Source organism: Leifsonia sp. 2MCAF36 (genome assembly GCF_052115525.1).
Classification (GTDB): domain Bacteria; phylum Actinomycetota; class Actinomycetes; order Actinomycetales; family Microbacteriaceae; genus Leifsonia.
Window position 1 is genome coordinate 226450 of record NZ_JBFRGV010000006.1, and the last position, 214365, is coordinate 440814.

The 214365-nt window shown below is 69.6% G+C and carries 206 protein-coding genes, 6 tRNA genes, 1 pseudogene and 1 riboswitch (1 of these 214 only partly in view); of the genes and pseudogenes, 62 read left to right on the forward strand and 151 right to left on the reverse strand.

Annotated features, from left to right (window positions below):
• Positions 1 to 451: the 3' end of an NAD(P)/FAD-dependent oxidoreductase gene (locus tag AB4079_RS11115; RefSeq protein WP_441787351.1), read on the forward strand. Its footprint begins 938 nt before the window's first position; 451 of the gene's 1389 nt are visible here — the last part of the coding sequence; its start codon lies beyond the left edge, outside the window; its stop codon occupies positions 449 to 451.
• Positions 452 to 777: 326 nt separating this feature from the next.
• Here the strand turns inward: AB4079_RS11115 and AB4079_RS11120 are convergent, their stop codons facing one another.
• Both AB4079_RS11120 and AB4079_RS11125 read right to left on the reverse strand, forming a co-directional pair.
• Positions 778 to 1329, reverse strand: coding sequence for a YceI family protein (locus AB4079_RS11120; protein WP_441787352.1), 552 nt, complete (start codon positions 1327 to 1329; stop codon positions 778 to 780).
• A 111-nt stretch (positions 1330 to 1440) separates the two neighbouring features.
• Complete coding sequence (locus AB4079_RS11125) at positions 1441 to 2637, reverse strand: glycoside hydrolase family 3 N-terminal domain-containing protein (RefSeq protein WP_441787353.1); 1197 nt, start codon at positions 2635 to 2637, stop codon at positions 1441 to 1443.
• A gap of 59 nt (positions 2638 to 2696) precedes the next feature.
• On the opposite strand from AB4079_RS11125, the gene AB4079_RS11130 reads away from it, so the two are divergent.
• Entirely contained in the window at positions 2697 to 3530 is an 834-nt protein-coding gene (locus AB4079_RS11130) for a UbiA family prenyltransferase (protein ID WP_441787354.1), read from the forward strand.
• Here the strand turns inward: AB4079_RS11130 and AB4079_RS11135 are convergent.
• From AB4079_RS11135 to rplU, 13 genes are all read right to left on the reverse strand, one after another.
• Positions 3512 to 4909 carry an MFS transporter gene (locus AB4079_RS11135; protein WP_441787355.1) on the reverse strand — a complete coding sequence of 466 codons (1398 nt, stop codon included), beginning with the start codon at positions 4907 to 4909 and terminating at the stop codon, positions 3512 to 3514. The genes AB4079_RS11130 and AB4079_RS11135 overlap by 19 nt on opposite strands.
• Positions 4910 to 4992: 83 nt before the next feature.
• Positions 4993 to 6306: an LCP family glycopolymer transferase gene (locus AB4079_RS11140; protein ID WP_441787356.1), complete on the reverse strand. Its 1314-nt coding sequence runs from the start codon at positions 6304 to 6306 to the stop codon at positions 4993 to 4995.
• Between the two features lie 225 nt (positions 6307 to 6531).
• Positions 6532 to 6607: transfer RNA gene (locus AB4079_RS11145), tRNA-Ala, on the reverse strand.
• A 93-nt stretch (positions 6608 to 6700) separates the two neighbouring features.
• Complete coding sequence (locus AB4079_RS11150; protein ID WP_441787357.1) at positions 6701 to 6985, reverse strand: zf-TFIIB domain-containing protein; 285 nt, start codon at positions 6983 to 6985, stop codon at positions 6701 to 6703.
• Positions 6986 to 7064: 79 nt separating this feature from the next.
• The gene (gene rsfS / locus AB4079_RS11155; RefSeq protein ID WP_441787358.1) at positions 7065 to 7442 is read right to left on the reverse strand and encodes a ribosome silencing factor; all 378 of its coding nucleotides are present in this window, start codon (positions 7440 to 7442) and stop codon (positions 7065 to 7067) included.
• Positions 7443 to 7509: 67 nt separating this feature from the next.
• Entirely contained in the window at positions 7510 to 8898 is a 1389-nt protein-coding gene (locus AB4079_RS11160) for a hypothetical protein (RefSeq protein ID WP_441787359.1), read from the reverse strand.
• Positions 8895 to 9497: a nicotinate-nucleotide adenylyltransferase gene (gene nadD, locus AB4079_RS11165; RefSeq protein WP_441787360.1), complete on the reverse strand. Its 603-nt coding sequence runs from the start codon at positions 9495 to 9497 to the stop codon at positions 8895 to 8897. The genes AB4079_RS11160 and nadD overlap by 4 nt, the downstream gene beginning before the upstream one ends.
• Before the next feature lie 12 nt (positions 9498 to 9509).
• Positions 9510 to 9746 carry a hypothetical protein gene (locus tag AB4079_RS11170; RefSeq protein ID WP_441787361.1) on the reverse strand — a complete coding sequence of 79 codons (237 nt, stop codon included), beginning with the start codon at positions 9744 to 9746 and terminating at the stop codon, positions 9510 to 9512.
• Positions 9747 to 9799: 53 nt separating this feature from the next.
• On the reverse strand, positions 9800 to 11080 hold the full coding sequence (locus AB4079_RS11175) for a glutamate-5-semialdehyde dehydrogenase (protein ID WP_441787362.1): 1281 nt from the start codon (positions 11078 to 11080) through the stop codon (positions 9800 to 9802).
• Positions 11081 to 11089: 9 nt separating this feature from the next.
• A complete protein-coding gene (proB, locus tag AB4079_RS11180) occupies positions 11090 to 11956 on the reverse strand; it encodes a glutamate 5-kinase (RefSeq protein WP_441787363.1) in 867 nt (288 codons plus the stop codon).
• On the reverse strand, positions 11953 to 13518 hold the full coding sequence (gene obgE, locus AB4079_RS11185) for a GTPase ObgE (RefSeq protein WP_441787364.1): 1566 nt from the start codon (positions 13516 to 13518) through the stop codon (positions 11953 to 11955). The genes proB and obgE overlap by 4 nt, the downstream gene beginning before the upstream one ends.
• A gap of 102 nt (positions 13519 to 13620) precedes the next feature.
• Entirely contained in the window at positions 13621 to 13878 is a 258-nt protein-coding gene (gene rpmA / locus AB4079_RS11190) for a 50S ribosomal protein L27 (protein ID WP_314149437.1), read from the reverse strand.
• A gap of 37 nt (positions 13879 to 13915) precedes the next feature.
• On the reverse strand, positions 13916 to 14224 hold the full coding sequence (rplU, locus tag AB4079_RS11195; RefSeq protein WP_441787365.1) for a 50S ribosomal protein L21: 309 nt from the start codon (positions 14222 to 14224) through the stop codon (positions 13916 to 13918).
• 263 nt (positions 14225 to 14487) lie between these two features.
• Between rplU and AB4079_RS11200 the strand changes: the two genes are divergently transcribed.
• Entirely contained in the window at positions 14488 to 14763 is a 276-nt protein-coding gene (locus AB4079_RS11200) for a DUF4031 domain-containing protein (protein WP_441787366.1), read from the forward strand.
• A gap of 76 nt (positions 14764 to 14839) precedes the next feature.
• Here AB4079_RS11200 and AB4079_RS11205 read toward each other — a convergent pair whose 3' ends face one another.
• The gene (locus AB4079_RS11205; RefSeq protein ID WP_441787367.1) at positions 14840 to 17428 is read right to left on the reverse strand and encodes an Rne/Rng family ribonuclease; all 2589 of its coding nucleotides are present in this window, start codon (positions 17426 to 17428) and stop codon (positions 14840 to 14842) included.
• Positions 17429 to 17734: 306 nt separating this feature from the next.
• Between AB4079_RS11205 and AB4079_RS11210 the strand changes: the two genes are divergently transcribed.
• A complete protein-coding gene (locus tag AB4079_RS11210) occupies positions 17735 to 18352 on the forward strand; it encodes a vitamin K epoxide reductase family protein (RefSeq protein WP_441787368.1) in 618 nt (205 codons plus the stop codon).
• Positions 18353 to 18530: 178 nt separating this feature from the next.
• On the opposite strand, the pseudogene AB4079_RS11215 reads toward AB4079_RS11210, so the two are convergent.
• The 5 genes and pseudogenes from AB4079_RS11215 to AB4079_RS11235 form a co-directional block, all read right to left on the reverse strand.
• A pseudogene (locus AB4079_RS11215) lies at positions 18531 to 18860 on the reverse strand (nucleoside-diphosphate kinase); the annotation flags it as partial.
• The gene (locus AB4079_RS11220) at positions 18857 to 19261 is read right to left on the reverse strand and encodes a DUF4233 domain-containing protein (RefSeq protein WP_441787369.1); all 405 of its coding nucleotides are present in this window, start codon (positions 19259 to 19261) and stop codon (positions 18857 to 18859) included. The gene AB4079_RS11220 and the pseudogene AB4079_RS11215, both read right to left, overlap by 4 nt.
• Entirely contained in the window at positions 19258 to 20625 is a 1368-nt protein-coding gene (locus AB4079_RS11225; RefSeq protein WP_441787370.1) for a bifunctional folylpolyglutamate synthase/dihydrofolate synthase, read from the reverse strand. Before AB4079_RS11225 ends, AB4079_RS11220 begins: the two co-directional genes overlap by 4 nt.
• Positions 20622 to 23996, reverse strand: coding sequence for an isoleucine--tRNA ligase (ileS, locus tag AB4079_RS11230; protein ID WP_441787371.1), 3375 nt, complete (start codon positions 23994 to 23996; stop codon positions 20622 to 20624). The genes AB4079_RS11225 and ileS overlap by 4 nt, the downstream gene beginning before the upstream one ends.
• A 324-nt stretch (positions 23997 to 24320) precedes the next feature.
• The gene (locus tag AB4079_RS11235) at positions 24321 to 24956 is read right to left on the reverse strand and encodes a TetR/AcrR family transcriptional regulator (protein WP_441787372.1); all 636 of its coding nucleotides are present in this window, start codon (positions 24954 to 24956) and stop codon (positions 24321 to 24323) included.
• 48 nt (positions 24957 to 25004) lie between these two features.
• On the opposite strand from AB4079_RS11235, the gene AB4079_RS11240 reads away from it, so the two are divergent.
• From AB4079_RS11240 to AB4079_RS11260, 5 genes are all read left to right on the forward strand, one after another.
• Positions 25005 to 26327, forward strand: a complete 1323-nt coding sequence (locus tag AB4079_RS11240) for an MFS transporter (RefSeq protein WP_441787373.1) — start codon at positions 25005 to 25007, stop codon at positions 26325 to 26327.
• A 107-nt stretch (positions 26328 to 26434) separates the two neighbouring features.
• Positions 26435 to 29035 (forward strand): valine--tRNA ligase, encoded by a 2601-nt coding sequence (valS, locus tag AB4079_RS11245; RefSeq protein WP_441787374.1) that lies wholly within the window; start codon positions 26435 to 26437, stop codon positions 29033 to 29035.
• A 2-nt stretch (positions 29036 to 29037) separates the two neighbouring features.
• Complete coding sequence (locus tag AB4079_RS11250) at positions 29038 to 29484, forward strand: GNAT family N-acetyltransferase (RefSeq protein WP_441787375.1); 447 nt, start codon at positions 29038 to 29040, stop codon at positions 29482 to 29484.
• Between the two features lie 70 nt (positions 29485 to 29554).
• Entirely contained in the window at positions 29555 to 30028 is a 474-nt protein-coding gene (locus AB4079_RS11255) for a GNAT family N-acetyltransferase (protein ID WP_441787376.1), read from the forward strand.
• Entirely contained in the window at positions 30028 to 30300 is a 273-nt protein-coding gene (locus tag AB4079_RS11260) for a hypothetical protein (RefSeq protein WP_441787377.1), read from the forward strand. Before AB4079_RS11255 ends, AB4079_RS11260 begins: the two co-directional genes overlap by 1 nt.
• Positions 30301 to 30325: 25 nt before the next feature.
• Here AB4079_RS11260 and AB4079_RS11265 read toward each other — a convergent pair whose 3' ends face one another.
• From AB4079_RS11265 to AB4079_RS11275, 3 genes are read right to left on the reverse strand one after another with little or no spacing between them, the layout of a single operon-like run.
• Positions 30326 to 30511 (reverse strand): hypothetical protein, encoded by a 186-nt coding sequence (locus tag AB4079_RS11265; protein WP_441787378.1) that lies wholly within the window; start codon positions 30509 to 30511, stop codon positions 30326 to 30328.
• Positions 30508 to 31809 carry an MFS transporter gene (locus tag AB4079_RS11270; RefSeq protein ID WP_441787379.1) on the reverse strand — a complete coding sequence of 434 codons (1302 nt, stop codon included), beginning with the start codon at positions 31807 to 31809 and terminating at the stop codon, positions 30508 to 30510. Before AB4079_RS11270 ends, AB4079_RS11265 begins: the two co-directional genes overlap by 4 nt.
• A complete protein-coding gene (locus AB4079_RS11275; protein ID WP_441787380.1) occupies positions 31809 to 32486 on the reverse strand; it encodes an ArsR/SmtB family transcription factor in 678 nt (225 codons plus the stop codon). The genes AB4079_RS11270 and AB4079_RS11275 overlap by 1 nt, the downstream gene beginning before the upstream one ends.
• Before the next feature lie 106 nt (positions 32487 to 32592).
• Between AB4079_RS11275 and AB4079_RS11280 the strand changes: the two genes are divergently transcribed.
• Complete coding sequence (locus AB4079_RS11280) at positions 32593 to 34632, forward strand: M3 family metallopeptidase (protein WP_441787381.1); 2040 nt, start codon at positions 32593 to 32595, stop codon at positions 34630 to 34632.
• A gap of 72 nt (positions 34633 to 34704) precedes the next feature.
• Positions 34705 to 36009 carry an ion channel protein gene (locus AB4079_RS11285; RefSeq protein ID WP_441787382.1) on the forward strand — a complete coding sequence of 435 codons (1305 nt, stop codon included), beginning with the start codon at positions 34705 to 34707 and terminating at the stop codon, positions 36007 to 36009.
• Here the strand turns inward: AB4079_RS11285 and clpX are convergent.
• The 6 genes from clpX to AB4079_RS11315 all read right to left on the reverse strand — a co-directional run bounded on the left by clpX (position 35963) and on the right by AB4079_RS11315 (position 41110).
• Positions 35963 to 37237: an ATP-dependent Clp protease ATP-binding subunit ClpX gene (clpX, locus tag AB4079_RS11290; protein ID WP_441787383.1), complete on the reverse strand. Its 1275-nt coding sequence runs from the start codon at positions 37235 to 37237 to the stop codon at positions 35963 to 35965. The genes AB4079_RS11285 and clpX overlap by 47 nt on opposite strands.
• A gap of 292 nt (positions 37238 to 37529) precedes the next feature.
• Positions 37530 to 38198 carry an ATP-dependent Clp protease proteolytic subunit gene (locus AB4079_RS11295; RefSeq protein ID WP_441787384.1) on the reverse strand — a complete coding sequence of 223 codons (669 nt, stop codon included), beginning with the start codon at positions 38196 to 38198 and terminating at the stop codon, positions 37530 to 37532.
• A gap of 30 nt (positions 38199 to 38228) precedes the next feature.
• A complete protein-coding gene (locus AB4079_RS11300; RefSeq protein ID WP_441787385.1) occupies positions 38229 to 38822 on the reverse strand; it encodes an ATP-dependent Clp protease proteolytic subunit in 594 nt (197 codons plus the stop codon).
• Positions 38823 to 38921: 99 nt separating this feature from the next.
• Positions 38922 to 39410: a tetratricopeptide repeat protein gene (locus AB4079_RS11305; protein ID WP_441787386.1), complete on the reverse strand. Its 489-nt coding sequence runs from the start codon at positions 39408 to 39410 to the stop codon at positions 38922 to 38924.
• 161 nt (positions 39411 to 39571) lie between these two features.
• Complete coding sequence (gene tig, locus AB4079_RS11310; protein WP_441787387.1) at positions 39572 to 40978, reverse strand: trigger factor; 1407 nt, start codon at positions 40976 to 40978, stop codon at positions 39572 to 39574.
• 57 nt (positions 40979 to 41035) lie between these two features.
• A tRNA-Pro gene (locus tag AB4079_RS11315) sits at positions 41036 to 41110 on the reverse strand.
• A gap of 119 nt (positions 41111 to 41229) precedes the next feature.
• Between AB4079_RS11315 and AB4079_RS11320 the strand changes: the two genes are divergently transcribed.
• Together AB4079_RS11320 and AB4079_RS11325 are read left to right on the forward strand one after the other, a co-directional pair.
• Positions 41230 to 41303, forward strand: a tRNA-Gly gene (locus AB4079_RS11320).
• Between the two features lie 123 nt (positions 41304 to 41426).
• Positions 41427 to 42107, forward strand: a complete 681-nt coding sequence (locus tag AB4079_RS11325; RefSeq protein WP_441787388.1) for a hypothetical protein — start codon at positions 41427 to 41429, stop codon at positions 42105 to 42107.
• Positions 42108 to 42139: 32 nt separating this feature from the next.
• On the opposite strand, the gene AB4079_RS11330 is transcribed toward AB4079_RS11325, so the two are convergent.
• Complete coding sequence (locus AB4079_RS11330) at positions 42140 to 42799, reverse strand: response regulator transcription factor (RefSeq protein ID WP_441787389.1); 660 nt, start codon at positions 42797 to 42799, stop codon at positions 42140 to 42142.
• A 141-nt stretch (positions 42800 to 42940) separates the two neighbouring features.
• Entirely contained in the window at positions 42941 to 44332 is a 1392-nt protein-coding gene (locus tag AB4079_RS11335; RefSeq protein ID WP_441787390.1) for a sensor histidine kinase, read from the reverse strand.
• A gap of 157 nt (positions 44333 to 44489) precedes the next feature.
• Here AB4079_RS11335 and AB4079_RS11340 point away from each other — a divergent pair, with 157 nt between their 5' ends.
• Together AB4079_RS11340 and AB4079_RS11345 are read left to right on the forward strand one after the other, a co-directional pair.
• Positions 44490 to 44972 carry a Dps family protein gene (locus AB4079_RS11340; RefSeq protein WP_441787391.1) on the forward strand — a complete coding sequence of 161 codons (483 nt, stop codon included), beginning with the start codon at positions 44490 to 44492 and terminating at the stop codon, positions 44970 to 44972.
• A 96-nt stretch (positions 44973 to 45068) separates the two neighbouring features.
• Positions 45069 to 46346 (forward strand): alpha/beta hydrolase, encoded by a 1278-nt coding sequence (locus AB4079_RS11345; RefSeq protein ID WP_441787392.1) that lies wholly within the window; start codon positions 45069 to 45071, stop codon positions 46344 to 46346.
• 249 nt (positions 46347 to 46595) lie between these two features.
• Here the strand turns inward: AB4079_RS11345 and AB4079_RS11350 are convergent, their stop codons facing one another.
• From AB4079_RS11350 to AB4079_RS11365, 4 genes are read right to left on the reverse strand one after another with little or no spacing between them, the layout of a single operon-like run.
• Positions 46596 to 48056, reverse strand: coding sequence for an amidohydrolase (locus tag AB4079_RS11350; protein ID WP_441787393.1), 1461 nt, complete (start codon positions 48054 to 48056; stop codon positions 46596 to 46598).
• A 36-nt stretch (positions 48057 to 48092) separates the two neighbouring features.
• The gene (locus AB4079_RS11355; RefSeq protein ID WP_441787394.1) at positions 48093 to 48731 is read right to left on the reverse strand and encodes an FMN-binding negative transcriptional regulator; all 639 of its coding nucleotides are present in this window, start codon (positions 48729 to 48731) and stop codon (positions 48093 to 48095) included.
• Between the two features lie 24 nt (positions 48732 to 48755).
• Positions 48756 to 49745: an Fpg/Nei family DNA glycosylase gene (locus AB4079_RS11360; RefSeq protein ID WP_441787395.1), complete on the reverse strand. Its 990-nt coding sequence runs from the start codon at positions 49743 to 49745 to the stop codon at positions 48756 to 48758.
• Positions 49745 to 50233, reverse strand: a complete 489-nt coding sequence (locus AB4079_RS11365) for a ribose-5-phosphate isomerase (RefSeq protein ID WP_441787396.1) — start codon at positions 50231 to 50233, stop codon at positions 49745 to 49747. Before AB4079_RS11365 ends, AB4079_RS11360 begins: the two co-directional genes overlap by 1 nt.
• A gap of 100 nt (positions 50234 to 50333) precedes the next feature.
• Between AB4079_RS11365 and pepN the strand changes: the two genes are divergently transcribed.
• The 8 genes from pepN to AB4079_RS11405 all read left to right on the forward strand — a co-directional run bounded on the left by pepN (position 50334) and on the right by AB4079_RS11405 (position 60172).
• On the forward strand, positions 50334 to 52880 hold the full coding sequence (gene pepN / locus AB4079_RS11370; RefSeq protein ID WP_441787397.1) for an aminopeptidase N: 2547 nt from the start codon (positions 50334 to 50336) through the stop codon (positions 52878 to 52880).
• Positions 52881 to 53003: 123 nt separating this feature from the next.
• Entirely contained in the window at positions 53004 to 53915 is a 912-nt protein-coding gene (locus AB4079_RS11375; RefSeq protein WP_441787398.1) for an ATP-binding cassette domain-containing protein, read from the forward strand.
• The gene (locus AB4079_RS11380) at positions 53912 to 54778 is read left to right on the forward strand and encodes an ABC transporter permease subunit (RefSeq protein WP_441787399.1); all 867 of its coding nucleotides are present in this window, start codon (positions 53912 to 53914) and stop codon (positions 54776 to 54778) included. The genes AB4079_RS11375 and AB4079_RS11380 overlap by 4 nt, the downstream gene beginning before the upstream one ends.
• Positions 54779 to 54788: 10 nt before the next feature.
• Positions 54789 to 56117, forward strand: a complete 1329-nt coding sequence (locus AB4079_RS11385; RefSeq protein ID WP_441787400.1) for a sensor histidine kinase — start codon at positions 54789 to 54791, stop codon at positions 56115 to 56117.
• Complete coding sequence (locus tag AB4079_RS11390) at positions 56114 to 56800, forward strand: response regulator (protein ID WP_441787401.1); 687 nt, start codon at positions 56114 to 56116, stop codon at positions 56798 to 56800. Before AB4079_RS11385 ends, AB4079_RS11390 begins: the two co-directional genes overlap by 4 nt.
• Before the next feature lie 64 nt (positions 56801 to 56864).
• Positions 56865 to 58085, forward strand: a complete 1221-nt coding sequence (locus AB4079_RS11395) for a mechanosensitive ion channel family protein (RefSeq protein WP_441787402.1) — start codon at positions 56865 to 56867, stop codon at positions 58083 to 58085.
• Positions 58082 to 58489, forward strand: coding sequence for a globin (locus tag AB4079_RS11400; RefSeq protein WP_441787403.1), 408 nt, complete (start codon positions 58082 to 58084; stop codon positions 58487 to 58489). Before AB4079_RS11395 ends, AB4079_RS11400 begins: the two co-directional genes overlap by 4 nt.
• A gap of 36 nt (positions 58490 to 58525) precedes the next feature.
• A complete protein-coding gene (locus AB4079_RS11405; RefSeq protein ID WP_441787404.1) occupies positions 58526 to 60172 on the forward strand; it encodes an FAD-binding dehydrogenase in 1647 nt (548 codons plus the stop codon).
• Positions 60173 to 60279: 107 nt separating this feature from the next.
• Here AB4079_RS11405 and AB4079_RS11410 read toward each other — a convergent pair whose 3' ends face one another.
• Positions 60280 to 60963, reverse strand: coding sequence for a hypothetical protein (locus tag AB4079_RS11410; protein WP_441787405.1), 684 nt, complete (start codon positions 60961 to 60963; stop codon positions 60280 to 60282).
• A 42-nt stretch (positions 60964 to 61005) separates the two neighbouring features.
• Between AB4079_RS11410 and AB4079_RS11415 the strand changes: the two genes are divergently transcribed.
• Complete coding sequence (locus tag AB4079_RS11415) at positions 61006 to 61881, forward strand: acyl-CoA thioesterase (protein ID WP_441787406.1); 876 nt, start codon at positions 61006 to 61008, stop codon at positions 61879 to 61881.
• Positions 61882 to 61916: 35 nt separating this feature from the next.
• On the opposite strand, the gene AB4079_RS11420 is transcribed toward AB4079_RS11415, so the two are convergent.
• Together AB4079_RS11420 and AB4079_RS11425 are read right to left on the reverse strand one after the other, a co-directional pair.
• A complete protein-coding gene (locus AB4079_RS11420) occupies positions 61917 to 62639 on the reverse strand; it encodes an anti-sigma factor family protein (RefSeq protein ID WP_441787407.1) in 723 nt (240 codons plus the stop codon).
• Positions 62636 to 63148, reverse strand: a complete 513-nt coding sequence (locus AB4079_RS11425; protein ID WP_441787408.1) for a sigma-70 family RNA polymerase sigma factor — start codon at positions 63146 to 63148, stop codon at positions 62636 to 62638. Before AB4079_RS11425 ends, AB4079_RS11420 begins: the two co-directional genes overlap by 4 nt.
• A 121-nt stretch (positions 63149 to 63269) precedes the next feature.
• Between AB4079_RS11425 and AB4079_RS11430 the strand changes: the two genes are divergently transcribed.
• Both AB4079_RS11430 and AB4079_RS11435 read left to right on the forward strand, forming a co-directional pair.
• Entirely contained in the window at positions 63270 to 63743 is a 474-nt protein-coding gene (locus tag AB4079_RS11430; protein WP_441787409.1) for a ubiquinol-cytochrome c reductase iron-sulfur subunit, read from the forward strand.
• Between the two features lie 8 nt (positions 63744 to 63751).
• The gene (locus AB4079_RS11435; RefSeq protein WP_441787410.1) at positions 63752 to 64267 is read left to right on the forward strand and encodes a hypothetical protein; all 516 of its coding nucleotides are present in this window, start codon (positions 63752 to 63754) and stop codon (positions 64265 to 64267) included.
• Between the two features lie 49 nt (positions 64268 to 64316).
• On the opposite strand, the gene AB4079_RS11440 is transcribed toward AB4079_RS11435, so the two are convergent.
• The 5 genes from AB4079_RS11440 to msrA all read right to left on the reverse strand — a co-directional run bounded on the left by AB4079_RS11440 (position 64317) and on the right by msrA (position 68221).
• Positions 64317 to 64835 (reverse strand): acyl-CoA thioesterase, encoded by a 519-nt coding sequence (locus AB4079_RS11440; protein ID WP_441787411.1) that lies wholly within the window; start codon positions 64833 to 64835, stop codon positions 64317 to 64319.
• Positions 64836 to 64850: 15 nt separating this feature from the next.
• The gene (gene ettA / locus AB4079_RS11445; RefSeq protein ID WP_441787412.1) at positions 64851 to 66533 is read right to left on the reverse strand and encodes an energy-dependent translational throttle protein EttA; all 1683 of its coding nucleotides are present in this window, start codon (positions 66531 to 66533) and stop codon (positions 64851 to 64853) included.
• Between the two features lie 85 nt (positions 66534 to 66618).
• Positions 66619 to 67149 carry a DUF6993 domain-containing protein gene (locus tag AB4079_RS11450; protein WP_441787413.1) on the reverse strand — a complete coding sequence of 177 codons (531 nt, stop codon included), beginning with the start codon at positions 67147 to 67149 and terminating at the stop codon, positions 66619 to 66621.
• A gap of 10 nt (positions 67150 to 67159) precedes the next feature.
• Positions 67160 to 67573 (reverse strand): single-stranded DNA-binding protein, encoded by a 414-nt coding sequence (locus tag AB4079_RS11455; RefSeq protein ID WP_441787414.1) that lies wholly within the window; start codon positions 67571 to 67573, stop codon positions 67160 to 67162.
• Positions 67574 to 67696: 123 nt separating this feature from the next.
• On the reverse strand, positions 67697 to 68221 hold the full coding sequence (msrA, locus tag AB4079_RS11460) for a peptide-methionine (S)-S-oxide reductase MsrA (protein ID WP_441787415.1): 525 nt from the start codon (positions 68219 to 68221) through the stop codon (positions 67697 to 67699).
• 103 nt (positions 68222 to 68324) lie between these two features.
• Between msrA and AB4079_RS11465 the strand changes: the two genes are divergently transcribed.
• The gene (locus tag AB4079_RS11465; protein WP_441787416.1) at positions 68325 to 69026 is read left to right on the forward strand and encodes a hypothetical protein; all 702 of its coding nucleotides are present in this window, start codon (positions 68325 to 68327) and stop codon (positions 69024 to 69026) included.
• Positions 69027 to 69149: 123 nt separating this feature from the next.
• Here AB4079_RS11465 and nadE read toward each other — a convergent pair whose 3' ends face one another.
• Positions 69150 to 69989, reverse strand: coding sequence for an ammonia-dependent NAD(+) synthetase (gene nadE, locus AB4079_RS11470; protein WP_441787417.1), 840 nt, complete (start codon positions 69987 to 69989; stop codon positions 69150 to 69152).
• A gap of 79 nt (positions 69990 to 70068) precedes the next feature.
• Between nadE and AB4079_RS11475 the strand changes: the two genes are divergently transcribed.
• Positions 70069 to 71286, forward strand: coding sequence for a cation:proton antiporter (locus tag AB4079_RS11475; RefSeq protein WP_441787418.1), 1218 nt, complete (start codon positions 70069 to 70071; stop codon positions 71284 to 71286).
• Positions 71287 to 71316: 30 nt separating this feature from the next.
• Here the strand turns inward: AB4079_RS11475 and AB4079_RS11480 are convergent, their stop codons facing one another.
• Positions 71317 to 72171, reverse strand: a complete 855-nt coding sequence (locus AB4079_RS11480) for a LysR substrate-binding domain-containing protein (RefSeq protein ID WP_441787419.1) — start codon at positions 72169 to 72171, stop codon at positions 71317 to 71319.
• A gap of 177 nt (positions 72172 to 72348) precedes the next feature.
• Between AB4079_RS11480 and AB4079_RS11485 the strand changes: the two genes are divergently transcribed.
• Positions 72349 to 73653: an MFS transporter gene (locus AB4079_RS11485; protein ID WP_441787555.1), complete on the forward strand. Its 1305-nt coding sequence runs from the start codon at positions 72349 to 72351 to the stop codon at positions 73651 to 73653.
• A gap of 33 nt (positions 73654 to 73686) precedes the next feature.
• A tRNA-Arg gene (locus AB4079_RS11490) sits at positions 73687 to 73759 on the forward strand.
• Positions 73760 to 73878: 119 nt separating this feature from the next.
• Here AB4079_RS11490 and AB4079_RS11495 read toward each other — a convergent pair.
• From AB4079_RS11495 to AB4079_RS11505, 3 genes are all read right to left on the reverse strand, one after another.
• A tRNA-His gene (locus tag AB4079_RS11495) sits at positions 73879 to 73954 on the reverse strand.
• Positions 73955 to 74001: 47 nt separating this feature from the next.
• Positions 74002 to 74625, reverse strand: a complete 624-nt coding sequence (orn, locus tag AB4079_RS11500; protein ID WP_441787420.1) for an oligoribonuclease — start codon at positions 74623 to 74625, stop codon at positions 74002 to 74004.
• 9 nt (positions 74626 to 74634) lie between these two features.
• Positions 74635 to 75462: an SGNH/GDSL hydrolase family protein gene (locus AB4079_RS11505; protein ID WP_441787421.1), complete on the reverse strand. Its 828-nt coding sequence runs from the start codon at positions 75460 to 75462 to the stop codon at positions 74635 to 74637.
• Positions 75463 to 75558: 96 nt separating this feature from the next.
• Here AB4079_RS11505 and AB4079_RS11510 point away from each other — a divergent pair, with 96 nt between their 5' ends.
• Positions 75559 to 75873, forward strand: a complete 315-nt coding sequence (locus AB4079_RS11510) for a glutaredoxin family protein (RefSeq protein WP_441787422.1) — start codon at positions 75559 to 75561, stop codon at positions 75871 to 75873.
• Between the two features lie 487 nt (positions 75874 to 76360).
• Here AB4079_RS11510 and AB4079_RS11515 read toward each other — a convergent pair whose 3' ends face one another.
• Positions 76361 to 76933 carry an ArsR/SmtB family transcription factor gene (locus AB4079_RS11515; protein WP_441787423.1) on the reverse strand — a complete coding sequence of 191 codons (573 nt, stop codon included), beginning with the start codon at positions 76931 to 76933 and terminating at the stop codon, positions 76361 to 76363.
• Positions 76934 to 77006: 73 nt separating this feature from the next.
• On the opposite strand from AB4079_RS11515, the gene AB4079_RS11520 reads away from it, so the two are divergent.
• From AB4079_RS11520 to AB4079_RS11530, 3 genes are all read left to right on the forward strand, one after another.
• Positions 77007 to 78287 carry an MFS transporter gene (locus AB4079_RS11520; protein ID WP_441787424.1) on the forward strand — a complete coding sequence of 427 codons (1281 nt, stop codon included), beginning with the start codon at positions 77007 to 77009 and terminating at the stop codon, positions 78285 to 78287.
• Positions 78288 to 78627: 340 nt separating this feature from the next.
• Positions 78628 to 79440, forward strand: coding sequence for a hypothetical protein (locus AB4079_RS11525; protein ID WP_441787425.1), 813 nt, complete (start codon positions 78628 to 78630; stop codon positions 79438 to 79440).
• 140 nt (positions 79441 to 79580) lie between these two features.
• A complete protein-coding gene (locus AB4079_RS11530) occupies positions 79581 to 79862 on the forward strand; it encodes a metallopeptidase family protein (RefSeq protein WP_441787556.1) in 282 nt (93 codons plus the stop codon).
• Positions 79863 to 79864: 2 nt separating this feature from the next.
• Here the strand turns inward: AB4079_RS11530 and AB4079_RS11535 are convergent, their stop codons facing one another.
• The 7 genes from AB4079_RS11535 to dinB form a co-directional block, all read right to left on the reverse strand.
• Entirely contained in the window at positions 79865 to 80143 is a 279-nt protein-coding gene (locus AB4079_RS11535; RefSeq protein WP_441787426.1) for a hypothetical protein, read from the reverse strand.
• Positions 80140 to 80784 carry an ATP-binding protein gene (locus AB4079_RS11540; RefSeq protein WP_441787427.1) on the reverse strand — a complete coding sequence of 215 codons (645 nt, stop codon included), beginning with the start codon at positions 80782 to 80784 and terminating at the stop codon, positions 80140 to 80142. Before AB4079_RS11540 ends, AB4079_RS11535 begins: the two co-directional genes overlap by 4 nt.
• On the reverse strand, positions 80768 to 81547 hold the full coding sequence (locus tag AB4079_RS11545) for an energy-coupling factor transporter transmembrane component T family protein (protein WP_441787428.1): 780 nt from the start codon (positions 81545 to 81547) through the stop codon (positions 80768 to 80770). The genes AB4079_RS11540 and AB4079_RS11545 overlap by 17 nt, the downstream gene beginning before the upstream one ends.
• The gene (locus AB4079_RS11550) at positions 81544 to 83055 is read right to left on the reverse strand and encodes an ABC transporter ATP-binding protein (protein WP_441787429.1); all 1512 of its coding nucleotides are present in this window, start codon (positions 83053 to 83055) and stop codon (positions 81544 to 81546) included. The genes AB4079_RS11545 and AB4079_RS11550 overlap by 4 nt, the downstream gene beginning before the upstream one ends.
• Before the next feature lie 5 nt (positions 83056 to 83060).
• Positions 83061 to 83684, reverse strand: a complete 624-nt coding sequence (locus AB4079_RS11555; RefSeq protein ID WP_441787430.1) for an ECF transporter S component — start codon at positions 83682 to 83684, stop codon at positions 83061 to 83063.
• A gap of 36 nt (positions 83685 to 83720) precedes the next feature.
• A riboswitch (TPP riboswitch) is annotated at positions 83721 to 83831 on the reverse strand.
• Positions 83832 to 83856: 25 nt separating this feature from the next.
• Positions 83857 to 84183 (reverse strand): spore germination protein GerW family protein, encoded by a 327-nt coding sequence (locus tag AB4079_RS11560; protein WP_441787431.1) that lies wholly within the window; start codon positions 84181 to 84183, stop codon positions 83857 to 83859.
• A gap of 72 nt (positions 84184 to 84255) precedes the next feature.
• Positions 84256 to 85530 (reverse strand): DNA polymerase IV, encoded by a 1275-nt coding sequence (gene dinB, locus AB4079_RS11565; RefSeq protein WP_441787432.1) that lies wholly within the window; start codon positions 85528 to 85530, stop codon positions 84256 to 84258.
• Between the two features lie 57 nt (positions 85531 to 85587).
• On the opposite strand from dinB, the gene AB4079_RS11570 reads away from it, so the two are divergent.
• Positions 85588 to 86592: an aldo/keto reductase family protein gene (locus AB4079_RS11570; RefSeq protein WP_441787433.1), complete on the forward strand. Its 1005-nt coding sequence runs from the start codon at positions 85588 to 85590 to the stop codon at positions 86590 to 86592.
• Between the two features lie 157 nt (positions 86593 to 86749).
• On the opposite strand, the gene AB4079_RS11575 is transcribed toward AB4079_RS11570, so the two are convergent.
• From AB4079_RS11575 to AB4079_RS11590, 4 genes are all read right to left on the reverse strand, one after another.
• The gene (locus tag AB4079_RS11575) at positions 86750 to 87448 is read right to left on the reverse strand and encodes a hypothetical protein (protein WP_441787434.1); all 699 of its coding nucleotides are present in this window, start codon (positions 87446 to 87448) and stop codon (positions 86750 to 86752) included.
• A gap of 52 nt (positions 87449 to 87500) precedes the next feature.
• Positions 87501 to 87809, reverse strand: coding sequence for a hypothetical protein (locus AB4079_RS11580; RefSeq protein ID WP_441787435.1), 309 nt, complete (start codon positions 87807 to 87809; stop codon positions 87501 to 87503).
• Positions 87810 to 87891: 82 nt separating this feature from the next.
• On the reverse strand, positions 87892 to 88668 hold the full coding sequence (locus AB4079_RS11585; RefSeq protein WP_441787436.1) for a YidC/Oxa1 family membrane protein insertase: 777 nt from the start codon (positions 88666 to 88668) through the stop codon (positions 87892 to 87894).
• A gap of 87 nt (positions 88669 to 88755) precedes the next feature.
• Positions 88756 to 89067 (reverse strand): DUF6412 domain-containing protein, encoded by a 312-nt coding sequence (locus tag AB4079_RS11590; protein ID WP_441787437.1) that lies wholly within the window; start codon positions 89065 to 89067, stop codon positions 88756 to 88758.
• A gap of 99 nt (positions 89068 to 89166) precedes the next feature.
• On the opposite strand from AB4079_RS11590, the gene AB4079_RS11595 reads away from it, so the two are divergent.
• Together AB4079_RS11595 and AB4079_RS11600 are read left to right on the forward strand one after the other, a co-directional pair.
• Positions 89167 to 89829 carry an SDR family oxidoreductase gene (locus tag AB4079_RS11595; RefSeq protein ID WP_441787438.1) on the forward strand — a complete coding sequence of 221 codons (663 nt, stop codon included), beginning with the start codon at positions 89167 to 89169 and terminating at the stop codon, positions 89827 to 89829.
• 10 nt (positions 89830 to 89839) lie between these two features.
• Positions 89840 to 91561 (forward strand): long-chain-fatty-acid--CoA ligase, encoded by a 1722-nt coding sequence (locus tag AB4079_RS11600; RefSeq protein ID WP_441787439.1) that lies wholly within the window; start codon positions 89840 to 89842, stop codon positions 91559 to 91561.
• 24 nt (positions 91562 to 91585) lie between these two features.
• Here the strand turns inward: AB4079_RS11600 and AB4079_RS11605 are convergent, their stop codons facing one another.
• From AB4079_RS11605 to AB4079_RS11660, 12 genes are all read right to left on the reverse strand, one after another.
• A complete protein-coding gene (locus tag AB4079_RS11605; protein ID WP_441787440.1) occupies positions 91586 to 92092 on the reverse strand; it encodes a PaaI family thioesterase in 507 nt (168 codons plus the stop codon).
• 21 nt (positions 92093 to 92113) lie between these two features.
• On the reverse strand, positions 92114 to 93034 hold the full coding sequence (locus AB4079_RS11610; protein ID WP_441787441.1) for an oxygenase MpaB family protein: 921 nt from the start codon (positions 93032 to 93034) through the stop codon (positions 92114 to 92116).
• Entirely contained in the window at positions 93031 to 93612 is a 582-nt protein-coding gene (locus AB4079_RS11615; RefSeq protein ID WP_441787442.1) for a YbaK/EbsC family protein, read from the reverse strand. The genes AB4079_RS11610 and AB4079_RS11615 overlap by 4 nt, the downstream gene beginning before the upstream one ends.
• A gap of 94 nt (positions 93613 to 93706) precedes the next feature.
• Complete coding sequence (gene gatB / locus AB4079_RS11620) at positions 93707 to 95227, reverse strand: Asp-tRNA(Asn)/Glu-tRNA(Gln) amidotransferase subunit GatB (protein WP_441787443.1); 1521 nt, start codon at positions 95225 to 95227, stop codon at positions 93707 to 93709.
• Positions 95227 to 96774 (reverse strand): Asp-tRNA(Asn)/Glu-tRNA(Gln) amidotransferase subunit GatA, encoded by a 1548-nt coding sequence (gene gatA / locus AB4079_RS11625; protein ID WP_441787444.1) that lies wholly within the window; start codon positions 96772 to 96774, stop codon positions 95227 to 95229. Before gatA ends, gatB begins: the two co-directional genes overlap by 1 nt.
• Positions 96775 to 96780: 6 nt before the next feature.
• Positions 96781 to 97092, reverse strand: coding sequence for an Asp-tRNA(Asn)/Glu-tRNA(Gln) amidotransferase subunit GatC (gatC, locus tag AB4079_RS11630; RefSeq protein WP_441787445.1), 312 nt, complete (start codon positions 97090 to 97092; stop codon positions 96781 to 96783).
• 83 nt (positions 97093 to 97175) lie between these two features.
• Complete coding sequence (locus AB4079_RS11635) at positions 97176 to 98951, reverse strand: alkaline phosphatase family protein (protein WP_441787446.1); 1776 nt, start codon at positions 98949 to 98951, stop codon at positions 97176 to 97178.
• Positions 98952 to 98994: 43 nt separating this feature from the next.
• A complete protein-coding gene (locus AB4079_RS11640) occupies positions 98995 to 100218 on the reverse strand; it encodes an alpha/beta hydrolase (RefSeq protein WP_441787447.1) in 1224 nt (407 codons plus the stop codon).
• Positions 100219 to 100496: 278 nt separating this feature from the next.
• Positions 100497 to 102755 carry an NAD-dependent DNA ligase LigA gene (gene ligA / locus AB4079_RS11645; RefSeq protein WP_441787448.1) on the reverse strand — a complete coding sequence of 753 codons (2259 nt, stop codon included), beginning with the start codon at positions 102753 to 102755 and terminating at the stop codon, positions 100497 to 100499.
• Between the two features lie 241 nt (positions 102756 to 102996).
• Complete coding sequence (locus AB4079_RS11650) at positions 102997 to 103638, reverse strand: hypothetical protein (protein WP_441787449.1); 642 nt, start codon at positions 103636 to 103638, stop codon at positions 102997 to 102999.
• Positions 103639 to 103687: 49 nt separating this feature from the next.
• Positions 103688 to 104788 (reverse strand): tRNA 2-thiouridine(34) synthase MnmA, encoded by a 1101-nt coding sequence (gene mnmA, locus AB4079_RS11655; RefSeq protein ID WP_441787450.1) that lies wholly within the window; start codon positions 104786 to 104788, stop codon positions 103688 to 103690.
• Positions 104789 to 105005: 217 nt separating this feature from the next.
• Entirely contained in the window at positions 105006 to 106184 is a 1179-nt protein-coding gene (locus tag AB4079_RS11660) for a cysteine desulfurase family protein (RefSeq protein WP_441787451.1), read from the reverse strand.
• Positions 106185 to 106233: 49 nt separating this feature from the next.
• Here AB4079_RS11660 and glgX point away from each other — a divergent pair, with 49 nt between their 5' ends.
• The 3 genes from glgX to AB4079_RS11675 are packed head-to-tail and all read left to right on the forward strand — an operon-like array spanning position 106234 to position 109366.
• On the forward strand, positions 106234 to 108324 hold the full coding sequence (glgX, locus tag AB4079_RS11665; protein ID WP_441787452.1) for a glycogen debranching protein GlgX: 2091 nt from the start codon (positions 106234 to 106236) through the stop codon (positions 108322 to 108324).
• Entirely contained in the window at positions 108324 to 108812 is a 489-nt protein-coding gene (ybaK, locus tag AB4079_RS11670) for a Cys-tRNA(Pro) deacylase (protein ID WP_441787453.1), read from the forward strand. The genes glgX and ybaK overlap by 1 nt, the downstream gene beginning before the upstream one ends.
• A 47-nt stretch (positions 108813 to 108859) precedes the next feature.
• On the forward strand, positions 108860 to 109366 hold the full coding sequence (locus AB4079_RS11675; RefSeq protein ID WP_441787454.1) for a GNAT family N-acetyltransferase: 507 nt from the start codon (positions 108860 to 108862) through the stop codon (positions 109364 to 109366).
• A 150-nt stretch (positions 109367 to 109516) separates the two neighbouring features.
• Here the strand turns inward: AB4079_RS11675 and glgP are convergent, their stop codons facing one another.
• Positions 109517 to 112090 (reverse strand): alpha-glucan family phosphorylase, encoded by a 2574-nt coding sequence (gene glgP / locus AB4079_RS11680; protein WP_441787455.1) that lies wholly within the window; start codon positions 112088 to 112090, stop codon positions 109517 to 109519.
• A gap of 208 nt (positions 112091 to 112298) precedes the next feature.
• Between glgP and AB4079_RS11685 the strand changes: the two genes are divergently transcribed.
• Complete coding sequence (locus tag AB4079_RS11685; protein WP_441787557.1) at positions 112299 to 114293, forward strand: alpha-1,4-glucan--maltose-1-phosphate maltosyltransferase; 1995 nt, start codon at positions 112299 to 112301, stop codon at positions 114291 to 114293.
• A gap of 79 nt (positions 114294 to 114372) precedes the next feature.
• Entirely contained in the window at positions 114373 to 116580 is a 2208-nt protein-coding gene (glgB, locus tag AB4079_RS11690) for a 1,4-alpha-glucan branching protein GlgB (protein WP_441787456.1), read from the forward strand.
• A gap of 51 nt (positions 116581 to 116631) precedes the next feature.
• Here the strand turns inward: glgB and AB4079_RS11695 are convergent, their stop codons facing one another.
• The 3 genes from AB4079_RS11695 to AB4079_RS11705 form a co-directional block, all read right to left on the reverse strand.
• A complete protein-coding gene (locus AB4079_RS11695; RefSeq protein ID WP_441787457.1) occupies positions 116632 to 117420 on the reverse strand; it encodes an SDR family oxidoreductase in 789 nt (262 codons plus the stop codon).
• A 63-nt stretch (positions 117421 to 117483) separates the two neighbouring features.
• The gene (locus AB4079_RS11700) at positions 117484 to 118455 is read right to left on the reverse strand and encodes a tetratricopeptide repeat protein (protein WP_441787458.1); all 972 of its coding nucleotides are present in this window, start codon (positions 118453 to 118455) and stop codon (positions 117484 to 117486) included.
• A 71-nt stretch (positions 118456 to 118526) separates the two neighbouring features.
• Positions 118527 to 120398: a hypothetical protein gene (locus AB4079_RS11705; protein ID WP_441787459.1), complete on the reverse strand. Its 1872-nt coding sequence runs from the start codon at positions 120396 to 120398 to the stop codon at positions 118527 to 118529.
• A 191-nt stretch (positions 120399 to 120589) separates the two neighbouring features.
• Between AB4079_RS11705 and AB4079_RS11710 the strand changes: the two genes are divergently transcribed.
• Both AB4079_RS11710 and AB4079_RS11715 read left to right on the forward strand, forming a co-directional pair.
• The gene (locus AB4079_RS11710; RefSeq protein ID WP_441787460.1) at positions 120590 to 123424 is read left to right on the forward strand and encodes a hypothetical protein; all 2835 of its coding nucleotides are present in this window, start codon (positions 120590 to 120592) and stop codon (positions 123422 to 123424) included.
• A gap of 16 nt (positions 123425 to 123440) precedes the next feature.
• Entirely contained in the window at positions 123441 to 124478 is a 1038-nt protein-coding gene (locus AB4079_RS11715) for an AI-2E family transporter (protein ID WP_441787461.1), read from the forward strand.
• Here the strand turns inward: AB4079_RS11715 and AB4079_RS11720 are convergent.
• From AB4079_RS11720 to AB4079_RS11765, 10 genes are all read right to left on the reverse strand, one after another.
• Complete coding sequence (locus AB4079_RS11720) at positions 124475 to 125191, reverse strand: alpha/beta hydrolase (RefSeq protein ID WP_441787558.1); 717 nt, start codon at positions 125189 to 125191, stop codon at positions 124475 to 124477. The two genes, AB4079_RS11715 and AB4079_RS11720, sit on opposite strands and share 4 nt — an antisense overlap.
• A 62-nt stretch (positions 125192 to 125253) precedes the next feature.
• Positions 125254 to 125553 carry a hypothetical protein gene (locus tag AB4079_RS11725; RefSeq protein ID WP_441787462.1) on the reverse strand — a complete coding sequence of 100 codons (300 nt, stop codon included), beginning with the start codon at positions 125551 to 125553 and terminating at the stop codon, positions 125254 to 125256.
• 60 nt (positions 125554 to 125613) lie between these two features.
• On the reverse strand, positions 125614 to 126324 hold the full coding sequence (locus AB4079_RS11730) for a lytic transglycosylase domain-containing protein (protein ID WP_441787463.1): 711 nt from the start codon (positions 126322 to 126324) through the stop codon (positions 125614 to 125616).
• A gap of 54 nt (positions 126325 to 126378) precedes the next feature.
• Positions 126379 to 126924 (reverse strand): DivIVA domain-containing protein, encoded by a 546-nt coding sequence (locus tag AB4079_RS11735; RefSeq protein WP_441787464.1) that lies wholly within the window; start codon positions 126922 to 126924, stop codon positions 126379 to 126381.
• A gap of 12 nt (positions 126925 to 126936) precedes the next feature.
• Positions 126937 to 127962, reverse strand: a complete 1026-nt coding sequence (locus AB4079_RS11740; RefSeq protein WP_441787465.1) for a phosphatidate cytidylyltransferase — start codon at positions 127960 to 127962, stop codon at positions 126937 to 126939.
• Positions 127963 to 127965: 3 nt separating this feature from the next.
• The gene (gene frr / locus AB4079_RS11745) at positions 127966 to 128520 is read right to left on the reverse strand and encodes a ribosome recycling factor (protein ID WP_441787466.1); all 555 of its coding nucleotides are present in this window, start codon (positions 128518 to 128520) and stop codon (positions 127966 to 127968) included.
• A gap of 56 nt (positions 128521 to 128576) precedes the next feature.
• Positions 128577 to 129305, reverse strand: coding sequence for a UMP kinase (gene pyrH, locus AB4079_RS11750; RefSeq protein WP_441787467.1), 729 nt, complete (start codon positions 129303 to 129305; stop codon positions 128577 to 128579).
• Positions 129306 to 129410: 105 nt separating this feature from the next.
• A complete protein-coding gene (gene tsf, locus AB4079_RS11755; RefSeq protein WP_441787468.1) occupies positions 129411 to 130241 on the reverse strand; it encodes a translation elongation factor Ts in 831 nt (276 codons plus the stop codon).
• Positions 130242 to 130288: 47 nt separating this feature from the next.
• Positions 130289 to 131263, reverse strand: a complete 975-nt coding sequence (gene rpsB / locus AB4079_RS11760) for a 30S ribosomal protein S2 (protein WP_441787469.1) — start codon at positions 131261 to 131263, stop codon at positions 130289 to 130291.
• A 255-nt stretch (positions 131264 to 131518) separates the two neighbouring features.
• Positions 131519 to 133021 (reverse strand): sugar porter family MFS transporter, encoded by a 1503-nt coding sequence (locus AB4079_RS11765; protein WP_441787470.1) that lies wholly within the window; start codon positions 133019 to 133021, stop codon positions 131519 to 131521.
• 283 nt (positions 133022 to 133304) lie between these two features.
• Between AB4079_RS11765 and AB4079_RS11770 the strand changes: the two genes are divergently transcribed.
• Complete coding sequence (locus AB4079_RS11770) at positions 133305 to 133817, forward strand: peptidoglycan DD-metalloendopeptidase family protein (RefSeq protein ID WP_441787471.1); 513 nt, start codon at positions 133305 to 133307, stop codon at positions 133815 to 133817.
• Positions 133818 to 133842: 25 nt separating this feature from the next.
• Here AB4079_RS11770 and AB4079_RS11775 read toward each other — a convergent pair whose 3' ends face one another.
• From AB4079_RS11775 to AB4079_RS11810, 8 genes are all read right to left on the reverse strand, one after another.
• Positions 133843 to 134994, reverse strand: coding sequence for a tyrosine recombinase XerC (locus tag AB4079_RS11775; protein WP_441787472.1), 1152 nt, complete (start codon positions 134992 to 134994; stop codon positions 133843 to 133845).
• A 57-nt stretch (positions 134995 to 135051) separates the two neighbouring features.
• Positions 135052 to 136410, reverse strand: coding sequence for a DNA-processing protein DprA (gene dprA / locus AB4079_RS11780; RefSeq protein WP_441787473.1), 1359 nt, complete (start codon positions 136408 to 136410; stop codon positions 135052 to 135054).
• Between the two features lie 332 nt (positions 136411 to 136742).
• Positions 136743 to 138284: a YifB family Mg chelatase-like AAA ATPase gene (locus AB4079_RS11785; RefSeq protein ID WP_441787474.1), complete on the reverse strand. Its 1542-nt coding sequence runs from the start codon at positions 138282 to 138284 to the stop codon at positions 136743 to 136745.
• The gene (locus tag AB4079_RS11790; RefSeq protein ID WP_441787475.1) at positions 138284 to 138640 is read right to left on the reverse strand and encodes a YraN family protein; all 357 of its coding nucleotides are present in this window, start codon (positions 138638 to 138640) and stop codon (positions 138284 to 138286) included. The genes AB4079_RS11785 and AB4079_RS11790 overlap by 1 nt, the downstream gene beginning before the upstream one ends.
• 294 nt (positions 138641 to 138934) lie before the next feature.
• Positions 138935 to 139258: a DUF2469 family protein gene (locus tag AB4079_RS11795; protein ID WP_018190696.1), complete on the reverse strand. Its 324-nt coding sequence runs from the start codon at positions 139256 to 139258 to the stop codon at positions 138935 to 138937.
• 90 nt (positions 139259 to 139348) lie between these two features.
• Positions 139349 to 140011 (reverse strand): ribonuclease HII, encoded by a 663-nt coding sequence (locus AB4079_RS11800; RefSeq protein WP_441787559.1) that lies wholly within the window; start codon positions 140009 to 140011, stop codon positions 139349 to 139351.
• 157 nt (positions 140012 to 140168) lie between these two features.
• The gene (gene rplS / locus AB4079_RS11805) at positions 140169 to 140516 is read right to left on the reverse strand and encodes a 50S ribosomal protein L19 (RefSeq protein ID WP_441787476.1); all 348 of its coding nucleotides are present in this window, start codon (positions 140514 to 140516) and stop codon (positions 140169 to 140171) included.
• A 204-nt stretch (positions 140517 to 140720) separates the two neighbouring features.
• Positions 140721 to 141218 carry a hypothetical protein gene (locus AB4079_RS11810; protein ID WP_441787477.1) on the reverse strand — a complete coding sequence of 166 codons (498 nt, stop codon included), beginning with the start codon at positions 141216 to 141218 and terminating at the stop codon, positions 140721 to 140723.
• Between the two features lie 96 nt (positions 141219 to 141314).
• On the opposite strand from AB4079_RS11810, the gene map reads away from it, so the two are divergent.
• Complete coding sequence (gene map, locus AB4079_RS11815) at positions 141315 to 142079, forward strand: type I methionyl aminopeptidase (RefSeq protein ID WP_441787478.1); 765 nt, start codon at positions 141315 to 141317, stop codon at positions 142077 to 142079.
• Between the two features lie 93 nt (positions 142080 to 142172).
• Here the strand turns inward: map and trmD are convergent, their stop codons facing one another.
• A complete protein-coding gene (gene trmD, locus AB4079_RS11820; RefSeq protein WP_441787479.1) occupies positions 142173 to 142856 on the reverse strand; it encodes a tRNA (guanosine(37)-N1)-methyltransferase TrmD in 684 nt (227 codons plus the stop codon).
• A 34-nt stretch (positions 142857 to 142890) separates the two neighbouring features.
• Positions 142891 to 144063 (reverse strand): MFS transporter, encoded by a 1173-nt coding sequence (locus AB4079_RS11825; RefSeq protein ID WP_441787560.1) that lies wholly within the window; start codon positions 144061 to 144063, stop codon positions 142891 to 142893.
• An 85-nt stretch (positions 144064 to 144148) separates the two neighbouring features.
• Between AB4079_RS11825 and AB4079_RS11830 the strand changes: the two genes are divergently transcribed.
• On the forward strand, positions 144149 to 144799 hold the full coding sequence (locus AB4079_RS11830; RefSeq protein WP_441787480.1) for a GntR family transcriptional regulator: 651 nt from the start codon (positions 144149 to 144151) through the stop codon (positions 144797 to 144799).
• Between the two features lie 12 nt (positions 144800 to 144811).
• Here AB4079_RS11830 and AB4079_RS11835 read toward each other — a convergent pair whose 3' ends face one another.
• From AB4079_RS11835 to rpsP, 4 genes are read right to left on the reverse strand one after another with little or no spacing between them, the layout of a single operon-like run.
• Positions 144812 to 145204 (reverse strand): hypothetical protein, encoded by a 393-nt coding sequence (locus AB4079_RS11835; RefSeq protein ID WP_441787481.1) that lies wholly within the window; start codon positions 145202 to 145204, stop codon positions 144812 to 144814.
• A gap of 59 nt (positions 145205 to 145263) precedes the next feature.
• Positions 145264 to 145962, reverse strand: coding sequence for a ribosome maturation factor RimM (rimM, locus tag AB4079_RS11840; protein ID WP_441787482.1), 699 nt, complete (start codon positions 145960 to 145962; stop codon positions 145264 to 145266).
• Positions 145925 to 146155: an RNA-binding protein gene (locus AB4079_RS11845; protein WP_090042196.1), complete on the reverse strand. Its 231-nt coding sequence runs from the start codon at positions 146153 to 146155 to the stop codon at positions 145925 to 145927. The genes rimM and AB4079_RS11845 overlap by 38 nt, the downstream gene beginning before the upstream one ends.
• A 4-nt stretch (positions 146156 to 146159) precedes the next feature.
• A complete protein-coding gene (gene rpsP, locus AB4079_RS11850) occupies positions 146160 to 146627 on the reverse strand; it encodes a 30S ribosomal protein S16 (RefSeq protein WP_441787483.1) in 468 nt (155 codons plus the stop codon).
• A gap of 181 nt (positions 146628 to 146808) precedes the next feature.
• On the opposite strand from rpsP, the gene AB4079_RS11855 reads away from it, so the two are divergent.
• The 4 genes from AB4079_RS11855 to AB4079_RS11870 all read left to right on the forward strand — a co-directional run bounded on the left by AB4079_RS11855 (position 146809) and on the right by AB4079_RS11870 (position 150298).
• Positions 146809 to 147945: a glutamate--cysteine ligase gene (locus AB4079_RS11855; RefSeq protein ID WP_441787484.1), complete on the forward strand. Its 1137-nt coding sequence runs from the start codon at positions 146809 to 146811 to the stop codon at positions 147943 to 147945.
• Between the two features lie 77 nt (positions 147946 to 148022).
• Entirely contained in the window at positions 148023 to 148724 is a 702-nt protein-coding gene (locus AB4079_RS11860; RefSeq protein WP_441787485.1) for an SGNH/GDSL hydrolase family protein, read from the forward strand.
• A 35-nt stretch (positions 148725 to 148759) separates the two neighbouring features.
• Complete coding sequence (locus AB4079_RS11865) at positions 148760 to 149470, forward strand: SGNH/GDSL hydrolase family protein (protein WP_441787486.1); 711 nt, start codon at positions 148760 to 148762, stop codon at positions 149468 to 149470.
• Positions 149471 to 149551: 81 nt separating this feature from the next.
• A complete protein-coding gene (locus AB4079_RS11870) occupies positions 149552 to 150298 on the forward strand; it encodes an SGNH/GDSL hydrolase family protein (RefSeq protein ID WP_441787487.1) in 747 nt (248 codons plus the stop codon).
• A 45-nt stretch (positions 150299 to 150343) separates the two neighbouring features.
• On the opposite strand, the gene ffh is transcribed toward AB4079_RS11870, so the two are convergent.
• Genes ffh through ftsY form a run of 3 tightly spaced genes read right to left on the reverse strand, consistent with a single transcriptional unit; the run spans position 150344 to position 153359 of the window.
• On the reverse strand, positions 150344 to 151921 hold the full coding sequence (gene ffh / locus AB4079_RS11875; RefSeq protein WP_441787488.1) for a signal recognition particle protein: 1578 nt from the start codon (positions 151919 to 151921) through the stop codon (positions 150344 to 150346).
• A 49-nt stretch (positions 151922 to 151970) separates the two neighbouring features.
• Positions 151971 to 152474: a DUF2004 domain-containing protein gene (locus AB4079_RS11880; protein WP_441787489.1), complete on the reverse strand. Its 504-nt coding sequence runs from the start codon at positions 152472 to 152474 to the stop codon at positions 151971 to 151973.
• 9 nt (positions 152475 to 152483) lie between these two features.
• Positions 152484 to 153359 (reverse strand): signal recognition particle-docking protein FtsY, encoded by an 876-nt coding sequence (gene ftsY, locus AB4079_RS11885; protein ID WP_441787490.1) that lies wholly within the window; start codon positions 153357 to 153359, stop codon positions 152484 to 152486.
• Between the two features lie 37 nt (positions 153360 to 153396).
• Here ftsY and AB4079_RS11890 point away from each other — a divergent pair, with 37 nt between their 5' ends.
• Positions 153397 to 154185 carry a CHAD domain-containing protein gene (locus AB4079_RS11890; protein ID WP_441787491.1) on the forward strand — a complete coding sequence of 263 codons (789 nt, stop codon included), beginning with the start codon at positions 153397 to 153399 and terminating at the stop codon, positions 154183 to 154185.
• Here the strand turns inward: AB4079_RS11890 and smc are convergent, their stop codons facing one another.
• The 8 genes from smc to AB4079_RS11930 form a co-directional block, all read right to left on the reverse strand.
• Complete coding sequence (smc, locus tag AB4079_RS11895; RefSeq protein WP_441787492.1) at positions 154186 to 157782, reverse strand: chromosome segregation protein SMC; 3597 nt, start codon at positions 157780 to 157782, stop codon at positions 154186 to 154188.
• Between the two features lie 50 nt (positions 157783 to 157832).
• Entirely contained in the window at positions 157833 to 158450 is a 618-nt protein-coding gene (locus AB4079_RS11900) for a hypothetical protein (protein ID WP_441787493.1), read from the reverse strand.
• Positions 158450 to 159022 (reverse strand): helix-turn-helix domain-containing protein, encoded by a 573-nt coding sequence (locus AB4079_RS11905; protein WP_441787494.1) that lies wholly within the window; start codon positions 159020 to 159022, stop codon positions 158450 to 158452. Before AB4079_RS11905 ends, AB4079_RS11900 begins: the two co-directional genes overlap by 1 nt.
• 124 nt (positions 159023 to 159146) lie before the next feature.
• Positions 159147 to 159860 (reverse strand): ABC transporter ATP-binding protein, encoded by a 714-nt coding sequence (locus tag AB4079_RS11910; RefSeq protein ID WP_441787495.1) that lies wholly within the window; start codon positions 159858 to 159860, stop codon positions 159147 to 159149.
• Positions 159847 to 160758 carry an ABC transporter ATP-binding protein gene (locus tag AB4079_RS11915; protein ID WP_441787496.1) on the reverse strand — a complete coding sequence of 304 codons (912 nt, stop codon included), beginning with the start codon at positions 160756 to 160758 and terminating at the stop codon, positions 159847 to 159849. Before AB4079_RS11915 ends, AB4079_RS11910 begins: the two co-directional genes overlap by 14 nt.
• Positions 160755 to 161987, reverse strand: a complete 1233-nt coding sequence (locus AB4079_RS11920; protein ID WP_441787497.1) for a branched-chain amino acid ABC transporter permease — start codon at positions 161985 to 161987, stop codon at positions 160755 to 160757. The genes AB4079_RS11915 and AB4079_RS11920 overlap by 4 nt, the downstream gene beginning before the upstream one ends.
• Positions 161984 to 162997, reverse strand: coding sequence for a branched-chain amino acid ABC transporter permease (locus AB4079_RS11925; protein ID WP_441787498.1), 1014 nt, complete (start codon positions 162995 to 162997; stop codon positions 161984 to 161986). Before AB4079_RS11925 ends, AB4079_RS11920 begins: the two co-directional genes overlap by 4 nt.
• A gap of 117 nt (positions 162998 to 163114) precedes the next feature.
• Positions 163115 to 164338, reverse strand: a complete 1224-nt coding sequence (locus AB4079_RS11930) for a branched-chain amino acid ABC transporter substrate-binding protein (RefSeq protein WP_441787499.1) — start codon at positions 164336 to 164338, stop codon at positions 163115 to 163117.
• A gap of 217 nt (positions 164339 to 164555) precedes the next feature.
• Here AB4079_RS11930 and AB4079_RS11935 point away from each other — a divergent pair, with 217 nt between their 5' ends.
• Complete coding sequence (locus AB4079_RS11935) at positions 164556 to 165617, forward strand: GNAT family N-acetyltransferase (RefSeq protein ID WP_441787500.1); 1062 nt, start codon at positions 164556 to 164558, stop codon at positions 165615 to 165617.
• Positions 165618 to 165829: 212 nt separating this feature from the next.
• Here the strand turns inward: AB4079_RS11935 and mutM are convergent, their stop codons facing one another.
• The 10 genes from mutM to AB4079_RS11985 form a co-directional block, all read right to left on the reverse strand.
• On the reverse strand, positions 165830 to 166735 hold the full coding sequence (gene mutM / locus AB4079_RS11940) for a bifunctional DNA-formamidopyrimidine glycosylase/DNA-(apurinic or apyrimidinic site) lyase (protein ID WP_441787501.1): 906 nt from the start codon (positions 166733 to 166735) through the stop codon (positions 165830 to 165832).
• Complete coding sequence (rnc, locus tag AB4079_RS11945; RefSeq protein ID WP_441787502.1) at positions 166713 to 167426, reverse strand: ribonuclease III; 714 nt, start codon at positions 167424 to 167426, stop codon at positions 166713 to 166715. Before rnc ends, mutM begins: the two co-directional genes overlap by 23 nt.
• 22 nt (positions 167427 to 167448) lie before the next feature.
• On the reverse strand, positions 167449 to 167652 hold the full coding sequence (rpmF, locus tag AB4079_RS11950; RefSeq protein ID WP_018190667.1) for a 50S ribosomal protein L32: 204 nt from the start codon (positions 167650 to 167652) through the stop codon (positions 167449 to 167451).
• Between the two features lie 2 nt (positions 167653 to 167654).
• Positions 167655 to 168236: a YceD family protein gene (locus AB4079_RS11955; RefSeq protein WP_441787503.1), complete on the reverse strand. Its 582-nt coding sequence runs from the start codon at positions 168234 to 168236 to the stop codon at positions 167655 to 167657.
• An 11-nt stretch (positions 168237 to 168247) separates the two neighbouring features.
• Positions 168248 to 170515 (reverse strand): transglutaminase family protein, encoded by a 2268-nt coding sequence (locus tag AB4079_RS11960; RefSeq protein WP_441787504.1) that lies wholly within the window; start codon positions 170513 to 170515, stop codon positions 168248 to 168250.
• Positions 170505 to 171836, reverse strand: coding sequence for a DUF58 domain-containing protein (locus AB4079_RS11965; RefSeq protein WP_441787505.1), 1332 nt, complete (start codon positions 171834 to 171836; stop codon positions 170505 to 170507). The genes AB4079_RS11960 and AB4079_RS11965 overlap by 11 nt, the downstream gene beginning before the upstream one ends.
• 1 nt (position 171837) lies before the next feature.
• Complete coding sequence (locus AB4079_RS11970; protein WP_441787561.1) at positions 171838 to 172899, reverse strand: AAA family ATPase; 1062 nt, start codon at positions 172897 to 172899, stop codon at positions 171838 to 171840.
• Between the two features lie 11 nt (positions 172900 to 172910).
• On the reverse strand, positions 172911 to 173393 hold the full coding sequence (gene coaD, locus AB4079_RS11975; RefSeq protein WP_441787506.1) for a pantetheine-phosphate adenylyltransferase: 483 nt from the start codon (positions 173391 to 173393) through the stop codon (positions 172911 to 172913).
• Positions 173394 to 173480: 87 nt separating this feature from the next.
• Positions 173481 to 175703, reverse strand: coding sequence for an ATP-dependent DNA helicase RecG (locus tag AB4079_RS11980; protein ID WP_441787507.1), 2223 nt, complete (start codon positions 175701 to 175703; stop codon positions 173481 to 173483).
• Positions 175700 to 176503 carry a hypothetical protein gene (locus AB4079_RS11985; protein WP_441787508.1) on the reverse strand — a complete coding sequence of 268 codons (804 nt, stop codon included), beginning with the start codon at positions 176501 to 176503 and terminating at the stop codon, positions 175700 to 175702. Before AB4079_RS11985 ends, AB4079_RS11980 begins: the two co-directional genes overlap by 4 nt.
• Positions 176504 to 176552: 49 nt before the next feature.
• On the opposite strand from AB4079_RS11985, the gene AB4079_RS11990 reads away from it, so the two are divergent.
• The gene (locus AB4079_RS11990) at positions 176553 to 177137 is read left to right on the forward strand and encodes an RsmD family RNA methyltransferase (RefSeq protein WP_441787509.1); all 585 of its coding nucleotides are present in this window, start codon (positions 176553 to 176555) and stop codon (positions 177135 to 177137) included.
• Here AB4079_RS11990 and thiL read toward each other — a convergent pair.
• Positions 177134 to 178135, reverse strand: a complete 1002-nt coding sequence (thiL, locus tag AB4079_RS11995; RefSeq protein ID WP_441787510.1) for a thiamine-phosphate kinase — start codon at positions 178133 to 178135, stop codon at positions 177134 to 177136. The genes AB4079_RS11990 and thiL overlap by 4 nt on opposite strands.
• A gap of 25 nt (positions 178136 to 178160) precedes the next feature.
• Between thiL and AB4079_RS12000 the strand changes: the two genes are divergently transcribed.
• Positions 178161 to 178658, forward strand: a complete 498-nt coding sequence (locus AB4079_RS12000; RefSeq protein ID WP_441787511.1) for a DUF3515 family protein — start codon at positions 178161 to 178163, stop codon at positions 178656 to 178658.
• A gap of 33 nt (positions 178659 to 178691) precedes the next feature.
• Here AB4079_RS12000 and AB4079_RS12005 read toward each other — a convergent pair whose 3' ends face one another.
• The 24 genes from AB4079_RS12005 to AB4079_RS12120 all read right to left on the reverse strand — a co-directional run bounded on the left by AB4079_RS12005 (position 178692) and on the right by AB4079_RS12120 (position 205700).
• A complete protein-coding gene (locus tag AB4079_RS12005) occupies positions 178692 to 179783 on the reverse strand; it encodes a D-alanine--D-alanine ligase family protein (protein WP_441787512.1) in 1092 nt (363 codons plus the stop codon).
• The gene (locus tag AB4079_RS12010) at positions 179695 to 180825 is read right to left on the reverse strand and encodes an NAD(P)H-dependent glycerol-3-phosphate dehydrogenase (protein ID WP_441787513.1); all 1131 of its coding nucleotides are present in this window, start codon (positions 180823 to 180825) and stop codon (positions 179695 to 179697) included. The genes AB4079_RS12005 and AB4079_RS12010 overlap by 89 nt, the downstream gene beginning before the upstream one ends.
• On the reverse strand, positions 180818 to 181573 hold the full coding sequence (locus tag AB4079_RS12015; protein WP_441787562.1) for a lysophospholipid acyltransferase family protein: 756 nt from the start codon (positions 181571 to 181573) through the stop codon (positions 180818 to 180820). The genes AB4079_RS12010 and AB4079_RS12015 overlap by 8 nt, the downstream gene beginning before the upstream one ends.
• Before the next feature lie 87 nt (positions 181574 to 181660).
• The gene (locus AB4079_RS12020; RefSeq protein WP_441787514.1) at positions 181661 to 182065 is read right to left on the reverse strand and encodes a type II toxin-antitoxin system VapC family toxin; all 405 of its coding nucleotides are present in this window, start codon (positions 182063 to 182065) and stop codon (positions 181661 to 181663) included.
• Positions 182065 to 182301 (reverse strand): type II toxin-antitoxin system Phd/YefM family antitoxin, encoded by a 237-nt coding sequence (locus tag AB4079_RS12025; RefSeq protein WP_441787515.1) that lies wholly within the window; start codon positions 182299 to 182301, stop codon positions 182065 to 182067. Before AB4079_RS12025 ends, AB4079_RS12020 begins: the two co-directional genes overlap by 1 nt.
• Positions 182302 to 182355: 54 nt before the next feature.
• Positions 182356 to 183723, reverse strand: coding sequence for a UDP-N-acetylglucosamine 1-carboxyvinyltransferase (gene murA, locus AB4079_RS12030; protein ID WP_441787516.1), 1368 nt, complete (start codon positions 183721 to 183723; stop codon positions 182356 to 182358).
• Positions 183720 to 184319, reverse strand: a complete 600-nt coding sequence (leuD, locus tag AB4079_RS12035) for a 3-isopropylmalate dehydratase small subunit (protein ID WP_441787517.1) — start codon at positions 184317 to 184319, stop codon at positions 183720 to 183722. Before leuD ends, murA begins: the two co-directional genes overlap by 4 nt.
• On the reverse strand, positions 184319 to 185839 hold the full coding sequence (gene leuC, locus AB4079_RS12040) for a 3-isopropylmalate dehydratase large subunit (protein ID WP_441787518.1): 1521 nt from the start codon (positions 185837 to 185839) through the stop codon (positions 184319 to 184321). Before leuC ends, leuD begins: the two co-directional genes overlap by 1 nt.
• Before the next feature lie 152 nt (positions 185840 to 185991).
• Positions 185992 to 186480 carry an FHA domain-containing protein gene (locus tag AB4079_RS12045; RefSeq protein WP_441787519.1) on the reverse strand — a complete coding sequence of 163 codons (489 nt, stop codon included), beginning with the start codon at positions 186478 to 186480 and terminating at the stop codon, positions 185992 to 185994.
• 22 nt (positions 186481 to 186502) lie between these two features.
• Positions 186503 to 188848 carry a transglutaminase-like domain-containing protein gene (locus tag AB4079_RS12050; protein ID WP_441787520.1) on the reverse strand — a complete coding sequence of 782 codons (2346 nt, stop codon included), beginning with the start codon at positions 188846 to 188848 and terminating at the stop codon, positions 186503 to 186505.
• Complete coding sequence (locus tag AB4079_RS12055; RefSeq protein ID WP_441787521.1) at positions 188845 to 190161, reverse strand: DUF58 domain-containing protein; 1317 nt, start codon at positions 190159 to 190161, stop codon at positions 188845 to 188847. The genes AB4079_RS12050 and AB4079_RS12055 overlap by 4 nt, the downstream gene beginning before the upstream one ends.
• Positions 190162 to 190204: 43 nt before the next feature.
• On the reverse strand, positions 190205 to 191167 hold the full coding sequence (locus AB4079_RS12060; RefSeq protein WP_441787563.1) for an AAA family ATPase: 963 nt from the start codon (positions 191165 to 191167) through the stop codon (positions 190205 to 190207).
• 18 nt (positions 191168 to 191185) lie between these two features.
• Positions 191186 to 196468, reverse strand: a complete 5283-nt coding sequence (locus AB4079_RS12065; protein WP_441787522.1) for an Ig-like domain-containing protein — start codon at positions 196466 to 196468, stop codon at positions 191186 to 191188.
• A gap of 108 nt (positions 196469 to 196576) precedes the next feature.
• A complete protein-coding gene (locus tag AB4079_RS12070) occupies positions 196577 to 197335 on the reverse strand; it encodes a hypothetical protein (RefSeq protein ID WP_441787523.1) in 759 nt (252 codons plus the stop codon).
• A complete protein-coding gene (locus tag AB4079_RS12075; RefSeq protein ID WP_441787524.1) occupies positions 197323 to 198948 on the reverse strand; it encodes a serine/threonine-protein kinase in 1626 nt (541 codons plus the stop codon). Before AB4079_RS12075 ends, AB4079_RS12070 begins: the two co-directional genes overlap by 13 nt.
• A 5-nt stretch (positions 198949 to 198953) precedes the next feature.
• A complete protein-coding gene (locus tag AB4079_RS12080) occupies positions 198954 to 200156 on the reverse strand; it encodes an FHA domain-containing protein (RefSeq protein WP_441787525.1) in 1203 nt (400 codons plus the stop codon).
• A 7-nt stretch (positions 200157 to 200163) separates the two neighbouring features.
• Positions 200164 to 200985 (reverse strand): PP2C family protein-serine/threonine phosphatase, encoded by an 822-nt coding sequence (locus AB4079_RS12085; RefSeq protein ID WP_441787526.1) that lies wholly within the window; start codon positions 200983 to 200985, stop codon positions 200164 to 200166.
• Entirely contained in the window at positions 200982 to 202049 is a 1068-nt protein-coding gene (locus tag AB4079_RS12090; protein WP_441787527.1) for a TerC family protein, read from the reverse strand. The genes AB4079_RS12085 and AB4079_RS12090 overlap by 4 nt, the downstream gene beginning before the upstream one ends.
• 220 nt (positions 202050 to 202269) lie before the next feature.
• On the reverse strand, positions 202270 to 203394 hold the full coding sequence (locus AB4079_RS12095) for a DUF5808 domain-containing protein (protein ID WP_441787528.1): 1125 nt from the start codon (positions 203392 to 203394) through the stop codon (positions 202270 to 202272).
• Entirely contained in the window at positions 203391 to 203813 is a 423-nt protein-coding gene (locus AB4079_RS12100) for a GntR family transcriptional regulator (protein WP_441787529.1), read from the reverse strand. Before AB4079_RS12100 ends, AB4079_RS12095 begins: the two co-directional genes overlap by 4 nt.
• A 74-nt stretch (positions 203814 to 203887) precedes the next feature.
• Positions 203888 to 204661: a TylF/MycF/NovP-related O-methyltransferase gene (locus AB4079_RS12105; protein WP_441787530.1), complete on the reverse strand. Its 774-nt coding sequence runs from the start codon at positions 204659 to 204661 to the stop codon at positions 203888 to 203890.
• Positions 204662 to 204721: 60 nt separating this feature from the next.
• A complete protein-coding gene (locus AB4079_RS12110) occupies positions 204722 to 205141 on the reverse strand; it encodes a hypothetical protein (protein WP_441787531.1) in 420 nt (139 codons plus the stop codon).
• A gap of 35 nt (positions 205142 to 205176) precedes the next feature.
• Positions 205177 to 205440, reverse strand: a complete 264-nt coding sequence (locus AB4079_RS12115; protein WP_441787532.1) for a type II toxin-antitoxin system RelE family toxin — start codon at positions 205438 to 205440, stop codon at positions 205177 to 205179.
• Positions 205437 to 205700 carry a type II toxin-antitoxin system Phd/YefM family antitoxin gene (locus tag AB4079_RS12120; RefSeq protein WP_441787533.1) on the reverse strand — a complete coding sequence of 88 codons (264 nt, stop codon included), beginning with the start codon at positions 205698 to 205700 and terminating at the stop codon, positions 205437 to 205439. The genes AB4079_RS12115 and AB4079_RS12120 overlap by 4 nt, the downstream gene beginning before the upstream one ends.
• Before the next feature lie 179 nt (positions 205701 to 205879).
• On the opposite strand from AB4079_RS12120, the gene AB4079_RS12125 reads away from it, so the two are divergent.
• Positions 205880 to 207478 (forward strand): MFS transporter, encoded by a 1599-nt coding sequence (locus tag AB4079_RS12125; protein ID WP_441787534.1) that lies wholly within the window; start codon positions 205880 to 205882, stop codon positions 207476 to 207478.
• A gap of 81 nt (positions 207479 to 207559) precedes the next feature.
• Here the strand turns inward: AB4079_RS12125 and AB4079_RS12130 are convergent.
• Both AB4079_RS12130 and AB4079_RS12135 read right to left on the reverse strand, forming a co-directional pair.
• Positions 207560 to 207635, reverse strand: a tRNA-Glu gene (locus AB4079_RS12130).
• A 94-nt stretch (positions 207636 to 207729) separates the two neighbouring features.
• On the reverse strand, positions 207730 to 208632 hold the full coding sequence (locus tag AB4079_RS12135) for a YegS/Rv2252/BmrU family lipid kinase (RefSeq protein WP_441787535.1): 903 nt from the start codon (positions 208630 to 208632) through the stop codon (positions 207730 to 207732).
• 122 nt (positions 208633 to 208754) lie between these two features.
• On the opposite strand from AB4079_RS12135, the gene AB4079_RS12140 reads away from it, so the two are divergent.
• Positions 208755 to 209393, forward strand: coding sequence for an MBL fold metallo-hydrolase (locus AB4079_RS12140; RefSeq protein WP_441787536.1), 639 nt, complete (start codon positions 208755 to 208757; stop codon positions 209391 to 209393).
• Positions 209394 to 209406: 13 nt separating this feature from the next.
• Positions 209407 to 210798, forward strand: coding sequence for a cryptochrome/photolyase family protein (locus AB4079_RS12145; protein ID WP_441787537.1), 1392 nt, complete (start codon positions 209407 to 209409; stop codon positions 210796 to 210798).
• 33 nt (positions 210799 to 210831) lie between these two features.
• Here the strand turns inward: AB4079_RS12145 and AB4079_RS12150 are convergent, their stop codons facing one another.
• On the reverse strand, positions 210832 to 211095 hold the full coding sequence (locus AB4079_RS12150) for a hypothetical protein (protein WP_441787538.1): 264 nt from the start codon (positions 211093 to 211095) through the stop codon (positions 210832 to 210834).
• Positions 211096 to 211266: 171 nt separating this feature from the next.
• Between AB4079_RS12150 and AB4079_RS12155 the strand changes: the two genes are divergently transcribed.
• The 3 genes from AB4079_RS12155 (at position 211267) to AB4079_RS12165 (ending at position 212548) form a co-directional block, all read left to right on the forward strand.
• Entirely contained in the window at positions 211267 to 211515 is a 249-nt protein-coding gene (locus AB4079_RS12155; protein WP_441787539.1) for an SCO4226 family nickel-binding protein, read from the forward strand.
• Positions 211516 to 211534: 19 nt separating this feature from the next.
• Positions 211535 to 211723 carry a hypothetical protein gene (locus tag AB4079_RS12160; RefSeq protein WP_441787540.1) on the forward strand — a complete coding sequence of 63 codons (189 nt, stop codon included), beginning with the start codon at positions 211535 to 211537 and terminating at the stop codon, positions 211721 to 211723.
• A gap of 63 nt (positions 211724 to 211786) precedes the next feature.
• On the forward strand, positions 211787 to 212548 hold the full coding sequence (locus AB4079_RS12165) for a nuclease-related domain-containing protein (RefSeq protein ID WP_441787541.1): 762 nt from the start codon (positions 211787 to 211789) through the stop codon (positions 212546 to 212548).
• Between the two features lie 25 nt (positions 212549 to 212573).
• Here AB4079_RS12165 and AB4079_RS12170 read toward each other — a convergent pair whose 3' ends face one another.
• Positions 212574 to 213467, reverse strand: a complete 894-nt coding sequence (locus AB4079_RS12170; protein WP_441787542.1) for a metal-dependent hydrolase — start codon at positions 213465 to 213467, stop codon at positions 212574 to 212576.
• Between the two features lie 62 nt (positions 213468 to 213529).
• On the opposite strand from AB4079_RS12170, the gene AB4079_RS12175 reads away from it, so the two are divergent.
• A partial coding sequence (locus AB4079_RS12175) for a Dyp-type peroxidase (RefSeq protein ID WP_441787543.1) occupies positions 213530 to 214365 on the forward strand: 836 nt, incomplete at its 3' end.

Below are 214365 nucleotides of genomic sequence, written 5' to 3' on the forward strand. Positions count from 1 at the left end.
CCTCGGCAGTGCCATCCGCCCGGCGTACGACCGGTCGACGCGCGTGCGCGAGCACCTCGTGCGTACCCTGTTCGACCTGTTCCCGGATGCGGCCGGCGCGCGGATCACGCACCACTGGGGCGGACCGCTCGGCGTCCCGCGCGACTGGCACGCGGCCGTCGGCTACGACCGGGACGCGCGGGAAGCCTGGGCCGGCGGCTACGTCGGCGACGGGCTCAGCACCACGAACCTCGCCGCGCGGACGCTCGCGGACCTGCTGACCGACTCCCGGACCGACCTCACGGCACTCCCCTGGGTCGGCCACCGCTCGCCGCGCTGGGAGCCGGAGCCGCTGCGCTTCGCCGGAGCCAACGCGGGCCTCGTCGCGATGGAGTCCGCCGACCTGGAGGAGTCCGTCACCCGTCGCCCGTCCCTCGTCTCCCGCGCCCTCGGCCCCCTGATCGGCCACTGACTCCGCTCGCCGACTTCCCACCGTCGAGCCGCGAATGGCAGGACACTGTCCCGACGCCATCGGAGTCGGAGGAGTTCTCAGCACAACCAGCCCCTGTCTCCTCCGTTCCGCGTTCCCGGTCGGCGTGTCCGTCTCAATCGCCTCCGGCCTCCGACGCTGTGGAGTCGACACGGGTTCCAGACCACCCCCGATCACCACCGTTCCCGCCCTGTCCGGCATGCACAGGAAAGGGAGGAACCGAGGCCCAAGCAGGCCCTAACGCGCGAAAGGGAGGATGTTCCAGCCGAAATGGCCGGCAACATCCTCCCTATGCGAGAGAGGGGGGGTCAGGCCTGGGCGAGCACAGCCTGCAGCTCGAGGGTGATGGTGACCTCGTCGCCGAGCAGCATGCCGCCGGTCTCGAGCGTGGCGTTGTAGGTGAGGCCGAAGTCCTCGCGGTTGATCTTCGTCTTCGCGGTGGCGCCGGCCTTGTAGTTGCCGTACGGGTCCTGTCCGAAGCCGCCGAAGTCGAAATCGAACGTGACCGGCTTGGTGATGCCCTTGATCGTCAGGTCGCCGTCGACGAGGAAGTCGCCGCCCTCGTTGCGAACGCCGGTCGACACGAAGTCGATGGTCGGGTGCTCCTCGGCGAGGAAGAAGTCGCCGGTGCGGAGGTGGGCGTCGCGGTTCTTGTCCTTGGTGTTGATCGACTCCACGTGCGCCTTGGCGGTGACCTTCGAGTCGAGCGGGTTCTCGGCGGTGACGAAGGTCGCGTCGAAGTTCTCGAACACGCCCTTCACCTTGCTGATCATCAGGTGGCGGATGCTGAAGCCGACCTCGGAGTGAGTGGGGTCGATGGTCCAGGTGCCTGCCTTGTAACCGGGGATCTCGATGGTCATGGCTGTCTCCTTCAGGAAGTCGCGCGCCCGGTGGTCCGTCCACAGGCGTCGAGTACATGCAAGCGCATCGATCTCCGGTCTATTCCGGAAATCCCAAAAAAAGTTGACGCGTCACTCTTTCGGTGCGAGCGAGTGGCGCAGCCGCAGCAGCTCGAGTGCCGCGGCATCGATCTGCGCCATCGGAATCCGCCCGTTCTGCACCGCCGTGACGACGGCGTCGATCAGGGCATTCGGGTCGCTTCCTGTCGGGATGACGTCCAGCACCATCGTGTTGCCTGCGGCGATCGCCTGGACAGCGTTCTCTCCAGGGTCCTGGTACTGCGGCAGGCCGGTGTCCTGCAGCATCCGCAGGTCGTCGGTGATGCTGACGCCCCGGAACCCGAGTTCGTCGGTGAGGATGCGGTGCCAGGCGGCCGACAGCGACGCCGGCGCCGCATCCACCTGCGTGTACGAGAGGTGCCCGAACATCACGAACTCCGCGCCCGCGTCGATTCCCGCCCGGAACGGCGGCGCGTCGCGTGTCGACCAGTCGGGCTTCGTGACGGCAGTGGAGGGGACGGCATGATGCGAGTCCGCTTCGCTCTCGCCGTGGCCGGGGAAGTGCTTCAGCGTGCTGAGCACCGTTCCGCGCTCGCCGGTGACGGAGGCGGCGACCCGTGCCGCTGCACCCTGCGCCTCGGTGCCGAGCACGCGGTCGGCGATGAACGAGTCCTGGTCGGTCGTCACGTCCGCTACCGTGCCGAAGTTGACCGAGATCCCGGCGTCGCGCAGCAGCGTCGCGCGCCGCGCGAACGCCGCCTGTGTGGCGGACGGGTCCAGGGAGCGGAGCGTCGGCGCGCCCGGCTGGTCGTCCCAGGGCAGCCGGGTGACGTCGCCGCCCTCCTCATCCACTCCGATCAACGGAGGCAGCGCCGGGTCCGAAGCCTTCAGCGCTGCCGTCTGCGCGGCGAGCTCCGCGGGCGACGCCGGGATGTTGTCACCCATCAGGATCACGCCGCCGAGCCCGTAGCGGTCCACGAAGCCGCGGAGCGCCGCAGGGTCGGTGCCCGGGACGTGCAGCATGAACAGGCCTGCCACCTTCTGGCGGAGCGTCTGGTTCGCCAGGCGCTGCCGCGCGTACGCCTCCACCGGGTCGACCGTGGGAGTCGGGCCCGGGGCGCCAGAGGCCGACGCGGTCGCGGACGCAGTGGCCGACGAGCGTGCACCAGTCGCGGCGGCCACACAACCGCTCAGGACCCCCGACAGCAGCAGGGTCACCGAGAGCGCCACGGCCGCCACCGCGGCGGTCCGGCGTCGGGCTGCACGCATCCTTCGATGGTAACCCAGCGGCTCCATCCCGGCTCTGCCGCCGGGATACGATGACGGGCATGGCGAAGAAGGTGGTCTCCCTCCTGCTCGCCAGCCATCCCGGTCCCACGGTCGTGGTCACCGTCATCGTGACGGGTCTCGGCATCGGCCTCGGCTATCCGCCCGGCCGTCTCGCCGTCCTGGCGGTCGCCGTGCTGCTCGGCCAGTTGTCGATCGGCTGGAGCAACGACTGGCTGGATGCGGCACGTGACCGCGAGGTGCACCGCAGCGACAAACCCGCAGCGCGGGGCGACGTCTCCATTGCAGCCGTGCGCCTCGCTGCCTTCCTCGCGGTGGCTGCCGCCGTTCTCGTCACCCTTTTCCTCGGCTGGGGCGCTCTCGCTGCGCACATCGTCGTCATCGCGGGCGGATGGGCATATAACCTCGGGCTCAAGGCGACCGCCTACTCCTGGGTGCCGTTCGCCGTGTCGTTCGGCACGCTGCCCGCCATCGCGACGCTCGGCCAGGAGCAGCCGGCGCTCCCCCAGTGGTGGGTGTACGCCGCAGGCGCACTGCTCGGCGTCGCAGCCCACGTGACGAACGTGCTCCCCGACCTCGACGACGACGCCCGCACCGGGATCCGCGGGATGCCCCACCGGCTCGGCGCGCGCGTCAGCGGCCTGCTGGCGTTCACCGCCCTCGCCGTGGCGACCCTGCTGATCACCTTCGGCCCCGGACTGCCGGTCCGTCCGGTGCTCATCGTCGGGCTGGTGATCGGTCTGGCCGCCGCCGTCACCGGCGTGGTCCTGCTGCTCCGGCGCAGCCCGACCCGGCTGCTGATGCAGTTGATCATGACCTGCGCCATCGTCGACGTGGTGATGCTCGCTCTCGCGGGTCAGTCCGTGACGGTCTGAACCTTGGCCGCCGCCGGCTCGTGGTTCCGGATCCCGATCGCCGACACGACGCCGCCGACCAGCAGCAGCAGGGCCGCCGCGATCATCGCCCGGTGGAGGCCCGCCTCGTCGAGCGTCCCGCCGATGATCATGCCCGCCGCGGCGACCGCGAGCAGCCCGGCGATCCGGGAGACGGCGTTGTTGACCGCCGACCCGATGCCCGCCTGCTCCGGGTGGATGGCGCCCAGGATCGCACTGGTGAGCGGAGCCACCGTGATCGACAGCCCCACACCGAACAGCAGGACGGCCGGAAGCAGCATCGTCCAGTAGTTCACCGTGTCCCCCACCATCAGCAGCCACGTGAACCCGGCCGCCGCGACGATCGGGCCGACCGCCATGAACAACCGTGGACCGTAACGCCCGGCGAGGCCGCCGAAGAAGCCGGACAGCAGCAGCATGCACAGCGTCGACGGGATGAACACGAAGCCGGCCGCGATCGCCGAGAACCCGACGACCTGCTGCAGGTACAGCGTGATGATGAGCGGCCCGAAGGCGAGCGCCGCGTACACGAAGAAGGTGGCGATGTTGCCCACCCAGAAATTGTGCACGCTGAAGAGGCCAAGCGGGAGCATCGGCTGCTTCACCCGGGTCTCGACGATGAAGAACGCGGCAAGGCTGAGGAGGCCGATGAGCAGCGGGATCCAGACCCGAGGGCTCGTCCAGCCGAAGGTGCCCTGCTCGATCAAGGCGAAGACGGTCCCCGCGAGGCCGACCGACCCGAGGATGGCGCCTGCGATGTCGATGCGTCCGCCCATCCCCTTGTCCGTGTCGCGGAGGGTCGCCATGATGAAGAGCGTGATGGCGATCGGGATGACGTTGATCACGAACACCCACCGCCAGCCGAGGGTGTCGACGAAAAGTCCGCCGACGACGGGTCCGGCGATCATGGCGATACCGGTCCAGGCCGTCCAGCGGCCGATCGCCTTCGCCTGCGCGGGACCGTCGAAGCGGGAGATGATGATCGCGAGCGAGCTGGGCACCAGCAGTGCGCCGGCGACACCCTGCAGGGCGCGCGCGAGCACGAGGAAGATCCCGCTCGGGGCGAATGCGCAGAGCAGCGACGTCACGCCGAAGCCGATCAGGCCGGCGTACAGCACGCGCTTCCGGCCGAACACATCCGACAGCGACCCGGCGATCAGGATGAGCGAGCCGAGCGTGACAAGGTAGGCGTCGACCACCCACTGCTGCAGTGGAAGGCCGCCGCCCAGGTCGCGGGAGATCGCCGGGAGCGCGACATTGATCACCGCCCCGTCGAGGAACGCGACGAAACTGGACAGGATCGCGATGAGGAGCACTCTGAGCTGGAGCGACGTCATCCGCTCGATCCGCACGTTGGACATGTCCTCATTCAACGTGTTCGCAGCGGGTCATGGCAACTGCACCGACCCGGTGTCGCCGAACGGCGGCGCGTACCAGCGACCGGCTAGTCGTTGCCCTTGGTGCAGGTCTGCTGAGCGGCCGTCTGCCCGGTGATCGTCGACGGCAATTCGACCGCGGAGCCGGGCGTACCTGTGGTGCCCGGAGTGGCGCCCGGAGCCGGTGTGCCGGTCGCGACCGGGGACGGCTGGCCGCCCGCATCCGGAGCCGGTGACGCCGTCGCGGTGGGATCCTCAGCGGCGCGCCCGGTGGACCCGGTCAGCTTGATCGGCTGGTCGTTCACGAGGGCTTGGTCAAGCGCATCCGCCGCCGACTCCTGCGGCACGACACGGTTCGGGTCGTCTGGATCGGAGACGGCCGGGTACTGAACGAAGACCATGTTGTCGAGCCCGGTGTCCTTCAGAGCGAGCGCGATCTGCACCAGCGTCGTCGGGTTGGTGAGCGTTTCGGACGGCGTGATGTTGTTCACCGCCGCCTTCGCCAGGCCGTACAGCTGCACCGGGTTCGACAGCACGCCGCCGCCGACCACCTTGCGCGCGAGTGCGGAGAGGAAGACCTGCTGGTTGGAGATGCGGCCCAGGTCGCTGCCGTCGCCGACGCCGTGGCGGCTGCGCAGGAAGGAGAGCGCCACGTCCCCGACGATGGTGTTCTCGCCCGCCGGGAGGTCGAGCGGCGGGTTCGTATAGTCGTCGGTGACGGGACTCGCCAGGCAGACGGTGACGCCGCCGACCGCCGTGGACATCGCGCTGACGCCGTTGAAGTTGATCACTGCGGCGAACGGGATGGTCAACCCGGTCATCTTGGACACCGTCGCCACCACGCAGTTCAGCCCGCCGCGCGACAGCGCCGTGTTGAACTGCGCGTACGAGCTGCCGTCGACGGTGCCGCCCTTGGGGTCCGGGCAATCCGGGATGGCGACCATCAGGTCGCGCGGGAAGCTCACCACGGTCATGCTCTTGTGGTCCTGCGCGATGTGCAGCAGCATCGTCACGTCGTTGTTGCCGGCGCCGCTGCTCGCATCCTGCTCGTCCGCACTGCTGTACACGCCACCCAGGTCGCTGCGGCTGTCCGTGCCGGCCAGCAGCAGGTTCACCCCGCCGGGCAGCGCGGAGACGTTCGGGATGTCCTGCGGGATCGCCGACTGTCCCGGCGCCGCCTGCAGGTGCACGCCCGTCTTGATCGAGCGCGCCACATCCCACACCGCATACGCCGCCACCGAACCGACGCTCACGAAGACGATCACCACGGCTGCGGCGAGCAGCTTGACCGCGGCGACGCCTCCGCGGCGCCTGGGGAGGCGGCCGTGTCGCACGCCCTCCGGTCCGCGGGCGCGCTGATGACGGCGCGGCAGATCGGTCATCGGCATCCCTCGGTCGTCAGTCGTTGTGGAAAAGCCTAGTCGCCCACGCTAGCGACGGGCTGCGAGGCCCACACCGCGACTGAGTGCCCTCTCACGAGAGTGCCGCCCGTGAGGCGCATCTGCGCTCGATCGGAGCGTCTGCGCCCGCTCGCCGCGCCGCGGATGTTCCGAATGGGCGCAGACACCGTCGAGTACCGTGATCCGTGCAACGGAACGGCCGAGAAATGGTGGATCTGAGGGGACTCGAACCCCTGACCCCCTGCATGCCATGCAGGTGCGCTACCAGCTGCGCCACAGACCCAGATCGTGATCGGGAGGGCCTCTCGGACCTCCCGGAACAACTCATTCAGACTACTACATCGCGACCGTCAGAAAAAACTGAGGCTGCCTCGCATCAGTCGAAGAGTTCGCTCAGCCAGTTCTCGCGCTTCTTCTTGTACGGACGCTCGCCCGACGAGTGCTCGCGGTACTGCTGCTCGCGGTACTGCGGCTCCGCGAACGGGCGCGGCGCAGCGTGGGTGACAGGAGCCGGGGTCGAAGCGACGGATCCTGCACGGTCGACGATCTTGTCCAGTTCGCCGCGGTCGAGCCAGACTCCTCGACACTCCGGGCAGTAGTCGATCTCGATGCCATTGCGCTCGCTCATCACGAGAGTTGCGTTGTCGGTGGGACATTTCATGTGGCCATCCAACCGGCCCAACATGAGAGACCTCTCAGGCGAACCCGCAAGATGGCTGGGAGCCCGCGCCGGCGCCGCGCTACTCGGCTGCCTCGTGGACGGGCAGTTCGATGGGGACGACGGGGCAGTCCTTCCAGAGGCGCTCGAGCGCGTAGTACATGCGGTCCTCCTCGTGGAAGACGTGCACGACGAGGTCGCCGAAGTCGAGCAGCACCCACCGGCCTTCCGACTTGCCCTCGCGGCGCAGCGTCTTGACGCCGGCCTCGTTGAGCTTGTCCTCGACCTCCGAAGCGATCGCCAGGACGTTGCGCTCGACCCGGCCGCTGGCCAGGAGGAACACGTCCGTCAGGGGCAGCGGTCCGGAGACGTCGAGGGCGACCAGATCTTGGCCCCCCTTGGAGTCGGCGGCCGCGGCCGCCAGCTGAAGAATGTCCCGGGCGTGCTGGGATGCGGTCACAGGCGGTCCTCCGGACGCTGTCGTTGCGAGGGTGTCGCGAGAGTAGTGGATGCGGACGCGCGGATGATCAGAACACCTTCAGGACGTAGGCGGCGACGAGCAACCCGATTACGCCGACGGCGAGAACACCCGCGGTGACCATGAGGACCACGGGGAGCATGTTGCCGCGCTTCTTGGGCGGCGCGATGACGCCGCGGGTCGAGGTGTGCGTGCTGATGGCGCGGGAGGCGCGCACCGGCTGGACCTCGGACGTGTTGAACTCGTTCTCCTCCGCGTCGAGCATGCGGTCGATATCGGACGAGTCGATGTGGTCGGGGTGCGCGCCCGTTGCGCCCATCCCGCGGGGCAGGTCGATGGAGCCTGTGACCAGGATCTCCCCAGTACTGGTCAGCGGGGCGCTCGAATCAGGCTGCGGGATCACAGGCAGGATCAGCGCGTTGGTCGTCGTCGCGGCGGTCGACTGGCCGACGTTGCGGGTGGTGATCGGCTCGTTCTGGTCCTCCAGCTCAGCGGCGGTGGACCAGTGACCGGTCGGCGGGGTGAAGGGGCGGCGCTCCTGCGCGGATGTGTCCTCCGGGGAGTCGACCGTGGCAGGCACGGCGGGGGCCGGAGCGGGGGTGTCCGCCTTCTGAGCGGGCTGCGAGCCGAACGCGGCGAACGGAGAGGCGACGCTCTGCGTCACCGTGGTCTCCGACTGCCCGGAGCGGGATGCCACGGGTGCAGAAGTCGGGGTCAGCGGCGCGAACGGCCAGGCGGACTTCTCGCTGGTGCGGGAGGAATCGTCGGCTTCGATGGACGCGGCGTCGACAGGCGCGGCGGCGGCAGCGGGGGCGCTCTCGTCGTCGGTCGTCGCCTGCTGGTCGGACTCCGGACCCGAGGTGAAGGCGACCGGGAATACCGGCTCGCCGACCGTCGCGGGGTGGCTCGCCTGACCGTTGGCGGCCTGAGCCTGGAGCATGGCGCGGAGTTCGCGGCGAGTCAGAGTCCGCTCCGGCGCTGGGGTCGCGGTCGGAGGAACAGACGGCGGCGCATCTGACGTCGGTGGCTGCAGAATCGCCATGGGCTGGGTGACCGGCTCCGGGCGCGAGTGGTCCGGCGCCTGGCGGAACAGCTCGAAGGCATCGCCCGACGGAGCCGATACCCCGGGCTCGGCGAACGCGCTGGCCGGGATCGCGGGAGGCTGTTCAGCGTCGGGGGTCGCGTCGGCCTCTGTACCTTCAGCTGCACCCGTGGCGGCGGGCTCGTCGTTCGGCGCGTTGTTGACCGCTGCGGCCGATTCCGTCTCGGGCTCGACTGCGTCCTGGCGTGGTGGCGCACTCGTGGTCATCTCGGGGATCTGGCCGGCAGGAGTCGGTTCGGCAGTGCCCGCGCGGCGCGAGCGCTCGAACTCCCTCGCCTGTCGCCGCGTCTGCGCCTGCGGCTGGCCCGTCGGCGGCTGTTCAGGCCACGATGTCATGCCACGCTCCGATACAGATGGTGTTTGGAGATGTACTGAACGACCCCATCGGGCACCAGGTACCAGACCGGGAATCCCCTGCTCACCCGGCTCCGGCAATCGGTCGACGAGATCGCCAGGGCCGGAACTTCCAACAAGCTTACGTCTTGCTCCGGTAATCCAGAAATACTCAAGTCGTGTCCCGGGCGACTCACAGCCACGAAATGGGCGAGCTCCCAGAGCTCGGCGACATCGCGCCAACTGAGGATCTGGGCGATCGCGTCCGCTCCGGTGATGAAGAACAGCTCGGCGTCCGGTCGCTCTTCGTGGAGGTCGCGCAACGTGTCGATCGTGAAGGTGGGACCCTCACGGTCGACGTCGACCCGGCTGACCGTGAATCGCGGGTTGGATGCCGTGGCGATGACGGTCATCAGGTACCGGTGTTCCGCCTCGGTGACCGGTCCCTTCTGCCAGGGCTGACCGGTCGGCACGAAGATAACCTCATCGAGGCCGAACGACTGCGCCACTTCGCTGGCAGCGACCAGGTGGCCGTGGTGGATGGGGTCGAAGGTGCCGCCCATCACGCCGATCCGCGGCCGGCCCGTCTCCGTCAGCTCCATGCCGGGAGTGGCTCAGTGCCCCTGAGTCGGGTGGCCGGTGCCGTGGTGCGTCGCGCCAGGGGCGCCGGCGTGCGCTGCGGCGTCGGGGGCGGAGCGATGGCTGTGCCGGTTGGCGACATCCTTGAAGCTCCAGACGACGAAGGCCAGAGAGATGAAGATCGCGATGGCAATGGCGCCGAACGCCCACGTGGGCATCGGCAGTTCGACGTGGGTCTCCGCCTCAGCGAGGACGGTCGTCAGGAATGACATCGTGTGTGATCCTTTCTCCGGGCCTGCGGCCCGCCTTCGAGTCTAGTGGTCGCTTACGCCCGGACCTGGCCGGACCCGCGGACGATCCATTTCGTGCTGGTGAGCTCCGGCAGTCCCATCGGCCCGCGGGCGTGCAGCTTCTGAGTCGAGATGCCGACCTCCGCTCCGAAGCCGAACTCTCCGCCGTCGGTGAACCGGGTGGAGGCGTTCACCATCACCACGGCGGAGTCGACCTCGGCGAGGAAGCGCTCCGCGTTCTCCAGATCGCTCGTGACGATCGACTCGGTGTGCTGGGTGGAGTAGCGGCGGATGTGCTCGATCGCCTCGTCGAGGTCGTCGACCACCTTCACCGAGAGGTCGAGGCTCATGTGCTCTGTCGCGTAGTCGTCCTCGGTGACAGGTACAGCGTCCGGCGCGTAGGGCAGCGCCCGCTCATCGGCGTGGATGGTGACGCCGGCGTCGCGGAGCGCGCCCAGGACCGGTGGGAGCAGGCGCTCGGCCGCCCCGCTGTGCACGAGGAGCGTCTCGACCGCGTTGCAGACGCTCGGGCGCTGGACCTTAGAGTTGCGGACGATGTCGACCGCCCAGTCTTCACGTGCCGACTCGTCGAGCACGACGTGCACCACGCCTGCACCGGTCTCGATGACGGGGACCGTGGACTGCGTGACCACCGTCTGGATCAGCTCGGCGCTCCCCCGCGGGATCAGCACGTCGACGAAGCCGCGTGCCGTCATCAGCTCCGCGGCGCCCTCGCGGCCGAAGTCGTCGATGGTCTGCACGGCGTGGGCGGGCAGACCTGCCGCCGCCAGGGCCTCCTGGATGACCCGCACCAGGACGCGGTTCGTCTCGATGGCCGCGCTACCGCCGCGCAGAACCGCGGCGTTGCCGCTCTTGATCGCGAGCGCCGCGATGTCGATGGTCACGTTGGGTCGCGCCTCGTAGATCGCACCGACCACGCCGAACGGCACCCGGACCTGTGTGATCTTCACGCCGTTGGGAAGCGCGCTGCCGCGCACCGCCTGCCCGACCGGATCGGTGAGGGCGACCACCTCGAGCACCGCGTCGGCGAGGCCCTGCAGCCGCGCCGGGCTCAGCGTCAGCCGGTCGAGCAGACCCGTCGAGAGCGAATTCTCGCGCCCGTTCGCGAGGTCGAGCTCGTTGGCCGCCAGCACGTCGGCGGACGCCGCGAGCACCCCCTCCGCGATGCCGCGCAGGGCCCGGTTCTTCTGATCGGTGGTGGCCGTCGCCAGCGCGCGCGACGCCGTCTTCGCGGCGGCGAGCCGCTCCTGCAGCGAGAGCGTTGCGGTGGGTGCCGCGTGGGTGATCGAGGACATGCGTCGATTCTAGAACGCGGCAGCGTCCGAGGTGACCGGGTCTGCCGAACCTGTGGAGAGCATGCTGCTGGGGACGGATGCGGTGGATGCGGTGGTCGGCGCCGGTGCGAACCACGTTCCGACCTGCTCCCCGCGCAGAGCGCTCGACACGAGCGACGTCGCGGTCAGCACCACCGCGGTCCCCCGCTCGGCGGCCTGCCGTGCCGCGGAGACCTTGGTCACCGCTCCCCCGCTGCCGACGCCCGATAGCCCGGTGGAGCCGATCTCGACCCCCGCGAGCTCGTCGTCCCAGCCGACGTGCTCGATCCGCTCGGCCCCGGGCTCGTGCGGGGGCCGGGTGTACAGCGCATCCACGTCCGAGAGGAGCACCAGCAGGTCCGCGTCGACCAGCGACGCCACCAGCGCGGCCAGCCGGTCGTTGTCGCCGAACCGGATCTCGTGGGTCGCCACCGTGTCGTTCTCGTTCACGATCGGCAGGATGCGCAGGTCGAGGAGTCGCTCCATCGCGCGCTGCGCGTTGGTCCGGTGGGTCGGGTTCTCCATGTCGCCCGCGGTGAGCAGGACCTGACCGGCCACGATGTCGTAGCGGTCGAGGCTGTCCTGGTAGCGGTAGATCAGGACGTTCTGGCCGACGGCGGCCGCCGCCTGCTGGGTCGCGAGATCCGTCGGACGCTCCGACAGGGAGAGGTACGGGATGCCCGTCGCGATGGCTCCGGAGGAGACCAGGATGACCTGCGTGCCCCGGCCGTGGGCCTCGGCCAGCGCATCCACCAGCGGCGCGATCTGTCCCGCATTATCTCCGCTGATCGACGAAGAGCCGACCTTGACGACGATGCGCCGGGCGGACGGGATCTGACTGCGCTCGTCGATGGTCATCGCTCGGTGCTCTCCTCGTCTCCGCCGGCCGCGTCGGCCGCAGCCACGTTGTCGTCGTAGCTGTCGTCCTGCCAGAGCCCGGCCGCGCGCTCCCGCAGGAGCTCCTCGCGGGCCGCGGCCTTGGCGTCCATCCGCTCGAAGTAGTCCTCGCGTCGCTGATTGCGGGTGGGTCGGTGGTTGCCGTCGAGGCGCGTGTCGGTGCCGCGGGGCGCGGTGATCAGCTCGGCGGTCGACGTCAGCGTGGGCTCCCAGTCGAAGACCACGCCGTTGTTCCGGCCGATCACGACGGTGGAACCCGCGACAGCGCCCGCGCGGACCAGCTGGTCTTCGACGCCCAGCTTCGCCAGCCGGTCGGCCAGGTAGCCGACGGCCTCGTCGTTGGAGAAGTCGGTCTGCGCGACCCAGCGCTCGGGCTTCGCACCGAGGATGCGGTAGAGCGGACCATCCGTGCCGCCCTCGACCTTGACGACGAAACCGGAGTCGTCGACGGCCTTCGGGCGGATGACGATGCGCGGCCGTGCCGCCTCGAGCTCCGCTTGCGTCGTGCGGGCCTGCTCCACGACCTCCGCCAGTGCGAACGACAGCGGCCGGAGCCCCTCGTGGCTGACGGTCGAGATCTCGAAGACGCGGTAGCCGCGGCGCTCGAGCTCCGGGCGGACGAAGTCGGCGAGCTCGCGCGCCTCCGGGACGTCGATCTTGTTGAGTGCGACGAGCTGCGGACGCTCGAGAAGAGGCGTCTGCCCCTCCGGCACCGGATAGGCGCCCAGCTCGGCGAGGATGACGTCGAGGTCGCTGAGTGGGTCGCGTCCGGGCTCGAGGGTGGCGCAGTCGAGAACGTGCAGCAGCGCGGAGCAGCGCTCGACGTGACGGAGGAACTCGAGGCCCAGGCCTCGTCCTTCGCTCGCGCCCTCGATGAGGCCGGGGACGTCCGCGACCGTGTAGCGCACGTCGCCCGCCTGCACGACACCCAGGTTCGGGTGCAGCGTCGTGAACGGGTAGTCGGCGATCTTCGGCTTCGCGGAGGACATCGCGGCGATCAGGCTGGACTTTCCGGCCGACGGATAACCGACGAGCGCGATGTCGGCGACCGTCTTCAGTTCGAGGAGGACGTCGGCCTCCTCGCCGGGTGTCCCCAGAAGGGCGAAGCCGGGGGCCTTGCGCTTCGGGTTCGAGAGCGCGGCGTTACCGAGCCCGCCGATGCCGCCGGCGGCGACGACGAAGCGCATCCCTGCCTCGTTCAGGTCGACCAACTCGACGCCGTCGGCGTCTTTGACGACGGTGCCGATCGGGACCGGAAGCTCGAGGTCTTCACCGGTGTGGCCGCTGCGGTGGTCGCCCATCCCGAAGCCGCCGTTGTCGCTGGAGCGGTGGGGTGCGCGGTGGTAGCCGAGCAGGGTCGTGACCTGCGGGTCGGCGACCAGGACGATGTCTCCGCCGTTGCCGCCGTTGCCGCCGTCGGGCCCGGCGAGGGGCTTGAACTTCTCACGACGGACCGAGACGCACCCATTGCCGCCGTTGCCGGCGCGCAGATGCAACGTCACGCGATCAACGAACGTCGCCATGGTGTTCTCCTAGATGCTGCTGTTGAGACTGTTGAGCCTGCTGAAACGGCGGATGGGCGGGCCGAAGCCCGCCCATCCGGAAGTGCTGCTCGTGGTCGAGGCTCAGACCTCGGCGGCCACGATGTTGACGACCTTGCGGCCGCCCTTGTTGCCGAACTCGACCGCACCGGCGGCGAGGGCGAAGAGGGTGTCGTCGCCGCCACGGCCGACGTTCACGCCGGGGTGGAAGTGGGTGCCGCGCTGGCGGACCAGGATCTCACCCGCGTTGACGGTCTGGCCGCCGAAGCGCTTCACGCCGAGGCGCTGAGCGTTGGAGTCGCGGCCGTTGCGAGTGGAGCTCGCTCCCTTTTTGTGTGCCATGGTGTCTTCTCCTCGAGTCTCTGGGCTACGCCGTCGGCTACTTGATGCCGGTGATCTTGACGCGCGTGAGCTCCTGACGGTGCCCCTGGCGCTTCTTGTAGCCGGTCTTGTTCTTGAACTTCTGGATGTGGATCTTGGGGCCGCGGAGGTCCTCCAGGATCTCGGCGGTCACGACGACCTTGGCGAGAGACTCGGCGTCGGAGGTGATCTTGGAACCATCGACGAGCAGAACCGGCGCGAGCTCGACCTTGCCGTCCTTGCGGGTCTTGATACGGTCCATCGTCACGATGGTTCCGACCTCGACCTTCTCCTGCCGGCCACCGGCGCGCACAACTGCGTAAACCACTTGTCAGTACCTTTTCGTCGGGGAACAGCTCCCGGCGCCGCCGTGGACCTGGTCCTGCTGTTCAACTGTTCTGGAAATAACTGGCGAGTCCCGCCGGATGCTGATGCAGCCGGCCGCTCTCAGAAAACCATGATGGCGGCCAGGCCAGCCAACATACGGCCACGCCCGACACACACCAACGGTCAACTTTACCCGACAGCCCGGACACCGTCAATTCGGGACCGCGCGGTTCCGTCGGCGGAACCGGTTCCTAGAATCATTGTATGACGGTCCTGATCGATCCCCCGGCATGGCCCGCACACGGCATGTTGTGGTCGCACCTGGTCAGCGACGCGTCGCTCGACGAGCTGCACGACTTCGCCGCCGCGAACGGCATCCAGCGCAGAGCTTTCGACCTCGACCATTACGACGTGCCGGACAGGCGTCACGACGAGCTGGTCGCGGCCGGCGCGCATCCCGTCTCCGGGCATGAGCTCGTCAGGCGGCTGATCGCCAGCGGCCTGCGGGTGCCCGCCCGCGACCGCACCACCGGCCACTGACGACCATCGCGCGAGCCATGGGACGCAACACGCCGTTCACCGTGAAGGTGAACGGCGTGTCTCGTCCCATCGATGACTAGTCGGACGAGGGCGCGAGCTCTCCGCCTGCGATGACCGTCGTGCTGGCACGGCGGCTGCGACTGCGGCCCTGACCCGGCTCCTTGGGCTGCGGAAGCGCATCCAGGACCGAATCGAGCAGCAGCTCCGCGTCGCGCGGCAGGGGGCGCGCCGAAGCGGGGACCTCGGCCGGCTCGGGCAGGGGGATCAGCGGAACGACTGACTCGGCGGCGTCGTCCGCACCACTGGCGTCGGCGGGAGCCGGGGCGTCCGCCACCGAGGATGCCTCGGTCTCCGTCGGCTCGACAGCGGCCTGCTGACGGTCGGCGCCGCCCTTGCCCTTGCGGCGGCGCTTCTTGGTCGCCGTCACATCGGTCGCGGTCACCTCGCTGACCCGGATCTCGGAGACCTCCGCCTGCTGCGGCTCGGTCTTCGCCTCGTCCTCGTGGTGGTGGATGGTCGAGGCGGCGATCTGGGCCAGCGCGTTCTTCGCGTCGTCCGTGATGGCATGCGTGCCGCCGTGGGCGACGCCGTTCGCCGGAACACCCGAACCGCCGTTGCTGTTGCCGTTGCCGGGCCCGGTGCTGCCACCGCGACCGCGACGGCGCTCGTTCGGTTGCTGCTGTCCCTGCGGCGCGCGGTGCTTCACCACCGGGTCGTGGTGCACGACGACACCGCGACCGGCGCAGACCTCGCAGGCCTCGCTGAAGGTCTCCAGCAGGCCGAGCCCCAGCTTCTTACGCGTCATCTGGACGAGGCCGAGCGAGGTGACCTCGGCCACCTGGTGCTTCGTGCGGTCGCGGCTCAGGCACTCCACCAGACGGCGCAGGACCAGGTCGCGGTTCGTCTCGAGAACCATGTCGATGAAGTCGACGACGATGATGCCGCCGATGTCGCGGAGACGCAGCTGGCGGACGATCTCCTCCGCGGCCTCCAGGTTGTTCTTGGTGACGGTCTCTTCGAGGTTGCCGCCGGTGCCGACGAATTTGCCGGTGTTGACGTCGACGACCGTCATCGCCTCGGTGCGGTCGATGACGAGCGAGCCGCCAGAGGGCAGCCACACCTTGCGCTCCAGGGCCTTCTCGATCTGCTCCGTGATGCGGAACTCGTCGAACGCGTCACGCTCGCCGGTGTACGGCTCGACGCGGTCGAGGAGGTCGGGGGCGACCTGGCGCAGGTAGTTCTCGATGGTCTGGCGCGCGTCATCCCCCGCGATCACGAGCTTCTGGAAGTCCTCGTTGAAGACGTCGCGGATGATCTTGATCAGGAGGTCGGGCTCACTGTGCAGAAGGGCGGGAGCCTGCTGCGACTCGACCCGGCTGCTGATGTCGGCCCACTGCGCGGTGAGGCGGTTGACGTCGAGCGTCAGCTGCTCCTCGGTCGCGCCCTCGGCGGCCGTGCGCACGATCACGCCGGCACTCTCCGGGAGCACCTCCTTGAGGATCTTCTTCAGGCGTGAGCGCTCGGTGTCCGGCAGCTTGCGGCTGATGCCGTTCATGGAGCCGTTGGGCACGTAGACGAGGTAGCGGCCGGGCAGCGAGATCTGGCTGGTCAGCCGGGCGCCCTTGTGGCCGACCGGATCCTTGGTGACCTGAACCAGGACGCGGTCGCCGGCCTTCAGGGCCAGCTCGATACGGCGAGGCTGGTTGCCGGTCTCCACCGCATCCCAGTCGACCTCGCCCGAGTAGAGCACCGCATTGCGGCCGCGGCCGATGTCGACGAACGCGGCCTCCATGCTCGGCAGCACGTTCTGCACGCGGCCGAGGTAGACGTTGCCGATGAGCGACGCCTCCTGCGAGCGGGCGACGTAGTGCTCGACGAGCACCTTGTCCTCCAGCACTCCGATCTGAATGCGACCGGCCTTCGAGCGGACGATCATCTGCCGGTCGACGGACTCGCGGCGGGCGAGGAACTCGGCCTCGGTGATGACCGGGCGGCGGCGGCCGGCATCCCGACCATCGCGGCGGCGCTGCTTCTTCGCCTCCAGCCGGGTGGAACCCTTGACCTTCTGCGGCTCGGTGATCAGCTCGGGCTCGCGCGGCTCGCGGGGCGTGCGCACCTTGACCACGGTGTTGGCCGGGTCGTTGGCGCCCTCACGGCCGGTCTCGCCGGCGCGGCGGCGGGAACGGCGGCGGACACCACTGGTGGGCTCCTCGTCGCCCTCCGCGAGCGGAGGAAGCGGCAAGACGTCGGGCGCCTGGAAGAGCAGCGTCGTCGGCGGGAGGCCCGGGGCTGCCGCAGCGGCCGGGGCATCCGGCTCGCCGTGCTTCTCCGGGAGCGCGGGCGGCTCATGCCCGGCGGATCCGGCCGAGGCCGGGGCGATGGCCTCGGATGCCACCACGTCGGCTGCGGCCGCTGCGGCCGCCTCGGGATCCGCCTCGGCATCCGCCACGGCGGGCGCCTGCTGGCTCTCAGCCTGTTCAGCTTCCGCGGCAGGGTCGCTCGGCGCGGCGGCCACGTACTCCTGGTCCGGTCCGGCGGAAGCATCGGCGAATGCCGACGGTGCTTTCCTCACCACGCGTCGCGTGCCGAAGAGGCCCTTGCGCTTCCGTCCTCCCGTCTCCGTGTCGTTGTTGTCCGTGTTGTCGATGTTCTCGTTATCCACCATCGCTGGTGCACTCCTCGACCGGCGCGGTTCCCCGCTCACCGGGTACTCTCCGTCGGGAGGCGGCGCGTGCGGCGCTCCCCGAAATCCTGTTCGGATGCCTCCGGGCTCGTGGCGCGGCCTGCATCCGGCTCATTGTCTTCGCCGACCTTCACGGCCGGCACTTCACGGACGCACTGGGCGCCCTCAAGCCTTCTGTCGCTGCATCCGGCCTCGGCCGGAACGACTGCTGCAACAATTATCGCACGCGCCGAGGGTGCCGAGGTCTCCTCACAGGACGACACGCAGGCGCCATGCCATAATCCGAGGGTGTCAGCCAGTCCCGCCGAGGCCGCCTACCGCCGCCCGACCGCTCTCGCCGTCTTCCTCATCATCGCCGGACTCATCGGATTCTCCGCTGCCTTCGCGCTGACGCTGGACAAGATCCACCTGCTTCAGGACCCGAACGCGCAGCTCTCCTGCAACTTCAACGTTCTGGTGGGATGCGCGAAGAACCTGAACTCGTGGCAGGGCGAGCTGCTCGGCTTCCCCAACCCGCTGCTGGGCCTGGCCGGATGGACGGCCACGATCGCCGTCGGCGTCGGCCTGCTGGCGACCCGGGCGCGTTTCGCCCGCTGGTACTGGATCGCGTTCAACGTCGGCGTGCTGCTCGCGCTGGTGCTGGTGATCTTCCTGATCACCGAGTCGATCACGGTCCTGAACGTGCTGTGCCCGTGGTGCATGGTCACCTGGACCGTCACCATCCCGACCTTCTGGGCCGTGACCCTCTACAACCTGAAGGAGGGCAACATCCCGGTGCCGGAGCGCGCACGCGGCGTCTTCCAGACGCTGTACGGCTGGGTGCCCCTGATCACGATCGTCTGCTACGCGATCGTCGCCATCCTGGCCCAGATCCAGCTGGACTGGATCCACCGCGCCTTCGTCTGAGCCGCTCCCGAGTGGTAGTCGAGGGCTGGCCGGCACGGCTGCACCCTCCGCGCCCCGAAACGGAGGACTCGCGGCTCCCATCCGTTCCCGCTTCCTCCGTTTGCTGCTCGCAACCGGCGGGTCGCATCGAACCACCTCCGTTTCCGTGGCGTCGGAAACGGAGGAAACCTGCACAGGCTGACCCCGGAAATGCGACGAAGGGAGGCGTTCCGGGCCACGAACGGCCCGTGCCGGCGAGCGAGCGGAAGCCCTCGATCACCCGGTTGCCCGCGAGGCGGATCGCGACGATCGGACCGGACTCCATGAACTCGACCAGCGGCTCGTAGAACGGCTTGCCCTCGTGCTCGGCGTAGTGCTGCGCGAGCAGCTCGCGGTCGGCCTGCAGCATCCGCAGGTCGACGACCGAGTAGCCCTTCGCCTCGATACGGCGCAGGATCTCGCCGGTCAGGCTGCGGGCGACGCCATCCGGCTTGATGAGGACGAGGGTCTCTTCGACGGCACTGGTCATGGGTTCTCCGTTCCGTTGTCGGCCGCACGGGCGGCCGCCTGATTGTTTCGGTCGATGCGCGCGGCGGCGATCATGCAGTACGCCCACATGGCGGTGAAGATCGCGCCGACGATGAAGAATGCGGGGACGAGCAGGCCTGCGGCGACGACGATCAGCTGCACGATCCATCCCAGCACGACGCCTGCCGTGCTCCGCAGCAGCCCGATCGCCATGATCATCAGCACGATCAGCGCCGCTCCCCCGCCGAGAGCCAGCCAAGCCGGCAGGGAATGCAGCCCGAAGAGCACCAGTGCGCCGAGGAAGACGACAAGCAACTCGAATCCGAGGACGATGGAGCCGAGCATCTCGCGGAGGGAACGCTGACGACGCGGCCGGCCCGCGGCCTGCGGAGCATCGGTCACGAGGCCGCCTGCTTCCACTCCTGCTCCTCGGCGTGCGCCATCGCCTGGCCGACCAGCACGATGCTCCCCGCGACGACGACGGCGCGGCGCGCCTCCTCGCCCGCCCAGTCGCGAGCGGCCTCGAGGGCGTCGATAGCGTCCGAGTAGACGATCGTCGCCTCGTCGCCGACCTCGTCGCGGACCAGGTCGCCCAGCTCCTCCGCGTCCCGCGCCCGCTCCGAATCGGGGCGGGTCACGAAGAACTGCGTCGCGACGGGTGCGAGCGCGCGGATGACGCCCCGCGCATCCTTGTCGCCCAGGATGCCGACGACGAAGGTGATCCCGTCGAAGTCGAAATAGCTGCGCAATGCCTCGGTGAGCGTCTCGGCGCCTGCCGGGTTGTGCGCCGCGTCGACGATGATGCTCGGCTCGATGCCGATCAGCTGCAGCCGCCCGGGCGAGGTCGCCGTGGCGAACCCCTCCTCGACGAGGTCCGTCTTGAGCGGCTGGCCGCCCCGGCCGAGGAAGGTCTCGACCGCGGCCACGGCGACCGCTGCGTTCTGCGCCTGGTGGTCGCCGTACAACGGCAGGAAGACGTCGTCGTAGGTGGCCGCCCTCCCCCGCACGGTGACCAGCTGGCCTCCGACGGCGACGCGCGTGGTTGCGACATCGAAGTCGCGCGGCTGCTCGGCGAAGGTCGACTCGGTGAGCTCAGCCGCCTCGCGCAGGACGCGGTCGGCCTCCGGACTCTGCCCGGACGAGACCACATCGGCCGACGGCTTGATGATGCCGGACTTGGTGCGCGCGATCTCCTCGACCGTGTCACCGAGCGCCTTGGTGTGGTCGAGCGCGATCGGCGTGAACACCGCGACCTGACCGTCACCGACGTTCGTGGAGTCCCACTCGCCGCCCATCCCGACCTCGACGACGGCGACGTCGACCGGCGCGTCCGCGAACGCCGCGTAGGCGAGTGCGGTCAGCGCCTCGAAGAAGGTCAGCGGCGCCTTCCCCGCCTCCGTGAGCTCGGAGTCCACGATGTCGAGGTACGGGCTGATGTCGTCCCAGTTGCGCACCAGCGCCTCGTCGCCGATCGGCTCGCCGTCGATGACGATGCGCTCGTTGAAGCGCACCAGATGCGGGCTGGTCAGCAGCCCGGTGCGCAGCCCGTAGGCGCGCAGCAGGCTCTCGGCGATGCGGCTGGTCGACGTCTTCCCGTTCGTACCGGTCACGTGGATGATCGGGTACGCGCGCTGCGGGTCGCCCAGCAGCTCCACGGCCCGTCGGGTGGCGTCGAGCCGTCGTTCCGGGGCTCCCTCGCCCACACGCGCCAGCAGCGCCTGGTAGACCTCGTCCGCCCGCTCGCGGTACTCGTCCTCGTCGGTCACGACGCCTCCTCTGCCTTGGTCACACCGACGGTGAAGGCGCCGGCGTTGGCGAACTCGCCTGCCGGGAACTCCTTCCGGTAGCCGGAGGGCTCCCCGTGCGATGCTCCGCTCATCACCTCAACCGCCAACGCGAGGGTCTCCGACGCGATGTCGACACTGGTAGCGAGGTGAAGGGCAGCCGCGTCGTCCTCGTGCGAGAAGCCGAGGTCGAGCCGGATACGGTCGCTCACGTCGAGCCCGGCCGCCTTGCGGGTGTCCTGCACGGCACGGATGATGTCGCGCGCCAGCCCCTCCGCCTCCAGCTCCGGCGTGGTCTCCGTATCGAGCAGCACGAAGCCGCCACCGGTGAGCAGGGCGAGTGCCGAGCCCCCGTCGCCGCCGCCCGAGGTCTCCATCACCAGGTCGTACTCGCCGTCGGCCAGCTCGATTCCTCCGACGGTCACGACCCCGTTCTGCTCGGCCCAGTCGCCGGCGCGGGCCGCCTGGATGACCTGCTGCACCTGCTTGCCGAGTCGCGGGCCGGCCGCACGGGCGTTGACGGTCAGCTTGCTGGTGATGCCGTAACGGGAGGCACTGTCCTCATGCAGTTCGACGAGTTCGACCGCCTTGATGTTGAGCTCGTCGCGCAGGATGCCCTCGAACGGACGCAGCGCCTCCGCGTTCTCGGCGACCACGGTCAGCGACGCCAGCGGCAGCCGCACCCGGCGGCCGGCCTGCTTGCGCAGCGACAGCGCGGTCGAGCTGACCGCGCGGATGCGGTCCATCGCATCCACCAGGGCGTCGTCCGCCGGGAACTCGGCGGCGTCCGGCCAGTCGGTGAGGTGCACGGAGCGACCGCCGGTCAGGTCCTTCCAGATCCGCTCGCTGACGAGCGGCAGGAGCGGCGCTGCGACACGGGTCAGGGTCTCCAGCACCGTGTACAGGGTGTCGAACGCCTCCGAACCGTTGCCGGCCTCGTCCACGCCCTCCCAGAACCGATCGCGCGAGCGGCGCACGTACCAGTTGGTGAGCACGTCGGCGAAGTCGCGCAGCTTGGCCGCGGCCAGCGTCGAGTCCAGCGCCTCGAAGTCGGCGGTGACGGCCTCCACCAGGTCGCGGGTCTTGGCGAGCAGGTAGCGGTCGAGCACGTCGGTGGACGTGGTGGCGCGCTTCGCTTCATAGCCGCTCGCGTTGGCGTACAGCGAGAAGAAGTACCAGGTGTTCCACAGCGGCAGCAGCACCTGGCGAACACCCTCACGGATGCCCTCCTCGGTGACGACGAGGTTTCCGCCGCGCAGCACCGGGCTCGACATCAGGAACCAGCGCATCGCATCCGACCCGTCGCGGTCGAAGACCTCGTTCACGTCCGGGTAGTTCCGCAGCGACTTGGACATCTTCTGACCGTCGCTGCCGAGGACGATGCCGTGGCTGATGACGTTCTTGAACGCCGGCCGGTCGAACAGCGCGGTCCCGAGCGTGTGCAGCAGATAGAACCAGCCGCGGGTCTGCCCGATGTACTCGACGATGAAGTCGGCCGGGTTGTGCGTGTCGAACCAGTCGCGGTTCTCGAACGGATAGTGCACCTGCGCGAACGGCATCGACCCGGAGTCGAACCACACGTCGAGCACGTCCGGGATGCGGCGCATCGTCGAGCGACCGGTCGGGTCGTCGGGATTCGGGCGCGTCAGCTCGTCGATGAAGGGACGGTGCAGGTCGGGCTCACCCTCGGCGTTCAGCGGGAGGCGGCCGAAGTCGCGCTCCAGTTCCTCGAGTGAGCCGTACACGTCGACGCGCGGGTAAGCGGGGTCGTCGCTCTTCCACACCGGGATCGGCGAACCAAAGTAGCGGTTGCGCGAGACCGACCAGTCCCGGGCGCCGGCCAACCACTTGCCGAACTGGCCGTCTTTGACGTTCTCGGGCACCCAGGTGATCTGCTGGTTGAGCTCGCCCATCCGGTCGCGGAAGTCGGTCACCCGTACGAACCAGCTGGAGACCGCCTTGTAGATCAGCGGGTTCCGGCAGCGCCAGCAGTGCGGGTACGAGTGCTCATAGCTCGCCTGGCGCAACAGCCGGCCGTTCTCCTTGAGGAGGCGGGTGAGCGGCTTGTTGGCGTCGAAGACCTGCAGGCCCACGACATCCGGAACGTCGGGCAGGAAGCGGCCGCCGTCGTCCACCGAGATGATGACCGGGATGCCGGCCTTCTCGGTGACGCGCTGGTCGTCCTCGCCGTAGGCCGGGGCCTGGTGGACGATTCCGGTGCCGTCCTCGACGGTGACGTAGTCGTCGACGAGGATGCGCCACGCGTTCTGCGTGCCCCACTTGTCGGTATCGGCGTAGTAGTCCCACAGCCGGTCGTACTCGACGCCGGCGAGCTCCGAACCGCGGACCGTCCCGCTGATCGCGGCGACGGCGTCGGCGGGCGTCTCGTAGCCGAGGTCTTTGGCGTAGTTGCCGACCAAGGCTGTGGCGAGCAGGTAGCGGCCGCTGAGGACCCCCTGGTCGGGCTCGCCGTACGAGTCGGCCGCGCCGTTCGGACCGGACGGCAGCACCGCGTACTCGATGTCCGGGCCGACCGCGAGCGCGAAGTTCGTCGGGAGGGTCCACGGCGTGGTCGTCCAGGCCAGGGCGCGGACACCGGTCAGCCCGAGGACCTCCGCCTTCTCACCCACGAGCGGGAACGTGACGGTGACCGTCTGGTCCTGCCGCATTTTGTAGACGTCGTCGTCCATCCGCAGCTCGTGGTTGGACAGCGGGGTCTGGTCGCGCCAGCAGTAGGGCAGCACGCGGTAGCCCTCATAGGCGAGGCCCTTCTCGTGCAGCTGCTTGAACGCCCAGATCACCGACTCCATATAGCTGGTGTCGAGCGTCTTGTAGTCGTTGTCGAAGTCGACCCAGCGCGCCTGCCGGGTGACGTACTCGCGCCACTCGCGGGTGTACCGGAGCACGGAGTCCTTCGCCGCCTGGTTGAAGGCGGCGAGGCCCATCTCCTCGATCTGGCTCTTGTCGGTGATGCCGAGCTGCCGCTCGGCCTCGAGTTCCGCGGGCAGGCCGTGGGTGTCCCAGCCGAAGCGGCGCTCCACTTTCCGGCCGCGCATCGTCTGGAAGCGCGGGAAGACGTCCTTCGCGTAGCCGGTCAGCAGGTGGCCGTAGTGCGGCAGGCCGTTGGCGAACGGCGGACCGTCGTAGAAGACCCACTCCTCTGCGCCGTCGCGGTTGTCGATGGATGCGCGGAACGTGCCGTCCTGGTCCCAGAACTTCAGGATGTCGGTCTCGATCTCCGGGAAGACGGGGCTCGGGGTGACCTCGGCGCGCTGGTCTGCGCGCAGGGCGGCGCGCTCATCGGCGCGCTGCTCGGACTCGTGCGATTCCGGCGCGGACTTGGGGTACGGCATTTCTCTCCTGGCAGTTTCACGTGCTGCACGAGGACGCCGGACGCTCGCACGCCCGTCGCGGTACCACCCCGCTTGCCCACTCCGCCGCCGTCGCCGGGGAAGGCCTCTCATCGTTCGGCTGTGACGGGCCGGACCCGTTCGGTTCTACTGAGCGCTGACGAGGCCGGCGCCGTTCTTCCGAAGACTCCCCGGTGATGGCCGGATCAACGTCTGTGCACCCATTCTATGCACTTCCACTGACGAGGGCGTCTGCTGCTGTTTGGAGCGTTGGCTGCTGTTCGCGCAGGAGCGAACCTTCCGAACGGCGGCGTTCGCCGGGCTCCGTCAGAGCTGGGAGGCGAAGCCGGCGCAGACGGGCGCCACCGCGGTGCGGACCAGCGGAGTGAGTGCGCCGCGGCCGACGCCGGCGCGCGCCCACGCGGCCGCTGCGGACACCGCCGCGCCGACGACGGCGGTCGCCGCGGCGCGAGGCAGGAGCGCATCGGGAGCCGCCCTGGCCCGCTCGGCGATGAACGCCTCCAGGCGGCGCACCAGGGCGAGGAAGCGCGGCAGGGCGGAGGCCTGCAGCTCGGCGTCGGTCCCCATCAGCTCCACCTGCGTCACGGCGAGCGGCAACCGCCCTGGGCCGAACGCGTCGGCGAGACGGGTGACGACCTCCAGCACCGCATCCATGGGCGACAGCTCGTCGGACACGGAGGCGACCGTCAGCTCGAAGGCGGCGAGGGCCTCGTCCACCTCCACCCAGAGCAGGTCGCTCTTGGCGCCGAAGTAGTTGAAGAAGGTGGCCCGGCTGACGCCCGCGCGTCGCGCGATGTCGTCGACCGTCGCACCCGTGTAGGTGTGTTCCAGGAACAGTTCGGCCGCCGCCTCGGCGATCAGGCCGCGGGATGAGGAACGCGGGCGACCGGAGCCGGACGTACGGCTGGAATGCGCGAGCACCATCCTGCGTTCCCCCCTCATGACATTATTGGACCCGGTCCACATATTAATCCGTTTCGAAGGACATCCGTGACTACCACCACCAGCCCCGTCCGCAGCGAGACCGACCGCCCCGGCATCACCCCGGGTACCGCGCGTCGCGTCACCATCGCCTCGTTCGTCGGCACCGCGCTCGAGTCGTACGACTTCTACCTGTACGCCTACTTCGCCGCGTTCTTCGTCGGCCCCCTGTTCTTCGCGCCGCTCGGCGCCTTCGGCGGCGCTCTCGCCGGCTTCCTGGCCATCGCGGCCGGCTTCGTGATCCGCCCGATCGGCGCGATCGTCTTCGGCAACCTGGGCGACCGGATCGGACGCCGCCCGACCCTGCTGATCACCATCCTGCTCATGGGGCTGAGCACCGGTCTCGTCGGCGTGCTGCCCAGCTACGCGGCGGCCGGCTGGTTCGGCGCGGTCGCCATTGTGCTGCTGCGTCTCGTGCAGGGCTTCTCGGTCGGTGGCGAGTGGGGCGGGTCGATCCTGCTGGCCACCGAGTACGCCAACCCCAAGCGACGCGGGTTCTACGCGGCGCTCCCCCAGCTCGGGTCGCCGGTCGGCTCCATCCTGAGCGCCGTCGTCTTCATCGTGCTGACCCTCACCATGTCGTCTGCCGACATCGCCGCGTGGGGCTGGCGCATCCCGTTCCTCACCGCCTTCCCGCTGCTGCTGGTCTCGCTCTACCTGCGCTGGTCGATCGACGAGACGCCCGTATTCCGCAAGCTGCTGGAGACAGGGACGCGCGACCGCTTCCCCGTGCTCGACGTCTTCCGCAAGGCACCCAGCGGGTTCGTGATCGGAATCGGCGCCGCCATCCTCGGCATCGGCTCCTACTCGCTGATGAACACCTACATGGTGGACTACGGCACGGCTGTGCTCGGCTTCAAGTACCAGGACCTGCTGGTCGCGACGACCATCGGCGGCCTGCTGCAGCTGGTCACCATCCCGCTCTTCGGACTGTGGGCCAACAGGATCGGGTCGGCACGCGTCGTCGCGATCGGCGCGATCGGGACGCTGCTGGTCGCCTTCCCGATGTACTTCGTCCTGCAGTCGGCCACGTTCGGCGTGCTGGTCGCCAGCATGATCATCGGCGGCATCCTGCCCACGCTGTCCTGGGCGGGCCTCGGCGGCCTGATGTCCGACCTGTTCCCGAGCGAGGTGCGCTACAGCGGCCTGTCGGTCGCGTACAGCATCGCCGCCCTGCTGACCTCGTTCGTGCCCGCGCTGACGCTCATCTATGGCAAGGCGACCGGCAACGCCTGGTGGCACCCGGGCATCGTGCTGGCCGTCATGTCGGCGATCACCCTGGTCGCGGCCCTGTTCGCCGCACGCCGGAAGCCCATCGTCGACGAGGTCTGACGCGCCCGACGCGCTGGCCTCCGGCGAGTTTCGGTATTCTGGGAGGGATCCCACACTCAGGCACCTCGACGACACGGTGCCGCACATATTCGAACCGGAGGACCCCCATGAGCGCTCAGAACGTTCCAGATAAGCCCGCACTGGAAGGTCTGGAAGCCAAGTGGGGCGACCGCTGGCAGGGCGACGGCACCTTCCGGTTCGATCGGGATGCCGCGCTCGCCGCCGGTCGCGACGCCGTCTACTCCATCGACACCCCGCCGCCGACGGCCTCGGGTTCGCTGCACATCGGTCACGTCTTCAGCTACACCCACACGGATGTGATCGCGCGCTTCCACCGGATGCGCGGCAAGAACGTGTTCTACCCGATGGGCTGGGACGACAACGGCCTGCCCACCGAGCGCCGCGTCCAGAACTACTACGGCGTGCGCTGCGACCCGTCGCTCCCGTACGTCGAGAACTTCGTCCCTCCGTTCGAGGGCGGCGACAACAAGAGCACCAAGGCGGCCGACCAGCAGCCGTGCTCGCGTCGCAACTTCATCGAGCTGTGCGAGCGGCTGACGCTCGAGGACGAGAAGCAGTTCGAGGCGCTCTGGCGCGCGCTCGGCCTGTCGGTCGACTGGTCGCAGACCTACCGCACCATCGGCCGGGAGTCGATCCATACCTCCCAGCTGGCGTTCCTCCGCAACATCCAGCGTGGAGAGGCCTACCAGGCGCTCGCACCGACGCTCTGGGACATCACCTTCCGCACGGCGGTGGCGCAGGCCGAACTGGAAGACCGCGAACAGCCGAGCGCGTACCACCGGGTGGCGTTCCACGGCGCCGACGGCCCGCTGTTCATCGAGACCACCCGGCCGGAACTGCTGCCCGCCTGCGTTGCGCTGGTCGCGCATCCCGACGATGAGCGGTACAAGCCGCTGTTCGGCACGACCGTCCGCACCCCGCTGTTCGACGTCGAGGTGCCGATCCTGGCGCACCACCTGGCGCAGCCGGACAAAGGATCGGGCATCGCCATGATCTGCACGTTCGGTGACATCACGGACGTGGTCTGGTGGCGGGAGCTCGACCTCCCGAACCGCGCCATCATCGGCTTCGACGGGCGCATCCTGCCCGAGCCGCCCGCGGTGATCACGTCGGAAGCCGGCCGCGAGGCGTACGCCCAGCTCGCCGGCAAGACCGTGTTCTCGGCGAAGCAGACCGTCGTCGAGTTGTTGCGCGCCTCGGGCGAGCTCGAGGGCGAGCCCAAGCCCATCCAGCACCCGGTGAAGTTCTTCGAGAAGGGCGACCGCCCGCTCGAGATCGTCAGCACCCGCCAGTGGTACGTCAAGAACGGCGCCCGCGACGAGGAGCTGCGACAGCGCCTCATCGAGCTGGGACGCGAGATCGACTGGCACCCCGACTTCATGCGCGTGCGCTACGAGAACTGGGTCAACGGCCTCACCGGCGACTGGCTGATCTCGCGTCAGCGCTTCTTCGGCGTGCCCATCCCGGTCTGGTACCCGCTCGATGCCGACGGCGACCCGGTGTTCGACCAGCCCATCCTGCCGACCGAAGACCTGCTCCCCGTCGATCCGTCGTCCGACGCCGCGCCCGGCTACGACGAGGCCCAGCGCGGCCAGGCCGGCGGCTTCGTCGGCGAGCACGACGTGATGGACACGTGGATGACGTCCTCCCTCACCCCGCAGCTCGCGGGCGGCTGGATGCGAGACGACGAGCTCTTCGACGCCGTCTACCCGTTCGACCTGCGTCCGCAAGGCCAGGACATCATCCGCACCTGGCTGTTCTCCACGCTGCTGCGCGCGAAGCTGGAGGCGGATGTGGCGCCGTGGCGCAACGCCGCCCTCTCCGGCTTCATCGTCGATCCCGACCGCAAGAAGATGTCGAAGTCGAAGGGCAACGTCGTGACGCCGGCCGACATCCTGGAACGCCACGGCTCGGACGCGGTGCGCTACTGGGCGGCGTCGAGCCGGCTCGGCACCGACGCGTCGTTCGACCCGCAGAACCCGACGCAGATCAAGATCGGCCGCCGCCTGGCGATCAAGCTGCTCAACGCGGCCAAGTTCATCCTCGGCTTCGACGCGCCGGCCTCGCTCGACCTCGCGCAGGTGAGCAGCCCGCTCGATCGGAGCATGCTGCACAACCTCGCCGCGGTCGTGGCCGATGCCACCACGGCACTAGACAACTACGACCACGCGCGAGCGCTGGAGATCGCCGAGACGTATTTTTGGACGTTCTGCGACGACTACCTGGAACTCGTCAAGGAGCGCGCCTACGGCGACGACTCGCCCGAGAAGACCTCCGCCATCGTCGCCCTCCAGGTGGCGCTCACCTCGTTCCTCCGGCTCTTCGCGCCGGTGCTGCCGTTCGCGACGGAGGAGGCGTGGAGCTGGTTCCAGGAGGGATCGGTCCACGTCGCCGAGTGGCCGGCTGCGACCGAGGTGGCCCAGGACTGGAGCGCCGACCGCGACGTGCTCGCCATCGTGGGCCGCGCGCTCACCGGCATCCGCGGTGCCAAGACGGCCGCCAAGGCCTCGCAGCGCACCCCGGTCGACTCGGCGGTCATCGCCGGTCCGGAGACCGAAATCGCCGCGGTGGAGTCCGCCGCCGGCGACCTGCGCTCGGTGGGCAGAATCGCCGACCTGCGCTTCGCCTCCGCCGATGAGCTGTCGGTCACCGATATTCTGCTCGCCGCGACCCCGAGCGAGGAGTAACGATGAGCAGCAGCGTGCGACCCGTCCAGGACAACGAGTTCTTCACCTGGCTCGACCTGTACGTCGGCTACGGCGAGTTCTACGCCAGCCCCGTCACAGACGAGAAGGCGCTCCTGGTCTGGAGCTGGATCTCAGACCCGGAGAACGAGCTGGAGGCGTACTTCGCGCTGGACGAGGAGGACACCCCCATCGGGCTCGCGCACGTCCGCGAGTTCGTCCGCCCGCTCGACGGCAGCAAGGGCCTCTACCTCGACGACCTGTTCGTCTCACCGGATGCGCGCGGCGCAGGTGCAGGCTCGGCCCTGCTGGAGGCGCTGCGCGACTCCGCCAAGGAGCGCGGGCTGTCGGTGGTCCGCTGGATCACGGCGAAGGACAACGAGACCGCCCGGCGCCTCTACGACAGGTTCGCGGAGAAGACCAAGTGGGTCACCTACGACCTCGTCCCCTGAACGTGTCCGCGATATGGTCGGAATACGCACCGAACTCACAGCCCGGGGTGCGACGCGAACGGAGGAATCCATGTCGATCGAGGTTCGACCGGTCAAGGACGGCGATTTCTTCGCCTGGCTCGATGTGTACGCCAAGTACGCCGAGTTCTACGACACCGAGCTGACCGACCAGAAGGCACTCCTGCTCTGGTCGTGGCTCACCGCTCCCGAACACGAGGAGAGCGGGTTCATCGCCGTCGACGGCGATCGGATCGTCGGGCTCGCGCACGTGCGCGAGTTCCCGCGGCCGCTCGAAGGCGACCGCGGCCTGTTCCTCGACGACCTGTTCGTCGTCGAGGAGGAGCGCGACAAGGGTGCCGGCGGAGCGCTGCTGCAGCACGTGCGTTCGCTGGCGGAACAGCGCGGACTCGGCGTCGTGCAGTGGATCACCGCACACGACAACTCCACGGCGCAGAAGCTGTACGACGCGGTCGCCGACCGCACCGCATGGGTGACCTACGAAATCGATCTGGCGAAGGCCGCGACCGAGGCGGGACGCGCCTGATGCAGCTCGGGACCCGCTGGGCCGTCGGCGAACCGCATCCCGCGTCCCTCCCCGAAGTGGTCGCGTACGCGGTCCAGACCGTGGAAGAGGAACTGGTCGCGACGGACGTCGAGACCGCCGGCTGGAACTGGACCCTGACCTGGCTGGAGGCCAAGCCGGTGGTCACGCTCGACGACGGCACCGAGATCCGCTACAACCCGCAGGAAGACTCGGCGACCATCACGCAGCCGGTCCAAGTGGACACCTCGGACTACGAGGAAGACGAGGCGTAGCCTCTCGGAGCATTTCCGTGTCCGCTCAGCGCGGCAGCTGCGGGAGGATGCGGGCGGCGGAGTCGCGCGCGGTCTCGATGCGCGCGACGCGCTCGGCGTCGTACGGCTCGCGGCAGAGCGGGCGTGCGCCCCAGGCGGTGAGGGCCCGACCGATGCGGAGAGCCAGGCGGTGGGTCAGCGGACGGTAGGTGGAGACCAGGACGGCGGTCATGACGGTTGTCCTTCCGGGACAGGTTCGGCAGCGGGCGTCTGCACGGACGCCGACAGGATCAGGCGCGACGCGACGAGCGTCAGGAGGACCACCAGCCCGCCGCCGATGACGAACGGCAGCCGGAGGTCGATGCGGGCGACGAAACCGCCCAGGACAGTGGCGATCGGGGTGAGCCCCCAGCCGATGGTGCGGACGATGCCGAGGGCGCGGCCCAGCATCCCGCTCGGGATGATGGCCTGGCGCAGGGCGCCCCACGGGACGTTCCAGACGGAGACGCCGAACGCGCCGATCGCGTACGCGGCGATCGCGACGAACACGTTCGCCGTGACGCCCACGCCGAGGACGCCGACTCCGCTGATCAGGATCGCCCAGAACATCACGCGCCCGCGGCCGAAGCGCGCGACGAACCGGCTCGAGAGCAGTGCGCCGACGAGGGCTCCGATGCCCACCGCGGCGGTGACCACCCCGATCAGCGCGGCGGGGACCTGGAAGGTCTGCAGCAGGAGTAGGACGACGCTGCCCTGAGCGAAGGCCAGCGCCGAGGCGGTGATCGACGTGAGCACGATCATCCAGCGCAGGAAGCGGTGCTGCCAGAGGAAGCGGACGACACCGGACAGCGCGGGCTGCGCCGGCTGCAGTTGCTGCTGCTGCTGTGCGGACCGGTCCCCTCCGCCCACCCGGTTGGCGCGAGCCGCGGCGACCGGGATGCTCAGGGCGAGCATCCCGGCGACCAGGAAGCCGGCGCCCGTCAGCCAGATGGGGAGGACGATGGCCACCGCGAACAGGAATCCGGCGACGGGAGTGGCGATGAAGTTCTGGATCGTGATCTCGGCCGACTGCATCCGCCCGTTCGCGCGGTCCAGCTGATCGCGGGTCACCAGCGCCGGGACGACCGTCGTGGTCGCGTTGTCGAAGACCGTCTCCCCCAGCCCGAAGGCCAGGACGCACGCGTACAGCAGCCAGATGGTCAGCGTGTCCGTCGTGATCAGCACAGCCAGCACGGTGGCGACGGCGAAACGGAGGGAGTTCGCTACGGCCATGGCGATCCGGCGGTCGACCCGGTCGAGCAGCATCCCGGCCGGGATGCCGAAGAGGAGCCAGGGCAGATAGGTCACGGCCGCCACACCGGCGATCAGGGCCGGGTCACGGGTCAGTGTCGTCGCGATCAGCGGCACCGCGGTGCGGCCGAGGCCGTCGGCGAGGTTGCTGGCGATCGCAGCCGTCCACAGCCGCGCGAAGCCGGCGCCCAGCGGAGCCCTCGCGGGTGCCCTGGTCGCCCTGGCCGATGTGACAGCCATCAGCGGTCCTCCTGCTCCACCAGCGGGAATGCGTTGAACTGGATCTGGACGCGCTTGCTCTCGACGGCAGCATCGGTGGCCCCATCGGTGTCGCCGTCGGTGTCGACCGCCTTCCACTTCGCCTTCAACCGCGCCTGCAGCGCGTAGTACTCGCGCCCCAGCTCGGCCAGCTGCTCGCGCGTGAGCTCGAGGTGCGACGTCGAGAGCGTGCTTGACTCCATCCACTCGAAGCCGAAGGTATCCAGCCCTCGGCGCAGGAAGGTGGAAAGGCGGCGCTCGTTGTTCTGCTGCCAGCCGAGCGAGATCACCTCGTTGGCCTCGCGGCCGGCCGGCGTGTCGAGCGTCTCCGGCGAGCCGATCGTGACGCCGCCTGGGGCCATCCGCCACCAGCGTTCGCGGCCCGAGCCGCGCTCGGTGTCTTCGACGATGATGTCGTGCTTGGCGAGTTGGCGGAGGTGGTAGCTGGTCGCTCCGCTCGACTCCCCCAGGCGCTCAGCCAGCATGCTCGCGGTTGCCGGGCCGAAGTCGGAGAGCTCGTTCATGATCTCGACTCGCAGGGGATGCGCCAGCGCACGCAGCGCCGCCATGCCGAGGGCGTCTTCCCACGGATGCGCACCGGCTGCGCCCTTGCCGTCCGCTGCTTCGGGGGTCGGCACCTGCGGATCGTCGTTCGTCATGCCGACAGGTTAGCAATGCAAAGAGTTCTTTGCAACACGTTCTTTGCATTATTTTCTTTGCAACGGTTTCTTTGCGCACTACCCGGCCGTTGTCTAGGCTGGGGCAATGGCCGACACTGCGAACCCCTTCCTCTCGCCCAGCACACTCCCCTACGGCCTCCCGCCGTTCGCGGAGATCCGGGACGAGCACTACCGACCGGCCGTCGAGCTCGGTATGCAGGAGCAGCTCGCCGAGATCGCCGCGGTCGTCGAGTCAGCGGATGCCCCCACGTTCGAGAACACGATGCTCCCACTGGAGCGGAGCGGTCAGACCCTGCAGCGTGTCGCCGAGGTGTTCTACAACAAGAGCTCCTCCGACAGCACCGACTTCACGAACGCCCTGGAGGAGGAGATCGCGCCCAGGCTCGCCGCGCACAGCGACGCGATCCGGCTCGACCCCGCGCTGTATGCGCGCATCGCGGACCTGTACGGCCGGCTCGACGAGCTCGGACTCGATCCCGAATCCCGCTACCTCGTCGAGCGGTACTACACCGAGTTCACGCTCGCGGGCGCCGGCCTCGACGACGCTGGCAAGGAGCGCCTGCGCGAATACAACCAGCGGCTCTCGACCCTGACCACGCGTTTCGAGAAGAACCTCCTGGCCGACACCAACGAACTCGCCGTCGTGTTCGACACGGCCGACGAGCTGGAGGGTCTCGGCGAGGGTGAGCTCTCCGCCGCCGCGCAGGCCGCCGCCGACCGCGGACTCGAGGGGAAGTACGTCGTCACCTTGGTTCTGCCGACCGGCCACCCGTGGCTCGCCGACCTCACCCGGCGTGCGTCGCGCGAGCGGATCATGGCCGCCTCCCGCTCGCGCGGGAGGCGCGCCGGTGCGAACGACAACCGCGACCTGGTGCTCGAAATCACCCGACTGCGCGCCGAGCGCGCCCAGCTGCTCGGCTTCGACACGCACGCCGCCTACGTCACGGCCGACCAGACGGCCCGCACGCCCGAGGCCGTCGCCGACATGCTCGGCCGGCTCGCCCCCGCCGCGGCCCGCAATGCACGTGCCGAGCAGGCGGACCTGCAGCGGATGCTGCCCGACGGCGAGACGGTCGAAGCGTGGGACTGGTCCCACCTGACCGGAAAGGTCCGCGCCGAGAAGTACGACGTCGACTTCGCGGCGATGCGACCCTACTTCGAAGCGGAGCGGGTGTTGCAGGACGGCGTCTTCTACGCCGCCAATCGCCTCTACGGCATCACCTTCTCGGAGCGCCCGGACCTCGTCGCGTACCACCCGGACGCCCGCGTCTTCGAGGTCCGCAACGAGGACGGCTCCGAGCTCGGCCTCTACCTCCTCGACCTGTACACCCGCGACTCGAAGCGCGGCGGCGCGTGGATGAACCCGCTGATCTCCCAGTCGGAGCTGCTCGGCACCCCCACCGTCGTGGTGAACAACCTCAACGTTCCCAAGCCTGCGGCCGGTGAGCCGACCCTGCTCACCTACGACGAGACGAACACGCTCTTCCACGAGTTCGGGCATGCGCTGCACGGCCTCTTCGCGCGGGTGATGTATCCCAAGTTCGCCGGCACCAACGTGTTCCGCGACTTCGTCGAGTTCCCGAGCCAGGTCAACGAGATGTGGATGCTGTGGCCGGAGGTCTTCGAGAACTACGCCGTGCACCACCGCACCGGCGAGCGGATGCCGCAGGAGCTGGTCGACCGGCTGCACGCCGCCGAGGGCTTCAACGAGGGCTTCGCGACCAGCGAGTACCTGGCCGCCGCCCTCCTCGACCAGGCGTGGCACCGGATCACCGCCGACGACGCTGTCACCGACGTACCCGCCTTCGAGTCGCAGGCCCTTGCCGCCGTCGGGCTGGACAACCCGGCGGTGCCGCCGCGGTACGCCAGCACGTACTTCGCGCACACCTTCTCCGGTGGGTACGACGCCGGCTACTACTCCTACATCTGGAGCGAGGTGCTGGACGCGGACACCGTCGAGTGGTTCCGCGAGAACGGCGGTCTCCTGCGCGAGAACGGCGACCGGTTCCGTCAGCGCCTGCTCGGCGTCGGCGGCTCGAAGGACCCGCTGGAGGCCTACCGCGATTTCCGGGGCCGCGACGCCGAGATCGAGCCGCTGCTGAAGCGCCGCGGCCTCGACAGCTGAGGCAGCAGGCACACGCTAGCCGAGCGGCCCGGCCGCCCCCTACGCTGAGCGCAACGCGCAGAGGGAGAGGGCATGACGACCACCCAGCCGGAACTCGCCGCACCGAGTGTGCGGCAATTGCTTCTCCTCAGCGTCCCGGCCGTCGTCATCGGCGTGCTCAGCGGTCTCGCCCTGTGGGTCGTGGACGAGCTCGGCGACCTGCTGGCGAAGGGATACTGGACGGCGCTGCCGAAAGCGTTGGGCGTCGATCCCTCGTCGGGATGGTGGATCTTCGCGGTTCTGACCTTCACCGGTCTGGTGGTCGGCCTCACGGTCTGGCTGGTGCCCGGCCATGGCGGTCCCGACTCCGCGACCACCGAGCTCATTTCTCCCCCGATGCGGCCGATCGTCGTGCCGTCACTCGCGCTTGCGGCCATTCTCGGCCTCGGCGGCGGTGTCAGTCTGGGCCCGGAGAACCCGATCATCGCCATCAACATCAGCCTGCTCGTCGCCCTGGTCGGCCGCCTCTGGAAGGCGGTGCCCGCGCAGCTCGTGATGATGATGGCGGCATCCGCGACCCTCGGTGCCCTGTTCGGCACCCCGGTCGCCGCGGCGCTGGCTTTCACCGGGGTCGTGGCCTCGGTCAAGGGCGGCGGAGCATTGTGGGACAAGCTGTTCCTGCCGCTGGTCGCCGCGGCTGCCGGGTCGATCACCATGACCCTGCTGGCGCATCCCAGCTTCGCCGTCCCGATGCCCGCCTTCACTACGATCACCGGTTGGGATGTGGTCGCCGCGCTGGTGGTCGGCGCGGTCTCCACGGCGGTGGGCCTCGTCGCGGTGTACCTCTTTCCACTGCTGCACCGGCTCTTTCACGCGATCCGGCATCCCGTGCTCATGACCGTCGCGGGCGCTGTCGTACTCGGCGCGCTGGGAGCGCTGGGCGGTCCGATCACGCTGTTCAAGGGGCTCGCGCAGATGGGCGACCTCGTCGTGAACCGTGCCGATTACAGTCCGGCCCAGCTGACGCTCATCCTCTTCGTCAAACTCGCCGCGCTGCTCGTCGCCGCCAGCTCGGGGTTCCGCGGTGGGCGGGTGTTCCCCGCCGTCTTCGTCGGAGCGGCGATCGGGACACTCGCCGCGGCGCTCGTGCCCGCGATCCCGCTCGCTGTCGCGGTGGGAGCCGGCGTGATGGGCATGACGCTCGCGGCCGCCCGAGACGGCTGGATCGCCATCTTCATCGGCGTCGCCGTGACCGCGAACCTGTTGATCCTGCCACTGCTCGCCCTCGCGATCCTGCCCGCGTGGCTGATGGTGACGAAAGCGCCGGAGTTGCTGATCCCGGTGGCGGCTGTTACGCCGACTTCTCCTCGCGCCGCGGGCGATGCGGGACGATCGTAGGCGCCGCGTTCTCGAGCACCGCTTCCTTCGTCACGACCACGCGTGCCACCTCGGAGCTGGACGGCACCTCGAACATGATCGGGCCGAGCACCTCCTCCATGATGGCGCGCAGACCGCGTGCACCGGTCTTGCGGAGCACTGCCAGGTCGGCGATGGCCTCGAGGGCGGCGTGGTCGAACTCCAGCTGCACGCCGTCGATCTCGAACATGCGCTGGTACTGGCGCACCAGGGCGTTCTTCGGCTCGGTGAGGATCTGCATCAGCGCGTCCTGGTCGAGCTGCGTGACCGTGGTCACGACGGGGAGCCGGCCGATGAACTCCGGGATGAGCCCGAACTTGTGCAGGTCTTCCGGGAGCACCTCACTGAAGAGGTTGATGTCGTCGCCCTTGGAGTGCAGCGGAGCGCCGAAGCCGATGCCCTTCTTGCCCGCGCGCGACGAGATGATCTCTTCGAGTCCGGCGAACGCACCGGCCACGATGAACAGCACGTTCGTCGTGTCGATCTGGATGAATTCCTGGTGCGGATGCTTGCGGCCGCCCTGCGGCGGGACCGAGGCGACCGTGCCCTCGAGGATCTTGAGCAGCGCCTGCTGAACACCCTCACCGGAGACGTCGCGGGTGATCGACGGGTTCTCGGCCTTGCGGGCGATCTTGTCGACCTCGTCGATGTAGATGATGCCCGTCTCGGCCCGCTTCACATCGTAGTCGGCGGCCTGGATGAGCTTGAGGAGGATGTTCTCGACGTCTTCGCCGACGTAGCCGGCCTCGGTCAGAGCGGTGGCGTCGGCGACCGCGAACGGGACGTTGAGCCGGCGAGCCAGGGTCTGTGCCAGGTAGGTCTTACCGCAACCGGTCGGACCGATCAGGAGGATGTTCGACTTCGCGATCTCGACGTCGTCGAGCGAGTCGGCGGACGTGATCGTCTGCTTGGCCCGGACCCGCTTGTAGTGGTTGTACACGGCCACCGCGAGCGAGCGCTTGGCCTGCTCCTGGCCGATGACGTACTCCTCGAGGAACCCGAAGATCTCTTTCGGCTTCGGAAGGTCGAATTCGCTCGACGTCTCCTCGCCCGCTTCGGCGAGCCGCTCCTCGATGATCTCGTTGCACAGCTCGACGCACTCGTCGCAGATGTACACGCCAGGCCCGGCGATGAGTTGCTGGACCTGCTTCTGGCTCTTGCCACAGAAGGAACACTTGAGCAGATCGGCGCTTTCCCCGATGCGAGCCATCCGTCTTCCCCTCCTACGTCGGGTGTCTTTGGTCGAGCCTAACCCGTGCGGGCGACATTGGCGCGCAGGTCGGCCGTTTTGGGTCACGCGGCGGTTCTGCTCACAGCAGATGGCGGAAGTACCGGCCAAGAGCCCTCTCCACGCGCACCGCCGAGTCGCGAGCACATGTCGCAATTCGGCGCGTTCACGAGCAACGAGTCACGACTCGCGCGAAGGAACCCGGGTCGGCCGTGAGACGACGAACGGGGCGGCCTCGAAGAGACCGCCCCGTTCCGCCATGCAGCGAAGGCTACTACTTGAGCAGCGCCGGCAGGCTCTTCCGGCTGGTGAGCACCTGGTCGATCAGGCCGTACTCGAGGGCCTCGGCCGCGGACAGGATCTTGTCGCGGTCGATGTCCTTGTTGACCTGCTCCACCGAGCGGTTGGAGTGCTTCGAGAGCGTCTCCTCCAGCCAGACCCGCATGCGCAGGATCTCGGCCGCCTGGATCTCGATGTCGGACGCCTGCCCCTGGCCGGCCTCGCCGACGGCGGGCTGGTGGATGAGGATGCGCGCGTTCGGCAACGCAAGGCGCTTGCCCGGCGTGCCGGCGGCGGTGAGCACCGCGGCGGCCGAGGCGGCCTGGCCGAGGACGACCGTCTGGATCTGCGGGCGGATGTACTGCATCGTGTCGTAGATCGCCGTCATCGCGGTGAACGAGCCACCGGGCGAGTTGATGTACATGACGATGTCGCGGTCCGGGTCCTGGCTCTCGAGCACGAGGAGCTGGGCCATGATGTCGTCCGCCGAAGCGTCGTCCACCTGCACGCCGAGGAAGATGATGCGGTCCTCGAAGAGCTTCGCGTACGGGTCCTGACGCTTGTAGCCGTAGGCCGTGCGCTCCTCGAAGCTGGGCAGGATGTAGCGGGCGCCTGGTGCCTGCACGCCACCGAAAGCCTGACCGCCGAGCATGGGGGTATTCATTCTTGTGTCCTTATCCTTGTCAGCGGCCTGCTACTTGGTGTCCGCGCCGGTTCCGCCGCCACCGGCGACATCGAGGGCGGACTCGCGGATGTGGTCGACGAAGCCGTACTCGAGAGCCTGCTGCGCGGTGAACCACCGGTCGCGGTCGCCGTCTGCATTGATCTGCTCGACGGACTTGCCCGTCGCCTCCGCGGTGATCTCGGCGAGGCGGTTCTTCATGTCGATGATGAGCTGCGCCTGCGTCTGGATGTCGCTCGCGGTTCCACCGAAGCCACCGTGCGGCTGGTGCAGCAGCACGCGTGCGTTCGGGGTGATGTAGCGCTTGCCCTTTGTACCTGCGGTGAGCAGCAGCTGGCCCATCGAGGCGGCCATGCCGATACCGACGGTGACGATGTCGTTCGGGACGAACTGCATCGTGTCGTAGATGGCCATACCGGCGGTGATCGATCCGCCGGGAGAGTTGATGTAGAGGTAGATGTCCCGCTTCGGGTCTTCCGCAGCCAGGAGCAGCAGCTTCGCGGCGATCTCGTTCGCGTTCTCGTCCCGCACCTCGGAGCCGAGCCAGATGATCCGGTCCTTCAGCAGTCGGTCGAAAACGTTGGGCTGGATACCCATGTCGGCCATGTTCGCTCCATTTCCTTTGTCGCTTGGCATTGAATCTATCGGAGCGCCGCGCGCAATTCCGGGCTGTTCGCCCTGGGCAGAGAGCGCGGAGGAGCGGACTCAGAAATCGTCGAGCGCGGCGGCGTAGGCCGTGACGGCACGGCCGTACCGCGTGAGGTGCGGCGCGAGGGCGCCGATGGCCTCACGCAGAGCGTCGGCGTGCATCCCGTCGTCGAACAGGGCGAGCGCAGCGAACGCCCGGGCATCGTCGGCGAGGGGATGCTCCGGCTCGGCCGCCAGGAAGTCGCGCAGCAGGCTCAGCGACTCGGCGGCCCGGTCCAGGTTGCGCAGGGTGCTGGCGAGTTGGACGATCGCCTGGCCGCGGAACGGCTCCCCGAGGCCGTGGGCGAGGGCTGCGCGGTAGAACGGCTCGGCGTCCGCCTCGCGACCTGCGAAGTCGCGTGCACTGGCGGCCTCGAAGAGCGCTTCAGCGTCGTTGGCGGGGCGCTTGGCGACCAGTTCGTCGATCGCGGCGAGGGTGGCCTCCTCCCCCGCGTCATCCGCGGTGGCCCAGACCGCATCCACTCGCTGCCGCCAGTCGTCGGTCATCCGGACTCCTCATCTATGTGACGCAACACGCCGTCAGCCCATGGTGCCAGACGGCGTGTTGCGTCCCACAGATGCTGTGGCCGGGGCCGGACGCACGGAAGCCGGGCCGCGCGGAGGGCGCGAGCCCGGCTTCCGAGGAGGATACGCCTAGCGTGTCAACGCTACTTGTCGTCGGCCTTCTTCTTGGTGGAGCGCTTCTTCGGCTTCTCGGCGGAGGCCTCTTCGGAGACCGGAGCCTCGTCGGTGGCCGCCTCGTCGGCGTCTGCGTCGGCGTCCTCCGCGTCGCTGTCGTCCGCGATCGCGGTGAACTCGGCCAGGTCGACCGGCTTGCCGTTGCTGTCGACGACCTTCACCTTGCCGAGGATGATCGCGAGGGCCTTGTTGCGGGCGACCTCACCGACCATCGACGGGATCTGGCCGTTCTCGGACAGGATCTTGACGAACTCGTTCGGGTCCATGCCGTACTGGCCGGCACCCTGGATGAGGTACTGGGTGAGCTCGTCCTGGCTGACCTTGACGTCGTTCGCCTGCGCGACCTCGTCGAGGAGGATCTGCGTCCGGAAGGTCTTCTCGCTGGACTCGGTCACCTCGGCGCGGTGGACGTCGTCCTCGAGGCGGTTCTCCTGCTCCAGGTGGCGGTGCACCTCGTCCTCGACCAGCTGTGCCGGTACGGGGATCTCGACCAGCTCGAGGAGCTTGTCGACCAGCTGGTCGCGGGCGGCCGTGCCCTGCCCGAAGACCTTGGCGCGCTCGACCTGTGTACGCAGGCTCTGTCGCAGCTCGCCGATGGTGTCGAACTCGCTGGCGATCTGCGCGAAGTCGTCGTCGGCCTCGGGCAGCTCGCGCTCCTTGACGGCGTTGACGGTGACGGTGATCTGCGCGTTCTCGCCCTCGTGGTCGCCGCCCATGAGCGGGGCCTCGAAGGTGGTGGTCTCACCGGCGGTGAGGGTGTCGAGGGCCTCGTCGATACCCTCGATGAGCTCGCCGGAACCGAGCTCGTAGGAGATGTTCGCGGCGGTGTCGACCTCCTCGTCGCCGATCACGGCGACCAGGTCGATCTGCGCGAAGTCGCCGTTCTTGGCCGGCCGGTCGACGGTGACGAGCGTTCCGAAGCGGCTGCGGAGGCGGTCGAGCTCCTCCTCGACGTCGTCGACGCTGACCTCGGCCGCGTCGACCGTGATGGTGATGTCGTCGAAGGCCGGCAGAGCGACCTCGGGGCGCACATCCACCTCGATGGTGAGCAGCAGGTCGCCCGAGAAGTCCTTCTCGTTCGGCCACTCGGTGATGTCCGCCTCCGGACGGCCGAGCGGGCGCACGTCGTTCTCTTCGACGGCCTGACGGTAGAACCCGTCCAGCCCCTCGTTGACCGCGTGCTCCAGCACGGCGGCCTTGCCGACGCGCTGGTCGATGATGGGCGCAGGCACCTTGCCCTTGCGGAAACCGGGGATGGTCACCTGCTCGGCGATGTGCTCGTACGCGTGCTTGATGGAAGGCTGCAACTCCTCCGGCGTCACCGAGATGACGAGCTTGGTGCGGGTGGGGCTGAGCTTCTCGACCGTGGTCTTCACGATGTGTGGGTTCTCCTGAATGTTGAACGGTGGTCTTCTCGCAAGGAAAGGTCCTCGTCGGGGCGACAGGATTCGAACCTGCGACCTCCCGCTCCCAAAGCGGGCGCTCTAGCCAAGCTGAGCTACGCCCCGGGATGAAACGGTGCGAAAGACCGCCGCCAAGTCTACTGCACGCCCGCAGGTGGCGCGTGTACTACGATGGTTCCCGGCCGTCACACAGAGGACGGCCACGGTGTCGCAGTTGCGGCCCCGGGGATGTAGCTCAATGGTAGAGCCTCAGTCTTCCAAACTGATTACGCGGGTTCGATTCCCGTCATCCCCTCCATTTGCCCCGTCTTCCCGCGTCGGCCCCCGCTTGTTGCGTTCGCCACCGCTCGCGCAATCGCGCTTGTGACAGGCAGCCGCGTTCGCTGGTGCCAACGCGGGCGGCGCGCGCCACAATGGCGGCATGACGGCGACACCGACGCCGGAGGACGGCCTCACCGACGCGCAGCGCAGCCTGCGGGCGCAGTTGCTCGCGACCGAGCATTGGGGTCTGCTCGCGTCGCGCTCGACGACGCAGAGCGAAGTGCTGACGCGGATCGCCATCTTTCTGACGCTCGTCTCTGCCGGGCTGGTCACCCTCGGCTTTCTGGGCCAGGCGAGCGGTTTCCACGGGTGGTTCGGTGTCGCAGCGCTCGGAGTGCTCCTCGTCCTCGCTCTGCTCGGGTTCGTGACTTTGATCCGCGTTTACAACACTGCGACGGAAGACCTGATGTACGTCATCGCGATGAACCGGCTGCGGGCGGCCTACGTCGCCCTCGATCCGGGGATGGAGCGGTACCTTCTCGCGTCGGCTCACGACGATGAAGCGGGTATGCGCGTGACCTACTACTTCTTCTATCCGCGAGGGCGGAGCAACATCCTGGGAAGTTCCATGATGATCATCACCATCGTGGAGGCCATCGTGCTCGGGCTGCTGATCGGAGGCACGACGTCGGCTCTGGGGTTCGCTCCGGTCGGCGCGATCGTGGTGGGATGCATCGTCGCGGCGCTCACGGTTGGACTGTCGCTGAGGGGGGGGCTGCACATCTACCGGCGCGCGTTCCACATCCATCAGTCGCTGAACCCCAGCCCTCCGGCCGCGTAGAACGCGCGCGACGGCGGCCGAGCCTGCGGCCCCTAGTGCTGCAGGTACGCCAGCACTGCCAGCACCCGGCGGTGGTCGTCGCCCGAGTCCTCCAGGCCGAGTTTCTGGAAGATCGAGGTCACGTTCTTCTCGACGGCGCCGACGCCGACCAGCATGCGCGCCGCGATGCCCGCGTTGGTGCGACCCTCTGCCATCAGTTCCAGCACCTCCCGCTCGCGCGGGGTCAGCGTCGCCAGGGGGTCGGTGCGGCGGGTGAGCAGCTCGCGGACCACCTGCGGGTCGAGCACGGTGCCGCCGGCCGCGACGCGGGTGACCGCATCCTTCAGCTCGTCCAGCGACGCGATGCGGTCCTTCAGGAGGTAGCCGGTGCCGCCGTCGCCTGCGGCCAGGAGTTCCTGCGCGTACGTGCCCTCGACGTACTGCGACAGCAGCAGCACGGCGACGTCCGGATGCTCGCGCCGGATGCGCAGAGCAGCACGAACGCCCTCATCGCGATACGTGGGCGGCATCCGCACATCCAGCACCACCACGTCCGGCATCAGGTCGGGAAGCGACTCCAGGAGCGTGTCCGCGTCGCCGAAGGCGCCGACGGTGTCGAGGCCGGCCTCGTCGAAGAGCCGGATGAGGCCCTCTCGCAGGAGGACGGAGTCGTCCGCGACGACGACACGCAGGGGTCGGGCTTCGCTCGGCACGTTCCCAGCCTAGAGGCCAAGCCGAACTCCGCCCCGCCCCGCCATCCAGTCCGCAGAAACTGCACGCGACACGCCGGTCCGGTGGGCAATTTCTGTGGACTCGATGGCGGGGCGGGGCGGAGGGATTGAGAAGGGCGCGGCTCAGGCGAGCGGGATGCGCGCGCCGACGCGGGTGGGGCCGCCGAGTGGGCTCTCCACGACGAGCTCACCGCGCAGGCCGCGGACGCGCTCCTCCAGACCGCGCAGCCCGTGGCCTTCGAGAAGGGACGCGCCGCCGCGCCCATTGTCGGTCAGCCAGACGTTCAGCCACGGCGCGCCCGTCGCATCCACCGACCGGTCGATGAAGAGTCGGGCCGCCGACGCGCCGGAGTGCTTGGCCAGGTTCGCGGCCAGCTCGGCGAGCACGTAGTACGCGTTGCGCTCGATCTCGGGGCTGAACCGCTCCCCCGCCTCCAGCGACGACTCCAGCGTGATCGGGATGGGGCTGCGCGCGGCCAGCGAGTCGGCGGCGGCCACCAGGCCACGGTCCTGCAGGATGGGCGGCGCGAAGCCGCGGGACAGCGCCCGCAGCTCCTCCAGGGTGTCGCCGGCCTGCTGGCGGGCCTCCGCGAGCAGGGCCGCGGCGGCCTCCGGGTCGTCCCCGAGCTTGCGCTCGGCGGCGGCGATGTCCATCTGCAGGCGGATGAGTCGCTGCTGCGGTCCGTCGTGGAGGTCGCGCTCCAGCCGGCGGAGCGCCTGGTCCTCGGCGGCGACCGCCGCACCGCGGGAGGCGTCCAGGTCGGCGACCTCCCGCTGCAGGGCCTCGGACGGCCAGCGGCCGAGCAGCCCGCGGGCGACGGCGTCGTGGGCCAGGGTCAAACCGCGCGTCACGAAGGGCAGCGAGGCGGCGAACAGCACACCTGCAATGAAGTAGAGGATGCGGTCGCCGACGGTCGGGTCGAAGGTCGAGTGCGTGCGGAACACCGCATCCACCACCGTCTGCGACAGAAACACATCACGACCGCCCTGCGGGATGAACGGCTCCCAGATCCAACCGGTGAGACCACCGAGCGCCACCGACAGCCACACCACCGTCACCGTCCACGACACGATGCTCAGGATCGGGTTGATCAGCATGCCGTGGAGCAGGTAGAGCCAGTAGTGGCCGTTCGCGAACGGGCCGAACAGAGAGCGCCAGAACGTGCGCGGCGCGCCCGGCTTCTCCCACACCGGGCGCGGGATGGAGGGGCGTCCCGCCCACTCGAGGCGGGTCAGCTCGACGATGCCGAAGCCGCGGGCGGTGTAGAAGGCGGCGACGACGATGAAGAAGCCGACGTAGATGACGATGGTGCCGACGCCCGTCCAGAACAGCGACATCAGCACGGACAGGCCGATGATGGCGATCGGCATGGTGAGCAGGAGGAAGCCGAGCTCCCGGGGTACGAGGCGCCACAGGGCGCCGTAGCGAGCGCGCTGCGGGGCCCGGGTGGAGGCGGTTCCGGATGCGGTCACGGCATCCAGCGTGGCAGAAGTGGGTACGAATTCGGAGGGCATGACCTCAGCCTCGCGGCGTGCGCGCGCGCAGCACATCCCGCCGCCCTCCGGAACGGTGCGGGGGTTAACCCGACCGTACTTAGCGGAGCCTTGGCTTCGTTGCGGAATTCCGGGGCCTGAGTAGCGTTGAGCCAGGCAGAAGAAAGGACGCCCATCCATGACGGACATCGCTGCAACCCAGAGTGTCTCCAACCCGGACATCGCTGCCGGGGTCGCCCAGTTCCTCACCCCCGTGGTCCTCGACCTCACGGCGATCGTGGTGAACGGCAAGCAGGCGCACTGGCACGTGCGCGGCGCCAACTTCATCGGTGTGCACGAGCTGCTCGACACGATCGTCGCCCACGCGCAGGAGTGGGCGGACCTGGCCGCCGAGCGCATCGTCGCCCTCGGCCTGCCGGTGGATGCGCGGCTCGGCACGGTCGCCGCCAAGACGACGACCGGAGAGCTCACCGCGGGGTTCCGCCCCTCCAACGAGACGATCGCGGAGGTCATCGCCCAGCTCGACGCGGCTCTCGCCGCGGTCAACACGGCCGTCCGGGAGCTCGCCGAGCTCGACCAGACCAGCCAGGACGTGGCGATCGAGATCGCCCGCGGCCTCGACAAGGACCGCTGGTTCCTCTTCGCACACATCAGCGAGTAGTCGACAGACGATCGTTGCAGGGCCGTCCGCGATCGCGGGCGGCCCTGCGTCGTTCCGCCGTGGACACGTTCTCCGTCGCGGCACTACGCTCTGGCCATGGCCCGCCGGGTGATCGTCGCGTTCGCACTGGGCGTCGTCGCGGCGGTGGGGCTGCTGGTGGCACCCGCGGCCGGCGCGGCGCCGATCACGACGTTCGACGTGCTGCAGGCCATGAACGACGAGCAGCAGGAGAAGTACCTCGCGGCGCATCCCGAGCTCGCCATCCAACTGGCCAACACCGACCCGGATGCGGTGCGCAAGGAGTGGGCGACCCTCGATCAGGCCGACCGCACGGACGCCATCGACACGCTGCCGGAGGTCGTCGGCAACCTGGACGGGGTCGACTACCGAGACCGCGAGAAGGCCAACCGCCGGGCGCTCAGAAAGGCGCTCGCCACTGGGAAAGGCGAACTGCAGAAGCACCCGGACGATGAGCAGGCGAAGCGCGTGCTCGGGTCGCTCACGGCCATCCAGAAGACCCTGAAGGGCAAGCGGACGCCCGCGCGGCACCTGATTGCGCTCAGCCTGGACCGTCCACCGCTCGCCGCCATCGCGCTCGGCGACCTGGACTCGGCGTCGGTCATCACCTTCGTGGTCCCCGGGATGGGCACCTACACCGACGACATGCAGCTGTGGACGCAGTCCGCACAGAACCTGTGGGACGAACAGGGCGAGGTCGGAGCGCCCAGAGGTCGTGCGGTCGTGTCCTGGATCGGCTACGTCACTCCCCCTCCCGGCGTCGACGCGGCGCTCGGCGACTACGCGGCCCGCGGCGCGCCGCTGCTCACCGCCGACCTGCGGGGCGTGAACGCGGTCAGGATGGACGCGCCCCCGCGCGCGGTCAACGTGGTGGCGCACTCGTACGGCACGACGACCAGCGCGAACGCGCTCTCGGGGGCCCGGGACCTGGGCGTCTACGCGTTCGTGATGCTGGGCTCCGCGGGGATCGAGGACCGCATCCCGAACGCCGGCGCTTTGCACGTGAAGCATGCGTACGCCGGTGAGGCGGAGGCGGACGGGGAGGCGCGCTTCGGCCGGTTCACGCGACGCGACCCACGGTCGCCGTCGTTCGGTGCGACCGTGATCAGCGTCGACGGCGACGCGCAAGCCGAGCTGCTGCCGGTCACCGGGCACGCGCCGGTACTCCACTCGCCGTGGAACGACGACCCGCTCTCCAGCGCCTGGAAGCACCTCGCCAACACCGCGCTGTTCGAGGAGAAGTACGCGGAGCACCTCTCCCGTTACGGGTACCTGGACGCGTACACCGAGTCGCTGCGGAACGCCGCGATCGCGACGGTGCCGGGCCGCGACCGGCTGCTGCTGCGCGGGCACTGAGCCGCGCCGCCGGCCTTTGCCCGACATTTGCCTCAAATGTTGGGATAGCGGCAGCCGTTGCGGGCAGCAGCTTGCTTCGGAGGAACGGGCGGAGGTGTCCGACGGGACGCGGTAGATCGGAGATTCGGGCTGGGATGCGGGCGGATCTCCGACATGAGCGCGGGGATCCCGACGCACGGAGAGCGGCGGGGGCGACGGGGGCGACTGGGGCGACGGGGCGCGGACGTTGCGGGACGCAGCTGGGCGCGGTCAGCGCAGGGTGTCGTGCGCGAAGCGGCCCGCGAGGAGCGTGGCCGCGACGGGCATCGAGCGGAGCTCGTCCGCCGTCGCCGCCGACGGGTCGCGGTCGAGCACCGCGAGATCGGCCGGCTGGCCCGGCGCGACGGCGGAGCGGACGGATGCGCGCAGCGCCACCTCGGCCGACACGGACTGCTCGGGATGCCACGGCCGGCGGCCGTCGCGGGCGCGGCCGACCGCCGACGCGATCGCCGCCCACGGGTCGAGCGGGGCGACCGGCGCGTCGGAGCCGAAGGCGAGCTGCGCGCCGGAGACGTGCAGCTCGGCGAGCGGGAACGCGCGGTCGGTCCGCCCCTCCCACAGCCGGTCGGCCACGTCCCGATCGTCCATCGCGTGCTCGGGCTGCACGCTGGCGGTGACGTCGAGGCGCGCGAAACGGGGGATGTCGGAGGCGTCGATCAGCTGGGCGTGCTCGATGCGGCCGCGGGTCCCGACCTCCTCGAACGCGTCCAGCGCCCGGCGGTTCGCCTCGTCGCCGATGGCGTGGACGGCCGGCACCAGTCCGTGTGACGCGGCGAACCGCATCCGCTCCACCAGCTCCCCGGGCGCCAGGTTGGCGACGCCGTGGCCACCGTCCGGGTAGGCGCGCGTGCACAGGGCGGTGCGGGTGTTGAGCGAGCCGTCCGAAATGACCTTGTAGGGGCCAACCGTGAGCAGCCCTGCTGTGTCCGGGATGGTGTCCCCGGTGTGCAGGGCGAGCGCCGCGGCGCGGTCGAGGTGCTCGCCGTAGATCCCGAACTCGACGCGCAGGGCGTCCGCGCCTGCCGCGATGCGCCGCGTCCACACCTCCAGGTTCCACCCGTACTCGAGGTCGACGATGCCGACGACACCGCGCGTCGCGGCCGCGCGCGAGGCGTCGGCCGCCCAGCGGTCGAGGGTGACGTCGTCCGCCGCCGTGAGGAGGCTGGTGACCGCGAAGCTGGCGTCCTCGCGCAGCACCGCCTCCGTCGAGCCGGGTGCGAACCGGCGGGCGGCCGCGCTGTTCAGCCAGGAGCAGTGCAGGTCACCGGCGATCAGGACCACGGGACGGTCGGTGGCGGCGTCCAGCAGCTCGCGGGTCGGAAGGTCGGACCACAACGCGTCGTGGAACCCGAAGCCGACGATGAGGTCGTCACCCGGATCGTCCGCCGCGCGCCGGGCCACCAGGGCAGCGGCCTCGGCGGCGGAGGGCGCCCGCGACACGTCGAGACGGCGCGCGGTCTGTGCCCACTGCGTGAAGTGCACATGCTGGTCCCAGAGGCCCGGAATCAGCCACCGGCCGTCGAGTGGGATGCGCTCAGCGCTGAAATCGCTGCCCTCGACTTCCCCGCCGCGACCCGTGGGCACAACCGCAGCGATGCGGGCGCCGTCGAGCACCACATCCACCAGCGCGTCCCGGCCGGGAAGCCGTCCGCCCGACAGCACGAGCGTCATAGGACCGGTACGAGCGTCATCGAACTGCCACCAGCGTCATCGGGCCGCACGACGCCGGTCGTGCACGAGCCGCATCTCGCGGAGCAGACCGGCGCTCGCGTAGGGGCCGTCGCCTCCGAGCTCTGACATGATCGCGTCGACGATGTGGTCGGGACGGTTCTGGCTCATCTTCTGCTTGGCCACCACGCGGGTGGGCGTGAGGCGTAGGCCGACCGTTCCGGAGGCGATCCGCTCGGCGTACCGGGCGTCCTCCAGGGTGCCGCGCATGCGCCGGGGCGACGGCAGCTCGTCCTCGAAGTGGTCCACCAGGCGGGCGAGCACCTCCAGGTTCTCGGCGTCGCTCAGCAGTTCCGGGATGCCGGAGAAGTGCGCGGTGATGAAGTTCCAGGTCGGCACGGCGGGGTTCTCGTCGTACCAGCCCGACGAGATGTACCCGTGCGGCCCCTGCACGATGATGAGCAGCTCGTGCTCACCCAGCTCATGCAACTGCTCATCCGGGCGGCCGACGTGGGCGAGGAGGCTCAGCTCGTCGCGCGTCTCGTCGAGGATGACCGGGTAGTGGGAGGCGACCAGGCCGGTCGATGCGGCGCTCACGAAAGTGGCCCACGGGTTCTCACGCACCAGCCGCTTCAACTCCGCCGGGTCGCCGAGGGTGAAGCTCGGGTTCTGTCGCACAGTCGTTCCTCTCCAGGTTTCGGGCTACGCCTGATCCACCGGGCACCAGTACAGCTTGCGGCCGCCCAGCTCCTCCATGAGGATATTGGTCCCGCACACCCGGCACGGCAGGCCCTCGCGCTTGTAGACCCAGTGGCGGTCGTCACGGCTGGCCATCGCGCGACGGTACGAGTCGCCGTCGAGGTCGTCCATCGTCATCATCTGGCCGGTCTCGACCCCGATCCGCAACAGGTGCACCCAATCGCGCCAGAGGGCACGCACCGTGTCCTCCGCGACCTTCTTGCCGGGAGTGTGCGGGTTCTGCCGCGCCCGGAACAGGAGCTCCGCGCGGTAGACGTTGCCGATCCCGCTCACCACACTCTGGTCCATGAGCAGCAGCGCGATGGACGTCGGCTTGCGCTTCACGATCGACACGAAGCGGTCCTCCGCCTGCTGACTGTCGTCGACCTGCGGATCCGGTCCGAGCTTCGCGATCACCGCATCCACTTGGGCCGGATCGAGCACCTCGCAGGCCGTCGGCCCGCGCAGGTCGGCCACCGCCGTGTCGGTCAGCAGCCGCACCCGGACCTGGCCGATCGGCTCGGGCGGGAAGCTCGTGATCTCGTCGCCGAGCTTCTCGGACTCGGCCATCCGCAGCCTGGTCCGGCGGGGAGCGCCGATCGAGTGGAGCGAATTCTCTCCTGCCGAATCCAGAATGCGACCCTCGAGGTCGGTCCCCCGCTGGTTGGTCTGACCCATGCGTCCGTTCGCGCTCGCGATCGTCGGGTCGATGCTGATCTCGCCCGCGAAGTCCCACGCACCGTACAGGCCGAGGTGCACGCGCAGCCACAGCTCGTTGTCGAACTCGAGGAACATCTGCTTGCCGACCGCTCGGGCATCGGTCATCACATGCCCGTCGATGCGCGTCGCGTCCGCGGCGAAGCGGCCCTGCGGCGACGAAACGGTGACCCGGTGCCCGACGAAGTTGACCGCGAACTGCTTCGCGATGCGATGGACGGAGTGGCCCTCGGGCATCAGCGGTCGACGTTCTTGCCCGCGATGTCGCCGGTGGCCTCGTACTCCGCCAGCTGGGCGATGCGCCGCACGTGCCGCTCCTCGAACGAGAACGGCTCCGCGATGAACGCGTCGATGAAGCCGGTGGCCTCCTCGACCGTGTGCTGACGGGCACCGATGGCGATGACGTTGGCGTCGTTGTGCTGCCGCGCCAGCAGAGCAGTAGACGTGCTCCAGACCAGCGCGGCACGCACTCCGCGCACCTTGTTCGCGGCGATCTGCTCGCCGTTCCCTGAGCCGCCGAAGACGATCCCGAGCGCCTCGACGCCCGCCTGCTGGTCGCGGACGACGGCGGCAGCCGCGTTGATGCAGAACGCGGGGTAATCGTCGATCGGGTCGTAGTCCGTCGGCCCGTGGTCGATCACCTGATGACCGGCGGCGGTCAGGTGCTCCTGCAGGTGCGTGCTGAAGTCGAGGCCGGCGTGATCGGTGGCGATGTGGATGCGCATATCCACAGTTTAGAGAGGACCACCGACCCCGTCGGCGGCGGTGGCTAAGGTGGGTGCGGTGGACACGATCCACACCCCCAGATCCGCGAAGGAGCCAGCGTTGCCCGGAGAAAACCTCACCCGCATCGAAGCGCAGGAGCGTGCGTCGCTCGTCCGAACCCACAGCTACGACGTCACCCTCGACCTGACCACCGGCCCGGAGACCTTCCGCAGCACGACGACCGTGCGCTTCTCGGCCCGCGAAGGCGCGTCCACGTTCATCGACGCGATCACGCGCACGGTCCACTCGGTCACGCTGAACGGTGTGGAGCTCGACCCGGCCGCCGTCAGCGACGGGGTGCGCATCCAGCTCGACGGGCTGAAGGACGAGAACGAGTTGACCGTCGACGCCGACGCGATCTACACGAACACCGGCGAGGGCCTGCACCGCTTCGTCGACCCGGTCGACGGCGAGGTCTACCTCTACAGCCAGTTCGAAGTTCCCGACTCGCGCCGCATGTTCGCGGTGTTCGAGCAGCCCGACCTCAAGGCCGAGTTCACCTTCACCGTGACCGCCCCCGAGCACTGGGCGGTCGTCAGCAACTCCCCCACCCCCGAGCCGCAGGCTGCGGGCGACGGCACGAAGGTATGGTCGTTCGCGCCGACGCCGGTCATCTCCTCGTACATCACGGCCCTCGTCGCCGGCCCCTACCAGTCGGTGCACAGTGAGCTGACCAGCCGCGACGGCCGCACCATCCCGCTCGGCGTCTACACGCGCAAGAGCCTCGCGGAGTACCTCGACGCCGACTACATCTTCGACAAGACGCGCGAAGGCTTCGCGTTCTACGAGAAGCGCTTCGACTACGCGTACCCGTTCGAGAAGTACGACCAGCTGTTCGTGCCGGAGTTCAACGCGGGCGCGATGGAGAACGCCGGTGCGGTCACCTTCACCGAGACCTACGTCTTCCGCTCCAAGGTGACGGATGCCATCAAGGAGCGCCGGGTCGTCACGATCCTGCACGAGCTCGCCCACATGTGGTTCGGCGACCTGGTCACCATGAAGTGGTGGAACGACCTCTGGCTGAACGAGTCGTTCGCCGAGTACGCCTCCACCCTCGCCACCGCGGAGGCCACCGAGTGGACCGAGGCCTGGACCACCTTCACCGCGATGGAGAAGAGCTGGGCCTACCGGCAGGACCAGCTGCCGTCGACCCACCCCATCGTCGCCACGATCAACGACCTCGAAGACGTGCAGGTCAACTTCGACGGCATCACCTACGCGAAGGGCGCCTCGGTGCTCAAGCAGCTGGTGGCCTGGGTCGGCCAGGAGGACTTCCTCGCCGGTGTCGCGCAGTACTTCAAGAAGCACGCGCACGGCAACACGGAGCTGAAGGACCTCCTGGTCGAGCTGGAGGCGACCAGCGGCCGCGACCTGACCGACTGGTCGACGAAGTGGCTGGAGACCGCCGGCGTGAACACCCTCCGCCCGGAGATCGAGGTGGATGCGGACGGCACCATCACGTCGTTCGCCGTGCTGCAGTCCGCTGCCGCCGACTACCCGACCATCCGCCCGCACCGCCTTGCGATCGGGCTCTACAACCGTCAGGGCGGCACGTTGATCCGCGACCAGCGCATCGAGCTGGACGTGGACGGCGAGCGCACCGAGGTCGCCGACCTCGTCGGCACCAAGCGACCCGACCTCGTGCTCATCAACGACGACGACCTCGCCTACGCGAAGATCCGCCTCGACGAGGAGTCGCTGAAGGTCGCCATCGAGCACCTCTCCGACATCGAGAGCCCGCTCGCCCGGTCGCTGGTCTGGGGCGCGGTGTGGGATGCGACCCGCGACGCCGAGAGCAGCGCGAGCGACTACGTGCGCCTGGCGCTGGGCAACATCGCGTCGGAGACCGAGTCGACCACCATCCGAACGACGCTCAACCAGCTGGTGCTCGCGGCGACCGCCTACGTGGCTCCCGAGCGCCAGAAGCAGACCGTGCAGGATGCGGCGGATGCGCTCTGGGAGCTGGCGAAGGGCGCTGAGGCCGGAAGCGATGCGCAGTTCCAGTTCGTGAAGTTCTTCGCCGCACTGGCCTCCACCGATGAGCAGCTGTCGACCATCGCCGGACTCCGCGAGGGCTCGGTGACCCTCGACGGCCTGACCGTCGACACCGACCTCTCGTGGGAGCTGCTGATCGCGCTGGTCGCGGGGGGCGCCGCCGGCACCGCCGAGATCGACGCTGCGCTCGCCGCCGACAACACCGCGAACGGCGGCCAGTTCGCCGCGCAGGCGCGCGCCAGCATCCCGACCCTCGAGGGCAAGCAGGCGGCGTGGGACTCGGTGTTCGGCTCCGACAGCCTGCCGAACACGATCGTCCGCTACACGGGGATCGGCTTCCAGCGGGCCAAGGACAAGGCCGTGCTCGCGCAGTTCGTCGAGCCGTACTTCGCCGCCCTGCAGGGTATCTGGACCTCGCGCAGCTATAAGATCGCCGAGTACCTGGTCGAGGGGATGTACCCGGCTCCGCTCGCGAACGAGGAGCTGCGGGACGCTACCCGCGCCTGGCTCGACGCCAACGCCGAGCCGGCCGCACTGCGCCGGATGGTCGTCGAGAACCTGGCCGGGGTGGAGCGGGCGCTGGCCGCGCAGAAGCGCGACGCCTCCGCCTGACCGGTCGCGACAAGCGCACGAAGGGGCTCCGCTGCGGCGGGGCCCCTTCGTCGTACCGGCAGCGGACGCCGTGGTACCGCGGGTGGATGCCGCACCGGCCCGCGCGGCCCTAGTCTCGGTGACATGATCCAACTCGATCACCTCACGAAACGCTTCGGCGAGAAGACCGCCGTCGACGACATCTCCGTGACCATCCAGCCGGGCAAGGTCACCGGCTTCCTGGGCCCGAACGGCGCAGGCAAGTCCACGACCATGCGGATGATCATGGGCCTCGACCGGCCTACCCGCGGCACCGCCCTCATCAACGGGAAGCGCTACGCGGACTTCCACTCACCGCTCACCGAGGTCGGCGCCCTGCTCGACGCGAAGGCCGTCCACACCGGACGCAGCGCCTACGCGCACCTGCTGGCGCTCGCGGCCACCCACGGCATCCCGAAGGCGCGGGTGCACGAGGTCATCGGCATGACCGGTCTGGAGTCGGTCGCCGGCAAGCGCGTCGGCGGCTTCTCGCTCGGTATGGGGCAGCGGCTCGGCATCGCCGTCGCCATGCTCGGCGACCCGGCCACCCTCATCCTGGACGAGCCGGTCAACGGACTCGACCCGGAGGGCGTGCTCTGGGTGCGGCAATTCGCCCGGCACCTGGCCGGGCAGGGCCGCACGGTCTTCCTCTCGTCGCACCTGATGAGCGAGATGGCGCAGACCGCCGACCACATCGTCGTGCTGGGCCGCGGCCGCGTGCTGGCCGACGCCCCGGTTGACCGCATCCTGGCCGGAGCCACCCGGCATGCGGTCCGGGTGCGCACACCGCAGTCCGAGCAGCTCGCGCGTGCCGTCGCCGGCGCCGACGTGGCCGTCACCGGCGTCGAAGCGGACCTGCTCGAGATCAGCGGCCTGACGGCCGCGCAGATCGGCGAGGCCGCCGCCCGCGACGGGATCGTGTTGCACGAGCTGACACCGCTCAGCGCCTCGCTCGAGGAGGCCTACCTCGAGCTCACCCAGGACGACGTCGAGTACCGCACGGAGGTCAGCCGATGAGCACCGCCACCGCATCCACCCCGGGTGCCACCCATCCGCACACCTCCCTCGGCCGACTCAGCTTTCCGCGGGTCGTCCGCTCCGAGTGGATCAAGCTCCGCACGCTGCGCTCGACGTTCTGGACGCTGATCAGCGCGGTCGTGCTCGTCGTGGGCATCGCGTCGCTGGTGGCCTTCGCCATCCCGGACAAGACGACCCTGGTCGGTCGCGTCTCGGAGGCGCAGCGCGCAGCCGTCGAGGCGCAGGCCGCCACCTTCGCGTCGACCGCCGCGACCGCCGGGCTCACGTTCGCCTCTCTCGTGATCGCGGTGCTCGGCGTGCTGGTGATCAGCGGCGAGTTCTCGACCGGGATGATCCGCTCGTCGTTCACCGCGGTGCCACGCCGCTTCCCGGTGTTCGTCGCCAAGACGATCGTCCTCTTCGTCGTCGCCTGCCTGGCCGGCCTGATCAGTTCGGCCGCTTCGTGGGGCGTGGCGGTGCCCATCCTGAACGGCAAGGGCTACTCGGGCGACCTCTTCTCGGCCGACACGCTGTGGGCGGTCCTCGGCGCGGGTCTCTACCTCGGTCTCGTCGCGGTGTTCGCACTCGGCGTCGGCGCCATCCTGAAGTCGACGGCCGGCGGTATCGCGGGCGCGCTCGGCGTGCTCCTGGTGCTTCCGATCATCGCCCGGCTGGTGAGCAGCCTGACCCGAACCCAATGGGTGGCCGACGCCGAGCACTACCTGATCAGCAACGCGGGCTCCGGGATGGCGGGCCTCTCCAACGGCAGTCTGGAGCCTTGGGCGAACGTCGTGACAGCGCTCGTCTGGGCTGCCGTCGCGTTCGTCGTCGGCGCCCTCCTGCTGCAGCGCAGGGACGCCTGACACACCGCACGTGACCTCGGAAGCAACACCACCGGACACCCCGGGCGGACTCGAACTGCCGAGACCGCCCGGGGTGATCCGCGGTTTCCTGGCGGCGCATCCTCGAACCGTCGACGTGTTCGTCGCGGCGGTGTACCTCGTACCGTCGGTGCTGGGCGCCCTCATCGTGGCCGCGCGGCATCCCGGCCCTGCGGGGTGGGCGGACCTGGCACTGTCCACGGTGGCCGGGATCGCACTCCTCGCCCGACGGCAGCGGCCGGCGACCGTCTTCGCCGTCGCGACGGTCGTGCTGGGCGCGAGCGTCTTCCTCAGTCGTGACGTGGATGTGGTTCCGACGCTCTTCGCGCTCTACGCGCTGGCGGTGTACCGCTCCATCCGCTCCGCCTGGATCGCGTTCGCCGTCACCTCCGCGGTGACCGTCGCCACGCTCACCACCGAGGTGCTGCTCGTCCAGGCCCGGGTGTTCACGCAGCTGCAGACCGCAGCGTTGCCGTCCGGCATCCTGGTGCTGGCGTTCTCCGTTGTCGCCGTGCTGATCGGCAGCAACGTCGGCAACCGGCGGCGGTACCTGGACGCGCTCATCGACCGGGCACGCCAGCTCGCCCGCGAACGCGACCAGCAGGCGGAGATCGCCGCCGCCGCGGAACGGAGCCGCATCGCCGGCGAACTGCACGACATCGTGTCGCACAGTCTGACCGTGATGATCACCCTGGCGGACGGCTCCGCCCGGCTCGCCGGCACAGCGCCCGAACGCTCGGCGGAGACCATGGCGCTGGTGGCCGAGACCGGCCGCGGCGCGCTCGCTGACATGCGGCGGCTGCTGGGCGTACTGCGCGACGGCGACGGGGATGCGTCGCGGGGGCCCCAGCCCGCGGTTGCGGACCTCGGTGCCCTCGTCGAGACGTTCCGCGCTGCCGGGCTGCCGGTGCGGATCACGGTGTCCGGCACCCCACCGGAGGACGCCGGCCAGCAGCTCACGATCTACCGGGTCGTGCAGGAGGGACTGACGAACGCCCTCCGTTACGCCGCGACGGCCACCGCGGTCGGAGTCGTCCTGGTGTTCCAGCCGGCGAGCGTCATCATCACCGTCGATGACGACGCGACCGTGCACGGACCGCCGGAGCAGGGCTCCAGGCGTGGGCTGATCGGTCTGCGGGAGCGCGTCGGCCTGTACGGCGGGACGCTGGAGGCCGGCCCGCGCACCGGCGGCGGCTGGCGCGTGCGGGCGGTGTTCGCCGCGGTGCACGGCGGGCCGGGAGCCGCGCGCGAGGTGCCGGCCGCATCCAGTGCGTCCGGTGCCGCCAGCGCCATCACTAGCGCCAACAAGGAGACACCGTGACCGACGGCCCCATCCGTATCCTGCTCGTCGACGACCAGCAGCTCGTCCGGCTGGGCTTCCGCATGGTGCTCGAGGCGGAGCCCGGCCTGGTCGTGGTGGGTGAAGCCGCGGACGGCGCGGAAGCGGTGCGGCTCGCCGCGCAACTGCGACCGGACGTGGTGCTCATGGATGTGCGCATGCCCGTCCTCGACGGCATCGAGGCCACGCGGCGGATCGTCGAGGCGGATGCGGGCGCGCGGGTCATCGTACTCACCACGTTCGACCTCGATGAATACGCCTTCGGCGGGTTGCGTGCCGGGGCGAGCGGATTCCTGCTGAAGGACGCACGGCCCGACGAACTGATCGCAGCCGTCCGCGCGGTCTCCGCCGGCGACGCCGCGGTATCCGGCCGGGTGACCCGCGCCATGCTGGAGCTGTTCGCCGACCGCCTGCCGACCGTCGGCGCTCCGGGTGCTGCCGGCAGTGCCGCCGGGCCCGATCCGGCCGCTGCCCTCACGCCGCGCGAACGCGAGATCCTGGTCGCCATGGGCGAGGGGCTGAGCAACGGCGAGATCGGTGCCCGCTTCTACCTGACCGAGTCGACGGTGAAGACCCACGTCGGCCGGGTGCTCTCGAAACTTCACCTGCGCGACCGGGTGCACGCCGTCATCTTCGCGTACGAGCACGGGCTGCTGGAGCGGTGAACCCGGCTGTTCGGAGGGTGAGCACAGGCGTCCCCAAGCCACCCCTCGCTAGGCTCATGGCCGTATGGAAATCCTGAGAACAGACTTCTGGACCAAACTCGGTTCGTGGGCCGTGGACGCCGGCTGGAACATCGTGACCGCTGTCTGCATCATCGGCGGGGCGTTCCTGCTGAGCTGGATCCTGCGCGTCGTGATCCGCAAGGTCGTCTCCCGCATCGTCAACGGGGTGAAGAAGGGCCAGAACGTCAGCGACACGCAGGCCCTGGTCGCCTCACCGCTCGCCGCGGTCCGCCTGGTGCAGCGCACCCGGACGCTCGGCTCTGTGCTCACCAACATCGTCAACGTGACGATCGGGATCGTCGCGATCATCCTCATCCTGAACGTCTTCGTTCCGGATGTGCTCGGTTCGTTCGCCCTGTTGACCGCCGCGATCGGCGCCGGCCTCGGTTTCGGCGCGCAGAACATCGTCAAGGACGTGCTGAACGGCCTGTTCATGGTGATGGAGGACCAGCTCGGGGTGGGCGACGTCGTCGACCTCGGCTCGGCGACCGGTGTCGTCGAGGCGGTCGGCATCCGCGTCACCCTGGTGCGCGACGTGAACGGGACGCTGTGGTTCGTGCGGAACGGCGAGATCGTCCGCGTCGGCAACATGTCGCAGGGCTGGGCGCGGGTCATCATCGACCTGGCCGTTCCCTACGACACCGACATCGAGGCCGTCCAGGCGAAGATGCTCGACGCTGCGACGGCGCTCGCCACCAGCACGAAGTGGCGCTCCCGCATCCTGGAGAAGCCGGAGCTGTGGGGCCTCGAGTCGATCTCGGCCGACGCCCTGATCATCCGCATCGTCCTGAAGACCCGGACCGCTGCGAAGGACGACGTGTCGCGCGAACTGCGCGTGCGGCTGAAGCAGGCGCTGGATGAGCTGGGCGTGAAGCTGCCGTCGCTCTCCGCGGTCGTGCTCACGGGCTTCGACAGCGCGTCCAGCGTCACGGGGGCGAAGCCGCCGAAGACCCGGCCGAGTGCGACGGTCACCCCCGAGCCGCCGCTGAAGGGCCGGAAGGCCCGCGCTGCCGCGAAACGGCAGGCGGCGGAGGGGACCGGCGCGACGCACCCTGCGGCGATCCGGATCACGCCGGCGATCGAGAACCGGGCACCGCACGCGGAGGCGCCGGCGAAGCCGCCCACGCAGCCGAAGCCGAGCACACCCCCGAAACCGAGCGCCGAGAAGCCGACCACCGAAAGGCCGAGCACCCCGAACCCGAGACAGGACGGAGAGCCGACGTGAACATCCCGCTGATCCCGACCGGCCCCCAGCCAGCGTTCTACGACGAGGTCGGCGGCCACACGACCTTCGTCCGGCTGGTCGACGCCTTCTACCGCGGCGTCGCCGACGACCCGGTGCTGCGCCCGATGTACCCGGAGGAGGACCTCGGCCCCGCAAAGGAGCGGCTCGTGCTCTTCCTGGAGCAGTACTGGGGCGGCCCGACCACCTACAGCCAGGAGCGCGGGCACCCGCGGCTCCGGATGCGCCACAACCCGTTCAAGGTCAACCCGGAGGCCCGCGATCGCTGGCTCGCGCACATGCGGGTCGCCGTCGACGAGTTGGGGCTGTCGCCGCTCCACGAGGAGACCCTGTGGAGCTACCTCGAACGGGCCGCGTTCGCTATGGTCAACACATTCGAGGAGTAGCCCTCCCCCGCCATCCCGGTGCCGAAGGAGACACGGATGACACACGAACCCGACGCCATCGTCGTCGGCGCCGGCCTCTCCGGTCTGGTCGCCGCTTCTGAGCTCTTGGATGCGGGACGCCGCGTCACGATCGTCGAACAGGAGCCGTCGGCCTCGTTCGGCGGCCAAGCGTGGTGGTCGTTCGGCGGACTGTTCCTGATCGACTCCCCGGAGCAGCGCCGGATGGGCGTCCACGACTCCCTGGCGCTGGCCCGAGACGACTGGTTCGGCAGCGCGGCCTTCGACCGGGCGGAGGACCACTGGCCGCGGCAGTGGGCGGAAGCGTACCTGCAGTTCGCCGCTGGCGAGAAGCGCGCCTGGCTGCACGACAAGGGCATCCGGTTCTTCCCCGTCGTCGGCTGGGCCGAGCGCGGCAGCGGGGCGGCGGGCGGGCACGGCAACTCCGTGCCGCGGTTCCACATCACCTGGGGAACCGGTCCCGGAGTCGTGGAGCCCTTCGCGCAACGCGTCCAGGCAGCGGCGGCCAACGGGCGCGTGGCGATCCGCAACAGGCACCGGGTGGACGAGCTGATCGTCGAAGGCGGCCGCGTGGTCGGCGTGCGCGGTGCGGTGCTGGCGCCCGACGGCGCCGAGCGCGGCGCGCCCAGCAACCGGGACGTCACCGGCGACTTCGAGCTGCGAGCCCCCGTCGTCATCGTCGCCTCGGGCGGCATCGGCGGCAACCACGACCTCGTCCGCGCCGCCTGGCCTGCACGGCTCGGCGAGCCGCCCGCGCACATGCTCTCCGGCGTCCCCGCCCACGTCGACGGGCGGATGCTCGGGATCGCCGAGGCCGCCGGGGCGCACCTCGTGAACGGCGACCGGATGTGGCACTACACCGAGGGCATCCAGAACTGGGATCCCGTGTGGCAGCAGCACGGCATCCGCATCCTCCCCGGCCCGTCGTCACTGTGGCTGGACGCGCGCGGCGACCGGCTGCCGTCTCCCCTGTTCCCGGGCTTCGACACGCTCGGGACCCTGGAGCACCTGCGCCGGACGGGCTCCGACTACAGCTGGTTCGTGCTGACGCAGAAGATCATCGAGAAGGAGTTCGCGCTCTCCGGCAGCGAGCAGAACCCGGACCTGACGGGCAAGGATGTGCGGCTGCTCGCCAAGCGGGTCGCGCCGGGCGCTCCGGGGCCTGTGGAGGCCTTCAAAGAGCACGGGGCGGACTTCGTGGTCGCCGACACGCTCGACGAACTGCTGGCCGGCATGCAGCGGATCGCGGACGTCCCTCTCGACACGGAGCTGGTCGCCCGGCACATCCACGAGCGCGACCGTCAGCTCGACAACGAGTTCGGCAAGGACCTGCAACTTGCCGCGGTGCGCTCGGCGCGCAAGTACCGCGGCGACCGCCTGATCCGCGTCGCCTCGCCGCACAAGCTGCTCGACCCGGCGGCTGGACCTCTCATCGCTGTCAAGCTGCACATCCTGACCCGGAAGAGCCTCGGCGGGATCGAGACGGACCTCGAGGGTCACGTGCTCGGAGCAGACGGGGCCGTCGTCCCCGGGCTCTACGCGGTCGGCGAAGCCGCCGGGTTCGGCGGCGGCGGAATGCACGGCTACCGCGCCCTGGAGGGCACGTTCCTCGGCGGCTGCCTCTTCTCGGGCCGCCAGGCCGGCCGCTCCGCCGCCCGCGCCTGACCCTCTTCTTCTCGCCTCCCAACCGTCGAGTCCTCACAAAGTGCACGCCCACGCGGCGTGTCGCGTGCACTTTGTGAGGACTCGACGGTGGGGAGGGAGGGGCCGGGTCAGCGGCGGAGGGACCAGGAGGGGCGGCGGACGAGGGTGTGGCCGCGGCTCGTGGTGAGGCGCGTCCAGGTGCCGGTCTCGTGGATGGTGACCGGCTCGTCGCCGCCCAGGAAGCCCAGACTCTCGGCGGCGAAGCCGGCGCCAGCGGGCACGTACTCCAAGTCGTCGATCGGGCGGCCCCACACCTCGGCGCGGACGCGCGTGACGAGCTGCTCCCCCGTGCCCGTCGGCACAGCCTCCGCGACCTCGGCGATGCCCGCCTGCGCGATGGCCTGCAGTCGGGCGGCGTCCGTCTCGCCGACCTTCTGCCACCCCCCGCGCGGCGGCGAGATGCCCGCCCAGGTGACCGTGGACACCTCCAGCGGCAGTCGCACCTCGACCGGCTCGTCGGTCGGCTGCGCCTCGGCGCCCTCACGGACGCGGGCGACACGGTCGAGCAGCGACCGGATCGGCACGACGACATCGAACTCGTCGTCGCCCCCGATCGCGAACGTGCGCAGACCGAGCACGGTGGGGGTCTCATCCATCAGACCGCGCGGATACAGGATCGCCGTGTAGACGGCGAGGACCCCGGACCCGGCGATCAGGCGCACGGATCCCTCCTCGACACGGGACGCCCTCGACAGATAGGTCTGCAGATCGGCGACGGCGAGGGTGTCCTTCAAAGAAAACGACTGGCTCATCGGTTGTCTAAACTACCAACAGACCACCGACTTGGAGGCACTGTGACCGAGCCCCTGGCTTCCCTACTGACCGCGCTCGATCTGACCGACACCGGTGCACGCACCAGCGAAGACATTTTCACCGGCCCGTCGCAGTGGATGCCGCTGGGTCGCGTCTTCGGCGGGCAGGTGCTCGCGCAGTCGATCGTCGCAGCCACGCGCACGGTCGAGAGCGACCGGAACATCCACTCGATGCACGGCTATTTCCTGCGTCCGGGCGACGTGAACTTCCCGATCACGTTCTCCGTCGACCGCATCCACGACGGCCGCTCGTTCTCCACCCGGCGCACGCAGGCGTACCAGAACGGGCTGCCCATCCTGTCGATGATCGCCTCGTACCAGACCGAGGACGACGGCTTCGAGCACCAGGATGCGATGCCGACCGACCTGCCCGGACCGGAGGAGCTGCCGTCTGCGGCATCCGTGCTCGAGGACGTGCAGAATCCCGTCGCCCAGTATTGGGCCGGCCAACGGCCATTCGACATGCGCCACGTGACCTCGCCGATCTACCTGTCGGTCGAGGGCGAGCGCGTCGCACAGCAAGCGGTGTGGTTCCGCACGATCGGCACCATGCCCGACGACCCGGCGCTGCACCGTGCGGCACTCGCCTACGCGAGCGACTACACGATCATGGAGTCGGTCATGCGACGGCACGGGATCGCCTGGGGCGATCCCGGCCTCAAAGCGGCCAGTCTCGACCACGCGATGTGGTGGCACCGGCCGGCCCGGGTGGACGAGTGGCTGCTGTACGTGCAGAAGTCTCCGACCGCGAGCGGGGGCCGCGGTCTCTCCGAGGGCCGTATCTTCACGCGCGACGGGCGCCTCGTCGCCAGTGTGGCGCAGGAGGCGACCATCCGCCTGCCGCGCGGGGAACGCTGAGCGGGGCCTTCAGCCGAACGGCTCAGCCGAACGGCTCAGCCGAACGTGCTGCGCAACAGGACAGTGCCGTCCGCGCCATTATCGGCAGAGCGGATATCGACCGTGGCGATGTCCTTCACGGGCAGGCTGGTCGTCGCGACCGGTTCGACCGTCGTCCCCTCGTCCGCCGTCCAGGTCGAGATGGTGTGCTGCTGGCCGGCACGGTCGGTGACGACCATCGCGTAGGTCCAGACGTGGCCGTCCCCGCCGCTGACGTGCGCGTACGTGCAGCGCGAGTCGATGCGTGTGCCCCACGGCTCGGCGGTCAGCCGCAGGTCCGCGGTGAGCGGGCTCGGCTCGACCTGCTGCATCACCACGGCAGCCTCGGGAGTGGCACCCGGGTTCAGTGCCCCCGGCAGAACGAAGGCAGCGATGCCGACGAGCAACGCGGCGGCGACAGTGGACAGGCTGGCGACGAGCCAGCGAGCACGGATCCTCCGGCGACGCACCTGATGGAGGAGGGACGGCAGGACGTCCGGCCCGGGGCCCGGCTCGACGCCGGCCGACGCGCCCGACAGTGCATCGTCCTCCAGCAGCGCGAACGCCTGCTCACGCGGCACGCGGCTGAGCAGGCCCGCCATCCCGGCCAGCTCGGAGACGGACTCGGCGCAGCGCTCGCAGACGCCCAGGTGGGCCTCGAACTCCCGGCGCTCCACCGGCGAGAGTGCGCCGAGCACGTACGCGGAATCCCAGGTGGCGAACTCGTCGTGGGCGGTCATCGTTCGGTCACCCCTCTCTCCTGAAGCGCGAGCCGGAGCGCGCGCAGGCCGTAGTGGAGCCGGGATTTCACGGTGCCCTCCGGGATATCGAGCTCGCGGGCGATCTCGGCGACCGACCGGCCGCCGTAGTAGGCGTGGACGATGACCGCTCTGTGCTCGACGGACAGCTCGGCCAGAGCGTCGGAGACCAGCCACGCGTCGAGGACCGCGTCCGCCTCGCTGTCCGGCGACGGATTCTCCGGGAGGTTCTCCGTGCCGAATTCGTGCCGGTAGTGGGCGCTGCGCCTCCCGTCGATGACGAGGTTGCGCGCCACCGTGAACAGCCAGGTGCGGGCGGACTGCTGGGACTGGTCCAGCACGGCCGGACGCCGCCAGGCGCGCAGCAGCGTCTCCTGCACCACGTCGTCGGCCATCGCGCGGTCGCCGGTGAGGTGCACGACGTACCGCCACACGGCCTGCGCGTGCTGGTCGTGCAGCTCGCGCAGCAGGCGGGCGTCCTCCTCCGGCATGTTCACCTCCACTCAGTACACGATGCAGCGCACGGAAAGGTTCACACGCCACGGTTGAACCGAACGTCGCATCGTCTCGTGAATACCGTAAGAGACACATCCGCCAAACGGGAGGAATCCGATGAACGACCACGCACCGCTCACCCGCCGCACCCTCGTTTCGATCGGTGGGGCATCCGCCGGCGCCGTGCTGCTCGCCGCCTGTACGCCGGGCGGAGCGGAAGGAGCCGGCGATTCGGGTGGGTCCGGTGGTTCGGGTGGGTCTGGTGGATCCGGCGGCTCGGGCGGTTCCGGCGGTTCCGATTCGGCGAAGGTGTCGCTCGCGTCCATCCCGGTCGGCGGCGCCGTCTCGGCGACGCTCGCGGGAAAACCGATCGTCGTGTCGCAGCCGAGCGCAGGACAGGTGGTCGCGTTCAGCGCCGTGTGCACGCATCAGGGATGCACGGTGGCGCCGCAGGGCAAGGAGTTCGACTGCCCGTGCCATGGCTCGCGCTTCGACGCGAACACGGGCGCCGTTCTCGGCGGTCCGGCGCCGGCCCCGCTGTCGAAGCTGAACGCCCAGGTCTCGGGTGACGCCGTGACCGTCACCGAGTAGGGGACGTCATGGAGGTCAACGGACTACCGCTGCATGTGCTGCTCGTCCACTTCGTGGTCGTGCTGGTGCCTCTGACAGCCATCGCGGCGCTGCTGGTGCCGATCTGGCCGGTGGCGCGCCGCCGCCTCGGGATCGTGGTGCCGCTTCTCGCGCTTGCAAACCTCGTCCTCGTGCCGATCGTCATGCTGGCGGGCCAGTGGCTTCAGGCGCGGGTGCCGTCCACTCCGCTGATCGTGCAGCATGCCGCGCTCGGCCAGACGCTGCTGCCGTGGGTGATCGCGCTGTTCGTGTTCAGCGTGCTGCAGTGGGCGTGGTTCTTCTTCGTGGACCGGCCCGATTCGCCGCGGCGCCCGTCCGTCGTCGTTCGCCGGGTGGTGCTGGTCGTGCTGATCGTCGCGGCCCTCGTGCTCGCGGTCGGAACGGTCGTGGACGTCGTGCTGATCGGCGAGGCGGGTTCGCGGGCCATCTGGCAGAACTCGTTCAGCCCGACGCCGCTGCCCACGACGCCGGCCCCGACCCCCTGAGCAACACCGATGCCCTGTGCAACAGCGAAGTCGTGACCGGTAGCGGCGCTCAGCCCCGCTTTGCGAAGGCGACGGGCTCGTCGAGGTACGGCGTCCACGCGTCCCGTTCGCGCTCGTTGATGCGGCGGGGACGCTGGGTGGTCGCGTCGACGAGCACGATCGTGGTGGCGGCGCGGGTGAACATCGTGCGCGGCTCGGTGCCTTCCGGCGACCACACCTCGTAGCAGACGTCGAGGCTGGCCCCTCCGAGGCGTCCGAGCCACAGCTGGACGTCGAGCGCCTGGCGGAGGTACGGGATGGGCGCCAGGTATTCGATCTCCTGCCGGGCGATCAGCGTGAGCGTGTCGGCGCCGGGGCGCCCGTCGAGGACGGCGGTCGATCCTCCGACCGCCTCGCCGCTCCCCCGGACCGCACCGGCACCCGCCTCGGCGTCCTGGGCGCTGTCGTCGGTGGCCCAGAACGCCTCGATGCGCGCCTCCTCCAGGAGACGCAGCATCTCGGCGTTGTTGACGTGCCCGTACGCGTCGAGGTCGCTCCAGCGGAGATTGATCGGAACGTGCAGTCGCATGGCGTGGCCTCCGGCTCAGTCGCGGGTGAGCTTGCGGTACGCCGAGCGGTGCGGCTTCGCCGCGTCGGCCCCGAGACGCGAGATCTTGTTCTCCTCGTACGCCTCGAAGTTGCCCTCGAACCAGTACCAGTCGGCCGGGTTATCTTCGGTTCCCTCGTAGGCGAGGATGTGGGTCGCGATCCGGTCGAGGAACCACCGGTCGTGGGTGATGACCACGGCGCAGCCGGGGAACTCGAGCAGCGCGTTCTCCAGGCTGGAGAGCGTCTCGACGTCGAGGTCGTTCGTCGGCTCGTCGAGAAGCAGCAGGTTGCCGCCCTGCTTGAGCGTCAGCGCCAGGTTGAGACGGTTTCGCTCACCACCGGAGAGCACGCCGGACTTCTTCTGCTGGTCCGGCCCCTTGAACCCGAACGTCGACACGTAGGCACGCGACGGCACCTCGGTCTTGCCGACCTGGATGTAGTCGAGCCCGTCCGAGACGACCTCCCAGACGTTCTTGTTCGGGTCGATTCCGCCGCGCGTCTGGTCGACGTACGAGATGTTGACCGTCTCGCCGACCTTGAGGTCGCCGCCGTCGAGCGGTTCGAGTCCGACGATGGTCTTGAACAGCGTGGTCTTGCCGACGCCGTTCGGGCCGATCACACCGACGATGCCGTTGCGGGGCAGGGTGAACGTGAGACCGTCGATCAGCGTGCGGTCGTCGAAGCCCTTCTGCAGGTTCTTGGCGTCGATGACCACCTGGCCGAGGCGCGGCCCCGGCGGGATCTGGATCTCCTCGAAGTCGAGCTTCTTGGTGCGCTCCGCCTCGGCCGCCATCTCCTCGTACCGGGCCAGACGGGCCTTGGACTTGGCCTGACGGCCCTTCGCGTTGCTGCGGACCCAGTCGAGCTCCTCAGAGAGCCGCTTCGCCAGCTTGGCGTCCTTCTTGCCCTGGATCGCGAGGCGCTCGCTCTTCTTCTCGAGGTAGGTCGAGTAGTTGCCCTCGTACGGGTACAGGTGACCGCGGTCGACCTCGGCGATCCACTCGGCCACGTGGTCGAGGAAGTACCGGTCGTGCGTCACGGCGAGCACGGCACCGTGGTACTTGGCCAGGTGCTGCTCGAGCCAGAGCACGCTCTCGGCGTCGAGGTGGTTGGTCGGCTCGTCGAGGAGCAGCAGGTCGGGCTTCTGAAGGAGGAGGCGGCAGAGCGCGACGCGCCGCTTCTCGCCACCGGACAGCGTGTTGACCGGCCAGTCCCCGGGCGGGCAGCGCAGCGCATCCATCGCCTGCTCCAGCTGGGAGTCGAGGTCCCAGGCGTCCGCGGCGTCGATCTGCTCCTGCAGCGTTCCCATCTCGGCGAGGAGGGTGTCGAAGTCGGCATCGGGGTCGGCGAGGAGACCGGAGATCTCGTTGAACCGATCGACCTTCTCCTTGATCGGGCCGACGCCCTCCTGGACGTTCTCGAGGACGGTCTTGCTCTCGTCCAGCACGGGCTCCTGCATGAGGATGCCGACCGTGTAGCCCGGAGAGAGCTTGGCGTCGCCGTTGGAGGGCGTGTCCAGGCCGGCCATGATCTTCAGGATGGTGGACTTGCCGGCGCCGTTGGGACCGACGACGCCGATCTTGGCTCCCGGAAGGAACGCCATCGTGACATCGTCGAGGATCACCTTGTCGCCGACCGCCTTGCGGGCGCGCACCATCGAGTAAATGTATTCGGCCACTCTTCTTCTCAAACTCCCTGGTCGTCGGCTTCTTGCCGTATACGAGGATACGGGAACCGGCCGCCCATCGGGCGGCGGTGCTCCCCTACCAGTCGATCGCGCGGGTCTGCCCGATCAGGCAGTTCCCGGTGGAGAGCACGGGGGTCACCATGCTCGAGTACCCGCCCGCATCCGCACCGTTCTGACCGATCAGGCAGGCTTCGCCCATCCGGACCGAGAACTGGATGGAGTTGGCCTTCAGCCCGATCGTCGTCGTGTCGACGGTGACCTGCATCGACGATTTGTCGAAGCCGGCCGACACCAGAGCGTCGATGAAGTCGCGCCCCTTCGCGTCCGGGTTGGCCGCCAGCGTCGCTTTATTGACCTGATCGAAGAACGGCAGGTTCTGTTCGGCCGTCCCGCCGGGCACCAGGGCCACCGCGGCCGGAGCCGAGGATCCTGCACTCGGCGTGGCCTCCGCCGAGGCGTGCGCAGTGGCCGACGAGGAACGCGAGGCACCCGGGCCGGGAGCCCCCGTGCAGCCTGTGAGGGCGAACACGACCGCCAGCATGGCCCCCACCGCGGCCACCGGGATCCCTGCGAACGGACCGGTGCGGCGGACCACGAGGAGCGTCATATGCATCATCTTAAGGGGAGGCCGCTGGGATTCCGTCGGGAGGCGTCGCGACGTCTTCCGCGGCTCCGGGCGCGACGGCCCTGGTGAACTGCGAGCGGCCCCAGGTGAGATCGTGACCGATGGATTCGGCCTCGATCTCCACGGTCATGCCCTGTTTCTCTCCGACCCATTCCCGCAGGCAGAGCCGGCCGGACACCAGGACCGGGTCGCCTTTGGCGATGCACTCCGCAGCGCTGAGAGCCAGGCGCCGGAAGGCGCTAACGGTGTACCAGTTGCTTCCGCCGTCCTCCCACGCGGACGCCTGGCGGTTGTAACGACGGCGCGTGGTGACGAGCCGGAAGCTCGTGATCGGCAGGCCTCCTTCGGTGACGAGGTGGCGCGGCTCGGTGACGACGAACCCGCGAACGGCGACGGTCTCTGACATGGTCTCCCCTTTCGGCGCCCGCCGGGTGGCGGGCTCAAGACCACTCTCGTCGGCGCGGCAATGCATCCACGGGCACGAGCGACTTCAGTGGAGAAAAGTCGAAGGCGCGAGGTTGGGGACGACTCAGGCGGCGACGTAGTCGGAGTACGACGCGCGGATCTTGTTCACCTTCGGCAGGGCCACCGCCAGGCAGTAGCCCTGACCCGGATTCTTCGCGAAGAAGTCCTGGTGATACTCCTCCGCCCGGTAGAACGGCCCCAGCGGCTCGATGCTGGTGACGATCCCGCCACCCCAGTACTCGGCCGCCCGGTCCCGTGCGGCCTCGAACAGCTCCGTCTGGTGCTCGCCGTCGGGGAACATCGCCGACCGGTACTGGGTGCCGACATCGTTGCCCTGCCGGTTCAGCTGGCGCGGGTCGTGCAGTGTGAAGAACACGTCCAGGATGACGCCGGCCGGAATCACCTCGGGATCGAAGGTCACCGCGACCGCCTCCGCGTGCCCGGTCCGACCGGTGCACACCTCCTCGTACGTCGGGTCCATGGTGATGCCGCCCGTGTACCCCGAGACCACATCCTGGACACCGCGCAGAACGCGGTACACCGCATCCAGGCACCAGAAGCATCCGCCGGCCACCACAAAGGTCTGCATGGGGTTCCCTTTCGATTCGCTCGCCTCCATTCTGCTCCGCCCAGTTGCCGACACGACGCCAAGGGTCCCGGCTCCACCGCCGAACCGCGGTTACCATCACCGCATGCACTGGTGGAATGACTTCGTCGATTGGTTCACTTCGCCGGCCGCGCGCCCGGTGATCTTCTACGCGGCGGTCCTCGCGGTCGCCGTGATCCTCTCCGGCCTCATCGCCGCCTGGATCGCCCGGGGCGCCCTGAAGGGTCTCCTCTCCCGCACCGACCGCCAGCAGAAGGCCTCGGCGATCGCCGCTCTCGTCGACGCGGCCACCGAGGCGTCCGTCTGGAACTCGCTGACCCCCGCCGAGCAGGTGCTCTCCGACCGGGCCGTCGGCCAGGCGGACATCATGGTGCGCCTCCTGCCGATCCGGAACTCCGGCCTCGCGGCGACCTGGGCGGGCCACCAGCTCGCCGAGATGAAGCGGGCCTCCGCCACGTTCGGCTACCAGCTGGACCCGGCCATCGCCGAGTTCCGCGACCGCCTCATCGAGTGGCAGGACCACCCCCGCCGTGCACGCAAGATCTTCCAGAGCGACCTGGAGCGCTGGCGGTTCGAGAACAGCGACGGTGAGCGCACCCTGATCGCGCAGCAGGATGCCTGGGTGGCGCAGCAGCACCACGAGCAGTACACGGCGCCGACGACGGCGGACGAGGGCCGGCCCGAGCCGACCGCCGCCACCCCGTTCGCCGGAGCCGCAGCCGCGTCGAACGAGGCGAACGCCACCGCCGACACGTCCCCGACCGCGCGCCTCGGTCAGCCCGTCTGACGCGAGCCATCCACCGACAGCAGACGTCTGCGGCCCCTTGTCACGTCTGCGCCTGCGCGCGCAGCAGCGCAGGTGACAACGGGCCGCAGACGCTGAGGAGCGCGGGTGCAGAGGCGCGCCGGTTCAGCGGGTGTAGGAGCCTTCCGGCCACCACTCGTCGAACATGCTCGCCGGCGGCTGGCGCTTGTGCTCGGTCGCCCGGTAGTGGGCCTCCAACGCCTCAGCGACCTCGTCGGGCACGTCCTTGCCCTCGAGGAAGTCGTCGATGTCGTTGTAGCTGAGCCCGAGGTTGTCCTCGTCGGTCTGGCCCGGGTTGTGGTCCAGCAGGTCGGCGGTCGGCGCCTTCTCGTAGAGTCGCGCGGGCGCATCCAGGTACCGCAGCAGTTGCTTGCCCTGCCGCTTGGTCAGGCCGGTCAGGGGGAGGATGTCCGTCCCCCCGTCGCCGTACTTGGTGAAAAATCCTGTCACTGCCTCTGCGGCGTGATCCGTGCCGATGACGAGCAAGCTCCGCTGGCCCGCGATCGCATACTGGGCGACCATGCGGATGCGCGCCTTGACGTTGCCCTTGACGAAGTCTGACATCGCGCCTCCGAGAGCGTCCGCGTATTCGTCCTCGACACCATCGGTGCCGCGCTGGATGTTGAACACGACGGAACTCTTCGGCTGGATGAACGAGAGCGCCAGCTGGGCGTCCTCCTCGTCGCGCTGCACCGCGTACGGCAGACGGACGGCCACGAAGTCGGCATCGGTGCCCTCCGCCGCGAGGCGCTCGACCGCGAGTTGCGTAAGTCGTCCCGCAAGCGACGAATCCTGGCCGCCGCTGATGCCGAGCACGAAGCCCTTGGCACCCGTGGCTTGCAGGTAGTCGACGAGGAAGCCGACGCGACGCTCGACCTCCGTCGCCGGGTCCACCTCCGGCTGGACGTGCAGATCCTCGATGATTTTCGCCTGAAGTTCGCGCATGACGACACACTATCGCCGGACGATTTCGTGCGTGTGAACGGTCTGCCGCCGCACCCGTCCCGGTCGCTAGCATGCGCGCATGGACCCCGCCGTCTCGAGCGTCGTGCTCGTCCCCCTGCTCGCCGTCCTCGCGGCGCTCCTGACCACCGCGGTCGGGCGCTTCGTGAAGGTTCCGCTGGTCGTCTTCGAGATCGTGCTCGGCCTGCTGATCGGCCCGGCGGTGCTCGGCTGGGTGCCGAAGACCGCTGGGCTGGATGCGCTTGCCAACTTCGGGCTCGCGTTCCTGTTCTTCATGGCCGGCAACGAGATCGACTTCGCCGCGATCGGCGGTCGGCGCCTCCGCCGGGCGTCGCTGACCTGGCTGATCTCGCTGGTCGTCGGTATCGTGGTCGCTGCCCTGATCGCGGGCGAGGTCATCCGGGGCGTCTACATCGGCATCGCCCTCACCTCCACCGCGCTCGGCACCCTGATGCCCGTGCTGCGCGACGCCGGCGAACTGCGCACGCCGTTCGGGCGCGCGGTGACGGCCGTCGGCGCCGTCGGCGAGTTCGGGCCGCTGCTCGCGATCTCGCTGTTCCTCAGCGGACGCAAGCCGGTGCCCGCCGCGCTCGTCCTGATCGGCTTCGCCCTGATCGCCGGGGGCGCGATCTGGTTCGCCTCGCGAGGCGGACATCAGCGCTTCCACCGCCTGGTGCGGGCGACCCTGCACACGAGCGGTCAGTTCGCGGTGCGGTTCGTCGTCCTCGTCATCGCCGCACTCGTCGGGTTGAGCATCGCCCTGGGACTGGACATGCTGCTCGGCGCGTTCGCCGCGGGCGTGCTGTGCCGCATCCTGCTCGCCGGTGCCGAGCCCGCGGACGCGCACCACATCGAGAGCAAGCTGGAGGCTGTGGCCTTCGGCGTGCTGGTCCCCATCTTCTTCATCAACACCGGGATCGGCTTCGACTTGAAGGCGCTCCTCGGCGACCCGCGCGCGCTCATCCTGCTGCCGGTCTTCCTGGTGCTGCTGATCGTCGTCCGCGGGCTGCCGGGCTCGTTCTCCGCGCCGCCCGGCTCGACGGTCCGCGACCGCGCCTCGCTGACGCTCTTCACCGCGACCGGGCTGCCGATCATCGTCGCCGTCACCGCGATCGGCGTCCGCGAGCACGACCTCCCCGTGGGGACGGCGACGGCGCTGGTCGGCGCCGGGATGCTGTCGGTGCTGATCTTCCCGCTTGTCGCCCTTCTGCTGCGCTGGCGTTCGGCGGACGGCGGCGTGCGACCCGCTGACCCCGACCCGATCGCCGTCGAAGGCTGAGCGCGCCGTCGGCCGCCCAGTGAGTCGGCCCTACGCCACCCTGCTGACCGCCCGGGCGAGGATCGCCGTCGTCAACGCATCCACCGGCTCCCGCGCCGCGGACGGGTTCGACAGCAGCGTGAAGTCGACGTGGCCGAGCTCCGGCAGCCCGAACCGGTTGGTGACCTTGATCAGGTCGGTCGGGATGAGCGACCGCGGGAACACGGCGACGCCGATTCCCGCCCGCACCGCCGCGAGCACACCGTTCACCTCGCGGGTGTTGCAGGTGATCCGCCACGTGCGCCCCGCCGCCTCGAGGGCGTCGATCGCCACCTGCCTGCTGAGGCTCGGGCCCTGATACGAGATCAGCGGCACCGGCCCCTCCGGGTCGAGCACGGTCTTCTCCTGCCCCATCCAGACCAGTTCGTCGGTCGCGACGACGGTGCCGTCGGTGGTTCCGGGCGTCTGCTTGATGAAGATCAGGTCCAGGTGACCGGCCTTCAGCTTGCGGTGCAACGGTGCCGACTGATCGACGGTCAGCTCGAGGTTGATCTGCGGGTTCTGCTGCCGGAAGTGCCTCAGGATGCGCGGCAGCGTCGTGATCGCGAGGTCATCCGCAGCGCCGAACCGCAGCCGGCCGCGCATCGCCGAACCGCTGAAGTAGCTGTCCGCCTCGGCCAGGGCGGCGAGGATGGTGCGCGCGAAGCCGGCCATGGCATCGCCGTTGTCCGTCAACCGAACGTCGCGGGTGTCGCGCGCGATCAGCTGCCGTTTGGCCGACTGCTCCAGCTTGCGGATGTGCTGACTGACGGTCGGCTGGCTGACGCCCAGGCGGGCCGCCGCCTTGGTGAAGCTCCGGGTGTCGGCGACGGCGAGGAAGGTCTGCAGCAGGACGGGGTCGAACATCGCATCCATTCGAAAAGTCAATGGGAGTTATAGCCGTGATCGGGAACAAGAATACCCCGTGGTGCGTACTGTCGAAGTGAGACTTCATACGGAACCAGCGAAGACAATCGAGGTAACACGAACGTGGCGCACTCCCCCGCAGCGTCCCGGCCCGCAGCGGCCCCGCCCACCGGACCCATGCCGGTCCTCTCCGCCCGGCCGCCGTGGCGGGAGACGTTCGCCTCGCTCCGCGTCCCGAACTACCGGCGCTTCGCCGCCAGCAACCTGGTCGCGAACACGGCAGTGTGGATGCAGCGCATCGCGATGGACTGGCTGGTGCTGCAGCTCTCCGGCAGCGTCGCGGCGGTCGGCGTCACGGTCTTTATGCAGTTCACCCCCATGCTGGTGTTCGGACTGTGGGGCGGTGTCATCGCCGACCGTTACTCCAAGCAGCGACTCCTCGTCATCACCCAGTCGTGCGCGGCAGCCCTGGCCGCCCTTCTCGCGACGCTGACCCTGACCGGGGTCATCGAGGTCTGGCACGTCTACGCGATCTCGTTCGCGCTCGGGCTCGTCACCGTCGTCGACAACCCGGCCCGGCAGGTGTTCGTCAACGAACTCGTCGGCCCGCGCTACCTCCGCAACGCCATCAGCCTCAACTCGTCGATCTTCCAGCTCGGCGGCCTCATCGGCCCGGCGCTCGGCGGGGTGCTGATCACCGCCGTCGGCGGCGGCTGGTCCTTCGCGATCAACGCCGTCGCCTGCCTCGCGGTCGTCTTCGCCGTCGCGACCCTCAAGCGGTCGGAGCTGCACGCCGCCCCCGCCGCCCCGCGCGGCAAGGGGCAGCTCGCCGAAGGGATGCGGTACGTGCGCCGCAAGCCCGTCATCTTCTGGACGGTGGTCATGGTCGCCGTCATCGCCGTGTTCGCCTTCAACATGCCGGTCTTCCTCGCCGCCTACGCGAACAACGTGTACCACGTGGGGGCGCAGGGCTACGGTCTCTTCAACGCGCTGGTCGCGGCCGGCGCGCTGGCGGGTGCGCTCGCCTCCACCCGGCGCACCAGCGTGCGGCTGTCGATGGTGGTCGGCACGGCGGCGGTGCTGGGGATCGTCCAGGCCGTCGCGGGGTTCGCCCCCGGCGAGGTGGCGTTCGGGCTGCTGCTGGTCTGCGTGGGGGTCGGGAACCTGCTGTTCATCACGGCGGCGAACTCGCTCGTGCAGATGTCGTCGAACGTGCAGATCCGCGGGCGGGTCATCTCGCTCTACATCCTCGTGCTGCTCGGCGGTCAGGCGCTCGGCGGCCCGATGATGGGCTGGATCGTGGAGCAGGTCGGCCCGCACATCGCGATGGCGATCTCCGGGCTCGTCCCGGCCGCCGCGGCCGCGGTCATCGCCGTGCTGATCGCGCGCCAGGCGCGCCTCCGGCTGCGCTTCGGCCTCCGCGGACGCCGGCCCGTCATCGCGATCGTCACCCGCGCCGGAAAGAGCGGCGCGACGCTCTGAGCCGTCCCGCCCCTCCGGTATCGTGGAGGAGCCGCCCCCGTAGCTCAGCGGATAGAGCAGGAGCCTTCTAATCTCTTGGTCGCAGGTTCGATTCCTGCCGGGGGCACCTCCCCCCTCAACGCTTCCTCGCTTAATCCGACAACACGCCGATCCCGGCCGGATTAATCGAGGAAGCGATCGTGGGGACGTGAAAAGGGCCGGACTCGACGAGTCCGGCCCTTCAGGTGGGGTGAGTAACGGGGCTTGAACCCGCGACCTCCTGGACCACAACCAGGCGCTCTACCAGCTGAGCTATACCCACCACGGCTTAGTCCGACGGTGAGGCCGGCGATAAGCAACTCAACGATTCTAGTACATCTGCGGGGCCCATTTTTCCACCACGCCCGAGGCGAGTGCCTGGGTGTCTTCGGTGGTCGGCCCGGGCGGCGCGACGAACGCCGCGGCACGGTAGTAGTCGAGTTCGCGGATGGACTCGAGGATGTCGGCCAGCGCGCGGTGGCCGCCGTTCTTCTCCGGGGCGTTGAAGTAGATGCGCGGGAACCAGCGCCGCGCCAGCTCCTTGATCGAGGACACGTCGACGTTCCGGTAGTGCAGGTGCGTGTCGAGCCGGGGCATGTACTTCGCGATGAACATGCGGTCGGTGCCGATCGTGTTGCCCGCGAGGGGAGCGGTGCGGGCAGTCGGTGCGAACTTGAGCACGTACTCCAGCACCTCGTACTCGGCCTCGGCGAGGCTCTTGCCGTTGGGGATCTCTTCGATCAGACCCGACGTGGTGTGCATCTGCCGCACGAAGTCGCCCATGTGATCGAGCGCGGATGCGTCGGGCTTGATGACGATGCTGAGACCCGGGTCGAGGACGTTCAGCTCGAAGTCGGTGATCACGACCGCGATCTCGACGAGCTCGTCGACCTCGAGGTCGAGGCCGGTCATCTCGCAGTCGATCCAGACCAGTCGATCCGAGGAATTTGCCATACCGCGATTCTAGTGCTGGCCTCCGACGGTGCCCGGCAGCGGGTGTCCGCTGAGCTCGACGCGCTGGGGAACGGGAAGCTTCGGACCCCTCCCGTCACCGGTCGACACATGCCGCAGCCGCCGGGCGACCCAGGGGATGGCGTACAGGCGCAGCCAGGTGCGGAACGGCACCGAGTCGGGCGGCGTCGGCGGCTCAGGCGTCGCCGCGGCCTCCGGTCCCCCGATCTCCGCGTACGGCACACCGAGCGCGTGCGCGGCCTGCACGGCGAGCAGCCGGTGCCCGCGAGTGCTCAAGTGCACCCGGTCGGAGGCCCACATCGCCGGGTCGCGGAACTCCCGCACGCCCCAGACATCGAGCACGACCGCGCGCTGGTCGCGGGCGATGCTCCAGATGTTCGCGTTGAAGACGGCCGCGCGGCCGCGGAACGGCTTGAGGAAGAACGCGAACTGCGGGTCGAAGATGTTCGCGAGCAGCACGGTCGCGCCCGACCTGCGCAGCTCCCGGATGCCGCCCTCCAGCCGTGACGCCAGCGCATCCGGGTCGGCGGCCGGGCTCATCAGGTCGTTCCCGCCGATCATCACCGACACCAGGTCGGGCTCCAGGCGCACCGCCTCCGGGATCTGCGCGTCCACCACGTCGGCGATGCGGCGCCCGCGAACGGCGAGGTTGGCGAACTCGACGCTGGCGCCGGCGAGCCGCGCGTCGCCGTCGAGGATGCCGGCGAGGCGGTCGGCCCAGCCGAGGAACGCGTCCGGCCGCGCGGGCGCGCTGTCGCAGAACCCCTCGGTGAGCGAGTCACCGAGGGCGACGTAGCGCGTGAAGGTCGTTCGGCTCACGGGACGATTGTGGGTCGCCGGTGCCTCCCGTCGCGCGCTCCGACGGACCGTTCGGCGGGATGGTCGCCTCGATTTCTCCGGACGTACACTGACGGTGTGGATTCGACACCAGCCGTTGACCCGGTGGCCACCGGGAACTCGCAGACGGAAGCCCGACTGACCCTCTACACGTCCGCCTTCTGCGAGCCGTGCATGCAGACGCGTGCGGTGCTCGCCGAGGCTGCGCGGCTGGCCCCGCGCGTCGCCGTGACCGAGTTGGATGTGGCACGCAACTCGGAGCAAGCGGAGCGCGACGGTATCCGCTTGACCCCGACCGTGATCGTCGCCGGGCAGCACGGCGCGGAGGTGTTCCGCGCGGAGGGCGTCCCGACGCTGGCCCAGGTGCTCGCGGCCGCGGCGAAGGCGCTCTGAGCGGTGCGGTAGCGCTGAACAGTCAGCTCCCGGCGGCCGGCCCGTCGTGCCTGAGTTCACGGCATAGACCGCAGCCGCCAACTCGATACGGTTGACCGGGACGGGGACACGCCGGCAGGACCGTCGGCCCATTCTCCCTCCGGGCGGGGGCGCGACGTGCGTCGGAGAGACGGGCGGGAATCTCCGACCGGCCGCGGTGTGTCGGACATCAGAGCCCGGATGCGCGCGAGTCTCCGACGATAGCGGCCGGATCTCCGACGCTAGGCCGAGACCGCAAGGCAGCTCCCCTCCGCCGCAGCGTAAGGGGCAACCTCAACTGGGGCCCGTCCCCCGCGCTTCGCCGGCACACCCACCTCGACCGCTCTCCACCCACACCATCGACCCAGAACACAGCTACTGGCGCAACCAAGACAAAGAGCCCGGCAGATGGCCGGGCTCTTCATAAAAGTAACCGATGACGCGACTCAGGTGTCACCCACGTCGCGACTCATGCCGGTGGCTCGCCTGTCGGGCTCGGACCGTCGACGCTGCGGTGCAGCAGGAAGATGCCGCCGTGGGCCGGCAGGTGCGAACGCTCGGAATCCGTCTCGATGTACCCGTCGAGAACCGCGACGATGCGGCGGTCGAGCTCGGCCACATCCTCTGGTGACAGATGCAGGGCGAAGCGCGCGTAGGTGGCGATGGAGGCGGGTCCGGCCTCGGCCAACTCCTGCTGGAACGCGTCGACCGGGGCGAGCCCGTGGCGCAGGTCCAGGTCTTCCAGGGGCACCGAGAGCCACCAACTCTTGCCCGTGGAGCGGTACGGCTTCTCGAGGGCGCCGGAGTCGCCCGTGCGGACCTCCGCAGGCTCCAGGAATCCCGCCTGCGCGAGCTGGCGCACGTGGTAGTAGGCGGTCCCGGCATCCACTCCCAGCCGGTCGGCGAGCTGCTTGTTGGTGAGCTCGTGCTCGCCGCAGAGGCGCAGGATGCGCACGCGCAGCGGGTGCGACAGCGCTTTGAGTTCCTGCGGTGTCGCCGGGCGGCGCTTGGCGTCCGGGTCGGCGCGGCGATCGTCGGTCATGGCAGAACTCTAGTCGCGATTCGAATTTCTCGGATCGATTGATAATTCTCAATCGGTGTGCGAGTCTGAAGGAATGACGTCCTCAGGGCTCGGCGACCGCTATTGGAAGCTGTGGACCTCCGCCGGCCTCTCCAACCTGGCCGACGGTGCCATGAAGGTCGCCCTTCCGTTGGTCGCGATCCGCTACACCGACTCCCCCGTCCTGATCGCCGGACTGTCGTTCGCCTTCACGCTTCCTTGGCTGTTCTTCGCGCTGACCGCTGGAGCATTGGCGGACCGGGTGGACCGACGGCGGCTCATGCTCGTCGCCAATGCCGCCCGCGCGCTGTTCCTCGCCTGCCTGACGGTGGTCACCATCGCGGGCGCCGGCTCGCTCTGGCTGCTCTACGCCGCGGCATTGTGCATCGGCGTCGCCGAGACCGTCTATGACACGTCGTCGCAGTCGATCCTCCCGCAATTGGTCCCGCGTGACCGCCTGTCGCGGGCGAACGGACGCCTCTATGCGGCGGAACTGACGGCGAACGAGTTCGTCGGCCCACCCCTCGGCGGTTTCCTGGTGGCGGCAGGGGTGGCGCTCGCCTTCGGCACTCCCGCGCTGCTCTGGGTGGCCGCGATCGGGGTGCTGCTGCTCGTCCGCGGCCGGTTCGTCGCCGAGCGCACGGGAGTGACCACGATCCGTGCCGACATCATGGAGGGGTTGCGCTTCCTCGGTCGGAGCACCATCCTGCGGACGCTCGCCATCATGGTCGGCGTCTTCAACTTCGCGAGCTCCGCCGTGTTCACAGTCTTCGTCCTGTACGCCGCCGGTCCGCAATCCACGATGAAGCTGTCCGACCCCGCTTACGGACTGCTGCTGACGTTCTCCGCGATCGGCAGCGTCCTCGGCACCTTCCTCGCCGAGCCCGCCGAACGGCTGCTGGGCCGCTCCCGAGCGCTCGCACTGACCATCGTCGGATCGCTGCTCACCGTGGCGACGCCGGGCTTCACCGACAACCCCTTCATCATCGGGGCCGGCCTCCTGCTCGGCGGCATCACGGTGTCGATCTGGAACGTGGTCACGGTGTCGCTCCGCCAGCGGATCACCCCCACCCGCCTGCTCGGCCGCCTGAACAGCGCCTACCGGCTCCTGGCCTGGGGCACGATGCCGCTCGGCGCGGCCGTCGGCGGCATCCTCGGTCAGCTGTTCGGGGTCCGCTGGGTGTTCCTCATCATGGGCGCGCTGGTCGTCCTCCAGCTCGTCCCCATGCTCTGGATCACGAACCGCCGGATGGACGACGCGGAAGCCGCGGTGGAGGCAGAAGAGGCAGCAGACGCGCAAGCACCCGACGCCGCACCCGACGCCGCCGAACGGTGACGCGTACACGACTTTGCCAGCTTCCGTGCCCGAATCGTCCAGAAACAGCGCCTAGGGTCGTGGTCGACGGCACCGAACGCCGTTCGTGCCGCGCACGTCGGCATCCAGCCCCCACCCCCGAACCCTGAGGCGCCCCTAGCGCCCGCTCCTGGATGCCCGGCCTTCCCCACGCCCGGCACACCCGCGTCGCATGCCGCGCTTCCGGACCACGGGTCCACGAGGCGCTTCCGCGCATGCCGCGGTCGCCAGCCCGCAGGACCGCTCCCGAAGAGATCACGGTCCGCTGCGCGATGACCCAGCGTCAGCGTGCACAGGCGGGGAAACCCGATCCAGGAAAACAATGCTCAGCACCCTCCGTAACACTGTCAAGAACAGCCCGATCCCCCTCAGCCGCATCGTCACCGGTGCCGCAGCCGTCATCATGAGCGCCAGCCTCATCGCCCCGGTCATGGCGCAGCAGCACACCGACGAGCGCCAGACGCGCGAACTCTCCGAGTCGACCGGGATGCACCACGACCAGCTCGGCGTGTACAGCTCGATCGTGCGAGACCGCCTCGAGACCGAGGCGAAGGACGCGCTCAGCGCCGCACAGAGCACGGTCGCGGCCAACCAGGCCAAGACCGATGCCACCGCAGCGCAGACAGCCATCGCCAGTCTGAGCAGCTTCAGCAAGCTCGACGACACGAAGCTCCGCGCGACCATCGACCAGACGCAGTCGGCGACGAACGCTCTCGCCGCCGCGGGCGCCGAGGCGGACAGGAAGGCCGCCGCCGCCCAGGCAGCCGCCGCAGCCGCCGCGGCCGCCGCCGCTCAGGCCGCGCAAGCCGCCCAGGCGAACGCCAACACCGTGGACGGCGCCAAGGCCGCAGCAGCAAGCATCGCCTCGAGCCAGTACGGCTGGGGCTCCGACCAGTTCAGCTGCCTCGACAAGCTGTGGACGCGGGAGTCCGGCTGGAACTACCAGGCGTCCAACTCCGGCAGCGGCGCCACCGGCATCCCCCAGGCGCTTCCCGGCAGCAAGATGGCCTCGTTCGGCTCCGACTGGGAGACCAACGCCACCACGCAGATCAAGTGGGGCCTCGACTACATCGCCCGCGGGTACGGAACCCCGTGCGGCGCCTGGGGCCACTCGGAGTCGTTCAACTGGTATTGAGCCGCCAGTAGACTCGCGCGAGTGCGCACCAGCACCGACCACCCGTCGCAGAGCCCGGTGACGCGCGCGTGAGCGTGTCGCGGGACGCAGAGGCGTTCGAAGCACTGGTCGCCGACGAACTCGACCGGCTACCGGACGAGATGGTCGACGGACTCGACAACGTCGTGTTCGTGGTCGAGGACCGTCCGGAGGACGGCTCCCTCGACCTGCTCGGGCTCTACGACGGTGTCGCACTCACCGAGCGCGACAGTTACGGCTTCGGCGAGATGCCCGACCGCATCGTACTCTACCGGGAACCGCTGCTCGCGATCAGCGCCGACGAGGACGAGCTACGCGACGAGATCCACATCACGCTCGTGCACGAGATCGCGCACTACTACGGGATCGACGACGATCGGCTGCATGAGCTCGGTTGGGCGTAGGGTCAGGCCCCGTTACCGAAGATCGACTCGTCGTCCTTTTCGGGCGCGACCGGGTCCGAGTCCGGCTGGTCGAAGTGGTAGATCACCTGGCGCTGGCCCTCGACCTCGCGCTCGTCACCCGCAACGTACCAGAAGGTGGACTCGAGGCCTTCGACGGCGGCGATCACACCGATCCGGTCATCGACCTTGCCGCCCACCAGGAAGCGGCGGTCGGTCTGACCCACCAGGGGTCCGTCGGCGTATTCGACGATGTACTCGGGGTCCTGTCGTGCGTCGGTCATATCTCCACCGTAGTCCCCCGTGGACCGGCCGCGGGACGCTGGGCCGGAGGTGGGGCGACGACGAGGTCCGCTCCCGTCACATCCAGTACCAGGGTGGCGAGGCCGAGTGGATGCTCGCGCGCGACGAAGCGGTCGAACTGCGCCTGCCAGCGGTCCCACTCGACGGCGAAGGCCTCGCCGTCGCGGGCGAGGGCGCGCTGTTTGCGCAGGTCGTCGTCCGCGTGGAGCCATACGGCGAGGTCGGCGACCGCCGCGTTTCGCCGCGACAGCGAACCGCAGCCCTCGACCACCAGCGGCTCGTGACCGGCGACCGGCTCGCGCCCGGCCAGGCAGTGCCCGACCCAGTCCCAGCGCTGCCAGGAGCCGGTACCGGCGGCCCGCAACGGCTCCAGCAGGTCGCGGCCGACCGCGACGCTTCCGGCGTCCAGCCCGTCCCATCCCGGGTACAGGTCGTCCATGCGGACCAGGCGGGGGGTTCCCGACGCGGGCCAGTCGCGGAGCAGCCGATCGGCGAGCGAGCTTTTGCCCGCACCGCTCGGACCGTCGATCAGGATGATCGGCGTACGACGGGCGGCGGCGGCCGTGTCGACGGCGGCGACGACGGCGTCGTCCAGCGCCGCCAGCTCAGCTGAGCGGTGCATTCCAGCTCCCTGTCGCAACGGCGGCTCCGACCGCGATGCCCGCGACCAGCAGCGCCACCGCCAGCGTCACCCAGTCCCGCCCGCGGAACACCGACGGACGCGCCCAGGTGCGCACCCCGCCCACGCCGAAGCCGCGCGCCTCCATGGCCGTCGCCAGCTTCGTGCCCCGCCGCAGCGACAGCACGAAGAGCGCGAACGACTGCCCGAGGAAACGCCGCAGCGCGCCCGACTCCGCGACGCCCCTGGCACGGCGCGCGAGTGTGAGCGCGCGCCAGTCCTCGGCGAACAGGCCCACCAGACGGAGGCCCGCGAGGCCGCCGATCACGAACCGTGCCGGGAGCCGCAGCAGCTGGGCGAGACCGTCGGCGAGGTCGGTCGGATCGATGGTGATGAACAGCAGAACAGCAGGCAGACCGATCGCGAGTACCCGCAGCGCCGTCGCGAGCGCGAGCGAGATCGACCCGTCACTGATCTCGACCGCCCACCAGTGCACGTAGACGGTGCCCGACGTCTGGCCGTACAAGAGCGTCGTGAGGCCGGCGAGCGGCGCCGCGATCCACACCGGGGAGGTGCGGGCGACGACGGTTCCGAGCGGCAGACCGGCGAAGGCGAGCAGGATCAACTCCAGCACCAGGGCGACGCCCGCCGACACGGGGTCGATCGAGAGCAGCAACGCGACCGTGACGATGCAGGCGGCGCCCAGCTTCGAGACCGGGTTGAGGGTCGCCAGGGGGCCGACCCGCAGCGGCTGCGCGAGCGTCATGCGGTCACCTCCGCGGCATCCAGCCGGAGCGAGGCGGCGCCGACCGCCGACACGAACTCGGCGTCGTGGGTGGCCGCGACGATGGCATGGCCGTCCTCGCGCAGCCCCGCGATCAGCATGACCAGTCCTTGCCAGGTCCGGGCATCCTGCCCGAAGGTCGGCTCGTCGAGCACGAGCAGCCGCGGCCGCGTCGCCAGAGCCGTACCGACCGAGAGGCGTCGCTTCTGGCCGCCGGAGAGGGTGAACGGGTTCGCGGCGGCGACCCCGTCGAGCGCGAGCCGCTCGAGCAGTTCATCCACCCGCTCCTGAACGTCCGCCTCGGCGAGGCCGAGCGCCCGCGGTCCCGCCGCCAGTTCGTCGCGCACCGTGGAGGCGATGAACTGGTGCTCGGGGTTCTGGAAGACGCTCCCGATACGGGTGAGCAGCTCGCGCGAGCGCCAGGCGGCCGGGTCGGGCGTCCTGCCGTCCGCCAGCGCGGGTTCGGCGACGAGGGAACCGGCCAGCGCCGGCAGGAGCCCACCGAGGGTGAGGGCGAGGGTCGACTTGCCTGCGCCGTTCCGGCCGATCAACGCAAGGGCGGTGCCCTCGCGGAGATCCGCGTCGACCGGGAGACCGACGGCGCGCGCCTCCACCGGGCGCGGGCGACGTCCGCGCCGTCGACCGCGGGTCACCGCCGGTCCGCGACCGAAGACGAGCGACCGCGCGGTCAGCAGCGCGCCGCCCTCGGCCACGACAGGTGCCTCGGGGACGGGCGTGTCCGGCAACCAGACACCGGCGCGCCGCAGCTCGCCGGCCGCGTCGCTCAGCACCGTGTCCGGGGAGCCGTCGGCGAGCACTCCCCCGTCAGCGCCCAGGACGACGACCCGTGTCACCACATCCCGCCACACGGCGACGCGGTGCTCCACCACCACGAGGGTCGCTCCGGTCGCGTCGAGCGCCGCGCGCACCGCATCCCGAACCTCCAGCACACCCGCGGGGTCGAGGTTCGCCGTCGGCTCGTCGAGCAGCAGAAGCCCCGGACGCATCGCCAGCAGACCGGCGAGCGCCAGACGCTGCTTCTGGCCGCCCGACAGCTCGGTGGTGGATCGATCGAGGGGCACGTCGAGGCCCACCTCGTCCAGCGCCCGCCGGACCCGTCGCCAGATCTCCTCCCGCGGCACCCCGAGGTTCTCGCAGGCGAACGCCACGTCGTCGCCCACCCGGGCGAGGATCACCTGCGCGTCCGGATCCTGCAAGAGGAGGCCGGCGGAGCCGCGCGCCTCGGCGGGCGGACGTCCGGCGACGGTCAGCGAACCCTCCGCCTCCCCGTCGTCGTCACCGCCGAGCACGCCGGCGAGCCCGGCGAGCAGGGTGCTCTTCCCGACGCCAGAGGAACCCAGCAGCAGCACCCGCTCGCCCGGCTCGATCCGGAGCCCCAGGCCGCGCGCGGCCCAATCGCTGCGTCCGGCATAACGCCAGCCCCAGTCGTCGACCCGAACGGCGGCCGGGGCCGGCAGTCCCGTGGTCACTGCGATCAGACCCGCACGGGCTTCTGCGCCTCCCGGCCGGCGGCGAAACGACTCAACGCGCCGGTCCGTGCGAGCGCGCGCACCAGCAGCCAGGAACCGAGGCCCCCGACGATCAGACCGGAGACGACGGTGGTGATGGTGTATACGACCGCGAACTCCGGCTTCGAACCGGGGTACGAGTACAGCAGGTCGAGGATGGACTCGCCGACCCCCGCGCCCGCCCCGGCCAGCAGCGCAGGAACGAGGCGCCAGTTCGCGTAGAGGAACAGCGCGAACACGATCTCGGCGCCGAGACCCTGGACGACGCCGGAGAGCAGCGTGGCGAAGCCCCACTGCGTCCCGATCAGCGCGGACACGATCGCGGCGACCAGCTCGCCGAACAGCGCTGCCCCCGGCTTCCGGACGATGAGCGCCACGAGGACGCCCGCGAACAGCCACGGGCCGTTCAGGATGCCCTGGAAGCCGGGCAGGACGGCCGTGACCGGGCCGGAGATCGGGTTGTAGACGACACCCCAGACCCAGAAGACGACGCCTGCGGCGACGGCGACGACGCTGGCGACGACGATGTCGACGACCCGCCAGCGGAAGGTGCGTGGGCGTGCGCCCACGGAGGAAATGGTTGCGTGCACTGTTCGTGCCCTTTCAGTCGAATGGAACAGGGCACGGGATGTGAGAAATGTCCTCCCTGCGCTGGCATGACCCAGATCAGGTTCGACGGTCGAGACTTGGAGAAGTCTCCTCTCAGCCCGGCTCACCGGACTCCCGTGTTCGCCCCCAGTCTAGACCGATCCGGGCAGCAGGTTACTTCTTGAGCGCGCGGATGACGCGGGCCCACGCTCGGCCGGCCACCCAAACGAACGGGATGCCGACGACCAGCAGGGTGATCAGGTTCGGCCGGAACCGCACGCCGAGCTCGTCGGAGACGTACGCGCCGAACGGGATCGCCACCCCGCCGCCGCCCGCGCCGCCAGGGGCGTCCTCATCCCCGCCGCCGCCCGCGCCGAAGCCGAACTGCACAGCGGCGACCGGAACGATCGTCGTGCCGTCGAGGACGACCGGCTCGCCGTAGACCGACTTGATGCCCGAGCCGGTCACGGTCTCCGCGAGTTTCAGCGAGAAGTTCGTCATGAGGCCACGGTAGCGCGCCATCCCGCCCCTGAACAGGTCGGTCCATCGTCTGGTCGGCGTCCGCCACGTCGCTCAGTCGCTGACGTACTTCGGGTTGCGCCCATCCTGCTCCTCCTCGTCGGCATCCCGGGACCGGCGGACCAGTGAGGCCGGGCCGATCATGCCGCGACCGAACCGCGCGCTGACCGCGTCGAGTGCCCGCTCGGTCTCCCGCCACTCCTCGTCGGGATCCCACAGCGCGAGCGCGTCGCCGCCGGCGTCGAGGAGCTGCTCGGCACGCACACCGATCAGACGGAGGGGCGTCTGGCGCACATCCAGCTCCAGCGCCTCGAACACATCCCACGCCTCCTCGAACAGCCGACGGCCGACGTTCGTCGGGTCGGCCAGCGTGCGCGAGCGCGTGATGGTGCGGAAGTCGGAGAACCGCACCTTGATCGCCACCGTGCGGGCGACCATCGAGTGCGTGCGCAGGCGTTCGCCGACGCGTCCGGACAACCGCAGGAACTCGCGGCGAAGGGTGTCGACGTCTCCCACATCGGTGCCGAACGTGTTCTCGTGGCCGATGCTCTTCTCGCGCGACTCGGTGACCACCCGGCGCGCGTCGCGACCGTTGGCGAGGTCGTGCAGCCGTCGGCCGCCGGCATCCCCCACCGCCTTCTGCAGCACGTGCAGCGGCGCGTCCGCCAGGTCGGCGACGGTGAGCAGTCCCATCCGTTCCAGCGACGCCTGGGTGCTGGCGCCGACGCCCCAAAGCGCCCCGACCGGCAGCGGACGCAGAAAACTCAGCGTCTCCGCACGCGGGACGACCAGCAGGCCGTCCGGCTTGGCGCGGCCCGACGCCAGCTTCGCCATGGACTTCGTCGCCGCCACACCGACCGAGCAGGTCAGCCCGGTCTCCTCGACGACGCGCGAGCGGATCAGCTCGGCGATGCGCCGAGGCGAGCCCAGCAGTCGGCGTGCGCCAGACACATCCAGGAAGGCCTCATCGATGCTCAGCGGCTCGACCAGCGGAGTCACCTCGTGGAAGATGTCCATCACCTTGGCGGAGTACTCGGTGTAGCGCTCGTAGTGCGGCGGCAGGATGATCGCGGTCGGGCACAGCCGCAACGCCTGCGACATCGGCATGGCACTGCGGACACCGTACCGGCGCGCCTCGTACGTCGCGCTGGTCACCACGCCGCGGCCGCCCGCGTGGCCGACGATTGCCGGCTTGCCCCGCGCATCCGGACGCTCCAGCAGCTCCACCGACGCGAAGAAGGCGTCCATGTCCACGTGCAGGATGGAGGACTCCGAGTCGTCGACATCGGCAGCGCTCACCTGCCGCTGGCTGCCGTCCGTTCGTCCCACCCCTCCAGCTTCTCACCCCCGCCCGACTCTGGCGACGAACCGGGATACGTTGGGACCATGGAATTCAGGTACCTCGGCAACAGCGGGCTCAAGATCTCGGAGACCATCTACGGCAACTGGCTGACCCACGGCTCCCAGGTCGAGAACGACACGGCGACGGAGTCGGTGCATGCAGCGCTCGAAGCGGGCATCACCACGTTCGACACCGCCGACGCGTACGCCAACACCGTCGCGGAGCAGGTGCTCGGCGACGCGCTGCGGAACGAGCGCCGCGCCTCGCTCGAAATCTTCACCAAGGTCTACTGGCCGACCGGTCCGAAGGGCCACAACGACGTCGGGCTGTCGCGCAAGCACATCCTGGAATCGATCAATGGCTCGCTCCAGCGTCTCGGCACCGACTACGTCGACCTGTATCAGGCGCATCGCTACGACTCCGAGACGCCGCTCGAGGAGACGATGCAGGCGTTCGCCGACGTCGTGCGGCAGGGCAAGGCCCTCTACATCGGCGTCAGCGAGTGGACGGCCGACCAGCTGCGGGCCGGACACGCGCTCGCGAAGGACCTCGGCATCCAGCTCATCTCGAACCAGCCGCAGTATTCGATGCTGTGGCGCGTCATCGAGAAGCAGGTCGTGCCGACCTCGGCCGAGCTGGGGATCTCGCAGATCGTCTGGTCACCGGTGGCGCAGGGCGTGCTGACCGGCAAGTACAAGCCGGGCCAGCAGGCGCCGGAGGGCAGCCGCGCGGCCGACGAGAAGGGCGGCGCCGACGCGATCCGCAGCTTCCTGCGGGAGGACGTGCTGACGGCTGTGCAGGACCTGCAGCCGATCGCGGACGAGCTGGGCATCACCATGGCGCAGCTCGCCGTGGCGTGGGTGCTGCAGAACCCGAACGTCGCCGGTGCCATCGTCGGCGCGTCCCGACCCGATCAGGTGAAGTCGAACGCCGCGGCGGCCGGGATCAAGCTCTCCGGCGACGTGCTGGCGCGCATCGACGAGGCCGTCGGCGACATCGCAGAGACCGACCAGGCACTCACCGTCTCCCCCGCCAAGCGCCCCGCCTGACGCGCCGCACCGCGCCCGCTCTCCCGCCCCCGCCTCCCTCTCGGCGCCCACGCGCCTCCGACTCGGTGAGTCGTGAGTCGTTGTCGGAATTCCCGCCGAGTGGTGACGTCATGTCGCTACTCGGCGGGGATTGCGGGCTGCGGCGCGGCGGCAGGGGTCAGACGAGGGCGGCGACGAGCGGGCGGAGCCAGTCGCGGAACGCGGCCGAGTCCTCGCGCAGCGTCGCGCTGATGACGACGGTGTGCGGGCCGACGATCCACGCGCCCTTCTCCGCCAGCGGGAGCACCTCGATGTCGAGCCGGAAGTACCCGGCCTGGCGTCGTAGCTCGTGCTCACGCTCGTGGACCACCCCGACGATGTCGGCGGCTCGGCGGGCGTGGGAGTCGGCGCTCGCTGCGACGTACTCGGCGTGACGTGCGCCCGCCCAACCGGCCGCGGCGTCGTAGTGGGCGATGATCGCGTCCTGCAGGGCGATGGCCCGGTCGAATGCCTCGAAGTGCGGCGGATGCAGCAGCGGCGCGCTGAGGCGACGGTGCCGGTCCGCTGCCACCTCGAACCACGCCTGCCACTGGGCGGCCAGAGCGTCGTCCGGCCCGGCCGGCCCGTCGTCGAGGCCGGGACGCGACGTCCTGCCGCCGGTCGGCCCGACCAGCGGCGCCGGACGCATCCGTGCGCGACCGTCGGCTGGAGCGGGTCGCGGGCTGTGCAGCGCCGGCGCGACGGCAGGATCCAGACCGGGGAGCTCCGGTCTCGCCCGGTCGCCGAGACCGGTGAGGTCACGCAAGGCGAGGGCCATCAACAGGTCCCACGGGCAGTCCTCCGTGACCTGCCATCGAAGGGTGCCCTCGACGAACATGCCGACATTGTAAGTTCGCGCCCTGCGCGAAGGTAGAGGGTGCCGAACCGGTTCAGTCGACGAGCGGCTCCTCGGCCACGAGCAAGAAGGAGGGGATGACCGCTCGCTCGTACGGGCCGCGGCCGTCGCGGCGGTGCTGCGGCTCGAAGAACGACACTGTCCAGGTGGTCAGCCCGTCGATCGGGCCGTACACATTGCGCAGGCTCCGGTCGCCCGGGGCCACGATCACGCCGGTCGGCTCGCCGGTCCAGTCCTCGGAGGTCGGGGCTTCGTTCTCGCGCACGTACACCTGGACGCCGACACCCAGTCCCGGTCCTCCGTCGGTCGTCCGGCCGTCATCCTTCGAACTGCGCTTCCACATGGCTCCCATGCTCGCATCCCGGGATGTGCGCCCGCTGCAGCGACCGGTTCGGGCCGGTCCGCGCCGGTCCGGTCGGGCCCGGCTACGACGTGGACGGCCGTGCGGTCCCCTCCGCCCGGCGCGCCGGGTCGAGGAGGCGGCGCAGTGTCCACCGCTCTGCCACGGTCCAGGCCGTCGAGGTGAGGATATAGACCGCGGCCGCGAGCGGAACGAACGCCGCGAACACCACGGTCACGTACGGCAGGAAGGACAGCGCGCGCAGCATCCCGACCGGTGCCGTCGAGCCCTCGGGCTGCGGCAGCGTGAGCACCCGGCGCGAGACGGTGGTGACGACCGCGATGAGGGCGAGCACGCCCAGGTAGACCAGCATCGCCGGCCAGACCCCGGCTCCGACACCCGCTCCCGCCAGCCCGACGAAGCTCGTGCCGAGCGGCGCCCCGAAGGCGTGCTCGCCCAGCAATCCATTGGCGTGCCCGGCGATCGTCGGATGCGTGAACACGGCGTACACCAGGGTGACGACCGGGATCTGCGCGAGCAGCGGCAGCATCCCGGCGAACGGTGACACCTGCTCGGTCTTGTAGAGCTCCATCGTCGTGCGGGCGAGCGTCTCGCGGTCGCCCGCGTGCCGCCGCTGGAACTCCGCCAACTGCGGGGCGAGCCGTCTGCGGCTGTATTCGGCGCGCACCTGGCTGACGCCGACCGGGATGAGGACGAGACGGACGAGCACCGTCAGCATGGCGACGGCGAGCAGCCCGGCGGCGGTGCCGGCGACCGGCTGGACCGTGGCGGAGAGGGCGGTGACGAGGCCGTAGGCGCCGTCCAGAACGGCCGCGATGGGCGGCCAGGAGAAGAAGTCCATGAGTGTGTGATCCCTGCGAGTCGACGGAGTGAGGACGCGTCTGGTCGCGTGGAGCGCTGTGCCCGCGATCGGCGGGCGGTGGCGCTGCTACGCGACCGGCAGGAGGATGCCGGGCGCCCTGGGCCGCGGGCGGCCGTCGGCAGCGGGATCGGACGGCCCTTCGGCGAGCCAGCCGGCGACCGGCTGCACCGGACGCGACCACACCGCGCGGACGCGGAGAGAAGCTGCCAGCGCGGCCACGGACCGGACGGCGGCAGCCGCGATCACGGCGACCAGACCGAGAGCGCCGGCCACACCGACGAGAGCGACGAAGCCGGCTGTGCTTCCGCCGGCGGCAGCGCCGAGCGAGCCCGCGCCGGACGCGAGCGTGCGTCCGAGGAGCTCCAGCAGGGCGGTCATGATGACGACGGTAACAGAGCGCGCGGCCGGAACCCAGAGCGTTCGCGCCCGGCGGACGCGTGTCGCGCGCATCCTGCTCGACGGTGGAAGGATGGAGGCATGTCTCGAGTCGCGATCATCGGTGCCCACGGAAAAGTCGCCCAGCAGCTGATGCGGGTGCTCTACGACCTCGGCGACGACTTCGTCGGCATCGTTCGCAACGACGAGCACGCGGACGACGTCTACCGCCTCGGCGGCGAGGGTGTGCTGCTCGACGTCGAGAAGTCCGAGCCGGAGGCACTCGCTGCCGCGATCGCCGGCTGTGACGCCGTGGTGTTCACCGCCGGCGCCGGCGCCGGTTCGGGTATCGAACGCAAGCGGACGGTCGACTACGGCGGCTCCGTGAAGGCTCAGAAGGCCGCTGCTCTGGCCGGAATCCGCCGCTTCGTGCAGGTCTCGGCCTGGGGAGCGGACGCACCCGTGGACGGCTCCGATCCGGTCTGGACGGCGTACATCGAAGCCAAGCGCGACGCCGACGCCGCCCTGCGCGACTCGGGCCTCGAGTGGACCATCCTGCGTCCGGGCGGCCTGACCACCGAGGAAGGCACCGGACGCATCACCCTCGGCGACAGCGTGCCGCGCGGCAGCATCGCCCGCGAGGACGTCGCCCGCCTGATCGCGCTGACGCTCCACGAACCGGCAACCGCGGGGCATCAGTGGGAGGTCATCTCCGGAGAAAGCTCCATCGAGGATGCGGTGCGGGCCCTCGTCGCCTCCGCGTAGGCTTGCGCGCGTGACCAGCGACAGCGTGACGAGCGATCCGTCCCCGTACAGCGCCAAGCCGTGGGTGGCCGCCTACGCAGCCGACGTCCCCGCCGAGGTTGCGACTCCCGACGGCTCCCTCTCGCACCTCATCGAGGAGTCGGTCGCGACCTACGGCAAGCACGTCGCGCTGGAGTTCTTCGGCGCGACCACCAGCTACGCCGAGCTGGGCGACCAGATCGAGCGTGCCGCCGAGGGGCTGCGCACGCTCGGCGTCTCGAAGGGCGACCGGGTGGCTCTGGTCCTGCCGAACTGCCCGCAGCACGTCGCCGCTTTCTACGCCGCCCTCCGCCTGGGGGCCGTGGTGGTTGAGCACAATCCGCTCTACACGCCGCGTGAGCTGCGCCACCAGTTCGAGGACCACGGCGCGACCGTCGCGATCGTCTGGGACAAGGTCGCAGCCACCGTGCAGGAGCTGCCCGCCGACCTGGGAGTCACCACCGTCGTCTCCGTCGACCTCACCCGCGCGATGCCCGCCGACAAGCGCTTCGCCCTCCGCCTGCCGATCCCGGCGGCGCGGAAGGCGCGCGAACAGTTGACCGCGAAGACGTCCGGAACCATCAGCTGGGATTCGCTGGTCGCCTCCCGGCGGCTCAAGGCGTCGTACCCGCGACCCGAGCGCGACGACCTCGCGCTCATCCAGTACACATCGGGCACCACGGGCCGGCCGAAGGGCGCCATGCTCAGCCACGGCAACCTGACGGTGAACGCCGCCCAGGCGCGTGCCTGGGTGCCCACCATCGAACGCGGCAGCTCGGTCGTCTACGCCGTCCTACCGCTCTTCCACGCGTACGGCCTCACGCTCTGCCTCACCTTCGCGATGAGCATGGGCGCCCGGCTGGTGCTGTTCCCGAAGTTCGACCCGGACCTGGTGCTGGATGTGGTGAAGAAGCATCCCGCGACCTTCCTCCCCGCCGTGCCCCCGATCTACGAACGGCTGGTGCAGGCGGCGGAGAAGCGGAAGGTGTCGCTGTCCGGCATCCAGATCGCCATCTCCGGCGCCATGAGTCTGCCCCAGGGCATCGTGGACCTGTGGGAGGGCAAGACCGGCGGCTACCTCGTCGAGGGCTACGGGCTCTCGGAGTGCTCGCCCGTGCTGATGGCCAACCCGGTCGGTGCGAGCCGCCGCGCCGGAACCGTCGGCCTCCCGCTGCCGAGCACCGAGCTCCGCGTGGCCGACCCGGACGACCCGTCGGTCGATCGCGCGTTCGGCGAGGAGGGCGAACTGCTCGCCCGCGGACCGCAGGTATTCTCGGGCTATTGGCGCAACTCCGACGAGACGGCGAAAGCGCTGACGGCGGACGGCTGGTTCCGCACCGGCGACATCGTGACGATGGATGAGGACGGCTTCGTCCGCATCGTCGACCGCATCAAGGAGCTGATCGTCACCGGCGGCTTCAACGTGTCGCCGTCGGAGGTCGAGGATGCGCTGCGCACCTTCCCCGGTGTCGCGGACGTCGCCGTGGTCGGCCTTCCTCACCGGCGTGGAGGCGAGGATGTCGTCGCCGCGGTGGTCATGGACCAGGGCGCGTCATTCGACGAGCAGGCCATCCGCGCCTACGGTCGCGACTGCCTCACGCCGTACAAGGTGCCGAAGCACGTTGTGCAGGTCGACGAGCTGCCGCGCTCGATCGTCGGCAAGGTCATCCGCCGCAAGGTGCGTGACGAGCTGCTGGCCCAGCAGGCGAAGTAGCCCGCGCGTTCGCTCCGGGGCGGCTCAACCGCCGATCGGGAATACCAGCAGGGAGCCGGTGGCCGTCGCCACCGTCTTGCCGGACGCGTCGGTGACCACCCCGTCGGCGAATGCGACCCGGTTGCCGGGCTTCGTGACGGTCGCGACGCAGGTCAGGCGCCCACTGTGCGCGTGCACCGGTCGGAGGTAGTTCACCTTGATCTCGATGGACGTGTAGCCCTGCCCCTGCGGCAGCGTCGTCTGCACGGCGCAGCCAAGCGCGGAGTCGAGCAGAGTGCACACGAGGCCGCCGTGCACCGTTCCGATCGGGTTGTAGTGCGACTCGTCGGGGTCGCACACGAAGGTGGCCGTTCCGGGGTCGGCAGAGACCAGCGTCATCCGCATCAGCTCGGTGATGGGAGGCGGCGGCAGCTCCTCGCGCAGCATCGCCCGCAGGTACTCCAGCCCGCTCATGGTCGGCATCACCGCGACGCCGGGCGCCGGGTCCTCCCAGCTGACGGTGCGGGTGCGCTCGGTGACGTCTTCGTGCATGGGGACATCCTCTCGCAGCGGTCAGCCGCTCGCGAGTCGCGCCAGCCGTCGGCGCGCCGCAAGCTCGGCCTGCGTCTGCGGACCGAGCAGCACGCGGGCCCCGGCGAGCACCGCACCGGTGGCGCCGTGCAGCGGGAGCAGGCGCTCCATGGCCGTCGGCGGGAGTCCCAGCAGCTCGCGATGACGCGGCTCGAGCGTGGAGACGGCGGCTCGGAACACGATGCGGTACGACGGCCGCAGCATCCGACGAAGCGGGGCGCGGCGGATGAACCGCACGATCTCCTCCACTTCCGGTCCCCCGCGCAGTTCGCCCGCGTCGGTGACCGCGTCGATCGCTGCGCGCAGACCGGTCGCGGTGCGTGGCGCATCCTCGACGCCCATCAACTCGGCGGCCGTCGCCCACTCGGCGACGTAGCCGTCGGCGCCGCCCGGGATCGGACCGCCCCAGTGCTCGTGCGCCGTGAGGAAGGCGTCCGTGAACGCCAGGTGCACCCAGCGGGCGAGCTCCGGATCGTTGGCCGAATAGGGCCGCTCGACCCCGTGCCCGTCGGTGAAGGTGCCGGTCACGCGGCGGTGCAGCGCGCGGACCATTTCGGACCCTGCGATCGCCTGACCGCGACTGCCGAAGGTGACCGTGTGGATCCACTGGATGGTTCCGGCGAGCCGGCCCAGCGGGTCCTCGCGGAAACGGGAGAAGTCGCGGACCCCGGCCAGCGCCCCGGGATGCAGGGCCTGCAGCAGCAGGGCGCGTGCGCCGGCCACGAGCGTCGGCATGCCGCCGTGCACCGTCCAGGCGGCGCTGTCGGGCGAGAAGAACCCCTCGTCCTCGCCCTCCTCCAGGCGGAGCACCCACGCGGGCACCTCGTCCGACCGGCCGGCAAGGGTCTCGACCAGGCGGGCACGCAGCGGCGTCAGCACGCGGTCGATCGCGGTGGAGGTCACCGGACAGCGCCGTCCGGGAGAGCGGTCTTGGTCACATCCTGACCGAGCCCCTCGATCAGCTGTGCCTCCGGAAGCTCGGCGATGAGGCGTCCCGGCAGGAGGATCTTGGAGCGGCGGACGCCCGAGCCGATGATGACGACGTCCCGCTCGGCCACCCGTGCGTCGACGAGCACCGGCCACCCGGCGGGGAGGCCGATCGGCGTGATGCCGCCGTACTCCATTCCGGTCAGGTCCACCGCGCGGTCCATCGGCAGGAACGACGCCTTGCGCACATCCAGCAGCCGCTTGACCGTGTTGTTGACGTCGGCGCGGGTCGTCGAGAGCACCACGCAGGCAGCGATCCGCTCGACGCCTTCGCGCTTGCCGGCCACGACGACGCAGTTCGCCAGGTTGGCCCCCTCCAACCCGAACTGCTCGCGCGTCGCAGCCGTGTCGGAGACGTCCGGGTCGATCTCGACCACACCGACGTCGTCCAGCCAGCCCAGTGCCTCCAGCAGGCTCAGCGTCGACGGAGCCAGCAGATCGGAGCGGGTGGATGCGGGAGCGGTCGTGAGGCCACCGAGAGTGAAGACGCCCATGCGCCTACTCTGCACGCGCCGGCTGGGAGTCCGCAAACGCCGGAGCGCGACGGCGTTCTGCCGTCGCGCTCCGGTCTTTGCGCGAAGGATGCGCCTACTCGGCGCTTCCCGCACGCTCCAGAACCAGCTCGCGCACGCGTGCGGCGTCGGCCTGGCCGCGCATCGCCTTCATGACCGCACCGATGACGGCTCCGGCGGCCTGCACCTTGCCGTCGCGGATCTTGGCCAACACATCCGGCTGGGACGCCAGGGCCTCGTCGATCGCCGCGATCAGCGCGCCGTCGTCCGAGACGACTGCGAGACCGCGAGCGTCGACGACCTCCTGCGGCCGACCCTCGCCCGCCACGACGCCCTCGAGCACCTGGCGCGCCAGGCGGTCGGTGAGCGTGCCGGCCTCGACGAGTCCGGCGAGCTCCGCCACGTGCTGCGGGCTGACCAGGGTGCCGGCTGGCACGTTCTGGGCGTTCGCGAGACGGGCGATCTCGCCGGTCCACCACTTGCGGGCGGCAGCGGGCGACGCGCCGGCGGCGACCGTCGCCGCTACCTCGTCCAGGAGGTCGGCGTTGGCGACATCCTGGAACTCGAGCGCGGTGAAGCCCCACTCGGCGACCAGACGCTTGCGGCGGACGTCGGGAGGCTCGGGAAGCGTCCCGCGCAGCTCCTCCACCCACTCGCGGCTCGGCGCGACCGGAACCAGGTCGGGCTCCGGGAAGTACCGGTAGTCGTCGGCGTCCGACTTGGGACGGCCGGCGCTCGTGGTGCCGGTGTCCTCGTGCCAGTGCCGGGTCTCCTGGACGATGGTGCCTCCGGCGTCGAGGATCGCCGCCTGACGCTGGATCTCGTAGCGCACCGCGCGCTCGATCGAACGCAGCGAGTTGACGTTCTTCGTCTCGGTCCGGGTGCCGAGCTCGGTGCTGCCGCGACGGCGAAGCGAGATGTTCGCGTCGCACCGGACGTTGCCCTCCTCCATGCGCGCGTTCGAGACGCCGAGGCCCTTCACGATGTCACGGATGGCGCGCACGTAAGTGCGACCGACCTCCGGGGCGTCCGCCTCCGTGCCCTCGATGATCTTCGTGACGATCTCGACCAGCGGGACGCCGCCGCGGTTGAAGTCGACCAGCGAGTAGTCGGCGCCCTGGATGCGACCGGTCGCACCGCCGACGTGGGTCAGCTTGCCGGCGTCCTCCTCCATGTGTGCGCGCTCGATCGCGACGACGATCTCGCGGCCGTTCTCGAGCTCGATCGTCACGCTGCCGTCGTGGGCGATCGGCTCGTCGTACTGCGAGGTCTGGAAGTCTTTGGCCAGGTCCGGGTAGAAGTAGTTCTTCCGCGCGAAGCGGCTCGACTCGGCGATCTCGCAGCCGAGGGCGAGACCCAGGCGGATGCTGGACTCGATCGCCTTCTCGTTCACCTGCGGCATCCCGCCCGGGAGGCCTAGGCACGTCGGGCACGTGTTGGTGTTGGCGCCGGAACCGAACTCGTTGGCGCACCCGCAGAACATCTTGGTCTTCGTGTTCAGCTCGACGTGCACCTCGAAGCCGAGGACCGGCTCGAACAGCTCGAGAGCCTTGTCGTAGTCCATCAGCTCGGGCTTCTGTGCGGTGGTGTTCGCCATCAGACGGCTCCCTCTTCGCTCGCGAACATCTCGGTGGCGCTCAGATCGGGCGCCTGGCTCAGCAGCGGGCCGCCCCACCGGTCGATGAGCAGCTGTTCGAGCGCTGCTCCGTAGGTGTAGAGGCGGGCGTCGGCCCGAGCCGGGGCCATCAGCTGCATCCCGACGGGCAGGCCGTCCTCGGGCGCGAGCCCGATCGGCAGGCCCATTCCGGGCACCCCGGCCAGGTTGGCCGGAATCGTGGTGATGTCGTTCAGGTACATCGCCATCGGATCGTCGATCTTCTCGCCCAGCTTGAAGGCGGTCGTCGGCGCGCTCGGGCTGACCAGCACATCCACCTTCTCGAAGGCGGCCTGGAAGTCGCGCTGGATGAGCGTGCGGACCTTCTGCGCGCTGCCGTAGTAGGCGTCGTAGTAGCCGGCGCTGAGCGCGTAGGTGCCCAGGATGATGCGACGCTTCACCTCGGGGCCGAAGCCCGCGTCGCGGGTCGCCGCCATCACGCGCTCGACGGTGACCGGACCGTCGGCCGGGTCGACGCGGAGCCCGAAGCGGACCGAGTCGAAGCGGGCCAGGTTGCTGGACGCCTCGGCGGGCAGGATCAGGTAGTACGCCGACACGGCGTACTCGAAGCTCGGCGCGCTGACCTCGACGATCTCCGCGCCGGCCTCCTCCAGCAGCACCAGCGACTCGTCGAACCGCTGCTTCACACCCGACTGGAAGCCGTCGCCGGCGATCTCGCGGATGACCCCGACGCGCACGCCCTTCAGGGCGCCGTCGCGGTGGCCGGCGCGGGCGGCGTCCGCCATCGACGGCCAGCTGTCGCTGAGCGACGTGGAGTCGAGCGGGTCGTGGCCGCCGATCACGTCGTGCAGCAGGCCTGCGTCGAGCACCGAGCGGGACACCGGGCCGACCTGGTCGAGCGAGCTGGCGAGCGCGATCGCGCCGTACCGGCTGACGCCGCCGTACGTGGGCTTGACGCCCACCGAACCGGTCACCGCGGCGGGCTGGCGGATCGATCCGCCGGTGTCGGAGCCGAGGGCCAGCGGCGCCTCGAACGCGGAGACGGCCGCGGCGGAGCCACCACCGGAGCCACCCGGGATGCGCTCCAGGTCCCACGGGTTGCGGGTCGGGCCGTACGCCGAGTGCTCGGTGGAGGAGCCCATCGCGAACTCGTCCATGTTGGTCTTGCCGAGCGGCACCAGTCCGGCCTCGCGCAGCTTGCGGACGACAGTCGCGTCGTACGGCGGGATCCAGCCCTCGAGGATCTTCGAGCCGGAGGTCGAGGGCATGTCCTGGGTGGCCAGCACATCCTTGATCGCGATCGGGACGCCGGCGAGCGGGCCCAGAGCGTCGCCCGCGGCACGACGGTCGTCGATCTCGGAGGCGGTCCGCACGGCGTTGTCGCCGGCGACGTGCAGGAAGGCGTGGACGTCGGAGTCGACGGCCTCGATGCGGTCCAGGTGGGCGCGGACGGCCTCCACCGAGGAGACCTCGCGCGCGGCGAGCTTCTCGGCGAGGGCCGAGGCGGAGAGACGGGTCAGGTCAGTCATCTCGGCCTACTCCTCATCCAGGATGGTGGCGACCTTGAAGCGGTCGCCCTCACGGGCCGGGGCACCGGACAGCGCCTGCTCGACAGTCAGCGACGGGCGGATCTCGTCGCTGCGGAACACGTTGGTGAGCGGAAGCGGGTGGCTGGTGGCCGGCACGTCAGGGCCGGCCACCTCCTGGACCTTGGCGACGGACTCGACGATCTGGCCGAGCTCCTTCGTGAGGCTCTCGAGCTCTTCCGGGCTGAGGTCGATCCTGGCGAGGTTCGCCAGGTGCGCGACCTGTTCGGCGCTGATGTCGCCTGCGCTGGTTTCAGACAAAGGTGCGTCTCCGTGGGATTCGGTGGTGGAGGGGCTCGCTCGCGATCACGAGGTCGCCCAAGCAATTGTAGGGCGAGCCGATTCTAGGGCGAGCCGAACAACCCGTGACCCAGCCGGTCGACCGCTTGGTACGCCTCCTTGTAGGTCCGCGGCACCGCCGCGCCGGGTGGGCCGTAATGGGCCATGAGCAGCCCGACCAGCCCGACGCCGGGCGGACTGAGCGGGCGGTCCTCGTCTTCCGGAGCCGGAGCGTCCGCCTCCGGGTTGGCCGGCAGGTACTGCGGATGCGTGTCCGGCCAGGTCCCCGGCTGGCGCGGCGACGTGCGATTGATCGCGTTGTCGATCGTCCGCGCACCGCGGTCGCGCTCGGTCAGGTGCGGCAGCCGGAACTTCTTCGAGAGCGTCGCGATCACCGCTGCGTGATGCATCTCCTCGTGGATGATCGTGTTCCGCTCGGTGTACGCCGAGATCGCGATCGCCGGGACGCGGACGCCCAGGCGATCGAAACCGAAGCCGTTCTCCCCCGGCCCGCCGGCGTCCGGCGGTGTGGCCGCCCCGGGCGGGACGTGATCGTACGTGCCGCCGTGCTCGTCGAAAGTCACCAGGAGCATCGTGTTCAGGGCGTTAGACCCCCTCGCGCTGCGCGCGGAACGGATCGCGGAGTACACCCGGTGCAGGAGCAGCTCGCCGGCCCTGACGTCGGAGATGGCGCCGCCGACCACAGCGCCGCCAGCGACCTCCTCGAACGTCTCCGGGCCGCCAGGCGGGTGCATGTCGTTGTGGTCGTACAGGAGGCGCGGTTCGATGAAGGCGTAGTCCGGAAGCGTCCCCTCGGCGACATCCACGTAGAACTGCGACATGGTCCGGAAGTGCGACCTCCAGTAGGGCTGCAGCGCCGGCGCGTGAATGAATCCTGTCAACGAGATGAGCTGCCGGTCGTCGTAGTAGACCCGCCAGCTGCGCCCCACATCCTGCAACCGGTTGAAGATCGTGGGCGCGTCGTTCTTCGGGTCGAACCACTTGCGCAGGCCCTCTGCGCCGCCGTTGTCGACGTACCCGTGCGACGTGGAGGCGTTGAAGAACGACCGGTTGCAGAACGTCTGAGACGGCACGGCGCAATGCCAGTCGTCGTAGACCGCGAACTGCCGCGCGAGGGTCGAGAACACCGGCAGCATGTCCGGGCTGAAGCCGCCCATGACACGGCGGTAGTCGTCGAGCGCCGGCTCCCGTCCGGTGTCCTTGCGCAGCACGCCGACGTAGTCGCGGACGAAGCCGCGCATGGTCGGTGCCGCTCCCGGCTTCGGCGCGTTGTAGGGAGGCTGCAGCTCCGGCAGGCGGGCGTCCGCGTTCGACGGCGGGTCGACGACCTCGTACAGCTGCGTGTTGACGTGCGGGTACACCTCGCCCGGGTCCGGCGACGGCTGGCGCATCACGAAGTCGGTGGTGCCCTCGTAGAGGTGCGCGGGGATGTCCGGGCCGCCCGCCGGGTCGGGGTTGCTGTGGTCGCCGAAGGCGAGACCCTCGAAGCGCCGGCCAGCTGGCAGGTTGTCGTGGTCGTACAGGTGGCCGAGCAGGTTGTCGAAGGAGCGGTTCTCGTACATCAGCACGACCAGGTGGTCGAAGCCCGGGCCGGCGCCGCGTGGCGGCAGCGGCGGGAACTCCTCGCCCGACTCGTTCGCGGTCGGAGAACCCTGCGCTGCCGCGGAGCCGATCGCCGCGCCGGCGGCTCCGCCGGTCGCACCGCCGGCGACCGCGCCCGCCGCGACCAGGCCGGCGCCCTTCAGGAACGCACGACGGCTCGCTCCGCGATCGCCGGGCTCGTCACGCGGCACGGGAGGCAGGTCGTCGTCCGGTCGCATCCCACCCATTATGGATGTCGCCGCCGACTGCGCCCAGGGCCGCTCAGCGCGCAGAGGACGAGGAGTCGCCCGTCAGGACGAGGTCTCCGCGGTCGATGCCGATCATGGCGAGGTTGCGCATGCACTCCGTGCCCACGGTGAAGTACTCGTTGTGGCCGGACGAGCCGGCGAGGCTCGCGTGCGTGAGCGGGTCGACGGCGCCGCCGACACCCATGGGCTTGGCGCCATAGGCCGGCGATCCGGGGTCGCTGCCGAAGAAGGCCGTGTTCACGATCGGGTCCATCGGCGCCTCGCCGACGAACACGTTGCCGCCGGTCACCGAGAGCCCGGCGACCGTCTGCGCGGCGCTTCCGGGCGAACCCATCAGCGCCAGCGCATCCACCGAGACCGTGTGCCGTTCGAGGGCCATGAGAGCGGCGGTCGAGCCGTAGGAGTGGGCGAAGACGCTGAGGTAGGGCTGGTCGTCGGTGCGGAGGGCGCGGATGCCCTCCAGAGTGCGTTCGAGACTGTCGGCGCCCTGGGTCGCCAGCGCTGTACCGCCGATGTTGGTGAGGACCGGCGTCTGGTAGCCGATCCAGGCCACCACCGCGACGCCCGGCGTTCCGCCGTTCCCGCGGGGACCGAGGATGCGGCGCAGGAAGCCGGTCTGGAGGTCGTACTGCTCCTGGGCGACCTTGCCCCACGCCTCGATCTGCTCCCCCACCGACATGTACATGCCGGGCACCAGGACGCTGACGTACCGCGCGGTGCTGAGGTCGCCCACCACGATCGACGCCTTGGCGTCCGCCGTGGGGTCGAGGCTGACGAGCGTCCGCTTCACGCCGTCGTGCTTCGCCAGCGCCGTCTTCACGTTGTCGAGGGTCTGCAGCTGCCGCTGCAACGCAACCCGCTCGGCGCGTCCATGCTCGGTCTTCAGCGTCTGCGTGACGCCCTTGATCGTCTGCGCGAGGTCGAGGGCGTTGGCCCGGCCACGGATGTCGTACGGCACGCCCTCCAGGTTGCCGACGACATGCGGTGCCGCATGGATGAGCAGGTTCTGCTTGGCAGGGTCGATCAGCTTCCAGACCCGGCCGACATCCGCGGGGGCGGGCGCCTGGCGCAGCAGCGACTCGAGTTTGGTCCGGTTCGCGTCGAGGAAGGACGGAAGCGCCGACGCGTCGACCCCGGCGACGGCGCCGAGGACCGACATCGAGCTTCCCGCGCTGGGCGCGGACGGCACGTCGGAGACAGGACCGGACACCGCGGACGAGAGACCGGAATAAGACACGGCCGAGATGGAGACCGGGCTCGCGTGAGCGGCGTCGGCAGGCAGCACGAAAGCCCCGGTCAGTCCTGAGACTGCCGAGGTAACGGTAAGTACAGCTGCAAAGCCGACCAGCACTCCGTCCGGGTCCCTCCGAGAGCGAGCGAGCTAGGCCCTAAAGGTGCGCCCGGGGGAGCGCACGTTTCGACTCTACCCATGAATGGGTGGCGGACGGCAACACGTTCTACCCCCGATTCAGGGGGAGAACTCGAATCCTGTCCACAGGATGACGGACCGGAATCTCACTCTTCGAGGGCCGCGGGCCCCTCCTCGACCAACTTCTTGAACTGGGCCGCGTCGATGACCCGGACACCGAGCTCCTCCGCCTTCGCCAGCTTGGAGCCGGCGCCCGGTCCGGCGGCGACGAAGTCCGTCTTCTTGGAGACGCTGGATGCCGCCTTGCCGCCGGCCGCGATGATCGCCTCCTGCGCACCCTCGCGGCTGTAGCCCTCCAGGGACCCTGTCGCGACGACGGTCAGCCCCGCGAGCACTCCCCCGGCCTCGTCCGAACGGCCCGGTCCCGGGTGGCCCGGAGTGGCGAACTGGACGCCATCAGCCGCCCAGCGCTCAATGATCTCGCGGTGCCACTCGACCTCGAACCAGGCCAGCACCGCGTCCGCGATGATGCCGCCGACACCGTCCACCGCCGCGAGCTCGTCCCGCGAGGAGGAGCGGATGGCGTCCAGCGACCCGAAGTGGTTCGCCAGTGCACGCGCGGCGACGGGGCCGACGTGACGGATGTTCAGAGCGACCAGGATGCGCCACAGCGGCTTCTCGCGCGCGGTCGAGAGGTTGCTCAGCAACTCGATGGCATTCTTCGACGGAACGTACAGCTGGTCGCCGTCGAAGGCCTCCGCCGCGGGTTCGAAGGGTCCGTCCTTCTTCTGACGCCGACGGCGGAACGGAGTGTCTACCTTCTGGTCCCCCGTGTCCGTCAATTTCGGCAATCCGGTCTCCGAATCGCGGACGACGACCTCGATCGGGAAGAGGTCGGCGAGCGTGAGACCGAACAACCCGGCTTCCGTCGGCAGGGGCGGATTCTCGGGAAAACGCGGCTGGGTCAGCGCAGCAGCGGCCACTTCGCCGAGCGCCTCGATGTCGAGCGCACCGCGGGACCCGATGTGCTCCACCCGCCCGCGCACCTGGGCGGGGCAGAACTCGGCGTTCGGGCAGCGCAGGTCGATGTCGCCCTCCTTGGCGGGGGCCAGCCGGGTTCCGCACTCCGGGCAGTTCTCCGGCATCACGAACTCGCGCTCGGTGCCGTCGCGCAGCTCGACCACCGGGCCGAGCACCTCCGGAATCACGTCCCCGGCCTTGCGAAGCACCACGGTGTCCCCGATCAGGACGCCCTTCGCCTTCACGACCTCCTGGTTGTGGAGGGTCGCCTGACGCACCTCGGAGCCGGCGACGCGCACCTTCTCCATCACCGCGAACGGCGTCGCGCGGCCGGTGCGGCCGACGCTGACGACGATGTCGAGCAGCTTCGTGTTCACCTGCTCCGGCGGGTACTTGTAGGCGATGGCCCAGCGGGGCGCGCGACTGGTCGCGCCCAGTTCGTCGTGCAGGGCCAGTTCGTCCACCTTGATGACGATGCCGTCGATCTCGTGCTCCACAGCGCCGCGGTGCGCGCCGTAGTACTCGATGAACTCGTCGACCTTGCGGACGTCGTCGACCACTCGGTAGTGCGTCGAGGTCGGCAGTCCCCATCCCTTCAGCAGCTCGTAGACCTTCGACTGCGCGTCGACCGGCGGGTTCTGCCACGCCCCGATGCCGTGCACCAGCATGTGCAGTCGACGGAGCCGGTTGTGCATCAGCTCCAGCTGCGCCGGACCCTTGCCTTCTGCTTTCTGCCGCAGCGAACCGCTCGCCGCGTTGCGCGCGTTGGCGAAGACGCGCTCGCCTGCCTCGAGTTGGTGTGCGTTGAGCTCCTCGAACTCGGCGACCGGGAAGAACACCTCACCGCGCACCTCCACCAGGGCCGGCGGCTCGTCGGTGTCGAGTCGCGTCGGGATGGCCGGGATCCAGCGGATGTTCTCGGTCACGTCCTCCCCCACCACCCCGTCGCCGCGGGTGGCGGCCGAGACCAGTACGCCCTTCACATAGCGGAGGTTGATCGCCAGGCCGTCGATCTTCAGTTCGCAGAGGTAGTCGACCCGACGACCGGCATCCCGCTCCACACGCGCGGCCCACGCCTCGAACTCCGCGAGGGAGAAGACGTTGTCGAGGCTCAGCATCCGCTCGGCGTGCTCCACCGGGGCGAACAGCGTCGTCTGAGCGCGGCCGCCCACCGTCTGGGTCGGGCTGTCCTGCGATTGCAGTTCAGGGTGGAGCCGCTCCAGCTCCTCGAGCCGCCGCATCATGCGGTCGTACTCTTCGTCGCTGACGAGCACGGTGTCGCGCTCGTAGTACGCGTCGCGCAACTCCAGGATGCGCGTCGTCAGCTGCTCCGCCTCGCTCCGCGCATCCGCGAGCTGGCCGTCGGTCGTCGTCTCGATCGCCACCCGTCCAGCTTATTCGCGACCCCCGACGCCGGCGCCCGCAACGGAGGAGACCCGCACGGACACGCCGCCCTGCGTCGGGACACGGAGGTGCCTGCGGGAGTCCGCCCCCGTCCTCCTCCGTCTCTCGCGCTGAGGGCCGGCGCCGGAAACGGAGGAGGCCCGCCCCGCGTTCGGTCACAGACTCCTCCGTTCCTCCACGAAATCGCCCCTCTCCGCGCGGGCATCCTCCGTTGCCGGAGGCTCACGGATGGCTGCGCCGCACCGGGATCGACCGACGGCTGAGCACCGCCGCCACGAGGAAGCACGCCGCTCCGAGGAGCGTGCCGAGGTTCGCCCAGAACAGGCTGACGAGGTCGCCGGTCGCGGGAAGGGTATACGCACCCACGGCGGAGATCCCGAAGAAAACGGACCCGAGGAGGTTCAGCCACGCGCCGTGCCAGGTGCGGGCGCGCGGATCCCAGAGCCGCTCCCGATCGACGGTCGCGACCACCGCGAGTGCGCTGGCCAGCAGGAAGCACAGGGAGCCCAGGGCATCCGGTCGCCAGCCGTCGCCGATGCGGGCGTCCTCGTTGATCGCGACGACGAGCGCAGCCGTCGTGCTGGCGTTGAAGAGCAGAGTGCCGACGAACTGCACCGCGGCCGCCCACCAGTCATAGCGGTCGGGTCGGTTCGAGCCGCGACGAGGTGGTCGGCGACCGCTCAGAGCGAGCTGGATCAGGGCCGCCGCTGTGAAGAACAGTGCCCCGACGAAGAACGTCAGGTTGGTGACGATGGCCCCGACGGCCTGCTGGTAGAACGGCACGGCCCCGACGAAGAAGAACAGCGAGCCGATGCCGAAGCCCCAGGCCTCGCGCCGGAGACGGATTGCTCGCTGTGCCGTCATGTCCGGAGCCTAGGGCTCAGCGGCCCTGCGCGGCACCGGCGATTTTGGTTCAGACCGGGACGGCGGAGATGGTGCGATCGATGGTCGTCTGACCGAGGACGCGGGTGCCGACGTAGACCACCGCCGTCTGCCCAGGGGCGACACCGTTGAGCGGGATGTCCGGACGGACGACCAACTCACCCGCGGTCACCGACGCGACGGCGGGCACGGGATCGGCGTGCGCGCGGATCTGGACCTCGCACGCGAACGGGGTGGCCGGGTCGGCCGGCGGCTGCCCCGCCCAGGTGAAGCGCGAGCCGGCGATCTCCGCGATGTCGAGCGCCTCGCGCGGACCGACGACCACCTCGTTCTCCTTCGGTCGCACCTCCAGCACGAAGCGGGGGCGGCCGTCAGGCGAGGGGTAGCCGACGTTCAGGCCCTTGCGCTGCCCGACCGTGTACGCGTGCGCACCTTCGTGGGAGCCGAGGCGGTTGCCCTCCCGGTCGACGATGTCGCCGGTGGCGGTTCCGACGCGCTCAGCAAGCCAGCCGCGGGTGTCCCCGTCGGGGATGAAGCAGATGTCGTGCGAGTCCGGCTTGTTCGCGACGCTCAGGCCGCGCGCCGCGGCCTCCGCTCGCACCTCCGCCTTGGACGGGGTGGCACCGAGCGGGAACATCGCGTGCGCGAGCTGCTCCGTCGTGAGCACGCCGAGCACGTACGACTGGTCCTTCGCCCAGGCGCTCGCCCGGTGCAGCTCGCGGTTGCCATGCTCGTCGGTGACGATCGCTGCGTAGTGGCCGGTGCAGACCGCGTCGAAGCCGAGGTCGAGAGCCTTCTCGAGGAGGGCGGCGAACTTGATCCGCTCGTTGCAGCGCATGCACGGGTTCGGGGTGCGGCCCGCGGAGTACTCCGCGATGAAGTCGTCGACGACGTCCAGCTTGAAGCGCTCGGAGAAGTCCCACACGTAGTACGGCATGCCGATGATGTTCGCGGCGCGCTGCGCATCCATCGAGTCTTCGATCGTGCAGCACCCCCGACTGCCGGTGCGCAGAGTGCCCGGCATGCGCGACAGCGCGAGGTGGACGCCGACCACGTCGTGGCCGGCCTCGACGGCGCGGGCCGCCGCCACTGCGGAGTCGACTCCCCCGCTCATCGCTGCCAGAACCTTCACCCGCCGATTGTACCTGCGCTCACCTGGGTGCCCCCGCCGCGCCTCCCGTGGGCTCGATTTGCGCCAAATCTGCCTTTTCACCCGGCGTAAGGCACGATTTGGGGCAAATGTGCGAGCCGAGGTACGAGTCAGGATTTGGGGCAAATGTCGGCTTCGAGTGGGCGAGAGCGACGATTCGGGGCAAATGTCGGGCTCAGCGAGGCGAGGGAGTGCGGGGTCAGCGGCCGAGGCGGGTCGCCCGCTCGGCGAGGCCCGCCCGGGTCGCCTGCGCGTAGGCGGCGGGCAGCGCGCCGAGCAGCGCGTCCACGTCGGCCTCCGTCGAGGTGCGGCCGAGCGTGAATCGCAGCGCGCTGCGTGCCTCCTCGTCGCTGCGGCCCATCGCGAGCAGCACGTGCGACGGTTCCGGGATGCCGGCCTGGCAGGCCGACCCCGTCGAGACGGAGACGCCCGCCATGTCGAGCAGGAACAGCAGAGAATCGCCCTGCGCGCCGGGGAACGTGAAGTGAACGTTGGACGCGACCCGCTCGCTGCCCGGCTCCGGCCCGCTCAGCACCGCCTCCGGCACCGTCGCCCGCACCCCATGGATGAGCCGCTCCTGCAGCGCCCCGAGCCGCGCCGCCTCCGCTTCGCGCTCGCCTTCCGCCGCACGCGCCGCGACCGCGAACGACACGGCCGCCGCCACATCCTGCGTCCCGCTCCGCACCTGCCGCTGCTGCCCGCCGCCGTGGATGAGCGGAACGACCGTGGAGGCGCGGCTCAGCACGAGCGCCCCGATGCCGACAGGGCCGCCGATCTTGTGGGCGGAAACGCTCAGCGCATCCACACCGAGGACCGCGAAGTCGAGCGGAAGGTGTCCGTAGGCGGCGACCGCATCCACGTGAACGGGTACACCGGCCGTGCGCGCCGCCGCGGCGAGCGCTGCTACGGGCTGAACCGTGCCGACCTCGTTGTTGACGGCCAGGAAGGTGAGCAGCGCGACATCGGCCGCGTCGATCTCGGACGGCACGACGACCCGGCCCGACGCGTCGAGCGGCAGCCAGGCGGCCTGCGCCCCCTCCGACCGTTCCAGCCACTCCACCGTGTCGACGGTCGCGTGGTGCTCTCCCCCTGGCACGAGGATGCGCGGCCGGTGCGCTCCGTCGTTGCGTGCCCAGAACATCCCTTTGACGGCCAGGTTGATCGCCTCGGTGCCGCCGGAGGTGAAGACGACCTCGATCGGCTCGGCGCCGAGGGTCGCAGCGACGGTTTCCCGCGCCTCCTCGAGCATCCGCCTGGCCTGCTGACCCTGGCTGTGGATGCTGGAGGGGTTGCCGACGACGCCCATGGCCTCGGTGTAGGCGGCGATCGCCTCCGGGCGCATCGGCGTGGTGGCGGCGTGGTCCAGGTAGACCGGCACGGTGCCCTCCGAAGCTGACGTCCAGGCGTGTGTCACTACTCTAGAGCGCATGACCTCGACCGATCCTTTGCGGAACCTGGGTGTACGCGTCGGGCCGCACGGGGGCGAGCTGCGGGTCTTCTCGGCGAGCGCCGACGGCATGGAGCTGTGCCTGTTCGACGAGACCGACCCGAACTGGCTGACCAAGTCGGTGCCGATGACGCGCGACGCGAACAACGTCTGGGTGGGCCGCTCTCGCTCGCTGACCGTCGGCAGCCGTTACGCCGTCCGCGTCTCCGGCCCCAACGCGCCCGCGAACTCCTTCGACCCGGAGGCGCTGCTGCTCGACCCGTACGCGCGCTCTGTGGTGCGGGTCGCCTCGGACGGCTTCCGTTCGGTCGTCGTCTCTGACGCCTTCGACTGGGGCGACGCGCGCAAGCCGGGCACCCCGCTGGACCACACGGTCGTCTACGAGGCGCACGTGAAAGGCATCAGCCGGCTGAACCCGTCGGTTCCGGAGGAACTGCGCGGCAGCTATGCGGGCCTCGCCCACGAGTCCACCATCGCCTACCTCAAGGACCTCGGCGTGACCGCCGTTCAGCTGCTGCCGGTGCAGGCGTTCGTCTCGGAGCAGCGTCTCATCCAGCAGGGGCTCACCAACTACTGGGGCTACAACACGCTCAACTTCTTCAGCCCTCACGCGCCCTACGCCTCGCGTGCGGCACAGTCGGAGGGGCCCGCCGCCGTGATCGCCGAGTTCAAGGGCATGGTGAAGCTGCTGCACCTGGCCGGCATCGAGGTGATCCTCGACGTCGTCTACAACCACACGGCCGAGGAGGGCATCGGCGGCCCGCGCGGCAGCTTCCGCGGCATCGACAACTCCACCTACTACCGGCACGACGACACCGGCGCGTACATCGACGTGACGGGGTGCGGCAACACGGTCGACTTCGGTAAGCCGGTCCCGCAGCGGCTCGTGCTCGACTCGCTCCGCTACTGGGCGAACGAGATGCAGATCGACGGCTTCCGCTTCGACCTCGCGGCCACGCTCGGCCGCGGCATGGACGCCGCCTTCCACCGCGACCACCCGCTCCTCCTCGCCGCGCAGTCCGACCCGGCGCTGCAGGGCGTCAAGCTGATCGCCGAGCCGTGGGATGTGGGACTCGGCGGCTGGCAGACCGGCAACTTCCCCGGCCCCATCGACGACCACCCCGGATGGTCGGAGTGGAACGACCGCTACCGCGACCGGGTCCGCAACTTCTGGCTCGCCGACATCGCGGAGGCCCGCCGCCACGGCCAGGCGCCGGTCGGCATCGGCGGCTTCGCGACCCGGCTAGCCGGCTCCTCCAACACGTTCTCGGCGGAGCGCGGACCACTCGCATCGATCAACTTCGTGACCGCGCACGACGGCTTCACCATGTCCGACCTGACCGCGTACGACGTGAAGCACAACCTCGGCAACGGCGAGAACAACCGCGACGGCACCGACAACAACCGCTCGTTCAACCACGGCGTCGAAGGTCCGACCGTGGATGAGGCGGTGCTGCTCGCCCGCACCAAGGCCGTCCGCAACCTGATGGGGACGCTGCTGCTCTCCGCCGGCGTGCCGATGCTCACATCCGGCGACGAGTACGGGCGCAGCCAGCGCGGCAACAACAACGCCTACTGCCACGACAGCGAGCTGACCTGGCTGAGCTGGCTGCGGACCCGTGAGCAGCGGGAACTCTACGACACCACCAAGCGGCTGCTGCAGCTGCGGCGGGAGAACCCGGCGCTGCGTCCCAGCCGCTACGCGGTCTCCGGCCAGGCGACGCCGAACGCCAGTCACATGGACTGGTATGACGCAACGGGCCAGCGGATGGACGACGAGGACTGGAATTCCCCCGAGAACCGGACCCTGCAGTACCTTGCGGCATCGACACCGGTCACGGAGGCGTTCAACCGCATCCTCCTCATCGTGCACGGCGTGGAGGACGACGTGGAGGTGTCCCTGCCGGTCGCCCCCGGCGTCACGTCCTACCAGCTGCTGTGGGACTCGTCGACCGAGGTGCCGATCCCGGAGGACGCGGCCGAGCTCGCACCGGGTTCCGCGCGGCTCGTCGGCGGCACGTCGATGCAACTGTTCCGGGCGAACGGTCCGCGGGTGGAGGAGCTGGGCTGATGGTCCGGCAGAAGGCGTCCGCCGGAACGCCGGCGACGGTCGCGCTGACCGCAGCGGGCATCCCCTTCGCCGCCCATCCCTACGAGCACGACCCGGCGGCGCCGTCCTTCGGCCTGGAGGCGGCCGAGGCGCTCGGCGTCGAGCCGGAGCGGGTGTTCAAGACCCTGCTGGTCGAGACCGACCTGGGCCTCGTGGTCGGCGTCGTCCCGGTGACCGGGATGCTCGACCTGAAGGCGCTCGCCGCCGCCGTCGGCGCGAAACGCGCCACGATGGCGGACCCGGCCGTCGCCGAGCGCCGCACCGGCTACGTCGTCGGAGGGATCAGCCCGATCGGGCAGAAGACGCGGCACACGACCGTGGTGGATGAGACGGCGCAGCTGCTCGACACCGTCTTCGTCTCCGGCGGCAGGCGCGGCTTCGACGTGGAGCTCTCCCCTGGCGACCTGCTGGCGGCGACCGGCGGCGCGTTCGCCGCGATCGCGAAGTGACCGCATCCGTGGGACGCAACACGCCGCACAGCGACGCGGATAGCGGCGTGTCTCGTCCCACGGATGCGACCGAGGCGGTCTCGGTGCGGCGCGCGACGGTCGACGACGCGCGAGCGATCGCCCGCGTGCACGTCCTATCGTGGCGAGAGACCTACGCCGGCCGTATGCCTGCCGAGTTCCTCGCCGCCCTCGACATCGAGCGTTTCGCCTCACGCTGGGCGGGCATCCTCGCTGACGGCCGGACGGACGCCTTCATCGCCGAACGCGACGGCGAGGTCATCGGATGGGCCACCGCCGGCGCAGGCCGCGACGACGATGCGCCGCGCCCGCGCGAGCTCGAAGGCATCTACCTGCTGGCGAGCGCGCACGGCTCCGGTGCCGGCCAGCAGCTGCTCGACGCGGTGATCGGGGACGCCCCCGCGTACCTCTGGGTGCTGGACGGCAACGCCCGGGCCGAGGCGTTCTACCGCCGGAACGGGTTCACCCGCGACGGCGGCGCCACCACCCATCCGGTCGGCGACACGTCCGTCCCCGCCGTACGCATGTCCCGCTGACCGCCGCACCCGCAGGCCCCCACCCGCAAGCCCCACCGTCGAGTACACGAATTCTGCACGCAAACAAGCGTCCGAGCGTGCAGTATTCGTGTACTCGACGGCGGGCGGCGGGGGGCGGGGGCGGGTAGGCGCGGGCGACGGGAGCGGGCGTCAGGATGCGACGGTGACGAGACCGAGCTCGGCCGGGGTGAGCAGCAGGTCGTTCACCGGCACCACGCGGACCGTGTAGCCGAAGGACCCCGCCCAGGCGAGACGGACAGTTCCGACGAACTCGTGCGCCACCGACGCGTCGTGCGTTCCCGGAACCGCTGAGTCCACCGTGAGGGCCTGGCGGCGGACGTCGGTCAGGTCGCCGCCGTCGTGGCTGCGGCCGAAGACGACCTGCACCTCGACATCCTCGGGAGCCAGGCCGTTGAGGTTCACCAGTGCGCGCACGTGCAGCTCGTCGCCGACCTGCGGCACCGCGTCCACCCCGCCCGCGTCGACGTGGGCGACATTGACCCCCGGCCAGGCCGCCTTCACGCGTCCCTTCCACGTGGCCAGCGACCGCGCCTCGGCGTAGTCGTTCTCGCTCAGGCGCTTCTCGTAGTCCGCGGCCGGCACGTACAGGCGCTCGACGTACTCGCGCACCATCCGCTCCGCCGACAGCGGCGAGGACAGCGTGGCCAGCGTGTGCCGGATGCGCGCGATCCACGCGGTCGGCACATCGTCGCCGTCGCGCTCGTAGAAGCGGGTCGCGATCTGGTTCTCGATCAGGTCGTACATCGCCTCCGCCTCGAGCGCGTCGCGCTCGGCGCTGTCGCCAGCCGCGTCGGCGGACGGGATCGCCCAGCCGTTCTCGCCGTCATAGAACTCGTTCCACCAGCCGTCGAGGATCGACAGGTTGAGCGCGCCGTTGAGCGCGGCCTTCATCCCAGAGGTGCCGCAGGCCTCCAGCGGCCGCAGCGGGTTGTTCAGCCAGACGTCGGTTCCGGGGTAGAGCAGCTGCGCCATCCCGATGTCGTAGTCGGGCAGGAACACCATCCGCTGCCGGATGTCGGCCTCCGATGCGAACTGCACGAGCTTCTGGATGAGGCGCTTGCCCTCGTCGTCGGCCGGGTGCGACTTGCCGGCGATCACGAATTGCACCGGCCGCTTCGGGTCGGTGAGGATGCGCCGCAGCCGGTCCGGGTCGTGCAGCATGAGCGTCAAGCGCTTGTATGTCGGCACCCGGCGTGCGAACCCGATGGTGAGGACGTTCGGGTCGAGGAGGTCGTCCATCCAGGCGGGTGAGATCCCGCCGGGGTTCTGCTCCCGCCACGCGGCCTCGACGCGGCGGCGCGCGTCCTGCACGAGCTGTTCCCGCATCCTGTTGCGCACACCCCAGAGGTCGAGGTCGCTGACGGCGGCGGCGTTGCCCCAGTCGGCGTGCGTAGTGTCCTCGGTGCCCAGCCGCTCCAGCGCGAGCGCGCGCAGCATGGGGTCGGTCCAGGTGGGTGCGTGGACCCCGTTGGTGACGGAGTCGATCGGCACCTCCTGCGGGTCGAAGCCCGGGTAGAGGCCGTTGAACATGTGCCGCGAGACGTCGCCGTGCAGCTGGGAGACGCCGTTCGCGTGCTGGCCGAGTCGGAGCCCCATGACCGCCATGTTGAAGACGGCGGGCGAACCGCCCGGGTAGTCCTCCGCGCCCAGCGGGAGCACCTGGTCGACGCTGACACCGGGCAGGAGCGTTGTCGAGAAGTAGCGCTCCACCAGCGGACGGTCGAACCGGTCGATACCGGCCGGGACCGGTGTGTGCGTGGTGAACACGGTGCCGGCGCGCACGACCTGCAGCGCCTGGTCGAAGCTGAGCCCCTCGCCGATCAGGTCGGAGATGCGCTCCAGCCCGAGGAATCCGGCGTGCCCCTCGTTGGTGTGGAACACCTCCGCCTCGGGAGCGCCGGTCAGCTCGGTCCACGCCTTCACCGCGCGCGCCCCGCCGATGCCGAGCAGCAGCTCCTGCAGCAGGCGGTGCTCGCCGCCGCCGCCGTACAGGCGATCGGTGACCGAGCGCAGCCGCTCCTCGTTGTCCGGGATGTCCGTGTCGAGCAGGAGCAGCTTCACCCGGCCGACGGCGGCCTGCCAGACGCGGGCGTGCAGCACGCCGTCCGGGAGCGCCAGCGAGATCTGCACCGGCGTGCCGTCCGGGTCGCGCAGCACGCTGAGCGGCAGGCCGTCCGGGTCGAGCGTCGGGTAGCTCTCCAGCTGCCAGCCGTCCGGAGTGATCGCCTGCGAGAAGTAACCCGAGCGGTAGAACAGGCCGGCGGCGACGAGCGGGACGCCCAGGTCGCTTGCCGCCTTCAGGTGGTCTCCGGCGAGGATGCCGAGACCGCCGGAGTACTGGGGCAGGGTGGCGGCGATACCGAACTCGGGCGAGAAGTAGGCGATCGTCTGCGGCGCGCCGTCGCCGAGCGACTGGTACCAGCGCGGCTCGCTCAGGTACGAGCGGAGATCGTCGCGGATGTGGTTCGCCCAGTCGACGTACCCCTGGTCGTCCGCCAGTTCAGCCAGACGCGACGGTTCGACGGCCCCCAGGAGGGCGATCGGGTCGTGCCTGACCTGCTGCCACAAGTCGGGCGAGATGCGGGCGAACAGCTCCTTGGTGGGCTCGTGCCACGACCAGCGGAGGTTGCCGGCGATCTCCTCCAATGCGGAGAGGTTGTCGGGGAGGACTGCTCGGACGGTGAATCTACGGATGGCCTTCACTCGGTCCACTGTAAAGGAGCCTCATGTCGGGCAGGTTAATGAGTGTACGTTCGGGAGCGTGGTGAAGAACGCAGCGACCAGATCAGCAGCCGCCGCGCCCGAGGCGTCCACGGCGAAAACCCCGAAGGCGGAACAGCCGGAGGCGGCTCAGGCCGCCGAGGCGCAACCCGCGCAGAAGAAGAGGCCCGAGCCGAGACAGATACCGAGCATGTACGAGCCCCTGCTCCCCCGCATCCCGATCCTGGAGCTCTCGCCCCAGGTCGACGAGGGCCTGTGGGCGGCGACCGCCTTCAGCGGCGAGGTGATCCCGTTCCGCGCCACGGCTTTCCGTGAAGGCCACGACAAGATCGGTGTGGACCTCATCCTGCTCGATCCCGCCGGAGAGCAGACCGAGCACCACATGCGCGCGCTCACCGCCGGCACCGACCGGTGGGAGGTGGAGGTGCAGCTGGAGCAGACCGGACTGTGGCGCTACCGCGTGCAGGCCTACGCCGACGAGTACGCCACCTGGCGGCACAACGCCGAGGTGAAGGTCCCGGCCGGCATCGACGTCGAGCTGATGCTCCGGATGGGCCACGACGTGCTGATCACCGCGTCGAAGGACAAGCGCAGGAGCACGGCCGAGCGACGGCACCTCTCCGAGGCGGCCAAGGCGGTGGCAGACGGCAAGCGGCCGGTGGACGAGCGTTTCCAGGCTGCTATCGACGACCGCATCCAGCAGGTGCTCACGGAGCGCCCGGTGGTCAGCCTGCCGTCGCTGTCCGCGACACGCGCCATCCAGGTCGAGCGGACGCGCGCCGGTGTCGGCAGCTGGTACGAGTTCTTCCCCCGGTCGGAGGGCGCCAAGAAGCGCGCAGACGGCACCTGGCAGTCCGGCACCTTCCGCACCGCCGCCAAGCGCCTCCCCGAAGTCGCCGCGATGGGCTTCGATGTCGTCTACCTGCCGCCGATCCACCCGATCGGCCGCACCTTCCGGAAGGGGCCGAACAATACGCTGGAAGCCGGCCCCAACGACCCGGGGTCGCCGTGGGCGATCGGCAGCGCGGAGGGCGACCACGACGCCATCCACCCCGAGCTCGGCACGGAGAAGGACTTCGCGTTCTTCCTGGGCAAGGCCAAGCAGGCGGGACTCGAGGTCGCGATGGACCTGGCCCTGCAGGCGTCGCCCGACCACCCATGGGTGACGACGCACCCGGAGTGGTTCACGACCCTCCCGGATGGGACGATCGCCTACGCGGAGAACCCGCCGAAGAAGTACCAGGACATCTACCCCATCAACTTCGACAACGACTACGAGGGCCTGCGGCAGGAGGTGCTGCGCATCGTCCGGCACTGGATGGCTCTCGGCGTCCGAATCTTCCGCGTCGACAACCCGCACACCAAGCCGCTGCACTTCTGGGAGTGGCTGATCCACACGGTCAACGAGACCGACCCGGATGTGGTGTTCCTGGCCGAGGCGTTCACGCGTCCCGCCCTGATGCGGACCCTGGCCAAGGTCGGGTTCCAGCAGTCCTACACGTACTTCACCTGGCGGAACACGAAGGAGGAGCTGGAGGAGTTCCTGGACTCGCTCGCGCACGAGACCGCCGACTACCTGCGGCCGAACCTGTTCGTGAACACGCCGGACATCCTCACCGAGTACCTGCAGTTCGGCGGCCAGGCGGCGTTCAAGGTGCGGGCGGCCATCGCGGCGACCGCGGCCCCGACCTGGGGCGTCTACTCCGGCTTCGAACTGTTCGAGAACGTCGCCCGGCCCGGAGCCGAGGAGTACATCGACAACGAGAAGTTCGAGTACCGTCCACGCGACTACGCCAAGGCACAGTCGCAGGGCCGCTCCCTCGCCGGCTACCTGACCATGCTGAACCGGGCGCGCAGCGAGCACCCGGCGCTGCGGCAGCTGCGCAATCTGAGCATCCACTGGAGCGACGACGACAGCATCCTCGTCTACTCGAAGTACCTCGACGGGCGGTTCACCCGGAGTGGGAAGGCGGACGCTGTGCTCGTCGTGGCGAACGTCGACCCGCACTCGGTGCGCGAGACGATCGTCCACCTCGACCCCACCGCGTTCGGCATCCCGGTCGGCGCGCGGTTCGAGGTGAAGGATCGCGTCACCGGCCAGCGCTGGACGTGGGGCACGGACAACTACGTGCGCCTTGACGCGTTCACGGAGCCCGTCCACATCCTGTCCGTCCGCCCGCTGTGACCGCTCGCGAGAACCGACCCGTGCGACAACCGACCTCGCACACGAACTGACCTCGCACACGAAACTGAGGAGTACTGCCATGTCCCCGATCCCCGAAGGTGCAGCAGCCGTCGACCTCCCCACGCTGGATGAGTCCGTGCTCGCCGCCATCGCCGGCGGCAGCTATCACGACCCGCACGCCGTACTGGGTCAGCACCAGGTGGCCGCCGACGGCGTCGCCGACCCGATCACCGTCATCCGCACGTTGCGCCCGCTCGCGCAGGAGGTCTTCGCGATCCTGTCCAACGGCGCGCATGTCGAGCTCGCCCACGTCGGCTACGGCGTGTGGCAGGGCATCGACATCGTCGGCCCCGGCGCCTACCAGATCGAGGCGCGCTACGACGACGGCACCACCTGGACCGCGGACGACCCCTACCGCTTCCTCCCCACGATCGGTCAGCTCGACCTGCACCTGATCGGAGAGGGGCGCCACGAGACGCTGTGGACCGCCCTCGGCGCGCACGTGCGCGACCTCGGCGGGGTCGTCGGCACGTCGTTCACCGTCTGGGCGCCGCACGCCCGCGCTGTCCGTGTCGTCGGCGACTTCAACGGCTGGGACGGCACCCTGCACTCCATGCGCAACATGGGCTCCTCCGGCGTGTGGGAGCTGTTCGTCCCCGGCATCGGCGAGGGCGAGATCTACAAGTACGACCTGCTGGCCCAGGACGGCCGCTGGGTGAGGAAGATCGACCCGCTCGCCCAGTTCGCCGAGACCCCGCCCGCGACAGCGTCCCGCGTCACCGTCAGCCGTCACGAGTGGTCGGACGACGAGTGGATGCGCGGCCGCGCCGAGCATGACCCGCACGCGGGCCCGATGAGCATCTACGAACTGCACTTCGGCTCGTGGCGGCCCGGCCTCGGCTACCGTGAGGCGGCGGACGAACTGATCGACTACGTCGGCGCTCTCGGCTACACGCACGTCGAGTTCCTGCCGCTCGCCGAGCATCCCTTCGGCGGCTCCTGGGGCTACCAGGTCACCGGGTACTACGCGCCGACCAGCCGTTTCGGTTCCCCGGACGACCTCAAGTACCTGATCGACCGGCTGCACCAGGCCGGCATCGGCGTGATCCTCGACTGGGTGCCCGGCCACTTCCCCAAGGACGACTGGGCCCTCGCCCGGTTCGACGGTCAGCCGCTGTACGAGCACGCGGACCCGCGCCGCGGCGAGCACAAGGACTGGGGCACCTACATCTTCGACTACGGCAACTCGCAGGTGCGGAACTTCCTCGTCGCGAACGCCCTGTTCTGGCTGGAGGAGTTCCACGTCGACGGTCTGCGGGTCGACGCCGTCGCCTCGATGCTCTACCTCGACTACTCGCGGAACGCCGGCGAGTGGGAGCCGAACATCCACGGCGGACGGGAGAACCTCGAAGCGATGGGCTTCCTGCAGGAGGTCACGGCGACCGCGTACAAGCGCAACCCGGGCACCGTGATGATCGCCGAGGAGTCCACCAGCTACCCCGGCGTGACCGCGCCCACCTCCTCCGGCGGCCTCGGCTTCGGCCTCAAGTGGAACATGGGGTGGATGCACGACGCGCTGCAGTACATCGAGGAGGACCCGATGTACCGCAACTACCACCACAGCGAGATCACGTTCTCGTTCGTCTACGCCTGGAGCGAGAACTTCCTGCTGCCGATCAGCCACGACGAGGTCGTGCACGGCAAGGGGTCCCTGCTCGGCAAGATGCCCGGCGACCACTGGCAGCAGCTGGCGAACGCCCGCGCCTTCCTGGCGTTCATGTGGTCGCATCCCGGCAAGCAGCTGTTGTTCATGGGTCAGGAGTTCGGCCAGCTGTCCGAGTGGAGCGAGGAGCGCGGCCTCGACTGGTGGATGCTCGACCAGCCGGCGCACCAGGGGCTCTGGAACCTCGTCGCCCAGCTCAACGCCGTGTACCGTGCCACCCCGCAGCTGTGGGCGGCAGACAACGAGCCGGCCGGCTTCGAGTGGCTCGACGGCTCCGACGCGCAGGGCAACGTCATCGCCTTCCTGCGCAAGGACCGCCAGGGGGACCCGATCGCGGTGCTGTTCAACTTCTCCGGCAACCCCCACGCCGACTACCGGGTACCACTGCCGTTCGCCGGCGAATGGGAGGAGCTGCTCAACACGGACGCGGAAGCGTACGGCGGCTCGGGTGTCGGCAACTTCGGTTCGGTGACGGCGGTCGATGAGCCGTGGATGGGTCGGCCGGCCTCCGCCGTGCTCACCCTGCCGCCGCTGGGCGCCCTGTGGCTGAAGCCGCGCCGCTGACGTCACGACACTGACGTCACGACCTGAGGCTACCGGTCTGAGGCTGCGGCGTCAGGTGCGCGAAGCGACCCAGGCGCCGTAGCCGAGGCCGCCGTCGACGGCGCCCTCGGGCACCAGGTTGCGCCCGGCCCGCCAGGTGGCACCCAGCGCTCCGCCCAGCCGGATCGGCAGGATGTAGCGGCGCGTGCCGCTGCCCGCCTTCCACTGCTCGGCGAGCGACCTTGCCGACTCCACCCGGGGACCGCCGACGTGGATGACACTCCGCGGCTCCCCGGCGCCCTCGGCGGCGTCGACGAGCACGCGGGCCACGTCCCCGACCGCGATCGGCTGGAACCGGGTGCCTGTCGGGGCGAGCAGCGCACCCAGCGGACGGCCGCGGTCGAAGATCGCCGTGACGAAGTCGTGGAACTGGGTCGCCCGGACGACCCGGGTGTCCAGTGCCGAGTCGAGGTAGGCGCGCTCCTGCGCGGCCTTCGCCCGGTAGTAGCCGTACGCCGACTGGTCGGCCCCCACGATCGACAGCAGCACGGCGCGGTGCACCCCGAAGCGTGCGGCGGTGTGGACGAGGTTCTGGGCGCCGGTCGCGAAGACGTGGGCGGCCTGCTTACCCGCGGCGTTGCTCGTGTCGACGATGACGTCGACCCCGTCGACCGCCTCCTCCAGCCCGGCGCCGGTCACCAGGTCGGCCGTGACGTAGGCAGCCCCGTTCACATAGGGGTCGGCGTCGTCATCCGGCACGCGGCGGGCGGCCACGACGACCTCGTGCCCCCGCTCGATCGCCTCTGCGGTGACGGCACGTCCGGCCAGGCCGGTGCCTCCGACGACGAGCACACGGGACATGCGCGATCACTCCTGAACGGTGAGACGGGCGAGGATCGCCGCCGACCGCCGCCCGTGGCGGGCTCAGTACAGCAGCGACGCCAGCCTAGCCCTGGCCTTGCTCACACGCGGGTCGTCCACACCCATGATCTCGAAATACTCGAGGATGCGCGTGCGGACCGCGTCTTTGTTCTCTGCGTCCAGCTTCGGGAACAGGGTGAGGAGGCGGTCGAACGCGTCATCGACGTGGCCGCCGGAGATATCGAGGTCGGCCACGGCGAGTTGCGCGGCAGCATCGCCGGGTGCTTCCGCGGCCGCTGCCCGGAGCTCGTCGACGGAGTGTCCGCTGAGTCGTGCCAGCAGGCTCACCTGCGCCAGACCGGCGACGGCCAGGGTGTCGCGCGGGTCCTGGGCGATGGCCGTGCGGTAGGCCCGGATGGCGCCCTCGTAGTCGCCGCGGTCGATCGCGTCGTAGGCCTCGGCGTGCAGCGGCGGCAGAGGCGGCTCCGGTGCAGCCTCCTGGACCGCGCCCTCGTCCCCGTCGGAGCCCTCGTACGCGCCGCCCTCTACGGTCACCGTGTCGGTCACGCCGTTCTGCGCGGCCAGCTGCAGCAGCTGCTCGAAGACCTCGCGCAGCTGCTCCTCCGGCACGACGCCCGCGAACAGCTGGACGGGACGGCCGGCGACCAGCGCGGCGACGGTGGGAACCGCCTGGGCCTGGAATGCCTGCGTGAGCTGCGGGTTCGCATCCACGTCGATCTTGACCAGCACCAGACGGCCGGCGAACGAGCCGATCACGCGGTCGAGCACCGACGAGAACTGCTTCGACTGCTCCGACCGCTCGCTGCCGAGGTCGACCACGACGGGGACCCGGGTGGACAGGTCGATGAAGTCGTTGAAGTTGGCGTCGGTGCCCTCGAAGTACAGGCTCGGCAGCGTCAACTCGGCGGCCGCCGGCTCACCGGCGGCCGCGTCGGCCCCAGCCGGCCGGTTGACGAGCGAGCTGAGGTCGACTGCCCCGCGCAGGTTGGTGGGCGGTGGCGGGACGTTGCTCATTGATCCTCCAGATGCGTGCGTCGGAAGGCGATCGACACGAGAGACAAGAATACTCGCGTCAGCAGCGCAGGCTACGGCAACTGCTTGGCGGAGACCATGCCCTGCGCGAACCCGAGCAGGGTGATCTTGGCGTTGGAGCCGGCCGGCGGCACGTAGAACGCCAGCTGATAGCCGAAGTCCGACTGGATGCCCGTCTTCGACGTCGCGACCCCGCTGAGGGCGGCCGCCGTGGCTCCCGCGCTCACCTCCGCGCCCGCCTCGACCACCTTCAGCACCTGCGATTCCTGCAGGTGCGTCCACACGATCGCACCGGAGTCGTTCGTCGCCATCGCGACGTCCGTGCCTTCGCCCGGCCCTGTCGTGAAGTCGAGGGAGGCAGTCGCCGGCACAGCAGCCTTCTGCTTGGCCTTCCAGTCGGAGCCGACCTGCGTCCGCAGGGTGTCGCCCTCGGCGTTGAACAGACTCGCGTACTGGCTCTTGTCGCCGTTCATCAGGATGTCGCCGTAGGCGGCCGAGACCTTCTGCGGTGCCAGTGCGAGCAGCTTGGAGTCCGGCGGCACGACGGCGGAGCCGATGCTGGCGGGAGCGAGGTTGGGCACCTTGGCTTTGGGCTCGAGGGAGATCGCGTACTCGACCTGGTAGTTGTCGCGCGGCGTCTGCTGCACCATGGTCAGCGCGATCGGCGCCTGAGCGTTGCCCTTGGCGTCCTTCGGGCTGTCGATCACGGCGGCGACGGTGCGCGGCCAGGCGTCGGTGGCCTGCGGCAGCGACAGCACGATCGGGCTGGCCGGGATCGCGGGCAGCGCGGACTCATCGGTCTTCTTCGCCCGGATGGCGTAATTCGCCTCGCGCAGCTGGAGGGCCGACCCGGTGAACCGGACCTTGGCGAGATCGGCGCTCGCCTTCGAGTCGGCCTCCGCGGCCGACTCCGAGATGCGCTTGACGATGCGCTGGAGCTGCGGGACGGTGACCGCCGGGGGCAGCTGACCCGCGTTCGGTGCCTCGGTCGCCAACGGGGTTGCGGTCTTCGACGGAGTGGTCGCCGCGTCCGTCCCGCTCGTGCAGCCGGTCAGCGCGAGCGCTCCGGCGAGGGCGACCGGGAGGATGACGCGGGCCCGGCGGGTCGACCGTCGCCCGCGCGGGGTGCTCTCGATCATGGCGGTGGGCTTGTATTTGGGGGCCTTCGGCAGCTTCGGCATCTTGGGGCCGCTCTTGCGGCGCGGCCCGCGCGACCGGCGGTGGGTGTACAGACCCCACAGGTAGAGGGCGATACCGATGACGAGAAGGATGAGCCCGCCGATGATGAGCGGGAACGCCCACGGAGTGCTGGAGTCGACCGGCCAGGTCACCGTGACCCGCGACGGGGCGGCCTTCTGTCCGTCCGTCGCGACGATGACGCTGACGTCGTCGGGGATGTTCATGCGGGTCACCTGCGCCGCATCGCCGTCGAACTCTTCGAGCCAGAGGTCGGAGCCGGCCGGGTTCGGGCCGGCGGCGGAGGTGGTTTCGCCACCCGCCGTCGCGGAGGGCGTCGGCGTGGCGGACGGCGTCGGCGCCGGACTCGGGGTTGCTGCCGCTCCGGAATCGTCGCCCGACCCCGCCGTCGGCTTCGGCGTGACGGTCTTCGTCGACAGGGCGCCCGTCGCCTTCTGGTAGTCGACGGCCACGTACTTCTGACCGCCCAGCCATGCCTTCACGTCCGCTGTACGGCCGTAAGCCACGACCGGCTTGGCACCCTGCGGAGCATCGGCGACGGTCAGTGTCTGCTGTCCGGGATGCGCATTGAGCGCGGCGCCGTCGATCATCAGGTACCGCGGGTCTCCTGACACCGTCGCGGCGGCCTGGATGTGGCTCGGCGGTGCGAAAACCGTGCGCTGCGCGATGCCGGCCACGATCATGACGGCGGCGACGACGAACGCGACGATAGCGAGTACGAAACGCAAGCAGGACTCCTCGTGTGCCAAAGTTCGGGGGCGGGCACAGGCATAAGACGATACCGGACGTGCCTGAAAGCCAGCTAACCCTTGCCTGGACGCTCGCGCTGCCCCTCGTGCGGGCGCAGACGGCAAATTGTAGGATCGACCCGGCACGCGTGCGGCGGGTCGACCCGAATCATCCCCCAGGAGTAACAACAGTGGCCACCGACGAATCCACCTTCACCCAAGCTTTCCGTGGCTACGACAAAGACGAAGTCGACAAGTCACTGCAGGAGCTGCGTCGCGAGCTCATCAAGTCGAACACGCAGGCGGCGGACTCGGCGAGGGAGATCAAGCGGCTCCAGGCGCGCATCGAAGACCTCAACGCCGAGATCGAGGAGGTCGGCAGCCCCACGTACGCCGGCCTCGGCACCAAGCTGGAGAGCACCCTCCGCGTGGCCGAGGAGCAGTCCACTCGGTTGATCGCGCAGGCCGATATCGACGCAGAGAAGCTGCGCGCGGGAGTGTCGGCCGAGATCGACAAGGTCAAGAAGGCGGCCGCAGCGCAGGCAGAACGCATCCTCGCCGACGCACAGGCCCGCGCGACCACGCTGCTGGAGGACGCGCAGATCGAGTCGGGCGAGCTGCTCACCAAGACGCGCGCCGACAAGGAGACCCTGCTCACCGACGCCATGCGCGAGGCGGCCGCCATCCGCGGCGCCGTCGCCACCGAGGCGGCCGAGCTGCGCGCGACGAGCAAGCGCGAGGCTGCGGCCGTCCGCGCCGAGGCCGACCGCGAGGCCGCCGAGCTGAAGGCCGTCGCCTCCCGCGAGGCGGAGGCAGCCCGGGCCGAAGCCGCCGAACTCGACCGGACGATCGCCACGCGCCGCGCCGAGCTCGAGAACGCCCTCGCCGACGACCGTGCCGCCTTCGAGCGCGAGGCCGCACAGACACGCCTGGAGCTGGACCGCCGGGTCGCCGAGACCGCCGACCGCCTGGTTGCTGAGGAGGCTGAGGCGCGTAACGCCCTCGCCGCCGAGGCAGCGCAGACGCGCGCCGACCTCGCAGCCGAAGTCGAGCAGCAGCGCTCCGAGCTGGCCGCCGCCATCGCGCAGAGCCGTGCCGACCTCGAGAACGAGGAGAAGACCCGCCGGCTCGCCCTGGCCACCGAGGTGGAGCAGACCACCAAGTCGCTCGCCGCGGAGGTCGAGCAGACCAAGTCCGCCCTCGCCGCGGAGGTCGAGCAGGCACGCTCCGCACTCGACGCGGACGTCACATCCACCCGCAGCTCGCTCGCGGACGACGTGGAGCGCACGAAGGCGGAGCTGGCGGACGAGGTCACCCGCACGCGCTCCGCACTGACCGAGGAGGTCACCCGAACCAAGTCGGAGCTGGAGGCGGAGGTGACGACGACGCGTTCTGCACTCGAGAACGAGGTGACGTCCACCCGCGCCGCGCTCGAGAACGAGGTGACCACGACGAAGTCGGCCCTCGCCGAGGAGGTCGAGCGGACCACGGCGCAGCTCGCGAACGACACTCTGCAGACCCGCACCACCCTGGAGAACGAGACGACCCGGACGCGCGCGGCCCTGGAAGCGGACCGCGCCGCGACCGCAGCTCAGCTCGCCGCCGACCGGGAGCAGACGGACAGCGAACTGGCCGCCGAGGTGGAGCAGACCCGCGCCCGGCTCGCCGCCGAGGCGGACGGGCAGCGGCGCGAGCTCGACGCAGAGGCCGCCGATCTCCGCGCGGAGCTCGCCGGCGAGGTCGATTCGGCCCGCACAGCCCTCGCCGCCGAGATCGCCCGCGAGCGCAGCGCCGTCGAAGCGGAGCTGACCGCCGAGCGTGCCCGGCTCGCCGCCGAGGTGGAGACGACCACCACCGCACTGGCTGCCGAGGTCGAGCAGACGCGGTCCGCCCTGGAGACCGAAGTGACCACGACCAAGGGCGCGCTCGCCGCCGAAGTCGAGCAGACCACGAAGGCCCTGCAGACCGAGGTCACCACCACGAAGGCGGCCCTCGCCGACGACGTGGAGCGCACCCGTACCGAACTCGCGGCAGAGGTCGAGCAGACCAAGACGACGCTCGCGGCGGAGGTCGAGCAGACCACTTCCGCCCTGGAGACCGAGGTCACGACCACGAAGTCGGCCCTGGCCGCCGAGGTCGCCCAGACGAAGAAGGCGCTGGCGGCGGAGGTCGAGCAGACGAAGAGCGCGCTGGCGGCCGAATCCGAACAGACCCGCAGCCGCCTGGCGGAAGACATCCGGAGCACCAGGACCGAGCTCGCGGACCGCCGTGAGGCCACCGCGAACGAGCTGGCCGATCAGCGCGAACAGCAGCGCCTCGAACTGGAGCGCGACGCGGAGCGCACCAGGGTGGCCCTGGCCGACGAAGCGCAGCAGACGCGCGTCGCGCTTGAGAAGGAGACGGCGGAGGCCCGCGCCGAACTGGCCCGAGATGTCGCCCAGGCCAGCACCGCGCTGGAGGCCGAGCTGGCCGAGCGCGCCGCGGCCTTCGAGCAGGAGGCGGCCACTGCCCGCGCCGCCCTCGACACCGAGCTGACCGCGCTGCGGACGACCACCCTCGAAGAGGTCGACGCGCGGACCCGCGAGGTGGCCCAGGCCCGCATCGACCTCGACGTCGAACTGCGCGCACGACGCGACGAGGCCGAGAAGGAGTACCTGGCCCGCCACCAGGAGGCCGTCGCCCAGACCCAGAAGTACCTGGACGAGGCGAACCTCCAGCTCGCCGACGCCGTCAAGCGGACGGCGCAGGCACGGTCCGAGGCGGAGTCCTTCGAAGCCGAGGCCCGCCGCACGGTCACCGAGGCGCGCACGAAGGCCGAGGAGACCGCAGGCGCAGTCATCCGGGACGCCGAAGAGCGGGCCGCGGCCCTGCTAACCGAGACCGAGGAGCGTACGCAACGCCTGGTCGCCGACGCGGAGGAGCGGCTCGCCCAGATTAGGATCGAGCGTGAGGCCGTGGCCGGGTACTTCGAGAACCTCCGGGGCGTCCTGCAGCAGGCTGAGAAGGTGACCGCCGACCGCGACTGATCCCAGGGGGACCAACGTGAAGATCCAGAACCCGTTCCGCCTCGGTCTCATCGGTGCTCTCGGTGTCGGGCTCGGGATCCTCATCCTCAGTGCGATCGTCAGCCTGGCGACGATCATCACCTACATCGGTGCCGCACTCTTCCTGGCGCTCGGCATCGAGCCGCTGATCGCGTTCCTGGAGCGCCGCCGGTTCCCGCGGTGGCTGGCGCTCACCGTGGCGCTGGTCGTCATCATCGGCGCGTTCATCGGCCTCATCTGGGCGATCGTCCCGGTTGCCGTCGATCAGGCCACCCAGCTGGTCCAAAACACGGTCTCGTGGGTGAACAACGGCGGTGCCGAGAACTGGTTCCTCAGCCTTCAGCACCAGTTCCCGTCGATCGTCAATCAGCAGAACATCGACGCGGTGACGCAGTGGCTGCAGAAGAACCTCCCGGACATCACATCGAAGGTGCTGCAGACCGGCGTCGGGATCGTGCAGGGGCTGTTCGGCGTCGTCATCGTCGTCATCCTGACCATCTACTTCACCGCCTCCCTGCCGAGCATCAAGCGCTCCACCTACCAGCTTGTGCCCGCGTCGCGTCGCGCACGTTTCGCGGACCTCGGCGACCAGATCACCGACTCCGTCGGCAAGTACGTCATGGGGCAGGTCTCCCTGGCCCTCGTGAACGGCGTGCTGAGCGCCATCTTCCTGACGGTGATCGGCGCCAAGTTCCCCATCCTGCTCGCGTCGATCGCGTTCTTCTTCTCGCTGATCCCGCTCGTCGGAACCATCACCGGCTCTGTCATCATCGTGGCCGTCTGCTTGCTGTCCGGGCCCGCGACGGCGATCACCGCCGCGATCTACTACCTGGTGTACATGCAGGTGGAGGCGTACTTCCTGAGCCCGCGCATCATGAACCGGGCGGTGTCCGTCCCTGGCGCCCTGGTGGTCGTCGCGGCCCTCGCGGGTGGGACGCTGCTCGGCATCCTCGGAGCGCTCGTGGCCATTCCGTTCGCGGCGGCCATCCTGCTCATCGTCAAGCAGGTCGTCATCCCGCGTCAGAACGAGCTCTAAGCGGCGGGCGGCCACTCCGTCGGCAGCGGGAGCGCGGACGGGTTCAGTCGCTCCACGATCTCCGTCAGGACGCGGCGGGTCTGGTTCTCCCCCACCCAGAGGTGCTTGCCGCCCTCCACATCCACCAGCTCGATCTGCGGCAACGGTGCGAAACGCTGCTCCGCTTCCGCGGGGCGCAGATAGTCGTCGTGCTCCGGGATCAGCGCGACAATCGGTCGGACATCGCCCGCCCAGGCCGCGAGGTGGTCGGGCTTCGCGCGGTGCAGCGGCGGGGACAGCAGGATGACGCCGTCGACCGGGAACTCCCGGCCGTACATGAGCGCCAGCTCCGTTCCGAACGACCAACCGAGCAGCCACGGATGCGGGAGCCCGCGCTCCGCCACGAACGCCATTGCGGCCTCCACGTCGTAACGCTCCCCCACGCCCTCGTCGAACGTGCCCTCGCTGCGTCCGCGTGGCGAGGCCGTGCCGCGGGTGTTGAAGCGCAACACCGCGATCCCGGCCAGCTCCGGCAGGCGGCCGGCCGCCTTCCTCAGGATGTGCGAATCCATGAAGCCACCCCCCGTCGGCAGCGGGTGCAGCGTGACGAGCGTGGCCACCGGCTGCCGGTCCAGGGGACTCGCCAGCTCGCCCACCAGCGTCAGGCCGTCGCGGGTCCGCAACTCGATGTCCTCCCGGCGCGCGGGAAGCTCCACCCCGCCGCGGACCTCGATCGTCGGGCGGTCGGTGCTCGGGCGGTCGGCGCTCGGGCGGTCGGCGCTCGGGCGGTCGGTGCTCATGCGATCCTCCAGCAGGATTCGTGCCAATGCCGCCGGGCGGCCAGGTCGGCGGTGTCTCCGAGGACTCCGTCCGCGCGCCAGGCGACCAGGTGAGACGTCCCGGGCAGGATGTCGCGACCGCATCCCGGGCAGACGTACGTCTTCTGCGCCTGGGCGGCCGAAACCGGCTGCACGTTCCACTCGCCGCCCCTGCGGCTCTCCGTGCGTCGCCAGCCGGTCAGCAGACGTTCGAGGTCATCCGGCTCGTCCTCCGGGCGACCGCCGACGCGGCCTCGGGGACGGTTGGAGCGCGGCATGGCTCAAGTCTACGTGCCGCCTGGCGGCGAGCAGTCAGCGCCGACGATCGCCCTGCGCGATCAGTACCAGCCGGACGACTCCGAGTGCGCCCACGCGCCGCAGGGCGTGCTGTACCGTCCGGCGATGTACCCGAGGCCCCAGTTGATCTGGACGGAGGCGTCGGTCTCCCAGCCGGGACCCATCTTGCTTCCGGGGAGAGCCTGCGGAATGCCGTACGCACCACTCGGGTTGGAGGCGTTGACCCGCCAGCCGGACTCGCGCGTCCACAGCTGGTCGAGGCAGCCCCACTGATCGTCTCCCCAGCCGCGCGACTGCAGCATCTGGTACGCGATGTCCTTCGCGGTACCGGGGCTCGGAATCGGAGCGGAGGGAGCGCTGCCGCCAGACGACGGCGACGACTTCTTCGCCGCGGATGGCGTGGGTGTCGGAGTGGGAGTGGGCGTCGGCTTCGCCTTGACCGTCACCGCGTCGCGCGTGATGGTCTGCGCCGTTGCGTCCGGAGCGGTCAGGTTCTGAGCGGGAGCACCGTCGTAGCGCTGCGTGGTGGGGATCGTCTGCAGCGCCTCAGCGTAGGCCGGCGTAGCGGTCGTGCCCGAGAACGGGTCCACCACATTCACCAGTGCGAAGCCGACCGCTGCGGTGAAGGCGAAACCCCACACCGCTGCCTGCGACCTGATGTGCGGACGCCGTGAACGCTTGAACGCGACGCCGACCGGGTTGGCCGGAGTCAGCGGGACGATCTCTGCTGCTGCTTCTGCTCGTCTACCCACGATCACAGAACGATAACGGAGATCGGCGGAAAACCCAAGATTCGAGCGCCGCACTCAGCGAACCGCCAGCATGACGTCGGTGACGCTATCGAGCAGCAGGTCGACCTGCACCTCGCGATAGCCGCCCCGCTGCTCGCGGAAAGTCACCGTCCGCACTTCCTCGACACTCATCGGCCTGCCGTCCTGAAAATAACGCACCAAGCGGTTCGCGAACCGGTCGACGTCGTTGCGGTTGTAGCCCAGAGTGAGGAAGCTCACCCGGTCGAAACGCTGCCCCAGCGGCCGGTCGAGGCGGTTGAGGACGACCTGCGCCGTCGTGCGCGCGTCCTCGAACCACACCGCGTCGCCCGTGCGCGCCCGGGCCGCCTCCCGCTCGCGAGCCGCGAAGGCGTCTTCCAGCCGCTCCAGAGCCGCATCGACGTGCGTCGTGGAGTAGCCGCCCTTCATCATCGGGAAGGCGGTGTGACGGATGTCTTCGGCCGTGAGATCGGGTGCCGTCTCGTCGCCGTCGTACGAGCGGCGTGCGGTCGACAGGAACTCATCCACCTGCTCGACGTCGTAGCCCGGCCGGGACTTGGGGCTGCGGGGGAAGGTGCTCACTCCCCCATTCTGTCATCGGAAGATGAGGAACAGCACGTACGTGGCCGCTGCCGACGGGAGGATGGAGTCGAGCCGGTCGAGGAAGCCGCCGTGCCCCGGCAGCCAGGAACTCATGTCCTTGATCCCCAGGTCGCGCTTGATCAGCGATTCGGCCAGGTCTCCTGCGGTCGCGGTGAGCAGGATGACGACGCCGAAGACGACCCCGAACCACCACACCTCGCCGATCATGAAGACCGAGAGCAGGATGCCGGCGATGATCGCGGCAGCGGCGGCGCCCGCGAAACCCTCCCAGGTCTTCTTCGGACTGATCGTCGGTGCCATCGGGTGCTTGCCCCATGACAGGCCGCTCACGTAGGCGCCGGTGTCGACCGACACCACCAGGATGAGGAACGCCAGGACCCACCACTCGCCGCCCTGCTCCGCGAGCAGCAGGATGGCGAAACTGCCGAGCAGGGTGACGTAGAGCTGGACGAACACCGACCACAGCACGTCCACACCGAGCGCGCGCGCACCGCGCCGGGTACCCGGCACCACCAGCTGCTCGACGAGACGCCACACCACGATGAGGAGGATGCCGGCCGAGAGTGCTACGAGCTGCCCGCCGGCGTGGAAGAAGAACGTGGCAGGTACGATGCCGATCGCGGCCACCACCGTCGCGATGCGCGGCACCCGGCGACCGGAACCCCGGAACGCCTGCGCCAGCTCGAACGCGGCGAAGCCGACCATCGCCATCCCGAAGACCAGGAACAGTTCCTTGATGAAGATCAGGCTCACGACGACGAGCGCGCCGACGACCAGACCGATCACGATGGCGAGCACCAGATTGCGGCCGGTGCGTTCCGCAATGCGCTCGTTGGTCGCATCCAACTGCGCCTTGCGGACCTGGACCTGACGTTCGAAGTCGGCGCGCGTCGCCTGAACCTGCGCCCGCAGCTCCTCGCGGGAGCGCGGCTTGGCCCGTCGTGCCGAGGGGTCCGTCGCCGGCCCCTCTGCCGGCACCCGCGGGGTCGGCGCTCCGGAACTGCTCTCCTCGGTCATCGGCTAGACCTCGAGGAGTTCGGCTTCCTTGCGCTTCAACGCCTCGTCGACGGCGTCGACGTGCGTGCGCGTCAGGGTCTCCAGCTCCTTCTCGCCGCGCGAGACCTCGTCGTCGCCGACCTCGCCCTTGAGGGCGTCCAGGTCGTCCTTGGCCTTCCGGCGGATGTTGCGCAGCGCGACCTTGGCGTCTTCGCCCTTGCCGCGGACGATCTTCACGAACTCCTTGCGGCGGTCCTCCGTGAGCTCGGGAAGCGTCACACGCACGATCTCGCCGTCGTTTCCGACGTTCGCGGAGAGATTGGGCATGTTGACGATGGCCCGCTCGATGTCCTTCAGCGCCGACTTGTCGTACGGCGTGACGAGCAGCACGCGCGCCTCCGGGTTCTGCAGACCGGCCAGCTGGGCCAGCGGTGTCGGCGACCCGTAGTAGTCCACCAGGACCTTCTGGAAGAGCTGAGGATTGGCGCGGCCGGCGCTCACGGTGCCGAAGTCGTCCCTCGCCGCGTCAACGGTCTTGCTCATACGTTGGCGGGCATCGGAAATCACATCCGCGATCACGGTGTCTCCTTCAGGTCGGTGGGTCGCTGTCTAGTCTATTGCGCGGGCGCCCGGCCTCAGCCGAGCAGTGTCCCGATCTCGGCTCCGAGGAGCGCGGCCGTCACGTTCCCGGCGGGCTCGATGCCGAAGATGCGCATCGGCATGCCGTTGTCCATGCACAGGCTGAGCGCGGTCGAGTCGACGGCCTTCAGATTCTGCTGGAGCGCCTCGTGATGCGTGATCTGCTCGATCTTGCGGGCGTCCGGGTTGGTGCGCGGGTCGTCGTCGTACATGCCGTCGACGCCGTTCTTGGCGACGAGGACGACATCGGCGCTGATCTCCAGCGCGCGCTGCGCGGCCACCGTGTCGGTGGAGAAGTACGGAAGGCCGGCGCCCGCGCCGAAGATGACGACGCGACCTTTTTCCAGGTGCCGCACGGCGCGGCGCGGGATGTAGGGCTCGGCGACCTGGGTCATCGAGATGGCCGACTGGACGCGCGTCGCCGCACCGGCCTGCTCCAGGAAGTCCTGCAGGGCGAGCGCGTTCATGACGGTGCCGAGCATGCCCATGTAGTCGGCACGGCCGCGATCCATGCCGCGCTGCGAAAGCTCCGCACCGCGGAAGAAGTTGCCGCCGCCGACCACGATGGCGATCTCCACATCCTGAGCGGCCTGGGCGATCTCCCGGGAGATGCTGCTCACGATGTCGGGATTCACGCCCAGCTGGCCGCCACCGAACGCCTCACCGGAGAGTTTGAGGAGGACCCTGCGTCGCTGTGAAGGATGTCTCTGAGTGGCTTCCGTCATGTGTGATCAACGACCTTCCATCGGGGTTCTGGTTAACGCTAGTGGGTGCCGTGCACAGAAAAGGAGTCCGGATCGTTGTCACGATCCGGACTCCTTCATCGTCTGCTACGCGCCGACCTTGAACCGGGCGAAGCCGGACACGGTGAGCCCCGAGTCCTTCAGCACCTGGCTGATCGTCAGCTTGTTGTCGCGGGCGTACTCCTGCTCGAGGAGGGCGACCTGCTTGAAGTAGGCACCGAGGCGACCCTCGATGATCTTCGGGAGCGCGGCCTCCGGCTTGCCCTCGTTGCGCGAGATCTCCTCCACGATGCGACGCTCGTTCTCGACGTCGGCGGCCGGGACGTCCTCACGCGTGAGGTAGGTCGGGTTCGCGAACGAGATGTGCTGCGCGATGCTGCGGGCGGTCTCCGCGTCGTCGCCGGCGTAGCCGACCACGACACCGACCTGTGGGGGCAGGTCCTTGGAGGTCTTGTGCAGGTAGACAGCGAAGTGCTCGCCGTTCACGACCGCGATGCGGCGAAGCTCGACCTTCTCACCGAGGATGGCGGCCTCGTCACCGATGAGCTCGGCGACGGTCTGGCTGCCTGCGGGGGCCGCGAGGGCCTCCTCGACGGTGGTGGCACCCGCAGCGGCTGCCGCGTCGAGCACCTGGTCGGCGAGGGCGATGAACTTGTCGCCCTTCGCCACGAAGTCGGTCTCGCAGGCGAGCTCGATCATCGTGGCGGTGCCGTTGGTGTTCTCCTTGGCGGCGACGAGGCCTTCGCTCGTGGAGCGGTCGGCGCGCTTCGCGTTGCCCTTCGCACCCTTCAGGCGCAGGATCTCGGTGGCCTTCTCGATGTCGCCATCGGCCTCCTCGAGCGCCTTCTTGGTGTCGACCATGCCGGTACCGAGCTGCTCACGGAGAGCCTTGATGTCGGCGATGCTGATGTTTGCCATGTTCTGACTGGAACCTTCTGTCTCGAAGACTGTTGTTGGAGGCTGGACTACTTGGACTCGGCGTCTGCAGCAGCGTCCGCCTCGACCTCGACCTCGGCCTCGGCCTCGGCCTCGGCGACGACGTCGGCCGTCTCGGCCTCGGTGGCCTCGGCCTCGACAGCGTCCGCCTCACCCTCGGCGATGAGCTCGGCCGAATCGGCCTTCGCCTCGGCCAGGTCGGCGTCCGCCGCCTTGGCGGTCTCGGCGCTCGACTGCACCTCGTCGGTGCCCTGGAGCAGCTCCTGCTCCCACTCGGCGAGCGGCTCGGTGGGCTCTGCGCCCTCCTCCGGCTTCTGGTGACGCTGGATGAGGCCCTCGGCCGCCGCGTCGGCGACGATGCGGGTCAGCAGCGTGACGGAGCGGATCGCGTCGTCGTTGCCCGGGATCGGGTACTGCACCTCGTCCGGGTCGCAGTTCGTGTCGAGGATGCCGATGACCGGGATGCCCAGCTTCTTGGCCTCGTCGATCGCGAGGTGCTCCTTCTTGGTGTCGACCACCCAGAGCGCGCTCGGGGTCTTGCCGAGGTTGCGGATGCCGCCGAGCGACTTGTGGAGCTTGTCCAGCTCGCGCTTCTTGATCAGCAGCTCCTTCTTGGTGAAGCCGCTGGTGGTGCCCTCGAAGTCGAGCTCCTCGAGCTCCTTCATGCGGGCGAGGCGCTTGGACACGGTCTGGAAGTTGGTCAGCAGACCACCCAGCCAGCGCTGGTTGACGTAGGGCTGGCCGACGCGGGTCGCCTGCTCGGCGATCGCCTGCTGGGCCTGCTTCTTCGTGCCAACGAAGAGGATGGTGCCGCCGTGGGCGACCGTCTCGCGGACGAAGTCGTACGTCTTGTCGATGTAGGCGAGCGACTGCTGCAGGTCGATGATGTAGCTGCCCGAGCGCTCGGTGAGGATGAAGCGCTTCATCTTCGGGTTCCAGCGGCGGGTCTGGTGCCCGAAGTGGACGCCGCTGTCGAGCAGCTGGCGCATGGTGACGACGGCCATTGCCGTTCTCCTTTTGCTTGCGGTTGTCTGCGACGGCCGGCGGCCGCCACTCCTGGTGCCCCGCGCGCGCATCCGCTCCCTCGCCCGCACAGCGAACCGTGAGGAGGTGGGAGACCGGTGGATGCGCGTGCCGCCTCCGTGAGGAGGCGTCCCCATGCAGGAGTTGCTCTGCAGGACCCGTACACGACTGCACGGAGGGCACGCGTAGTCACCCCGACGAGCGGAGTGCTTCAGACAGCTTAGCAGGAATGGACGCTAGGCCGAGTCTCCGGTCGACCGTACCTGTGGGCCCCGCGCACGGCCTCCCGCGTTCTTGAACAGTGTCTCCGCCTGCTCCAGTGCCATGCCGTTCGTCTCGGGGATCTTGAAGAAGACGAAGAAGAACGAGAGCGCCGCGAAGATCGCGTACATGCCGTAGGTGAACGGCAGCGAGAAGTCGGACATCGGCGGGAACGAGATGGTGACCAGGAAGTTGGCGATCCACTGCGCGGACGCCGCGACACCGAGCGCCTTCCCGCGGATCCGGCTCGGGAAGATCTCGCCCAGCAGCACCCAGACCAGCGGCCCCCACGACGCACCGAAGCAGACCACGAAGAGGTTGGCAGCGACGAGGGCGATCGGCCCCCACGGGTTCGGCAGGCTCACCGCCCCGCCGTGTTTGACGGCGAAGGTGAACGACAGGGCCATCACTCCGAGGGACAGCGCCATGCCCACCGAGCCCGTGAGGAGGATCGGCCGGCGCCCGACCCGGTCCACCAGGAGGATGGCGACGACGGTGACGGCCACGTTCGTCACCGACGTGATGACCGTGATCAGGAGCGAGTTCTTCTCGGTGAATCCGACCGCCTGCCAGAGGGTCGTCGAGTAGTAGAAGATCACGTTGATGCCGACGAACTGCTGGAAGACCGAGAGGATGATGCCGATCCAGACGATCGGCTTCAGCCCGAAGCGGTTGCCGACCAGCGTGGCCTTCGCGCCTTCACGGTCCTCCTTGATCGCGTTCTCGATGTCGCCGATCTGACGGTCCACATCCCCCTCGGGCACCAGGGTCGCGAAGATCGCTTTCGCCTCGTCGTGGCGGCCGTTCGCGAGCAGGTAACGCGGCGACTCCGGCAGCCTCAGGGCGAGGATGCCGTACACGACCGACGGGATGATGCCGACCAGGAACATCCACCGCCAGGCTTCCAGACCGAGCCACAGCTGGCTGGCCGCCGACCCGGCGATTCCGGCGAGGAGGGCGTCGGAGAGCAGTGCGACGAAGATACCGATGGTGATGGCGAGCTGCTGCAGCGAGGCGAGGCGGCCGCGCGACTGCCGCGGCGAGATCTCGGCGATGTAGGCCGGCGCGACCACCGACGCGATGCCGATCCCGAGTCCGCCCACGACGCGCCACAGGCCCAGATCCCAGGCGGAGAAAGCGAGCCCCGAACCGATCGAGCTGATGAGGAACAGTCCGGCACCGAGAAGCATGACCTTGAGGCGTCCCCAGCGATCCGCGAGCCGACCCGCGATGAACGCGCCGACGGCGCAGCCGAGCAGCGCGATGGCGACGATGAAGCCGGTGACGAACGCGTTCAGGGCGAAGTTGTGCTGGATCGAGTCGACAGCACCGTTGATGACGGACGAGTCGAATCCGAACAGGAATCCACCGACCGCGGCGGCGATCGCCAGCCCGGTCACTCTCCTGCGCATCTTCGCGGTGGGCTGGGGTGCCTGGTCGTCGGTCGCGGCGCTCGGATTCCTGTGTTGTTCAGACATGTCATCCCTTTTTCGGTTGTGCTCGCCCCGGTATTCGCGCGGCCCGGAGAGAGCCACGCGATGGCGAACCACACGCTACGCCGTGATCCGGCCGGGGTGAACTGTTCCGTCCGCGCGTCCTCTCGGCGGTGCATCCGCTGTTCACACCCGCGCAACCCGCCAGGTTCTCCACCGATCCGCGCCGAGGGGCATTCCTGGTGAAGCACGACGAGAGAGTGGATGCGATGTTCCGAACGACAGGAGGCACGGTATGGGCGGGCGTGGGTGGCGAATGGTGTGGTCCGTGCGATTCGTGGTGACGTGCACGGCTCTGGCGACGCTGTGGGCCGGCGTGGCAGGCGGCGGTTCTGCGGGGGCTGTGCCGCCTCGACCGGAGGCGGTGGGCGGCTCCTGGGTCTGGCCGATGGCGTCGCACGTTCTGACGGCGCCGTACGAAGCCCCGGCGACCCGGTACACCGCCGGGCATCGGGGCATCGATCTGGAGGCATCTCCGGGTGCTGTCGTCAGCGCCCCTGCGGACGCCGTGGTCCGCTTCTCCGGAGTGGTGGTCGACCGGCCGGTGCTGACCCTGGACCACGGCGGCGGCGTGCTGTCGAGCTACGAGCCGGTCGTCTCCGAGCTGCCGGTCGGTGCCGTGGTGGGTCGCGGCGCGGTGGTCGGGGTCGTGGCCTCCGGCGCCCACTGCGACGGGATGTGCCTGCACGTCGGGGTGCGCGTCGCTGGCGAGTACGTGTCGCCGTTGCTGTTCTTCGGTCGGGTGGCGCCGGCGGTGCTGCTCCCGCTCGGGACCGGGTAGGCGGGCAAGCCGGACGCGCGGTGCCTCAGGCGCGGGGGTGCGCGATGCGATAGGCCTCTTTGAGGCGTTCGGTGGAGACGTGCGTGTAGATCTGCGTCGTGCCGAGGCTGGCGTGACCCAGCAACTCCTGAACCGCACGCAGGTCGGCTCCCCCGTCGAGCAGGTGGGTGGCCGCGGTGTGACGGAGGGCGTGCGGACCCGACGGCCCCCGCCCGGGCACGTCGACCAGGAGCCCGGCAACAAGCTGGTAGACGGCGCGGCTGCCGAGCCGGCCGCCGCGTGAGCCCAGGAAGAATGCCGGTCCGGAGCCGGCCGTCACGAACCGTGGGCGTCCGGAGCGGAGCCAGGCGCGGAGGGCGCGGAGGGCGGGTACTCCGAATGGGACCACCCGCTCTTTGAAGCCTTTGCCGACGACTCGCACGGTGAGCCGGTCGAGGTCAACGTCGTCCACGTCGAGCCCCGTGAGCTCTGACACCCGGATCCCGGCCGCGTACAGCAGCTCCACCACGGCCACATCGCGAAGGGCGGCAGGGTCTCCATCGCCCGCGCGCGCTGCCAGCTGCTCGAAAATCCCGTCCATCTGCTCGCGCGTGACGACCCTCGGCAGCGTCTTGTCCGCCTTCGGCGCCCGCAGCCGAGCGGCGGCGTCGACCACCACGGCGGTCTCCCCCGCCGCGCCCGAGTCCGCCGCGCCCTCGTCCGCCACGCCCGACGCCGCTGCGCCCTCGTCCGCCGCGCCCGACTCCGTCGTGCCTAGGCCTGCCGCACCCGACCTCGCCGCACCCGACCTCGCCGCGCCCGACTCCGCCGTGCCCGAGTCCGCTGCGGCGGGGCCAGTCGTGGTGGGGCCTGGCGATACGCCCGGGTCAGTAGCGCGCTCGCCCGCGGCCAGGTGCATCCCGCCGACAGCTGAGCGTGCCAGCCACGCACTGAAGCCTCGGGCGGTCGCCGACCGGCGTGCAAGCGTCGACTTCGCGAGTCCACGCTGCGACCCGTCCCACAGCCAGTCCCGGTAGAGGTCCAGGGTCATCTCCGTGGGCGAGTCCACACCGCGTTCCCCGACGAAGGCGGCGAGCGCCGTCAGGTCGGACCGGTACGCGCGCACGGTCTGGGGCGAGTACCCGCGCTCGATCCGCAGGTGGCGCTCGTACGCGTCGATGGCGGCGGACAGGTTCACCTCCCCAGCATCGCCCTCCGTGCGGGCGGCAGCGGGCAGCGACGCGCGGCCCCCGCACTACAGGCACTTCCTTTCGATGAGCGACCATCCGCCCCCGCTCTCGCGCGCTCGACCAGCCAGATCGAGCCGGCCCAGCACGGCTGCAACAGTCGAGAAGGGAAGGGCCGCACGGGCCGCGATCTCGTCCGCGCTGGCGGACCGGCCGCGCGAGAGTTCGGAGACCACCGTCCGCTCCTCGCTCGAGCTGCCATCAGACGCTCCCGCCTGCGGCGCTGCGGGGTCCGGCGCGCCGCCCAGACCGAAGGGGTCGGCCAGCTCTGCCATCTCGTCGGCTGTCGTCACGCACGTCGCCGCGTACTCGCGGATCAGGCGGTGACAGCCTGCGGATGCCGGCGAGAGGACACTGCCCGGCACGGCGCCCAGCGGCCGACCCATCTGCGCGGCATGGCCCGCCGTATTGAGCGAACCGGAGCGGCGTCCCGCCTCCACGACGACCGTGGCGCTCGCCGCCGCAGCGATGAGCCGGTTCCGCATCAGGAAGCGCCAGCGGGTCGGTGCGGACCCCGGAGGCAGTTCCGCGGCGAGAAGGCCCTCCGTTGCCACCCGTCGCAGCAACTCGCTGTTGCCGGCCGGGTACAAGCGATCCGCTCCTCCGGCCAGGAACGCGACGGTGAGGCCGCCGCTCGCAAGGGTGGCACGGTGCGCCGCAGCGTCGATGCCGTAGGCGCCCCCCGAGACGATCGCGAACCCACGGTCCGATAGGGCCGCCGCGCTCTCCATCGCGACATGCTCGCCGTAGCCCGTCGACGCCCGCGCCCCCACCAGCGCCACGGACCGCCCCAGTCTCTCGAAATGCCGAGCGTCCCCGCGGATCCACAAGGCCAGGGGCGCTCCCTCGTCCAGCGCCGCGAAGCCCTCCGGCCACCAGTCCGACTCCGGAGTGAGCAACCGAGCACCGATCCGGGCCGCTCTTTCGAGAGTGCGCGTCGACTCGGCGAGCGACAACCGCGGTCGCCAACGCGCCAACGCGTCCGCGATGCGGCGTTCGAGCCGAGAGTCCATTCCGGCGTCATCCTGCGGTTCCGGCCCGTCACGGACACTCCGTTCGCCATCGGCTGCGGCGAGATACGGGGGACGCAAGCCGTTCCCGGCCGTTTCCGCCCGGCTGACCTGCCTTCCCTCCTCGGAAGTGCCTTCGTCCGGCTTACCGTCGTCGGACCCGATGCTCGCAAGGACGGACGAGGCCTCTGCGCCCTCGACGAGGGCGCGGAGCAGCCCGACCGGCCCGATCGCTGCGATCAGCCGGCCGGCCTCGAGGTCGCCTGGCTCGATGGCCGTTCCCAAAGCGGCGCGAGCGAAGCACTCCTCGAGGACCGCGTCGCCGATGTCCGTGGTGCCGAGCGACCCGTCGTCCACGAGCACAGGGTCGAGAATCCTGCTGAGGTCACGTCGATCGATACCCGGTATGGCCGAGCGGGCGGAGGTTGCCGCACTGTTCGCCGATGCCGCGGAACCGTCCGCGCTGTGATGGGAGTGAGCACGCGACTCGGGCGTATTCAGTCTGACGGATTGCGTCTCCTCGACATGCTCCACGTCACTACCTCGTTCGTCTTTCTGGCCAACCGCCCGGCCAACCGCCTCGCCGGTCTTCCGGCCAACCGTCTCTCCTGCCTTCTCGCGAGTCGGTTCGCCGACCCTTTCGCCGGTGCACGCGTGCTGAGCGACCGCGCATCGATCGCAGGCGGCGTTCATGCGCTGATCCCACGACGCAGGAACAGGGCACGGCCCACGTGATCGATGTCCGGTGCGGACGCGTCATCCAGGTCGGCGAGCGTCCAGGCCAATCGAAGCGTGCGGTCGTACCCCCGCATCGTGATCGCTCCGCGCTCCAGGGCGCGGTCGAGTGGCGCGATCGCCGTGGAACCGAGGCGCCGCTCCCCCGCCCGAAGCCAACTGCCTGCGACATCGGCGTTGCGGACCCACTCGGTTCCGCGTAGCCGCTCGGCCGCACGCGCGCGGGCAGCCACCACCCGAAGGCGAAGGTCGCGACTGGTGCGGACACCGGCCTGAGCCTGGGACGCCGACCTCAGCGCGGCGAGCCCGAGTCGGCGCACGGTTAGACGGATGTCGACCCGGTCGATCAGCGGCCCCGACATGCGAGCGAGGTACCGCCTGCGCGCCATGGGCGAGCAGGTGCACTCCGCGTCTGACGAGCCGTAATGGCCGCACGGGCACGGGTTCGAGGCGAGAACGAGTTGAAAGCGCGCCGGGAATGAGGCAGCGCCGCGAGCCCGGTGGATCGTGATGCTGCCGTTCTCGAGCGGCTGTCGCAACGCGTCGAGCACCGACGGAGGGAACTCTGCCGCCTCATCGAGGAACAGCACGCCGTGCGTCGCCCGAACGATCGCGCCTGGCGTGATCCGCCCGCTCCCTCCACCGACGAGTGCCGCTGCGGACGCGGTGTGATGCGGCGCTTCGAACGGCGGCCTGCGGACGAGCTGCGCCCCGACGCCGAGGCCGGTCAGCGACCTGATGCAGGTCGCCTCGAGGGCATCCGCATCCGACAGGTCGGGGAGCAACGAGGGCAGGCGTCGCGCGAGCATCGTCTTACCGGCGCCGGGCGGCCCGACCATCGAGAGGTGATGGCCCCCGGCGGCTGCGGCCACCAGCGCTTCGACCGCCTCCTCGTTGCCGGCCACCTCTGCCATGTCCGGCTCGGCGGCGGATCGGACCTCGACGGCGGTCGGCAGGACGGGATCTTCGTCGACCGGGTCGAGTTCGGCGCCGTGGACGATCGCCGCCGCCCGCAATCCGGTGACACCGACCACATCGATGCCGTCGACGAGTCGGGCTTCGTCGGCGCTCCCGGCGGGCACGAGGACGCGCGCGAATCCCGCCTCCCGCGCCGCGAGCACCGCAGGCAGCAGGCCGGGCACCGGTCGCAGGCGGCCGTCCAGTCCGAGTTCTCCGAGATGGACGGCGCCGGCGGCCGGCCCCGATGGCACTGCGCCCGCGGCCGAGAGCGCCGCGATCGCAATCGCCAGGTCGAATCCCGAGCCTTGCTTAGGCAGTGCGGCGGGTGAGAGGTTGACCGTCAGCTTCTTCTGCGTGAGCGGGCATCCGGCGTTGACCGCTGCGGCCCCCACGCGTTTGCGTGACTCGCCGAGCGCCGTATCCGGCAGCCCGATCAGGACGAAGGCAGGAAGACCGGCCGAGATGTCCGCCTCCACCTCGACGACGTGCCCACGGACACCGTCGAGGGCGATCGCGAAGGTCCGTGCGAGCGCCATCAGGCGATCCCGGTCAGGTGCTCGACCGTGGGATTCTCACTCCACGCGTCCGTGACCGCGACGGCGTCGATCCGCACCCCGGTCGAGCCGGGTTCCCGTTCCCGGCACCACGCGGCGGCGAGCCGTCGCAGACGTGCCGCCTTCCGCGACGTGATCGCCTCGAAGGGATGTCCGAACTCGAGCGACGACCGGGTCTTCACCTCCGCGAAGACCATCGTCGTACCGTCGCGCAGGACAAGGTCGAGCTCACCCGACGGGCACCGCCAGTTGCGGTCGATCAGTGCGTAACCGCGCTCCTGAAGCCACTCCGCCGCGACCTGCTCGCCGCGTCGTCCCAATTCGTCTTTCTGTGCCATGTGTACCTCCGCCAACAGCCTCGCCTGGCTGCTGGACGGGCGGTCTGGGAGCGGAGAATCTGTGGAGAAGACGATCGACGGCCAGGCTGTGAGCACAATCGAGGCCACCGATGCCGGGCACATGGCCGGTCGGCAGGTCGGCGACAGTCTCGCCCGCGCTCGAATGGTCGGGGTCCCGGAAGGAGCCAGGCAACTCGTCCTGCCATCGCCGAACATGTCGTGACGCGTGGCCGACTCAGCGGCACCTACGAACGCTGACCGCAGCTCGCAGGCTTATCACCCGGTCGACCGCACTCACTCGTCGAGCGCGAGCTCCTTGGGCAGCTCGAACTCCTTGGAGGAGAGCTCCTCGATATTGACGTCCTTGAACGTCAGGACGCGCACGGACTTCACGAACCGGTCGGCGCGGTACACATCCCACACCCACACGTCGTTCATCGTCAGCTCGAAGTAGAAGTCGTGCTCGGTGTCGCGCCGCACGAATTCCACCTCGTTCGCGAGATAGAAGCGGCGCTCCGTCTCGATCACGTACTTGAACTGCGAGACGACGTCCCGGTACTCGCGATACAAAGCCAACTCGACCTCACGGTCGTAGTCGTCGAACTCGTCTTCATCCATCGTTCGTCAAGTCTATGCCGGATGCGACGCGAGCGCGTCGCACGCACCAACCTGTGGACAACCCGGCGCGTGTGGACGCCAGAGACAGACCTACTCCGGGATGTCGATCAGAGCGGGCTGCTTCAGCCAGGTGAGCCGATGCAGGTCGCTCGGCCCGAGTTCCGCGATCGCCGCGAAATGCTCCGCGGAGGAGTATCCCTTGTTGCTCGCCCAGCCGTAGCCCGGGTAATCCCGGTCGTGCGCGATCATCATCCGATCGCGGTGCACCTTCGCGATGACGGATGCGGCGGCGACCGACGCGCAGTCCCGATCCGCCTTGATCCGGGTCACGACCTTCGCTGGCCGCATCAAGGCCGGATTGAGGTAGTCGTAGTTGCCGTCCAGGATGAGCGTGCTGTCGTGCACCAGCGCGCCCTGCTCCTCCAGCTGGGCGAGCGCACGCGCGCCGGCGAGGCCGAGGCAGCGCATGATCCCGAGCGAGTCCACCTCCGCGGCGGTCGCGAGGCCCACCGCGTGGTGCATCGCCCACTTCCGGCACAGCGGATCCAGGGACTCCCTGACCGGCTCCGGAAGCAGCTTCGAGTCGCGCAACCCGGGCGGGATGCGCTTCACGGCGGTATCGATGACGACCATCCCGACCGCGACCGGCCCCGCGAGAGCGCCACGACCGACCTCGTCGACCGCCACGATCGACGTGACGCCCTGGCGGTAGAGGGCTTTCTCGAACCGCAGCGTGGGCGACACCGGGGTCATCATCCGCTCGTCACTCCTCCGCCTGTCGAACCTGCTGAGGGTTTCAGGATAATCGCTCAGCGTCCCCGATCCGCCCACGAAACGACCCGGCCACGAAACGACTGAGCTCCCGGTCCGAAATCGGACCGGGAGCTCAGGATGCTCGTGGGAGCGGCGATCAGTTGTCGCGCTTCTCCTTGATCTTCGCCTTCTTGCCGCGCAGCTCGCGCAGGTAGTACAGCTTCGCGCGGCGCACGTCGCCGCGGGTGACGACCTCGATCTTGTCGATGACCGGGGAGTGAACCGGGAAGGTGCGCTCGACGCCGACCTGGAAGCTGATCTTGCGGACCGTGAAGGTCTCGCGGACGCTCTCGCCGGAGCGGCCGATGACGACGCCCTGGAAGACCTGGACACGGGAGCGGGTGCCCTCGATGATGTTCACGTGCACCTTGACGGTGTCGCCCGCGCGGAAGTCAGGAATGTCCTGCTTCAGGGACGCTGCGTCGAGCTGATCGAGGATGTGCATGGCTGTTCGCTCTCTGTACCCGCCGCAGGTCGGGGACGGACTCGGGGGCCGGCTCCGATCGGGAGTGTCGGCCGTCTGGGTTCGGTGTGTGGGTGTCCGCGAGAAGTGCTGGCTCCCCTGTGGCAGAGCGTGGCCGCGGCACAAGGTTCAATTCTGCCATGCGCGACCCCGGTTTGCCAAAGCGACGGCGTGCAACCGCGCCGGTCACTCGCGGTCGCGCCGCTCCTCGATGACGATGTACTCGCCGTCGTCGACCACGTCGCGCGGTGTGAACCCGGTCGCCTGGGGCTGGGCGGCTCGTTCGTAGGCGGCGAAGGTCTTCTGAACGCGCGCTCGCGTCTCGGCCAGCAGCTCCCAGACGGCGACCCAGAAGGTGGCGACGAAGAGCAGGATGCCGGCGACGGCGAACCATCCGGTCAGGCCGGCCGCAAAGAAGCCGAACCCGATGATGGCGAGGTGCCAAGGAGTGAAAAGGGCGACATCCCGCCAGGAGACGGCGCGCTTCTCGCGCACGCTGCGCCGAGCCATGACGATCCCGCTGACGACCAGCATCGCGACGAAGAGGATGGGACAGAGCACGAGAAGCCCGAGGAAGGACCATCCGCTCCCCTGGTGGAAGGCGGCCCAGCCGACCAGCAGCCACGCCGGAAGGATCACGGCGGCCGGGAAGAGCCACCAGTAGAACGCCTTGCGGATGATCACGCGCCCAGCCTAACCGCGGTCGCCTGTACTGCGGCTGCGGGTTTCCCGCATGCGCGACCTGCGAGACTGGAGGGGTACGCCGTCGAGAGGAGAAGCGTGATCGAGCTGAGGACGCCCGCCGATATCGAGCAGATGCGCCCGGCCGGGAGGTTCGTCGCCGAGGTGCTCGCTGAGACGGCTGCAGCGGCCCGCGTCGGCGTCAACCTGCTGGAGCTGGATGCGGTGGCCCACGAGCTGATCCGCCGTCGCGGCGCCGAGTCGTGCTACATCGACTACCACCCGTCGTTCGGCGCGAGCCCGTTCGGCAAGGTCATCTGCACGTCGGTCAACGACGCCGTGCTGCACGGCCTGCCGCATGACTACCGCTTGCAGGACGGCGACCTGCTCACCCTCGACTTCGCCGCATCCGTCGACGGCTGGGTCGCCGACTCCGCGGTGAGCCTGGCGGTCGGGACGCCGCGCGCCGAAGACCTGCGCCTGATCGACACCACGCGCCGGGCGCTCGCCGCCGGCATCCAGGCGGCGAAACCCGGCGGCAGGATCGGCGACATCTCCGCCGCGATCGCCGCCGTCGCTCACGCGGAGGGCTACTCCATCAACACGCAGTTCGGCGGTCATGGTGTCGGACGGACGATGCACGGCGACCCGCACATCTCGAACGACGGACGCGCCGGTCGCGGCTACCCGTTGCGGCCCGGCCTCGTGATCGCCATCGAACCATGGTTCCTGGAGACCACGGACGAGATCTACACCGACCGCGACGGCTGGACGCTCCGGAGCGCCGACGGCTCCCGCGGCGCCCACTCCGAGCACACGATCGCGATCACCCCCGACGGCCCCCTCATCCTCACCGCCCCCTGACGAGCCTCGCCCGCCATCGCTTCCTCACTTAATCCGCCGACACGCCGTCGCAACGCGGATTAACCGAGGAAGCGATGGCGGGCGAGTGAGGGATCAGGGCAGCAGGTCGGGGCGGACGGCGCGGGTCCGGGTGAGCTGCTGCTCATGGCGCCACGCGTTGACGGCGCCGTGGTTGCCGGAGAGCAGTACGGGCGGCACCTCGCGACCGCGCCAGACGGCCGGCTTGGTGTAGCTCGGGTACTCGAGGAGGCCGTCCTCGTGGGACTCCTGCACCAGGCTCTCCGGGTTGCCGACGACGCCGGGGATGAGCCTGCCGACCGCCTCGATCATGGCCATCGTGGCGACCTCGCCGCCGTTGAGCACGTAGTCGCCGATGCTCATCAGCCGAACGCGCGCCCGTTCCGCCGTGTCGTCGAACACCCGCTGGTCGATGCCCTCGTAGCGACCGCAGCCGAAGACGAGGTGCTGCTCCTGCGCCAGCTCGCGTGCGGTGGCCTGCGTGAAAACCTCGCCTGCCGGCGACGGGAAGATGACGACCGGGTCGGCCGCGTCAGCCAGGACGCCGTCGAGCGCCTCGCCCCACGGCTCCGGCTTCATGACCATGCCGGCTCCCCCGCCGTACGGCGTGTCATCGACGGTCCGGTGCCGGTCGTGCGTGAAGTCGCGGAGGTCGTGCACGCCGAGGTCGATCAGCCCGGTGGTCCGGGCCTTGCCGAGGAGCGAGATGTCGAGCACATCGAAGAAGGTCGGGAAGATCGTGACGATGTCGATGCGCATCCCAGAAGTCTAGGAGGCCTGCGAGGTCGGCAGGCTAGGCGGGGACCGCCGCGAGTTCCCGATCGCGCGGCACCAGCGGGGTCGCGACGGCCGGACACACCGCCACGAGTGCGAACGCGAGCGGATAGCCGACCCAGCCGATGAGCGCGCCGACGGCCGGTCCGACGACGGACGCCGCGAGGAACTGGCCCGTGTTCTGCGTGCCGAGCGCGCGTCCCGACCAGAACGGGCCGGCGATCTCGGCGACGGACGTGTACGCCAGCCCGTTGTCCGCCACGGTGACGATGGCGGCGATGATGAGGATGACCGCCGCAGCCGCCGAGCCCAGAGCGGAAGCGGCCGCCATCAGCAGCATCACCCCGACGGCGCAGAGCGAGACCCAGCGCAATGGCCGCAGGTGGCTGCCGACCCGGTCGCTCAGCAGCCCGATCCCGATGCGGCCGATCGCTCCGGCGAACTGGCTCGCGCCGATCACGAGCCCTGCGGCGAGCGACGAGAAGTGCAGCTGCGAGACCAGCCAGACCAATCCGAACGTCGAGACCGTGAACTGAGGGACCACGAGGAGCATGGACACGCCGTGGATGCGCCAGAGCAGCGACGTCTCGCGGTACGGCCGCCACGCCGCAAGGGGGTGAGCGGCATCCCCGTCGGCGGCACGGAGCGGCGGACGCGGCGGGTCGACGATACCGACAGCGCAGACGAGCGCGGACACACCGCACAGCACCGCCGGAACCACGAGCGCCGCTGCGATCCCGCCGGACTGGGCGAGCAGGGGCACGCTGACCGCAGCGATCGCCACGCCCAGCGGCTGGCACATCTGCCGGATCCCCATGGCCAGTCCACGCCGCTCCTTCGGGAACCAGCCGATCACGACGCGGCCGCTCGCTGCGTTGGGACTGGCCGACGCCATCCCGCCGACGAAGAACAGCGCGCCCAACGCGACATAGGAGTCGACGAACATCGCGGCCACTGCCGCTACGGCCGTGACCGCAAGACCCGAGGCGATCACCCAGCGCTCGCCGATCCGGTCGCTCAGCGCTCCCCACGCGATCAGGGTGAGTACGAGCCCGAGCGTCGGCGCCGAGGCGAGCAGCCCGGCCTGTGCGAGGCTCAGCCCGCGCTCGGTGTGCAGGAGCGGGATGAGGAAGGCCGGAGTCGAGACGAAGACCGTCGAGCTCGCCTGGGCGAGCACACCGAAGGTCAGCATCAGCCATGGGTGGGGACGGCGTGCGATTCGACGGTTCACGGGTATACCCTAGCGGTATACCACTCCGGTATACCAAAGGAGGATCATGCCAGAGCAGCCCCAGGTGTACGGACGACTGCGCGCCCAGATCCTCGACCTCGACCGGGTCCCCGGGTCGCGCCTGACGGAGCGGGGCCTCGAGACCGAGCTGGGCGCATCCCGCACCCCCCTCCGCGCGGCGCTCATGCGGCTGGAGGCGGAAGGGCTGGTCTCTCGCGACGGGCGCGGCTGGCAGGTCTCCCCCATCGACCTCGGCGAGATCGCACGCCTCAGCGAGCTACGGGATGCGGTGGAGACCGCCGCGGCCCGACTCAGTTGCGCCCGCGCCTCCGATGCAGAGATCGCCGCCCTCGCCGCGCTGGTGGACGGGTTCGATCACAGCCGCCCGGCCGACGACGCAGTACGCGCGGGCACCGACTTCCACGTCCGGCTCGCCGCCCTCTCCGGCAACCGCTTCTTCGCGGACGCCGTCGACTCGGCCATGACCCGGCTGGCCCGTTCGCGCTGGCTCGTCGCCCGGAGCGGGGATGCCTGGGACGAACACCGCGAGATCGTGGGACTCATCGCCGCGCGCCAGGCGGACGCGGCCGCCGAACGCATCCACGAACACATCGTGGGCACCCACGAGCGTCTGGTGACCGCACTGGATGCGGACGCCCGGGCCCTGCGCGGGCGCGGCCTGGCCATCGTCTCCTGAGCGCTCCCCTGCTCAGCCCACGACGTCGGTGACCGGCACGATCCGGACGAGCGCCTCGGCGCCGGCATACACGTTCGGCGCTCCGCTCAGCAGAGCGTCGCCGTGCAGGCGGGTCAGGGCGACGAACTCTGCCGCCTCCGTCTGCGCCCAGCCCAGCTGATCGGCCACCCGCCAGGCATTCCGCCGCAGCACCCGGTCCCCTAGCAAGCGGACGGGCAGCGCATCCACCTGCTGGGACAGGGCGAACGCTTCGGCACCTTCCCGCCGACCGGAGACCACGTCGGCGTGCAGCAGCGACAGAGTCTGCGACCGCAGGAGGGTCGGAGCGAGCAGCTCATCGGGACCACCCCAACCAGCCTCGGCGAGGCGGACGGCGGCGGGAGCGTCGATCACGTAGGCGGTCATCCCGCATTGTGATCACGGTGGCGGTACGAAAGGAAGAGGGCGACCCGTGGGTCGCCCTCTCAGTCCTCGTCGCTGTCTCGAGCTTCGCCGTCCGACACCGGCTCGGATTCGCTCTCGGCCGGCGTCGTCGCTTCGGGCTCGTCGTCCGGCAGCTCCTCGAAGAGTCCTGCCGGGGGCGTCAGCGTGACGGTGCCCGCAGCGATGTCGACCTCGGGCACGATCGCCTTCACGAACGGCACGAGCACTTCGCCGTTCGTCGTGGCGATCGCCAGCAGGTCCTGCGCCGGCAGGTGGTCGACGCGCGCGACCCGGCCGACGGGTACGCCGTCACGGACAGCCTCGAGCCCGACCAACTGGTGGTCGTACCAGGCGTCGTCCTCGTCCGGCAGCTGCTTCTCGTCCTGGCTCACCCAGAGGATGGCCTTCGCGAGCGTCTCCGCCTCGTCGCGGTCCTCGACCCCGACGAAGAACCCGACGGCGTGGCCGTTGTACCAGCGCAGCTCGCTGAGTTCGAGCGTCTTGCCGTGCCACTTGGATGCGGTGGGCACCTGGAGGGTGAAGACGGCACCCGGCACGAACCGCTTCTCCGGCTCGTCGGTGAACAGCTCCAGCTTCAGCGCGCCCTTGAGGCCGTGCGCCTTCGTGAGGCGGCCCACCCGCAGCTCGGTCTGACCGGGCCGGGGAGCAACCTCCTTGCGGGGCAGCTTGTGGTCCGCCACCTCAGTCGTCGACGACGTCGACGCGGACGCGACGACCATCGGCCAGTGCGGCCACGAGCGTACGGAGCGCCTTGGCCGTGCGGCCGGAGCGGCCGATCACCCGGCCGAGGTCCTCGGGATTCACACGAATCTCGAGGACCTCGCCACGCGGGGAGCTCTTGGCCACGACGTGGACGTCGTCAGGGTGATCGACGATCCCCTTGACCAGGTGCGTGAGCGCGGGTGCGAGCAAGACGTCAGGCCTTCTCGTCGGCGTCGACGATGGCCTCGGCCTCGGCGACGACCTCGGCCTCTTCGGCCTCTTCGGCCTCGACCTCAGCCTCGACGACGGCGGCAGCCGCCTCGACAGTCTTGTCGGCCTTGGGCTTGAGGACCGGCTTCTTCTTCTCGTCGACGACGAACTCGGTCTTGCCCTCGGCGACCTTGACGGTGCTGACGGCGTTCTTGTCGCCCTTGAAGCGACCCCAGTCGCCGGTGAGCTTCAGCAGCGCGGCGACCTGCTCGGTCGGCTGGGCGCCGACGCCGAGCCAGTACTGCGCACGCTCGGAGTCGACCTCGATGCGCGAGGGCTCCTCGGTGGGGTGGTACAGACCGATCTCCTCGATCACACGACCATCGCGCTTGGTGCGCGAGTCGGCGACGACGATGCGGTAGTACGGAGCGCGGATCTTGCCCAGGCGCTTCAGACGAATTTTGACGGCCACGATTCTCCTGTATGAGTGGATGAGTTGTGTCGAACTGACTGCCGTGGGCGTGGGGGCACACTCGGCAGGAGGTCTAATGTTCGTCCCACGTGCCGGATAGAGGGTCGGGCACGTCGAACTCAACTAGCTATTCTGTCAGATACTGCCCTGCTTTGGACAATCGGATGAACGGGACGACCGTATGCAGATCGAATTCTCGGAGTCCGAGCGCTCCACCGTCGGTATCGAATGGGAGATCGCACTGGTGGACGGCTCCACCGGCGACCTGGTCCAGCTCGCCGACGAGGTGCTCCGCGAGCTGGGCACGCCCGACGGGAACGAGCATCCGCAGATCACCCACGAGCTGCTCATGAACACCGTTGAGCTGGTCAGCCGGGTGCACCGGACGGTCCCGGCCGCGATCACCGATCTGCAGGAACTGATCGGCCTCGTCCGCGGGGTGACCGACCCGCTGGGCGTGGAGCTGATGTGCGCGGGAACGCATCCCTTCGCTCAGTGGTTCGACCAGAAGGTGACGCCGAACGAGCGCTACGACCGCCTGCTCGACCGCACCCAGTGGTGGGGGCGGCAGATGATGATCTGGGGCGTGCACGTGCACGTCGGCATCGACTCGGTCGACAAGGCGCTTCCGATCGTGAACGGGCTGCTCACCTACTACCCGCACCTGCAGGCGCTCAGCGCCTCGAGTCCGTTCTGGGCGGGAGCGCGCACCGGGTACGCGTCGAACCGGGCGCTGATGTTCCAGCAGTTGCCCACGGCCGGCTTGCCGTGGCAGTTCGGGACCTGGGCGAACTACGAGGAGTACGTGCAGGACCTGGTGACGACCGGCGTCGTCGAGGACCACTCGGAGGTGCGCTGGGACATCCGCCCGTCGCCGAAGTGGGGAACGGTCGAGATGCGCGCCTGCGACGGCCTGTCCACGGCCGACGAGGTCGGCGCGGTGGCTGCGCTCATCCACTGCCTGACCGACCGGATGTCCGGACGGCTGGACGAGGGCGTCGAGCCGGTCACGCTGCAGCCGTGGTTCGTGCGCGAGAACAAGTGGCGCGCGGCGCGCTACGGGCTCGACGCCGAGATCATCACGGCACCCGACGGCAGCGAGCGGCTCGTCTCGGAGGCCCTGCGCGATCTGGTCGACGACCTGCAGCCGGAGGCGGAGCGGCTGGGATGCGTCGACGAGCTGTCGGCCGTGCTCACCATCCTCGACACCGGGGGCAGCTACCAGAGGCAGCTGGCCGTCGCCGAGCAGAACGGCGGCAGCCTGCAGGCCGTGGTGAGCTCCCTGACGCACGAGCTGCGCAACGGCCTGGGTGGCTGAACCGGCAGGTCGCCGAGCCGGGGGGATTCCTCGTTGCGACAGAGCGCATCCATAGGATCCGCGCGTAGCGTGTCGGCATGCTCGCTCGACGCCCCCTCGCCACGGCGGCGACGGCCCTGACCGCCGCACTGCTGGCGCTCACGGCACTGTCGGGCTGTGCGACGGCGGGAGGCGCGCTCGCGGGAGCGGAGGGTGCTGGGGCGGATGCCACATCCTCCGCGGTCGCGGACAGCGTCGCCGACGGAGACAGGGTCGCCGTGATCGGCGACTCCATCGAGTCCGGACTCGGCCTCGAGCCCTCGGAGGCGTGGCCTGCGCTCGTGGCGGCGAGTCGCGGCTGGCGGCTCGACAATCTCAGCGTCCCCGGCGCGGGTTTCGTCGCGGTGGGATCGGACGGGAACGACTTCACCGCGCAGGTGGATGCGGCAATCGCGACGCGGGCCCAGCTGGTGTTCATCGGGGCGTCGGACAACGACCTCGGCAGCGACGTGTCCGACGTCTCCGCCGCCATGCAGAAGGCGGTGGAGCGTCTCAGCACCGCGCTGCCGGACGCCCGCATCGTGGGCTTCAGCGCGCTCTCCGGCCAGGCGTCCGACGCGGACCTCGCCCCGTTCGACACCGCTCTTCGGAAGGCGGTCGAAAAGGCGGGCGGCACCTGGCTCGACCTCGGCCAGCCGTACCGCGGCCAGGGCGGACTCGTCCAGGACGACGACGAGCATCCCACCCTGCCGGGTCAGCAGGTGATCGCCGCCGTCGTCGAGTCGAAGCTGGGTGCGTGACGACGCTCCGAGGAGCGTCTAGCGTTGATCGGGTGATGACCCGACGTCGCGCCCGCGGCCTCCTCGCTGCTCTCCTGTCGGCGGCCGCCCTCGCGACTGCTCTCGCCGGCTGCACCCCCGCCGGCCGGAACGCCTCCCCGGCCGGCGCTGTCACCGCGGGCTCGCACAGTTCCGACATATCGATGCCGACAGCGGTGACCGCGGCTGCGATCGGCGACTCGATCGCCATCGGCAACGGCGTACCCGCCGAGGACGCCTGGCCGCTCCTCGTCGCCGACCACTTCGGCTGGACGCTGAGCGACTTCGCCGAGACCGGTGCGGGTTTCACCCAGCCGGGCCTCAACACGCACGTCTTCAACGATCAGGTGAGCGCGGCGATCCGCGTGCACCCGAGCGTCGTCATCGTCGGAGCGACGCGCAACGACGTCTTCGCGTCGACGGCCGCCCTGAAGAAGGCGGCCACCGCCGCCCTGAAGCGACTCCGGACCGCGCTCCCCCACGCGCGGATCATCGGCGTGAGCGCGCTGTGGGGCTCAGAGCCGCCCCCCAGCCAGATCCCCGTGATCTCAGCGACGGTGCGGGATTCCGTGGTCGCCGTCGGAGGATCCTGGGTGGAAATCGGCCAGCCGTTCCTCGGCCATCGGGACCTCGTTCGCGCCGACCACGTACATCCCACCGTCGAGGGTCAGAAGTTGCTCGCCCGCACGATCGAGCACGCGATAGCGGCCCAGTCGCCTCAGCACTGACTTCGTCGCGTACCACCCTGGCCGCACGCCCTGAAGGCACACACAGGGATTTCGCAGCTTCAGGCACTTACCCTCGCACCCGTGCGCACCCTCACCCGACGCCGCTCGCGCTCTGCCGGCTCACGCCTCGCTGTGCTCGCGCCCGCAGCCCTGACGGTCGCCCTCCTTGCCCTCGCCGGATGCTCGGCCGCTCCCGCCGCCCGGCCCATCGCCCAGCCTCAGTCGACCACCATCGCGGCACCGGTCGACGGCACCGCGCACCAGGACACCCAGGCCGTCGACGCCGTCGCGATCGGCGACTCCATCGCGTTCGGAAAGGGCCTCACGCCCGGCGAGGCATGGCCGGCGCTCATCTCCGCCGAGCACGGCTGGCGGCTCACCGATCTGGCGGTCTCCGGCTCCGGCTTCGTGAAGCCAGGGTGGAACGGCACCAGCTACCGGCAGCAAGTCGACGCGGCGCTGCGGCTGCACCCGTCGGTCATCCTCCTGGCCGCGACCCGCAACGACCGCGACGAGGACGCTGCGACCGTCACGGCGAACGCCGACCGGATGCTCCGCGAGCTGCGTGAAACGTTCCCGCACGCCACGATCGTCGGGATCACCGGCATCTGGGGCTCCGACCAGCCGCCCGCGACGATGACCCGTGTCGACACGATCGTGGGCGACGCCGTTCGGGATGTCAACGGCACCTGGCTCGACATCGGCTTCCCGCTGGTCGGGCACCCGGACCTGGTGCAGGCCGACGGCATCCACCCGAACGCTGCCGGGCAGAGGGTGGTCGCGCGCATGATCGACTCGAAGCTCCGGCCGCTCAACCTCGCCCTGTAGGCGTCACCGCCTCACGGCCGCCGCGTCCGGGCTAGTACTTCCCGGCTACCGGCCGAGGAACTTCTGCAGGGCGGCCATCTCCTCCTCGGAGGGTCCGCTGGCCGCGTTCGCCTGCGGCGCCCCGCCGCCCAGGCCGAAGCCGCTGCCGCCGGCCGAGGCCGCTCCGGGCTTGACGCCAGTGGCCAGCGCAGCGTTCTCCGCCGCGCGCTTCGCGGGGTTGCCCGAGCGCGAGCCGCTCTTCTTCTTGTTCTTCTGCGGCTTCCGGCCGGCGTAGGACGCACCGGGGATGGGGCCCATGCCCGGCACGTTCGGCACGCCACCCTTCGCGACGGTCTTCATCATCTTGGCGGCCTGCTCGAAGCGGGTCACCAGCTGGTTCACCTCGGTGACCGTGGTGCCGGAACCCTTGGCGATGCGCAGCCGGCGGGAGCCGTTCAGGAGTTTCGGGTGGGTGCGCTCCGTCTTCGTCATCGACTGGATGATCGCCTCGGTGCGGACGATCTCGCGCTCGTCGAAGTTGTCGAGCTGCTGCTTCATCTGGCCCGCGCCGGGGAGCATCCCCATCATCTTCTTGATCGACCCCATGTTGCGCAGCTGCTGCATCTGCTTGAGGAAGTCGTCGAGCGTGAAGCTGTCGGTGGCGAACTTCTCGGCGACCTTGCGCGCCTCGTCCTCATCGAAGGCCTCCTGGGCCTGCTCGATGAGGGTGAGGATGTCGCCGAGGTCGAGGATTCGCGACGCCATGCGGTCCGGGTGGAACGGCTCGAAGTCGTCGAGGTTCTCGCCCGTGGAGGCGAAGATGATCGGACGTCCGGTCACCGACGTCACGGAGAGCGCAGCACCGCCGCGGGCGTCGCCGTCGAGCTTGGAAAGCACGACACCGGTGAAGTCGACGCCGTCCTGGAACGCTTTCGCGGTCGCGACTGCGTCTTGGCCGATCATCGCGTCGATGACGAACAGCACCTCGTCCGGCTCGGTGGCCCTGCGGATGTCGGCCGCCTGCTTCATCAGCTCGGCGTCGACGCCGAGGCGCCCGGCGGTGTCGATGACCACCGTGTCGTACTGCTTGGTCTCGGCGAACTTCAGAGCGTCTTTGGCGACCTTCACCGGGTTGCCGACGCCGTTGCCGGGCTCGGGAGCGAAGACCGGGACGCCGGCCTGCTCGCCGACGATCTGAAGCTGGGTCACGGCGTTCGGGCGCTGCAGGTCGGCTGCGACGAGCAGCGGGGTGTGGCCGTCTTTGACCAGCCACTTGCCGAGCTTGCCGGCGAGCGTGGTCTTACCGGCGCCCTGGAGGCCCGCGAGCATGATGACCGTCGGCGGTCGCTTGGCGAACTGCAGGCGGCGCTGCTGACCGCCCAGGATGGCGACCAGCTCTTCGTTGACGATCTGGACGACCTGCTGCGCCGGGTTCAGCGCCTTGTTGACCTCGTCGCTGAGCGCGCGCTCGCGCACCTTGCCGGTGAACTCTTTGACCACCGGGAGGGCGACGTCGGCGTCGAGCAGGGCGCGACGGATCTCGCGCACGGTGCCGTCGACGTCGGCCGCCGACAGCTTGCCCTTGGTGCGCAGGTTTTTGAAGGTGTCCGCAAGGCGGTCGGAAAGCGAGCCGAAAGTAGCCATGATCTGTGTATCTTATCGGGCGACGTTGGCTGGTCGCCCGGAGACTCGGTCAGTCGCCCGACGTCTCGACGGCGACAACGTCGCCGCGCACGTCGAACGAGACGGTCAGCAGAGCGTCGCTCTCGTCCGGCGCGATCGAATAGTCGAAGGTCGCGAAGACCTCGTCCTCGTCGGAGTGGTCGGCCTGGATGACGACGGTGAGCAGCTGAAGCGACCGAAGCACATCGATGGCGATGTCGCCGGAGTTGTGGACGAGGAGGTCGACCAGGCTGTCGCCCAGCATCTCCACGTGCTCGTCGATGTAGCCCACCGTCGCCGACTGGCGCGAGCTCAACTCCGCGACGAGCGCATCCCGAGCCCGGGCGTCGAAGCCCTCCAGCGCCTGGATGAGCGCGGCGGCCGAGTCGAGCGCGAACTCGGGGACGCGGCCCTCATCGTCGGCCAGCAGCTCCACGTCGATGGACTGATCCCCCAGCTCCACAGTGTCGTCCCAGGCGAGACCGCCGCTGGCCGTCTCGTCGATGAGGCCGAAGAAGTCGTGCTCGATCGCCATGGCGTGACCCTATCCCACCAGCTGCTGGGCGAAGACGTGCGGGGTGAATCCGGTCAGGTCGTTGATCCCCTCACCCTGACCCACGAGCTTGATGGGGATCCCGGTGCGCTCCTGCACCGCGAGCACGAAGCCGCCCTTCGCGGAGCCGTCCAGCTTGGTCAGCACCAGCCCCGTCACCCCGGCGTGCTCCAGGAAGGCTTCGGCCTGTGCGAGCCCGTTCTGGCCGGTGGTGGCGTCGAGCACGAGAAGCACCTCGGCGATGGGCGACTGCTTCTCGACCACACGCTTGATCTTCGACAGCTCGTCCATCAGGCCGCCCTTGGTCTGCAGCCGGCCCGCCGTGTCGATGATGACGATCTCCGTGCCGTCCCGCTTCGCCTTCTCGACCGTCTGGAAGGCGACAGACGCCGGGTCCTGGCCCTGCTGCTGCGGACGTACGATCTCGGCCCCGGCGCGTTCGGCCCAGGTCGCCAGCTGCTCCACGGCGGCTGCGCGGAAGGTGTCCGCTGCACCGACGACCACCGAGCGGTCGTAGGTGCGGAGGAACTTCGCGAACTTGCCGATCGTCGTCGTCTTGCCCACGCCGTTCACCCCGACGACGAGGACGATCGCGGGACGCGCGCTCAGCTTGAGCGTGGTGTCCAGCTTGGAGAGGCGCTCCTCGAGCGTCTCGCGCAGCATCCGCTGCAGGTCGGCCGGGTCGGTGGTGTGGTAGCGCTCGACCTTCGCCCGCAGGTCGTCGACCACCGCCTCCGTCACGTCCGGGCCGAAGTCGGCGGTGATGAGCGCCGTTTCGAGGTCGTCCCAGGTGTCGTCGTCGATGGTCTTCTTCGCGAACAGCCCGCGGAGGGCGCCCGACAGAGACCAGGGGGTGCGGTCAGCCATGACAATCAGAGTACCTGCGCGGATGTAGCGTGTGGTCATGTACGCGCTCGTGGGGGTCTCGGCGGAGCTGGCGGAGCAGCTGGTGGCGATCGAGACGGGCGGTGAGGATGCGGTGCACCAGGCGCGCACACGGGTGCGGCGGCTGCGCAGCATCCTGAGCGTCTACCGGAAGGCCTTCGACCGCGACGGGAACCGGCGGATGCGCGCGCGCCTCAAGCGGCTCGGCACCCGGCTCGGCGAGACGCGCGATCGCGAGGTGCGAGCGCGTGACCTGTCCGCCCTCATCGACGCGGAGACCCCGCCGGAGGTGGCTGCTGCGGTCGAGGCGATGGCTGCCGAGGCGCGCGAACTCCACGACCGCGCACTCGACGACCTCCTGCGGCAGCTGCGCAGCCGCGGGCACCGTGAGCTGATGGCCGACCTCCAGCGGTTCGCCGCCGCTCCCCCGCTCAGCACGGCCGGCGCGGCCCATCCTCGCCGCGTGGCGCGAAAAGGACTGCGGAAGGCGACAGCCCGCGTGTCGGCGCGGAACGGCGAGACGCTGGAGGAGCGGCACGCGACCCGCAAAGCCGCCAGGCGGCTGCGCTATGCGGCGGACGCGGTCACCGATGAGCTCGGAGGCCCGGCCGTCCGGCTGTCCCTCGCGGCGGAGCAGGTGCAGGACACGCTCGGCGACCACCGCGACCTTATCCTGCTCGCGCGGCACCTACGGGAGCATGCGAACATCCCCGGCGTCGAACTCCTCGCCGCAGACGCGGAACGTCGGGCCGACGAGCGGCTGAAGGGCCTCGACGACGCACTGGCCGCCCTCCAGGGACTGCGCTGACTAGCTCGCCTGCTCCTGCGCCACACGCTGGCCGACGACCGCGGAGACGCCGTCCTGCCGCATGGACACGCCGTACAGCGCGTCGGCGATCTCCATCGTGCGCTTCTGGTGCGTGATGACGATGAGCTGGCTGTTCTCCCGGAGGTCCTCGAAGATCGTGAGCAGGCGGCCCAGGTTGGCGTCGTCCAGCGCCGCCTCGACCTCGTCCATGATGTAGAACGGGCTTGGGCGCGCTTTGAAGATCGCGATCAGCAGGGCGACCGCCGCCAACGACCGCTCGCCACCGGACAGTAGCGAGAGCCGCTCGATCTTCTTGCCGGCCGGCTTGACCGACACCTCGATGCCGGTGGTCAGCAGATCGTCGGGGTTCGTCAGGCTGATGCTGCCCTGCCCGCCCGGGAACAGCACGGGGAAGACCCGGGTGAAGGCCGCCTCGGTATCGGCGAACGCGGACGCGAAGATCGACTGCATCCGCTCGTCGATGTCCTCGATGATGGTCAGGAGGTCCTTGCGGGTGTTGGTGAGATCCACCAGCTGCTCGGTGAGGAACTTGTGGCGCTGCTCCAGCGCGGCGAACTCCTCCAGCGCGAGCGGGTTCACCCGCCCCAGCTGGGCGAGCTTCCGCTCGGCGGCGGCGAGACGCTTCTGCTGGTGCTCGCGGGAGAACGGCACGGTCTCGACCGGCCGCTCGGAGCCGGGGTCGGCGTCGGGGTCGCTGTCTGCCTCGGCGTCGGTGTCCACGTCCGCCTGCTCACCCCGGGCGAGTGCGATATCCACCGGAACGGGCACCTCCGGCCCGTACTCGGCGACGAGGACGTCCTCGACGAGTCCCAGTTCGCTGCCGGCACGCTCCAGCAGACCGGACAGGTGCAGCTTCTTCTCGTAGATCTGGAGTTCGAGGCCGTGCACCGACTCGGTGATCGCCTGCAGGCGCTCGCGGACGGCGTTCTCGTCGCGCCGCAGCACGGCGAGTTCCTCGTTCTGGCTGGCGCGCTCCGCCTCCGCCGTCGCGAGTTCCAGGCGGGCCTGGGCGACCGAGCGGTCGACGGATGCGAGCACGGCAGGCAGCGCGGCGATCACCGATTCCGCGGCATCCAGCTGGCGGCGGCGGATGACGGCACGGCGCGCCGCCTCTTCGGCGGCGGCGCGCTCGGCCTCCAGCTGGCGGGCGAGCGCCTCGCCGCGGGCCTGCTCCGCGCGCACCCGCTCCTTCGCCGTCTCGACCGCGAGGCGCGACTCGACCTCCGCCTCGCGCGCCGCATCCAACTCCCTCGAAAGCGCGTCGCGCGCGCTCACGTCCAGGATCGGGCGCGGCCGAGAGCGCGCTGCCTCCAGCTCCGCCTTGGCCCGGTCGGCCGCTTGCTCCGCCTCGGTCACGCGTTCGGCGGCCTGTTCGAGGGCTCGGCTGAGCCGGTCGAACTCCGCCTGCGACGCCTCCAACTGCACCTTGAGCCGGTTCAGCTGCTCGGTCTGCGCGGCCAGCTTCGCGTCGAATTCGCGCAGCGTCGTGAGGGCGGCCTGCGACTGCTCCTTCGCCACCTGCAGGACGCCGCGCTGCTCGGCGAGAGCGAACTTCGCTCGGTCGATGAGGGACGTGACCTCCGCCAGGCGGTCCTGTGCGGCCTCGCGGTCGGCGATCAACTCGATGCGGCTCTGCTTGGCGCCCGACCCGCCGCGGAGCACATGCTCGGTCAGCACGTCGCCGCTCTTCGTGATGATCGTGACCGGCCCCCCCAGCCGGCGGCCCCGGAAGGCGTCGAAGGCGCGCTGGGCCGACTCCAGGTCGTCCGCGATGGCGGTGAAGGCGAGGATGCCGCGGACACCCTCTGGGGCCTCGACCACGCTGATCGCGGGCACCACACCCGCGACGCCGGACAGGTCGACGGTGGCAGCGGTGGCGTCTGCGATGACGACTTCGACTCGGCCGAGATCCTCGGCAGCGGCGTGCGCGACGGCAGCCTGGGCCGCGGCGCGGTCGTCGGCCAGTACGGCATCTGCGAGCGTGCCGAGGGCTGCGGCGATGGGGGCCTCATGGCCGGGATGCACGCGCAGGTTCTCCGCCACCAGGCCGGAGACCCCGGCGAGCCGAGCATCCACCAGAGCCGCCGAGCCGTCCTTCTGATCGAGGGCCATCGACAGCGCGCTGGTGCGCGCAGCGAGGGCGTCGCGCTCGCGCTCCAGGGTGTGCAGCTCCTCGCGGAGCCGCTCGATCTCGCCCTCCGCCTCGAACACGGTGGCCTGCGCCAGCTCGTACGCCTCGTCGAGGTCGCCCTCGCCGATGTCGGCGGTCGCTGCTTCATCCTCCCGGGCGGCGAACTCCCCTCGCGCACGCTCGCGCCGCTCGGTGGCGGCGTCCAGCGCGTTCTGCTGCCGCAGCACTTCGCCGCGCACGGCCGCGAGACGCTGAGCGGCGGCCTCGGCCTGGCCGTTCAGTTTGGAGATCTCGAGGTCATGGCGTGAGACCAGGGCGCTCTGGGCGGCGATTTCCTCATCGACGGCGTCCAGCCGAGCGCGGGCGCTGCGGGTGGCCGCCTGAGCGGCCGCCCATGACGCTTCCGCGTCGGTCACGACGCCACGCAGGCGGTCGACCTCGTCGCGGGCGTCCTGCACGTTCTGCGGCGTGACGCTGGGACCGGCTCCGGGCGCGTCCGCCTGGCTGCCGAGAAGCGCGACCCGCTGGTTGGCGAGGGTGAAGAGGCCGCGGAGCCGCTCCTGCACCGATTCGAGGGCGAACGCCGTGCTGCGCGCAGCATCCACCGCGTCGCCGACCTGCGCCTGCTCCAGCCGGGTGCGCCGCAGCTGCTTCTGCTCCAGCTGCTCCTGCAGCACGATCTGCTCGCTGTGCCGCTCCGACTCCGTACGGCCGTGGTCGTCGAGGGTTCGGCGGAGGGTGACGACCTCATCGGCGAGGAGCCGTGCTCGCGCATCCCGGACCACGGCGGCGATGGATTGCGCCTCTCGAGCGATCTCCGCCTGATGGCCGAGTGGTTTCAGCTGACGCCTGACCTCGCCCGCGAGGTCGCTCAGGCGCGTCAGGTTGGTCTGCATCGCCTCCAGCTTGCGGAGCGTCTTCTCCTTGCGGCGGCGGTGCTTCAGGATGCCGGCCGCCTCCTCGATGAACCCGCGGCGGTCCTCCGGTGTTGCGCGAAGCACGGCGTCGAGCTGGCCCTGGCCCACGATCACGTGCATCTCGCGGCCGAGGCCGGAGTCGCTCAGCAGCTCCTGCACATCCAGCAGCCGGCACGACTGGCCGTTGATGGCGTACTCGCTGCCGCCGTTGCGGAACAGCGTGCGCGAGATGGTGACCTCGGAGTACTCGATCGGCAGGGCGCCGTCCGAGTTGTCGATCGTCAGCTGCACCTCCGCACGCCCGAGCGGGCCACGGGTGGCGGTGCCGGCGAAGATGACGTCCTCCATCTTCCCGCCGCGAAGCGTCTTGGCGCCCTGCTCGCCCATCACCCAGGCGAGCGCGTCGACCACGTTCGACTTGCCGGACCCGTTCGGGCCGACCACGCAGGTGACGCCGGTCTCGAAGGCGAAAGTCGTCGGCTGCGCGAACGACTTGAAGCCCTTGAGCGTCAGACTCTTCAAGTACACGCAGGCGAATTTACCGGACGATCACGCCGCTGCCGCGCCGGAACGCCGCACTAAGCCGGTGAGGTTCCCGACTGAGGATGTAGCGGCGCCGGTATGGGGATGAGTCGGTACATGTTCTCGTCGCCGTCGGGGTACCCGAGTCGGCGCAGCATGACCACCGCCTTGTCCGGCATGGACTCGCCTCGGAAGTACTCCGAGACGTGGTCGTCCGCTTCCGCAACCGTGCTCACATCGCAGGCCGTCATCAGCGCCCGGATATCGTCATTGTCCCGCCCTTTTCGGGAGGCGTTGAGTTTCATCGCCAAGAGCGCCTCCTGCGTGGCGAGGTCGATGGACAGGGTCTCATCGGAAAGCTCTGCCGACCGATTCCACAGCGGATGGCCCGCGTACGCCGGATACAGACCCTGCGCCTGCCGATTGATCCAGTCATCCGGCCATCGGCGCTCTCTAGTGATGTCCGCGGCAATGCGGTCGATGAGCGCGGCCGGAATCGCGACCACTGCATCGATGTCGACGGTAGCCTCGCGATCGGCCAGATCGCTGAGAATCATGGCTGAACCGCCGATGATCTTGATTGTCCCGGCCGCGCCCGCCGCCTTCAGCTCTCGCCGGATTCGTTCGATCGCCCAGACGATGTCTTCTCGCCCCAGGGCGACTTCGCCGGCCATCAGACGCTCGCCAGCGTCTGTCGCGGAAGGACGACGCCGTGCGCGATCAGCAGCGGGTCGGTGTCGTCGTAGTCGTCCGTCGCCCAGTGGTACCCCAGCGAGTACTCCGCGATCTCCGCATACCGGCCGGGTGCCGTGACCCACGCCGGGCTCTCCAGTCCGAGCTGCGCGAGGCGGATCTCCGCCAGGCCCGCGATCGCGGCGTCGAAGTGCGCGTCACCGGTGGTATCCGGCTCTACCGCCAGGCTCAGCGCGGTGGTGAAGGCGTTGCCCGCGCGGAGGTCGTCGGAGAACTGGATGAGACCGCGGAACGCCGAGGCTGTCTTACCGTCGTGCAGGCGCGAGCGGATGAACAGCGCAAGATCGGCCGCCGCGTTGATTCGGCCGGGTACCGCGACGAGCGTGACGCCGAGACTGTCCGCCAACATCTCGAGCGTGGCCGTCGTGACGCTGGCTTTGCCGTTCTCGAAGCGCGAGATGGCGCTGTGTGCGATGCCGGAGCGTGCGGCGATCTCTTTCTGGGTCCAGCCGGCTCGTTCGCGCGCCGTGCGGAGGTGGGCATTGAGGGTCATTTCCGTCTCCCGATTAGCGAATTCACTAATGGTAGCGGAGGTGAGGGGAGAGGTCATACTTCTTAGACGCAGAAGTGCGCCGGTCCGTGACGGACCGGCGCACCCCATGCAGGCAATACTGACGTCAGCCGACGCCGAGGTAGGCCTCCTTGATGGCCGGGTCGGCGAGCAGCTCGCGGCCGGTTCCGGCGTGCGTGATGTAACCGGTCTCCAGCACGAACGCGCGGTGCGCGCGCGCGAGCGCCTGGTTGGCATTCTGTTCCACCAGGAGCACGGTCGTGCCCTGCTTGTTGATCTCCGTCACGATCGAGAAGATCTGGCGGATGAACTGCGGCGCCAGACCCATCGACGGCTCATCGAGGAGCAGCAGACGCGGGCTCGACATCAGCGCGCGACCGATCGCGAGCATCTGCTGCTCGCCTCCGGACATCGTGCCGCCGACCTGCGTCTTGCGCTCAGCGAGACGCGGGAACAGCGCGAACACCCGGTCGAAGTCCTCGCCCATCGTGGAGCGGTCCTTGCGGCCGAAGGCGCCCATGTCCAGGTTCTCCATCACCGTCATGCCGGGGAAGATCCCCCGGCCTTCCGGCGCTTGCGAGATCCCACGGATCACGCGGATGTGCGCCTTCATCTTGGTGATGTCCTCGCCGTCGAACAGGATGGACCCCTTCGACGGGTTGAGGATGCCCGAGATCGTCTTCATGGTGGTCGACTTGCCGGCGCCGTTCGCGCCGATGAGGCTCACGATCTCGCCCTCGTCGACGGAGAACGACATGTCGTGGATGGCCTCGATGCGGCCGTAGGCCACACTGATGTTCTTCAGCTCAAGCAACGTCATCTTCGGGCTCCCCGAGGTAGGCGGCGATCACGCGCGGGTCGTTCCGGATGGCCTCAGGAGCGTCGTCGGCCAGCTTGCGCCCGAACTCCAGCACCACGATCCGGTCGGTCACGCCCATGACCAGCTTCATGTCGTGTTCGATCAGCAGCACGGTGTACCCGTCGGCGCGGATGGTCCTGATGAGATCCATCAGTTCCTCCTTCTCGGCCGGGTTGAAGCCGGCGGCCGGCTCGTCCAGGCAGAGCACCTTCGGGTCCGTCGCCAGCGCACGCGCGATCTCCAGGCGGCGCTGGTAGCCGTACGGCAGCGACCGCGACAGCGATCCGGCGTGGTCGGCGATGCCGACGAACTCGAGCAGCGCCATCCCGCGCTCCACCGCGGACTTCTCCTCCCGGGTGTGTCGCGGCAGGCGCAGCAGAGCCCCGGGCACCGACGTGCGGTGCCGCGCATCCAGGCCGACCACCACGTTCTCCAGAGCGGTCATCTCGCCGAACAGGCGGATGTTCTGGAACGTCCGGGACAGGCCCATCCGGGTGATCTGGTGCTGCTTGTGGCCCTTGATCGTCTGGCCCTCCAGCAGCACGTCGCCGCTGGTCGGCTTGTAGACGCCCGTCATCGCGTTGAAGCAGGTCGTCTTGCCCGCACCGTTCGGCCCGATCAGACCGAGGATCTCGCCACGACGGATGTCGAACGACACGTCGTCGAGGGCGGTCAGACCACCGAACTTGACCGTCAGGTTGCGCACCTCGACGATGTTCTCGCCCACACCGACCGCGATTTCGCGGTCCGGCGCCGCTGCCTCGGCGACTGACAGGTCGATGCCGGCAGCCTCCAGTTCGTCCTCGTTCGCGCCGAGGACAGGCTCCTCCTCCGGAACCGTATCGCGTGTGTCCGTCATCGTGTGCCTCCCTTCGCACCGTCGCCATCGAGGGCCCCGGAATCGACGACCGGCGTCGCCGCCGTGGTCGGTCCTGGCCGTCGCTTCACCGCCTCCGCCACCCGGCGATAGGCGTGCGTGCCGTACGCCAGCAGTTTCTGCCGCGCAGGGAACAGGCCCTGCGAGCGGAAGATCATGATGAGGACGAGTGCGATACCGAAGATCAGGTACTTGTAGTCCGCGATGACGGTGAACCGCAGCGGGATGTACGCCACGATCGCGCCACCGAGCATCGCGCCGACCTTGTTGCCCGCACCGCCGAGGACGACGGCTGCGAGGAACAGGATCGACGTCTGCACGTCGAACTTCTGGTTGTTCACGAAGCCGACCTGACCGGCGAAGAGGGACCCGGAGAGTCCGCCGACACCAGCGCCGATCGCGAACGCCCACACCTTGTACTTGAAGGTGGGGACGCCCATGATCTCGGCGGCGTCCTCATCCTCGCGGATGGCGACCCACGCACGGCCGACGCGGCTGCGCTCCAGGTTGCCGACCAGCAGCAGGATGACGATGATCACCGTCAGCGTCAGCCAGTACCAGGGCACACCGTTCGAGTTGGAGAAGATCGGGATGCCGTCGGCGTTGTTCCCCGGCGGGTGGCCGACGTTCTGGAAGCCGACCTGGCCCTTCATCGCCGGGATGATCGTGGCCAGGATGCGGACGATCTCACCGAAGCCGAGCGTCACGATGGCCAGGTAGTCGCCGCGGAGGCGCAGCGTCGGCACACCCAGGATGACGCCGAAGGTCATCGTCACCGCGATGGCGACCGGGATCGTCCACAGGTACGGGATCTTGAGGAACGGCGAGTCGGGACTGGTCAGCATCGCCGCGGTGTACGACCCGACGGCGAAGAACGCCACATAACCGAGGTCGAGGAGACCGGCGTAGCCGACCACCACGTTCAGGCCGATCGCGATGAGCGCGTACACGGCCATCGAGAAGCAGGCCAGCGCCCAGTCGTTGCCCGGCTCGGTGCTCAGCGGGAAGAAGTTGATGTAGGGCAGCGCGTACGCGATGGCCACCACGATGAGCAGCCAGGCCCACTGGACGGGACGGGACAGTCCGTTCCAGCGGTCGCGGAGTCTCTGGAAGGGGCCGTTGGCGCGCTTCGCGCGTGCCGCCTCGAGGGCGTCGACGGCCTGCTCTTCGCGGCCGTCGGGGAGGACACGGGGTCCTTCTGTCATGCTCATGCGCGGCTCCTTCCGAGCGAAGTGCCGAGGATGCCGCTCGGCTTGATCAGCAGCACCAGCACGAGGACGACGAAGGCGACCACGTCGGTCCACTGCGAGTCACCGAGCAGGATCTGGCCGTAGTTGCCGATCACACCCAGTAGCAGGCCACCGAGGAGGGCACCGCGGACGTTGCCGATTCCACCGAGGACGGCTGCGGCGAACGCCTTCACACCGAGGATGAAGCCGCCGTTGTAGATGACGCCGGAGGGCACCAGCATCACGTAGAACAGAGCGGCGGCGCCTGCGAGGATACCGCCGGTGATGAACGTGATCTGGATGATCTTCTCCTTGTTCACCCCCATCAGGGTCGCCGTGTCGGCGTCCTGCGCGACGGCGCGGATTCCGCGGCCGGTGCGGGTGCGGCGGATGAACCAGTCCGTTGCGATCATCAGGACCACCGAAGCGATGACGATGATCAGCTGCTGGCTCGTCACGATCGTCCCGAAGACGTCGAAGATGGGCTGCGGGATGAACATGGTCACCGCCGGCATGGCGTTCGCGCCCACACCCGGGATGAGGAAGATCAGGTACTGGATGGCGAACGACGCGCCGATGGCCGTAATGAGGAAGACGAGACGTGGAGCGTTCCGTTTTCGCAGCGGGCGGTAGGCGACCCGTTCAAGGATCCATGCGGTCACAGCAGAGGCCAACATGCCGACGATCAGAGCCAGTAACAGGTCGCCGATGAGGGCCGCCGGGCCGAGGGTCGGCGCGCTCGGGCCGAAGCCGAGCGTCGTCAGGGTCACGACGACGCCGTAGGCGCCGACGATGAAGACCTCGGAGTGGGCGAAGTTGATCAGATTCAGCACGCCGTAGACGAGCGTGTAGCCGACGGCGATCAGACCGTAGACCGCGCCGAAGGTGAGGCCGTCGAAGGTGGCGCTCCAGAAGTTCTGGACCAGCGCGTTGACGTCGAAATTGATCCAGGAACTGTCGAGGGCGGGATGAAGGACGAGGGTTTCGAGCATTCTGCATCCAGGGGGTTCGGTGCCGGGTCTCCGTCGATCCGGCGAGCAAAGCGAGCGTAGTCGAAAAAGGAGGGTGCCGCGGGCCGCTGGGACCCGCGGCACCCTTCAGGTGTCGCCTCAGCCGATGGTGCCGATCGGCACGATCTTGCCGTTCTCCACCTTGTAGCCGTAGACGGCCGGCGCCTGGAGCTCACCGGTGGAGTCCCACTTGTAGTGCTTGCTCAGGCCGTCGGAGTCGTAGCTCTTGACCCACGACAGCAGGTCGGCGCGGGTCGTCTTGCCCTTGTCGATGCCCGCGAGCAGGACGGTGGCCGCGTCGTAGCCCTCGATCGAGTAGGTGCCCGGCTCGGCGTTCGCGAGCTTCTTGTAGGCGGACTCGAAGTCGGGGATGAGCTCGCCCGGGATGCAGGGGCAGGTGAAGTACGCGTTGCTGGACGCGTCACCGGCCAGCTTGATGAACTGGTCGTCCTTCACGCCGTCCGGGCCGACGAACGTGCCCTTGTAGCCCTTGGTGACGAGCTGCTGGTCGAAGGGAGCGCCCTCCGCGTAGTAGCCCGCGTAGTAGACCGCGTCCGGCTTCGCGTTGATGATCTTGGAGATCACCGCGGAGAAGTCCTTCTGGCCGGTGGTCACCTTGTCGGTGCCGGCGAGCGCGCTGCCGAGGGCCTTCGACGTCTGGGTACCGAGGCCGATGCCGTAGTCGGAGTCGTCCTGGACCAGGTAGACCTTCTTGGCCTTCAGCTTGTCCGTGAGGAACTTCGCCGCTGCAGGTCCCTGGACGGCGTCGTTACCGAGGCCGCGGAAGAAGGTCTTCCAGCCGTTCTGCGTCAGACCAGGGTTGGTGGCCGACGGGGTGATGTGCACCATGCCCTGCTGCTCGAAGATGTTGCCGGTGGCCTTCGACTCACCCGAGAACGGGAGGCCGACGACGCCGACGATGTCGGTCTCGTTGACCGCCTGGGTCACCGGGCCGGTGGCCTTGTTCGGGTCACCCTCGGTGTCGAACTTCTTGAAGGCGACCTGGCAGCCCTTGTTGGCCTCGTTGTGCTGGTTGATCGCCAGCTGGACGCCGTTGTAGATGTTGATACCGAGCTGGGCGTTCGGGCCCGTCTCGGCGCCGACGTAGCCGATGGTCAGGCCCGCAGGACACGTGGCCTTGCCATCGCCGGCGGGGAGCACTGCGCCCTTCGGGACATCGACCGACGTGATCGCCGGGATGTTGACCTTGGACGAGCTCCCGTTGGTGGAGCCTCCCGTGGACGGCTGGTTTGCACATCCCGCGAGGAACAGTGCGACTGCCGCTGCAACGGCCGCACCGATGGTGACTTTCTTCCCTAGCATCTTCTGCCTCTCGACGTTCATTCGTCGCGAACGCGGCGTTCTTGCCTCGTCGCACCACGAATAGGTGTGCTGAGACTACCGTGCGCGCAACTAAATGCCACACCATTCGGGGGCGGGATTTACACGATCGAAACCAAAACGTGCCGTGGCTTCACACCGCAGAAGAGCCTGGATAGGCTGAAGCCCCACTCCGACCGGCGCGAGGAGGTGTCCCGCGATGCGTGTGACGCGGCTGCCCATCCCGGACGCTCTCGGCACTCGGGAGTCGGCCGCATTCGAGGAACTCGTCGGGGTCTTGAACGGCATCGTCGTCGACCTGTGGGGCGACGACGATTTCGTGGAGACCGCCGAACAGGCGCTCGCCGAACACCGCGAGCAGGAGTACACGGAGCGGATCGTCTTCGTCGCCATCGAGGAGGGCGCGATCGTCGGGCGCGTCGAGGCGATCCTCCCGCTCGACCAGGAGTCGGAGACGGTGTCGCTGCTGGTGGATGTCGTTCCCGCCCTCCGCGGTCGGGGCATCGGCAGCGCACTCCTGCAGAAAGGCGAGGAGCTGGCGGCGGAGGGCGGCCGGCGTGTCATCTCGACCTACACGGAGCACCCCATCCGGACGCTGGAGGGTTCCGACCGGCTGGTCCGGGCCCCCGCGGGTACAGCTGGACTGCCCCGCGAGTCGCGGGAGGTGCGCTTCGCCCTGCGCAACGGCTTCACGCTCGGGCAGATCGAGCGTTCGAGCGAACTGCACCTGCCGCTCCCCCGCGAACGCGAGGCGGGACTCACCATGACGTTGAACGGCTTCCGGCTGGTCTCCTGGTGGGGCTCGGCGCCGGACGAGCTGCTGGAGAGGTTCGCGACGATGAAGGCCCGGATGGCGACGGACATCCCGCAGAGCGGCATCGCGGTGGACCCGGAGGATTGGGATGGCGAGCGCGTCCGGTCGCAGGAGCGCACGCTGGTCGCACGCGGCGAGCCGCTGCTGGTGACGGCTGCCGTGCACGAGTCCACCGGCGAGATCGCCGCGTACACCGAGCTCGCGGTGCCGGCCGACGGCACGAAGGCGGAGCAGTACGACACGCTGGTCGCGCGCGCACACCGCGGTCACCGGCTGGGCACGGCGGTGAAGCTGCGGAACATCCAGGAGCTCGGTCTCCGGGCGCCGCACATCCGCCGCATCCTCACCTGGAACGCCGACGAGAACGACCCCATGCTGGCGATCAACCGGGCGTTCGGCTTCCGTCCGCACGCACTGACCGGCCACTGGCAGAAGACGCTGGGCTGAGCCCACGCTGGGCGAAGGGAGGAAGATACTGCCGGCTCGGTACCGGACCCCTCCCTCGGCCGCCGGGAACCGGCGTGTCGAGCACGTCTTCCTCCCGCGGCCGCGCGACGGGAAACGGAGGCGGAGTCGCACGCGGCACGGCGTGGCGCCGCGAAAGGGAGGAGAACGACACCGATCGAAGACGGATCTCCTCTGTTCTCGGCGCGGGCGGGTCAGCGCGGGAGGCGGAGGCGCTGGCAGCGAGGGCAGAAGTGCGAGCCGCGGTTCATGAACTGCTCGCGCACGATCGGGGTGCCGCAGCGCGGGCAGGGCTCGCCCTGTCGGCCGTACGCGTTGAGGCTGTGCGAGAAGTAGCCGGACACGCCGTTCACGTTGACGTACTGGGCGTCGAAGCTGGTGCCTCCTTCGGCCAGCGCCTTCTCGAGCACATGGCGCACCTCCACCAGCAGCGTGCGGATCTTCGCGCGGCTGAGCGATGCCGCCGGTTGCGCGTAGTGGATGCGCGCAGCCCAGAGCGCCTCGTCGGCGTAGATGTTGCCGATCCCGCTCACCACGGTCTGGTCGAGCAGGACCCGCTTGATGCCCGTGTTCTTGCGCCCCAACGCGGCCGCGAACTGCGCGTCGTCGAACGCCGGATCGAGCGGATCACGCGCGATGTGGGTCACCTGCGTCGGGATGAGCGGCTCGTCCGTCCCGAGGCCACCGTGGGCGCCGTCCGCTGTGGGTACCAACGCATCCACCGCCATCGAACCGAAGATCCGCTGATCGACGAAATGCACCCAGAGTTCGCCGTGCGCCGGATGCTCGATGTGCAGCCGGATGCGCAGCAGCCCGGCCTCGGCGGTGCCCGGCTCCCGGAGCAGGATCTGGCCGCTCATCCCCAGGTGTGCGACGATCGCACGGCGCGGGACGCCGTCGAGCGGGATCCAGAGGAACTTGCCCCGGCGAACCGGCCCCTGCATGACCCGACCCGTGAGCAGGGTCTCGAAGGCGCCCGCGAGCGGGTCGTGGCGCCTCAGCGAACGCGGCTCGAAGACGTCGACGCCGAGGATGGTCGCTCCGGTGACCGCGGGGGCGAGCCCCGCGCGGACGACCTCAACCTCGGGAAGCTCGGGCACGCCGACTCGTCAGTTCCGTCCAGGCGCTGAGCGCCGCCGCCATCTCGGCCTGCTTCTTGCTGGTGCCCTCGCCGCTCGCGGTGACCAGTCCGCCGACCTCCACGGTGGCGTGGAAGGTCTTGGAGTGGTCAGGCCCGGTGTTGGTCACGGTGTACACCGGTAGTCCGGCGCCGCGGTGGGCGGCGGCCTCCTGCAGGCTGGTCTTCGGGTCCATCGCCGCGCCGAACCGGGCAGGGTCGTCGAGCAACGGCTCGACCAGCCGCAGGACCAGCGCGGTCGCAGCGTCACCGCCCGCGTCGAGATACGTGGCGCCGATCAGCGCCTCGACCGTGTCGGCCAGGATGGACGCCTTCTGGCGTCCACCGCTCTGGTTCTCGCCCCGACCCAGCCGGAGCCACTCCCCCAGACCGATGCTGCGGGCGACCTCAGCGAGCGCGACGGAGCTGACCAGGCTGGCCCGGCGCTTCGCGAGCTCGCCCTCGTCGAGGTGGGGATTCTCGCGGAAGAGCTTGACCGTGACGGCCTGCCCCAGGATGGAGTCGCCGAGGAACTCGAGGCGCTCGTTGTTGGGGATGCCGCCGTGCTCGTACGCGTACGAGCGGTGGGTCAGCGCAAGCTCGAGAAGCTCGGGGTCGATGGCGACCCCGAGCTTCTCGAGAAGTGCGCTGCGGTCAGCGTTTTCTCCGACCACAGTCTTTATCGCTGGGCGACGATCAGACGTCGGCGACCTTGCGGCCCTTGTACTCGAGGAAGAGAGCGGTGCCCGCGGAGTCCTCGACGACCTTGGCACGGTGCGGCAGGCTGTAGGTGACCTTGCCGTTCTCGATGGTCTTGACGAGCGTGGGGACCTCAGCCTTCCACTGCGAACGACGGGCGTGGGTGTTGGCGCGCGACTGTTTCCGCTTCGGAACGGCCATGACTATCTCTTCTCTGTGTTCGGTCGAACTGTGTTCGGTCGGGGTTCATCGGTGTCGGAAGCCTGGGCCGCGAGCGCCGAGTAATTCGTAAGCGCAGACCATCGAGGATCAATGATCTCCGTGGGCTCGTGGTCCGGTACATCCGCCAGCCTCTCCCCGGTCTCGGGGTCGAGACCCGGGCAGTCCGGCCGGCACACCGGCTGGAACGGCAGCGACAAAACCACCGTATCCCTGATCAGAGGTTCAAGATCCACGTGGTCGTCGTGAACCTCATGATCGAAAGCTTCCTCAGAAGGATACGCGAAAAGTTCCTGGAAATCGACTTGGACAGGCTGCTCGATGTCGATGAGGCAGCGTCCGCACACGCCGGCGGCGGTCGTCTGACCCTCGGCGGTGATGAGGATGCCCTCATGCATGGATTCGAGGCGGAGGTCGAGATCGATGGTCTCACCCTCCGGGACGCTGAGCAGGCTTTCACCCAGTTTTTCCGTCACGGGGATGCTGATCTGCTGCTCGCGCATCGTGCCCGGCTGGCGGATGAGGTCGTACACATTCACGGCGTACGGGGAGTTCTTCGTGGTCACGAGCAACTATTTTACGCGGCACTCGGGGGTCGCGCGGCGGAAGGCCACCCCGCTGGCAGCAAGGACACAGGAAGCAGCGCCGCTTTGATGCGGAGCGCCGGGCCCGCCTGAGCTTCGAGCGCGGAGAGCACCGCGCCGAGGTCGTCCGCGAGACTGCCGGCCCACCTGCGTGCCGGGGGTCCGTAGGAGGCGCGCTCGAGCTCGGCGAGCAGGCGCATCACCGCCTCCTCCCCCGGCGTGCCCGCGACGGCCGCCGCGACCCGGCCGCCGAACACGCGCGGCGTCTCGGTGGCGGGTGCCATCCAGCCGAGGTCGCGCACGGTGTCCCGCACTTCGTCCCAGGCGAGGGACGCGCCTCCCCACTCGTCGGTCAGCTCGCGCACCCGTCGCCTGCGGCGCATCCTGCGCCAGAATGCCGGCACCAGCAGCACGCCGATCGCGAGGAGCCCGACGCCGATCCCGGTCGCGACCGGCTGGAAGCCGGACTGCGCTGTGAAGCTCGCCGAGCCGGCCTGATTCGCCGGATCGGTCGGAACCAGTGCCCGCGGGGCGGCACCGGAAGTGGACGTGGAGGTCGGTGCGGGCGCCGCGGCGTCGGTCTGCGGGCGGGTGTAGTCCGGAACCGTGCCGCGGCCGACCGTCGGCTCGAAAGGCACCCAGCCGACGCCGGCGAAGTACAGCTCCGGCCACGCGTGCAGGTCGTCGCTGGTGACGGTGTATTCGCCCGGGTTCGTCGCGGTTCCGCCGCTGGTCGCCCCGGGCAGGTAGCCCTCGGCGACACGCGAGGGGATGCCCAGCGTCCGGGCCATCAGCGCCATGGCCGAGGCGAAGTGGACGCAGTACCCGCTCTTCACTTCGAGGAACCGGGCGATGACCCGCGCGCCGTCCCCGTCGAAGCCCTGCTTGAGCGGCGTCTGCGTCGAATAGACGAAGCTGTTGTCCCGGAAGTAGTCCTGCAGTGCGACGGCCTTGTCGTACTCGCTGAACGCATCCTTGGTCGCCGCCAACGCCGTCTGCTCGATGATCGTCGGCGTGTTGGGCGGGAGGAAGAGGTCGCGCAGGACGTCCTGGGGCACCAGGCCGCCCGCGGCCTTCAGCTGATCGGCGGTCGGCTGCAGGACGAGGCTGGTCGCGGTGTACTGCTGACCTTGTGTGGTGGAGTTGATGCCGCCGATGGTCAGGTCGTCCGGGTCCCACGACCAGGTGCCGCTCAGTCCTTTCACCGACTGCACCGGCGCCGGCGTGGGCAACCAGCGGCTCGACATGTTGTCGATCGCGACCGTCGTGGTGATCTTCGTCGTCTTGACAGCGGTCGACAGGCCGGCCACCGGTCCGATCTTCGCTCCGTCCGCGAGCCGGTTGGTGTCGCGCTCGCGGTGCTTCCACACCGAGCCGGTGAACTGGTCGAGCGACGCCAGCTTGAGGTATTGGCCGCTCGCCGCCGAGGTCGTGTAGGTCAGGGCGCGCACGGCGGCCGGACGGCGCAGGTCCTTGCCCAGGTCGATGAGCGGGGTGACCGTTCCGCCGATCGAGATGCCGCCTGCTGTGAAGGAGGTGGCGCCGCCCTGGTCGAAACCGGGGGCGGTGCCCGCGAGAAGGACTGCGACGGCCACGGCCGAGGCGCCGACGGAGAGCGCAGCGCCCGGACGCGGTGTGGCCGACCGGCGGGTCCGGACGTCGCTGCGCAGCAGCCAGAGGTACGCGGCGGCGGAGGCGGCCAGCGCGAACGGGTCGAGGCCGTCGCCGAGCAGCGCGCCGGGCACGACGAGGACGGCACCGACGACCAGCGCGGTGAACGCGGGCGTGCGGATGGCGACCGCGAGCGTGTCGAGCATGAGGGCCAGCAGACAACCACCGCCCACGACGAGGAACAGGAACTCCGGGAGGGGCTCGGCCGGGGTCCCCTGCTGGTAGATCGACAGCATCGCCTGCTGCAGGTACTGACCCCAGCTCGTGACGGTCGCCGGGGTGGGGATGAACCCGAGGAGACCGCTCCCGCGACCGAAGGCGAGAGTCATGATCGCCGCCGACTCCACCAGCAGGATCACCGGGACGACCCCGCGCGGCACGCCCAGGCTGCGGAGACCCGCGCCGGTCGCGAGGACGAACGCGGCTGTCCCGACGAGGCCGAACCACCACCCGCCGCCCTGGATGAGCCCGACCAGCGCGTAACTCACGGCGAGCACCTGAAGCATCAGGGCTCCCGTGATCCGCCAGTAGCCGATCCGGCGCCGGACGGCGACGCGGGGCACCGCGAGCGCGAGGGTCTCAGTCGCCACGGGACACCACCCGGTCACGCTGACGGCGGAGTGCCCGCTGCCAGCACCCGGCCGGGTCGTCGCCCGGCTGGAACGTCACACAGAGCCATCCGGCGTCGGCGAGCACCTCGACGACCTCCGCAGGCGTCGAGGACGAGACGAAGGCGACGGCGGGGTCGCCCATCGATCGCAGAGCCGCCAGCGCACCGAGCTCCGCCAGTTCTGGTCCGGCCAGGACGGCGAACACCGGCACCGGCCGTCCCGCCTTTCGCAGACCCGCACCGAGTTCGGACACCGCGTCGTCGCGACCGGCCGCGGACGTCTCGACCGCTGCCAGGTCGGCCAGCAGCATCCGGTCGGCGCTGCCCATGTCGTAGGTCGCCGTGGTCGAGCCGAGGGTGCCCGTCCGCCCGGCACCGCTCCGGCCGGAGAGCTGGCGGTCGCCGGTCTCGACGACGCTGACCACGAATCCCTCGTCGAGCAGGTGGACGCCGATCGACGCGACCAGGTCGACGACCGTCTCGAACTCATCCGACTCGGGCTCGGGATGCGCGGTGAGCGGGCGCGTGTCCATCAGCATCCACGCCTCGGGGTTGCTGCGCTGCTCCTCCTGCCGCACCATCAGCTGGTCGTGCCGTGCCGTCGCTCGCCAGTGCACCCGACGCAGTGGGTCGCCCGGACGGTATTCGCGGGCGATCAGCTCGTCGGCGCTCGGGATGCTGTGCCGCAGGAGCTCATGCTCGGTGCCCTCGCTGTGCGCGACATCCAACTCGCCGCGCGAGAGGGTGACGACGCGCGGCGTGACGAGGAGCTGCCTCGGCTGGCCGATCGCGTACTCGGCGTAGGCGATGCCGAACGGATCGGTGCGGCTGACGATCAGCGGCCCGACGGCGTGCGCGCCACGCCGCTCGGGCACGACATCCTGCCGCAGCACGACCGTGTCTCGCCCGAGACCGCCGTCCGGCTGGTGCGCTCCGAGGCGTGGGAACGGCGCCGACGCCTGGACGCCGACGACGGCGGCCGCCGACTCCCGCCAGCGGGCCGCGGGGCTCGGACGCGGCGCCTCGTTGCGCGCCGTGGTCACGATCGTGACGTGGTCCCCCACCGCGACGACGTCCGGGTGGAAGCTGCGACGAACCGTCAGCCGCGGCCGGTCGACGGTGACCGACATCATCGCCGCAAGCGGGAGGACCGTCAGGAAGACGCCGACGAACAGGACATCCGTGCGGCCGAACATCGCCGACGCGATCAGCGCCACCACGCCGACGGCGGCGAGGGTCCAACCGCGCGCGGTCGGGCGCGGCCGCTTCAGCGGCGACGAGGCACGACCACGGCTCGCCATGTCAGCGCCCTGGACCACCCACCGCGCCGGAGCCGACGGGAACCGGTGTCGCCGAGACGATCCGGCGCACGATGTCGGCGATCACGGGGGCGCTCTCATGATGGTGCCCGAGGGCACGACTGGTCGGCAGCAAGCGGTGGCTGAGCACGGGAACAGCCAGCGCATCCACATCGTCCGGAAGGACGAAGTCGCGCCCTGCCAGAGCAGCGGTCGCCTTCGCTGCCCGGATCAGCTGCAGGGTGGCACGGGGGCTCGCCCCGAGGCGCAGGTCGCGGTCCTCCCGGGTCGCCCGCACCAGATCGACCGCGTACTGCTTCACCGGGGTCGATGCGAACACGCTCCGGGCCGTCACCATCATGGCCCGCAGCTCGTCCGAGGTGACGACGGGGCGGATGCGCGACAGCGGACTCGAGGTGTCCCTCGTCGTCAGCATCGCCAGCTCCGAGTTCTCGTCCGGGTACCCCATCGCGATGCGCGCCATGAAGCGGTCCCGCTGGGCCTCGGGCAGCGCGTAAGTGCCCTCCATCTCGACCGGGTTCTGGGTGGCGACGACGATGAACGGCGCCCCCAGGGGATACGTCGAGCCGTCGACCGTGACCTGCCGCTCCTCCATGCACTCCAGGAGCGCGGACTGCGTCTTCGGGCTGGCGCGGTTGATCTCGTCGCCGATCACGATGTTGGCGAAGATCGCGCCCGGTTTGAACTCGAACCGCCGCTCCGCCTGGTTGTACACGGAGACGCCGGTGACGTCGCTGGGCAGCAGGTCGGGCGTGAACTGGATGCGGCTCACCGTGCAGTCGACCGACTTGGCCAGCGACTTCGCCAGCATCGTCTTGCCGACGCCCGGGACGTCCTCGATCAGCAGGTGACCCTCGGCGAGCAGGACGACGAGTGCGGTCTGGACGGCCTCGTGCTTGCCGTCGATGACGGACTCGACGTTGGCGGTGATCTGCTCGGCGGCGCGGCGCAACTCGTCCAGGTCCATTCCGGGTGGGGCCCCGGTGGTGTCCTCCTCGGCCGCGACGGACGATTCGGTGGGCTGGCGCGTCGCGTAACTGTTCATGACTCCTGCGCTCACGTTTCCTGGAGGTACTCGTACACGGCCGACGGGACGTACGGGCTCACGTCGCCGCCGAGCGCGGACACCTGCCGGACCAGCGAACTCGACACGTGCGCGTTCGCCGGGTTCGGCAGCAGGAACACCGTCTCGACGTCGGCGAGGTGGCGGTTGACGATGGCCATCGGCGTCTCGTAGGTCACGTCGACCTGCGAGCGGATCCCCTTCACCAGCACGTGCGCGCCGACATCGGTGCAGTAGTCGACGAGGAGCCCGACCGACCACGAGGCGATGACGATGTTGCCGACGATCCCCGCATCCTCGATCGACTTCTCGATCAGGGCGACCCGCTGCGCGATGGGGAGGAGCGCCGACTTGTTCGGGTTGTGGACCACCACGACGTGGACTTCGTCCCAGAGTCCGGCGGCACGCTCGATGACGTCGAGGTGCCCGAGGGTGACCGGGTCGAACGATCCAGGGACAACGGCGATCCTGTTCATAGACCTTCAGACTATCCCGCGGATCCCGGCATTTCGTTGTGAATCCGTTACATACGCGGTCGCGTCGACGCCGCGTGCGTGCACGGGCTACGACTTGCCGAGGAACGCCCGTTCACTCTCGTCCAGCCGCCGGGCCAGCGCGGCCGCGAGAGCGGGATGGTGCGCAAGACCGGGGTCGCCCTCGAGGGTCTCCTCGGCCGCGACCCGCGCCTCCGAGATGAGCTCACCGTCTGACGCTACGCGGAGCAGCCGAAGCGAGGATCGTCCGCCCGACTGCCTGCTCCCCAGCACGTCGCCCTCGCGTCGCAACTCCAGGTCGACGTTCGCCAGCTCGAATCCGTCCAGCGTCGCAGCGACCGCCTCCACCCGCTCCCGGGCGAGCGAGTCCCGCTCGGCCGCTGTGACGAGCAGGCAGAGGCCCGGGACGTCACCGCGGCCCACGCGGCCCCGCAGCTGGTGGAGCTGCGAGACGCCGAAACGGTCCGCATCCAGCACCACCATCGCGGACGCATTGGGCACGTTGACACCGACCTCGATGACCGTCGTCGCGATCAGCAGGTCGACGTCGCCGCCCGCGAAGGCACGCATCACCTCGTCCTTCGTCTCCGAGGGCAGGCGGCCGTGCAGCACCCCGATGCGGGCCTCACGGAAGAGCGGGTCCGCGCGCACCTGCGCGGCTACGGACTCGACGTTCGCCACCGGTCGCGGCGGCGCGCCGTCGGAGGGCTCGGCCTCGGGCTCGGGCTCCTCTCCGTCGTCCTCCGCGTCCTTTCCCGAGATCGCCGGGCAGACGACGAACACCTGTCGGCCCTTCGCGATCTCCTCGGACGCGCGCTCCCAGATGCGGCGCTCCCAGCCCGGACGGTCGGCCAGCGGCACGACGAAGCTCTCGATGCCCTGACGACCGGCTGGCAGCTCGGCGATCGTGGAGATATCGAGGTCGCCGAAGACGGTCATCGCGACGGTGCGCGGGATGGGCGTGGCGGTCAGCACCAGGACGTGCGGCGGCGTCCCGCCCTTCGCCCGCAGCGCCTCCCGCTGCTCGACGCCGAACCGGTGCTGCTCGTCGACGACGACCAGGCCCAGGTCGTAGAACGTGACGGCGTCGCCGAGCAGCGCGTGCGTCCCGACGACGATGCGCGCCTGGCCGGAGACCGTCCGCAGCAGGGCCCTCTTGCGCTCGGCGGCCGACAGCTGGCCGGTGAGCAGCGTAGGCATCAGCTGTGCGGAGAGATCCGGGCCGAGCATCGCCGCGATGGAGCGGAGGTGCTGGGAGGCGAGCACCTCGGTCGGCGCGAGCAGGGCGGATTGGCCGCCCGAGTCCGCGACGGCGAGCATGGCCCGGAGCGCCACCAGCGTCTTGCCGGAGCCGACCTCGCCCTGCACCAGCCGGTGCATGGCCGCCGTCCCCGCGAGGTCGCGCTCGATCTCGCCGCCGACCACGTCCTGGTCGCCGGTCAGGGTGAACGGCAACGCGGCGTCGAAGCGCTCCAGCAGACCGCCGGGAACGGCCGTCCGCGGCGTCGCGGCCACCTGTCGGGTGGCGGCCCGCTGCTGCAGCAGGGCCGCCTGCAGCACGAACGCCTCCTGGAAGCGCAACGCGTCGCGTGCGCGCTGCCACTGCGAATCCTTCTGCGGACGGTGGATGCCCTCCAGGGCGTCGCGGAACGGCACCAGCCCGCGCTCGGCGACCACGGCGTCCGGGACCGGGTCCGGCACAGCGCCGAGAGCATCCAGGGCCAGAGCCACCGCCTTCTGCACCTGCCAGCTCGCGACGGTGCCCGTGGCCGGGTAGATCGGAATGGGCGTGAGGGCCCACTCCTTCGCCGCAGCACTGCCGGGGCTGACGGCGTTCTCGGCGTCCGCCTCGAAGAGCTCGTAGTCGGGGTGCGCCAACTGCAGGGCGCCGCGGTATGCGGACACCTTGCCCGCGAAGATCCCACGCACACCGGGCACCAGCTCGCGCGACCGCCAGGCCTGGTTGAAGAACGTCAGCGTGAGGATGCCCTCCCCGTCGGAGATCTTCACCTCCAGGATGCTGCCGCGCCTGGCGCGCATCGGGCGCTCCTGCACGCGGAGCACCTCGGCGATGATCGTGACGTTCTCGTCGAGAGGGAGGTTGGCGAGGGCGGTCAGCTCGCCGCGCTTCGCGTACCGCCGCGGGTAGTGGCTGAGCAGGTCGGCGACCGTGCGCATCCCGAACGCCTTCTCGAACGCGGACGCGGTGCGGCCCCCGAGGACGCCGGTCAACCGGGAGTCGAGGCCCACGGTGCCCGCGTCGGCCGGTCCGGGGTCGGTCGCGGAGGTCATGAGTCGATCGTATGCGCCCCATCCGACGACGGCTCGTCGGCGGGATGGGCAGCGGGCGCGGCGGAGGCGGCGAGAGCGGCCGGCTCCGTCAGTTCAGCCAGCTCGGCGGCGACCGCGGGCTCCTCCGGTCGTTCGGCGGCGAGGCGGCGCTGGACGACAAGTGCCTCCTCGACGCGGCCGATTTCGCGCAGCGCCCGCCCCGTACCCCACCGCGCGGCGAACTGCTGATCCGGCGTCCCGTTGGCCTCGGCGTCCTTGACGGCGTCCGCGAATGACTCGAGCGCAGCGCCCGCGTCACGGTCCTCGAGCCGGACCCATCCGCGGAGCAGGTGCAACGCGACACCCCAGCGCAGGGTGCGCGGATCGTCGGTCCCGGAAAGATCCGCCAGTCCCTCCTCGATCCACTGGTCGGTGTGCGGACGATCCGACTCGGCCAGCACGAGCGCGCACTCGGCGGAGAGTCCGCTGACGCCCTCACGCCGTGCGGCTCGGAGCGCTGCCTCCAGCAGCGGCGTGGCACCCTCCGGATCGCCCGCAGCGACCCTCAGCCCGCCCCGCTCCAAAAGGACGCGGACCTCCAGCACCCCCACGGCCGGCTCCAACGAGTCGAGAAGAGCCTCCGCCTCCTCGATCCGGCCCTGCAGGCCGAGCGCCCGGGCGCGCTGCGTCTGCAGCTCCGCCCGGACGAGCTCCGACCGGTCCGGTTCGCCGGCGGCAGCGGCCAGCCGTTCTGCGGAGGCGATCGGGTCACCGGGGAGCCACAGGGCGTCGAGCTCTGCCTGCTCCAGGCGTTCCTCCATCCTCACATTTTGGCGGCTGCGCCTCCCCCGCCGCTAGGCTCGGGGGGCCATGACCCGAATCGTCGCCGGTTTCGCCGGCTCGCTGACCCTGCAGGTCCCCAAGAGCGGGACGCGCCCGACCAGCGACCGGGTGCGCGAGGCGATCTTCTCGGCGCTGGATGCACGCGACGCCGTCCACGGCGCGCACGTCCTCGACCTGTACGCCGGTTCCGGCGCCCTCGGCCTGGAGGCCGTCAGCCGGGGGGCGGCGTCCGCGGTGCTCGTCGACAAGAGTCCGGCGGCCGCGCAGGTGTGCCGACGCAACGCCGCCGCACTGACCGCGGCGGCGCGCTCCGCCATCCGGCACCCGGACCGCCCGCTCCCGAGCATCGACGTGCGCGCTGCGTCGGTGTCGTCGTACCTGAGCGGAGCGGCGGGCCCGTTCGACGTGGTCTTCATCGACCCGCCCTACGACATCGGCGACGCCGACGTGCTCGGCGTGCTGACGGCACTCGTCCCGCTGCTCTCCGACGAGGCCGTCGTCTGCCTCGAGCGCAGCGCCCGGGGAGTCGAGCCCACCCTCCCGGACGGTCTCGCGCAGGAACGCAGGAAGGACTACGGCGAGACCGCGATCTACTGGCTGACGCCGGCCTAGCCGCGGCCGCCGTCCCACTCCAGGTAGGGGTCCCAACCGCCGCGCTCGTCGAAGCGGACGCCGTCGACGAGCAGGCCCGCGCCCTCGCGGACGACACCCACCCGCCGGAAACCGCCCGGGAGCGGGACCTCGGGCGGGAACGCGGCGAACAGTCCGTGGTCCTCGCCGCCGGTGAGCGCCGTCCGCACGTCCGGACCGAGCGTTGTCGTGTCCAGGTCGATGGCGACTCCGCTCGCCTCGGCCACCCGCCGCGCGTCCAGGGCGAGACCGTCGCTCAGGTCGAGCATGGCGGTCGCTCCCGCGATCGCGGCGAGCGGACCGTCCGCGATCGGCGGGCGGGGCCGCAGCTGCGCGCCGATCGGGCCGGGATGCGCGGCCAAGACGGCAGCGAAGCGGGAAGGGTCCGGCTCGCCCGCCGCATCTACGGCCTCCGCGAACAGCAGCTGGAGGCCGGTGGCGGCCTCGCCGAGCGCGCCCGAGACCGCGACCACATCCCCGACCCGTGCTCCGCTGCGCAGGACCGGCTCGCGACCCTGGAGGTCGCCGAACGCGGTCACGGCGAAGGTCAGGGTCGCCGACACCGACAGGTCGCCCCCGACGACGCCGCAGCCCGGCTGCAAGGCCTCGCAGGCCATACGGAACCCGTCGGCGACCCCTTCCAGCCACGCGATCGGCGTCTCCGGGGGTGCTGCGATCGCCACGACGAGTGCCGTGGGGACCGCGCCCATCGCGGCCACGTCGGAGAGGTTCGTGGCGGCGGCCTTCCAGCCCAGATCGACGGCGCCCGACCAGGCGAGCCGGAAGTCCGGACCGTGCACCATCATGTCGGTCGTGACGACGAAGCGTCCGTCCGGAGCGGCCAGGACGGCCGCGTCGTCGCCGGGACCGACCAGCGTGGCCGAAGACTCGGGGAGCCGCGGGAAGATGCGACGCAACGCCTCCCGCTCCGACGCCTCACCGATGGTGAGGCCCGACGTGTCGCTCCCAGAGATTCCCATGATCTGAAACGGTAGCCTGAAACGGATGAAGTCCCGTCGCCGCGCACTCTTAGGCCTCCTGCTCGCCGCCTCCGCACTCCTCCTCGCCGGATGCGCGCCCACGGTCTCCCTCGACCCCGCCGCGGGCAGCAACGCGCCCGGCTGCGCGGAGATCAGCGTCCGGCTGCCGGACACGGTCGCCGACGAACCCAAGCGCGAAACGGACGCGCAGGCGACCGGCGCCTGGGGCGACCCGGCAGTGGTCATCCTGCGCTGCGGTGTTCCGCCGATCGGGCCGACCACGAAGCCGTGCGTGAACGTCAACGGGGTCGACTGGGTGCTGATGACCGATCCTGCGGCCAAGACGATCGTCTACCAGACGTTCGGGCGGACCCCAGCCACCGAGGTCATCATCGACCACGTATCCGGGGTCTCGGACTCGTCGGTGCTCCCGGAGTTCGCCAGTGCGGTGTCCACCGTGAAGCAGACGCAGAAGTGCCTCTCGACTCTCGACACCGACCCGACGGCGACGCCAGCCCCGTAGCCCGCGGCCGCCGCGCCGATGGGGCAGGGGGCGTCAGGCGCGGGCCAGAGCGACCTGGATGAGCTCGTCGATCAGGGCGGGGTAGCTGAGCCCCGACTCCTGCCAGCAGCGCGGAAACATGGAGATGGGCGTGAAACCCGGCATGGTGTTGATCTCGTTGATGACGAAGCCGTCGGAGGTCAGGAAGAAGTCCACGCGGGCGAGTCCCTCCCCGCCGATCGCGTCGAACGCGCGGACACCGAGGTCACGCATCTCTGCCAGCTCCGCGTCCGTCAGGTCGGCCGGGCAGACCAGGTCGATTCCGGGCGCGTCGAGGTACTTGGCGGCGAAGTCGTAGAAGTCGCGTCCGTTCATCACGATCTCGCCGGCGACGGAGGCTCGGGCGGGCTCCCCCGGACGGCCCCCGAGCACCGCGATCTCCACCTCACGTCCGGGGACCATCGACTCGATCAGGACGCGGTCGTCCTCCGCCAGCGCGGTCGCCATGGCCGCATCCAGGTCGTCCCAGTCGGACACTTTCGTGACACCCACGCTGGAACCGGCGCGCGCCGGCTTCACGAAGACCGGCAGACCGAGCCCGCGAGCGGACTCGAGGATGTCGCCGGGCGCCGCGGCCCACTCGTATGCGGTGACGGTGCGCCACGGCGCCACCGGGATTCCCGCCTGCTGCAGCACGGTCTTCGTGAAGTGCTTGTCCATCCCGAGCGCGCTCGCCAGCACGCCGCTGCCGACGTACGGCAGCCCGACCAGCTCGAGCATGCCCTGCAGCGTGCCGTCCTCCCCCCAGGGGCCGTGCAGGATCGGGAAGACGATGTCGACGGTGTGGAGCGACGAGCGCTCGCCGTCCGCGTCCACGACGCTCAACTCTCGGGTGGAGGCGCTGTCCGGCCAGAGGATGCGCGACCCGTTGTCCTCGACCTCCGGCAGCTTGGCGGTGTTCAGCGCGAAGCGCGCGGCGTCGTCCGGCTGCAGCGTGAACGCACCCTCGTGGGTGATCCCGACCGGGATGACGTCGTACCGGTCGCGGTCGATCGCCTCAAGGACGCCCGCCGCCGTCGCGCAACTGATCGAATGCTCGCTTGACCGACCCCCAAAGAGAAGCGCGACCGTGACCTTGTCCGTCATCCGTTGTCCTTTCGCCTTGCGGCTCGTCCGAATCCGTCGTCAGATGCGGCGCAATGTCTTTCGGATCGAGCGTACCGGCGAGCACCTGGCTGACCTGACGGACGATCGGCATTTCCACCCCGCGCGCCTCGGCGAGGCTCAGGATGGGCGCGACCGAGGCGAGACCCTCGGCCGTCTGGTTCATCTGCTTCACGACGTCGTTGAACCCGTAGCCCTGGCCCAGCAGGCGCCCGGCGGTGTTGTTGCGGCTGAGCGACGACTCGCAGGTCGCGATGAGGTCTCCGAGCCCGGCCAGCCCCGAGAGGGTCTCCGCCTTGGCGCCGTACGCGACCGCGAAGTCGGTCATCTCGACGAGGCCGCGGGTGATGATCGACGCCTTGGTGTTCTCGCCGTAGCCGACGCCGTCGACGATGCCGATGGCGACCGCGATCAGGTTCTTCAGCACGCCGCCGAACTCGGTGCCGATCACGTCGGTGTTCACGAAGCTGCGGAAGTAGCGGTTCGTCGCGGAGATCGCGACCGCCTGCGCCGTCTCCAGGCTCGCCGAGGAGACGACCGCGGCCGTGGGCTGCTCGCGCGCGATCTCGAGCGCGAGGTTCGGGCCGGAGGCGACGGCGATGCGCTCCGGCTCGATCGGCAGCCCCTGCCCGATCACCTCGCTCATGCGGAGCCCGGTGCCCTTCTCGACGCCTTTCATCAGGCTCACCACGACCGTCTCCGGACCCAGATGCGGGATCATCGCCTCCAGGTTCGAGCGGAGGGTTTGACTGGGAATCGAGACGAAGACCTGCTCGGCATCGCGCATCGCCTCTCCGAGCCGCGGGGTGGCCCGGAGGTTGCGCGGGAGGTTGATGCCCTCCAGATAGTCGCTGTTGCGTTTGACCTCGTTGATCTCGCGCGCGAGTTCCGGGCGCCGTGCCCACAGCACGACGTCGGAGCCGCCATCGGCGAGGATCTTCGCGAAGGTGGTGCCCCAGCTTCCAGCGCCGAGCACGGCGATCCGGCGGGGGCGGGCCACGGGAGCTTTCGGTGCCTTAGCCATCGAACCGCCCGGTCTCCTTCTGGTCGTGCTGCGACGGATCCCAGCGGGTCTTCGGAGCCTTCTCGCCCCGCAGGTCTTCGAGGAGCGCGGTGATCGCATCCATGATCACGCCCGTCGCCTCGGTGAGCGTCGCGGAGTCCAGGGGCCGGCCACGGAACGCCGACAGGTCCACCGGGTCGCCCACCTTCACGTCGATGGTCTTGCGCGGGAACCAGCTGATCTTCTTCCCGTAGCGCGCCATCACCTGCTGGGTGCCCCAGTGGGCCATGGGGATGACCGGGAGGTCGTACTCCAGCGCCATGCGCGCCGCGCCCGTCTTGCCGCGCATCGGCCACATGTCGGGATCGCGGGTGAGCGAGCCTTCCGGGTAGACGACGACGATCCGGCCTTCGTCGACGATCTTCCGCGCCTCCTGAAGTGGCGCTGCGCCCCGGGTGCTACCGCCGCGTGAGACCGGCACCTGGCCGGATTTGCGCATGAACCAGCCCAGGACCGGAACGCGGAACAGACTCTCCTTCGCCAGATACCGGGGCAGCCGCCCCAGCCTCCAGGCGACCATGCCGACCATCACGGGGTCGATCTCGCTGTAGTGGTTGGGCGTCAGCACATAGGCACCGGTGCGGGGCAGCTTGTCGCCGTCGACCACCCGGAACCGGGCCAGCAGGCTGCCGATCGGCACCACGAGGCCGGCCAGCACCCAGAAGACCGACGGGCGGCTCTTCTCGGGTCGCTGCTTCTTCGCGGGCACAGGGGTCACGGACGAATCAGGATGGGACACCATCCCATTATCTGTGACCCGCGTCGCACGCGCGGCATGCACGCGCACCGGCAACCATCATGCGTTTACCGCAACGGGCCGTACATCGAGCTGCGGGATGCCCGAGAAATCGTCGGGGTTGCAGGTATGGAGCGGCAAGTCGCGCGAGATGGCGGTCGCCGCGATGAGGGCGTCGAAGGCCCGCGCGGTCGGCTTCCGCCCGGCCGCGCGCAACGATTGAGCGACCTGGGCGAAGGCGCGAGCCGCGGCGGAGTCGAAGGGGATCGGGTCGAAGTCCGCCTCGGCCAGCTGGAGGTGCGCCTGGCGCGCGGCACGCTCCTCCTGATTCTTCGCCACAAGCGGTCCGACCGAGAGCTCCGCAAGAGTCACCGCGCTGATCGACGGGATGTCGGGGAGCTCGGACGGGTCGGCCACCCGCGCCAGCAGGATCAACGTGGACGTGTCGAGAAGGCCTGGCCGCATCACCACTGCTGGTCCACCAGCTCATCGATGTCGGCAAGGAGGGCTCGGGGGTCGACGGACGGGATGGTCCGGCGAGCCGCCATGAGTGCGGACAGCGCCCTGCCGGGGGTGGACAGCGGAGACAGCTCCGCCACCGCCGCCCCGTCTCGGGTGATGGTCAGGTGTTCGCCGCGTGCCACCCTGTCGAGGATGTCACCGCCGTGGTTGCGTAGGTCTCTCACGCTGACAGTCTCCATGCTGGGACTGTATCACGGGTGAGACACGGCGCAATCTGTGGATAACTTGGCGGATCAGCCCTCGAGGGTGAAGTCGGCGCCGAGCAGCTGCAGCTTGGTGATGAAGTTCTCGTATCCGCGGCTGATGATCCCGACGTTGCTCACCGTGGAGCGGCCGTCGGCGGTCAGGGCGGCGATGAGGTGGCTGAACCCACCGCGCAGGTCCGGAACCTCGATGTCTGCGCCCTTCAGCTCCACCGGGCCCATGATGACCGCGGAGTGGTTGAAGTTGCGCTGGCCGAAGCGGCACGGGTGGCCACCGAGGCACTCCTTGTGCACCTGGATCTTCGCGCCCATGTCGACGAGCGCGTCCACGAAACCGAACCGCTGCTCGTAGACCGTCTCGTGGACGATCGAGACACCGGAGGCCTTGGTCAGCGCGACGACCAGCGGCTGCTGCCAGTCCGTCATGAAGCCGGGGTGCACGTCGGTCTCGATCACGACAGGCTTCAGCTCACCACCGGGGTGGTAGAAGCGGATGCCGTCGTCGTGGATCTCGAACGCACCGCCGACCTTGCGGAAGACGTTGAGGAAGGTGAGCATCTCCGGCTGGCGGGCACCGCCCACGAAGACGTCACCGCCGGTCGCGAGGGCCGCAGCACCCCAGCTCGCGGCCTCGTTGCGGTCGAAGAGCGCGGTGTGGCTGTAGCCGTCGAGCGAGTCGACGCCCTCGATGCGGATCACGCGGTCGGTGTCGACCGAGATGATGGCGCCCATCTTCTGCAGGACGTTGATGAGGTCCATGATCTCGGGCTCGATCGCCGCGCCCTTGAGCTCGGTGATGCCCTCGGCACGCACGGCGGTCAGCAGCACCTGCTCGGTCGCGCCGACGCTCGGGTACGGCAGGTCGAGCTTGGCGCCGTGCAGGCCGTTCGGGGCCGTCATCCGGATGCCGCTGGGCAGCTTGTCGACGACCGCGCCGAACTTGCGGAGCACTTCGAGGTGGTAGTCGATCGGGCGGTCGCCGATGCGGCAGCCGCCGAGGTCCGGGATGAAGGCCTCACCCAGCCGGTGCAGCAGCGGTCCGCAGAAGAGGATCGGGATGCGACTGGACCCGGCGTGCGCGTCGATGTCGGCCATGTGCGCCGACTCGACAGCGCTCGGGTCGAGGAGGAGTTCCCCCGCAGCGCCGTCGCTCACCTTGACGCCGTGCACCTCCAGCAGCCCGCGCACCACGCGGACGTCGGAGATGTCTGGGACGTTCCGCAGAACGCTCGGCCCTTCGCCGAGGATCGCGGCGACCATCGCCTTCGTGACGAAGTTCTTGGCGCCGCGGACCTCGATGCGGCCCCGCAGGGGGATGCCGCCGTTGATCGTGATGCGGTCGCCTTTGAGGCCGACGTGTGCTCCAGCTGCCTGGGCGTCCTGAAGGAGTGAGTTCAAAGTTTCACCGGGAGGGTCGTGGGCCGCCAGCTCGCGCGGCCCGATTCGTATTCGGAGATGAGCGCCTCGTCGCGCAGGGTCAGGGCGATATCGTCCAACCCTTCGAGCAAACGCCAGCGAGTGTAATCGTCGATGTCGAAAGACACCTGGACTTCACCCACCGTCGCAGTCTTGGCAACCAGATCCACCGTCGCCGATATTCCCGGCTGTGCCTCGATCGCCTGCCAGAGACGCTCGGCGTCCTCTTCGGAGATCAGGCCGGTCAGCAGGCCCTGCTTGCCCGCATTCCCGCGGAAGATGTCGGCGAATCGCGGGCTCAGCACGACCCGGAAACCGTAGTCCCGAAGCGCCCACACCGCATGTTCGCGTGACGAACCTGTGCCGAAATCCGACCCGGCGACGAGCACCGTCGCGCCCTGATACTCCGGTCGGTTCAGGATGAATTCGGGGTCTTTGCGCCACTCGTGGAAGAGGGCGTCGTCGAAGCCGGTCTTGGTGACGCGCTTGAGGAACACCGCCGGAATGATCTGGTCGGTGTCGACGTCGGAGCGCCGGAAGGGGACGGCCGTTCCTGTGACGGTCTCGAACTTGTCCATCAGGCGCCCACCCTCTCTCCGATGCGGCTATCCGTCCCGCCATCGCGCGGCGTGTCGTCGCCTTGCTGCTCGAGGTCCCACGGGCTGGACAGCGTTCCGCGGATGGCCGTCGCCGCCGCCACCAGAGGCGACACGAGGTGCGTGCGACCGCCCTTGCCCTGGCGACCCTCGAAGTTCCGGTTCGATGTGGAGGCGCAGCGCTCCCCCGGCGCCAGCTGGTCCGGGTTCATGCCGAGGCACATCGAGCAGCCGGCGAACCGCCACTCGGCGCCGAACTCTTCGACGATCTTGTCGATGCCTTCGGCCTCCGCCTCGATCCGCACCCTGGCACTGCCCGGTACGACCATGACCCGGACACCGTCGGCCTTCTTGTGGCCCTTGATGATGGAGGCGAAGGCGCGCAGGTCCTCGATCCGGCTGTTCGTGCAGGAGCCCATGAACACCGCATCTACCGGGATGCTCTTCATCGGAGTCCCCGGCTGGAGGTCCATGTACTCCAATGCGCGCTCGGCGGCAGCGCGCGCGTTCTGGTCGGCGATGGCGGCCGGGTCGGGAACGGCCTGGCTGAGCGAGACGCCCTGACCGGGGTTGGTGCCCCAGGTGACGAACGGCTCGATCTCGGCGGCGTCGAGGTAGACCTCGGCGTCGAAGACCGCGTCGTCGTCGGTCTGCAGCGTCTTCCAGTAGGCGACCGCGTCCTCCCAGTCCGCGCCCTCCGGTGCGTGCGGACGACCCTTCAGGTAGGCGAACGTCGTCTCGTCGGGGGCGACCATACCGGCACGGGCGCCCGCCTCGATCGACATGTTGCAGATGGTCATCCGGCCCTCCATGGAGAGCGAGCGGATGGCGCTGCCGCGGTACTCGAGCACGTAGCCCTGGCCGCCGCCGGTGCCGATCTTCGCGATGACCGCGAGGATGACGTCCTTGGCCGTCACTCCGGGGCGCAGCTCGCCCTCGACGGTGATGGCCATGGTCTTGAACGGCTTCAAGGGCAGGGTCTGCGTGGCGAGCACGTGCTCGACCTCGCTGGTGCCGATGCCGAACGCCATCGCGCCGAAGGCGCCGTGCGTCGAGGTGTGCGAATCGCCGCAGACGACGGTGATGCCCGGCATCGTGAGTCCGAGCTGCGGGCCGACGACGTGGACGATGCCCTGCTCGACGTCGCCGAGCGAGTGCAGCCGGACGCCGAACTCTTCGGCGTTGCGGCGCAGCGTCTCGATCTGGGTGCGGCTGGTCAGGTCGGCGATCGGCTTGTCGATGCCGATGGTCGGCGTGTTGTGGTCTTCCGTGGCGATGGTCAGGTCCGGTCGGCGGACCGGGCGGCCGGCCATGCGGAGGCCATCGAACGCCTGCGGGCTGGTGACCTCGTGGACGAGGTGCAGGTCGATGTAGATGAGGTCGGGTGTGCCGTCCTCGCCCTTCTTGACCAGGTGGTCGTTCCAGACCTTCTCGGCCAGCGTCAGCGGCCCTGGGGTGGCCGCGATGTCGGCGGCCGGCGAGTCGGATGTGGGGATGCTCATGTCGTGCGAACTCCTAAGCGTGTGAACGGATCAGCCGTCGACGGACTCCGCGGCGAGGGTGGCCTGATGACTAGGACTCGCCGCGGCGGCTAAGGAGAAGAAGCCCCGCGTACACGAGTGACAGGTTATCACCCGCTGGTCCGCGCCCCCTGTCAGGAGCGCTCGACACGGAGGCGGAGGTCGCCGAGCAGCACCTCGTCCCCGTCGCTCACGGGCATCGGCGACCCGGGCTCGGCGCGGACGCCACCGACGACGACGCCGTTGGTCGAGTGGAGGTCGGTGATCGTGAGCGCGTCGCCTTCGCGGCCGCGCTCGACGGTCAGTGCGGCGTGGGTTTTGGAGACCGTGGACGTGGGGTCGTCGACGGCGATCAGGTCCGCTTCCGACGAGGCTGCCGCAGAGGCGGCCCGGGACGGATTACGGCCGACGAGCAGTGTGCCGGTCACCGGGATGCTGCGATCGCCGGGCAGCACCAGCCGCCAGACCGGCCGCGGCGCGACGGATTCGGCTCCCGGTCCGGGCGGCGGAGTGAACGTCGGGAGGGGGCGCACGGGCGACGAGCTCCGGTCGACCGGCGAACCGTCCTGCGGGCGCGAGGGGATGAGGCCGGGCGGTGGCACGATGAACCCGCTGTCGTCCATGCCGCCCACTATACGGATGCCCTCAGGCGCGACGTGGGCGGCGGTAGCGGAAGGCCGCGAGGCGGGCGCGGAGCGGCCCAGCGGCTTCCCTCGCCTTCATGAGCGTTTCGTCGGCTGTGCTCCAGGCGTGGTCGACGCGTTCGTCCACGACGACGGAGCCGTCGAAGACCGCAGCGTCGATGTGCCGCGCGAGCACGGCGAGACCGCCTTCGGGGACCGGAAGGTTCTGCGCTTCCGACTGTTGCTCCAGAGCGGCGGCCGCCTGGATCCGGGTGGCTCGCACAGGCACTGCGAGCCCGAGTTCGGCGTAGCCGTCGGTCAGCTCGTCCCAGGCACCGGCCGCACGCCGGTCGGGCGGTCCACTCGTTCGGCGACGTCGGCGCCTCCTCCGCTTGAGGGTGGCGATCACCAGCAGCGGGATGAAGTAGGCGAGCAGCGGTATTCCCACCACCCCGAGGACGACCCACGCCCACGCGGGGAGCTGGAAGATCTTCGACTTGTCCTTCGGGTTGTTGTCTTTGGTCTTGACCGGGGTCAGCAGGTCCTCGGCCCGCGGGTCGGCGGGTGGGGGCTGCCTCACCTGGGGCTGCGGCTCCAGCTTCGGCTTGGTGGTCTGGTTCTTCGGGGCGTCCGTTTTCGTCGGAGTGGGGAAGAACGGCACCCAGCCGACGCGGTCGAACGCCACCTCGTCCCAGGCGGTCACGTCGTCGCCGGTGACGGTGGTCGTGCTGCCGGTGACCTTCGGCGCGAAACCCATCACCACCCTGGTCGGGTAGCCGAGCCGGCGCGCCATCAGGGCGAACGCGCTCGCGTACTGCTCCTGGTCGCCGACCATCGGCGCCTTGGAGAGCAGGTCGGTCATCCGGTCCGCTCCCTCGCCTGCCCGGGACGGCACCGGGTCGGATGCGCGGCCGTGACTGAGGTAGCCGAGGGACTTGAGGGAGCGTTCGATGTTCCGCAGCTTCTGAATGGCGGTGTCCGCCGAGCCGGCGTACTCCTCGGCCTTCGCTGAGACGACATCCGGCACGTTGGTGACGGGCGGCAGGGCCAGCTTCGCCGGCGGGACCTTCGCCAGGGCGCGGTCGTTGGGAATCTTCTGCGCCGTTGCTCCGATGGTGTAGGCGAGGCCGTCGCGCACGCCGCTGGTCACGGCCGCCGTGCCCGTCGCCGTGTTGACACGCACGGTGCCCGCGGGGTCCTCCCCGGTGTGTTCGTCGAAGGTGAGGCGGTCGGTGTAGCCGAGAGTCGGCAACCACACGTCGGAGTAGCCGAGCACGGAAATGGCGGCGGTCGATGACGCGCCCGCCGTGAACAGCGGCGGCGCCGGGATGGTGCTGCCGAGCAGCTGGAATGCGCCGGAGGCGTCGGTATCGCTGCCGGGCGACGCGACCGACCAGACCACGCCGTCGTAGCTGTCCATCGTCGCCAGCCGGATCACCTGCCCCTGTTTGAGCCCGGTCACGGTGAAGAGCTTCGTCTTCTGGAGCTGCTTCGTGTACGTACGGAAGCCGGCGAGCGGGCTCGGGTAGTCCAGCGGGTCGAACGGCGGCGTGATCTCGTCGCGCACGACGAACCGGGAGGCGGCGGGCGGTGCGAGCACGGAACCGGCCAGAGCGCCGACGGCCACAGCGCCGAGGACGACGACGGCACCTCCGACCAGGCGGCTGCGGCGGACAGCGGAGTCGGTCTCGATCCGATCCCGCGCGAAGCGCGCGCGTCGCCACGAGAGCCACACCAGGGCCACCGCTGCGAAGAGCACACCGCGTATTCCGGCGAAGAAGGCGTCGCGCGTTCCGAGCAGGATCGCGGCGAACAGCAGCAGTGTCGGACCGGTCAGCAGAAGTGCCGCGCGGCCGACGGAACGATGGCGCACGCCGGGTAACCAGCGGACCGCCAAGGTGACCGAAACGAGTGCGACCAGCCAGCCGGCGACATATGGCACCACCGCGACGTACGGGGGCGCTTCGAGCGGCGCCTGCAGAGTGACGGCGTCTGTCCAACCGAAGACCGCGCCGAGCACCAAGCCGGAAAGACTGTCGAGGGTGGGCAGAACGCCGAACAGGGACTGCCCGGGCAGCGCCAGCGGCGTCCCGAGGAGGAAGTAGGCGGCGAGGGCGAGGACCACCGTGAGCGGCCAGCTCAGCCGCAACAGACGCCCGAGCAGCGCCACTCCCCCGCCCACCACGATCCCGCCGACTGCGGCGGGAGCGAAGGCGTAGTGCCCGAAGGCGGGCTCGAATCCGATCACCGCGAGCAGGCTCAGCCCCATCAGCACGGCGACGTCCACCCAGGTCGTCGCCGAGAAGCGGTCGAGGATCGGGCTCGACGCACCGGAGGCCCGGGAACGGCCACCCGTGGTCGCGGTCATCGGCCCGCTCGCTTCAGCAGTGCGGGAAGCTCCGGCAGCGCGGACACCGTGATGAGCATCGACCGGCCCAAACGGGTGAGCCGTGGCTCCGCTCCTTCGTCGACACGGATCACGATCGTCTCGGTGTCGCCTCCCCACAGCGCGGCGGCGCCGCGCAGCTGGGCCGCTTCGACCTGGGAGCCGACGACGGTGACCGCGAGACTGGGGGCCTGCAGCCGCAGGGTCGCCTGGCGGAGGAACTCCCGCAGGCTGGGATGCGCTCCATCGACGGGCTGGATGCGGCACGAGTCGTCGAGGAGCGCTGTCGGCGTCCCCACGCGCATCGCGCCCCCCTGCCAGACGGCATTGATCTCGGTCTCTTCACGGATCACCTGGCAGCCGATGGACGTGGCCACCGAAACGCCGAGTTCGAACTCGTCGTCGGAGGCGAAATGCGACCGCTCGGCGTCGAGGGCGAGCAGCAGCTGCGACCGTCTGGTCTCCTGGTATTGGCGGACCATCAGCTGACCGGTGCGCGCCGAGGTGCGCCAATGCACGTTCCGGATGTCGTCCCCCGGTTCGTACGTGCGAAGCGCGTGGAAGGCCAGGTCGCTGTCCGTGATGACCTTCGTCGTCTGTCCCTCGAGGTCGCGCACCAGACCACGCGCTGTCGCGGCGAGGCGGACGGTCTTGGGATGCACGAACAGCTCGATCTGATCCGTCCACCGATTGGTGCGCCGCAGCAGACCGAGCTGGTCACCGCGCACGGAGAGCGCCGGTCCGGCGAGGATGAGCGCCCGTCGAGCGGTCGGTACGGCGAACAGTTCTTCTGTCTCGGCGCCGGGTGTCAGACGGGGGATGGCGAAAACGGCCTGGCCCTCGCCGACCGGCAACTCCATCCGCGTGGGCAGCACGGGCCGGGTGCCGCTGTTGGCGACGGTGAGCCGGCCGAGCGCGCGGTCGCCCGCGACAACGCGCCGAGGGTTGAGTTCGATGCCCACGCGGTAGGTGGAACGACCGAACACAAAAGCAAGTGCGAGGAGGACGGCGGCGAGCAGGGTCATCGCGATGAAGAGGAACTCGGCCCAGCCGAGCCAGACCGCGAGGACCAGGCCGACCGCCGCCGAAGCGAGCGCGATCCAACCGAGCGCGCTCACGACACCGAGCACCGGGCGGACCCGAGCGACCACGGCTCGTCCTGCGGGCGCCACGCGCCGGCCGGCCGCTCCGAACAGCCGCCCGAGCGTCGCGCCGACCTGCCCGGCCGCGATGCGCGCCTGACCGGCAGCGGAGCCGCGGCTGCGTCGTTCGCCGGCCGTGCTGTCGGTGGTCATGAGAGGGGTCCCGTCGAGTCGGAGGAGGTCAGCAGGTCAGGGGTCAGGCGGCCCGGTACGCCGGCGGGGTGGCGGACGCGACCGCGCGCTCGACCACATCGGCGGCCGTGACGCCCGCGAACTCCGACTCGGGGTCGACGATCACCCGGTGGGCCAGCACCGGAAGGGCGAGGTCGCGGATGTCGTCGGGCGTGATGTAGGTGCGGCCCTGGGAGATGGCCCACGTCTTCGAAGCACGCGCGAGGGACAGGGCGCCACGGATGCTGACGCCGAGGGCCGCATCCTTGTCGTCGCGCGTGGCGGTCACGATCTCGCTGAGATAGCCCATGACGCTGGCGTCCGTGTGCACCTCGGAGGCGAGCTGAGCGAGCGTCGACACCGAGTCGGCGGCGATGATCGGGCGCACGCCGGCCGCACGCGATCGGTTGGACGAGTCGAGCAGCAGGTCGACGGTCGTCGCGTGGTCCGGGTAGCCCAGCGAGGTCTTGATCAGGAAGCGGTCGAGCTGCGCCTCCGGCAGCGAGTACGTACCCGCCTGTTCGACCGGGTTCTGGGTCGCGATCACGACGAACGGCGAGCCGACGGAATGCCCGACACCGTCGACAGTGACGACGCCCTCCTCCATCACCTCGAGGAGGGCGGACTGCGTCTTCGGGCTGGCGCGGTTGATCTCGTCGGCGAGCACCACCGTCGCGAAGATCGGGCCCGGGTGGAACTCGAACCGGCCCGTGGACTGGTCGTAGATGGTGACGCCGGTCACATCCGACGGCAACAGGTCGGGCGTGAACTGGATGCGCGACTGCGTGCCCTCGACCGTATTGGCCAGCGCCTTCGCGAGCACCGTCTTGCCGGTGCCCGGAACATCCTCCAGCAGCACGTGGCCGCCCGAGAGCATCGCCGTGATCACCAGGCGGATGCTGTGCTCCTTGCCCAGGATCGCCTTGTCGACGTTCGCCACGAGTTGTGAGAACGCTCCGGCGAACCAGTCCGCCTGCTCCTGTGTCACTGTCACTGCTGCTTCTCCTTATTTGGACCAGTCCTGGACACTGCTCTGCACCCCGTCCACGACCACATACGCTCCGGGGTAGCCGCACCACGGTTCGTAGTTGGTGCTTGCAGAGCCGTGGTAATGGCCGTACCCGTTGCCATCGGTCGAGATCGAGCGAGTGGACAACGTGCTCCCATTGCAGTGCACCTGCATGGTGACCGACGCGTTCTTCGCGAAATTGTGGATCGTCACGTCGTACGTGTAGCTGTGGACGTACCCCGGCTTGGGGTCGCCCTTCGACAGGTCGATGGACGGCGACGGCGGCGGTGGATCCTTCACCTGCACGGTGTTGGACGTCACCGGAGTGCCCGTCTTCTTGCCCGGATTCTCCGCGTAGACCTCGAACGAGTAGTTCCCGGCACCCTTGTTGTTCGCCTTGGCGCTCGTGCCGGTCGTGGTCTGCCAGCCGCCCCCGTTGAGGCGGTAGTAGTAGGTCGCCTTGCCGCCCCCGGTGCCGTCCGGGTCGGACAGCGCCTTCCAGCTCATGGTGAGGTCGCTCGGCGCGTTGCCGCTGCTGCTGATGGTCGCGCCGCTGACCTTGGCCGGTGTCCCGTACGGAATCACCGCCGCACTGAGGGCCGAGAACTGGCTCCAACCGTCCGCGTTCTGCGCGCGCACCTGGAACGAGTAGGACGTGCCATTGGTGAGGCCGGCGATCGTGACCGTTCCGACGGAGGCGGTCTTCACCGAATGGCCGCCGTTGTTGTCGGTCACCTCGTACCCGTTGATCGGCTTCCCGTTGTCCGCGGGCGCCTTGATCGACACTGTGGCCTTGCCGTCGGCCGCGCTCGCGTTGCTGGGTGCGCTCGGCCGCGCCGGCACATCGTGGACGGTGACGCGCAACTGGCCGATGGCGGACGCGGTCCGCTTCGGATCCTTCGTCGCATCCTCGACGTGGTAGACGACATTCACCGCGCCGATGGCGGCCCCGGATGCGGCGCTGACGCTGATCGACGAACCAGTGTGCGTGACCGTGACGCCCGCCGGCGCGCTCTGGGCCGCCGCGTCCGTGATGGTCAGGGGCTGACCCGGGAAGGGGTTCACCCACTGCGCGTCGCTGGACGCGCCGCTGACCGTCGCCGTCTGCCCGCGCTGCACCTCCGAGGTCTGCGGAGGGTTCTTCTGCGAGGCCACCGGCCGGCTGGAACTGACCACCTGGACGTTCACGGTGCCCGAGATCGTGTGGGTCCCGGAGCTGATGGTCACGGCGATGGTGGCTGTCTCGCCCGCCTGGGTCCCGAGCGGAGCGGAGAGCGTCAACGTCGAACCGCTCAACGAGGACTGGATCTTCGAGTTGGACGATGTGCCACCCGAGTAGGTGAGCTTGCTGAGGATCTCTGGGTTCGGGTGGAAGCTCGACGCCCGCAGGTCGACGGAGAGCGGCGCCTCCCCCGGCTCGATCTTCTCGCTCGGCGAGGTGAAGGTGGGTGCCACATCGGACTGATCGGGCTGACCGACCGTGATCGGAAGCACCAGGGTCGTGATGCGGTCGGAGTTCTGCCCGGCGTCGCGTCCGTCATCGACTTTGAAGGTGATGGCGGCGGGACCGCGGTAGCCCTTCGCCGCCGTGAAGGTGAGGGTCTGCTCATCCCCGTACGACGACCCGCCCGAGCTGTTGGTCGCGCTGACGCCGGAGGCGCCGGTCAGCTTGTAGCCGCGTCCGGACGGCACGGTGAGGATGTCGGACAGCTTCCAGCTCGTGGACCCGTCCGCCTGCACGATCTGCTGCGGCAGGCCGTCCTTGATGCGGGGCGGGGCCGTCGCGTCGCCCTTCGGAGGGACGATCACGAAAGCCGTGCCTTTGAGCCCGGTGACCGTGTCGGTCAGCGTGTATGCGATGGCGATCCGTTGCGCACCTGGTTTCACGGTGATGGTGCCGTCCGATGCGACGTCGGCAGCGGAGGCGTTGGGGCCGGTGACCTCCACCTTCAGGTCGTCGACGAGCCCCGACGGGTTGGTCGCGCCGGCGAGGGCGTTCACCTTCACGCTCGTCTTGTTCGCGACCTCGTCGGGTTCGAGCACGTGGTCGATGGCGGTGGGCGGCACATCCTTCGCATTCGGTGTGACGGTCACCTGGATGAATGCGCTGGCGACACCACCCTGTCCATTGGTGATCTGGTACCGCACGACGAACGATCCGTCCTGCTTCGGGGCGGTGACGAGCACGATCTTGCCGTGCACGGAGGCGGTGAGTCCCTCATCCACCTGGAGCAGCTTCTTCTGCAGTGCGATGGCGTACCCGTTCGGGTCCGAGTCGTTGTCGAGTACTGGCACGGCGATGGTTCGGCCGGGCTTCACCTGCACCGGATCGTTGACCGCGATCGGCGGGCGGACCTGGTCGGGGCGCGGGATGACGGCGATGGAGACCGTGCCGGTGGCCGTCTTCCCGTAGGTGTCCTTGAGCTGGTACGTGAAGGTGTCGGTTCCGGCCGAGTCGGGGTACGCCTCGTACGTGAACTGCCGGCTTGTGGAGTCCGAGATGCGGCCCAGGGTCGGCTGCGATGCCAGCCCGGACAGCGTGACGGAGTCGCCGTCCGGGTCGATGCCGTCGAGCGGAACGTCGACCGGGACGGAGGATCCGGCGAACGCGCGGACCGTCAGCGGTTGGGGCTGCGGCGCCCGGTCGGAGGACTTGTCCGGGCCACCGACCACGAACGTGACCGTCGCCTGCGCCTTCTGGCCGTACTTGTCCGTGATGCCGTACACCACGTTGTACTGCCCCGGCGTGGTCGGCGCCTGGTAGCGCACGGTCTCGCCGCTCACGAAGGCCGTCGCGCCGTCGCCCGCTCCGCTCGCGTCCCGCAGCTGCGTGTCGAGGGTGAAGGGCGCGTTGTCCGGCGAGAAGTCGTTGTCCATCACCGAAACGGTCGCGACGTCGCCGGCGCGGACGGGCACCTGATCGTCGACCGCGACCGGCGGCTGGTGCTGCACGAGCGGCGGGACCGGGACCACGGTGATGCCCGCCGTCGCCTGGTTGATGCCGTCGGAGACGACATAGTTCAGCTGGACCTGCTGGGTCAGCACTGTCGGTGCCGTGATCTTGACGACCGCGTTGTCGAGGACCTCCACGTTGAGGTCCTCCGCGCCGGCGCCGACCGCCACCGAGCGGACGGCCAGGACGCGACCGGACGGAGACACGTCGTTGTCGAGCACGGCGACCGAAGTCGGCTCGCCCGGGCGCACGTACGCTTTGTCGGTCACGGCGATCGGCGGAGCCTCGCTCGCACCCTGCGCCGCGATGTCGACCCGGGCCAGACCGGTGGTCGTCTTCGGGCCGGCGCCGAGCGTGTACACGATGTAGTACTCCCCCGGCGAGTTGCTCTTCACCGTGATGGTGCCCTTTATCGCGTCGGCGGTCACCTGGGCGCCTGAGCCGTCCAGGTTCGCACCGACGAGCGTGAGCGGCTCTCCGGACGGCGATTGGTCGTTGTCGAGAGGATGCAGCACGAGGGGCCGCCCGGTGAATCCGTCGCCGAAGTCCGTCACTGCGACCGGGTCGAGCGTGCCGGCCGGCTTGACGGTGACGATCAGACTGCCGGTCGTGGATGCGCGACCGTCCGACACGGTGACGCGCACCTCCTTGGAGCCCGCCTGCCCTGTCTTGCTCGTGAACGTGACGTCGCCGTTCGCCTTGAACCGCACGTCGTCCTCGGTGGTCGCCGTCGCTGCGACCAGGCTGAGGTCGTCGCCGTCCGGGTCGGTCCAGTCGTTCAGGATGTTGTAGGTGACGGACTGGCCGACCTCCGTCTGGGCGGTGCTCGACCGGGCGGACACGGGCGCGGTGTTCTCCGTCGGCTGCTTGAGGGTCGCATCCACCTGGGCGGATGCCGTGCCGCCGCGACCGTCGTCGACCGAGTACCGGAAGGAGATGGTGCCGCTGAGGTCGGCTTTCGGCGTGAACTGCAGCGCGCGGCCGCCCTCGACCAGCTGCAGTTCCCCCTGCGCGGCGGGAATGGCGGAGACATCCGAGACGGTCAGCACGTCGCCGTCCGGATCGCTGTCGTTGGCGAGGACGTGGAGCACGGTCGACCGGCCAGGGCGCACGCCGTAGGCGTCGTTGACCGCCACCGGAGGACGGTTGACCGCGGTCCGCTGTGCCAGGGTGTCCGCGAACGACTGGACGACCGGCTTCTCCTCGCCGGTGTCGCCCTGGACGGTCGTGTCGTTCGGTTTCAGCTGCGCCCAGTTCTGCACGAGTCGCATGTTCGACGACACCACCCAGGCGTTGCCGTCGCGGAGATTGTTGAGGGCGATGACGTCGTGGTTGACCCGGAACTCCAGGTCGTCGCCCTGCACCGGCTGGTCGATGTCGAGACCGACCGGCTTCTTCCCGTCGCAGGCGTAGAGGTAGCGCGCCGAGCCCGACCAGGCGCCGTAGGAGCAGCTTCCGAGCCGCACCGGGGCGGAGACCGCATCGGGGCCGCCCTTCGACGTTGCGCCGGCCGGGCTCGCCGTCACCGATCCGCCGCCGAGCGGGACGCTGAGCAGACTGTTCGCGGTGGCCACGAGAGCGGCGCGGTCGTCCTGCCCGGGCTGCTGCAGCTCGAGGCCCTTCGCGGGCAGGTCGACAGTCGTACCTGCGCCGGTGATGACGCGGTTGCGCTGGGTGTCCAGCACGACGGGTTGGTCGCCGACGGCCGTCACCTGGAACGCACCCGGAACAGCGAAGTCCTGGATGTGAGGGTTGGCTCCGGGGCGATCGACCGTCACCAGGCGCTTACCCCGGGGTGCGACGACGAAGGTCTTCCCGGACTTGGCGACCGCGAGCTTGGCTCCCGCCCCGACCGAGGCCGCGGCTTTCGTCTTCGTCCGGTCGAAGTCGAGACGGCCGGACGCGTCCAGTACCCACAGCGAGCCGTTCGGCGCCAGCACGGACAGCGTGTTGCCGCCGTAGCCGACCTGCGAGTGCTCCGGGATCTGGATGCGGCCCCCGAGGGAGACGAAGGCGGGGTCGATGCGATCGACGGTGCCGTGCGGCAGATCCGTCAGGAAGTACGCCTGACCGTCCTGCAGCACATCCAGGTCGGCGCTCGCGCCGGTGACTGCCGCATCCAACTCGTCGATCTGGTGGTTGAGCCGGCCGGCGAGAAGCTTCTCTCCGTTGGTGACCCAGACGTCGCGGGTGTCGAGCTGGACCGCGTTGACCGGGAAGCCCTTGTGCAGCACCGCGATCGTGAGCGGAACCCCCGCGACGACGGCGAGGGCGGTGATCACAGCGAGCGTCTTGCGCTCACGGAACCACGTGCTGAACGAAACCAAGTCTCTGCTATCCCCCGGGCTGGAAAACCGCGTCCACGCTAACACGGCCCCCCGACGCGACCGGAATGGGGAGGACTCCCCATCCCCGCAGGGCCACGCGGATGCACGTCAGTCGTGCGCCCCACCCTCCCCTACGGGCGAGGACTGGTCAAGTCGCGTGGTCGCCACCTCGAGGAGCGGGAGGTCGTCGACGCCGACGAGGCGGGTGGTGACGGCGTACTCCACGAGGCGTGCACGACGGTTCGTCGCCAGCTTTCCGCGACCCCCGCGCAGCCCGGCGACCCCCAGCTTGTCGAGCTTGTCGCAGACGTTGTCGAGCTTCCGGTTGAACGTGGTCATGCTCCAGCCCAGACGTTCCGCAGCCTCCGCCGAGCTCGGGATGGTGCCTCGCCCGGGAACCGACTGGGTCAGCACGCCCTCGGCCAGCGCCACGATGAGCTGCCGCTGACTCGTCGTCAGCGTCACCGGCAGCACCGTGGTGGAACCGCCGGAGGAGTCCACCTGGACCGCGGTGTTGAAGTAGTCCTCGTCGCTCGAGATCGTGAAGTCGTAGGTCGTCGCGCCCGCACTGAACATGACATGCATGGTCTGGAACACGATGGGCAGCTTGGCGCCCGGCGCGAGCCACGCCTGCATGGTCCCCGTCGCGTCGGTGACGGTCGCGGTCAGGAGGGTCCCGACGTTGCTCAGCCACCACATCCCGAAGTCGTGACCGACCGTCAGGAAGCGGCGGTGCAAGTAGGGGTTCTCATCGATGGTCAGCTCGGCCTCGCGCCCGATTCCGAACTCGACACCGGGATCGACGCTGTACAACTCGCCGCAGTACTCCACGGTCAGCGGCTTCACGGCGGCCGTCACGACGCGCACGCTTTCAGCTGCTGCGAGGTTCGGCCGGCGCGGACGGTCGCGATGTCGATGCAGACCGGGACGCCCGGGGCCAGGCCGGTCACGGTCACGGTGGGATCCGCGGACACGGACGGACCATTCGTCGTGCCCTCCTGCACCCAGGTGTACTGGTCGCCCTTCTGCGCCTCCTCGGTCTTCCAGACGAACGTCGCAGCTGCGCCGTCCGGACTTCGGACCGCCGAGACCAGCACGGGCGGGGGGACGACGGTCACCGCGATGGAGCTGTCGCCGCCCGCGCCCGGCGTCTCCGGTGTGTATGCCGGGGCCAGGACATTCGCGACGACGGCCGCCGCGATGCCCAGGACGACCACGGCTGCGGCGCCCGCGCCGATCCAGGCGAGGAGGCGTCGGCGCGGGTCGTTGGCGCGATCGCCGGCACTGGGTGTGTCGCTGTGGCGGGCCGTTTCGCGGTCTGCCTCATCCGCGGCCGGGGATGCCGGCGCCGCCGGGCGAGGCCGGAGGACGGTGTGCTCGGGCACAGCGGTGACACGGTCGACCCGGGCAGGGGCATCCGGCGAGATCGGGACGACGCCCCGCACGACGGTGGCGGCGGGCTCGACCGGCGGCGCCGGCTGGGCCTGGATGGTCGCGACCGAACGCGCCCGGGTCTCCTGCTCGTCGCCGCCGCCCGGCGTCGGCCGCACCTCCCCGAGCTGCAGGTTGGGCACATCGATGCCTGTCGGCGCGAGGCCCAGCTCCAGCTCGACGCGCTGCAGCGCGCGGGCGAAGTCGACCGCCGAACCGTAGCGGTCCTCCCGCCGGGTGGCCATGCCGCGCCGCAGCGACGCGGTCAGCGAGGAGGGCACGTCGCCGCGGTCCAGCGGGGTGACCATCCCGCGTTCGATGCGTCCCATCAGGTCGAGCGTCCCATTGGACCGGCCGGGAACCTCGAACGGCGTACGCCCGGCCAGCAGCGTGTACACGGTCGCGGCCAGCGAGAAGATGTCGCTGCGCACATCCGGGTCCGGGTCGTCCGAGAACATCTCCGGCGGCGACCACGGCACGCTGAGCCCGACGCTGCGACTGCCGGAGGTCGCCGTGTCCGTCGGCTCGCGCCGCAGCTCGGACAGCGTCGTCGTGTGCACGGGGAGTTCCTCGAGCGCCGAGGCGATACCGAAGTCGGTCAGCGCCGGCCAGCCCAGCGCGGTGGTCAGGACGTTCGCCGGCTTGATGTCGCGGTGCAGGATGCCCGCGGCGTGCGCGGTCGCGACCGCACTCGACAGGCGGACACCGGTGCGCAGCGCGTCCTCCACCCCGATGCGCTCGCGCTTCAGCTGGTCGGCCAGCGACGGTCCGGAGCAGTACTCCATCACCAGGTAGGGCCGGTCGTCGCCGGCCACCCCCGCGTGGAAGATCGTGACGATGTAGGGGTGCGCGGACAGCCGCGCCATGACATTGGCCTCGGCGACGAAGTGGGCGCGGGCGGCCTCATCCACGCCGTCGGTCAGGAGGACCTTCACGGCGACGCTGCGCTTCGGGAGCTCCTGCTCGTACAGGAAGACGTCGGAGAATCCCCCGGACCCGAGCAGCCGGATGAAGTGGTACCCGCCCAGCTCGGGCGGCTGCGACGCCATGCGCCTCATCCGGCCGCCTCGACCGTCAGCGTCGCGCCGCTCCCCAGGTCGATCACGGTGCCGATGACGACGGTGGTCGGCTCGCCGCTGCGCAGCTTCTGCGGGGATGCGCCCGGCAGCACGACGAGCGTGCCGTTGCGGGAGTGCAGGTCGGTGACCACCACACTGTCCCCCTCGACGACGACCGCGACGTGCGAGCGGGAGATGTCGTCCTCCGCGCTCGTGAGCGTGACCGGGCGGGCGCCATGGAGCGACGGGACCGCGGTCACGCTCGGCGCCCGGCCGACGACGATCGGTACGCTGAGCGGCTCGCGGCGACCGTCGGAGAGCAGCACCGCGAACTCCTCTCGCGCGGGGACCGGCTCCGGGGTCTCGGCGGCCTCCGCCGCCGGCGAGCGCCGGGGCAGGTCGCCGCTCATCACGGTCAGACCGTCGTGGTCGCCCTCCAGGCGGCCGGCTGCCGGCGGGAACGAGTCGGTGATGAAGCCGGGGAGGTCGATCCGCGCGGGCGCTGCCTCCTCGTCCTCGGGCCGGACGGCGGCCTCCTCGACGCTGCGGACCATCGTCGCGCCGAACAGGTGGTCGTAGCCGGCGGTCTCCGGAGTCGCGGACTCGTCGGCGTCTTCCGATGCGGATTCGGATTCCGCCGAGACCCCGCCGAGGGTCGCCTCCGGCACTCTCGTCTGCAGGTCCGGCTGGGCCGGTTCCTCGACCACCGCATAAACCGGCCCGGTGTCGCGCTCCCGCTTCGGCGGCGCGGCGACAGTGGCGGCCACATCCTCCGGCCGCTCGGCCGCTGCCCACCCGAGGCCGGTCGCGCGGACCACGCCTTCGACCAGCGGAAGGGCACCCTCGGACGTGCCGTCCCCGATGCTGACGGCCTCAGCGTCGGTGAGTTGGGTCTCCACCCACGACGACACCCCGGTCGCCCGCACCGTGCGCTCCCGACCGCTTTCCGTGACGACCGCCGACGCCGTCCCGCGCACCGCCAGCAGTACAGCGTCGGTGGAGGCGTCGAGCAGTGCGAAGGACGGCGTGCGGCTCAGGCCGCCGGCGACCAGCGCGTCCAGAGTCTCAGCGAACCCGGCGCGCACGGCAGGAAGCAGGGTGCGCAGTCGTCCGGCGTCCGGTTCGACCACGAGCAGGGCTCGTCCACCGCCCGCGACGACCGCCCACTCCCCGGCTGCCGCCTGCTGAACCTCGAACACGGACGACCTACTCCCTCGGCTGCGTGTCTTCCAGCTCGCGGCCGCTTCCGCCGTCCACGCGTTCGCGCGTGTCGACGGGGGCCGGAGCGTTCTCCCCGGTCACCGATTCAACCACGATCACGGTGATGTTGTCGTGGCCCCCGGCCTGGTTCGCCGCGTCAACGAGTGCCGCGGCCGCATCCGTCGGGCTGGTCCGGGCGAGGATCTCGGCGATCCGCCCGTCGTCGAGCTCGCGCGTGAGGCCGTCGGAGCAGATCAGGAAGACCTGCCGTCCCTCCTCCGCCAGCAGCGCGCTGTCCGTGTCGACGAAGTCCTCCGCGCCGAGCGCCCGGGTGATCACATTGCGCTCGGGATGCACCGCCGCCTGCTGCTCGGTGATGAGTCCGGCATCCACCAGCTCCTGCACCGCCGAGTGATCGACGGTCAGCTGCCGGAGCTCGCGGCCGTCCCAGGCGTACACCCGCGAGTCGCCGACGTTGATGACCATCCACTGCTCGGTGGCGAGCTCCGGGACGCGGACCCGCACGACGCCGGTCAGCGTCGTACCGGCCACCGCAGCTCCCGACTCGTCGGCCCCGGAAAGCGAGCGGACGGCCGCGTTGGCCTCGTCGATCGCCCGGATGACCTCGTCGGGCGTGGGCCGGGTGCCCTCCTGCAGGGTGCGCGCGAGGCTCTCCACGGCCGTGCGGCTCGCCAGGTCGCCGCGGGCGTGACCGCCCATGCCGTCGGCGACCACGAACACCGGGTCCTGAGCGAGGGCGCTGTCCTCGTTGACGTGCCGGACCGCACCTGTGTCGCTGCGGATGCTCACGCCGACGAGAGAGCTCATGTACGCGGGTCCTCCCGTGTGCCGTCGACGGCCGCGTTCTCGGTCTCGTCGTCTTCGTCCGTGTCACCGTGGATGGCATCGGCGACACTGGTTCCACTCATCTTCAGCTTCACCAGACTTGCAATCGTAGCGACAACCATCGACCCGACGATGACGGCGAGCGATGTCCAGGTGCTGATGTCGGGCGCCCACTCGATCGGATGGCCGTCATTGATGAACGGCAGCTCGTTCTCGTGCATGGCATGGAAGATCAGCTTCACACCGATGAAGGCGAGGATGAACGCGATCCCGTACTTGAGGTACACCAGCTTGTCGAGCAGGTGCCCGAGCAGGAAGTACAGCTGGCGGAGACCCATCAGGGCGAACACGTTGGCGGTGAACACGATGAACGGGCTCTGCGTGATGCCGAAGATGGCCGGAATGGAGTCCAGGGCGAACAGCAGGTCGGTCGTGCCGAGCGCGATGAAGACGATGATGAGCGGCGTGAACATCCGGCGGCCGGCGACGATGGTCCGCAGTTTGTTGCCCTCGTACTGATTGGAGACCTTGAGGTGCCTGCGGGCGAAACGGATGAACCAGGAGTCGTTCTCGCCGTCGTCGTCGTGGTTTCCGAACGCCTGGTTGAAGGCCGTCCAGAGCAAGAACGCGCCGAAGACGTAGAAGATGGCGCTGAAGGTCGCGATCAGTCCGGCGCCCAGCACGATGAAGACCCCGCGGAACACCAGCGCCATGATGATGCCCACCATGAGCACCTCTTGCTGGTATTTCCGGGGCACCGCGAACCGCGACATGATGATCACGAAGACGAACAGGTTGTCGATGCTCAGGCTGTACTCGGTCAGCCACCCGGCAAGGAATTGGCCGGCGTGCTCCGCGTCCCCGATCAGCAGCATCAGCAGCGCGAACACCAGCGCGAGGGCGACGTAGAAGGCGACCCAGAGGGCCGACTCCTTCGGGCTCGGGATGTGCGGCCGCTTGAAGATGATCAGCAGGTCGAACGCGAGGATGGCCAGGAGAACGACGAAGGAGCCGATCTCGAACCAGAGGGGCAGAGCGGTTTCCACGGGGGACCTTTCGAAGGGCGTCGGATATCGCCGAAAGTCTCTCCCGCACCTCGCGGTGCCGCTGTGCCCGGGGCTGCCTCCGTGGCGGACCGTGATGACGTGCACAGCGCCGAACCGTCGTGCGACTTTCGTCAGACGCCGGTCCGTCCGGGATACTCCCCTTCGCTCCCTCCATCCTAGCGGGGTCGCCGGGCGGGAGTGAGTCGGAGCGAGCCCTCCCTCACCCGCGCATCGCGGCGTGGACCAGCACGAACGTCAGCAGACCGATGACCAGCAGGAGCACGACGACGCCGATCGCGATCCCGGCCGGGTGGCCCAGATTGATCGTCCACCCGACGCCGAAGCGTCGTTGGACGAACAGCGCGGCGTCATCGCGATTGACGTAGAAGATGCCGGCACGCCAGTAACGGTCGTCGTCCGGTGTGTCGACCGGTCGACGGCCGCCACGCTCGTCGGCGATCAGCCGAGTGTCGTTCGCCATCAGTCGGCGCCAGCGCAGCGCGAAGACTGCCACGGATGCGGCGAGCAGCACCAGCGCGATGACCGGTCCGGCGATGATCAGGGCGGATGCGCCTCCTGCCAGCTGACGCGTCAGCGCGCTCCAGGCGAAGACGACGGCGATCAGGAAGAGAACCCGACCGATCAGGGTCGACATCGTCGCGCGCATCTCCCGAGCACGACGCGCGTTCGTCTGCGCGCTGGCGCCGGGCAGTGCGCGGATCGGGACGAGGCGCCCGAGGAACGAGAGGGCGAACAGGCCGACCACCGGGATGGTGCCGATGAACAGGATCCCGAAGACGCTCCAGACGCTCTTCGCCACGTATTGCTCCGACCGACCCCCGGCGCCGTTGCCCGTCGGGACGGTGCTGGGAAGCGACGGATAGAGCACGATCAGCACGGCGTAGGCGGCCCCGAGCAGCAGGAGGGCCGCGATGAACCACCCCACGGGCACACGGGGCCGGCCGCCGGGGTCGACGCTGGCTGCCATCCTCACGGGGACGCCCTCGAACCAGTCGCCCTGTTTCTTGGCCGCGATGATCAGCCGACGGGAGACGACGTACGCCGCGAACTGTCCGACGACGACGACCAGGATGATGACGACCGCGATGGCGGGTGAAGCCGACGCAGCGCTGACGGCGAGAACGAGGATGCCCGCCAGCCAGATCAGGGCGACGAGGATGCGGTAGCGGCGGATCGCGGAATGGATGACCGGCTCGTCGAGGTGGCCGCTCGGGACGCTGACGCCCAGCGGCACGGTGGGCCGCATCATGGCCGGGAGGGCGATCATCAGGGCGGCGATCGCGGTGAGCACCACCCCGGAGATCAGAAAGGTCGCTGTGCTCATCGTTCTCCGCCATTCCTCCGTTGGGCCGCGAACCCGGAGAGGATCTCCTTCGCCGCAGCCACGATCGTTTCGTCCTGCTCTCCCTGCGCGACACCTTCGGCGAGCACCGTGGCGAGGCGACCGGCCCAGGCATCCCGGTCGGCCGAGCTCCACGCGGCTTCTTCCGCGGTTGCGCTCCGAGGCCCGCGGGCGACCACCGAGCCGGCGGAGCGGTTGGATCGCACCAGCCCCTCCGCGCGGAGCAGGTCGTAGCCTTTGCTCACGGTCGCCACGTTGATACCGAAGCGGGCAGCGAGTTGCCGGACCGGCGCCAGCTGGTCTCCGGGTCGAAGGGTGCCGCCCGCGATGCCTTCGACCACCCGATCCCGGAGCTGCTGATACAGCGGGACCGGGGAGAGCGGGTCGATCTCGATCTGCATGGAATGCTCACCTCCGGGCTTGTACCACTTGTACTAGTTGTTATAGTACACGTGTCACACCCCGTGTGGCGAGTTCAGCCCCCCGGTTTGATGGCCACACGCCCGCTGCCGGTCCGGGCGAGGTATAGCCGCGCTCCGGTCCGGGCGAGGAACTCGTCGACGGCTTCACGCGAGCCCTGCCACCAGCCGTAGTCGTCGAGCAGCAGGACGCCTCCCGGTGTCAGCCGGTCGTACAGGTGCACCAACTCATGCGCGGTGGACTCGTACCAGTCGGTGTCCAGCCGAAGCAGCGCGATGCGCTCGGGCGCCTGACCGGGGACGGTCTCTTCGACCGGTCCTTTGATGAAGTGCAGCTTTTCCTCGGGATAGGGAACCTGACGGAAGCCCTCCTGCACGTCCTCCAGGGAGGCGTACGCCCAGACACGGGAGGTCTTGTCGTAGGACGCCAGCAGGTCGGCGGCCGGCCGGCCGTCGCCGCGGCGGTCCTTCGGGCCGGGAGCCGTCATCCCCTCGTAGGTGTCGAACAGGTACAGGTCGCGGTCGTGCGCGCCCGAACCGTCGAGCGCCCGGGCGATCGCGTGCATGCTCCCGCCGCGCCACACGCCGCACTCGACGACCGCGCCCGCGATGTTGTACCGGTTGATGTAGCGGGCGGCCATGATGCCCGCGTACAGCTTCTCGACGTTCGTCATCGTGTACGGCCGGACCAGGCGCATGATCTCAGCGGCCTCGTCGTCGATATCCGCCGGGATCTTCGGCGCCGACGGCTCCTGGGGAGTGCTGTGCCGCACGCGCCGCAGTTCGTACCCGGTCAGCCGAGAGAGAGCACCATTGATACGTTTCCGCATGGACACACCCACAAGCTACCCCACGGACCGATCCGGAACCCCGAAGGTGACGACCGCCGCTCAGCAGGACTCGCGCTGAATCGCGGTCTGCACGCGCTGCGCGAGACGTCGCACTTGTGCATCGCTCCAGGTCAGACTCTTCCTGCCGTCGTCGGATGTCGGCACGATCGGCAGGTTCACGTCGGCGCCGCCTGTTTCCACCGTCAGGACGATCGCGAGAGCGATCTGCGGGTAGGGCGGTCGCGAACGCGACTCGTCGACGGCGACATTTCGCACGCTCGAGGCGGGCAGTTCGAAGAACACGGCCCGCTTGCGCCGTCCCGTGAACAACACCCGTCCTGAGCCGACCGCGAGGCTGAACCCCAACGGCATGAAGGCAGCCATCGGCATCCCGAGGCTCGCAAGCGCTCGCACTGTCGTCGGAAAACGCACCGCCCGCACCAGCGCATCGATGGACTGAGAGGGCGAGTTGTCCGACATGGCGCAATCGTATTGACCGGACGACGGCGGTCGAATCAGCGGCTCTCGTAGATGTCGCGGCGATGACCGGCCCGGACGATCGTGACCGTGAGTTCGTCGTCGAACAGGTCATAGATGATTCGGTAGTCGCCCGCGCGGACCCGCCACGCGGTTTCCTCCCCCACCAGCTTTCGCGCGCCGCGAGGGCGCGGATCTTCGGCCAGACCTTCGATGAGCTGGAGAACCCGTTCGCGGGCTGAGTGCGGAAGCTTCCTGACCTGTCGAGCGGCTGCGGTTGTGAAGTCGATCCGGTAGGTCACGAGTTCAAACCGTCACGCAGCTCCTCCAAGCTCACCCGACCCCCGTCGTCCTCCGCCTTCGCCGAGCGATAGGCCTCGACATCCTGGGCCATCTCGAAAGCCTCTAGCGCCTCAAGGTCGGCGACACTGACAACCACAGCGGCCAGCTTGCCGTTACGCGTTACCCCGACCCGCTCACCGCCGTACATGGCGCGTCCGAGCACGTCAGCCAGATGGCCGCGCAGTTCGCGAGCCGATACCTCGCCGGTCAGTGTGTCCATGTGGTCATTGTAACTCTTAAGTACGCTGTGTACACAATGCGGGCCACGGGACGACGAGTCCCGCCGTCGGACTCAGCCGCCTTCCACCCGCTGCACGGGCGACGCTACTGTGGCGCGAGAGGCCGCGTGACCCAGAACGGAGCGGTGATGGTGGGTGCCGTCGTATGAAGAAGTGGTCGGTGGTGATCATTCTCGGCTGCGCCCAATTCGTGATGGTCCTCGATGGAACCGTCATGAACGTGTCGATCTCGACCGTTGTAAAGGATCTCGGTACGACGGTGTCTGCGATGCAGGCCGCGATCACGTTCTACACGTTGACGATGGCCGCCGTGATGCTGCTCGGCGCCAAGCTCGGCGATATCTGGGGCCGGCGCCGAGCCTTCGTCATCGGGGCGTGCGTCTACGGGGTCGGGTCACTGATCACGGCGTTGAGCCCGAACATCCAGGTGCTGTTCCTCGGCTGGTCCATCATCGAAGGCCTCGGCGCGGTTTTGGTGATCCCAGCAATTGCCGCACTTGTCGCGGACAACTATTCGGGCAAGGACAGGATCACCGCCTACGCGATCATCGGCGCCGTCTCGGGTGCCGCGGTGGCAGCCGGTCCGCTGATCGGCGGATTCATCACCACCTACCTCAGCTGGCGCTTCGTCTTCGCCGGCGAAGTCGTGATCATGGCAGTCGTCGCGATCGTGGCCCGATTCGTCAACGATGCGGCAGTTCGGCAGAAGGTGCGAATAGATGTCCTCAGCGCCCTGCTGTCGGCTGTTGGCCTCGTGCTCGTCGTCGGTGGAATGCTGCAAAGCAAAACCTGGGGGTGGATCCTCCCGCTGTCCTCACCGACGATCGGCGGAGTCCCGGTGGCCCCACTCGGAGTCTCGCTCACCGCCTGGTTCATCGCCATCGGCGCTGTCCTCCTCTTCCTGTTCGTCCGGCGTCAACAGTGGCTCGTCGCCCGCGATAGGCCTCCGCTCGTCCACGTCTCGATGTTCTCCATCACGCGGCTGCGCAGCGGACTCTCGGTGCTCGGCGCCCAATACGCCGTCACCGCCGGCCTGTTCTTCATGGTCCCGGTCTACCTCCAGATGACGCTCGGCCTCGACGCCCTCGAGACAGGTATCCGAATCTTCCCGCTATCGATTGCGATCATCATCTTCTCGATTGTGGGAACCAGGCTGTCCCGCCGGTGGCCTCCACGCAGGATCGTCTGGGTGGGTCAACTGGTGCTTGTGCTGAGCGGGTTCCTTCTGCTCGCGTCGGTCACGGCGGACCTGCGAAGCGGGTTGTTCGCGGCCGGGATGTTCCTCACGGGCTCCGCGCTCGGGTTGCTTGCGTCGCAGCTCGGAAACGTGAACATGTCCAGCGTCAGCGACAAGGAAACCAGCGAGGTAGGCGGCCTCCAAGGGGTGTTCCAGAACCTCGGGTCGTCCCTGGGTACCGCCCTCATCGGATCCATCCTCATCGGAGCGCTGTCGAGCTCGTTCGCTTCCGGCGTCGCGACCAGCGGCCTCTCCCCCACCACGGTTTCCATCGTCCAGGCGAAAACACAGGGCGGCGTGGCCATCGTCCCGTCCGCAAGCGTCGACCAAATCGCCACGTCCGCGGGGCTTTCGAGCGCCGACGCGCAGAAGCTCGCGGGCATCTACCGCGATTCTCAGCTCGCCTCCTTGCGGGTTGCGTTCGTCGGCCTGATCTCTATCAGTCTGTTGTCCCTCGTTTTCGCGCGCGGGCTTCCCGTCGAAATATCCGGACGCACGCGGTCGAAGACGACTCCGAGCTAAGTCGATCCGGACGTCACGCGGTGCGGCAGCAGCTCCACGCAAAAAGCCCGGAAACCAGTGAATGACTGGTATCCGGGCTGATGGTGACCCCAGCGGGATTTGAACCCGCGTTACCGCCGTGAGAGGGCGACGTCCTAGGCCGCTAGACGATGGGGCCGTCTGGCAACTAGAAAATCATGCCACAGATGGGGTGCGGGTGCCAAAACGAGGGCGGCCACCCGGGCGAGTCGGCGCCGCACCGCGGAGCCGCGTCAGACCAGGACGCGCAGGGCGCCCGGGGCCACCGCCACGTCGATCGGGAGGGGCCCAATCCGCTCACCGTCGGCGTAGGCGATGATGTCGTCGGCCTCGATGCGGACGCTCGTGACCGGGAGGAGGGTGACCTCGGGCAGGTCGGTGTGCTCGCCGCGGAAGACTTTCGGGAACATGCGCAGGAAGCGGAGGCGCGTCATCCGCTCCACGATGAAGAGGTCGAGCCGGCCGTCGGAGAGGTCGGCGTCGGGCGCGATGCGCATGCCGCCCCCGAGGGAGCGGTTGTTGGCGACTGAGACGAGCATCGCCTCCACCTCGATGAGGCGCCCGTCGGCGTGGATGCGGTACGGGCGCGGTTTCAGCGTCGCCAGCTCGCGCAGCAGGGCGAAGATGTAACGGCTGCGGCCGCGTGGGCGGCTCATCAGGTTGGCCCGCTCGTTGACGGTCGCGTCGAAGCCGGCCGAGACGACGCAGCCGAACCAGGTGGTCAGCTCGCCGTGGCGGATCGTTCCGGCATCGATGGCCCGTGGCTCACGTTGCAGAGCATCCAGCAGTCGTTCGATGGCGGCCTCGGTGTCGTGGATGGGGATACCGAGCCCGTCGGCGAGGTCGTTTCCGGTCCCACTGGGAACGATCCCCAGCGGCAGCCCGGTCTCGGCGACGAGGTCGATGCCGAGGTTCGCGATCCCGTCGCCACCGACCACGACCAGGGCGTCCGCGCCGTCCTGAATGGCCTTCGCCGTCTCGCGGCGGAGCAGCTCGATGTTCGCCTCGTCCACGGCGACCACCCGGTGGCCGGCCTCGCGGAGGCGCTCGACGACGCGCGGCCCGACGTCGCGGCGGTGCCCGAAGGAGGCCATGGGGTTGACCGCGACGACCACGGCCCGCGAAGTTGCGGTCACAGTGCACGATAATGACACACCGCACGTCCGGACCCCGGCGCGGCGCGGCCTGCGCCGGGGCGGATAGGGCGCCTGGCGCCCGCGCGCTTGCGTGTGCATCCCAACCGGTATTTCCTTGAGCCATGAGACTCACGAAGTTCGAACACTCCGGCCTGCAGCTCGAAGCGGACGGACGCAAGCTCTTCGTCGATCCCGGCAACTTCACCTCTCCCCTCACGGACACCGCGAACGCCGTGGCCGTCGTGATCACCCACGAGCACCCCGACCACTGGACGCCAGAGCAGCTGAAGCGCGTGCTCGACGTCTCCCCCGAGGCGAAGATCTTTGCGCCAGAAGGGGTGGCGAGGGCCGCCTCCGGGTTCGACGTCACCGTCGTCCACGCCGGCGACACGATCGCGGCAGAACCGTTCACCCTCCGCTTCTTCGGCGGCCGCCACGCGGTCATCCACGAGTCCATCCCGGTGGTCGACAACCTCGGGGTGCTGGTGAACGAGCAGCTGTACTACGCAGGCGACTCGTTCTTCGTCCCGGCGGAGGTCGAAGTGGATCTGCTCGCTGCACCCGCCGGCGCCCCCTGGATGAAGATTTCGGAGGCCATGGACTACGTGCTGGCCGTGAAGCCCAAGCGCAGCTTCCCCATCCACGAGATGGTGCTCTCGCGGGCCGGCAAGGACATGGCCAACACACGCCTGCAGTGGGCGACCGAGCAGAACGGCGGCAGGTTCTTCCCCCTCGAGCCGGGCGACTCGCTCGACCTGTGATCGCCGCCCGACCGTGAGCGCCGACCGAGAAGCAGACCGCCCCGCCGTCGTCTGGTTCCGCGACGACCTCCGGATCGCCGACAACCCGGCGTTGCACGCCGCCGCTGCCACGGGGCGGCCGGTGCTCTGCGTCTTCGTCTGGGATGCGGAGACCCGCGGGCTGCGCATTCCGGGCGCAGCGAGCCGCTGGTGGCTGCACCACAGTCTCGCGTCGCTGACGGCTTCCCTGGAGCGTCTCGGTGCCGGCCTGGCGGTACTGCGCGGGCCGACCGAGCAGGTCATCGCTCACGTGTTGCACGAGACGGACGCGGCGGCGGTGTTCTGGAACCGACGCTATGGCGGCGCCGAGCGACGCATCGACGAGGCGGTGAAGAGCGCTGCCCGCGCGGCCGGCATCGAGTCGACCAGTTTCGGAGCGAACCTCCTCTTCGAGCCGTGGACCATCCGGACCGGCCAGGGCACCGCCTTCTCCGTCTACACGCCGTTCTGGCGCGCCTGCCTCGCGGCTCCCCCGCCGCGCAGGCCGGGTCCCGCGCCTCGCACGTTGCGACCCGCGAGCCTCCCGAGCACTGTCGATGCGTTGGCGCTCGACGACCTCGGCCTGTTGCCGACCCATCCCGACTGGGCGGACGGCCTCCGCGCCGCGTGGGAGCCGGGCGAGAAGGCGGCGCACCACCAGCTCAAACACTTTCTGGCCGACGGCCTGGGTGTATACCGCCAGGACCGCGACGCACCTGGGGTCGATGGGACCTCTCGGCTCTCCCCGCGGCTGCGCTGGGGAGAGCTGAGCCCGCACCAGGTCTGGCACGCGACCGAGGAGCGACGCGACCGCTCCACCGCGGAAGGCGCTGCCACCTTCGCTGCGGAGCTGGGATGGCGCGAATTCGCCTATCACACGCTCTTCGAGCACCCGGACCTGGCGACCGTGAACATCCATCGCGAGTACGACTCCTTTCCGTGGCCCCGACTGCATCCGTCGGCGTTGAAGGCCTGGCAGCAGGGTCGCACCGGAGTGCCCCTGGTGGATGCCGGGATGCGGGAACTGTGGAGAACCGGCGTCATGCACAACCGTGTGCGCATGGTAACGGCGTCGTTTCTCATCAAGAACCTGCTCATCGATTGGCGGCTCGGCGAACAGTGGTTCTGGGACACACTCGTCGACGCCGACCCGGCGAACAACGCCTTCAACTGGCAGTGGATGGCCGGAAGCGGGGCCGACGCCGCGCCCTACTTCCGGGTGTTCAATCCGGAGCTTCAGCGTCAGAAGTTCGACAGGAGCGGTGACTACGTACGCCGCTGGGTGCCGGAATGGGACACCGGCGACTACCCGGCCCCGATCGTCGACCTGGCGGAGTCGCGGCGCGCGGCTCTGGCGGCTTACGAAGTCGTCAAGCACTCACGCTGAGCGAGGCGAATGGACGAACGGACGCGAGAGGAGTCAGCGCCCGTGCTCGGCCAGGATCTGGTCGACGTCGATGCGCTTCAGCAGCGCCTCCCAGTCGATGGCCCGCGCCTCGTCGACCTTGTCCTCCTCGGCCAGCACGCGGCCGCTGCGCTCGACGACGATGCCCTCCGGCACCATCCGGTTGAGCTCGGCGAGGATGGCGTCGTCGACGGCTTCCGTGTCGAAGTCGGCGCCGACGCGCGCCAGGTAGTCGCCGGAGACGGTGTAGGAGACGATTCCGGTTTCGATGCGGCTCATGCTCCGCATGGTAGCCGGTCGCGCACCGTGGCGGTCAAGCGCCTGCAGCGGTGGTCAGCTCGTCCAGGAACCGGGACTTCCCGATGCCGGCCTCGCCACCGATGGCAGGACGACCGATGCCAAGCGGCGTCCGAGCGCTGCACAATGTGGTCATAAGGAAAGGAGCCGATCATGGCGCAATTCATCGACGTCCACGACGGATTCGTGGGAGTCACGCGGGAACAGCTGGCGGAAGCGCACGACGCGGACGCGGCGATCGAGGGCGAGGAGGGTGTTCACATCGAACGCGCCTGGCTCGACCCGGTCAGCGGCAAGGTGTTCTGCCTCTCGACGGGACCCTCGAAGGAGGCGCTGATGCGCATCCACGAGCGGGCAGGACACCCGACCGACCAGGTGTACGAGGTCAGCATCGAGGTGTGACGCGCGTACAGTGCCGGGCATGAGCGATCGACCGGATGACACCCCAGCACCACGCGACGCCGACGAGCTGAACGAGGCCGTCAGCGACCTGGGAGAAACCGACACCGACCGCCTGGAGGCGGTCCGCGGGCGCAACGAATCGCTCGAGGAGCGCCTCCCGGGTGACGAGCAGCTGCCCCGCACGCACGGGTCCCCGGAAAAGGGGTAGCCCCGCCGCCCTGGCCCCGGCTGGGGACTGGGGCGGCGCTCCTCGCCTCTGTACGGTTGCCGGGTGAGCGGACAACGAATGCGGGACCGGGCGCCCGGCGCTGCGGTGATGGAGCAGGTGGTCCGGCTTCAGGAGGCCCGCCCGCGTCGTTCCGGGCTCGCCCGCGCTCTCGGGCGGCATCCGCTCAGCCACGATGCCCAGCCGTGGTTCTCCGGCGCCCTCGGCGAGCGGGAGGTCGGCGCGCTGCTGTCCCGGCTGCCGCAGGGCTGGAGCGCCTTCCACGCCGTCCCTGTCGGCTCGGGCGACGCCGACGTCGACCACCTCGTGGTCGGCCCGGGCGGTGTCTTCGTCCTCAACACCAAGCGCCACCCGGGGGCGCGCCTGACCATCTACTCGCGTTCGGTGCTGGTGGAGGGCGCCAAGAAGCCGTACCTCCGTAACTCCGACCTCGAGGCTTCGCGCGTGCGCGGCCTGCTGCTGCGCGCCGGCATCGAGGCTCCGGTGGAACCGGTGGTCGTGGTGGTGGGAGCCAAAGAGCTGCGAACGCGGCAGAAGCCCGCCCGCGCGACCGTGCTCCGTTCGGAGGACCTGGTCCGCTGGCTGTCCCGCCGACCGGATCGGGTGGATGCGGACACGGTCGCCCGCGCGGCGAGCCTCTTCGACGATCCGGGCACCTGGCGACCGGTCGTCTCGTCGCCGGAGACGATGCTGCGTTTCGACGCGATCGAGCGTGAAGTGCGCAGTGCCCGGCTGGTGCGCGTCGGGTGGGGCGTCGCCGGCGGGTTGGCCACGCTCGCGGTGGCCGTGCCGTTTCTTCCGCTCTGAGGCCGGAGCGGCCGCGGCGCTGAGCTCAGGCGCGGCGCGCCGTCGTCCGCATCGTCAGGGTGAGCGCGCCGTCCGCCTCGCCGAGTTCCAGGGCCACCGTAATGGCAGCCAGCTCGTCCAGGCCGCGCACATGCGTGCCGCCGCACGGGATCTCGACGATCCCCTCCGGCAGCTCGGCGCGCCAGCGACGGCGTTCGCCCAGCCCCCGTCCGTCGCCATCGCGGACGATGGACACCCCGGCCCCGCTCGCGACCCAGCCGGCCAGTGTGCGGTCGATTTCCTCGGTCGCCTCCGCCAGCCGGGAAGCCAGCTCGGCGGCGGCGAAGCCCTTCTTGCGCAGACTCTTCCCGATCCGGTACTCGTCGAGCGAGCCGTCCTCCAGGATGCGGGAGGACGTGATCGCGAGCTGGTCGAAATTCGGGCGCCCGCGTCCATCCATGGGCGCCTCCTTCGTCCACAGCGGCGCCAGGGCGTCGTTGAGGGCGAGTGAGGCGAGATGGCACGCCGTGTGCCCGGCGGAGAGCGCTCGGCGCCGCTCGGCGTCCACCGCCACCGTGACGGTGCTCCCCGGCTCCAGACCGGACACGTCGTCCACCAGGTGCGCGACCACGAACGCCCAGCCCGCGGTCCCGGTGCGCACCGGCGCATCCCCCACATACAGTGTCGTCCCGTCGGTCGCGCCGACGACCGCAGCCACGACCGGGTACGACCGCCCGTCCGCGGTCAGCTCTCCGGCGTCAGCGGGTTGGTCCGGCCAGACAGGGTCGACCGGGTGGAATGCCGTGCGGTCGAGCACGACCGCCGTGCGCCCGTCCGCGAGCGGCTCCAGATGGAGGACGGTCCCGGTCGACGTCAGGTCGCCGTCGGGGTAGGTGACGACGGTGTCGGTGCTCACATCGATGCTGCTGGGGAGGCTCATCCCTTCAGCCTACGGTCCCGGTGGAGTGGCGACCGGGGGCCGCGATACGGCAGCATGGCGGCATGGCGAACACCGGCGACCAGCCCTGGCAGCGCGTCCCCATCGACCCGCAGAGCGTCGACGCGCCCCTCTCCCGGGCCGCCGTCTTCCTGGTGGTGACCGTCGGCGACTCCGCCGAGGCGCTCGCCACGGTCAAGGCGGTGCTCGGCGGGATCACCGACCAGGTCAAGACCGTCGGCTTCCGCGACCTCGGCGCCCGCCTCTCCTGCAACGTCGGGATCGGCGCGGCCCTGTGGTCCCGGCTCACGGACACGCCGCCGCCGCGCGAGCTGCACCCGTTCCGCGAGATCGCGGGCCCCGTCCACACCGCAGTGTCGACGCCAGGGGACCTGCTCTTCCACATCCGGGCCGAACGGGGCGACTTCACGTTCGAGCTGGAGCGGCAGCTGCTCGACGCGCTGGGCGACGCGGTCCAGGTGGTCGACGAGGTCACCGGCTTCCGCTACTTCGACGCCCGGGACCTGCTCGGCTTCGTCGACGGCACGGCGAACCCGGCGGCCGGCGACATGGCACAGGCCACCACCGTCGGCGACGAGGACCCGGAGCATGCGGGCGGCAGCTACGTCGTCGTGCAGAAATACCTGCACGACCTCTCCCGCTGGAACGGCCTCCCTGTGCCCTCCCAGGAGGGTGTCATCGGCAGGACCAAGGTCGAGAACATCGAGCTCCCGGACGCCGAGCACGGCCAGAAGTCGCACAAGACGCTCGCGACGATCGTCGATGAGGCGGGCGTCGAGCACGAGATCCTCCGCGACAACATGCCGTTCGGGCGACCCGGCCACGGCGAGTTCGGCACCTACTTCATCGGCTACTCGCGGGCGCTGTGGGTGATCGAGCG

What these genes read in the sequence shown, in the direction of transcription:
- AB4079_RS11120 (WP_441787352.1), bottom strand. Translation starts at nt 1,329, where the DNA reads ATGACCATCGAGATCCCCGGTTACAAGGCAGGCACCTGGACCATCGAC.
- AB4079_RS11125 (WP_441787353.1), bottom strand. Translation starts at nt 2,637, where the DNA reads ATGCGTGCAGCCCGACGCCGGACCGCCGCGGTGGCGGCCGTGGCGCTC.
- AB4079_RS11130 (WP_441787354.1), top strand. Translation starts at nt 2,697, where the DNA reads ATGGCGAAGAAGGTGGTCTCCCTCCTGCTCGCCAGCCATCCCGGTCCC.
- AB4079_RS11135 (WP_441787355.1), bottom strand. Translation starts at nt 4,909, where the DNA reads ATGTCCAACGTGCGGATCGAGCGGATGACGTCGCTCCAGCTCAGAGTG.
- AB4079_RS11140 (WP_441787356.1), bottom strand. Translation starts at nt 6,306, where the DNA reads ATGACCGATCTGCCGCGCCGTCATCAGCGCGCCCGCGGACCGGAGGGC.
- AB4079_RS11150 (WP_441787357.1), bottom strand. Translation starts at nt 6,985, where the DNA reads ATGAAATGTCCCACCGACAACGCAACTCTCGTGATGAGCGAGCGCAAT.
- AB4079_RS11160 (WP_441787359.1), bottom strand. Translation starts at nt 8,898, where the DNA reads ATGACATCGTGGCCTGAACAGCCGCCGACGGGCCAGCCGCAGGCGCAG.
- nadD (WP_441787360.1), bottom strand. Translation starts at nt 9,497, where the DNA reads ATGGAGCTGACGGAGACGGGCCGGCCGCGGATCGGCGTGATGGGCGGC.
- AB4079_RS11170 (WP_441787361.1), bottom strand. Translation starts at nt 9,746, where the DNA reads ATGTCATTCCTGACGACCGTCCTCGCTGAGGCGGAGACCCACGTCGAA.
- AB4079_RS11175 (WP_441787362.1), bottom strand. Translation starts at nt 11,080, where the DNA reads ATGTCCTCGATCACCCACGCGGCACCCACCGCAACGCTCTCGCTGCAG.
- proB (WP_441787363.1), bottom strand. Translation starts at nt 11,956, where the DNA reads ATGACCATCGACGAGCGCAGTCAGATCCCGTCCGCCCGGCGCATCGTC.
- obgE (WP_441787364.1), bottom strand. Translation starts at nt 13,518, where the DNA reads ATGGCGACGTTCGTTGATCGCGTGACGTTGCATCTGCGCGCCGGCAAC.
- rpmA (WP_314149437.1), bottom strand. Translation starts at nt 13,878, where the DNA reads ATGGCACACAAAAAGGGAGCGAGCTCCACTCGCAACGGCCGCGACTCC.
- AB4079_RS11200 (WP_441787366.1), top strand. Translation starts at nt 14,488, where the DNA reads ATGACGGTCCTGATCGATCCCCCGGCATGGCCCGCACACGGCATGTTG.
- AB4079_RS11205 (WP_441787367.1), bottom strand. Translation starts at nt 17,428, where the DNA reads ATGGTGGATAACGAGAACATCGACAACACGGACAACAACGACACGGAG.
- ileS (WP_441787371.1), bottom strand. Translation starts at nt 23,996, where the DNA reads ATGCCGTACCCCAAGTCCGCGCCGGAATCGCACGAGTCCGAGCAGCGC.
- AB4079_RS11235 (WP_441787372.1), bottom strand. Translation starts at nt 24,956, where the DNA reads ATGAGGGGGGAACGCAGGATGGTGCTCGCGCATTCCAGCCGTACGTCC.
- valS (WP_441787374.1), top strand. Translation starts at nt 26,435, where the DNA reads ATGAGCGCTCAGAACGTTCCAGATAAGCCCGCACTGGAAGGTCTGGAA.
- AB4079_RS11250 (WP_441787375.1), top strand. Translation starts at nt 29,038, where the DNA reads ATGAGCAGCAGCGTGCGACCCGTCCAGGACAACGAGTTCTTCACCTGG.
- AB4079_RS11255 (WP_441787376.1), top strand. Translation starts at nt 29,555, where the DNA reads ATGTCGATCGAGGTTCGACCGGTCAAGGACGGCGATTTCTTCGCCTGG.
- AB4079_RS11260 (WP_441787377.1), top strand. Translation starts at nt 30,028, where the DNA reads ATGCAGCTCGGGACCCGCTGGGCCGTCGGCGAACCGCATCCCGCGTCC.
- AB4079_RS11265 (WP_441787378.1), bottom strand. Translation starts at nt 30,511, where the DNA reads ATGACCGCCGTCCTGGTCTCCACCTACCGTCCGCTGACCCACCGCCTG.
- AB4079_RS11270 (WP_441787379.1), bottom strand. Translation starts at nt 31,809, where the DNA reads ATGGCTGTCACATCGGCCAGGGCGACCAGGGCACCCGCGAGGGCTCCG.
- AB4079_RS11275 (WP_441787380.1), bottom strand. Translation starts at nt 32,486, where the DNA reads ATGACGAACGACGATCCGCAGGTGCCGACCCCCGAAGCAGCGGACGGC.
- AB4079_RS11280 (WP_441787381.1), top strand. Translation starts at nt 32,593, where the DNA reads ATGGCCGACACTGCGAACCCCTTCCTCTCGCCCAGCACACTCCCCTAC.
- AB4079_RS11285 (WP_441787382.1), top strand. Translation starts at nt 34,705, where the DNA reads ATGACGACCACCCAGCCGGAACTCGCCGCACCGAGTGTGCGGCAATTG.
- clpX (WP_441787383.1), bottom strand. Translation starts at nt 37,237, where the DNA reads ATGGCTCGCATCGGGGAAAGCGCCGATCTGCTCAAGTGTTCCTTCTGT.
- AB4079_RS11295 (WP_441787384.1), bottom strand. Translation starts at nt 38,198, where the DNA reads ATGAATACCCCCATGCTCGGCGGTCAGGCTTTCGGTGGCGTGCAGGCA.
- AB4079_RS11300 (WP_441787385.1), bottom strand. Translation starts at nt 38,822, where the DNA reads ATGGCCGACATGGGTATCCAGCCCAACGTTTTCGACCGACTGCTGAAG.
- AB4079_RS11305 (WP_441787386.1), bottom strand. Translation starts at nt 39,410, where the DNA reads ATGACCGACGACTGGCGGCAGCGAGTGGATGCGGTCTGGGCCACCGCG.
- AB4079_RS11325 (WP_441787388.1), top strand. Translation starts at nt 41,427, where the DNA reads ATGACGGCGACACCGACGCCGGAGGACGGCCTCACCGACGCGCAGCGC.
- AB4079_RS11335 (WP_441787390.1), bottom strand. Translation starts at nt 44,332, where the DNA reads ATGCCCTCCGAATTCGTACCCACTTCTGCCACGCTGGATGCCGTGACC.
- AB4079_RS11340 (WP_441787391.1), top strand. Translation starts at nt 44,490, where the DNA reads ATGACGGACATCGCTGCAACCCAGAGTGTCTCCAACCCGGACATCGCT.
- AB4079_RS11345 (WP_441787392.1), top strand. Translation starts at nt 45,069, where the DNA reads ATGGCCCGCCGGGTGATCGTCGCGTTCGCACTGGGCGTCGTCGCGGCG.
- AB4079_RS11350 (WP_441787393.1), bottom strand. Translation starts at nt 48,056, where the DNA reads ATGACGCTCGTGCTGTCGGGCGGACGGCTTCCCGGCCGGGACGCGCTG.
- AB4079_RS11360 (WP_441787395.1), bottom strand. Translation starts at nt 49,745, where the DNA reads ATGCCCGAGGGCCACTCCGTCCATCGCATCGCGAAGCAGTTCGCGGTC.
- AB4079_RS11365 (WP_441787396.1), bottom strand. Translation starts at nt 50,233, where the DNA reads ATGCGCATCCACATCGCCACCGATCACGCCGGCCTCGACTTCAGCACG.
- AB4079_RS11375 (WP_441787398.1), top strand. Translation starts at nt 53,004, where the DNA reads ATGATCCAACTCGATCACCTCACGAAACGCTTCGGCGAGAAGACCGCC.
- AB4079_RS11380 (WP_441787399.1), top strand. Translation starts at nt 53,912, where the DNA reads ATGAGCACCGCCACCGCATCCACCCCGGGTGCCACCCATCCGCACACC.
- AB4079_RS11395 (WP_441787402.1), top strand. Translation starts at nt 56,865, where the DNA reads ATGGAAATCCTGAGAACAGACTTCTGGACCAAACTCGGTTCGTGGGCC.
- AB4079_RS11405 (WP_441787404.1), top strand. Translation starts at nt 58,526, where the DNA reads ATGACACACGAACCCGACGCCATCGTCGTCGGCGCCGGCCTCTCCGGT.
- AB4079_RS11410 (WP_441787405.1), bottom strand. Translation starts at nt 60,963, where the DNA reads ATGAGCCAGTCGTTTTCTTTGAAGGACACCCTCGCCGTCGCCGATCTG.
- AB4079_RS11420 (WP_441787407.1), bottom strand. Translation starts at nt 62,639, where the DNA reads ATGACCGCCCACGACGAGTTCGCCACCTGGGATTCCGCGTACGTGCTC.
- AB4079_RS11425 (WP_441787408.1), bottom strand. Translation starts at nt 63,148, where the DNA reads ATGCCGGAGGAGGACGCCCGCCTGCTGCGCGAGCTGCACGACCAGCAC.
- AB4079_RS11430 (WP_441787409.1), top strand. Translation starts at nt 63,270, where the DNA reads ATGAACGACCACGCACCGCTCACCCGCCGCACCCTCGTTTCGATCGGT.
- AB4079_RS11435 (WP_441787410.1), top strand. Translation starts at nt 63,752, where the DNA reads ATGGAGGTCAACGGACTACCGCTGCATGTGCTGCTCGTCCACTTCGTG.
- AB4079_RS11440 (WP_441787411.1), bottom strand. Translation starts at nt 64,835, where the DNA reads ATGCGACTGCACGTTCCGATCAATCTCCGCTGGAGCGACCTCGACGCG.
- AB4079_RS11450 (WP_441787413.1), bottom strand. Translation starts at nt 67,149, where the DNA reads ATGACGCTCCTCGTGGTCCGCCGCACCGGTCCGTTCGCAGGGATCCCG.
- AB4079_RS11455 (WP_441787414.1), bottom strand. Translation starts at nt 67,573, where the DNA reads ATGTCAGAGACCGTCGCCGTTCGCGGGTTCGTCGTCACCGAGCCGCGC.
- msrA (WP_441787415.1), bottom strand. Translation starts at nt 68,221, where the DNA reads ATGCAGACCTTTGTGGTGGCCGGCGGATGCTTCTGGTGCCTGGATGCG.
- AB4079_RS11465 (WP_441787416.1), top strand. Translation starts at nt 68,325, where the DNA reads ATGCACTGGTGGAATGACTTCGTCGATTGGTTCACTTCGCCGGCCGCG.
- nadE (WP_441787417.1), bottom strand. Translation starts at nt 69,989, where the DNA reads ATGCGCGAACTTCAGGCGAAAATCATCGAGGATCTGCACGTCCAGCCG.
- AB4079_RS11475 (WP_441787418.1), top strand. Translation starts at nt 70,069, where the DNA reads ATGGACCCCGCCGTCTCGAGCGTCGTGCTCGTCCCCCTGCTCGCCGTC.
- AB4079_RS11480 (WP_441787419.1), bottom strand. Translation starts at nt 72,171, where the DNA reads ATGTTCGACCCCGTCCTGCTGCAGACCTTCCTCGCCGTCGCCGACACC.
- AB4079_RS11485 (WP_441787555.1), top strand. Translation starts at nt 72,349, where the DNA reads ATGCCGGTCCTCTCCGCCCGGCCGCCGTGGCGGGAGACGTTCGCCTCG.
- orn (WP_441787420.1), bottom strand. Translation starts at nt 74,625, where the DNA reads ATGGCAAATTCCTCGGATCGACTGGTCTGGATCGACTGCGAGATGACC.
- AB4079_RS11515 (WP_441787423.1), bottom strand. Translation starts at nt 76,933, where the DNA reads ATGACCGACGATCGCCGCGCCGACCCGGACGCCAAGCGCCGCCCGGCG.
- AB4079_RS11520 (WP_441787424.1), top strand. Translation starts at nt 77,007, where the DNA reads ATGACGTCCTCAGGGCTCGGCGACCGCTATTGGAAGCTGTGGACCTCC.
- AB4079_RS11525 (WP_441787425.1), top strand. Translation starts at nt 78,628, where the DNA reads ATGCTCAGCACCCTCCGTAACACTGTCAAGAACAGCCCGATCCCCCTC.
- AB4079_RS11530 (WP_441787556.1), top strand. Translation starts at nt 79,581, where the DNA reads ATGGTCGACGGACTCGACAACGTCGTGTTCGTGGTCGAGGACCGTCCG.
- AB4079_RS11535 (WP_441787426.1), bottom strand. Translation starts at nt 80,143, where the DNA reads ATGACCGACGCACGACAGGACCCCGAGTACATCGTCGAATACGCCGAC.
- AB4079_RS11540 (WP_441787427.1), bottom strand. Translation starts at nt 80,784, where the DNA reads ATGCACCGCTCAGCTGAGCTGGCGGCGCTGGACGACGCCGTCGTCGCC.
- AB4079_RS11545 (WP_441787428.1), bottom strand. Translation starts at nt 81,547, where the DNA reads ATGACGCTCGCGCAGCCGCTGCGGGTCGGCCCCCTGGCGACCCTCAAC.
- AB4079_RS11560 (WP_441787431.1), bottom strand. Translation starts at nt 84,183, where the DNA reads ATGACGAACTTCTCGCTGAAACTCGCGGAGACCGTGACCGGCTCGGGC.
- AB4079_RS11570 (WP_441787433.1), top strand. Translation starts at nt 85,588, where the DNA reads ATGGAATTCAGGTACCTCGGCAACAGCGGGCTCAAGATCTCGGAGACC.
- AB4079_RS11575 (WP_441787434.1), bottom strand. Translation starts at nt 87,448, where the DNA reads ATGTTCGTCGAGGGCACCCTTCGATGGCAGGTCACGGAGGACTGCCCG.
- AB4079_RS11580 (WP_441787435.1), bottom strand. Translation starts at nt 87,809, where the DNA reads ATGTGGAAGCGCAGTTCGAAGGATGACGGCCGGACGACCGACGGAGGA.
- AB4079_RS11585 (WP_441787436.1), bottom strand. Translation starts at nt 88,668, where the DNA reads ATGGACTTCTTCTCCTGGCCGCCCATCGCGGCCGTTCTGGACGGCGCC.
- AB4079_RS11590 (WP_441787437.1), bottom strand. Translation starts at nt 89,067, where the DNA reads ATGACCGCCCTGCTGGAGCTCCTCGGACGCACGCTCGCGTCCGGCGCG.
- AB4079_RS11595 (WP_441787438.1), top strand. Translation starts at nt 89,167, where the DNA reads ATGTCTCGAGTCGCGATCATCGGTGCCCACGGAAAAGTCGCCCAGCAG.
- AB4079_RS11605 (WP_441787440.1), bottom strand. Translation starts at nt 92,092, where the DNA reads ATGCACGAAGACGTCACCGAGCGCACCCGCACCGTCAGCTGGGAGGAC.
- AB4079_RS11615 (WP_441787442.1), bottom strand. Translation starts at nt 93,612, where the DNA reads ATGGGCGTCTTCACTCTCGGTGGCCTCACGACCGCTCCCGCATCCACC.
- gatB (WP_441787443.1), bottom strand. Translation starts at nt 95,227, where the DNA reads ATGGCGAACACCACCGCACAGAAGCCCGAGCTGATGGACTACGACAAG.
- gatA (WP_441787444.1), bottom strand. Translation starts at nt 96,774, where the DNA reads ATGACTGACCTGACCCGTCTCTCCGCCTCGGCCCTCGCCGAGAAGCTC.
- AB4079_RS11635 (WP_441787446.1), bottom strand. Translation starts at nt 98,951, where the DNA reads ATGCGACCGGACGACGACCTGCCTCCCGTGCCGCGTGACGAGCCCGGC.
- AB4079_RS11650 (WP_441787449.1), bottom strand. Translation starts at nt 103,638, where the DNA reads ATGACGGCACAGCGAGCAATCCGTCTCCGGCGCGAGGCCTGGGGCTTC.
- glgX (WP_441787452.1), top strand. Translation starts at nt 106,234, where the DNA reads ATGACCTCGACCGATCCTTTGCGGAACCTGGGTGTACGCGTCGGGCCG.
- ybaK (WP_441787453.1), top strand. Translation starts at nt 108,324, where the DNA reads ATGGTCCGGCAGAAGGCGTCCGCCGGAACGCCGGCGACGGTCGCGCTG.
- AB4079_RS11685 (WP_441787557.1), top strand. Translation starts at nt 112,299, where the DNA reads ATGTACGAGCCCCTGCTCCCCCGCATCCCGATCCTGGAGCTCTCGCCC.
- glgB (WP_441787456.1), top strand. Translation starts at nt 114,373, where the DNA reads ATGTCCCCGATCCCCGAAGGTGCAGCAGCCGTCGACCTCCCCACGCTG.
- AB4079_RS11695 (WP_441787457.1), bottom strand. Translation starts at nt 117,420, where the DNA reads ATGTCCCGTGTGCTCGTCGTCGGAGGCACCGGCCTGGCCGGACGTGCC.
- AB4079_RS11700 (WP_441787458.1), bottom strand. Translation starts at nt 118,455, where the DNA reads ATGAGCAACGTCCCGCCACCGCCCACCAACCTGCGCGGGGCAGTCGAC.
- AB4079_RS11725 (WP_441787462.1), bottom strand. Translation starts at nt 125,553, where the DNA reads ATGCCGCGCTCCAACCGTCCCCGAGGCCGCGTCGGCGGTCGCCCGGAG.
- AB4079_RS11740 (WP_441787465.1), bottom strand. Translation starts at nt 127,962, where the DNA reads ATGACCGAGGAGAGCAGTTCCGGAGCGCCGACCCCGCGGGTGCCGGCA.
- pyrH (WP_441787467.1), bottom strand. Translation starts at nt 129,305, where the DNA reads ATGACGGAAGCCACTCAGAGACATCCTTCACAGCGACGCAGGGTCCTC.
- tsf (WP_441787468.1), bottom strand. Translation starts at nt 130,241, where the DNA reads ATGGCAAACATCAGCATCGCCGACATCAAGGCTCTCCGTGAGCAGCTC.
- rpsB (WP_441787469.1), bottom strand. Translation starts at nt 131,263, where the DNA reads ATGGCCGTCGTCACCATGCGCCAGCTGCTCGACAGCGGCGTCCACTTC.
- AB4079_RS11765 (WP_441787470.1), bottom strand. Translation starts at nt 133,021, where the DNA reads ATGTCTGAACAACACAGGAATCCGAGCGCCGCGACCGACGACCAGGCA.
- AB4079_RS11785 (WP_441787474.1), bottom strand. Translation starts at nt 138,284, where the DNA reads ATGGCGCTCGCACGGACCTTCGCGATCGCCCTCGACGGTGTCCGTGGG.
- AB4079_RS11790 (WP_441787475.1), bottom strand. Translation starts at nt 138,640, where the DNA reads ATGGCACAGAAAGACGAATTGGGACGACGCGGCGAGCAGGTCGCGGCG.
- AB4079_RS11795 (WP_018190696.1), bottom strand. Translation starts at nt 139,258, where the DNA reads ATGGATGAAGACGAGTTCGACGACTACGACCGTGAGGTCGAGTTGGCT.
- AB4079_RS11800 (WP_441787559.1), bottom strand. Translation starts at nt 140,011, where the DNA reads ATGACCCCGGTGTCGCCCACGCTGCGGTTCGAGAAAGCCCTCTACCGC.
- rplS (WP_441787476.1), bottom strand. Translation starts at nt 140,516, where the DNA reads ATGCACATCCTCGATCAGCTCGACGCAGCGTCCCTGAAGCAGGACATT.
- trmD (WP_441787479.1), bottom strand. Translation starts at nt 142,856, where the DNA reads ATGCGCATCGACATCGTCACGATCTTCCCGACCTTCTTCGATGTGCTC.
- AB4079_RS11825 (WP_441787560.1), bottom strand. Translation starts at nt 144,063, where the DNA reads ATGCTGACCTTCGGTGTGCTCGCCCAGGCGAGCTCGACGGTCTTCGTC.
- AB4079_RS11830 (WP_441787480.1), top strand. Translation starts at nt 144,149, where the DNA reads ATGCCAGAGCAGCCCCAGGTGTACGGACGACTGCGCGCCCAGATCCTC.
- AB4079_RS11835 (WP_441787481.1), bottom strand. Translation starts at nt 145,204, where the DNA reads ATGACCGCCTACGTGATCGACGCTCCCGCCGCCGTCCGCCTCGCCGAG.
- rimM (WP_441787482.1), bottom strand. Translation starts at nt 145,962, where the DNA reads ATGGTCGTCGCGTCCGCGTCGACGTCGTCGACGACTGAGGTGGCGGAC.
- AB4079_RS11855 (WP_441787484.1), top strand. Translation starts at nt 146,809, where the DNA reads ATGCAGATCGAATTCTCGGAGTCCGAGCGCTCCACCGTCGGTATCGAA.
- AB4079_RS11860 (WP_441787485.1), top strand. Translation starts at nt 148,023, where the DNA reads ATGCTCGCTCGACGCCCCCTCGCCACGGCGGCGACGGCCCTGACCGCC.
- AB4079_RS11865 (WP_441787486.1), top strand. Translation starts at nt 148,760, where the DNA reads ATGACCCGACGTCGCGCCCGCGGCCTCCTCGCTGCTCTCCTGTCGGCG.
- ffh (WP_441787488.1), bottom strand. Translation starts at nt 151,921, where the DNA reads ATGGCTACTTTCGGCTCGCTTTCCGACCGCCTTGCGGACACCTTCAAA.
- AB4079_RS11880 (WP_441787489.1), bottom strand. Translation starts at nt 152,474, where the DNA reads ATGGCGATCGAGCACGACTTCTTCGGCCTCATCGACGAGACGGCCAGC.
- ftsY (WP_441787490.1), bottom strand. Translation starts at nt 153,359, where the DNA reads ATGGCTGACCGCACCCCCTGGTCTCTGTCGGGCGCCCTCCGCGGGCTG.
- AB4079_RS11890 (WP_441787491.1), top strand. Translation starts at nt 153,397, where the DNA reads ATGTACGCGCTCGTGGGGGTCTCGGCGGAGCTGGCGGAGCAGCTGGTG.
- AB4079_RS11900 (WP_441787493.1), bottom strand. Translation starts at nt 158,450, where the DNA reads ATGGCCGGCGAAGTCGCCCTGGGGCGAGAAGACATCGTCTGGGCGATC.
- AB4079_RS11905 (WP_441787494.1), bottom strand. Translation starts at nt 159,022, where the DNA reads ATGACCCTCAATGCCCACCTCCGCACGGCGCGCGAACGAGCCGGCTGG.
- AB4079_RS11910 (WP_441787495.1), bottom strand. Translation starts at nt 159,860, where the DNA reads ATGACGTTGCTTGAGCTGAAGAACATCAGTGTGGCCTACGGCCGCATC.
- AB4079_RS11915 (WP_441787496.1), bottom strand. Translation starts at nt 160,758, where the DNA reads ATGACGGACACACGCGATACGGTTCCGGAGGAGGAGCCTGTCCTCGGC.
- AB4079_RS11920 (WP_441787497.1), bottom strand. Translation starts at nt 161,987, where the DNA reads ATGAGCATGACAGAAGGACCCCGTGTCCTCCCCGACGGCCGCGAAGAG.
- AB4079_RS11925 (WP_441787498.1), bottom strand. Translation starts at nt 162,997, where the DNA reads ATGCTCGAAACCCTCGTCCTTCATCCCGCCCTCGACAGTTCCTGGATC.
- AB4079_RS11930 (WP_441787499.1), bottom strand. Translation starts at nt 164,338, where the DNA reads ATGCTAGGGAAGAAAGTCACCATCGGTGCGGCCGTTGCAGCGGCAGTC.
- AB4079_RS11935 (WP_441787500.1), top strand. Translation starts at nt 164,556, where the DNA reads ATGCGTGTGACGCGGCTGCCCATCCCGGACGCTCTCGGCACTCGGGAG.
- rpmF (WP_018190667.1), bottom strand. Translation starts at nt 167,652, where the DNA reads ATGGCCGTTCCGAAGCGGAAACAGTCGCGCGCCAACACCCACGCCCGT.
- AB4079_RS11965 (WP_441787505.1), bottom strand. Translation starts at nt 171,836, where the DNA reads ATGGCGAGCCGTGGTCGTGCCTCGTCGCCGCTGAAGCGGCCGCGCCCG.
- AB4079_RS11970 (WP_441787561.1), bottom strand. Translation starts at nt 172,899, where the DNA reads ATGAACAGTTACGCGACGCGCCAGCCCACCGAATCGTCCGTCGCGGCC.
- coaD (WP_441787506.1), bottom strand. Translation starts at nt 173,393, where the DNA reads ATGAACAGGATCGCCGTTGTCCCTGGATCGTTCGACCCGGTCACCCTC.
- AB4079_RS11980 (WP_441787507.1), bottom strand. Translation starts at nt 175,703, where the DNA reads ATGACCTCCGCGACCGACCCCGGACCGGCCGACGCGGGCACCGTGGGC.
- AB4079_RS11985 (WP_441787508.1), bottom strand. Translation starts at nt 176,503, where the DNA reads ATGGAGGAACGCCTGGAGCAGGCAGAGCTCGACGCCCTGTGGCTCCCC.
- AB4079_RS11990 (WP_441787509.1), top strand. Translation starts at nt 176,553, where the DNA reads ATGACCCGAATCGTCGCCGGTTTCGCCGGCTCGCTGACCCTGCAGGTC.
- thiL (WP_441787510.1), bottom strand. Translation starts at nt 178,135, where the DNA reads ATGGGAATCTCTGGGAGCGACACGTCGGGCCTCACCATCGGTGAGGCG.
- AB4079_RS12000 (WP_441787511.1), top strand. Translation starts at nt 178,161, where the DNA reads ATGAAGTCCCGTCGCCGCGCACTCTTAGGCCTCCTGCTCGCCGCCTCC.
- AB4079_RS12005 (WP_441787512.1), bottom strand. Translation starts at nt 179,783, where the DNA reads ATGACGGACAAGGTCACGGTCGCGCTTCTCTTTGGGGGTCGGTCAAGC.
- AB4079_RS12010 (WP_441787513.1), bottom strand. Translation starts at nt 180,825, where the DNA reads ATGGCTAAGGCACCGAAAGCTCCCGTGGCCCGCCCCCGCCGGATCGCC.
- AB4079_RS12020 (WP_441787514.1), bottom strand. Translation starts at nt 182,065, where the DNA reads ATGCGGCCAGGCCTTCTCGACACGTCCACGTTGATCCTGCTGGCGCGG.
- AB4079_RS12025 (WP_441787515.1), bottom strand. Translation starts at nt 182,301, where the DNA reads ATGGAGACTGTCAGCGTGAGAGACCTACGCAACCACGGCGGTGACATC.
- leuD (WP_441787517.1), bottom strand. Translation starts at nt 184,319, where the DNA reads ATGGACAAGTTCGAGACCGTCACAGGAACGGCCGTCCCCTTCCGGCGC.
- leuC (WP_441787518.1), bottom strand. Translation starts at nt 185,839, where the DNA reads ATGAGCATCCCCACATCCGACTCGCCGGCCGCCGACATCGCGGCCACC.
- AB4079_RS12045 (WP_441787519.1), bottom strand. Translation starts at nt 186,480, where the DNA reads ATGGACGACAGCGGGTTCATCGTGCCACCGCCCGGCCTCATCCCCTCG.
- AB4079_RS12050 (WP_441787520.1), bottom strand. Translation starts at nt 188,848, where the DNA reads ATGACCGCGACCACGGGTGGCCGTTCCCGGGCCTCCGGTGCGTCGAGC.
- AB4079_RS12055 (WP_441787521.1), bottom strand. Translation starts at nt 190,161, where the DNA reads ATGACCACCGACAGCACGGCCGGCGAACGACGCAGCCGCGGCTCCGCT.
- AB4079_RS12075 (WP_441787524.1), bottom strand. Translation starts at nt 198,948, where the DNA reads ATGGCGTCGCAGCCGCCCGAGCTGGGCGGGTACCACTTCATCCGGCTG.
- AB4079_RS12085 (WP_441787526.1), bottom strand. Translation starts at nt 200,985, where the DNA reads ATGAGCTCTCTCGTCGGCGTGAGCATCCGCAGCGACACAGGTGCGGTC.
- AB4079_RS12095 (WP_441787528.1), bottom strand. Translation starts at nt 203,394, where the DNA reads ATGAGCACAGCGACCTTTCTGATCTCCGGGGTGGTGCTCACCGCGATC.
- AB4079_RS12100 (WP_441787529.1), bottom strand. Translation starts at nt 203,813, where the DNA reads ATGCAGATCGAGATCGACCCGCTCTCCCCGGTCCCGCTGTATCAGCAG.
- AB4079_RS12105 (WP_441787530.1), bottom strand. Translation starts at nt 204,661, where the DNA reads ATGCGGAAACGTATCAATGGTGCTCTCTCTCGGCTGACCGGGTACGAA.
- AB4079_RS12110 (WP_441787531.1), bottom strand. Translation starts at nt 205,141, where the DNA reads ATGTCGGACAACTCGCCCTCTCAGTCCATCGATGCGCTGGTGCGGGCG.
- AB4079_RS12120 (WP_441787533.1), bottom strand. Translation starts at nt 205,700, where the DNA reads ATGGACACACTGACCGGCGAGGTATCGGCTCGCGAACTGCGCGGCCAT.
- AB4079_RS12140 (WP_441787536.1), top strand. Translation starts at nt 208,755, where the DNA reads ATGAGACTCACGAAGTTCGAACACTCCGGCCTGCAGCTCGAAGCGGAC.
- AB4079_RS12150 (WP_441787538.1), bottom strand. Translation starts at nt 211,095, where the DNA reads ATGAGCCGCATCGAAACCGGAATCGTCTCCTACACCGTCTCCGGCGAC.
- AB4079_RS12155 (WP_441787539.1), top strand. Translation starts at nt 211,267, where the DNA reads ATGGCGCAATTCATCGACGTCCACGACGGATTCGTGGGAGTCACGCGG.
- AB4079_RS12160 (WP_441787540.1), top strand. Translation starts at nt 211,535, where the DNA reads ATGAGCGATCGACCGGATGACACCCCAGCACCACGCGACGCCGACGAG.
- AB4079_RS12170 (WP_441787542.1), bottom strand. Translation starts at nt 213,467, where the DNA reads ATGAGCCTCCCCAGCAGCATCGATGTGAGCACCGACACCGTCGTCACC.